At 34.8% G+C, this 230,686-nt stretch carries 206 protein-coding genes, 1 rRNA gene and 17 pseudogenes (2 of these 224 only partly in view); 114 read left to right on the forward strand and 110 right to left on the reverse strand.

The genetic code is table 11. The features are described 5' to 3' along the window. The 17 genes from tolB to HCD_RS07420 all read right to left on the reverse strand — a co-directional run. Positions 1-973: the 5' portion of a Tol-Pal system protein TolB gene (tolB, locus tag HCD_RS07340; RefSeq protein ID WP_014659936.1), read on the reverse strand. 284 nt of this gene lie to the left of the window's left edge; 973 of the gene's 1,257 nt are visible here — the first part of the coding sequence; its start codon is at positions 971-973; the stop codon falls past the left edge of the window. Continuing rightward, positions 970-1,725 (reverse strand): energy transducer TonB, encoded by a 756-nt coding sequence (locus tag HCD_RS07345; RefSeq protein ID WP_014659937.1) that lies wholly within the window; start codon positions 1,723-1,725, stop codon positions 970-972. The genes tolB and HCD_RS07345 overlap by 4 nt, the downstream gene beginning before the upstream one ends. A gap of 21 nt (positions 1,726-1,746) precedes the next feature. Further along, the gene (locus HCD_RS07350; protein WP_014659938.1) at positions 1,747-2,148 is read right to left on the reverse strand and encodes an ExbD/TolR family protein; all 402 of its coding nucleotides are present in this window, start codon (positions 2,146-2,148) and stop codon (positions 1,747-1,749) included. Positions 2,149-2,183: 35 nt separating this feature from the next. Continuing rightward, the gene (locus HCD_RS07355) at positions 2,184-2,780 is read right to left on the reverse strand and encodes a MotA/TolQ/ExbB proton channel family protein (RefSeq protein ID WP_041594843.1); all 597 of its coding nucleotides are present in this window, start codon (positions 2,778-2,780) and stop codon (positions 2,184-2,186) included. Positions 2,781-2,797: 17 nt separating this feature from the next. Next, positions 2,798-3,166, reverse strand: coding sequence for an ATP synthase F1 subunit epsilon (atpC, locus tag HCD_RS07360; protein ID WP_014659940.1), 369 nt, complete (start codon positions 3,164-3,166; stop codon positions 2,798-2,800). Positions 3,167-3,176: 10 nt separating this feature from the next. Next, positions 3,177-4,577, reverse strand: coding sequence for a F0F1 ATP synthase subunit beta (atpD, locus tag HCD_RS07365; protein ID WP_014659941.1), 1,401 nt, complete (start codon positions 4,575-4,577; stop codon positions 3,177-3,179). 30 nt (positions 4,578-4,607) lie between these two features. Further along, on the reverse strand, positions 4,608-5,537 hold the full coding sequence (gene atpG, locus HCD_RS07370) for an ATP synthase F1 subunit gamma (protein ID WP_014659942.1): 930 nt from the start codon (positions 5,535-5,537) through the stop codon (positions 4,608-4,610). 14 nt (positions 5,538-5,551) lie between these two features. Continuing rightward, complete coding sequence (gene atpA, locus HCD_RS07375; protein WP_014659943.1) at positions 5,552-7,063, reverse strand: F0F1 ATP synthase subunit alpha; 1,512 nt, start codon at positions 7,061-7,063, stop codon at positions 5,552-5,554. A 23-nt stretch (positions 7,064-7,086) separates the two neighbouring features. Then, positions 7,087-7,641 (reverse strand): F0F1 ATP synthase subunit delta, encoded by a 555-nt coding sequence (locus HCD_RS07380; protein WP_014659944.1) that lies wholly within the window; start codon positions 7,639-7,641, stop codon positions 7,087-7,089. Between the two features lie 2 nt (positions 7,642-7,643). Then, the gene (locus tag HCD_RS07385) at positions 7,644-8,165 is read right to left on the reverse strand and encodes a F0F1 ATP synthase subunit B (RefSeq protein WP_014659945.1); all 522 of its coding nucleotides are present in this window, start codon (positions 8,163-8,165) and stop codon (positions 7,644-7,646) included. Between the two features lie 3 nt (positions 8,166-8,168). Next, the gene (locus HCD_RS07390) at positions 8,169-8,603 is read right to left on the reverse strand and encodes a FoF1 ATP synthase subunit B' (protein WP_014659946.1); all 435 of its coding nucleotides are present in this window, start codon (positions 8,601-8,603) and stop codon (positions 8,169-8,171) included. Positions 8,604-8,718: 115 nt separating this feature from the next. Next, entirely contained in the window at positions 8,719-9,591 is an 873-nt protein-coding gene (locus tag HCD_RS07395) for a ParB/RepB/Spo0J family partition protein (protein WP_014659947.1), read from the reverse strand. A gap of 2 nt (positions 9,592-9,593) precedes the next feature. Further along, positions 9,594-10,388 (reverse strand): chromosome partitioning ATPase Soj, encoded by a 795-nt coding sequence (gene soj / locus HCD_RS07400; RefSeq protein ID WP_014659948.1) that lies wholly within the window; start codon positions 10,386-10,388, stop codon positions 9,594-9,596. A gap of 5 nt (positions 10,389-10,393) precedes the next feature. Continuing rightward, positions 10,394-11,032: a biotin--[acetyl-CoA-carboxylase] ligase gene (locus HCD_RS07405; RefSeq protein ID WP_014659949.1), complete on the reverse strand. Its 639-nt coding sequence runs from the start codon at positions 11,030-11,032 to the stop codon at positions 10,394-10,396. Next, a complete protein-coding gene (fmt, locus tag HCD_RS07410) occupies positions 11,029-11,940 on the reverse strand; it encodes a methionyl-tRNA formyltransferase (RefSeq protein ID WP_014659950.1) in 912 nt (303 codons plus the stop codon). Before fmt ends, HCD_RS07405 begins: the two co-directional genes overlap by 4 nt. A gap of 202 nt (positions 11,941-12,142) precedes the next feature. Next, a complete protein-coding gene (locus HCD_RS07415; protein WP_014659951.1) occupies positions 12,143-14,521 on the reverse strand; it encodes an AAA family ATPase in 2,379 nt (792 codons plus the stop codon). 67 nt (positions 14,522-14,588) lie between these two features. After that, the gene (locus tag HCD_RS07420) at positions 14,589-15,878 is read right to left on the reverse strand and encodes a DUF2130 domain-containing protein (RefSeq protein ID WP_014659952.1); all 1,290 of its coding nucleotides are present in this window, start codon (positions 15,876-15,878) and stop codon (positions 14,589-14,591) included. 68 nt (positions 15,879-15,946) lie between these two features. Here HCD_RS07420 and HCD_RS07425 point away from each other — a divergent pair, with 68 nt between their 5' ends. Beyond that, on the forward strand, positions 15,947-16,909 hold the full coding sequence (locus tag HCD_RS07425) for a type II restriction endonuclease (protein WP_014659953.1): 963 nt from the start codon (positions 15,947-15,949) through the stop codon (positions 16,907-16,909). Position 16,910: 1 nt separating this feature from the next. Continuing rightward, positions 16,911-17,459, forward strand: coding sequence for a hypothetical protein (locus HCD_RS07430; protein WP_014659954.1), 549 nt, complete (start codon positions 16,911-16,913; stop codon positions 17,457-17,459). On the opposite strand, the pseudogene HCD_RS09800 reads toward HCD_RS07430, so the two are convergent. Beyond that, positions 17,456-17,572: pseudogene (locus tag HCD_RS09800) on the reverse strand (UvrB/UvrC motif-containing protein); the annotation flags it as partial. The gene HCD_RS07430 and the pseudogene HCD_RS09800 sit on opposite strands and share 4 nt — an antisense overlap. A gap of 140 nt (positions 17,573-17,712) precedes the next feature. Between HCD_RS09800 and HCD_RS07435 the strand changes: the two are divergent. From HCD_RS07435 to HCD_RS07450, 4 genes are all read left to right on the forward strand, one after another. Continuing rightward, positions 17,713-19,077: an outer membrane family protein gene (locus HCD_RS07435; RefSeq protein WP_014659956.1), complete on the forward strand. Its 1,365-nt coding sequence runs from the start codon at positions 17,713-17,715 to the stop codon at positions 19,075-19,077. Positions 19,078-19,218: 141 nt separating this feature from the next. Next, the gene (htpG, locus tag HCD_RS07440; protein ID WP_014659957.1) at positions 19,219-21,084 is read left to right on the forward strand and encodes a molecular chaperone HtpG; all 1,866 of its coding nucleotides are present in this window, start codon (positions 19,219-19,221) and stop codon (positions 21,082-21,084) included. Between the two features lies 1 nt (position 21,085). Further along, entirely contained in the window at positions 21,086-22,237 is a 1,152-nt protein-coding gene (locus tag HCD_RS07445) for a hypothetical protein (RefSeq protein ID WP_014659958.1), read from the forward strand. A gap of 159 nt (positions 22,238-22,396) precedes the next feature. Next, a complete protein-coding gene (locus HCD_RS07450; protein WP_050854970.1) occupies positions 22,397-23,050 on the forward strand; it encodes a nitrate reductase cytochrome c-type subunit in 654 nt (217 codons plus the stop codon). A 3-nt stretch (positions 23,051-23,053) separates the two neighbouring features. Here the strand turns inward: HCD_RS07450 and HCD_RS07455 are convergent, their stop codons facing one another. The 3 genes from HCD_RS07455 to HCD_RS07465 are packed head-to-tail and all read right to left on the reverse strand — an operon-like array spanning position 23,054 to position 25,394. Beyond that, positions 23,054-24,913 carry a primosomal protein N' gene (locus HCD_RS07455; RefSeq protein ID WP_014659960.1) on the reverse strand — a complete coding sequence of 620 codons (1,860 nt, stop codon included), beginning with the start codon at positions 24,911-24,913 and terminating at the stop codon, positions 23,054-23,056. Then, positions 24,913-25,155, reverse strand: coding sequence for a hypothetical protein (locus tag HCD_RS07460; protein ID WP_014659961.1), 243 nt, complete (start codon positions 25,153-25,155; stop codon positions 24,913-24,915). The genes HCD_RS07455 and HCD_RS07460 overlap by 1 nt, the downstream gene beginning before the upstream one ends. An 11-nt stretch (positions 25,156-25,166) precedes the next feature. Next, positions 25,167-25,394 carry a hypothetical protein gene (locus tag HCD_RS07465; protein ID WP_014659962.1) on the reverse strand — a complete coding sequence of 76 codons (228 nt, stop codon included), beginning with the start codon at positions 25,392-25,394 and terminating at the stop codon, positions 25,167-25,169. A 160-nt stretch (positions 25,395-25,554) separates the two neighbouring features. Between HCD_RS07465 and HCD_RS08795 the strand changes: the two genes are divergently transcribed. Next, entirely contained in the window at positions 25,555-26,970 is a 1,416-nt protein-coding gene (locus HCD_RS08795) for a putative outer membrane protein HomB (protein ID WP_014659963.1), read from the forward strand. A gap of 252 nt (positions 26,971-27,222) precedes the next feature. On the opposite strand, the gene HCD_RS07475 is transcribed toward HCD_RS08795, so the two are convergent. Then, positions 27,223-28,545, reverse strand: a complete 1,323-nt coding sequence (locus HCD_RS07475; RefSeq protein WP_014658798.1) for an RNA-guided endonuclease InsQ/TnpB family protein — start codon at positions 28,543-28,545, stop codon at positions 27,223-27,225. 36 nt (positions 28,546-28,581) lie between these two features. Here HCD_RS07475 and tnpA (HCD_RS07480) point away from each other — a divergent pair, with 36 nt between their 5' ends. Then, positions 28,582-28,998 (forward strand): IS200/IS605 family transposase, encoded by a 417-nt coding sequence (tnpA, locus tag HCD_RS07480; protein ID WP_014658764.1) that lies wholly within the window; start codon positions 28,582-28,584, stop codon positions 28,996-28,998. Positions 28,999-29,147: 149 nt separating this feature from the next. On the opposite strand, the gene HCD_RS07485 is transcribed toward tnpA (HCD_RS07480), so the two are convergent. From HCD_RS07485 to accB, 7 genes are all read right to left on the reverse strand, one after another. Continuing rightward, positions 29,148-30,365, reverse strand: a complete 1,218-nt coding sequence (locus HCD_RS07485) for a DNA cytosine methyltransferase (RefSeq protein ID WP_014659964.1) — start codon at positions 30,363-30,365, stop codon at positions 29,148-29,150. A gap of 75 nt (positions 30,366-30,440) precedes the next feature. Further along, positions 30,441-31,580 carry a UDP-4-amino-4,6-dideoxy-N-acetyl-beta-L-altrosamine transaminase gene (gene pseC, locus HCD_RS07490; protein ID WP_014659965.1) on the reverse strand — a complete coding sequence of 380 codons (1,140 nt, stop codon included), beginning with the start codon at positions 31,578-31,580 and terminating at the stop codon, positions 30,441-30,443. Continuing rightward, a complete protein-coding gene (locus HCD_RS07495) occupies positions 31,577-32,179 on the reverse strand; it encodes a hypothetical protein (RefSeq protein WP_014659966.1) in 603 nt (200 codons plus the stop codon). The genes pseC and HCD_RS07495 overlap by 4 nt, the downstream gene beginning before the upstream one ends. A gap of 188 nt (positions 32,180-32,367) precedes the next feature. Next, the gene (locus tag HCD_RS07500) at positions 32,368-32,832 is read right to left on the reverse strand and encodes an FkbM family methyltransferase (RefSeq protein WP_227624860.1); all 465 of its coding nucleotides are present in this window, start codon (positions 32,830-32,832) and stop codon (positions 32,368-32,370) included. Next, complete coding sequence (locus HCD_RS07505; RefSeq protein ID WP_144005864.1) at positions 32,810-33,238, reverse strand: hypothetical protein; 429 nt, start codon at positions 33,236-33,238, stop codon at positions 32,810-32,812. Before HCD_RS07505 ends, HCD_RS07500 begins: the two co-directional genes overlap by 23 nt. 23 nt (positions 33,239-33,261) lie before the next feature. After that, positions 33,262-34,635, reverse strand: coding sequence for an acetyl-CoA carboxylase biotin carboxylase subunit (locus tag HCD_RS07510; RefSeq protein ID WP_014659967.1), 1,374 nt, complete (start codon positions 34,633-34,635; stop codon positions 33,262-33,264). A 5-nt stretch (positions 34,636-34,640) separates the two neighbouring features. Continuing rightward, entirely contained in the window at positions 34,641-35,117 is a 477-nt protein-coding gene (gene accB / locus HCD_RS07515; RefSeq protein ID WP_014659968.1) for an acetyl-CoA carboxylase biotin carboxyl carrier protein, read from the reverse strand. Between the two features lie 177 nt (positions 35,118-35,294). Between accB and dcd the strand changes: the two genes are divergently transcribed. The 3 genes from dcd (at position 35,295) to HCD_RS07525 (ending at position 36,871) form a co-directional block, all read left to right on the forward strand. Continuing rightward, positions 35,295-35,861 carry a dCTP deaminase gene (gene dcd, locus HCD_RS07520; RefSeq protein ID WP_014659969.1) on the forward strand — a complete coding sequence of 189 codons (567 nt, stop codon included), beginning with the start codon at positions 35,295-35,297 and terminating at the stop codon, positions 35,859-35,861. A gap of 392 nt (positions 35,862-36,253) precedes the next feature. Beyond that, on the forward strand, positions 36,254-36,430 hold the full coding sequence (locus tag HCD_RS09375) for a hypothetical protein (RefSeq protein WP_158308563.1): 177 nt from the start codon (positions 36,254-36,256) through the stop codon (positions 36,428-36,430). Positions 36,431-36,454: 24 nt separating this feature from the next. Beyond that, positions 36,455-36,871, forward strand: coding sequence for a hypothetical protein (locus HCD_RS07525; RefSeq protein ID WP_144005865.1), 417 nt, complete (start codon positions 36,455-36,457; stop codon positions 36,869-36,871). Between the two features lie 141 nt (positions 36,872-37,012). Here the strand turns inward: HCD_RS07525 and HCD_RS07530 are convergent, their stop codons facing one another. Both HCD_RS07530 and HCD_RS07535 read right to left on the reverse strand, forming a co-directional pair. Then, complete coding sequence (locus HCD_RS07530) at positions 37,013-37,693, reverse strand: 16S rRNA (uracil(1498)-N(3))-methyltransferase (RefSeq protein ID WP_014659971.1); 681 nt, start codon at positions 37,691-37,693, stop codon at positions 37,013-37,015. Next, positions 37,694-38,125: a hypothetical protein gene (locus HCD_RS07535; RefSeq protein WP_014659972.1), complete on the reverse strand. Its 432-nt coding sequence runs from the start codon at positions 38,123-38,125 to the stop codon at positions 37,694-37,696. It abuts the gene before it with no gap. 55 nt (positions 38,126-38,180) lie between these two features. Between HCD_RS07535 and hemH the strand changes: the two genes are divergently transcribed. From hemH to HCD_RS09180, 4 genes are all read left to right on the forward strand, one after another. Further along, entirely contained in the window at positions 38,181-39,188 is a 1,008-nt protein-coding gene (hemH, locus tag HCD_RS07540) for a ferrochelatase (RefSeq protein WP_014659973.1), read from the forward strand. Positions 39,189-39,297: 109 nt separating this feature from the next. Then, entirely contained in the window at positions 39,298-39,963 is a 666-nt protein-coding gene (locus HCD_RS07545; RefSeq protein WP_014659974.1) for a SoxW family protein, read from the forward strand. An 8-nt stretch (positions 39,964-39,971) separates the two neighbouring features. Next, positions 39,972-42,782 (forward strand): cytochrome c biogenesis protein, encoded by a 2,811-nt coding sequence (locus HCD_RS07550; RefSeq protein WP_014659975.1) that lies wholly within the window; start codon positions 39,972-39,974, stop codon positions 42,780-42,782. Between the two features lie 189 nt (positions 42,783-42,971). Beyond that, complete coding sequence (locus HCD_RS09180; protein WP_014659976.1) at positions 42,972-45,677, forward strand: hypothetical protein; 2,706 nt, start codon at positions 42,972-42,974, stop codon at positions 45,675-45,677. A gap of 30 nt (positions 45,678-45,707) precedes the next feature. On the opposite strand, the pseudogene HCD_RS07560 reads toward HCD_RS09180, so the two are convergent. Next, positions 45,708-46,147 (reverse strand): annotated as a pseudogene (locus HCD_RS07560) (Fic family protein); the annotation flags it as partial. 856 nt (positions 46,148-47,003) lie between these two features. On the opposite strand from HCD_RS07560, the gene HCD_RS07565 reads away from it, so the two are divergent. Together HCD_RS07565 and HCD_RS09615 are read left to right on the forward strand one after the other, a co-directional pair. Then, positions 47,004-47,918 (forward strand): hypothetical protein, encoded by a 915-nt coding sequence (locus HCD_RS07565; RefSeq protein WP_227624862.1) that lies wholly within the window; start codon positions 47,004-47,006, stop codon positions 47,916-47,918. Continuing rightward, complete coding sequence (locus HCD_RS09615; protein ID WP_227624863.1) at positions 47,887-48,303, forward strand: hypothetical protein; 417 nt, start codon at positions 47,887-47,889, stop codon at positions 48,301-48,303. Before HCD_RS07565 ends, HCD_RS09615 begins: the two co-directional genes overlap by 32 nt. 127 nt (positions 48,304-48,430) lie before the next feature. On the opposite strand, the gene HCD_RS07570 is transcribed toward HCD_RS09615, so the two are convergent. Genes HCD_RS07570 through HCD_RS07580 form a run of 3 tightly spaced genes read right to left on the reverse strand, consistent with a single transcriptional unit; the run spans position 48,431 to position 50,828 of the window. Next, positions 48,431-48,823 carry a type II toxin-antitoxin system PemK/MazF family toxin gene (locus tag HCD_RS07570; protein ID WP_014659979.1) on the reverse strand — a complete coding sequence of 131 codons (393 nt, stop codon included), beginning with the start codon at positions 48,821-48,823 and terminating at the stop codon, positions 48,431-48,433. A gap of 5 nt (positions 48,824-48,828) precedes the next feature. Then, positions 48,829-50,094, reverse strand: a complete 1,266-nt coding sequence (locus HCD_RS07575) for a type IV secretion system protein (protein WP_014659980.1) — start codon at positions 50,092-50,094, stop codon at positions 48,829-48,831. Positions 50,095-50,099: 5 nt separating this feature from the next. Further along, positions 50,100-50,828, reverse strand: coding sequence for a hypothetical protein (locus HCD_RS07580; protein WP_014659981.1), 729 nt, complete (start codon positions 50,826-50,828; stop codon positions 50,100-50,102). An 89-nt stretch (positions 50,829-50,917) separates the two neighbouring features. On the opposite strand from HCD_RS07580, the gene HCD_RS07585 reads away from it, so the two are divergent. Further along, positions 50,918-51,769, forward strand: a complete 852-nt coding sequence (locus HCD_RS07585) for a Fic family protein (RefSeq protein ID WP_014659982.1) — start codon at positions 50,918-50,920, stop codon at positions 51,767-51,769. A gap of 12 nt (positions 51,770-51,781) precedes the next feature. On the opposite strand, the pseudogene HCD_RS07590 reads toward HCD_RS07585, so the two are convergent. The 22 genes and pseudogenes from HCD_RS07590 to HCD_RS07690 all read right to left on the reverse strand — a co-directional run. Beyond that, positions 51,782-53,308: pseudogene (locus HCD_RS07590) on the reverse strand (type IV secretory system conjugative DNA transfer family protein); the annotation flags it as partial. 218 nt (positions 53,309-53,526) lie between these two features. Continuing rightward, entirely contained in the window at positions 53,527-54,060 is a 534-nt protein-coding gene (locus HCD_RS07595; protein WP_014659984.1) for a hypothetical protein, read from the reverse strand. Between the two features lie 988 nt (positions 54,061-55,048). Continuing rightward, positions 55,049-56,270 (reverse strand): annotated as a pseudogene (locus HCD_RS09620) (hypothetical protein); the annotation flags it as partial. Positions 56,271-56,273: 3 nt separating this feature from the next. Then, positions 56,274-56,492 (reverse strand): hypothetical protein, encoded by a 219-nt coding sequence (locus HCD_RS07605; RefSeq protein ID WP_014659986.1) that lies wholly within the window; start codon positions 56,490-56,492, stop codon positions 56,274-56,276. A gap of 12 nt (positions 56,493-56,504) precedes the next feature. Beyond that, positions 56,505-58,517 (reverse strand): hypothetical protein, encoded by a 2,013-nt coding sequence (locus tag HCD_RS07610; RefSeq protein ID WP_014659987.1) that lies wholly within the window; start codon positions 58,515-58,517, stop codon positions 56,505-56,507. Between the two features lie 101 nt (positions 58,518-58,618). Beyond that, the gene (locus tag HCD_RS07615; RefSeq protein ID WP_014659988.1) at positions 58,619-59,923 is read right to left on the reverse strand and encodes a hypothetical protein; all 1,305 of its coding nucleotides are present in this window, start codon (positions 59,921-59,923) and stop codon (positions 58,619-58,621) included. A gap of 30 nt (positions 59,924-59,953) precedes the next feature. Continuing rightward, a complete protein-coding gene (locus HCD_RS07620) occupies positions 59,954-61,090 on the reverse strand; it encodes an ArdC-like ssDNA-binding domain-containing protein (protein WP_014659989.1) in 1,137 nt (378 codons plus the stop codon). Between the two features lie 15 nt (positions 61,091-61,105). Continuing rightward, positions 61,106-61,264, reverse strand: a complete 159-nt coding sequence (locus tag HCD_RS09380) for a hypothetical protein (RefSeq protein WP_158308564.1) — start codon at positions 61,262-61,264, stop codon at positions 61,106-61,108. A 133-nt stretch (positions 61,265-61,397) separates the two neighbouring features. Beyond that, positions 61,398-63,320 (reverse strand): type IA DNA topoisomerase, encoded by a 1,923-nt coding sequence (locus HCD_RS07625; RefSeq protein ID WP_014659990.1) that lies wholly within the window; start codon positions 63,318-63,320, stop codon positions 61,398-61,400. 128 nt (positions 63,321-63,448) lie between these two features. Further along, positions 63,449-63,775, reverse strand: coding sequence for a hypothetical protein (locus tag HCD_RS07630; RefSeq protein WP_014659991.1), 327 nt, complete (start codon positions 63,773-63,775; stop codon positions 63,449-63,451). A 28-nt stretch (positions 63,776-63,803) separates the two neighbouring features. After that, the gene (locus HCD_RS07635) at positions 63,804-64,007 is read right to left on the reverse strand and encodes a hypothetical protein (protein ID WP_041594845.1); all 204 of its coding nucleotides are present in this window, start codon (positions 64,005-64,007) and stop codon (positions 63,804-63,806) included. A 129-nt stretch (positions 64,008-64,136) separates the two neighbouring features. Beyond that, positions 64,137-64,661, reverse strand: a complete 525-nt coding sequence (locus HCD_RS07640) for a hypothetical protein (protein WP_014659993.1) — start codon at positions 64,659-64,661, stop codon at positions 64,137-64,139. A 2-nt stretch (positions 64,662-64,663) separates the two neighbouring features. Next, the gene (locus HCD_RS07645; RefSeq protein ID WP_014659994.1) at positions 64,664-65,605 is read right to left on the reverse strand and encodes an ATPase, T2SS/T4P/T4SS family; all 942 of its coding nucleotides are present in this window, start codon (positions 65,603-65,605) and stop codon (positions 64,664-64,666) included. A 1-nt stretch (position 65,606) separates the two neighbouring features. Beyond that, positions 65,607-65,816, reverse strand: coding sequence for a hypothetical protein (locus HCD_RS07650; protein ID WP_014659995.1), 210 nt, complete (start codon positions 65,814-65,816; stop codon positions 65,607-65,609). 21 nt (positions 65,817-65,837) lie between these two features. Beyond that, entirely contained in the window at positions 65,838-67,139 is a 1,302-nt protein-coding gene (locus tag HCD_RS07655; RefSeq protein ID WP_014659996.1) for a DNA type IV secretion system protein ComB10, read from the reverse strand. Continuing rightward, positions 67,129-68,637: a TrbG/VirB9 family P-type conjugative transfer protein gene (locus tag HCD_RS08800; protein WP_014659997.1), complete on the reverse strand. Its 1,509-nt coding sequence runs from the start codon at positions 68,635-68,637 to the stop codon at positions 67,129-67,131. The genes HCD_RS07655 and HCD_RS08800 overlap by 11 nt, the downstream gene beginning before the upstream one ends. Beyond that, positions 68,637-69,995 carry a VirB8 family type IV secretion system protein gene (locus HCD_RS07665; protein WP_014659998.1) on the reverse strand — a complete coding sequence of 453 codons (1,359 nt, stop codon included), beginning with the start codon at positions 69,993-69,995 and terminating at the stop codon, positions 68,637-68,639. The genes HCD_RS08800 and HCD_RS07665 overlap by 1 nt, the downstream gene beginning before the upstream one ends. A 15-nt stretch (positions 69,996-70,010) precedes the next feature. Then, positions 70,011-70,568, reverse strand: a complete 558-nt coding sequence (locus HCD_RS07670; protein ID WP_014659999.1) for a hypothetical protein — start codon at positions 70,566-70,568, stop codon at positions 70,011-70,013. Between the two features lie 149 nt (positions 70,569-70,717). Continuing rightward, positions 70,718-73,288 (reverse strand): VirB4 family type IV secretion/conjugal transfer ATPase, encoded by a 2,571-nt coding sequence (locus tag HCD_RS07675; RefSeq protein ID WP_014660000.1) that lies wholly within the window; start codon positions 73,286-73,288, stop codon positions 70,718-70,720. Positions 73,289-73,381: 93 nt separating this feature from the next. Next, a complete protein-coding gene (locus HCD_RS07680) occupies positions 73,382-73,657 on the reverse strand; it encodes a hypothetical protein (protein WP_014660001.1) in 276 nt (91 codons plus the stop codon). Then, on the reverse strand, positions 73,657-73,989 hold the full coding sequence (locus HCD_RS07685; protein ID WP_014660002.1) for a TrbC/VirB2 family protein: 333 nt from the start codon (positions 73,987-73,989) through the stop codon (positions 73,657-73,659). The genes HCD_RS07680 and HCD_RS07685 overlap by 1 nt, the downstream gene beginning before the upstream one ends. A 20-nt stretch (positions 73,990-74,009) precedes the next feature. Then, positions 74,010-74,723, reverse strand: coding sequence for a hypothetical protein (locus tag HCD_RS07690; protein WP_014660003.1), 714 nt, complete (start codon positions 74,721-74,723; stop codon positions 74,010-74,012). A gap of 152 nt (positions 74,724-74,875) precedes the next feature. Here HCD_RS07690 and HCD_RS07695 point away from each other — a divergent pair, with 152 nt between their 5' ends. From HCD_RS07695 to crcB, 3 genes are read left to right on the forward strand one after another with little or no spacing between them, the layout of a single operon-like run. Then, positions 74,876-75,214, forward strand: coding sequence for a rhodanese-like domain-containing protein (locus HCD_RS07695; protein WP_014660004.1), 339 nt, complete (start codon positions 74,876-74,878; stop codon positions 75,212-75,214). Positions 75,215-75,223: 9 nt separating this feature from the next. Then, positions 75,224-75,904, forward strand: coding sequence for a uroporphyrinogen-III synthase (locus tag HCD_RS07700; RefSeq protein ID WP_014660005.1), 681 nt, complete (start codon positions 75,224-75,226; stop codon positions 75,902-75,904). 53 nt (positions 75,905-75,957) lie between these two features. After that, positions 75,958-76,350, forward strand: a complete 393-nt coding sequence (gene crcB, locus HCD_RS07705) for a fluoride efflux transporter CrcB (protein ID WP_014660006.1) — start codon at positions 75,958-75,960, stop codon at positions 76,348-76,350. A gap of 33 nt (positions 76,351-76,383) precedes the next feature. Here crcB and hemW read toward each other — a convergent pair whose 3' ends face one another. Further along, the gene (gene hemW / locus HCD_RS07710; RefSeq protein ID WP_014660007.1) at positions 76,384-77,421 is read right to left on the reverse strand and encodes a radical SAM family heme chaperone HemW; all 1,038 of its coding nucleotides are present in this window, start codon (positions 77,419-77,421) and stop codon (positions 76,384-76,386) included. 96 nt (positions 77,422-77,517) lie between these two features. Here hemW and HCD_RS07715 point away from each other — a divergent pair, with 96 nt between their 5' ends. The 6 genes from HCD_RS07715 to folP all read left to right on the forward strand — a co-directional run bounded on the left by HCD_RS07715 (position 77,518) and on the right by folP (position 81,996). After that, positions 77,518-77,811, forward strand: coding sequence for a c-type cytochrome (locus HCD_RS07715; protein ID WP_014660008.1), 294 nt, complete (start codon positions 77,518-77,520; stop codon positions 77,809-77,811). Between the two features lie 162 nt (positions 77,812-77,973). Then, a complete protein-coding gene (locus HCD_RS07720) occupies positions 77,974-78,450 on the forward strand; it encodes an RNA pyrophosphohydrolase (RefSeq protein ID WP_014660009.1) in 477 nt (158 codons plus the stop codon). Next, positions 78,444-79,661: an aspartate kinase gene (locus HCD_RS07725; RefSeq protein WP_014660010.1), complete on the forward strand. Its 1,218-nt coding sequence runs from the start codon at positions 78,444-78,446 to the stop codon at positions 79,659-79,661. The genes HCD_RS07720 and HCD_RS07725 overlap by 7 nt, the downstream gene beginning before the upstream one ends. Beyond that, complete coding sequence (locus tag HCD_RS07730; protein ID WP_014660011.1) at positions 79,658-80,200, forward strand: HobA family DNA replication regulator; 543 nt, start codon at positions 79,658-79,660, stop codon at positions 80,198-80,200. Before HCD_RS07725 ends, HCD_RS07730 begins: the two co-directional genes overlap by 4 nt. Continuing rightward, complete coding sequence (locus HCD_RS07735) at positions 80,201-80,857, forward strand: DNA polymerase III subunit delta' (RefSeq protein ID WP_014660012.1); 657 nt, start codon at positions 80,201-80,203, stop codon at positions 80,855-80,857. Further along, positions 80,854-81,996 (forward strand): dihydropteroate synthase, encoded by a 1,143-nt coding sequence (gene folP, locus HCD_RS07740; protein ID WP_014660013.1) that lies wholly within the window; start codon positions 80,854-80,856, stop codon positions 81,994-81,996. The genes HCD_RS07735 and folP overlap by 4 nt, the downstream gene beginning before the upstream one ends. 485 nt (positions 81,997-82,481) lie before the next feature. Here folP and HCD_RS07745 read toward each other — a convergent pair whose 3' ends face one another. From HCD_RS07745 to HCD_RS07750, 3 genes are all read right to left on the reverse strand, one after another. Next, positions 82,482-82,955, reverse strand: a complete 474-nt coding sequence (locus HCD_RS07745) for a hypothetical protein (RefSeq protein WP_014660014.1) — start codon at positions 82,953-82,955, stop codon at positions 82,482-82,484. A gap of 173 nt (positions 82,956-83,128) precedes the next feature. Next, positions 83,129-83,263 carry a hypothetical protein gene (locus HCD_RS09695; RefSeq protein WP_014660015.1) on the reverse strand — a complete coding sequence of 45 codons (135 nt, stop codon included), beginning with the start codon at positions 83,261-83,263 and terminating at the stop codon, positions 83,129-83,131. A gap of 143 nt (positions 83,264-83,406) precedes the next feature. Continuing rightward, on the reverse strand, positions 83,407-84,750 hold the full coding sequence (locus HCD_RS07750; protein WP_014660016.1) for a class II 3-deoxy-7-phosphoheptulonate synthase: 1,344 nt from the start codon (positions 84,748-84,750) through the stop codon (positions 83,407-83,409). A gap of 190 nt (positions 84,751-84,940) precedes the next feature. Here HCD_RS07750 and HCD_RS07755 point away from each other — a divergent pair, with 190 nt between their 5' ends. The 3 genes from HCD_RS07755 to HCD_RS07765 all read left to right on the forward strand — a co-directional run bounded on the left by HCD_RS07755 (position 84,941) and on the right by HCD_RS07765 (position 88,730). Continuing rightward, positions 84,941-86,182 carry an aromatic amino acid transport family protein gene (locus tag HCD_RS07755; protein WP_014660017.1) on the forward strand — a complete coding sequence of 414 codons (1,242 nt, stop codon included), beginning with the start codon at positions 84,941-84,943 and terminating at the stop codon, positions 86,180-86,182. Then, positions 86,182-87,552, forward strand: coding sequence for an L-serine ammonia-lyase (locus HCD_RS07760; RefSeq protein ID WP_014660018.1), 1,371 nt, complete (start codon positions 86,182-86,184; stop codon positions 87,550-87,552). The genes HCD_RS07755 and HCD_RS07760 overlap by 1 nt, the downstream gene beginning before the upstream one ends. 227 nt (positions 87,553-87,779) lie before the next feature. Next, the gene (locus tag HCD_RS07765) at positions 87,780-88,730 is read left to right on the forward strand and encodes a type I restriction enzyme HsdR N-terminal domain-containing protein (RefSeq protein ID WP_014660019.1); all 951 of its coding nucleotides are present in this window, start codon (positions 87,780-87,782) and stop codon (positions 88,728-88,730) included. 3 nt (positions 88,731-88,733) lie between these two features. Here the strand turns inward: HCD_RS07765 and HCD_RS07770 are convergent, their stop codons facing one another. Further along, the gene (locus HCD_RS07770) at positions 88,734-90,056 is read right to left on the reverse strand and encodes an RNA-guided endonuclease InsQ/TnpB family protein (protein WP_014658798.1); all 1,323 of its coding nucleotides are present in this window, start codon (positions 90,054-90,056) and stop codon (positions 88,734-88,736) included. A 36-nt stretch (positions 90,057-90,092) separates the two neighbouring features. Here HCD_RS07770 and tnpA (HCD_RS07775) point away from each other — a divergent pair, with 36 nt between their 5' ends. Together tnpA (HCD_RS07775) and HCD_RS09805 are read left to right on the forward strand one after the other, a co-directional pair. Beyond that, on the forward strand, positions 90,093-90,509 hold the full coding sequence (gene tnpA, locus HCD_RS07775; protein ID WP_014658764.1) for an IS200/IS605 family transposase: 417 nt from the start codon (positions 90,093-90,095) through the stop codon (positions 90,507-90,509). A 162-nt stretch (positions 90,510-90,671) separates the two neighbouring features. Further along, complete coding sequence (locus tag HCD_RS09805) at positions 90,672-93,344, forward strand: N-6 DNA methylase (protein ID WP_173361702.1); 2,673 nt, start codon at positions 90,672-90,674, stop codon at positions 93,342-93,344. An 870-nt stretch (positions 93,345-94,214) separates the two neighbouring features. On the opposite strand, the gene HCD_RS07790 is transcribed toward HCD_RS09805, so the two are convergent. Beyond that, the gene (locus tag HCD_RS07790) at positions 94,215-95,537 is read right to left on the reverse strand and encodes an RNA-guided endonuclease InsQ/TnpB family protein (protein WP_014658798.1); all 1,323 of its coding nucleotides are present in this window, start codon (positions 95,535-95,537) and stop codon (positions 94,215-94,217) included. 36 nt (positions 95,538-95,573) lie between these two features. Between HCD_RS07790 and tnpA (HCD_RS07795) the strand changes: the two genes are divergently transcribed. Next, positions 95,574-95,990, forward strand: a complete 417-nt coding sequence (gene tnpA, locus HCD_RS07795) for an IS200/IS605 family transposase (RefSeq protein ID WP_014658764.1) — start codon at positions 95,574-95,576, stop codon at positions 95,988-95,990. A 509-nt stretch (positions 95,991-96,499) separates the two neighbouring features. On the opposite strand, the gene sabA is transcribed toward tnpA (HCD_RS07795), so the two are convergent. The 4 genes from sabA to ccoS form a co-directional block, all read right to left on the reverse strand. After that, the gene (sabA, locus tag HCD_RS09755; protein ID WP_014660022.1) at positions 96,500-98,404 is read right to left on the reverse strand and encodes a Hop family adhesin SabA/HopD; all 1,905 of its coding nucleotides are present in this window, start codon (positions 98,402-98,404) and stop codon (positions 96,500-96,502) included. 252 nt (positions 98,405-98,656) lie between these two features. Continuing rightward, positions 98,657-98,791, reverse strand: coding sequence for a hypothetical protein (locus HCD_RS09710; RefSeq protein WP_265101265.1), 135 nt, complete (start codon positions 98,789-98,791; stop codon positions 98,657-98,659). Positions 98,792-99,022: 231 nt separating this feature from the next. Further along, complete coding sequence (locus HCD_RS07805; protein WP_144005867.1) at positions 99,023-99,997, reverse strand: NAD(P)-binding domain-containing protein; 975 nt, start codon at positions 99,995-99,997, stop codon at positions 99,023-99,025. 6 nt (positions 99,998-100,003) lie between these two features. Beyond that, positions 100,004-100,216 (reverse strand): cbb3-type cytochrome oxidase assembly protein CcoS, encoded by a 213-nt coding sequence (ccoS, locus tag HCD_RS07810; protein WP_014660024.1) that lies wholly within the window; start codon positions 100,214-100,216, stop codon positions 100,004-100,006. Positions 100,217-100,340: 124 nt separating this feature from the next. On the opposite strand from ccoS, the gene HCD_RS07815 reads away from it, so the two are divergent. The 3 genes from HCD_RS07815 (at position 100,341) to ybeY (ending at position 101,983) form a co-directional block, all read left to right on the forward strand. Then, positions 100,341-100,922 carry a DedA family protein gene (locus HCD_RS07815; RefSeq protein ID WP_014660025.1) on the forward strand — a complete coding sequence of 194 codons (582 nt, stop codon included), beginning with the start codon at positions 100,341-100,343 and terminating at the stop codon, positions 100,920-100,922. A 95-nt stretch (positions 100,923-101,017) separates the two neighbouring features. Next, positions 101,018-101,512 carry a flavodoxin gene (locus HCD_RS07820; RefSeq protein WP_014660026.1) on the forward strand — a complete coding sequence of 165 codons (495 nt, stop codon included), beginning with the start codon at positions 101,018-101,020 and terminating at the stop codon, positions 101,510-101,512. A 48-nt stretch (positions 101,513-101,560) separates the two neighbouring features. Next, positions 101,561-101,983, forward strand: a complete 423-nt coding sequence (gene ybeY, locus HCD_RS07825; RefSeq protein ID WP_014660027.1) for an rRNA maturation RNase YbeY — start codon at positions 101,561-101,563, stop codon at positions 101,981-101,983. Positions 101,984-102,474: 491 nt separating this feature from the next. On the opposite strand, the pseudogene HCD_RS09440 reads toward ybeY, so the two are convergent. The 5 genes and pseudogenes from HCD_RS09440 to tnpA (HCD_RS07850) form a co-directional block, all read right to left on the reverse strand. Continuing rightward, a pseudogene (locus HCD_RS09440) lies at positions 102,475-102,739 on the reverse strand (hypothetical protein); the annotation flags it as partial. Between the two features lie 121 nt (positions 102,740-102,860). Further along, positions 102,861-103,634 carry a pyrroline-5-carboxylate reductase gene (proC, locus tag HCD_RS07835; protein ID WP_014660028.1) on the reverse strand — a complete coding sequence of 258 codons (774 nt, stop codon included), beginning with the start codon at positions 103,632-103,634 and terminating at the stop codon, positions 102,861-102,863. Positions 103,635-103,643: 9 nt separating this feature from the next. Continuing rightward, a complete protein-coding gene (locus tag HCD_RS07840) occupies positions 103,644-107,171 on the reverse strand; it encodes an outer membrane protein (protein WP_014660029.1) in 3,528 nt (1,175 codons plus the stop codon). Between the two features lie 109 nt (positions 107,172-107,280). Then, a pseudogene (locus HCD_RS09020) lies at positions 107,281-107,790 on the reverse strand (outer membrane protein); the annotation flags it as partial. Between the two features lie 314 nt (positions 107,791-108,104). Beyond that, entirely contained in the window at positions 108,105-108,521 is a 417-nt protein-coding gene (gene tnpA / locus HCD_RS07850; protein WP_014658764.1) for an IS200/IS605 family transposase, read from the reverse strand. Between the two features lie 36 nt (positions 108,522-108,557). On the opposite strand from tnpA (HCD_RS07850), the gene HCD_RS07855 reads away from it, so the two are divergent. Then, positions 108,558-109,880 carry an RNA-guided endonuclease InsQ/TnpB family protein gene (locus tag HCD_RS07855; protein WP_014658798.1) on the forward strand — a complete coding sequence of 441 codons (1,323 nt, stop codon included), beginning with the start codon at positions 108,558-108,560 and terminating at the stop codon, positions 109,878-109,880. Positions 109,881-109,883: 3 nt separating this feature from the next. On the opposite strand, the gene murG is transcribed toward HCD_RS07855, so the two are convergent. Both murG and fliW read right to left on the reverse strand, forming a co-directional pair. Continuing rightward, positions 109,884-110,993 carry an undecaprenyldiphospho-muramoylpentapeptide beta-N-acetylglucosaminyltransferase gene (gene murG, locus HCD_RS07860; protein WP_014660031.1) on the reverse strand — a complete coding sequence of 370 codons (1,110 nt, stop codon included), beginning with the start codon at positions 110,991-110,993 and terminating at the stop codon, positions 109,884-109,886. Positions 110,994-111,005: 12 nt separating this feature from the next. After that, entirely contained in the window at positions 111,006-111,413 is a 408-nt protein-coding gene (fliW, locus tag HCD_RS07865) for a flagellar assembly protein FliW (protein ID WP_014660032.1), read from the reverse strand. Between the two features lie 125 nt (positions 111,414-111,538). Between fliW and valS the strand changes: the two genes are divergently transcribed. The 14 genes and pseudogenes from valS to HCD_RS09715 all read left to right on the forward strand — a co-directional run bounded on the left by valS (position 111,539) and on the right by HCD_RS09715 (position 125,905). After that, positions 111,539-114,163: a valine--tRNA ligase gene (gene valS, locus HCD_RS07870; protein WP_014660033.1), complete on the forward strand. Its 2,625-nt coding sequence runs from the start codon at positions 111,539-111,541 to the stop codon at positions 114,161-114,163. A 2-nt stretch (positions 114,164-114,165) separates the two neighbouring features. Then, positions 114,166-115,509 (forward strand): signal recognition particle protein, encoded by a 1,344-nt coding sequence (ffh, locus tag HCD_RS07875; protein ID WP_014660034.1) that lies wholly within the window; start codon positions 114,166-114,168, stop codon positions 115,507-115,509. An 84-nt stretch (positions 115,510-115,593) separates the two neighbouring features. Continuing rightward, a complete protein-coding gene (rpsP, locus tag HCD_RS07880; protein WP_014660035.1) occupies positions 115,594-115,824 on the forward strand; it encodes a 30S ribosomal protein S16 in 231 nt (76 codons plus the stop codon). An 18-nt stretch (positions 115,825-115,842) separates the two neighbouring features. Then, positions 115,843-116,178, forward strand: coding sequence for a KH domain-containing protein (locus tag HCD_RS07885; protein ID WP_014660036.1), 336 nt, complete (start codon positions 115,843-115,845; stop codon positions 116,176-116,178). A gap of 8 nt (positions 116,179-116,186) precedes the next feature. Then, on the forward strand, positions 116,187-116,732 hold the full coding sequence (gene rimM / locus HCD_RS07890; protein ID WP_014660037.1) for a ribosome maturation factor RimM: 546 nt from the start codon (positions 116,187-116,189) through the stop codon (positions 116,730-116,732). After that, positions 116,732-117,421 (forward strand): tRNA (guanosine(37)-N1)-methyltransferase TrmD, encoded by a 690-nt coding sequence (gene trmD, locus HCD_RS07895; protein ID WP_014660038.1) that lies wholly within the window; start codon positions 116,732-116,734, stop codon positions 117,419-117,421. The genes rimM and trmD overlap by 1 nt, the downstream gene beginning before the upstream one ends. Before the next feature lie 30 nt (positions 117,422-117,451). Beyond that, a complete protein-coding gene (gene rplS / locus HCD_RS07900; RefSeq protein ID WP_014660039.1) occupies positions 117,452-117,808 on the forward strand; it encodes a 50S ribosomal protein L19 in 357 nt (118 codons plus the stop codon). 403 nt (positions 117,809-118,211) lie between these two features. Beyond that, positions 118,212-118,394, forward strand: a complete 183-nt coding sequence (locus HCD_RS07905) for a hypothetical protein (RefSeq protein WP_014660040.1) — start codon at positions 118,212-118,214, stop codon at positions 118,392-118,394. A gap of 283 nt (positions 118,395-118,677) precedes the next feature. Continuing rightward, positions 118,678-119,766 (forward strand): DMT family transporter, encoded by a 1,089-nt coding sequence (locus tag HCD_RS07910; protein WP_014660041.1) that lies wholly within the window; start codon positions 118,678-118,680, stop codon positions 119,764-119,766. 153 nt (positions 119,767-119,919) lie between these two features. Next, positions 119,920-121,872, forward strand: coding sequence for a porin family protein (locus HCD_RS07915; RefSeq protein WP_014660042.1), 1,953 nt, complete (start codon positions 119,920-119,922; stop codon positions 121,870-121,872). Between the two features lie 489 nt (positions 121,873-122,361). Next, a 16S ribosomal RNA gene (locus HCD_RS07920) occupies positions 122,362-123,864 on the forward strand. Positions 123,865-124,255: 391 nt separating this feature from the next. Further along, the gene (locus tag HCD_RS07930; protein ID WP_014660043.1) at positions 124,256-124,543 is read left to right on the forward strand and encodes a hypothetical protein; all 288 of its coding nucleotides are present in this window, start codon (positions 124,256-124,258) and stop codon (positions 124,541-124,543) included. A gap of 50 nt (positions 124,544-124,593) precedes the next feature. Beyond that, a pseudogene (locus HCD_RS07935) lies at positions 124,594-125,781 on the forward strand (hypothetical protein). Next, positions 125,771-125,905, forward strand: coding sequence for a hypothetical protein (locus tag HCD_RS09715; protein ID WP_265101291.1), 135 nt, complete (start codon positions 125,771-125,773; stop codon positions 125,903-125,905). Before HCD_RS07935 ends, HCD_RS09715 begins: the two are co-directional and overlap by 11 nt. Here HCD_RS09715 and HCD_RS07940 read toward each other — a convergent pair. Continuing rightward, the gene (locus tag HCD_RS07940) at positions 125,889-127,565 is read right to left on the reverse strand and encodes a type IA DNA topoisomerase (protein WP_014660044.1); all 1,677 of its coding nucleotides are present in this window, start codon (positions 127,563-127,565) and stop codon (positions 125,889-125,891) included. The genes HCD_RS09715 and HCD_RS07940 overlap by 17 nt on opposite strands. 157 nt (positions 127,566-127,722) lie before the next feature. After that, positions 127,723-129,045: an RNA-guided endonuclease InsQ/TnpB family protein gene (locus HCD_RS07945; protein ID WP_014658798.1), complete on the reverse strand. Its 1,323-nt coding sequence runs from the start codon at positions 129,043-129,045 to the stop codon at positions 127,723-127,725. A 36-nt stretch (positions 129,046-129,081) separates the two neighbouring features. Here HCD_RS07945 and tnpA (HCD_RS07950) point away from each other — a divergent pair, with 36 nt between their 5' ends. Beyond that, positions 129,082-129,498, forward strand: coding sequence for an IS200/IS605 family transposase (gene tnpA / locus HCD_RS07950; RefSeq protein WP_014658764.1), 417 nt, complete (start codon positions 129,082-129,084; stop codon positions 129,496-129,498). 63 nt (positions 129,499-129,561) lie between these two features. On the opposite strand, the gene HCD_RS07955 is transcribed toward tnpA (HCD_RS07950), so the two are convergent. The 5 genes from HCD_RS07955 to HCD_RS07975 all read right to left on the reverse strand — a co-directional run bounded on the left by HCD_RS07955 (position 129,562) and on the right by HCD_RS07975 (position 135,244). Beyond that, positions 129,562-131,991, reverse strand: coding sequence for a VirB4 family type IV secretion/conjugal transfer ATPase (locus HCD_RS07955; RefSeq protein WP_014660045.1), 2,430 nt, complete (start codon positions 131,989-131,991; stop codon positions 129,562-129,564). An 8-nt stretch (positions 131,992-131,999) separates the two neighbouring features. After that, entirely contained in the window at positions 132,000-132,188 is a 189-nt protein-coding gene (locus tag HCD_RS07960) for a virB3 type IV secretion protein (protein ID WP_227624864.1), read from the reverse strand. Between the two features lie 73 nt (positions 132,189-132,261). Continuing rightward, positions 132,262-132,567: a TrbC/VirB2 family protein gene (locus HCD_RS07965; protein ID WP_014660047.1), complete on the reverse strand. Its 306-nt coding sequence runs from the start codon at positions 132,565-132,567 to the stop codon at positions 132,262-132,264. Then, the gene (locus HCD_RS07970; protein ID WP_014660048.1) at positions 132,557-134,470 is read right to left on the reverse strand and encodes a hypothetical protein; all 1,914 of its coding nucleotides are present in this window, start codon (positions 134,468-134,470) and stop codon (positions 132,557-132,559) included. The genes HCD_RS07965 and HCD_RS07970 overlap by 11 nt, the downstream gene beginning before the upstream one ends. Before the next feature lie 9 nt (positions 134,471-134,479). Then, complete coding sequence (locus HCD_RS07975) at positions 134,480-135,244, reverse strand: hypothetical protein (protein ID WP_014660049.1); 765 nt, start codon at positions 135,242-135,244, stop codon at positions 134,480-134,482. 91 nt (positions 135,245-135,335) lie between these two features. On the opposite strand from HCD_RS07975, the gene HCD_RS07980 reads away from it, so the two are divergent. Both HCD_RS07980 and HCD_RS07985 read left to right on the forward strand, forming a co-directional pair. Next, positions 135,336-135,644, forward strand: coding sequence for a hypothetical protein (locus HCD_RS07980; protein WP_014660050.1), 309 nt, complete (start codon positions 135,336-135,338; stop codon positions 135,642-135,644). Positions 135,645-135,935: 291 nt separating this feature from the next. Further along, a complete protein-coding gene (locus tag HCD_RS07985; protein ID WP_014660051.1) occupies positions 135,936-136,988 on the forward strand; it encodes an NAD(P)-dependent alcohol dehydrogenase in 1,053 nt (350 codons plus the stop codon). Positions 136,989-137,012: 24 nt separating this feature from the next. Here the strand turns inward: HCD_RS07985 and HCD_RS07990 are convergent, their stop codons facing one another. Beyond that, positions 137,013-138,215: a glycosyltransferase gene (locus HCD_RS07990; RefSeq protein WP_014660052.1), complete on the reverse strand. Its 1,203-nt coding sequence runs from the start codon at positions 138,213-138,215 to the stop codon at positions 137,013-137,015. 182 nt (positions 138,216-138,397) lie between these two features. On the opposite strand from HCD_RS07990, the gene HCD_RS07995 reads away from it, so the two are divergent. Further along, positions 138,398-139,705 (forward strand): hypothetical protein, encoded by a 1,308-nt coding sequence (locus tag HCD_RS07995; protein WP_014660053.1) that lies wholly within the window; start codon positions 138,398-138,400, stop codon positions 139,703-139,705. 16 nt (positions 139,706-139,721) lie between these two features. On the opposite strand, the gene HCD_RS08000 is transcribed toward HCD_RS07995, so the two are convergent. Then, entirely contained in the window at positions 139,722-140,387 is a 666-nt protein-coding gene (locus HCD_RS08000; protein WP_014660054.1) for an outer membrane protein, read from the reverse strand. A 302-nt stretch (positions 140,388-140,689) separates the two neighbouring features. On the opposite strand from HCD_RS08000, the gene HCD_RS08005 reads away from it, so the two are divergent. The 6 genes from HCD_RS08005 (at position 140,690) to HCD_RS08805 (ending at position 146,689) form a co-directional block, all read left to right on the forward strand. After that, positions 140,690-141,250 carry a pyruvate flavodoxin oxidoreductase subunit gamma gene (locus HCD_RS08005; RefSeq protein WP_014660055.1) on the forward strand — a complete coding sequence of 187 codons (561 nt, stop codon included), beginning with the start codon at positions 140,690-140,692 and terminating at the stop codon, positions 141,248-141,250. 9 nt (positions 141,251-141,259) lie between these two features. Then, on the forward strand, positions 141,260-141,652 hold the full coding sequence (locus tag HCD_RS08010) for a 4Fe-4S dicluster-binding protein (protein WP_014660056.1): 393 nt from the start codon (positions 141,260-141,262) through the stop codon (positions 141,650-141,652). 10 nt (positions 141,653-141,662) lie between these two features. After that, positions 141,663-142,886, forward strand: coding sequence for a 2-oxoacid:ferredoxin oxidoreductase subunit alpha (locus tag HCD_RS08015; protein ID WP_014660057.1), 1,224 nt, complete (start codon positions 141,663-141,665; stop codon positions 142,884-142,886). A 12-nt stretch (positions 142,887-142,898) separates the two neighbouring features. Next, positions 142,899-143,843 (forward strand): thiamine pyrophosphate-dependent enzyme, encoded by a 945-nt coding sequence (locus tag HCD_RS08020; RefSeq protein WP_014660058.1) that lies wholly within the window; start codon positions 142,899-142,901, stop codon positions 143,841-143,843. 123 nt (positions 143,844-143,966) lie between these two features. Beyond that, on the forward strand, positions 143,967-145,289 hold the full coding sequence (gene purB, locus HCD_RS08025) for an adenylosuccinate lyase (protein ID WP_014660059.1): 1,323 nt from the start codon (positions 143,967-143,969) through the stop codon (positions 145,287-145,289). A gap of 224 nt (positions 145,290-145,513) precedes the next feature. After that, positions 145,514-146,689: an outer membrane beta-barrel protein gene (locus tag HCD_RS08805; RefSeq protein ID WP_227624865.1), complete on the forward strand. Its 1,176-nt coding sequence runs from the start codon at positions 145,514-145,516 to the stop codon at positions 146,687-146,689. Between the two features lie 13 nt (positions 146,690-146,702). Here HCD_RS08805 and dapE read toward each other — a convergent pair whose 3' ends face one another. Both dapE and mnmG read right to left on the reverse strand, forming a co-directional pair. Next, positions 146,703-147,833 (reverse strand): succinyl-diaminopimelate desuccinylase, encoded by a 1,131-nt coding sequence (dapE, locus tag HCD_RS08035; RefSeq protein WP_014660061.1) that lies wholly within the window; start codon positions 147,831-147,833, stop codon positions 146,703-146,705. A gap of 9 nt (positions 147,834-147,842) precedes the next feature. Then, complete coding sequence (gene mnmG, locus HCD_RS08040; RefSeq protein ID WP_014660062.1) at positions 147,843-149,708, reverse strand: tRNA uridine-5-carboxymethylaminomethyl(34) synthesis enzyme MnmG; 1,866 nt, start codon at positions 149,706-149,708, stop codon at positions 147,843-147,845. Positions 149,709-149,827: 119 nt separating this feature from the next. Here mnmG and HCD_RS08045 point away from each other — a divergent pair, with 119 nt between their 5' ends. The 5 genes and pseudogenes from HCD_RS08045 (at position 149,828) to HCD_RS08065 (ending at position 155,989) form a co-directional block, all read left to right on the forward strand. Further along, on the forward strand, positions 149,828-151,465 hold the full coding sequence (locus HCD_RS08045) for a DASS family sodium-coupled anion symporter (protein WP_014660063.1): 1,638 nt from the start codon (positions 149,828-149,830) through the stop codon (positions 151,463-151,465). A 15-nt stretch (positions 151,466-151,480) separates the two neighbouring features. Beyond that, complete coding sequence (locus tag HCD_RS08050; RefSeq protein ID WP_014660064.1) at positions 151,481-152,281, forward strand: phosphatidate cytidylyltransferase; 801 nt, start codon at positions 151,481-151,483, stop codon at positions 152,279-152,281. After that, positions 152,282-153,373 carry a 1-deoxy-D-xylulose-5-phosphate reductoisomerase gene (dxr, locus tag HCD_RS08055; protein WP_014660065.1) on the forward strand — a complete coding sequence of 364 codons (1,092 nt, stop codon included), beginning with the start codon at positions 152,282-152,284 and terminating at the stop codon, positions 153,371-153,373. A gap of 158 nt (positions 153,374-153,531) precedes the next feature. Continuing rightward, complete coding sequence (locus HCD_RS08060; RefSeq protein ID WP_411269459.1) at positions 153,532-154,254, forward strand: SPOR domain-containing protein; 723 nt, start codon at positions 153,532-153,534, stop codon at positions 154,252-154,254. Positions 154,255-154,767: 513 nt separating this feature from the next. After that, positions 154,768-155,989: pseudogene (locus tag HCD_RS08065) on the forward strand (IS256 family transposase). A gap of 82 nt (positions 155,990-156,071) precedes the next feature. On the opposite strand, the gene HCD_RS08070 reads toward HCD_RS08065, so the two are convergent. From HCD_RS08070 to tnpA (HCD_RS08085), 5 genes are all read right to left on the reverse strand, one after another. Beyond that, positions 156,072-156,524, reverse strand: a complete 453-nt coding sequence (locus HCD_RS08070; protein WP_014660067.1) for a hypothetical protein — start codon at positions 156,522-156,524, stop codon at positions 156,072-156,074. Then, entirely contained in the window at positions 156,521-157,303 is a 783-nt protein-coding gene (locus HCD_RS08075; protein ID WP_014658751.1) for a hypothetical protein, read from the reverse strand. The genes HCD_RS08070 and HCD_RS08075 overlap by 4 nt, the downstream gene beginning before the upstream one ends. Then, positions 157,304-158,236, reverse strand: a complete 933-nt coding sequence (locus tag HCD_RS08080; RefSeq protein WP_014660068.1) for a hypothetical protein — start codon at positions 158,234-158,236, stop codon at positions 157,304-157,306. Further along, entirely contained in the window at positions 158,220-158,372 is a 153-nt protein-coding gene (locus HCD_RS09385) for a hypothetical protein (RefSeq protein ID WP_158308565.1), read from the reverse strand. The genes HCD_RS08080 and HCD_RS09385 overlap by 17 nt, the downstream gene beginning before the upstream one ends. A gap of 351 nt (positions 158,373-158,723) precedes the next feature. After that, a complete protein-coding gene (gene tnpA, locus HCD_RS08085) occupies positions 158,724-159,140 on the reverse strand; it encodes an IS200/IS605 family transposase (RefSeq protein WP_014658764.1) in 417 nt (138 codons plus the stop codon). Positions 159,141-159,176: 36 nt separating this feature from the next. On the opposite strand from tnpA (HCD_RS08085), the gene HCD_RS08090 reads away from it, so the two are divergent. Then, on the forward strand, positions 159,177-160,499 hold the full coding sequence (locus HCD_RS08090; RefSeq protein WP_014658798.1) for an RNA-guided endonuclease InsQ/TnpB family protein: 1,323 nt from the start codon (positions 159,177-159,179) through the stop codon (positions 160,497-160,499). Positions 160,500-160,502: 3 nt separating this feature from the next. Here HCD_RS08090 and HCD_RS09210 read toward each other — a convergent pair whose 3' ends face one another. After that, positions 160,503-162,371 carry a PBECR3 domain-containing polyvalent protein gene (locus HCD_RS09210; RefSeq protein WP_014660069.1) on the reverse strand — a complete coding sequence of 623 codons (1,869 nt, stop codon included), beginning with the start codon at positions 162,369-162,371 and terminating at the stop codon, positions 160,503-160,505. 103 nt (positions 162,372-162,474) lie between these two features. Continuing rightward, a complete protein-coding gene (locus HCD_RS09465) occupies positions 162,475-164,016 on the reverse strand; it encodes a PBECR3 domain-containing polyvalent protein (protein WP_227624884.1) in 1,542 nt (513 codons plus the stop codon). A gap of 376 nt (positions 164,017-164,392) precedes the next feature. Between HCD_RS09465 and HCD_RS08105 the strand changes: the two genes are divergently transcribed. Next, positions 164,393-164,692 (forward strand): HNH endonuclease, encoded by a 300-nt coding sequence (locus tag HCD_RS08105; RefSeq protein ID WP_014660071.1) that lies wholly within the window; start codon positions 164,393-164,395, stop codon positions 164,690-164,692. 4 nt (positions 164,693-164,696) lie between these two features. Here HCD_RS08105 and ruvB read toward each other — a convergent pair whose 3' ends face one another. Both ruvB and panB read right to left on the reverse strand, forming a co-directional pair. Continuing rightward, positions 164,697-165,707, reverse strand: a complete 1,011-nt coding sequence (ruvB, locus tag HCD_RS08110) for a Holliday junction branch migration DNA helicase RuvB (protein WP_014660072.1) — start codon at positions 165,705-165,707, stop codon at positions 164,697-164,699. Further along, positions 165,708-166,520: a 3-methyl-2-oxobutanoate hydroxymethyltransferase gene (gene panB, locus HCD_RS08115; protein ID WP_014660073.1), complete on the reverse strand. Its 813-nt coding sequence runs from the start codon at positions 166,518-166,520 to the stop codon at positions 165,708-165,710. 167 nt (positions 166,521-166,687) lie between these two features. Between panB and HCD_RS08120 the strand changes: the two genes are divergently transcribed. From HCD_RS08120 to HCD_RS08175, 12 genes are read left to right on the forward strand one after another with little or no spacing between them, the layout of a single operon-like run. Further along, on the forward strand, positions 166,688-167,410 hold the full coding sequence (locus HCD_RS08120) for a hypothetical protein (protein ID WP_014660074.1): 723 nt from the start codon (positions 166,688-166,690) through the stop codon (positions 167,408-167,410). After that, positions 167,400-168,194 (forward strand): outer membrane beta-barrel protein, encoded by a 795-nt coding sequence (locus tag HCD_RS08125; protein WP_014660075.1) that lies wholly within the window; start codon positions 167,400-167,402, stop codon positions 168,192-168,194. Before HCD_RS08120 ends, HCD_RS08125 begins: the two co-directional genes overlap by 11 nt. 17 nt (positions 168,195-168,211) lie before the next feature. Next, positions 168,212-169,153 (forward strand): outer membrane beta-barrel protein, encoded by a 942-nt coding sequence (locus tag HCD_RS08130; RefSeq protein ID WP_411269460.1) that lies wholly within the window; start codon positions 168,212-168,214, stop codon positions 169,151-169,153. Between the two features lie 13 nt (positions 169,154-169,166). After that, positions 169,167-170,507: a M23 family metallopeptidase gene (locus HCD_RS08135; protein ID WP_014660077.1), complete on the forward strand. Its 1,341-nt coding sequence runs from the start codon at positions 169,167-169,169 to the stop codon at positions 170,505-170,507. A gap of 2 nt (positions 170,508-170,509) precedes the next feature. Further along, positions 170,510-171,088 carry a septum site-determining protein MinC gene (gene minC, locus HCD_RS08140; RefSeq protein WP_014660078.1) on the forward strand — a complete coding sequence of 193 codons (579 nt, stop codon included), beginning with the start codon at positions 170,510-170,512 and terminating at the stop codon, positions 171,086-171,088. Continuing rightward, the gene (gene lpxC / locus HCD_RS08145) at positions 171,085-171,972 is read left to right on the forward strand and encodes a UDP-3-O-acyl-N-acetylglucosamine deacetylase (protein WP_014660079.1); all 888 of its coding nucleotides are present in this window, start codon (positions 171,085-171,087) and stop codon (positions 171,970-171,972) included. Before minC ends, lpxC begins: the two co-directional genes overlap by 4 nt. Positions 171,973-171,992: 20 nt before the next feature. Beyond that, the gene (locus tag HCD_RS08150) at positions 171,993-172,478 is read left to right on the forward strand and encodes a hypothetical protein (RefSeq protein WP_014660080.1); all 486 of its coding nucleotides are present in this window, start codon (positions 171,993-171,995) and stop codon (positions 172,476-172,478) included. Positions 172,479-172,536: 58 nt separating this feature from the next. After that, positions 172,537-173,418 carry a homoserine kinase gene (gene thrB / locus HCD_RS08155; protein ID WP_014660081.1) on the forward strand — a complete coding sequence of 294 codons (882 nt, stop codon included), beginning with the start codon at positions 172,537-172,539 and terminating at the stop codon, positions 173,416-173,418. Further along, entirely contained in the window at positions 173,405-173,659 is a 255-nt protein-coding gene (locus tag HCD_RS08160) for a DUF448 domain-containing protein (protein ID WP_173361704.1), read from the forward strand. The genes thrB and HCD_RS08160 overlap by 14 nt, the downstream gene beginning before the upstream one ends. Next, positions 173,656-176,502, forward strand: coding sequence for a translation initiation factor IF-2 (infB, locus tag HCD_RS08165; RefSeq protein ID WP_014660083.1), 2,847 nt, complete (start codon positions 173,656-173,658; stop codon positions 176,500-176,502). Before HCD_RS08160 ends, infB begins: the two co-directional genes overlap by 4 nt. Further along, on the forward strand, positions 176,502-176,837 hold the full coding sequence (gene rbfA / locus HCD_RS08170; RefSeq protein WP_014660084.1) for a 30S ribosome-binding factor RbfA: 336 nt from the start codon (positions 176,502-176,504) through the stop codon (positions 176,835-176,837). The genes infB and rbfA overlap by 1 nt, the downstream gene beginning before the upstream one ends. Then, entirely contained in the window at positions 176,830-177,270 is a 441-nt protein-coding gene (locus tag HCD_RS08175) for a ribosome maturation factor RimP (protein WP_014660085.1), read from the forward strand. The genes rbfA and HCD_RS08175 overlap by 8 nt, the downstream gene beginning before the upstream one ends. A 250-nt stretch (positions 177,271-177,520) precedes the next feature. Here HCD_RS08175 and tnpA (HCD_RS08180) read toward each other — a convergent pair. Continuing rightward, positions 177,521-177,915, reverse strand: a pseudogene (tnpA, locus tag HCD_RS08180) (IS200/IS605 family transposase). A gap of 132 nt (positions 177,916-178,047) precedes the next feature. On the opposite strand from tnpA (HCD_RS08180), the pseudogene HCD_RS09635 reads away from it, so the two are divergent. Next, a pseudogene (locus tag HCD_RS09635) lies at positions 178,048-178,734 on the forward strand (RNA-guided endonuclease InsQ/TnpB family protein); the annotation flags it as partial. A 572-nt stretch (positions 178,735-179,306) separates the two neighbouring features. On the opposite strand, the gene csm2 reads toward HCD_RS09635, so the two are convergent. From csm2 to HCD_RS08200, 3 genes and pseudogenes are all read right to left on the reverse strand, one after another. Beyond that, positions 179,307-179,489, reverse strand: a complete 183-nt coding sequence (gene csm2, locus HCD_RS08190) for a type III-A CRISPR-associated protein Csm2 (protein WP_014660088.1) — start codon at positions 179,487-179,489, stop codon at positions 179,307-179,309. Between the two features lie 347 nt (positions 179,490-179,836). Continuing rightward, complete coding sequence (locus HCD_RS08195; RefSeq protein ID WP_014660089.1) at positions 179,837-180,046, reverse strand: hypothetical protein; 210 nt, start codon at positions 180,044-180,046, stop codon at positions 179,837-179,839. An 11-nt stretch (positions 180,047-180,057) separates the two neighbouring features. Continuing rightward, positions 180,058-180,282: pseudogene (locus tag HCD_RS08200) on the reverse strand (Cas10/Cmr2 second palm domain-containing protein); the annotation flags it as partial. Between the two features lie 21 nt (positions 180,283-180,303). Between HCD_RS08200 and HCD_RS09395 the strand changes: the two are divergent. Next, on the forward strand, positions 180,304-180,453 hold the full coding sequence (locus HCD_RS09395; RefSeq protein ID WP_158308566.1) for a hypothetical protein: 150 nt from the start codon (positions 180,304-180,306) through the stop codon (positions 180,451-180,453). A gap of 205 nt (positions 180,454-180,658) precedes the next feature. Here the strand turns inward: HCD_RS09395 and HCD_RS08205 are convergent, their stop codons facing one another. The 5 genes and pseudogenes from HCD_RS08205 to HCD_RS08220 all read right to left on the reverse strand — a co-directional run bounded on the left by HCD_RS08205 (position 180,659) and on the right by HCD_RS08220 (position 182,623). After that, positions 180,659-181,060 carry a hypothetical protein gene (locus HCD_RS08205; protein ID WP_014660091.1) on the reverse strand — a complete coding sequence of 134 codons (402 nt, stop codon included), beginning with the start codon at positions 181,058-181,060 and terminating at the stop codon, positions 180,659-180,661. After that, positions 181,057-181,185 carry a CRISPR system precrRNA processing endoribonuclease RAMP protein Cas6 gene (cas6, locus tag HCD_RS09640; RefSeq protein ID WP_014660092.1) on the reverse strand — a complete coding sequence of 43 codons (129 nt, stop codon included), beginning with the start codon at positions 181,183-181,185 and terminating at the stop codon, positions 181,057-181,059. Before cas6 ends, HCD_RS08205 begins: the two co-directional genes overlap by 4 nt. Continuing rightward, a complete protein-coding gene (locus HCD_RS08210; protein WP_014660093.1) occupies positions 181,185-181,772 on the reverse strand; it encodes a hypothetical protein in 588 nt (195 codons plus the stop codon). Before HCD_RS08210 ends, cas6 begins: the two co-directional genes overlap by 1 nt. Then, positions 181,769-182,002, reverse strand: a pseudogene (csx20, locus tag HCD_RS08215) (CRISPR-associated protein Csx20); the annotation flags it as partial. The pseudogene csx20 and the gene HCD_RS08210, both read right to left, overlap by 4 nt. An 81-nt stretch (positions 182,003-182,083) precedes the next feature. Next, on the reverse strand, positions 182,084-182,623 hold the full coding sequence (locus HCD_RS08220) for a hypothetical protein (RefSeq protein WP_014660095.1): 540 nt from the start codon (positions 182,621-182,623) through the stop codon (positions 182,084-182,086). Positions 182,624-182,816: 193 nt separating this feature from the next. Here HCD_RS08220 and HCD_RS08225 point away from each other — a divergent pair, with 193 nt between their 5' ends. From HCD_RS08225 to gdhA, 3 genes are all read left to right on the forward strand, one after another. After that, a complete protein-coding gene (locus HCD_RS08225) occupies positions 182,817-184,040 on the forward strand; it encodes a M48 family metallopeptidase (protein ID WP_014660096.1) in 1,224 nt (407 codons plus the stop codon). Then, a complete protein-coding gene (gene prmC, locus HCD_RS08230; protein ID WP_014660097.1) occupies positions 184,037-184,876 on the forward strand; it encodes a peptide chain release factor N(5)-glutamine methyltransferase in 840 nt (279 codons plus the stop codon). The genes HCD_RS08225 and prmC overlap by 4 nt, the downstream gene beginning before the upstream one ends. A gap of 61 nt (positions 184,877-184,937) precedes the next feature. Further along, the gene (gene gdhA, locus HCD_RS08235; RefSeq protein ID WP_014660098.1) at positions 184,938-186,284 is read left to right on the forward strand and encodes an NADP-specific glutamate dehydrogenase; all 1,347 of its coding nucleotides are present in this window, start codon (positions 184,938-184,940) and stop codon (positions 186,282-186,284) included. 428 nt (positions 186,285-186,712) lie between these two features. On the opposite strand, the gene HCD_RS08240 is transcribed toward gdhA, so the two are convergent. Next, on the reverse strand, positions 186,713-187,264 hold the full coding sequence (locus tag HCD_RS08240; protein WP_041594963.1) for a YbhB/YbcL family Raf kinase inhibitor-like protein: 552 nt from the start codon (positions 187,262-187,264) through the stop codon (positions 186,713-186,715). A gap of 171 nt (positions 187,265-187,435) precedes the next feature. Here HCD_RS08240 and HCD_RS08245 point away from each other — a divergent pair, with 171 nt between their 5' ends. The 6 genes from HCD_RS08245 (at position 187,436) to msrB (ending at position 193,311) form a co-directional block, all read left to right on the forward strand. Next, positions 187,436-187,924: a helix-turn-helix domain-containing protein gene (locus HCD_RS08245; protein ID WP_014660100.1), complete on the forward strand. Its 489-nt coding sequence runs from the start codon at positions 187,436-187,438 to the stop codon at positions 187,922-187,924. A 131-nt stretch (positions 187,925-188,055) separates the two neighbouring features. Continuing rightward, a complete protein-coding gene (locus HCD_RS08250; protein ID WP_173361711.1) occupies positions 188,056-189,228 on the forward strand; it encodes a NifS family cysteine desulfurase in 1,173 nt (390 codons plus the stop codon). Positions 189,229-189,251: 23 nt separating this feature from the next. Next, a complete protein-coding gene (locus tag HCD_RS08255) occupies positions 189,252-190,232 on the forward strand; it encodes an iron-sulfur cluster assembly scaffold protein NifU (protein WP_014660102.1) in 981 nt (326 codons plus the stop codon). Positions 190,233-190,404: 172 nt separating this feature from the next. Continuing rightward, positions 190,405-190,641, forward strand: a complete 237-nt coding sequence (locus HCD_RS08260; protein ID WP_014660103.1) for a ribbon-helix-helix domain-containing protein — start codon at positions 190,405-190,407, stop codon at positions 190,639-190,641. A 105-nt stretch (positions 190,642-190,746) separates the two neighbouring features. Further along, positions 190,747-192,093: a DNA repair protein RadA gene (gene radA / locus HCD_RS08265; RefSeq protein WP_014660104.1), complete on the forward strand. Its 1,347-nt coding sequence runs from the start codon at positions 190,747-190,749 to the stop codon at positions 192,091-192,093. Between the two features lie 138 nt (positions 192,094-192,231). After that, positions 192,232-193,311 (forward strand): peptide-methionine (R)-S-oxide reductase MsrB, encoded by a 1,080-nt coding sequence (msrB, locus tag HCD_RS08270; protein ID WP_014660105.1) that lies wholly within the window; start codon positions 192,232-192,234, stop codon positions 193,309-193,311. A gap of 688 nt (positions 193,312-193,999) precedes the next feature. Here msrB and HCD_RS08275 read toward each other — a convergent pair. Together HCD_RS08275 and HCD_RS08280 are read right to left on the reverse strand one after the other, a co-directional pair. Continuing rightward, a pseudogene (locus HCD_RS08275) lies at positions 194,000-194,714 on the reverse strand (relaxase/mobilization nuclease domain-containing protein); the annotation flags it as partial. Further along, positions 194,704-195,045: a plasmid mobilization protein gene (locus tag HCD_RS08280; RefSeq protein WP_014660107.1), complete on the reverse strand. Its 342-nt coding sequence runs from the start codon at positions 195,043-195,045 to the stop codon at positions 194,704-194,706. The gene HCD_RS08280 and the pseudogene HCD_RS08275, both read right to left, overlap by 11 nt. Before the next feature lie 187 nt (positions 195,046-195,232). Here HCD_RS08280 and HCD_RS08285 point away from each other — a divergent pair. From HCD_RS08285 to HCD_RS08305, 5 genes and pseudogenes are all read left to right on the forward strand, one after another. Then, positions 195,233-195,508 (forward strand): annotated as a pseudogene (locus HCD_RS08285) (hypothetical protein). Continuing rightward, positions 195,498-196,343, forward strand: coding sequence for a hypothetical protein (locus tag HCD_RS08290; protein ID WP_014660108.1), 846 nt, complete (start codon positions 195,498-195,500; stop codon positions 196,341-196,343). Before HCD_RS08285 ends, HCD_RS08290 begins: the two are co-directional and overlap by 11 nt. Positions 196,344-196,355: 12 nt before the next feature. Continuing rightward, positions 196,356-196,574: a hypothetical protein gene (locus HCD_RS08295; protein ID WP_014659986.1), complete on the forward strand. Its 219-nt coding sequence runs from the start codon at positions 196,356-196,358 to the stop codon at positions 196,572-196,574. A gap of 3 nt (positions 196,575-196,577) precedes the next feature. Next, a pseudogene (locus HCD_RS09645) lies at positions 196,578-197,799 on the forward strand (hypothetical protein); the annotation flags it as partial. Between the two features lie 988 nt (positions 197,800-198,787). After that, on the forward strand, positions 198,788-199,321 hold the full coding sequence (locus HCD_RS08305) for a hypothetical protein (protein WP_014660110.1): 534 nt from the start codon (positions 198,788-198,790) through the stop codon (positions 199,319-199,321). 147 nt (positions 199,322-199,468) lie between these two features. Here HCD_RS08305 and tnpA (HCD_RS08310) read toward each other — a convergent pair whose 3' ends face one another. After that, complete coding sequence (gene tnpA, locus HCD_RS08310) at positions 199,469-199,885, reverse strand: IS200/IS605 family transposase (RefSeq protein WP_014658764.1); 417 nt, start codon at positions 199,883-199,885, stop codon at positions 199,469-199,471. 36 nt (positions 199,886-199,921) lie between these two features. On the opposite strand from tnpA (HCD_RS08310), the gene HCD_RS08315 reads away from it, so the two are divergent. From HCD_RS08315 to HCD_RS09815, 3 genes and pseudogenes are all read left to right on the forward strand, one after another. After that, entirely contained in the window at positions 199,922-201,244 is a 1,323-nt protein-coding gene (locus tag HCD_RS08315; RefSeq protein WP_014658798.1) for an RNA-guided endonuclease InsQ/TnpB family protein, read from the forward strand. Positions 201,245-201,348: 104 nt separating this feature from the next. Continuing rightward, positions 201,349-201,961, forward strand: a pseudogene (locus HCD_RS09810) (type IV secretory system conjugative DNA transfer family protein); the annotation flags it as partial. A 98-nt stretch (positions 201,962-202,059) separates the two neighbouring features. After that, a pseudogene (locus tag HCD_RS09815) lies at positions 202,060-203,004 on the forward strand (type IV secretory system conjugative DNA transfer family protein); the annotation flags it as partial. Positions 203,005-203,016: 12 nt separating this feature from the next. On the opposite strand, the gene HCD_RS08325 reads toward HCD_RS09815, so the two are convergent. Further along, positions 203,017-203,868: a Fic family protein gene (locus HCD_RS08325; protein WP_014659982.1), complete on the reverse strand. Its 852-nt coding sequence runs from the start codon at positions 203,866-203,868 to the stop codon at positions 203,017-203,019. An 89-nt stretch (positions 203,869-203,957) separates the two neighbouring features. Between HCD_RS08325 and HCD_RS08330 the strand changes: the two genes are divergently transcribed. Next, on the forward strand, positions 203,958-204,686 hold the full coding sequence (locus tag HCD_RS08330) for a hypothetical protein (protein ID WP_014659981.1): 729 nt from the start codon (positions 203,958-203,960) through the stop codon (positions 204,684-204,686). 43 nt (positions 204,687-204,729) lie between these two features. After that, positions 204,730-204,882 carry a type II toxin-antitoxin system PemK/MazF family toxin gene (locus HCD_RS09230; protein WP_144005892.1) on the forward strand — a complete coding sequence of 51 codons (153 nt, stop codon included), beginning with the start codon at positions 204,730-204,732 and terminating at the stop codon, positions 204,880-204,882. Positions 204,883-205,009: 127 nt separating this feature from the next. On the opposite strand, the gene HCD_RS08335 is transcribed toward HCD_RS09230, so the two are convergent. After that, entirely contained in the window at positions 205,010-206,308 is a 1,299-nt protein-coding gene (locus tag HCD_RS08335; protein WP_144005869.1) for a hypothetical protein, read from the reverse strand. Positions 206,309-206,498: 190 nt separating this feature from the next. Here HCD_RS08335 and HCD_RS09035 point away from each other — a divergent pair, with 190 nt between their 5' ends. The 11 genes from HCD_RS09035 to HCD_RS08390 all read left to right on the forward strand — a co-directional run bounded on the left by HCD_RS09035 (position 206,499) and on the right by HCD_RS08390 (position 224,962). Beyond that, the gene (locus tag HCD_RS09035; protein ID WP_014660113.1) at positions 206,499-217,010 is read left to right on the forward strand and encodes an SNF2-related protein; all 10,512 of its coding nucleotides are present in this window, start codon (positions 206,499-206,501) and stop codon (positions 217,008-217,010) included. Positions 217,011-217,252: 242 nt separating this feature from the next. Then, positions 217,253-218,251, forward strand: coding sequence for a tyrosine-type recombinase/integrase (locus HCD_RS08345; RefSeq protein WP_014660114.1), 999 nt, complete (start codon positions 217,253-217,255; stop codon positions 218,249-218,251). 179 nt (positions 218,252-218,430) lie between these two features. Next, positions 218,431-218,772, forward strand: a complete 342-nt coding sequence (locus tag HCD_RS08350) for a hypothetical protein (protein ID WP_014660115.1) — start codon at positions 218,431-218,433, stop codon at positions 218,770-218,772. Position 218,773: 1 nt separating this feature from the next. Then, positions 218,774-218,998 carry a hypothetical protein gene (locus tag HCD_RS08355; protein WP_014660116.1) on the forward strand — a complete coding sequence of 75 codons (225 nt, stop codon included), beginning with the start codon at positions 218,774-218,776 and terminating at the stop codon, positions 218,996-218,998. Positions 218,999-219,013: 15 nt separating this feature from the next. After that, positions 219,014-219,679, forward strand: coding sequence for a ParA family protein (locus tag HCD_RS08360; protein WP_014660117.1), 666 nt, complete (start codon positions 219,014-219,016; stop codon positions 219,677-219,679). After that, positions 219,679-219,981 (forward strand): hypothetical protein, encoded by a 303-nt coding sequence (locus tag HCD_RS08365; RefSeq protein WP_014660118.1) that lies wholly within the window; start codon positions 219,679-219,681, stop codon positions 219,979-219,981. Before HCD_RS08360 ends, HCD_RS08365 begins: the two co-directional genes overlap by 1 nt. A gap of 26 nt (positions 219,982-220,007) precedes the next feature. After that, positions 220,008-220,469, forward strand: coding sequence for a hypothetical protein (locus HCD_RS08370; RefSeq protein WP_014660119.1), 462 nt, complete (start codon positions 220,008-220,010; stop codon positions 220,467-220,469). Positions 220,470-220,478: 9 nt separating this feature from the next. Beyond that, positions 220,479-220,805, forward strand: coding sequence for a hypothetical protein (locus HCD_RS08375; protein WP_014660120.1), 327 nt, complete (start codon positions 220,479-220,481; stop codon positions 220,803-220,805). A gap of 33 nt (positions 220,806-220,838) precedes the next feature. Then, the gene (locus HCD_RS08380; RefSeq protein ID WP_014660121.1) at positions 220,839-221,282 is read left to right on the forward strand and encodes a hypothetical protein; all 444 of its coding nucleotides are present in this window, start codon (positions 220,839-220,841) and stop codon (positions 221,280-221,282) included. Positions 221,283-221,304: 22 nt separating this feature from the next. Then, on the forward strand, positions 221,305-222,327 hold the full coding sequence (locus tag HCD_RS08385) for a hypothetical protein (RefSeq protein WP_014660122.1): 1,023 nt from the start codon (positions 221,305-221,307) through the stop codon (positions 222,325-222,327). Positions 222,328-223,165: 838 nt separating this feature from the next. Further along, positions 223,166-224,962 (forward strand): relaxase/mobilization nuclease domain-containing protein, encoded by a 1,797-nt coding sequence (locus HCD_RS08390; RefSeq protein WP_014660123.1) that lies wholly within the window; start codon positions 223,166-223,168, stop codon positions 224,960-224,962. Between the two features lie 498 nt (positions 224,963-225,460). Here the strand turns inward: HCD_RS08390 and HCD_RS09235 are convergent, their stop codons facing one another. Beyond that, positions 225,461-226,717, reverse strand: a complete 1,257-nt coding sequence (locus tag HCD_RS09235) for an outer membrane protein (RefSeq protein WP_014660124.1) — start codon at positions 226,715-226,717, stop codon at positions 225,461-225,463. Between the two features lie 396 nt (positions 226,718-227,113). On the opposite strand from HCD_RS09235, the gene HCD_RS08400 reads away from it, so the two are divergent. Beyond that, positions 227,114-229,960 carry an FAD-binding and (Fe-S)-binding domain-containing protein gene (locus tag HCD_RS08400; RefSeq protein ID WP_014660125.1) on the forward strand — a complete coding sequence of 949 codons (2,847 nt, stop codon included), beginning with the start codon at positions 227,114-227,116 and terminating at the stop codon, positions 229,958-229,960. Between the two features lie 38 nt (positions 229,961-229,998). After that, on the forward strand, positions 229,999-230,686 hold the 5' portion of the coding sequence (locus HCD_RS08405) for a di-trans,poly-cis-decaprenylcistransferase (protein ID WP_014660126.1). 53 nt of this gene lie beyond the right edge of the window; only the first 688 of its 741 coding nucleotides appear in the window; the start codon lies at positions 229,999-230,001; its stop codon lies beyond the right edge, outside the window.

Genomic DNA, 230,686 nt, shown 5'->3' on the forward strand with positions numbered 1-230,686 from the left:
TAGATTCATTGCTCTTGCCTTCATAAAGAAGCTGTTCTGCACTTTCTCTTAAGCCTAATTTCTTCATGTAGATATTAGGATAGCCTGACCTATCAGAAACAAAAGCCATGGATTTGTCATTTTCAAAAAACACTCCAGAAACATCTATTCCAGGATAACGAGTGAGCTTGGTGCTGGTCTTATTTTGTGTGTCATACAAATACACATCAGGTTGTCCTTCAGGAGCTAGAGACATCAAAATCTTAGAGCCATCAGAACTCACACTAGAAACCACTGCCATACCTTGAGAACTCGCAATGGTCTCATGGATGCCTTTTTGGATATTATATTTTAGAATCATAGGCGTTTTTTCGCCATACTGGGTGTAGTAAAACTCTGTCTGCTGTGCATTCGCCCATTTGGGAAAGATATTAAGCCGATTGTTTTTGATAATCTCTTTTTGATAACGCATGGTGTAATCAGCTAGAGCAATTGTCGTAACACCTGGTTTGGCATATTTAGAAAAAACAATAAAACGCCGCATCCATGCAATAGAAGGGGCTTTTAAATAATCATTAACCACTATGGCCATGTTATGGGCTGCAAAAGGGTATAACTCTGCATGTGAAATAGAATAATCAAAAGTCTTTTTCAACGCACCTGTATTCACATCATAGAGTTTTAAGCGGGCTATTTTGTTATTATTCTCTACCACTACGCTTACAAAGGCTACCAAATGGACTTTTTTATTTTTCAATTCTGTGTAGTCCATGTTAGGACTTGTCTCCCCGACATCAGAGACTTCAAAATGCTGGCTAATCTTTAAATCATTCACTAAAACTTCATGCAATTTCAAAATATAATCTGCATCATTGTCTTTAGAATAGCGAACTTCAATCTTAGGAAGCTTTTGAATAGTTTTAATCACATCTAGTGTCCTATCCACCGCTAAAAGCTCTAAGCAACATATTAAGAAAAGCCATATTTGTCTCATTGTTCTTCCTTTGTCGTAAAATTAACCTTGATAGAAATCATATGCCCCAAAGGATAGGGGGGAAAATCTATTTTTTTTAAACTCTCTAAAAGAGCTATCACACTATCATTATAGTCCTTAAAATCTGAATAACTCAGAATGGTATAACTGAATTTTCCATCCTTTGTGATAACAATGATAACGCTGACTGAAGCCCTTTGATAAAAAGAACCCTTCCAACCCCCATATAAGATTTTATAAATTTGAGCATACCACTCTTGGTAGGCTTTATCATCTACCCCATCTTGCTTAGGAACTTGTAAATCTAAAGTCTTACTTTTTATATTTTCAAGTTTTTGTGTGAATTGATTCAAATTTTGCTGCAAGCCTTTCAATATTTCTTGATTTTTTTGATTCTTTCTTAGGCGTTGCTGTTCTCTTAAACGCCTTTGCTCTGCATCTTGCTCATTTTTTTGAATGTTCTTGTCTGTTTTTTCTTGAAAATTATCCACTGAAGAAAAGATATTCTCAAGGCTCTCTTCATGGTCTTTAGGTTCAAGAAAATCGCCCTCTTCTGACTTGTTGGCCATTTTTTCATCGCCTGGTAAATATTCTAAATCCAAGTCAATAATTTGTTCGTCTTTCTTTCCTAAATCCAAAAGAATCTTTTGGGCTTCTTGATTATGTCTGTTTAAAAGCAAAGCATACAACAGCAAAGCATAGAGTAAAAACGCTAAGAAGCCAGAAAAAACTAAAAGTGCATTCTTACTCATAACAAACCCGCAAAAACTTAACTAAGGGCTTGTAATTAAAGAAACCTTTAAAAACCCGGCTTCCTTAATTGTTTTGAGTAAGTAAATAACTTTATCATAAGTCAAATGCTTATCAGCACGAATATTCACTTTAGTGTCTTTATTGTATTTCTTAGAAAGCAAGTTGAATGTGTCTGGAAATGAATTGTATTCATAAGTTTGGTTGTCTATGTAGATTTTTGCTTGCTTATCCATACGAATTTCTATGACTTTATCTTGAGTGGCTCTAAAGGTCTTTGAGCCAGAAGGCAATGCGATTTCTTCTTGATAAGTAAGAGTAGGCGTAGTAACCATAAGAATAGCCAATAAAACTAACATCACATCTACCAAGGGCGTGATGTTAAGCTCTGGTTTATCCTCATCCCAATAGTTATCATAATTCATAAAAACCCTCTAACTTTATTTGTCTTTCACCAATGCTAAAAAACCTCTCGTGGATAATTCAAGGTTTCTTGAGAAGAGAGAATATCTACCTGCATCTGCACATAAACAGATAAATCATAAACCTTGCGTTTTAAAATCAAATAAAAAGAATACGCTGGAATGGCTGTTAAAATACCCCCTGCAGTTGCAATAAGAGCCTTAGAAATAATGGGCGCAATCACTCCAAAAGAAGCTTGACCTAACGCACCCAAACTATTAAACGCTTCTAAAATCTCAACCACAGTTCCAAATAATCCAATAAAAGGGGCTGTAGAAGAAACTATACTTAATAGTGCTAAACCGGTGGTGCTTTGCTTAAGAATCTGATGTTTCCAAGCCTGCAACAATTCCTTAGAGCATTTCTTAGTGCTGTCCTTTCTTCTATTACTAAACATAAAATGCTCTGGGGCATCTTGTTTTCCACTAAGAATATTAGACAAGGACTGCATTTCACGCCTAAGATAGGCTTTTAAAACAATGCTTTTATAGACAAAAACCCATAAAGTCATAACCAAGTATAACGAAATCCATGTCATAACAAGTATAGTAATCAAACCACTTTCATGTAGAAAGTAAGCCAATGAATCCAACATAACTAGTCCCTCAAATTCTAAAGAGATTCAATTTTAGAAAGCACACTTGAAATGGCAACTCTATCAGAACTCGCATCTTCTAAAAGCTTCTTAGCCCTAGAAATCGCATCTTCCTTGCTATCCTGTTTGTTAATAAAGACTGCTCCATCGGCTAAAATATCCACACGCTCTTTGGTGATTTCTGCATAACCCCAATTGATTGCAATATAGTCTTTTTGGCTTTCTGTTTCAATCTCAATCACACCTGCTTGAAGCAAAGAAACCATGTTGCTATGCCCATAAAGCACCCCAAACTCCCCTTCACTCCCTGGTAACACCACGCTTTTAACTTCTCCTAAATAAACCTCCCCTTGAGGAACTACCACGCTAACATTCAACAAAGCCATGTGAAAATCCTTAGGAATTTTTCATGTTTTTAGCTTTTTCTAAAACCTCTTGAATACCCCCTACCATGTAAAAAGCATTCTCAGGAATATGGTCGTATTTACCTTCTAAAATCCCTCCAAAACCTTCTAGGGTCTCTTGAAGAGTTACATACTTACCCGGACTCCCCGTAAACACTTCAGCCACAAAAAACGGCTGAGATAAAAACTTCTCAATTTTTCTGGCTCTTTCAACAATTTTTTTATCTTCCTCGCTCAATTCATCTAAGCCCAAAATCGCAATAATATCTTGTAAATCCTTATATTTCTGTAGGACTTGCTGGATACCTGTTGCGATTTCATAGTGCTTCTCGCCTATCATTTGGGGGCTTAAAATCCTTGAAGTAGAATCTAGGGGATCAACCGCTGGATAAATCCCTTTTTCAGCAATCTTTCTATTCAACACCGTCGTTGCATCTAAATGTGCAAACACTGAAGCGGGGGCTGGGTCGGTCAAATCATCTGCTGGCACATATACCGCTTGAACCGAAGTGATAGAGCCATTTTTAGTAGAAGCAATTCTTTCTTGAAGTTTCCCCATTTCTCCAGCTAGTGTAGGCTGATACCCCACCGCTGAAGGAATACGCCCTAGTAACGCACTCATCTCTGCACCACTTTGAGCGTATCTAAAGATGTTGTCAATAAACATCAACACATCTAAGCCCTTTTCATCTCTAAAATACTCTGCCATGGTCAAACCGGTAAATGCAATGCGATTTCTTGCTCCTGGTGGCTCATTCATTTGCCCATAGCATAGTGCAACTTTGTCTAAAACGCCCCCTTCTTTCATCTCATGATAAAGGTCATTCCCCTCTCTAGTGCGTTCTCCCACACCAGCAAATACAGAATACCCATTATGCTTATAAGCCACATTATGAATGAGTTCCATAATAATAACAGTCTTTCCTACACCAGCCCCACCAAACAAGCCTACCTTACCACCCTTAGAATAAGGTGCTAGCAAATCAATCACCTTAATACCGGTTTCAAACATTTCAGTTTTGGTGCTTTGTTGCTCAAAACTGGGGGCTTTTCTATGAATAGGCCAAGTCATAGATGGCTTAAGGGGTTCTAAATTGTCAATACTCTCGCCTACAACATTAAAAATACGCCCTAAAACTTCTTCGCCCACAGGCACTTCAATCATCTTACCACGAGCTTTTACCACTTGATTACGCACTAAGCCTTCTGTCATATCCATTGCAATCGCTCGCACACGATTACCACCCAAATGGGCTGCCACTTCTAGAACTAAAGATTTTTGAACGCCATTAACATTAAAATTAACATCTAACGCTTCAAAAATCGCCGGTAGATAGGACTCAAATTCAACATCTACAACAGGACCTAAAACCTGAATGATTTTGCCTTCCATTCTCTATTGCTCCTTGATTAATTTAATTTTTTATTTAAGGGCTTCTACGCCAGCATTGATTTCTACTAGCTCTGTCGTAATAGCCTCTTGTCTAGCTTTGTTATAAGAAATGGTTAAATTTTTAACCAAATCCTTAGCGTTATTGGTAGCTGTATCCATAGCCCGCATTCTAGCACTATGTTCTGCTGCTAAAGAATCAATCAAAGCATAATACAAGCTATATTCTACAAACTTCTTTGCCAAAGAATCTAGTATCTCATCTTCATTATTGCTTGGCTCACTAGTAATAATCTCTTGTGGGTCATTATGCTGAGACTCCTGATTAGGATGTGTAGTTTTATCATGATGTATAATTTCATGACCTACAGGCAACACAACTTTCACTCTTAATTCTTGGCTAATCATATTTTTAAAGCCATTGTGGATAATAACAACTTTATCAGTTTCGCCGTTTAAATAGTCTTTTACCACCTTTTGCATAAAGTCTTGTGAACGCTCATAATTAGGCATAGAGCTCAAATCATTGAGCTTGTCTAAAACTTCTATACCATTGAAGCTAAAATACTCATTACCCTTTTTGCCGATACCACGCAAACGCACCTTAATCCCCTGCTCTTTATATTCGTTTGCACATGCTAAAACTTTCTTAATGGTGCTTGTATTAAATCCCCCACAAAGCCCCTTATCTGCCGTAATAAAAATAATATCTACTTTTTTAACTTCAAGTCTTTCTAGCTCTCTAAAATACTTGCTTTGAATGTTTTCAAGCCCCTGGCTTCTCATTTTAGACAAAATGTCATTAAACACTGCATCCAATTTTAATGCGAACGCCCTAGAACGCCTTGCAACCTCTTCAGCCTTTCTAAGCTTAGAAGTGGAAACGAGTTTCATGGCGTGCGTAATCTTTTGCATGTTTTTAACGCTTCCAATTTTCTTTCTAATATCTCTCAAATTTGCCATATTGTAGCAATCTCCTACTCGCTATAAGTAAGCTTAAATTCCTCTAAGACTTTTTTAAGCATAGCTTCTAAGTCCTTATCTAACGCTTTCTTAGTGCGAATCTCTTCTAAAACTTGGGGGTATTTTGCTTCTAAGAAAGGGTGTAATTGTTCTTCAAAATCCACCACTTTTTTAACACTAACATTATCTAAAAACCCTTTAGCCCCAGCATAGATAATCACCACTTGCTTCTCAATAGGTAAAGGCGAATAAGGGGCTTGTTTCAACACTTCTACCATACGCTGTCCACGCTCTAGCTGTTTCTTGCTTGCATCATCTAAATCAGAAGCAAATTGTGCAAAAGCCTGCAGTTCTCTATATTGAGCCAAGTCCAAGCGTAAAGTCCCTGAAACTTGCTTCGTGGCTTTGATTTGAGCAGCCCCTCCAACTCTTGAAACCGATAACCCCACATTAATGGCTGGACGAATCCCTGAATAAAACAAATCTGTCTCTAAGAAAATTTGCCCATCTGTAATAGAAATAATATTAGTAGGTATGTAAGCTGAAACATCGCCTGCTTGAGTCTCTACAATAGGAAGTGCAGTCAAAGAGCCAGCACCCCTTTCATCAGAAACTTTAGCCGCTCTTTCTAAAAGTCGTGAGTGGATATAGAACACATCTCCAGGAAACGCTTCTCTACCTGGGGGTCTTCTCAAAATCAAAGAAAGCTCCCTATAAGCCACGGCGTGCTTGCTCAAATCATCATAGACAATTAAGGCATGACGGGCATGGTCTCTAAAATACTCTCCCATGGTCACACCGGTATAAGGGGCTAAGTATTGCATAGCAGCTGAATCAGAAGCTGAAGCATTTACCACCACCGTATATTCCATAGCGCCATATTCTTCTAGCTTACGCACCACTTGCACCACCGTGGATTCTTTTTGTCCGATAGCCACATAAATACAAACTACATTTTGTCCCTTTTGATTGATAATGGTGTCCACAGCTACGGTCGTTTTACCTGTTTGTTTATCTCCAATAATCAATTCTCTTTGTCCACGCCCAATAGGCACCAGTGCGTCAATGGCTTTGATACCTGTCTGAAGGGGTTCATGCACGGACTTTCTATCCATAATTCCTGGTGCCTTTTGCTCAATGAGACCAAATTCGCTTGTTTCTATCTCTCCCTTGCCATCAATAGGCTCACCTAAGGCATTTACCACACGCCCAACGATGGCATCACCCACAGGAATTTTCATTAAATTCTTCGCTCGCTTGACTATTGTCCCTTCTTTAATACCGCTACCAGAACCAAAGATAATCACGCCTACATTATCTTCTTCTAAATTAGCCGCAACCCCCTTATCCCCCGTTTCAAATTCTAACACTTCATGCGACATCACATTCTTTAAGCCATAGACCTTAGCCACACCATCAGCATAGGAAACTACCTTGCCGACTTCAGCCATATCAAAATCAAATTCAAAATTCTTAATTTTTTCTTCAATAATTGAGCTGATTTCTTCCAATTTTAATTGGGACATTGTATTTTATCTCCTTAGATTGATTAAATAGATTGAATCACTTGTTTTTCTAATTTTCTTAAAAGACTCTCTTTAGAAAAGCTCATTTCTAAGTCCAAGCTTGAAACATTCAAACGCACCCCATTTTCAGACCAATAATCTTGAGTCATCTCTATAGGAGCATTAAAGCGTTCTTGTAATTTTTGTTGCACTTCTTGTAATTGACAGCTTTCAAGCTTTTCTTGAACTAACAGCCTAGCACTCAAAGTTACGGCTTGTTTTGAGCAAGAATGCAACTCTTCTACTACAAAGCCCAACGCCTTAAGTCTATTGTGTTTAAGCATGGTCTCTAATAAAGGCTTTAAGGTCAAACACACCTTTTGAGAAGCTATTCTTTCTACTATTTCTAGCACAATTTCTTTTTTGATATTCAAAGGAATGTGAGTTTCAAACAGCACTCGCTCCAATTTAGGCATTTTCAAAGCTTCTAACAAGTTTTCAAAACAAAGCACTATTTCTTCTAACAAACCCTTATCATCTTTGGCACAATTCTTCAACGCCTTAGCATAGTGCTTGGATATAACCCTTAAATCTTGCATTTTTAAAGCCTTTGTTTCAAAATATTCACACAATCTTGCGGGCTAAAGGATACTTTTTTACTCTCTTTCAACCCCTTAAAAACACCCTCTACCAGCTCTCTTTTGACCTTTTTTATTTCTAAGTCCATCAATGCCTTAGAGTTTTTGATAAGGTTCTCTACATCTATTTTGGTTTGTAACTCGTATTTTTGCGTGATAGTATAGGCTTCTTTATTTGCATCAGAGACAATCAGTTCAGCTTTTTCTTTAGCTTGTTCTAACTCTTTAAGAAGTTTCTTTTTATTGTCCTTACTAGCTTTGAGCTGGGTTTGAATCTCTTCTAGGCATTTAGAGACTTCAAGGCTTTTGGAACGAAAAAATGCCCGCATCTTCTGAGCCAAAAAATACCACAAAATCCCCACAAATAAGAGAAAATTCAAAGAACGCTCTATAATATCTGTCTGTGAAATATCAAGCTCAGCCCCACACAAAGGACTTAATACAGCTAACAATCCTACTGCCACCCCATTTTTAGTCAAACACATCAATCAGCTCCCCAAACCAGCAACCACACGCTTATTCAACTCGTTTTCAAACACCGGCATTTGGGCTTCTAACCGCTCTTTTAAAGCTTGCTTTTCATCTTGTAGTTGCTTAACAAATGCTTCAAATTCCTGATTCAATTCATTCTCTTTTTGCTTGATAACCGCTTCATAGGACTCTGTAGCTTTTTGAATCGCCTGTGCCACAACCCCCCTACGCTTCTCTGTGGCTTCCTTAAGAATCGTCTCAATTTGATTACGAATTTCTGCACTCTGCGTGTTATCTGTTTCAATCCTAGACAAACTATCTTCAATTTCTGCTTTTCTATTATCCATAAAAGCTAACAAAGGCCTATAAACCCACGCATTCATTGTCCACAATAACAAAATAAACGACACAAAAGCAACTGCCATTAAATAGGGATTAACCGATATGTTCATGACTTATTTCTTTCCTAAAATCCTATAAAATAATTTAAATCTTCTAGTTTCCTATAGAAAAAACACTAGCTTTATCTTAACAAAAAAACGCTTAAAAACTGAAAGCATCCACGCATTAGGACATCATTTTTTCCATAAAAGCCTTTAAAAGAGAATTTTCATAACATTGTAAAATCATTTTATCCCCTTTTAAAGATACTTTAAGCTTGTATTGATGCCACAAACTTTGATTAAGGCGTTCTAATTCATCTTTAGCGATGAGCGTTTTAGTTTCTTTAAAACCATGTTTTTTATTTTCAAGATTTGTGGTTACCTTAAAATCACGCACCAAATCTTCTGCTTGACGCACGCTGAGTTTTTGCCCCACAATTGAATGAAGCACTAATTCCTGCTTGTCTTCATCTAAGCCAACCAAGATTTTTGCATGCCCTGAAGTAATCTTTTCTTCTAAAAGAGCGTTTTGAACCTTAGAAGATAGCGTTAATAACCGCATAGTATTAGCCACATGGGCTCGAGATTTTTTAACGATTTTGGAAAGCTCTTCTTGGGTCATCTCATAGCTTTCAAGCAATTCTCTATAAGATTTAGCTAACTCCAAAGGATTCAAATCTTCTCGCTGGATATTTTCAATCAATGCAACTTCACGCATTTTTTCTTGCTCAATATCCACAATAATCGCTTTAATCGTAGGCATTTTAGCTAATTTGCTCGCCCTTAATCGCCTTTCGCCCGCAATCAAATGATAACGCCCATTCTCACTCGCCACTAAAACCGGCTGCAACAAACCATGCTCTTTGATAGATTGTGCTAATTCTTCTAAGGAATCTTTGCTAAACACCTTTCTAGGCTGGTAGGGATTAGGCATCACTTCATCAATTTCAAGCTCTACAACTCTATTAGCCCTTTCATATAGCCCCTGTTCATACACTTCAGTAATCTCGGGAAAAACATCTGCTAAACCCCTGCCTAACACTTTGTTTTTTGCCATTACTACCCCTGAAGGATACTTTGAGCTAATTTTTGATAAGCGATACTACCATTAGACTTAATGTCATAGAGCAAGATAGGCTTACCAAAACTAGGGGATTCTGCTAGTTTAACACTTCTTGGAATCATAATGTATTCGCCTGTAGCTGAATCTCTAAAAAACGCTGAGTCAAAATACCTAAACAATTCGGCTAAAACCCCCTTTGTCAGGTTCAGCTGGGGGACATGCATCGTGGGTAAAAAACCCCTGATCTTGAGCTTAGGATTAGTGCTTTTTTGCAACATTCTAATGGTGTTAAGCAATAGCTTTGAGCCTTCAAGGGCAAAAAACTCACACTGGAAAGGAATAATCACTGAATGGGCTGCTGAAAGCGAATTGATAGTGAGTGGCCCTAGAGCAGGTGGGGAGTCAATAATGATATAGTCATAAAGCTTTGCTACACTTTCTAAGGCATTTTTTAGCATAAGCTCTCTGCGGTTATTTTTATCTTGAACGCTATCATAAAAGGTCTTTTCAAACCCTGCCAAACCCAAATTTGAAGGCACTAAATCCAAAAAAGGCATCTGTGTTTTTAAAATCACTTGAGAAATTTGCTTGCGCCCAATTAACACATGATAAATATCATAATCAATTTTATCACGCCTAAAACCCAAACTTGAAGTGGCATTAGCCTGGGGGTCAAAATCAATCAACAAGATTTTTTTTTCAAGCACCGCTAAAGAAGCCGCTAAATTGACAGCTGTTGTAGTCTTACCCACGCCCCCTTTTTGATTAGCAACTGCAATGATTTCACTCATAATACTCATATCCTAACATAGGTCTTACCTTTAATACAAATGCGGCCATCTTCTAATAATCTCGCATTTTTTAAACTCATCACTCCGCCTGAATCGGTATGGAAGTTAAAAGAGTTGTTTTTGTGAAATTCTAACGCATACTTACTTAAAACTTCCCCCCAAAAAAGATTTTCTTCTATTTTTTTAAAAAAGCTCTCCACAATCAAATCATTACTCACATCAATATCTAAACATGCCCAATTTTTTGAAACCCTATTCACTCCAATGCCACACACCCGCATGTCTTTACAAACACTAACTAGCACACCCCCAATTTTTTGAGCCCCCAAATACAAGTCATTAGGCCATTTGAGCCAAACGCTAGAACCTAGCTCTTTTAGGACTTCTTTAAATAAAAAACCCAAATACAAAGCACTCGCTTGTATCGGTAAATCTTTAGGTAAATCTCTCGCCTTTAAGGCCAGCGAAAAAGTCAAAGCACTTTCTACACTCTCCCAAGCATTCCCCCTACTACCTAGCCCAGCACTTTGCTTTTTAGCTAAGACTAAAATGGGTGCTTTTAACGCTTCATTTTTAAGTTTTTCCAAAAGATAAGTTTGTGTGGAAGGCAAGCTCTCAAAAACTATTTTTTTATATTTTTTCATGCTAAAATATCGCCCACTTTTAAACGCCTGCCATTCAAATAATCCTTAGCTTTTAAAGGCTTCTTGCCTACAGCCTGTAATTGAGCCACACGCACACTACCCTTCAGGCAACCTACAAGAACACCCCTTTCATCAATTTCTAGAATTTCGCCTTCTTTATAACACTTTTCATTCTCTACTAGCTTTACTTCCAAAAGCTTAAGGTTATTTTCTAAAAAGATTTCTGGCCAAGTTTTAAAAGCAAGCGACTTTAAGAATAGGCTTTTAGCATCTTTGAAACTTACTAAGCCATCCGTTTTTGTGATTTTTTTACAAAAACTAGCGAGTGAATGCTCTTGGGGCTTTGGGGTAATTGAATGGAAGTTTTTGAGCGTTGAGCGGAGTAAATTTGCCCCCCTATGAGCTAACTCTAAGCTCAGAGCATCCAAAGTCAAGTAGCTTTCTCTTTGAAAAGAAACGCTTTCTAAAATATCCCCACTATCCAAATCCAAATCCATAAGCATGGTGCTTATGCCATAAATCACATCATCATTGAGTATCATTTCATGAATGGGCGAAGCTCCCCTGTATTTGGGCAATAACGATGCATGCACATTAATACAAGGAGCCATTTCTAAAATCTCTTTAGGCAAAATTTTACCATAAGCTACCACCACAATAAAATCAGGCTTTAAATCTTTTAAAATCTGCACTTCAGGCTCTTTTAAACTTTTGGGTTGAAAAATAGGAATATCCAAACGATTCTCTGTAATGTATGTTTTAGTCTCTGGGGCTTTCAATTCTTTTTTACGGCCAAAGGGTTTATCCATTTGAGTGAATAGCCCCACCACTTCTAGTTCCTTATCTTCAATCAACGCCCTTAAAATAACTTCAGCAAAACTAGGCGTTCCCATAAATACAATACGCATATTATCCCTTTTAGTTCATTGGTATTCTTAATTAACGATATATTATCATAAGAAAAGCATAGAAATCTTATTGGAAATTCAAATCAAATGCTGTTTTAACGCAATAAAAATGATAACACCTGACAACTCTAGAAAATTTTGCAACTTCCCTGCGTAAACAAAAATACACTTAGCATTAACGGTTATATAATACATTCTTCCGCTATTGATGTTTTTTGTTTTTGTCTTTTTCTTTATTGTCCTTAGTATTCCTTTCTTTGACTCCAACACTTTCTTTTAATGCCTCAAATTGCTCTTTGTCTTTTTCTTGAAGTTTTTCCATAACAGCTTGAATGCAATCCTTAATCTCAGGAATATCTATAGGCTTTTGACCTCTATCTATATGTGTCAAATGCGATAACTCATTAGCAAAACGATTGATTTTCCCGCTTTCAGGACTGTTATCAAATAACTTATCCAAATTTTTTGAAAAATTATCATCGTTTGGATATTTATAAAATAAATAACATTCTAAAAATTTTCTTAAATTATTACCTGCATTATAATATAAACTATAATTTTCATCATTGACTTCTTTGTTGCTATTATTGTATATTTTATATAATTCACCAAACAAATACTGAAACTCTGTTGTATATTTTGCCATATAGTCTGGCATCAACTTTAAGCAACTTGTTCTATTGCTATCATTCTCAATCAGAAATGTTTTTGCTCCCTTTTTAACAAATTGCTTTAAATATCTCAAAAAATCTAGATTGTGCGTAGAGATAAATAGCTGTTTAAAACATTTTTCTTCAACAATACAAGACTCAATCAAACCAAACACAGAAAAAATATGGTTATTATCTAAGCTAGAAATAGGGTCGTCAATGTAAATAATTGTTTTGGAAGTAGCATTTGTAAATTTATCTTTATGTTTTGCCATAAAATAACAAAAAGAAATCAAACTGCATTCACCCTCACTTAAATTCTTAGCCTTTTTATACTCTCCCCTATACTCTCTTTGCACTTCATACTTAATGCCTTCAACACCATTTTTATCTACTGAATATAGCCTTAATCCCCTATGTGAAAAATATCTATCTAAATATTCATTCACACGCCCAGCACCTTTGTCTTCATTTTTTAATTCTAGCTTTAGCTTTTCTTGCTTTGCCTTTAATATATTACTTTTTTCGCCTAAGCTCTTTATTTCCTCTCCTAAACTTTTCTTTTTACTATCCATATCCTTTATTTTTTCTGTTTCTTCTCTATACCTAATCGTTTGTGTAAATCTTGCTACTTTATCCAAACGCAAAGCGTCTCTAGCACCATCTCTTTCTCTTTCAAAGTTCTCTGTCCTTTGATTGTTTTTCTCAATCAACTTATTGATTTCATTTTCTAAAACTTTTGATTTAGTAGTTAAGTCTTTATAGGAAATTTCAATTTTGGGAATTTCTTTGGGAGTGAAAATATCCTTTTCTCGCTCTGTTAATGCAACAATAAAATTTTGTATAGTATCTTTGTAACCCTTATTTAAGTTTTGATATTGTTCCAAACATTTACAAAAATCACTTGCTAATTCATTATAAAAGTCGCTCTCTTTTATATCAATAAGGCTATCTAACTTATTCTGTTTGTTTTCAAAATCCTTAATCATTTTTTGAAACTGTTCCCTTAATTCTTCAGACTCTTTATTAAAATGCAAATCTAATTTCTCATATAATCGCTTATCTATAGGGTTCTTACAAAACGCACATAATTCCCTTTTGCCTTCATGATATTTCCTACCTTGCCTAACCCACTCTTGCAAAACACTATCTTCCAATAGCTCTTTTATAGGCTCAGAAAGCTTGATAGTCTTTTTTAAAATCTCTTGAGCTTTTAAACAATCTTGCTCAAAATTTAAATTAGGCATAGAAAAAATAGGAATAGACTTCTTGACTTCTTCTTTGGCTATTTGTTTGTTCTTATTAATAGTATCTTCTTCTAAAAAGAAGTCTTTTAATTCTTTTTCAGAAATCTTGTTAATATCATTTTCAAGCCCTCTTTTATCATAATGGCTAGATTTTAAATAATATATCCCACTATCCTTTATCTCTTTGGCTTGTTCTGTCAATTTGCTTGCAAGGCTATCTGAAGAAGCCTTCAAACCATGTTCTTGTTCGCTATATTCCTTTTGTTTCTCTCCTAAACTTTCTTGTAACTCACCATACGCCATCTCAATACTTTTAATTTCTTTTTCCAATTCATTATTGGAATCTCCCAAGACAATAAAAGGCTCAATACTCCCATTTTCTGTATGCAACCAACTTAAATTACTCTTAACAAAATCTGTGTTATAGACACAAATTTCTACATTATTCTCAGAAATTGTATTTTCATCAATCTGAAGTTTGTCATCTAAAGTAAAACAAAATTGTGTTTTTTCATAATCCTTATGTAGCTGTTTGTTTTCTAAACACTGAAATATCCTAGATAATGTTGTTTTGCCAGCATAGTTTCTTCCATAAATAATATTAATTTTTTTAAATTCCTTATCTTTAGGGAATTTATAATTCTCATATGAACCAAAACTTTCTATATCAATTTTTTTAATCACAATCCATAACTCCCATTATCATTTAGAACTATTATACATCACTTTTTATATGAAAAAATTAAGAACATTATTCTATATTGTCCACTTCATACCCAAGCTCCAACGCCTTCACTTGTCCTATGGCATTACCAGCAATGCCCTTAATAGAGCCATACATATTAATGGTGTTATCTAACACTTTTTCAATTTGTTTTTCCCTACTTTTCCAAATCCTAGCCATAGAGCGTTTTTCGCTTTCTAAATCCGCTTTCATTTGACTAAACCCTTCCACAATCGCCTCCACTTGCATGACAAATTCAGAGCTTGTGAGATAATGATAGAGCAAGCTCATTTTATCGCTTTTATTTTCTTGACTTCTCTTAGCCAAACTCACTTTAATAACCCCCTCTCTTAATACCGCACTTAACCCCTTAAACTCTTCAAAAGAACACACCCACACCCCTTGAACTAGCCCCATTCTCTGCATTTCTTTGGGTAAGACTTCACTCACAATAACCCCCACATCAGCCCCAATCTCTCGCATATCGCTTTTAAGTTTTTCAATCCAAGTTTTTTGAAACTCTTTGGTGCGTTTGCTCTCATAATAGATTTTTCCGCAATTTTGAAACTCATTAGTATGCACCACTTGAATACAATCGCCCCCCCTTTGCCCCTTTTTGACCTCTTCGATACAATCTAGGGGAAATTTTTCTTTTAAGAACTCTTCAATCGCTAATTCTTGCACTTCGCCTTGGAGTTGCTGTGAGCTTAGCTCGGCCTTTCTTTGAGCGTTTCTCAACTCGTTTTTTAGTATTTCTAATTGCTCTTCTTTTTGCTTGAATCTCAGCTCATTTTCTTCATGCAAGGCTTTTTGTATTCTTTCTCTTTCTAAAATTAACTTTTCATTCAACCTTTTTTCATTTTCGGCTTTTAATTTGCTTTCTGCTTCATTATTTTCTCTCTTTAATCTCTCAATTTCGGCTTCTTTTTGGTGTAGTTCTTGGACTTGTTTAGACTTCTCATCTAGTTCTTTTTTTAATAATTCTAAGCTCTTTTGTTGCTCTAAAAAAGCGTTTTTTCTAGCTTCTTCAATGATTTTAAGCCTTTCATCTTGTAAAGCTAAAGCACTCGCTCTTTTGACCTCATCATCAAATCTTATTTTTTGGTCTTGCTCTTGTTGTTTTAATGCCTGTTCTTTTTGTTCTAAAGCTTTCAAATGGTTTTTATATTGCTGTCTTTTTTCGTTTATCTCTTTTTCAAACTCTTTTTGCTGGGTTAAAAACTTGTTTTGATTTTCTAGCTCCACCTGTTTGTATAGCACTTCACTCACATTGATTAATGCTTGACACTTAGGACAGGTAATATGATTTTCTTGCATGATTTCTCCTTAAGACTTTGTTTTTTGTATTGTATAAAATCAATATAAAATCTGTGTTAAAATACCCCATGCAAAATTTATTTAAAGAACTTACCACCAAACGCTATGTCAATGGTAATGCAATGAAAGCTAACGCTAACAATGTGTTAGATAAGTATTTCACTAAACCTAGCGTAGCTTTAAAATGCTTTCAAAAAGCTTGTGAAATCATTAAAAAATACGAAAACTTAGATGATTTTATTTTTTTAGAACCTAGTGCAGGCAATGGAGTGTTTTATGATTTGTTTCCTAAAGATAGACGCATAGGTATAGATATTGAGCCTAAAAGAGATGAGTTTATTCAATGCGACTTTTTAAATTATGAATTAAAAAAAGACAAAAAAATCATTTGTTTGGGTAATCCCCCTTTTGGGCATCGGGGGGTTATGGCGTTAGAATTTATCAATCATGCTAAAACTAGCGATTTTGTGTGCTTTATTTTGCCTATGTTTTTTGAAAGTCAAGGAAAAGGCTCTATTAAGTATCGTGTGAAAGGCTTGAATTTACTTCATAGCGAACGCTTAGAAAAAAACGCATTCATTGATTTTAAGAATAAAGAAGTAGATGTGCATTGCGTGTTTCAAATATGGAGCAAAAAGTATCAAAGTAACATAAGCGAATTTTCTTGGTATCAAAACCGCCATAAAGAACCCTTTAATGAATATATTAAGGTTTTCACGGTCTCACTCGCTAAAAACAGAGAATGCGGTAAGGAGTGGATTTTTGATAAAAAAGCGTCTTTTTATATCTCATCAACCTTTTATAAAAGCACCCACATTGTAGAAAGTTTTGAAGAAGTTAAGTATAAATCTGGCATTGCGGTCGTTTTTGTGAGTGAAAATGAAACATTAAATTTTAAGCTAAAAAACATTTTCAAAGAAATTGATTGGACACAATATGCAAGTTTAGCGACTAATTCTTGCTATCATTTAGGCAAAAGCCATATTTTTCAAGCCTTGTGCGACAATTTGGATAAATTAAAAGGTAATTAACATGGATTTAGAACAAACTTTTTTAAAAATTATTGAAAGAAAACACAAAGAATTAAATTTAGGGCAGGATTACAACGCTATTTTTTCAAAAATTAGAGATTTTGAAGCCAATGCTATAGGGCAAATTGGCGAAGAGTTTTTAAAAAGTGTGATTGATAGCATAGATGAAATAATCAATGATGGTGTAATTCATGATGAATACGATATTAAAACTAAAAGTGGCGTATCCTTTGAAGTTAAAACAGCACGAAAGGGTAGGGCTAATAACACTTTTCAATTCAATGGCATAAACCCACGATATAACTATGATTTTTTAATTTGCTTGGGGGTGTGTGAAGATAAATTGCTTTATAGAATTTTTAAAAAAGATGAAATCAATTATATACATAAAGAAAGAAAATATTTTATGGAACAAAATGAATTTAAAAAACAATTGGTGCAAATGAACCCAGATAATCAAGTCAATTATAAGCTTACCTTAAATCTTAAAGAATTAAAAGAAATTACAGATTTAATCAAAGAGCTAAAAGAGATTTTACTAACCCCCTAAAGCGTTTTTAATTTAGCGATTTCATCTCTCAAACGCATGGCTTCTTCAAAATCCAAATTCTTCGCACACTCTCGCATTTTTTTATCTAATTCTTTGATGATTTTTTCGGTATCTCTATTTTGTAAATATTTTTATTGCTTTATGCAATTTGTATGAATAATTTTTAATGTAAAATGGGTATTAATTTAATCTTAAGGGTTACTTATGGCATAATTTGGGGCAAATATCGTAAGAGATGGAGCTTATTAGTAGAATGAAAAAAAGGGCGTTCAGAATTTTGCTAGGGTTTTTGGCTGTAGGTGGAGTTTCTCTCAATGCTTTTGACTATAAATTTAGCGGAAAAGCAGGTTCATTTTCTCGTATTGCTTTAAAACAATCCATAATGGATTCAAGAAAAGGTATTTATCCTACAGGAAGCTATGTAACGACCATTGGAGCGTTGCAAGTGGATATGAATTTGCTTCCTAAAAAGGTTGAAAATCACAAGTTAAGTTTTGGGGTTGGGGGTGAGATTGGGGGTTTAGCTTACGATTCTACTAAGACCGTGATTGATAAAGCTGACCCTTATACAGGATTTCAGCCAACTAACTGGTATTATATGGGGTTTTGGGCAGGATATTACCTGCAATATGGGGGTAAGTGGAGTCGTGAGCAAATGTCTCAAAACTCTAGAAAATATGTGCTGTATAATTTGTATTTAGACTATCAGTATAAGGATGTTTTTGGGATTAAATTAGGGCGTTACCCCTCTAAAGCCTTGTTTTTGAGCGGATTCAACCAAGGGTTTGAACTCTTTTATCGATGGAAAAATTTTAGAATAGAATGGTTTAGCACTTATGGAAGGGCTTTAGCTAATGAGCAATACATTAGAGATTTTTACGCCCCTGTAAATTATAAGCATAAGATTAACTATGGCATGCATAATGCTAATATTATTTATGAAAATAAATACATCAAAATTATGCCTTTTATTTGGTTTTATCCTAAGAATTTTAACGCTCCCGGATTTGAAATTACCCATGACACTAAGGGCTATTGGAAATCTGATTGGCGAATCCAAACGACTTTTTATGCATGGTTTCCCCTTTATAGTGATTATATGGCTAAGAGCGTTTATAGGAGCTTTTTGGTAGGTAAAAAAAGTGCGAGCTTGTTTGCGTTTCAGAGGGTAAATTTTCGCTCTTATCATTTTGGTTGGAGCGTGTATAAAAACTTTGGAAATGCGAGTGCCCAGCTAGGCTGGAACGGTTCGCCTGTTGACCCTTTTTATGACACTAAAGACGACACCCCTTATGAGCTTGCTTACACTAATTTTTATAATGCTGATTCAATAACGATTAATGCCTTTATGGGAAAGACCATTAACAAACTCTTTGTGGAATTGTATGGCAAATTGACTTATTCTCCAAGAGCCGATTCGCAGAGTTTGGGTGTTACGCTTAAATATAACATTAAAAAACATATCAATCTAATGCTAAGACTTAATGGCTACCAAATTACTATGCATAAAGGCTATTTGGTTGGATTTGAGACTCTTTATATAACATACAACCCTTATTTTGCTCAAACCATTCAAGATAGAAGCTATTTTATGAGTTCTATGAGTTATGATTTTTAAAATTAATTTAACTAGAATTTGATGATATAGAAATGGGTATTCTAGGAGTGAATATCGTTGTGTACGGCGTGGTATATCTATTTTTAGCGTGCTTTTATTGTATAATCTTTGCTTAAAAATTTTTATTTAAAGGATAGAATTATGTCTAATCAAGAATATTCTTTTCAAACTGAAATCAACCAGCTTTTGGAATTGATGATTCACTCTTTGTATTCTAATAAAGAGATTTTTTTAAGAGAGCTTATTTCTAATGCAAGCGATGCGTTGGATAAACTTAATTATTTAATGCTAACTGATGAGAAATTAAAAGGTTTGAGCGTAGTTCCTAGCATTCATTTAAGTTTTGATACTGAAAAAAAGACCTTGACTATTAAAGATAATGGCATAGGCATGGATAAAAACGACTTAATAGAGCATTTAGGCACGATTGCAAAATCAGGCACTAAGAGTTTCTTAAACGCTTTGAGTGGGGATAAGAAAAAAGATAGTGCGTTAATCGGACAATTTGGCGTGGGCTTTTATTCAGCGTTTATGGTGGCTAGTAAAATTGTCGTTCAAACTAAGAAAGCTAATAGCGAACAAGCTTATGCATGGATTAGTGATGGCAAGGGTAAGTTTGAAATTAATGAATGCGTTAAAGATGAACAAGGCACAGAAATCACTCTCTTTTTAAAAGATGAAGAGAGTCATTTTGCTAGTCGTTGGGAGATTGATAGCATTGTTAAAAAATACTCCGAGCATATTCCTTTTCCTATCTTTTTAACCTACACAGATACGAAATTTGAAGGCGAAGGCGATAATAAAAAAGAGATTAAGGAAGAAAAGTGCGAGCAAATCAATAAAGCAAGTGCTTTATGGAAAATGAGTAAGAGCGAATTAAAAGATAGTGATTACAAAGAATTTTACAAATCTTTTTCGCATGATAATAGCGAGCCTTTAAGCTATATCCATAATAAAGTAGAAGGCTCTTTAGAATACACCACGCTTTTTTACATTCCTAGTGTTGCACCCTTTGATATGTATAGAGTGGATTATAAAAGTGGGGTCAAACTCTATGTTAAAAGAGTGTTTATTACTGATGATGACAAAGAATTGTTGCCGTCGTATTTAAGATTTGTTAAAGGCGTGATTGATAGCGAAGATTTACCTTTGAATGTAAGCAGAGAAATCTTACAGCAAAACAAGATTTTAGCTAATATCCGTTCTGCTTCAGTTAAAAAGATTTTAAGTGAGATTGAGAGATTAAGCAAGGATAATGAGAATTATCATAAATTTTATGAGCCTTTTGGAAAAGTGCTAAAAGAAGGCTTGTATGGTGATTTTGAAAACAAAGACAAGCTATTAGAATTATTGCGTTTTTACTCTAAGGATAAAGAAAAATTGGTTTCTTTAAAAGAATATAAAGAGAATTTAAAAGAAAAACAAAAGAGCATTTACTATCTCTTAGGCGAAAACTTAGATTTGTTAAAAGCATCTCCACTCTTAGAAAAATACGCTCAAAAAGGCTATGATGTTTTATTATTAAGCGATGAGATTGACGCATTTGTAATGCCAAGTGTGAATGAATATGACAAAATTCCTTTTAAAGACGCCAGCCATAGCGAGAGCTTAAAAGAGCTTGATTTAGAAGAACTAAGCGATGAAGTCAAAGCACAATTTAAAGATTTAATGAGTGTGTTTGAAGAAAATCTTAAAGATGAGATTAAAGGCGTAGAGCTTTCTAACAATCTCACTTCAGCGGTGGCTCTAATAGGGGACGCTGAAAATGCGATGATGGCAAATTTCATGCGTCAAATGGGTCAAAATGTGCCTGAAAGTAAGAAAACTTTAGAGTTAAACCCTAATCATGCGATTTTACAAAAACTTTTAAAATGCGAAGACAAAGAGCAACTTAATACTTTCATTTGGTTGCTTTATGATGGAGCAAAGCTTTTAGAAAAAGGGGCTTTAAAAGACGCTAAGAGTTTTAATGAAAGATTAAATAGCGTTTTATTAAAGGCGTTGTGATTTGTTAAAAATCATTTTGAAAAATGCTCTAAAGAGTTTTAAAGAAACTCTAATAGGGCAATGTTTGAGAAAATGCAAGGCTAAAATAAAAGCTTTGAAATGCAATACTAATAAGGATGAGTGTCAAGCTATTCAATCTGATTTCCCTTTGATTTCTTATCAGCACACCAATCAAAAAAGCGTGTTTGAGATGTTAGAGAGCTTAGATTTTAATAAAATTCAAGCCTATAATAAATCTTTGTTTGAAAGGCAACTTTGCGGGGGGGGGCATTTAGAGAGCCAAGATAAAGAACGAGATATTTTTCAACCTCTCATTTTAAATCAAGCACTCCATAAAGGCTATTTTGAATTAGATACAGAAAGTTCTAAGATAGATAGCCCCCTAAACCCATGGGCGTTTATTAGGGTGAAAAATGAAAACACAACTTTAAAAGCGTCCTTACTCTCCATGCTAGGGGCGATTCAGAGGGGTGTCATAGGGTTTAATGATTGTAACAAGGAAGCTACAAAAATCATTTTAGATTTTTGCAAAGCATTCCCCACTTTCATTCCTGTGCCTTATCCTTATAGCGTGATTCAAGCTAATCCTAAAGATAGGTGGAATAAAACCTATCAATACTATGATTTCGTGCTAAATTTTATCCCCAAAAATCAATGGGTCATTAAAATGGATTGCGACCATATTTATGAGCCTAAAAAACTTTACAAAAGCTTTTATTCTATCACTTCAAGCTTAGAAAGACTAGATTATTGCTTAGTGAATTTTATGGTGTTTGATAAGGAGATTAGAATCGCTCATGTTAAGAATGATAGCAATAGTTTTTATGGCTTTAAAGATAGCATAGGAGACCAAAGCTTATTTTATAACTATGGTGTGAGTCATGCTGAATACACTAGCAAGACCGATTATGGTATTCGTAGTATAGAGAGAATTGTATTTGAACATGAACGAATAAATATCAAAGATAAAGAGCTTATGCAATGGCATTTTCCTTACTTCAAAAAGGAGCGAGAGCATTTAAAAACATTAGACAATTCATTAAGTGTTGAAGAGTTTAAGACATACCACAAAAATTTAATTAACACTAGAATTGATGAAAAAATGCTTGATAGAAAGGTTTTAGAAAAAATCGTTGCGAGTTTTGAAAAATAAATTTGCAGATTAGAACATCTATTGATTTGTTATAGATAGGCTTAAGGATAGATTATCATTATTTATCAAGTGTAGGAAATTTTTATTTATGCTAGAATAATGAGTGTAGACTTTTGGAATACAAGCGGTTTTATTGAGAAAGATTTCAAAGGAAGCTCCATGAGAAATAGCATTCTTTTTTTCGCCGGTTTTGGTTGGTTAAAATCTAAGGTTTTTAGGTTGTTAGTGGGGGTTGGTTTGGCTTGGTTTGTTACTTTAAAAGCCCATGCAAACGATAAAGAAAAGATTTTAAAAGACACAAGAATTAGTCAAGAAAATCTTGGTTTAAGAAAAGCCCCTTTAGAAGATGAAAAAAAGGTTAGGCTCTCGCCCTATCATTATAGTGAGAACGCACCAGGTTCTAGCCAAAGGATTGAGCGTTCTTATGAAAATGCTCCCCCCTTAATCCCCCATGATATTAGCGATTTTGCAGATATTACTAAGGATAATAATGCATGTTTAGGGTGTCATAGCCCTGATGTGGCTGAATCTGTTGGGGCTACCCCTTTACCCAAATCGCATTTATATGATTTACGCCACAATAAGCCTGTCAAGAATAATGGTGTAAGTGATGCAAGATATAATTGCACGCAATGCCATGTCCCCCAAGCGAACGCTAAGCCTTTAGTCAAAAACTCTTTCAAGCCTGATTTCACTAAAAAATCTTTAGAATATCGCTCCGATTTAATGGAAGTTATCAATCAAGGTGTAAAAGACGAGACTAAGAAAAAAGCCCCTAAGCATTCAAATCCTAAAGCAAACGAGAAAAAATAGTTTTTAAAAAATATCTATAGGGTCTATATTCACACTACAAGGGATATGGGGGGCGGTTTTTAAAAACGCATGCACGCTTTTTAATAGACTTATGGGGTTTGAAGAACGCAATAAAATAAGATAGCGATAAAAAGAAGCGATTTTTTCAATAGGGGCTTTAATATGAGAGAGCGTTACGCCCTTTTCCAAACACGAAGAAAGGATTTTTGAAGCTTCTATGCTTAGTTTTTCAGCCTTTTGTTCATTTTTGTGCTTAAATTCTAACAAACACAGCCTTGAAAAAGGTGGGTAAAGTTCGCACCTTTCTTTCAATTCGTATTGCAAAAAATCTTCATAATCATCTAAGAAATTTTTTAATAAATCCACTTCTATGCTTTGAATGAATACTAAGCCAGAAATTTGTCTTGCACTTCTTCCAGCGATTTGATGCAATAATGACACACCTTCTTCTAAAGCCCTATAGCTACTAGATTTGATGATATTATCTATGCCTAAGATAACCGCTAAACTCACTTTAGCATAATCATGCCCTTTGCTTATCATTTGTGTGCCAATTAGAATGTTGGTTTTTTGATGATTAAAATCACTTAAAATGTTGTTGAGCTTTTTTTGTGTGCTGGTATGGTCTCTATCTAAAATGGCCATTCTCGCCCCTTTTAAAAGGCTCTCTAATTCCTTAAACACTTGCATCGTGCCTATTCTTTTACCCACTAAGACTTCATTTTGGCACACATTACAAATCCTAGGGATAGGGCTTACAAAATGGCAATAATGACACATAAGCTTTTGAGTTTTTAAATGCAAACTCATATTCACGCTACAAAAGGGGCATTGAATGCTTTTATGGCAATTTTGACACTCCAAGGTTTTGAAATTTGCCCTTGTAGGCACAAAAATAATGGCTTGCTCGTTTTTGTCTATGACTTGCTGTAAAGTTTCTAAAAGCTTTGGGGTAACAAAATCTTGCGTTTTCTCAAAGATGATGTTTTTTTGTGTGGGAGTGTAGCGACCCTTTAGGCGTATTAAAGCCTTATCTTTAAAGCGTTTGTAGCTATTTAAGCTAGGCGTAGCAGAGCCTAAGACAACTTGAATAGGAAATTTGCTCGCTAGAAATAAGCATAAATCTCTAGCATTATACATAGGGCTTTGCTGAGATTTGTAAGAAAAGTCATGCTCTTCATCTACAATCACTAAGCCTAGCTCTCTAAGGGGCAAGAATAACGCACTTCGTGTGCCTACAACAAGCCTTATTTTTTGAGAGTAGAGCCTTTCTAAAAACTCTTTTTTTTGATTTTTAGAGAGTTTGCTATGCCATAAGCCTAAATAGTCTTTAAACGCAACTTTTAAGCGTTGTTGCATTTGTGGAGTGAGTGCGATTTCTGGCACAAGTAATAATGCACTCTTTTTTTGCTCTAAAGTTTGAGCGATTAAATGCATATAAATTTCAGTTTTCCCGCTACCTGTATCGCCAAAGAGCAAGCTTACAGAATGCTTTTCTAATTCTTTTAAGGCTTTTGTTTGAGCTTCATTTAAGACATTTAGAGTGGGCGTGATTTTTTCTAATTCCATACTATCGCATGCATGAAAAGGGGTAAAAAGGCTTAAGACTAAAGAGAGATTAGCACAATAATATTGAGCGATAAATTCAGCGAGCTTGATTTGAGGGGGGAGTAAAAAAAAGGGCGTTTTTTCACATTCTAGGCATTCAAAAGAAGGTTTTTCTACTCCTTTAAGAATAACGCCTTGAATCGTTTTATTTCTCAAAGTGATATGAACTAACACCCCTTTTTCACAGCTCTTTTTAGAATAGTAGGTTAAAGGGGGGGTTTTATTTTTTAAAGGAGCGACTAAGTAATAGAACATCAAGAGATTTTTTCTAAAAGCTTTTCTAATTCCGTTTTTAAATACTCGTTTTGACAAGCTTGGTGCAAATAGTCCTTTAAAAGCTCTAAAACATTTAATTCTTGGTTGTGGAAACGCTTTTTTAAAGCACACTTCATGCTATCGCTAAAAGTCTCATTCAAAGAGATTTTATAGCGTTTACCCAAATAGCTGATTTCCAAATTAGGGTCGTTGTTTTCTAAACTATCGCTTTCTAAATGCATGTTCTTAAGGGTTATGGCACAAGCTTGGCGATTTTGTCATACAGCTCTGAAAGTCCCTTGTCCTTAGCACTCAATTCATCATACAAAATAGCGATTTGAATCTCTTTTTCTTCGTTTTGTGTGTTCAACACAGCGTTATTTTGGCGTAAAGTCTCTAATTCTTCTTCTTGTTTTTTGACTTTTTCAAGCAACTCATCTACTTTGACATTCAATTTGTTTAATAAATTCAAAGCTTCCATAGTGTTAAAACCTTTCATCTTTTCTAAAACGCTATTATATCAAAGCTACTAATTAAGCGTTTTTTTTTTTTGATGTTATGATTGCATTTAAGATTTAATTTGTTAAATCAATTTTGAATTTTTGTTACTAAAATAAACATTTAATTTAAGGGGAATGAATATGAAAAGACCATTTATCATAGGATTTTTAAGTCTTAGTGTTCTAAGCGTTTTAGAAGCGAATCAAAAAGACGGCTTTTTTATTGAAGGGGGCATAATGACTGGTAATGTTTCTACAACTACCACGAAAGTTACCACTACAAGTATAGAGCCATTAGTTAGCCAAGAAACTCTTCAGGCTGAAAAGGCTCAAGCTACAAAAGATAAAGCTATTGTAGACACTTATTATAAGGCTTTTTCGGACGCTGTTAAAAATTTTGAAAGCTCTACTAGTAGCAGTAGTAGTTCTTATGTGATTTTACAAGGGGGTTACAAGCAACAACAAGGTAGCCATAATAAATACACCACTTCATGGGGTGGTTTGGATACAACCGCTCTTCTTTATAACCTTATGACAAGCAATGCCGGTGGGTTTCTTGGGGTTCTTAGCGGATTAGATAAGGCTGTTAGTGGCATGCTTACAGATTCTGAAGCAAATAGCCTTAATCAAAATATTGAAACTTTGAAAAAAGAAGTTGCAGATTTTTTGAAGGGAACAACAACAACGCAAGGACAAGAAACACAGGGACACCATAATCCAAACGAGCTTAAATTCTCAAATATTTCTTACACGACTTCTTCCAAAACCCCCACTAGTGGAAGTAGTGAGTCGCCACAAGAACAAGGGCAACAACTACCCCCACCAAATCATGATACTATCCCTAACACTCCGCTTTATTATAACGGACCGCTTGTAGTGAGTAGTTTGAGTGGGGTAAACTCTAGCGAGACTTTTACTCCGCCTAATAATCAACAACACAGCGAAGGGGCAGGACATGGCGGTCAAGGTCAAAAAAATGGCGAATTGACCTTAAACACTTCTAATCTCAATAACACCATTTCTAACCTTACCACGAATTATCAAGGGCTTATAACATCTCCTATGGCAAGTATATTAGAAAGTGCAAAACACAATTCCGGATTTGTAGGCTTTAATGTCAAAACAGGGTATCAAAAGTATTTCACTGATATGTTTGGCATAGCCATTTATGGTATTTTTAAAAACAATTACACTAAAAATGCACAGCTTAATATAAGACAAATCAGTGCAGGAGCTGGAATAGAAAGCTTGATAGACTTTATTACCACTTATAAAAATGGGGGGGCGTTTGAAAGTTCGTTTGGGAGTTTCTTAGGGTTTAGGGGTTTGTATAATAACTACAGCTTACTCAATCAAACGCAAAATACCGGTAATTTAAATTTGGTCGTGGGCTTAAATTATCGCATTGAAAATTCTAAATTTAGTTTGGGGGTAAGCATTCCACTCATTCAGCAAAGCCATGTTTTTAATCTCAACAACCAAGCGTATCAACAAATGGTTTTGAAAGAAGGGGCGAGCAACACGAATGTGTTCTTTAACTATGGCTATATTTTTTAAAGGTTTTTATACTAATCAAGTATTGATTTAAAAAAACTAAAATATCAAAGAGCTTTAAAACGAAGTTTTAAAGTGATAGCCTTAAAAGCCTTGCGGAGTATGGGGGGGATTTTTAAGGGGGGGTAGGACACAATGAAGAGTGTCCACGCCCCCCTTAAAGAATAAGAATAGGCTTTATTTTAATTGAGTATTGATAGTGAAACACCCCTCGCTAAAGCGAGGAGCTTCCTAACTAAAGCACCCTACTGAATGCTAATACGAAAGGCTTTGCTCTTTAAAGTCTGCAAGGCTATTTCCTAACCCAAGAAGACTTAACCCTTTGCTTAAAATATTACTTGCGGCGTTTATATCTCTATGCTCTATATATCCGCAATTTTGACACAGATATTCTCTATGATTTAATTTAAGCTCGTGGTTGATTTGCCCACAACTATGACAAGTTTTACTCGTATATTGTGGGGGAGCTTTCACTAACAATTTGCCATTATGCTGTTGTTTGTAGTCTAAAAAAGAGATGATTTGATAGAATGAAGTATTTAGTATAGACTTATTAAGCCCACTCTTTTGTTTAACATTTTTGAGTTTGGCTCTTTTGGTCATGTTCTTAATTTGTAAGTCTTCAACTACTATCAATTCAAATTGCTTTGAAAGTTCGCTTGTGATTTTATGGTATCTGTCTAGTTTTTGATAGCTTGATTTATCAAAGGCTTTGTTTAATTTTTTTTGAGTTTTGTAAAAATTACCTCCTAGTTTGATTTTATTTTGTTTAGATTTTAAAACCCTACGGCTTTGTTTTCTTTGTAGTCTTTTAAATTCTTTAGAGTATTTTTTAAAAGAATGTAGTTTAGAATAAGTAGGAATAAGTCGTTTTAGATTGATATTTTCATCTACTTTTAAACCTAGTTCTTTCATGTCTTTTTGGTATTGTTCTAGGTCGGTTAGTTTTTCATATTCTTTTAAATCAACGCTTAAAGCTATATCATAGATATTTAAGTCCACACCGACACAATTTCTAGGCTCTTTAATAGTGTTAAGCTCTTTTTCGTATTCTATGCTAAAACTAACAAAATATTTTTGATGAGAGCAAGAGACTACGATTTGTTTAATCTTAGCATTAAGGGGTAAGTCTCTATGCATACGCATTTTTAAGGGCATTTTCATTAAGTTAAACATCTTAAAGCGTTCGTTAAAGTCTTTGATAGAAAAGCCTTGATTATTCCAAGTAAAACTTTGTTTAGCAAATTTAGAGTTTTTAAATTTAGGAAAGCCCCTATTTTTGACTTTAAAGGCATCTCTTAAGGCTCTTTCTGCATTCATGCGTGATTGTTGAGCGACTACACTACTAAAACTTAAATTCCTAGCTTTTAAATGGTGCTTAATCGCACTATCTAATTCGCTTGATTTTTGCCATTTTCTTTGTTTAGTGGGTAAATCTTTGTTTTTTTCGTATTGCTCTTGTTGTAGATTTAAGCAAATGTTATAGGCTTGGTTATAGACAAAAAAAGAGTGTTGTAATTTGGTCTGTTGCTCTTTGGTAGGATACAAACGAAATTTAAAGCCCTTATTTACTTTCATAGAAAGATTTTAGCATAATTTAGTTAAACTTGGTCTATGAAACAAATTGATAATATTAGACATGGCAGACATTGTGTTTTTTTAATGCATGTGCATTTAGTATTTGTAACTAAATATAGGCGTAAAGCATTCAACAAAGAAGTTATAGACTTTTTAGGTTCTGTATTTGCTAAGGTATGCAAAGACTTTGAAAGCGAGTTAGTAGAATTTGATGGGGAAAGCGACCATGTGCATTTACTTATCAATTATCCACCAAAAGTTAGTGTTAGTAGGTTAGTTAATTCTTTAAAGGGTGTTAGTAGTCGTTTGGTTAGACAACAAAATTTTAAAAATGTTAAAGCTACTTTGTGGGGCAATCATTTATGGTCGCCTAGTTATTTTGCTGGAAGCTGTGGGGGTGCTCCTTTAGAAATCATTAAGCAATATATCCAAGAGCAAGAAACACCACATTAGATTTGCTAACCTTTTGTTTTTAGGTTAAATGACACTAAAAAATAGCCTAACGGCTATTGACGCTTACATCTCCGCCCTAAAGGACGGAGTTTTTCGCTTTGTTGGGATAAACTTTTTCTAAATACTTATTTTCAATCCTTTCAATTTCTCTAAGACTTATCATGATTTTTTAACTCCTTAAAAATCTCTTTTGCAATTTTTTGAGCCAATAATACGGGTACGGCATTACCAATTTGTTTATACATATTCCCTAAACTTCCATAAAAAATAAAATCATTAGGAAAAGTTTGAATAATAGCACACTCTCTTACTGACATACGCCTTTGCTTGTTAGGATGAATCTCAGGACCTGTGGCAGTAATGGTATCGCTTGGTAACTCCCAATTATTAATTCTTAAAGATTGTTCAAACTTAATTTCTTTTAATTCAAATTCCGTAACGGCTTTATCATAAGTATCATCGAATCTTAAAAGCCTTTTTAACTCCCACCAATCTTGTGCTTTTGGAATGCTTCCTGAATTATTATCCTTTCTAAACCAATGCCCAGCAGTATGGGCATACCCAAAATGCTCATCAATTTGTTTAGTGCTATAAGTATTTTGAGAACGCCAAAATTTCAAATAATCACAAATTTCATGCTGGTCAATAGAATGCTTTCTGCCCCAAAATTTATCATGCACATTAGTGCGTGCTATGTGATTATGTATCATTACGCCATCAAGCATAAAACTTGCATCTCTGGTTCTTACATCAGCTAAATGCCCTACTACATCTTTAACACACACATAAGGCTTTAAATTTTCATTCAATAAATCATTACATAGTCCATGAGTTTTTTTTGGAAAAGGATTTTTAAGCCCCAATCTATTGCCAATAATAATAACTCTCTCTCTGTGTTGTGGCACACCATAATCAGATGCCTTTAATAACTTATAATCTACATAATAGCCTAGCGATTTAAAATCTTTTACTATCATCTCAATTACTTGTCCTTTTTGCATAGATAACAATCCCTTAACATTTTCAGCTACAAAAAATTTAGGTTGTTTGTCTCTTAAAAGTCTTAGTAACTCTTTGTATAAAAAATTTCTCTTATCTTCCATAGAGCGTTTAGTATTGGCCACCGAAAAACCCTGACAAGGAAAACCTCCAAGTAAAATATCACATTCACTCGGAATGTCATTACTAGGAATTTTTGTTATATCACCATAAACAATGTGAGAACCAATGTTTTTTTGATAAGTTTCTACAGCCTCTTTAAAAAAATCATTTGCCCAAATAACTTCAAAACCCTCTTTAATGAAACCTAAATCTAAACCACCACACCCAGAAAATAAACTAATAATCTTATATTTATTGCCTTTCAAATCAAATCCCAATTTTATATATAACTAAGATTTTAATTTTAACAAAATCAAATTAAAACAAAATAAGCTTCAAGTTTATTTATTATTAAAACCAAGCAATAAACTCTCAAAGGTTTTTAAAACGCCATGAGCGATTAATTTCACACTCTCTAAATCCAAGTTCGCATAGCAAGGTAAAGAGATTTCAGCGTGATAAAAATTCTCGGCACTTTGTAATGGGGCTGTATTAAAGAGCTCTTGATACAATTTGTATTGATAAATAGGTTTGTAATGCACTTGAGCTAAAATGCCAAGCTTGTGCAAACTCTCTAAAATTTGCTTTTTAAATTTAAAAAATTGCTGATGAATCAAAATGGGATAAAGATGGTTAGAGCTTTTATGCTCTAAAAGGGGGTGTAAGGGGGTGAAATAAGGATTATCTTTAAAAATCCTGTCATAGACTAGAGCGATTTCTTCTCGTTTTTGCATTAAAAGGGGGGCTTTTTTAAGCTGGCTCAAACCCAAGGCGCTTTGGATTTCATTCAAGCGGAAGTTATACCCTACGCTTTCTACTTCGCCTTCAAAAAAATCTTTTTTGAGCATGCCATGAGAGCGAAACAATTTCATTTTTTCAAATAATTCGCTATCATTTGTTGCTATAGCTCCCCCTTCAGCCGTGGTTATAGGCTTAATGGCATGAAAACTGAAAACACTCGCTAACGCAAAGCCCCCTACTCTTTTATTTTGATACTCGCTTCCTAGGGCATGTGAACTATCAGAAAGAAAGCTCAAAGAATGCTTTTTGCAAAGCTTTTGAATGCTTTCAATTTCTACGCTTTTACCCGCATAATCCACGCTCACTATAGCTTTGGTTTTTTCTGTAATCAATTTTTCTAGGGCTAATTCATCAATATTACCATCATTTTTGATTTCAGCAAATACAGGCTTGTAGCCACTCTCTAAAAGCATGTTAGTGGTAGCTACAAAACTTATAGGGGTAGTAATGACTTCATTGCAACTAGCATTAAAATCGCTAAAATTTCTATAGAGTGCTAAAAGAGCCGAAGTCGCACTATTAAACACCAGCGCATGCCTAACGCCCAAAAACTCACATAACGCTTCTTCAAATAAAACAGAATATTTACCCTGTGTGAGTTGCGTAGAATTTAGAACTTCTAAAACAGCCTTTTTATCTTCTTCATCTAAGCAAGGCTCACTATAAGCAAACTTTTTCAAGCGAGCAACTCTTGCAAGCGAGATGGAGTGATTTTGCTAGTGTTATGGACATCTTGAAATTTTTGAGCGTTCAATCTTGCTTTATCTAAAGTATTGTATTCTTTGCTTAAATGATTCGTTTCAGCAAGCTGTTTTTTCCACTGATGCAAGGAGTTTTGAATGTTTTCTTTCTCATGCTCTATAGATTTTGAAAAACTTGCAAGAGATTTTGCATTATCCATATCAACTTCGTTAGGGGTTTTTAAATGCGTGGTGTCCTTACCCACATCTTGATGGAAAGAATTAAGGGCTTTATTGAGACGAGTTTTAAAATGCTCAAAATGATTTTGGTCTTTTTCATTAGCATGAGCGTAATTTTTAGAAATCGCCATTAATTCTTTGGTGTCTTTATTAATTTGATTTAAATCTTTTAAGCGTTTCTGCAAAGTCCCAATCGCTAGATTTTCATCTTGGGCTTGTTTGGCTAATCTACTCGCTTCGCTAGGCTCTGAAGATTTTTGAATTTCCTTATTTTCTTCTCTTGTTTGCGGACTAACTCTTTGAGCATGGTAATCTCTCATCATTAAAGAGGGGTTATAACTATTTGAAATCTTAGGCATCCTATCCTCGCTTCATTTTATTTTCAAAAATAAAACAAGCAAACTTTATTCCCAAAATTTCATCGTTACATAACCTAAAATAAGTTTTTGTGATTATCCTAAAGGTTTGCGATTTTAAAATCCCCTTCAGCCTCCATACCAGTTTCTAGGCAAGATTAGGGTAGGATTTGAAACTACATTATCTCCATCTAAAGAGTGCGGAAACTCAGCACAATAGCTAAGATGTCTTTTACTCTGTCTTTTCTAATAAAAGTGCATTCTAGCACCCGAACTATATCTAAACCATTATAATTAAAAATACCACAACAATTATTGGGATGCAAATGAACGCAATAATGTGTTTTTAAAATTTTACTTAAAGCGCTTTGAACCACTTCAAAATAATGAGCGTCCCATAAAAATTGTAAATTATGCACTTCCAAGGTAATAATTCTAAAACGATTTAACACTTCATCGCTTGCATTGATAAGAGCAAAATACTCGCCCCCTTCAATATCCATTTGCAACATCAAATCCCCTTCGCCCACTTGAGAATCATTCACCCAAGCGTCCAAGGTAATAAATTCTTCGTCATTGGTGCAACCGATGAATTTTTTAATAAAAGAGTAATTTTGAATACCTAGTAAAGGTTCATCTACCGATTTGTCTGCCATATATATCGTTAGGGTTTGCAAGCCTACATTGATGGTGAAAATCTTCTTCAAATGCACTCACAACACCCACGCCTAGAGAAAAGAGTGCCTTAATGCCTTTAAAATCCTTAGGCACCAAGTAGCCCCCATCATGCTTTGCCCCCAAACGCACTAGTTCATGCTCTGTCTTAATGGGGTGCAAGCTTCTTATAAAATTTTCTATCTTTTCTTTAGGGGTTTCAATAAACAATTCATTGATTGTCATTACCCTTTCTGCCCGCCAAAGAATGGAGTTGACTTGATTTGTCATAAAGTTTACTTGATTGACAATAGAATTAACTTGCTCTTTAACTACCCCTAAGGTCTCAATATTACGATATGTATTTAAAATCCTAGTAGGGAGTAAATTCCTAAGAACTCTTTTAATAGTTTTTTCATGCTTATCCTTATTTAAGAATTTTCTTCTAAATACTTCGTATGAATTTTTGCCTGTCTAAAATCCGTGTTTTCAAGCATTTCAATATGAAAAGGAATGGTCGTTTTAATGCCTTCTACCTTAAACTCTTTTAAGGCTCTTTTCATCTTAGCGATAGCTTTTTCTCTATTCTCTCCCCACACAATGAGTTTACCTATCATAGAATCATAATGTGTAGGCACAACATAATTTGCATGAGCATGCGAATCAAGACGCACATTCAAACCACCTGGTGCAATCCATTCAGTGATTTTACCTGGGCTTGGATAGAACTTCTTGGGGTCTTCTGCGGTAATCCTGCATTCTATCGCATGCCCTTTGCAAGAAAAGCTTTCTTGCTTGGGTAGTTCCTCGCCCTGAGCGATTTTAATCATCCATTCAATGAGATTGAGTCCGCTCACCATTTCACTAATGGTATGCTCTACTTGTAAGCGAGTGTTCATCTCCATAAAATAAAAATCTTTCATGTTTGCATCAAGCAAAAACTCAAAAGTTCCAGCCCCCACATAGCCAATGTATTTAGCCGCCTTAACAGCCGTTTCTAACAAACGCTTACGCACGCTCTCTTCTAAAACAACTGCCGGAGTTTCTTCAATGAGTTTTTGCTGGCGTCTTTGCACGGAACAATCTCTCTCGCCCACATGAATGACATTACCATGCTTATCGGCTAAAATTTGGACTTCAATATGCTTAGGCTTGTTGATAAATTTTTCTAAATACACGCTTCCATCGCCAAATGCACTCAAAGCTTCCGTTTCTGCAGCTAGATAAAGGTTTTTTAACTTTGATTTATCTTCTATGACACGCATGCCCCTTCCGCCCCCACCAGCGGCTGCTTTGATGATTACAGGATAGCCGATTTTATCAGCAATTTCTTCTGCTTCTTTATAGCTTTTAAGAATGCCATCGCTTCCTTCAATCACGGGCATACCGGCTTCTTTCATCACGCTCTTTGCCTTAGATTTATCGCTCATTAAAGCCATAACCTTCGCACTAGGACCGATGAACTCCAACGAATGGTGTGAACAAATTTCTACAAAATTCTGATTTTCACTCAAAAAACCATATCCGGGAAAAATCGCATCCGCTTCAAATAACTCTGCTGCACTAATGATTGCAGGAATATTCAAATAACTCTCGCTTGATTTAGCCCCACCTACACACACTTTAGCATGGGCTGTGTTGAGATAGTGAGCATCTTTATCTGCAATAGAATAAATCGCTATGGCTTCTTTGCCCATTTCTTGAATGGTTTGAATAGCCCTTAAGGCAATCTCACCCCTATTGGCAATTAAAATGCGTGAGAGTTTTTTCTTTTCTACTTTCTTGTTTTCTACTTTTTTATTCATGGAATTTAAAGCTTTTCAATTTTAATGAGCTTAGTGCCATATTCTACCGGCTGGGCGTCCGCAACTTCAATAGAAACAACCTTGCAAGGGTATTCTACTTCAATTTCATTCATAATCTTCATAGCTTCCACAATGCCGATGACTTGCCCTTTTTTAAGCGTATCACCCACTTTTACATAAGCTTCAGCCCCAGGAGATGGCGCATGGTAGAAAGTGCCTACCATGGGCGAAAGCACAAAATCTTCTTTTTTATCCACAATAGGGGTGCATACCATAGGCACAGGGGCTTGAGCACTAGGCATACTCGCTTCTATAGCCATAAGTGGGACTGAAGAATTAGCTGAATTTAACACATTTTTATGTTTCGCATAAGCGGACTCTTTATCTAAAACTAACTCAAAATGCTCACGCTTTAATTTCAAATGCCCCAAATCAGAAGCCTTAAAGTCCTTTATCAATTCTTCAATTTCAGAAAGGTTCATAACAATCTATTCCTTATATTTCGTAAAATATGCCACAAACACACCCCTAATCTTAGAGCCATAAGCGTTTTTAGCAAATAATTCTTGTTATAATAACATAAATTATATAACAAATTTTGAAGGTCTAAAGCCCCTTTACAATAAATAAAATATTTCAATGTAAGGAAATCATTTAATATGGGATTAAAATCAGATTCTTGGATTAAAAAAATGAGCTTAGAGCATGACATGATTAGCCCATTTTGTGAAAAACAAGTCGGTAAAAATGTGATTAGTTATGGCTTGAGTAGTTATGGATATGATATTAGAGTGGGAAGTGAGTTTATGCTTTTTGATAATACAAACGCTTTAATTGACCCTAAAAACTTTGACCCTAATAATGCGACTAAAATTGATGCGAGCAAAGATGGCTATTTTATCCTACCAGCTAATGCATTCGCTTTAGCTCATACGATAGAATATTTTAAAATGCCAAAAGATACTTTAGCGATTTGCTTGGGTAAAAGCACCTACGCAAGATGTGGGATTATTGTGAATGTTACACCCTTTGAACCGGAATTTGAAGGCTATATTACCATTGAAATTTCTAATACCACAAGCTTGCCGGCCAAAGTCTATGCGAATGAAGGCATCGCTCAAGTGGTGTTTTTACAAGGCGATGAAATGTGTGAGCAAAGCTATAAAGATAGGGGCGGTAAGTATCAAGGACAAGTAGGCATTACTTTACCTAAGATTTTGAAGTGATTTAATAGAAGGTTAGCTTAATTTAGACTAGCCCTAAATACAGGGTTGATAAGCAAAATATTCTAGTAATTGAAAATTTAAGGCATTAAAAGAAAAAGGTCTTTTTACGCCGTTTTTTGTAAAAATATAAAAATATTTTTGTATTTACTATGAATAATAATTTTAAAATTCTGATTAAGTATTTTCGCTTTTATTATTAATGCCCTATAAATAAAGCCTTTAGAGCACATTTATCATAACAACAACTAAAAAAATAAACAAAGTGGTTAAATGAAAGCCACTAAAGAGTCTGATTTTAATTCTATATTTTAGCAACTAAAACTTTTTATACTCCCTTAAGATTTTCTTAAGTATAATCAAATGAGATATGATTGGATTTGAAAGGATTTAAAATGAGTCAAGAAGATAATCAAAAATATGATATGTCAAAATGTAGAGTAGCGAATGAAAGTTTTGATATGGCAAAAGAATTTTTTGACAAAGAAAGTAGTGACAAGAACAGCAAAGAAAGTAATTTTGATAATCTAAACGACAAGTCGCAACAAAACAACTCTAATCACAGCAAGTAGTCTTTAGCAAATTATCATAGTATGATGTGTGATGTAAAAAATGCGTTCGATATTTTGAGTTTTTTGAGTTATGTTATTGCTATTTTTTCCTTAGTTGTTGCTATTTATAGTGTCCAGCGTGCTAAAGCAATTTTTTTAACAAGTATGGCTTTGCAAGCCGAACTTCATATGTCTAATACTATAAAAGAATACACCCAAGCAGTAGCAGGCAACGAGTTACAAAGAGTACACAAAATCAATTTTCTGATAGCTGTTGACTTATACTGCAAATACCTTCTTGCTTCTTGTTTTAATAAAACTCTTGTTAACGACAATATAGATTTTTATTTAAGCATTGTTGAAAGCAAAGACTTTAAAGATTTAATATCTCGAGATGGTTATTGTAAACACATTAAAAAATTTTATAAAATTTACAAGAAAAAACCGCTCATTAAAGATTGATAATTTTTATTTTGCTATAGGCTTTCAATTTGTGTACTCGTAAATGGCACCTAAAATAAACCCCTAAAAGCGACAAATTATAGACAACCCAAACAAAACTAACTCTATCTTGATGTTGCTTGCAAGCTTTATAGAGCCACTCTAAACCTGCACCACGCTTGCTATAAACACGCATGCACTCTCAGATTTCAAGACCATATCTAGTGGAATGCGATAGGTTTCACGCTCTTTAAATTGCTCTCTTTCTTGCTCACTAAAGCCCCCTTCAGGTCCTATGATGATGCCATTTTCAGCATTCAAGCTTGTTTGCAATTTTTCACCATTAAAATCCAAAACACTTGCCTTGGGGTAAGCTTTTAGCATATCTTTTGTGCTTGAAAACACTTCTAATCCCATTAAATCGCTACGCCCACATTGTTCACAAGAATTAATCAAAATTTTTTTAAATCGTTCTAATTTGACACTATCTATCTTTTCGTTACGCTGGCTAAAATCAGCATAAAACAGGCTTAGCTTACTTACGCCCAACTGGTTAAGAAAGGGTAAAATCCTTTCAATGCTTTTTGTTTCAATAACGCTTAAAATCAAATGAGCCTTTTTATGAGCCATAATCTCTAATTCTTGCTGGTTCACTAACTTTAAAAGAGCGTATTTTTTAGTGATTTCTACATGCTTATAGGTGTATAAAAATTTATCTTTTAAATTTCTCAACTCCAAACAACTCGTGCTTTTCACACGCCTTGAACGATATAAATGCGTGTAACTCTCCCCTTCTATTTTTAAAGTAGGCTCTTTAGCTAAAGAATGGTAAACAAAACGCATTTAAATGCCTACCAATACGATGATAAGAATTGTTTCTAAAAAATATAAAATTTTAGCCCTTTTAACATAAGCTTTCATTCTTTCTTCCTTAGTAATAGCAAATTTCACGCTTTTATGGCGTTTGACTTCAGCCACAAGCATAAAAAGCAATCCTGAAAGCATGACAATAACCCTAAGAGAAAATTCAAATTGTTGCATCGCCCAAATAAAAACCCCACTTAAAAGAGCAATGCTTAAAAGAAGGTAAATCGCTGGCATGATTAAGTAGATTTTTCTATTCAGTTTGATGAAATTTTTCTCCCTAAAAAGGGTGTAAAGATTGATAATGAAAGCTAGGGCTAGTAACGAAGCAAAAAGGGCATGAATGAGTAATGATTGAGTCATGACATCAGAATTTTGCGTGCTTAATACTTGTAAATTTATCCCTAACATCAACTTCCTTTTAATATTTTATTTTTGATTAAGCCTATTATTCTATCATGTGCTAATGAGTTTAATAAATGAAAAACCTAGTAGCTTAGAAAATAATGCCATAAAATCCCCTAAAGAAGCGGTTGTTCTTTTGAATATGGGGGGCCCAAACAGCCTTTATGAAGTGGAAGTGTTTCTAAAAAACATGTTTGATGACCCCTTTATCCTTACCATTAAGAATAGCTTCATGCGTAAAATGGTGGGCAAAATGATTGTCAATAGCCGCATAGAAAAATCCAAAAAAATCTATGAAAAATTAGGCGGAAAATCCCCTTTAACCCCCATTACATTCGCCCTTACCAAGCGTTTAAATGAATTAGATTCTTCACGCTTTTATACCTACGCTATGCGTTATACTCCCCCTTATGCGTCTATGGTTTTACAAGACTTAGTTACAAAAGATATAGAAAGTTTAGTGCTATTTTCTATGTATCCACAATACTCTAGCACCACGACTCTATCTAGCTTTAATGACGCTTTTAAGGCTCTCAAATCCTTAGAAGCTTTTCGCCCCAAGGTGCAAGTAGTAGAGCGATTTTACACTAGCACAAGACTCAATGAAATCATTTTAAACACGATTTTAAGCACCCTAAAAAACCAAGAAAGCCAAGACTTTGTGCTAATCTTTTCAGTGCATGGCTTACCCAAAAGCATTATTGATGCTGGAGATACTTATCAAAAAGAATGCGAACACCATGTCAGCTTGCTAAAAGACTTGATGCAACAAAGAAATATCACATTTAAAAAAGTCCTACTCTCTTATCAGTCCAAGCTAGGACCTATGAAATGGCTAGAACCTAGCACTCAGGATTTAATAGAAAAACACCGCAAATCTAAGATTATCATTTATCCTTTAGCATTCACTATTGATAATTCTGAAACGCTCTATGAATTAGAGATACAATACCGCTTAATGGCCAAGCGTTTAGCCATTAAAGAATACTTAGTTTGCCCATGTTTAAACGATTCTATAGAGTTTGCCAAGCTCATCATTGAATTAGTCAAAAATCTCAAAAATGAGTAAAATTTGCATAAAAAAGTGATTATTGTAGTAAGATAATTATTTCAATCTCAAGGATTAGATTGTTAGGATACTTAATTTTCAAACAAATTAAAAGATAAAGGTTTATTCAATGTTTTTACTCTCTTGTTTTTCCAAGAAATTCTTAAGCGTTTTTCTGCTTATTTTGTTAGGTTTAAGCGGTTGCAAGTCAAATAGCCAAGATAACTTAGATGAAACCCTTTTAAGCTCAGGAACTCAAAGTTCCAAAGAATTAGAAGATGAACGAGAAAATATAGACAAAAAAAGTTATGCTGGCTTAGAAGATATTTTTAGAGACACCAAGTTTATTAGCCCTAATGATAAATACATGCTGTTAGTTTTTGGGCGTAATGGTTGCTCGTATTGTGAAAAACTTAAGAACGATATTAAAAATGTCAAAGAATTACACGACTATATCAAAGAACATTTTAATGCCTACTACATCAACATCAGCTATTCCAAATTACATAATTTTAAAGTCGGCACTAAGAATGACACAAAAGAAATCAAAATGCCCACAGAAGAATTAGCTCAAATTTATGGCGTTCAATCCACTCCAACCATTGTTTTATCTGATAAAACAGGTAAGACTATCTACGAACTACCCGGCTACATGCCTTCCACACAATTTTTAGCCGTGCTAGAATTTATCGGCAATGAAGAATATAAAAAAGTCAAAAACGATAAGGACTTCACCAAGCAATTAAAAGCTTACATCAAGTATAAAACTAACCTTTCTAAAAACAAGTCCAACTAGGAAGTGGCATGAAGAATCTTAAGAGCTTGTTTTCTTTTTTACTAGCTTCTTTTTGGATAGCAATCCCTTTAATCGTACTCTATGCATGTGCATGTGCGATAGCCACTTTTATAGAAAACGATTATGGCACAAGCGCTAGTAAAGCCATTGTATATAATACCACTTGGTTTAATTTCTTGCATGCGTATTTGTTAGTGGTTTTAATAGGCACTTTCATCACTTCTAAAGCCTTGATGCGTAAAAGATACGCAAGCATTTTTTTCCACAGCTCATTGATTTTGATTATTTTAGGAGCAGGAATCACACGCTTTTTTGGTGTTGAAGGACTGATGCACATACGAGAAAATAACTCTCAAAGCTCTTTTAAAAGCACGGATACTTACCTTAATGTTACCCTTAATGACACTACAAAGCTTTCTTTAAAAACGCCTTTAACATTTTATTCCAAACATTTAAAACCCATTCATACCACTCTCAATCATAAGCCCTTAATCTTAGAACCCTTAGAAATCTACAAACAAAACGCCGCCAAAAAAGACAACGCTACTATTCTAGTTTTAAAAGCAACTTATAATGGCGTGAGTCACGAATTTAAACTCATCAAAACTAATAGAAATGAAGGCATAGAAGAGAGTCAAATGTTTAAAGATGACAAGCTCTCTTTAGATTTTGGAGCCACTTATGTTGAGCTACCTTTTCAAATCAAATTGAAGCGTTTTGAATTACAACGCTATGCAGGCTCTATGAGTCCTTCATCTTACGCTTCAGAAGTAGAAGTTTTGAAATTAGATAATACCTTAATCAAACCTTACAGGATTTTTATGAACCATGTATTAGATTATGAAGGGTATCGCTTCTTTCAATCTTCCTATGATACCGATGAAAAAGGCACCATTCTTTCTGTCAATAAAGACCCAGGCAAAATCCCCACTTACTTAGGGTATGCGATGCTTATTCTAGGGGCTTTATGGCTACTTTTTGATAAAGAAGGCCGGTTTTTAAAACTCTCTCGTTTTTTAAAATCTCAGCAAATCGCTAGTTTTTTACTCGCTTTAGTTTTAATAAGCCCCCTAACATCTATGCTTGCTAATGACAAAGCTCAAATTGATATGCATGGGGGTAAAAGCGTTAAAATAGAACAACAAAATGTAGAAAACTCCACCCACAAAGAAAATTCTCAAAAAAATATATTAGAGCGTTTGAAGCGTTTGAGAGAGTATTCCAAAGAACACTTACAAGCCTTTCAAAGACTTCAAGTCCAAGATTTTGATGGGCGTATCAAGCCCCTTGATACCATTAGCATTGAATATGTGCATAAGATTTTAAGAAAAGATAGTTTTCAAGGTCTAAATGCCATGCAAGTGCTTTTAGGTATCATGTTCTATCCTGATGATTGGCGCAGTGTCAAGATGATTTACACTTCCACTCAAGCCTTAAGAAAGCTCATAGGCACACCCCTAGATGAGCGACGCATTGCTTTTAGAGATATTTTTGACCACCATGGGTATAAATTGCAAAATCATGTTGAAGAAGTCAATCAAAAATCCCCTAACGAACGCAATGAGTTTGATAAAGATATTTTAAAGGTAGATGAACGCATTAACTTAGTCTACACGCTTTTTAGCGGTCAGGTTTTACGCATTTTTCCTAATAAAAAAACGAACGCTTGGCTTTCGCCTATTCAAGCCATCAATAGCACAGATAAAGATGTCTCAAGCGTTGCACAGAATTTTTTAAAAAACATTTTTAATGGGTTTGATGAAGCCTTGCAAACAAATGAGTGGCACAAAGTAGAAAAAACCCTAAAAGATTTAAGTGCCTACCAAGAAGAGCATTCTAAAAACCTTTATTTATCGCCATCAAAAGTTGATTCTGAAATTTTCTTAAACCATACCAACTTTTTTAATGGCTTGACCTTGCCCTACATCTTTCTTGGGCTGTTGCTCTTTATTGTTGTGATTAATTCTATTATTAAAAACACCACTCCAAATGCTTGGCTAACAAAAATTCTCTATATAGCTATCATACTCTGTGCATTCGCCCACTCTATAGGGCTAATATTGCGCTGGTATGTGAGTGAGCATTCACCTTGGAGCAACGCCTATGAATCCATGCTCTATATCGCATGGGCTTCTATCATCGCAGGGTTCATCTTACGCTCCAAACTCGCTCTGTCAGCTTCTAGCTTTTTAGCTGGCATAGCACTCTTTGTAGCTCATTTAGGCTTTATGGACCCCCAAATCGGTAATTTGGTGCCGGTTTTAAAATCCTATTGGCTCAATATCCATGTCTCTATCATCACCGCTAGTTATGGCTTTTTAGGACTATGTTTTGTGCTAGGCATTTTAAACCTGGTTCTGTTTATTTTACGCAAACAGGGGCGTTCTAATTTGGACAAAACCATTCTTTCAGTGAGTGCCATTAATGAAATGAGCATGATTTTAGGCTTATTCATGCTTACAGCAGGAAATTTCTTGGGCGGAGTTTGGGCTAATGAATCTTGGGGGCGCTACTGGGGGTGGGACCCTAAAGAAACTTGGGCGTTGATTTCTATTTGTGTCTATGCCTTAATCTTACATTTGCGTTTCTTGGGTTCTAAAAATTGGCCTTTTATCCTAGCAAGTAGTAGCGTGCTAGGGTTTTATTCTATTTTAATGACTTATTTTGGCGTGAATTATTATCTCTCTGGTTTACACAGCTATGCAGCAGGCGACCCATTACCTATCCCTACTTTCTTATACCCTTTTGTAGCGACTACTTTCATACTCGTGATTTGGGCTTATTTCAAACGCCATTTAAGTTTGCCTAAACTACAATAATTTAAAAGGCTACCCCATGTTCCAACTTTATTAGATGCCTATATAGAAGATTCTAGGACTGAAGAAACTTCTTCTAAACCCCTTTTAAATGTTGCGAATGGGTAGATGGGGTCAAACCTAAAAGATTTAAATCTTTTAGGACCACATTCAAGAGTGGTGGGACATTGACACACCAAACAAGGAATAACAATGGATTTAACTGATTTCAAAAAACTAAGCGAAGAACCCCTAAAATCTAGCGTAGCCAAAGCCTTTTTTGAAAATTTTGATTTTAGCGGGGATAAAATTGATTTTATCATCACTTACAACCATAAAAACAAAGGCAAGCCTTTATGGGTTGAGCCGATTTTATGGGCTGAGGGCAAGAAAGGCAAGAGCGAAATTTTTAAATCTTTGACCCAGCTCATTCTAACCATAGGCAAGCATAAATTTTATACGCATTTTCCACCGCCTTATCTAGGGGCGTTTGATGCGTTTAGTTTTGCTTTTGTGCCGTATTACAAACTAGATTTTATTTTCACACGAAGCGATATTGATTTTTCAGTAACGCCAAGCAACCAAACAAGCGAGAGTTTTAAGCACTTACTCAATGAAATTACCCCACTCTTAGAAAAAGAAGTTTTAATCTTTGATTATGAAATGCAAAAACAAGAGCTAAAAGCCTTTATCAAAGATAATTTACTTTATTCTAAACGCTCTAAAATCCCTGTAGATAAGAATAATTTTGTGCATGTGTATTTCAAATGGGTAGAACATGTTAAGCCTAGCATTTCTATTGAGTGGCAGCAGGCTAAAAAGCAAGGCATTTTAGATGCGGACTTTTATTTAGCGGATTTACTAAGCGAAAGCAATGAAACCATTTTAGAAAGTCTAAACACGATTTTAAAAGTCAATCATTACAAATTTAATAAGAAGTTAAACAATTTTGGGGCGTTTAATTTTGATGAAACTTCGTTTAATGATAAGCAACAAGCTCATTCAAATTTTTGGAGCATTTATGAACGACCGCCTAAAAGAGAATTTTGGGACTACATCATACAAAGGCGTGATTTATTAGTCTCTGATGATGTGAGAGAAAGAAAGGGGGCATTTTTCACCCCTAAAATTTGGGTAGAAAAGAGCCAAGAATATCTAGCTAAAATCTTAGGGCAAGACTATCAAGATGAATATATTATTTGGGATTGTGCTGGAGGGACAGGAAATCTATTAAGCGGCTTAATTAACAAAGCAAATCTATACCTTTCTACTTTAGATAAAAGCGATGTGTCTATCGTAAAAGAACGCATTAAAAATGGGGCGAAGCTTTTAGAAAACCATGTGTTTCAATTTGACTTTTTAAACGATGATTTTTTCAGCGAGAAAGTGCCTAAAAGCCTACAAGAAATTTTAAAAGACCAAGAGAAATTAAAGAAGCTCATTATTTACATTAATCCGCCGTATGCTGAAGCTTCTACAACAGCCACAAGACACGGCACAGGAAACAATAAGCCTGAAGTTGCTACAACAACTTTTTACACAAAGAATAAGAGTGAATTAGGTAGTGCAGGTCGTGAGCTTTTTGCACAATTTTTCATGCGTATTTATAAAGAATTAAACGGCGTAACCCTTGCAAGTTTTTCAACTTTGAAAAACTTGCAAGGCTCTAATTTTAAAAAATTTAGAGAAGTCTTTAAGGCTGAGTTTAAAGGGGGCTTTATGGTGCCGGCTGATTCGTTTGATAATGTTAAAGGACAATTTCCTATCGGCTTTTTAGTATGGAACACAAAAGCTGATTTATCCTTTAGAAACCCTAAGCCTAAGCTTAGGGAACTCAAGGGGAACTATCGTTTCAGTGAAACAACCACTTTAAGTCCAAAAAAAGCGAACTCAAAGTATAATTCTCTCCAAGAGTTTTTACCATGCAATTTAGACATGATAAACTCCTATAAGAATAATACTTCTGCCCCTAAGCTGACTAATTCAAAGGGGCAGAATGAAATTCTACAACAAAACCCCTTAAAACTTCAAAATCGTATTAGCTTAGAAGTGTTTGATAGTTTTGGCGGATTTTTAGGCACAAAGAATATTGTTATAGATGATGAAAACAACAAACCTATTATCCATTTCTTACGACCCTTTTATGACAAGAAAACTGAACCTATAGCTTTTTTACGCATGATAGGGGCGGATTTTCAAAATAGCATAGGGTGTTTTCTTACCCTAACGCTCACACCAAATGATGTGAATACCGCACTATCTACCCCTATTACCACACAAAATATTTATCCTATTTTCTTGTATTTAACTATCCGCCATTGTATCAAAGCCACATGGCAAAACGACAGAGACCAGTTTTACGCCCCCTACAATGACGCATGGCAAGATGATAACGAGTTTAAAAACAACGCCCTAGCATTCATGCTTTTTCACACCCAAAATAGAATTAGTCTCAATGCGAGTAAAACCTATGCCAAAAGAGTAGGAATAAACCACTTCATACCCTTTAGCGAGCAAGAAGTCAACGCTAAAGAAAGATACACTAGCCATGTGTTGCTAGACTTTTTAAAAGGCAAGACCCCTAAAAAAGAAAGCGATAATCTTTTTGATGACCCTAAAAAAGAAATTAAGCCTTTAGAATTTAGCGAGAATGCTCTAAGTGTGTTTAACGCTGGAAAAGAAATCTATCGCTATTACCACGCACAAGATTTCACTAACCACGACTATAACGCTAATGCGAGCTTATATGATATTAAAGAATTTTTTCAAGGAAGAAACGCACAAGGCAAGTTAAACCCACCCATTAAAGCCAAAGATGGGTATTACAAACAGCTTTATGCTAATTTACAAGACGCCTTAAAAGACTTAGCCAAAGATTTACAGCCCAAAGTCTATGAATACGGATTTTTAAGAGAGTGAGTTAGAAAATATAATGAACGATTAGACAGACTATTTAGAAAAGAAATAGCTAACCATTTCGTTAAAATTATCTTGACTTTGTAAAATAGTGTCTTTTAAATAACCTTTAGTATTGTCATATTCTCTAATGCCCCTATAGTAAAAGGCTTTGTGTTCGTTCTCTATAATAAAGGGCATGATATTGTTTTTCAAACACTCTTTAAACATAACTAATCGCCCTACTCTACCATTGCCATCGCTAAAGGGGTGTATCTTTTCAAAAGCCACATGAAAATCTATGATGTTTTCCAAACTCACTTCAATGTTGCTATGGTAATTTTCTAAAAGTTTTGTTAATTCGCTCTCAACTAATTTGGGTCTTGTTGTGGTGCTATTGCCTACAAAATTAGGGCGTTTTTTAAAACCACCAATAACTTCAAAGACGCAATTATTTTTTAAGATTTTGTGTATAGTTTAAAATACTCCTCACTAGACATAGGGGGGATAATTTCTCTAACTAATTCATAACTACTTGTTCTTTCTACTTCTTTGTAAATGTCTTTAAGGTGGTTGTATTCTCTAGTGATTTCATTGCCATTTTCTAAGACTTTCTTGTGTGTTTCATAGTGGTGGGTTAGCTCTATTTCTAAACTTTGTTCTTTTAATTGCTCTAAGCTGTTTGTATAGGTTAGTCTTTCAGTTTCTTTAGGATTAAGTGGTTGATTAGTTTCTGTATTGATAAGTTTGTATTCTTTGGTTATACGCTTTTTAAACCCCTCATTATTGATTTCATAGGTGCGTGAGCTGTCTTTTATTTCACCATTAGCAAAGAAATTAACCTCTTCTGTGCTGTTGTCATTATATTGGCGTTGTTCATAACTTAGATATTCTGCCCATTCAATAGGTTTTCTAGAAATCATGCTTAGTGTGTTGCTTTTAAATTTCACTTGATAATTAAGTGGCTCTTGTTGGCTCTCTAAAGCAAGTTCTTGACTTTTAAGCCCATTTTCTAATTCTATGGTTGGCTCTAGTGCAGTGTTGGTAATTTCTTGTTTGTAGGGGCTAGTGTTGATGACATCGCCATCATCTAAAATGCTGAATAAATTAGGTTGCTCTCTTAATTCTTTTAACTTCTTTTTGCTGGGTTTGTAAGCCATTACCATATCCTTAGTCTTTAAAATAGTCCTTAAATATTTTAGGATTTTTTGAAATTTAAACAAGCCCCATAATCTATCTTCTGTAAGCTCGTAATTTAGGGGGTTGTAGCGTTTGGTTTATGGGTCTTGTTTAAAAAAGTTAATTAGGTTAAACTTTATGCAAGGAAAATCTAGTGAAAGGACTAATGCTATGAAAAAATTAATTCTTTTTTCTTGTCTTTCTATGAGTGTTGCCAATGCTTTGGGGGTTACTTTAGTGGAGAATCCCACATCTAATGTCAAACTAGCACAAATGCTAACAAGCATGGCTAAAAGAATTGACCAAGGCACAACGATGATTAAAAAATACACCACTATGATTGAAAAAGCCCAAGCCACTATCAATCAGCTTGATAAGGTTAATAGCGTATTAAATCAAACCCAATCCTTTTTGAGTGGGAGTGCTATCAATATCGCAAATCCCATGCAAGTGATTGAAAACACCAAATATATCTTGGAAAATATGCAACAAAACGCCGAGAACATTAAAGAGAATGTATCTCAATACAATGCGAAACAAGTCTTACAAGGCAGGTATTTAGCTAGTCAATGCCCTTGGTTAGATTATTCTAAGGTTGTGGCTAAGGCTAAGAATTTGCCCTTTGTTAAAACAGGTAAGCAAAATACCGCAGTCTTTAAAAGTGCGAGAAATTTTGCGGATAGTTTGTCTTATAATCTAACGAGCCAAACTGATAGCATGATGGGGACTTTAAGTGGGAGGGCGTATGCCTTAGAGATTTGCAAACAAAATAAGAACCAACAATTAGCCTTGCAAATTAGAGAGCAAGAAATCCAAGCCAAGACCGCTCTTTTAAACAATGATTTGCAAGCTTACCAACAATATAAAGCCGTTCAAGAAAAGCTTTCTGCTCAATTAGAGGCTAATATCCAAGCCGAACTTTTTGCAAGAAGTGCGCCTTTAATCAACAGACAAATCCAGCAGTTAGAAAGCTTAGGCGTAGAGGATATGAAATATCAAGGCAAGTTTTGTAAAAAAATAACCAGTGAAAAAAGGACAAACTACTTGCTATCCTATGAAATACATCACAGAGCAATTAAACAATGAATTGCTTAATTACAAGGCGGAATTAGCCAAAGAACTTCAAAAAGCAGGCACAAATAAGAATGCACAAGCTCAAGTCTATGCCAACATGAAACAAAAATTTGAAATGCTAACGATTGACTATATCAAGGATATCGCAAGCAATCTCACTTTTTTAAACGAGACCATGAGCTTAATTTCTAGCATGTTAGCTAGAGATTATCAAGAAAATCATGGCTATGTGAATAATGTTAAGCCTGTAACAGAGCAAAGTGTTCAAATGCAGAGATTAAACAATCAATTGAGCCAAGCCTATCAAGCGAGCCTTAATCAATATGGTTTCCCTAATTCTAAAGCTCAAAGCACTTCTAGCAGTGCTAGTAATAGCTCTAAATTAAAGATTGAATAAGAAAGTTTAGAAAGTTTGGGTATAATTCTAGCATACTTCCTTTATGGGAAGCTAGGGCTTATCTCTATGGTAAGTTGCCCTACCTTTGAGTAGGGAATATATGCCCCTTATCTTTAAGGGGGCATTTTTACAAAATCTCGCTTTTAATCTTATCCTTAATAATCTCCAAAGTTTCATTTTGAACATTAGCAATTTTACCTTGACTGCGTCTTGTATCAAAAGTTCTTATTTGATGGAGTAAAGCAACTTGTTCGGTATTGTTATTGTCAAAAAAGGCATAATGATAGGCTTTGTCTCTATGTTTGGTTTGAGAGCTTAGAGGCACACCCAAGAATAACTTATTAGATAAAACTTTTAGCACTAGCACAGGGCGTGTAAAACTTATAGATTTTCCATAGACTTCATGCCCTATGTTATAGCCAATGCTAACCCAATAAATATTGCCCACTTTAACTTTTGTGGGGGCAAATTTATTGACTCGTTTCTTTTGTTCGTTCCATTTGTCAAAGGGTGTGTTCATACCAATTATTCCCAATCTCTATTAGGGGCTGAAAATCTCTCAACTGAGATTTTAGGTTTGAGCATGTTAGAGGCTTTTGAAATACCCTCTTGGGCTAGATGAGATGCCCCACCTGTAGCAACGCCTAATGCAGTATTACCTACTGCACCTACCACACCTTTTGCAACACCCATTGCACCACCTTGTCCACCACTTGCATTCACATAGCCTCTCTTAGCCATGCCTGCAGTCGCCGCCACAACCATGCCACCTACTTGAGCTATATTAGAAATCATATTGCCTGCATCAGCTATTGTGCCTTGTGTGCCAAAGATAGCATCAATTAATTTGGGGACTTGTAAAACTGACCTTAAGCATAAAATCCCCATTATAATTATAAAAAGTAGGCTAAATCCTATATCTATGTAGTTTTCCATTGTAATGCCACTTCCAAAAAATTGTGAAGCAATAAGACCATTTCCTTTCAAACTTCCAGCACTTGCACTATCTTTTACCATAGTTTGTAGAACAAAGCTATTAAGACCACCTAATAACATAATTAGAGGCATATAAAAAGTTAGAGAAATCAATTTCTTAACATAAGTCCAAGCAAAACCTCTTGTTTGTTGGAAAAAGACTAAGGGGATAAATTCTAGGTAGAACATAGAGTATATAGAAAATTCTATAAAAGTAATTAACATATAAGTAACCATAAGAGCTAAAAAAAGAATTTCAATTATAAAAACCCCTAAAACAAGCAGTAAAATAGGGGTTATATAAAGCCAATTTGCCCCCTCAGTTTTTGTAAAAATAGCTGAAATAAAATCAAAAATTTTTGTAAAGCTTATCACAATTATTTCTTGTATTCTGTTTGAATACTTAATATTTATTGAGGAATTTTTATTAGTAATGTCAGTATGACTAGATTTTGAAGCTTTGTTAAGAAAGTAATCAACTCCATGTGTAACAGCCATTGAAGGATAATTGATTAGCTCCATGAAATCGTTTCTAGAATCTTTTGGGTTAGATAGGCTGTAATGAAAAAAAGTTAAATAGATACCGAACACAGCAATCATAATCAAATGTTTACGCTCGGTTAAATCTTGATTTTTTACCCTGTTGACAATATACAAAATAATCAGTATAGAAAACATAAAAATCCCAATATCTTTATAATAAGAAATAAAAGATTTATCAAACACATCTTGAGCTGAAATTACTATGTTTTCTACCATACCCATAAAGGTTTTGTATTTTTCAACAAGTTTAGTAGTAAGGGCAGTGATACTCATAAAAATTAAAGACCTGAATTTGTAATTTTTCTTACACTACTAATCGCACTAAAACATTTGTTGCGTTCATTTTTGTTGATGGCAGAATAGGCATCATAAACTGACTTTTTCTCATTGATTGTTTTTTTAATGTTGTTTGCCATAACAGAATAACAATGCTCTAAGTCTTTATTTTTTTCTTTTAAAGAGATTTTTTCATAATTTTTAAAACCAAACTCGGCAATCATAAAAGGAGATGCAGGGTCGTTTATACTCGGTAATAGTGGGTCATTTTCGGCTAACATAATTAGCCTAGAACATCGCTTATCGCTTTTTAAACCATCATCGCCATTTTTAGCTAGATTTTCGCTCATTTTGGCATAACAACTTCCAATTTTAGTCATTAGCAAATTATTGTAGTCTAACTTATCGTAGTATTGATTTTTTTCGTTGATGTGAATACCTTCAAATTTATCATTAGAACTCAGTTGCGTTTCTATTTGCTTATCCATATCTAAAGTTGCCACTTCTTTTAGTGCAAGTTCAGCATTAAGGCAGTTATTCTTTTGCGTTTCTGCTATGTTAAGCCTATTTTTAATTCCATTTTCAATTTGTTTGGCGAGTTGCTGACAAGTTGCAATAGTCTTTTCCCTTTCCTTATCATTCTTCACAAAATAATCCACGCTTTTAGCATTTTCAGCATAGCTCACGCCCATTAAACCTACTAAACACAACGAGATGAATTTCAAACGCATTGAATATCCTTTTAACGCTAATTTTACTTGATTTTCTAAAGCCTTATTTTAGTATAATCTAGCCAATAATGTAGCAAATAAGGGGATAAATGAACTATAAAGAACTACTAGAATTTAGCGACTATGCTATGGATTTAACCATTAGAATGGCACATCATAGCACCGCAATAGAGGGCAATACCTTAACGCAAAATGAAACAGCGAGCATTTTAATTGATGGGGTTATTCCAAAGGCTATGAGTGAAAGAGAATATTATGAAGTTAAAAATTTTCAAAACTTTATCCCCACACTTTTAAAATCTTTACAAGAAAAACAAATTATAGACAATGAATATATCAAGTATATCCATTCAATCATTATGAGCAATCTCATTGAAAACTGCGGAAAATTTAAAACAATTCCCAATGTAGTTTTAGGGGCAAATTTTGAACCAACTGCTCCTTTTAAAGTGCCTATGGTCTTAAAAGATTGGTGTGATAATCTCTATTATCAGCTTAGTAGTGCCAAAAATGACACGCAAAAATTAGAGATTATCATGGATAGTCATATTAAGTTTGAGCATATCCACCCTTTTAGTGATGGCAATGGTAGGACAGGGCGTATGCTAATCTTTTATAGTGTCTTAGAGCAAGATTTAGTGCCTTTTGTGATTACTAAAGATAATAAAAAAGACTACATCATGGCTATGAGAGAAGAAAATGTGCCTATGTTAGTAGATATGGCAAAAGAGGCTCAAGAAGTGGAAAGAAAAAGAGCTATGGGGTTTTTAGAAAAATACAACAATCAATTACACCTTGATAACAAAAGAGAGCAAGTCCAACCTATCTCTTATCTAAAAGCAAACCCCACCACCAAGCCTAACCCCAAACACCTCCATAACAACCGATTTATAAACAATAAAAACAAAGGGGGCAAAGATGATGATAGGTTTGGTTTGTAATATATCCAAATCTCAATTTACCTTTCTCAACCCCTTAAACGCTTCTTCATTAGGTTTTAAGGGTATATTGAGACATTTAGGCAATCTTTTGTTTTTGAAGTAATAGTTGGCTTTGAGCTTTAAGGGCGTTGCTTTATGTCCGCTTACTAGAATAATCACTTCATCTTTGTTAATATTCATAATATCTTGTGCAGAAACTAATTCATAGCCCTCTTCAGAATAAGAGCTTGTCCCACCAAAAATCACTTGATTTTTTTCAGTAGAACGATTTCGTTTTTCTCGTGTGTATTTGCCTATTTCTTCGCTAAGTTGCTTAGCGTAATCTAAGTCATCCATTTTAAAGACAATCTTATATGCTACCGTGCTATTAACAATCCTAGCGTCTTCTTTGCCATAGTATTTTTCTATGAGCGCATTAGATTGCGTGATAAACATAATCACTACACCATAACTTCTACTAAGTGCTGGCATTTCTAACAAAAAAGGAAGTTTTCCAAATCTTACAAACTCATCTAAAATTAGATACACCCTTTCATTAAACTTCTTACTTTCTCTTAATAAAAGATTCTTACCTATGCTTTCTAAAAGAACTCTAATTAAGGGGGCTAGAGTATCAATGTCAGTTTGGGCGATTTTGATATAAAGGCTGATATTTTTACGCCTTAAATCCTCGTATTCAAAGCTCATGTTATCTGTGGCACTTTTGACTTGATAACTTGTAAAAACTTGCATAAACTCTGAATACACGCTCATAATAGAGGCAAATTCTTTTTCATTAGAAATAGACCACTTATTAGCCCATGTCCTAATAACAGGGTCTAACATACCTTCTTTAATAATAACATTACCTTTCTTATCTTTTTCTAATCTATTGACTGTGCCATCATAATTTCTAGGGTCATTGACATCTAAATAGACTTGTTCGCTTACTTGCCTATACCATAAATTCTCAGCATTAGCTTGTGTGTTTAAGATAGGATTGCCATTGCTATCTCTTTCTAGTATAGGCTCATTGTTTTCATCTAATATAAAATTACCATCTTGGTCAACTTTATGGATATAGAGTTCTTTGTAATAAGGGCTTTTAGGGTGGATTAAGGGAACAAAGTTTTGAATAGGTGCAAAAGCCAAATCAAATAAAAAGCTTTCTTGCTTAACGCATAAATCATAAAGAGCGTAAAAGACAAATAGATTTCTAGCCTGTTTTCTCCAATAAGGGTCGTTCTCTTTGCCATCACCACTAAAAATGGTATTGCCCACTTCATCTACAAGCCTTCTTTTTCTATTGAAATCTAGCTTTTCTACAATACGCTTATCAAAAGGATTGAATTTCAAGGAATTGTCATCGCCTAGTGGATTAAAAATGTAAATTTCATTACCTAAGACTTGCTGTCTATAGCCTGCGGTTAAATCGCATAATTCCCCCTTAATATCTAGCACCACTACGGAGCTTTTTAAAGTTAGCAAATTAGGAATAGCTACTGCGGCAGTTTTACCACTACCAGGTGGCGCAATGATTAAAGTGGATAAAGGCGTGTCATAATAGACTGGTTTGTTGTTGTGCAAACCAACTACTACGCCTTGTTTGAAATTCAAATCCATAGGGTGTTCTACACTTACTCCTAAAGTTAAAATACCACAAAGCGCTTGGCTTAGATTTTTGTAATAACCATTATGGAAGGCTTGGATACCTTTAAAACTTTTATTAAAGCCTTGATAGAGAATGTTAGAGCTTTTTTTAAGAGCGTTTTTTAACTTCATGTGCCTTTCCTTTTAAAAGAGAGTTTATTTTTAAGATTTTTAAGCGTTTGTGGGGTTTGTTTGATGCCATAATACACCCCTTTAATCCCCTTAAATACCCCCATAACACAATCTTTAATGATGATACATAGCCAAATGCTTAATACCAAACAAGATAGCCCTAAAAACAAGGGCAAGAAAGGTAATCTCAAGATAAAACCAAAAAAAGATTTGACAAACTTTAAGGGGCTATAGGCTAGTTTTTCTATCTCTTTTACGCTCGCCCACTTTGCTTTTCCATGCGAAGTGAGAGTGTTGCCACTAGAAAGCAAGTAAATGCTTGTTATTAAGGGCATTAAAGCCAGAACAAAGGCTTTATACACTTCAAATTTAAAGCTTGTAAAATGCGAAAGATTAGAAAGTATGAGCCGACTAAATTGATAGGTTTGGGTGAAATTTTTCAAATCAAAGCCTAAAAATAGGCTATACATAAAGATTAAGGGAGCTAAAATGAGAGAAAGTGAAATAAAATAGGGTTTGTATTGCAACATTTTAATCCTTAAATAGCGTGCCTATTTTGCTTATTGTTTAAATTTTCATTAAAGGCAACAAGCTGTTTTTTGAGATTAAAAGGCAAGGCTTTGAGCTTGTCAATTTGATTGAGAGCTTTAAGAGTTTGTTGCTTGAAAGCACTATTGCAAGGTTTTTGTAAAATGCCCATCTTAGTATTAAGGGCTGTCTTAAAACTTTCTTCATTAAGGGTTTTGGTATTTAAGAGTTTGCTAAGTCTTAAATCATTAGAAAAAGATTGGCTAAAAGGCGTGTGAATGGTAGGAGGCTTTCTAGTAACATTTAGGGCGTATTTAGTAAGGGGGATGGAAAACTCATTGTTAGTGCTTAGAATTATCTTGGTGTCCTTAGAGACATCTTGTAAGAGCAAATCCAAAAAAGGCTTAGTGGTCTCTAAAAAATCGCTTTGAAAAACGCTTACAACTAGGCTGTTTTTGGGGTCTAACTCTCTATGTAACTGCATAAAGCTTAAAGCGTTAGTGGGGTCATTCGCAATGATAATTTGCTTAATGTGGTCTAATTTAGTGGTAGGGTTTTTGAGAACGCTTATATTTTTAATATCCTTTGAATGATTTAAGGCACTGATTTCTTGCATAGCGGTTTTGTTGCCCTTTGCATTAAACAAAGCCACGCACACTTCTTTATTTTCATCTAATTTAAAGCTATGCTTGTAATTTTCTAGCAAATCAGCATCTAAGTTGTTGAAATAGGGGTGGTTATTTTCTAATGGTTTTAGGATATTGAAAGTATCTATTATTTCATCATGCTTGTTTTCTATAAAGATAGAAGTATGATTGAGTAAATCTAGGGCTTTACTAGGCTCGTTTAAAGATTGTTTGAATGTTGATTTAAAGGGTTTTAGAGAGTGGATAGTTTCTAAGATTTCTAAGGCTGTTTGGGCTTTTTCTTGGCTTTGTAAGTCTGTGAGTGCGTTTTTTATAAATGCGCTCACGCTCTTTAAATGAACTTCTTTATTCCCTATAATGTGTGCTAATTTCAAATCATCGTTACAATCCTTAGAAAAAGGCGTATAGATAGTAGGGAATTGCTGTGTAATAGCATATAAAATACCCTCGCATTTTTCCTTATATCCTTTACCCTTAATGTCATTATCAAAGGCTAAGATAACATTAAAACTCTCTTGTGGCTTGCTAATAGGCTTGGGTTTTCTAAACTCTCTAGTTTTTTCAACCTGCTTGTTATAAATGGGCGTGTTCTTTTCTTTTTGATAATTTTTAATCACATCTTTATAAGTCTCTACCACTACGCTGTTGAAATCATCTGTAGCCCTGCCTTGTTTGACTAACTCTTGCCATTGCTCTTCTTGTCTTAGATAGCTTTTATATGCCCCTTGTTGCTTGTTTTTTAATTGCTTGAAAAAGCTTTGAAAAAAGAGTTCTAATTTTTGTGCGTTAAATTGCCCTGCGGTGCTAATTAAAACGCTTTCTTTAGGCTCTAAGCCTTGTAACTCTAAATAAGCCAGACTATCAAAGATATTTTCACTTAAGACAATATTTTTAATAAGGCTAAAATCTTTAGGTATTAAGACTTCTATGCCTTTATTCCCTTGTGCGATAGATTTTAAGGGTTTGTCTCTTATGTTGCCCTCTTTGTCTGTGTTTAAGGGCTTATTCAAGCGTTTGTTAATGCCACATTGATGAATGGGTATGACATTAAGATTTTTATCTTCAAAGGCTTGATAGGTAGCAAGGATAAGATTATTAAAGTTATCCGTTTTTAAATGCTCTTTATAAGGTTCTAATAGCTTTGTATCAATGCCACGCTTTTTAATGAGGGTAGCGTTTTCTAAATCATAGGGTTTAAGAGCGTTAAACTCATTGATGATTTTTTGAACTTCTTCGTTGTTCTCTTGTGCGTTATCCCTTGCTTGTAGAGTATCTTTTTTATTGCGATAGTCTTCTAATTTTCCAGCAAGTAAATCTTCAACGCTGATATTTCTATCCTTACAAAAAGTAATGATATTACCGACCTTGTCTGTATGGGTGTCTTTGTAGGTATAGCTAATTGAGCCATTTTCATTTTTATTTTTAAAAATGACTAGATTACCCTCTTCATTTTCATGCTTTAAAACAGGGTTGTTCTTGCTTGTCTTGTCTTTGTTATAAACATAGCCATTATCCAATAAGATTTCATGTAAGGGTAAAGCAGTGAGATTAGGAATGTAAGACATAATCTAGCTTTCTAGTCTTTTGGTCTCATTAAGCCAAGTTTGTTCAAATTTCTCTATGAGAGCATGCGTTTCTTTTGGATTATTCATGCAATCAGAAAGGTTGCTAAAAAACTCCGCCACCTTGTTGTTATAATCCAAACGACTAGCTATTTGGTGCATGCCTAAAAAAGATTGCTTGATGGTATTCAATCTGATTTGTAAGATTTGTTGTTCGGTATTCATTTTAGCTCCTTATTAGGGTTGTGGAATAATGTAATCACCATTTCCATTACAAACATAATTGCTATTAGTGGTGGTGTAAGAATGCCCATGACTAGAAGCACTTCCACTCCAAATGCTATAGTTTAGACAAGTTCCTTGCCATGGCTTATAATTGTTTGCCATAAACTGCACATAAGGAGCGCTAACTAAAAAAGTGCTGTCTTTATAATAGCCTTGTTGAGCCTCCACACTTGCCATAAAATCATCGCTTAGTTTTAAGCTATTCTTAGTAATAATAGGATTTCTCTCTACCACTGTTGTGGTTTTGGTAACCACATAGTAAGTGTTCTCTTTAGCACCAATTTGAAGAGGGCGTTGGTATTTAGTGGTGTATTGTGTAATGGTAGTTTGATAAGTGCTTTGCCAATTAGCATAATAAGTGTTTTGGCTATAAGCTGTCCAATATTTTCTCCAACTAGACCAAAAATCAGAAATTTTTGTGCTATCTTCATGAGAACTTAAATACGAGGCTTGCAAAGAAAAAGAACCTTGAGTTTTGGTATTAGATAGAACCTGAGTCATTGTAGGTTCTTGAATATAAGGCTCAATAATAGCCCCTTGTTTAATGCCAGCATTAAAATTGCACCCCGTAACATCTTCATATTGCCCTGTGAGCTTGTTAAGGCTTTTTAAAATAGTGCGTCTTTTAGCTTGCAAATGTTCATCATCGTATTCCCAATCCCCACACCCAAATTGTTGGTATTGAGAAGTTAATAAGGGGTTAGTTACCCCACGATTTAAATAAACTTTTTTCCCAGTTTTTGGATCGATATAGTATTGGTCTACTAACGGAGTGGAAGTATGGGTCTTATCGTTATTTTCATAGCCTATAATTTGATTGACTACATTAGCGTATTGTGTGCAATCTAGTGCGGTGTGTATCATGCCATCTTCGCCCCTAAATTGGATTTGAGCATTAAATTGTTCGCTCACTCCCATACCATAACCCAAATCCTTAACCACTTGTAATTTGCATTGTGAAGAGTTGTAATACATAGGGAATTCATATTGAGCGCCCCTTAAATTAACACAGCCTCCTATGTTTTTGCTTTGATTGTCTGCATTCACAAAATAAAATTGTGTTTGTTTGATTGCGACCATTTTTTCGTAGTTATAACTATAAGAGCATGCTGTGTCGTTTCTTAAAGCCATCATCTCTTGGCAAGAGCCATTTTTTTCTACAATGCTTAAAGAAATTTCATTTTCGCCTGTATAAACAGGGGCTTTACAAAATTCATTAGACCAAGTAGCAGGACTATTAGAAGCTAGTGGATTATCATTAGTCCCATTAGTGCCATTGCCACCTCCCTCTCCATAAGGTAAAGGCATAGGATACATACCATTTCCCATGCCTCCTATTGTGCCACCCCCATAAACTCCGCCACTACTTATATTGCCACTACCTAAACCACTGCTACTATCATTAAAGCTATTATTGGTATAGCCTCCAACCCCAGCATTAGCTCCACCACTAGCGCCAGAGCCACTAGTTCCACCAACACCACCATAAGCAGAGCCTCCATATGCCCCACTAGCTGAACCACCAGAAGAACTAGTCGCTCTTCTATTGCCTACCCCACCACTTCCTTTGGCTTGGTAAGCCTCTAATGAAATGCCTAGAATTTGGGCGATTTCTTGTTGGTTTTCTCCAGCTAGAATGAGTTTAGAGCCTTTTCTTAGTCTTTTATTGTTCTTTACTTCTTTAATTGCACTAGCCACAGAGCTTAAGGTATAGGTTTGGTCATCTTTAATGATTTTAGAAACATTGAAAGCGACATTTTTTTGTCTTCTATCTAGCTTGTAAGAGCCAATGGCTTTAATGGGTAAAACCTTATGTTCAAAAATGAGATAACCTTTTAAAATACCTTCTTTTGTTTTATTGAGATTGATTTCTTTATCAGTGATTATCACTAAGGCATTAGCTTGAGTGATAAAAAACGATAATCCTAGTATAAGAGCAAGAAAATATTTTAAAACATTAAACATGGTTAAAATCCTTTTTATCTTAAAAGGGAAGTGTTGGAGACCTCCCTTCTTCATTGTAAATATCATTTATAAATAGTGGAAAAAAATAAAATTAACTATTTTTACATATCTCTACCTCCTATATTGTGATTACGAGATTGATATACAGGCTGTTTATTTGCTTGTGTGTAAGCATTAAATTGTCCTGTTTGTTGCACACTCTTTAGGGGTGCTTGGTTTAAGGAATATGTTTGTAATGGCTTTTGCTTATCGCTTAAGATAGAGTTTGCCCACTCTAATTCTTCCTTACTCGCATTAAAGCCACCAATAGCATTGCTATCATTACCCTTAATCTCTTGTGTAACTTGTTTTTCTAGGTCTGTGTCATTTAAAAAAGCGTCCTTATTCTTTCCTAAAATTTGCTTATCCAAAGCATTTTTTGAAAAATGCTCTATTAGATTTAGCTTTTCTTCATGGGTTACTTTTTCAATATAGCTGGGGAGCTTGTCATTGTGTTCTAAATGAAGTTTTATCACACTTCTTAAGGGGTCAGCTTGTAAGAGCTTAGGGTTATCTAAAGCTTTTAATAATCCTTGTTCTATCATATCTTTATGTTCTTTAAAGAGTTTGCTTGGGTCTTTATGATAGAGCAAAAATAAGACTTGCATTTCTTTGGTATTCATGCCTTTTTCGCAATGCTCTAAAAAGGATTTGATGAAATCCTTTTTATTTAAAGATTGATTCTTGTTATTCTCGGCTTGTTTGTCAAAAAATTTCAATAAGGAATTAATGCTTGTTATGTGTTCATGAGAGTTGGCATTATCATTTTCTTTAGCCTCTTTCTTAGTTTCTTTAATTTTAGGGTTTTCTTCTTCAATTTGTGATACATTCTCTGCGTGAGTTAAGGTGTTTTGTGTTTGATGAGAAATTTCTTGTTTTGTGTTTGCATTTTCATAGATTTGGCTCAAATCTTTGAGTTCATCTAAAAAGTTTTGGCTAAAACTATTGTTGCGTTGCTCTTGTGTGGCTTGTTGCTCATACATAGCATCGGGATTTTGACTCTCATAATATTGTTTTAGTGCTTTATTTTCACTCTCTAGGGCGTATTTTTCTAATTCTTGTTGTGCTAACTCATTATCTTTTAATTCATTTTCGTGTAATTTTTGTTTTAAATCTTTTAATTCTTCTTGCAAGACATTTCCAAAAGAATGAGAGAGTTCTAAATCTTTAAGGCTTTCAACAAAGAGCTTTGAAAAATTATCTAAATTAGTATTATTCTCTAATTCAGCCAAACTATTAGCTTGGGAAAGCTCGTTCATAAACTTGTTGTAATACGCAAAGCTTTGCGTATTGCCTCCAAAGAAGTTATAAATATCTAAGAAATTCTTTTTGAAATCAAACCAAGTGTTTCTAGCCTTTGTTACCATATTGTTATTCTCTCTTTCTTTTGCTCATCTTTAATGCCCAAAGTCTCTTTGATTGTTGTTTTGATTTTTTGAATACGCATAAGGGCGTTGTTGCGGTGCATTTCTTTGATTGTGATGATTAACTTGTGCGTAATTTTGTTTAGCACCCCTTTGCTGATAATTGCCTTGTTGGTTTTGATAGTTATAACCTTGTCTTTGTGGGGTATTTTGCCCATAGGGTTGTTGTTGCGATACTTGATAATTAGGGTTATAGCCTTGTTTGTGAGCGATATTTGGCTGGTATTGTTGTTGGGGTTTTTGCACATAATTGCCTTGACTATACCCTTGTTGTTGATAATTAGGTTTTTGATACACATAATTAGCTTGTTGGTTTTGCTCCAAGTTTTTGGTAGGCACAACATAATTCTTACCATTGTTTTTAGCCACAATGTAGTCTTTGATTTTTTGACTTACTCCCTCATAAAGTTTGCTTTGCAAATCTTGAAAAATGGGGGATTTGATTTTGTTCTCCTTATCAAACAGCATAGCCCTTTTGTCATAATTAGGGTTTAAAGGCTTGATTTTATTTCTGTCTAAACTTTGAAATACATCTACATTGTAAAGATACTTAAACTCTAAGACAGGCTCAATATCTATAGTTTGAGTTTTAATTTTGTAATAAGGCTCATTGGTTTGCGGATTGATAGCTAGATTTCCCTTTTTATCTAAGATAGGCTCTAATTCAAATTGAAACATTGGATTTCCGTTGCTATCCATTCTTTGATTGCCTTGATAATCTAAATAGGGTATCCTATTACCTTGATTGTCTAGGGCAAATACTGGTATTTCTTCTTTAGTTTTAACAATAGGAATTTTAGCTCTAGGAATGCTCTTATCATTAAAGATAAAATCAAGCTCTCTTTCATCAGCACCTAATTTTTTAGCGTCAGAAAGACTTATCCAAGCACTGCTTGAATAATTGCCTTGAGCTTGTTTAATGTCTAAAATCAAGTCGTTTAATCCATTAAATGCCACGCCATTAAGGGCGTTATGTGCATGAGATTTTGCTTGTTGGTTTTGACTAAAAGGGGCATAACCTCCTTTAATTGCACTCGCTATTTCAATAACAAGATTATCAATAAAGGCTTCCTTTTGTTGTTCTAATAAAGAGGGATTATAGGGATTCATTTGACTGCTCCTTACTTATTCCATACCATCAAAAAGAGTTGGCTCTTCTTTTTGTGTGTTATAAAGCAAGCTTTCGCTTGTCTCTACTTCCTCTTCAAAACCATATTCTAAAAGTTCTTTTGCTTGTTCTAGACTCAAAGCTTGTAAATCTTTTTCTTCAAAATTCTCTACCATAATGATGTCCTTTGTTTAAAGATGTTTAAATATTTTAGGATTTTTTGAAATTTAAACAAGCCCCATAATCTATCTTCTGTAAGCTCGTAATTTAGGGGGTTGTAGCGTTTGGTTTATGGGTCTTGTTTACTTTCTACTTTTTAAATCTAGCCTTATAAGCTTGTTGCTTGTGTTTGTCAATAAACTCTGAGCAAATCTTGTAATTTCTTTCTAAATCTTTGGGTAGTTTCAAATTCAACAAGTTTGCAATGTCTTTAGCATATTGCAGTTGTTTTTCATTAGGTGGATAAGATTGATAAGTTTTGGCTGTGTTTTCAGGGGTATTTTCTCTTTTTATCCCCTTATATAAAGAGCTGATTTCATCGCCTAGTTTTTCTTTAATAAGCTCCATAAACTCTACATAGCCCACTTCCCCCATTGCAATCTTATCTAGCACTTCTTCGTTTTGCTTGGTGAAATCAACATTTAAAATAAACATGCTCTTAGCATCTTTATTGAAAAACTCTACAATACTTTTACCTAATGCAGTGGGTTCTATCACTCTTTTATTGCCATTAATTTGAATGTGTCCTTTTGAAATGAGTTCAGGCAAGTAACTCGCATAAGTGCTAGGGCGACCTATGCCATTTTTTTCCATAACCTCAATAAAATCGCTCTCTAAATAGGGCTTAGGGCTAGTTTTAAGAATGTCTTTAATAAAGAGTTCTTTTAAAGGGTGTAGAGTGTTAGGACTAAAATCTTTAATGTTTAAACTTAATTCTTTTTCTTTTTCATCTTGTTCTTCCTGTTTGTTCTTATTGAGTTCTAAAATCTCTAAAAAACCCTTGAATTTTAGATTTTTAAAACTGCATTTAAAATCATGCATTTTAATTTTAAAATGCATGCTCACGCTTTCATAAAGAGCATTTTTACTTTGAGAGGCAAGGGTGTTAACAAAAATAAGTTGGTATAGCCCTATGGCTTTACTATCAGTAATATTATGCTCGTTGCATACTTGATGAATATTCTCAAAAGCATGGGGGTGTGTGATACGGACAGCTTCGTGGGCTTCCGCTTGTGAATTTTTTCCAGCCTTATACTCCCTATATTCATATATGCTAGGATAAACGCTCTCAAAAAACTCTTTATGTTCTTGTAAATACTCTTTGCTTAAGGCTTCACTATCTGTTCTAATATAAGTGATTAGTCCAGCCTCAAAAAGATTTTGAGCTAAGTTTTGTATGGTTTTGGTGTCTAGTTTTAAGCTTTTAGAGGCGCTTTTGAGTAGCTTTGAAGTAGTGAAAGGTTTGGGAGGCGAACTTTCTGTATCTTTGGTTTCAATGTTATTAAGTAGCACTTTATCCCCTAAGCCTTGCTTTAAATCATCTAAAAAACTTTGGGCTTGCTCTTTATTGTCAAATTTAAATTCCTTATTGTCTTTAACATGCTTTAAAATGACCTCATTATTATTAAGTAAGACTTTAGCTTGGATTTGATAGCTCATCTTGTCTTTAATGTCTAGTTTTTCAAAACTTTCTATTTCTAAAGCTCTTTTAACAATCAAATACAAAGCTGGGGTTTTGACTCGCCCTGCACTTTGTGGGTATTGATTTAAGCCTTTGGCTAAGTAAGGGGAAAGTGTATAGCCCATATACATGTCTGCCACTCTTCTAGCTAAAAAGCTTTCATAAAATTTCATGTTAGATTGAGAGAAAAGCAAGGCGGATTTTAAGCCCTTGTTAATCCCACTTTCTGTAATTTCATGAAACTCTGCTCTATAAATCTCTTTGGCTAAGTTTTTGATGAGTTGGTAAAACATATAGCCTATAGCATAACCCTCTCTATCAGGGTCAGTAGCTATATAGACTACCTTATTTTTGCATTCATTGATAATCCTATTGATAGATTGTTTTTTATCTGTGCTTTTATAATCAAACATAGGACTAAAATTTTTTTCTACTTCAATATGTTTTAAATCCATAAAATGTCCGCAAGTAGCAAAGACCTTTGCTCCTGTGATTTCTTTAATCTTAGCCACTTTATTAGGGCTTTCAATAATAATGACACTATTATTCATTTTTTACTCCTTAATTTGATTTTCTATAGCCATGTAGTAATTCACCCTTAATATCCATAAGAATTAGCCCCATCAATGCTAAACATAGACCAGTATTACAATGATTAAAAAACATTTTTTTTAACTTCCTATTTTTCATAGCCATTAGCTTTTAAAAAGTCTTTAAAATATTTCTGAGTGATAAACCACTCCGCTCTTTGTTTGGTGGTGGCACAGATTAAGAAATAAAGAGCTTTTGAGTTTTGATAATCCACTTCCAAAGCTATCACGCTTACATGTTGAGTTAGGGCTTTAAAAAAGCCCATTTGTGTGGTTACTCCCACCCAATCCTTGTCTTTTAGAAATTCATCTCTAATTCTCCGATTGGCGTTTTTTAATTCATGCAAACTATTAAAAAACTCGCCATTAACAAAATAGTAATCTTTTTTAATAAGGGTGAATTTATTGTTATTCATTGCTTTAATTCCTTTCTCGCCATAAGTTTCATTGTTGTAGCTTTTGTTTCTGTAGTAATTCTTTCAACATTTTGTTGTTTTCTTTTAAGAGTTTAGTTGCATCACTATTTATGAATTCCTTATCATTAAAAAACTCCTTTCTAACCCCGCCATAGATTATCATTAAGAGAAACAAGCTCAATCCCGCAATGATGAAACCACAGATAAATTTTTCTAAGGTGCTAAATCCCATTATTGTTGCCCCATTCAAACATTGTTTTTTCCTTATTTAAATTTAGCTAAATACTTCACTAGCTTGACTACTCGCATAATCAAGCGTAAATCACGCCACTTAATGTCATTTAAAAAGCTAAAGAGTTTGTTAGACTGCTTTTTCATCTTCTGCCCCTTGTTTTAGTTGGTTAAGATTGGTTATAGCCTTTGCTTTCTTTGAGTAGTATTCAATTCTATAGGTGTAACGCCTTTTATCGCTGTTGTTTAAACTCAGTGATTTTAAGAGTTTTAAATTGAGTATTTTTAGTTGGATATTGTCGTATAGATTGCTACTCAACACTTCAAGCAAATGTTTTAAAAACACTTTATCTACAATATCTTTGTCGGCTATGCGGTTATAATTAAGATGATAGGCAATTTGGTTTAAATTGCTAAAAGTGGCATTAAGTCCTGCATATAATTCTTTATTTTGTTCTATGAGATGGTGCATTTTTTGAAAGCTATGATTATTGGCATTTGTAATGAGTTTTTCTAAAACAATTGTCATGTTGGTTTGGTTGTTTTTGGCTAGTTTTTTTAAGTTTTCTATGGTGTTCTTATCAAAAACAAAACTCATGCGTTTAGCCCCATTTTTAATTTTACAAGTCCTATTCAATCGTGGTGTTTTTTGCATATTTATTCCCTATTGAGAGCAAGTCTCAATTCCTTTTTAACATCTAAGACATCTTCAATAATTCTTTCATTGCCCTTTTTAACAATTTGGATAATAAAATCCATTCCAGCAATAAAAAAGTCTAGAAGCGTGCTAGTGTCAATATCCTTACCAGCATTCATTTTGACATTCATACCAATGGCATTAAAGGCTTCTACAACGCTATTAGCGTGTAAAGTGCTTATCATTCCGCTATGTCCTGTGTTTGAAAGCCTTAAAAAGAGTGCGGTATTTCTTGTATCAATCTCGCCTAATAGCACTCTTTCAGGACTCATTCTCATGGCGGAGTTTAGGGCGTTTTCATAGGTAAAATTAGAATCTTCATTTTTACCCACTACAACATTAACTTGATTAGGATTTTTTAGGTGTAATTCTGGGCTATCTTCAACCGTGATAACTCTTTGAGTAATAGGAATTTCTTCAATCAAGCTATTCACAAAGCTAGTCTTACCACTAGCTGTCCCTCCACTAACTAAAATGTTTTTACCAAGTCTTACTAAGTTTAAAATAAAGGCGTAATCAATTCCTTTTTCTTGGCATTTTTGCCCTAAAACAAACGCATTGATTTTAAACTTAAAATTGCTTGGCACACGAATACAAATAGAAATGCTATTATTGGCTGTAACGCTTGGGTGCAAGGCATTGACCCTATAGCGTGTAAAAGGAATAGAGCATGCTAAATGGGGGAAGTTATGATTAAAGAACAGGTTTCTATGCGTAGCAAGTTGTTCACAAAAATTCATTAAAAACTTCTCATCAAAGGCTTTGTTTTCAAGCAATTCATAGCTAGAACCCCTAACAAGATAAAACTTGTAGGGTTCATTGAAAATTACCTCATTGATGTCTAGTTCCAAATAGGGTCTTAACTTAGAAATTAAAACCTCTAAGATTGCTGAAATTGCCATTTTACTGCTCTTTAAAAAGCTCATTTTCTAATTTTAAGAACTGAGACTTTAAATTCTCAAAATTTTTAACCGCCTTGATAATTCTTTGCTTTAAAGCGCAATACTGCTTTAATTTCTTTTCATCAATGGTGATTTTTTTGTTGTTTAAAAATCCTAAATCAATGTTGCTCTCTTGCATTAAGTTGTTCTCTGTTGAGTGGTTTTCGTTCATAATGTAACTCCTTGTCTAAAATTAAAATTCATTGTCATCATCGCTTAACTCCTCATCTGAAATTTTTGGCTTGTTTTCTTTGAAAAAGACTGCTAAAACTTCATTATGCTTAGGAATGGGGAAGAAAATATCTGTGTTAGGGCTAATGAATATCCTGCTCCCCTCTTTAATGATGATGACAGCCTTGATTTGAGAGAATTGGCTCATTATATTGTTGATAATATTGTTTAAATTCATGCCACTTTGTTGCATAAGCCGCATCATCATGTAATCCCCAAAATAATTATTCACGCCATTTCTTTGTTTTTTGCCCATATTTTCTGTAATGCCAGCTGTCATGCCAATGAGTAAGCCATTAGAAAGCGTAGAAAACAAAAAAGGCATACCAAATTTAGTGAAATATTTGTTGTGGGCTTTACCAATTAGTCCGTTATAGCCCTTAACATCGCTCCCTTTACTATCGCTTAGTATGATATTGACCCCTTGAGGCGTGATAATTCTATTCCATACAACTTCTAAGCGGTATTGCCCCATTTTGCTACTAGAATTGTAATAGCCTATCGCTCTACTGCCCTTTGGAATTAACACGGCTCTTCCCATAGAGGCATAAACATCGCTTTCTACTTGAGCCACAATTTTATTGCCTCCAATTGCAGAACTAATGGGGGTTACTAGCGTAGCTGGTATATTTCTATCAGCAGTAATGGTGCGTAAGAGCTTGTTTTCATGGCTTGCTTTGTCTTTCCTGTCAAAGTTTTCAAAGCTATCTGTTCCATATTCAATTTCTCTGTTATTTTTATCCGCACTTGTCCCATAGGTATTATTTACATCACTACTATTAAAGCGTTGGCTAAGAAGTGAAAGTCTCATTTTGGTTGCAGGACTTGCCTTAGAGTAATCAAAATTGGGGCTATTAAAATCATTATTGTTGGGTTGCTTATTGTCTTTGGATTGGTTGTTTAAAGGGTTATCTTGCGAAGAATGATTGAATAAATCAAGATTTTTTAAGCTATTTAAATAAGCTCCAATATCAAAAGTAGGTGTAGTAGAAGTGGTGTTGTTGGCATTTGTTGGACTAGAGAGAGCGTTAGTATTGTCAGTATTGCTGGCATTATTGTTTGGAATATCAGAGTTAGCTACTTTTTGTTTCTCTTTGTTTTTAGCATTTTGATAAACATAATCAGGGATAGGGAATTTACTCTTAAATTGCTCCAACTCTTCATCAATGACTTCTTGTTTAGCAATATAACCGATTAAAACAATCACAGGAAAAATGCTTAAAACCCACACTTCCTTGCGCTTTAATAGCCCCTTAACATTCATTGTTTTGCCTTTGTTTTAAGGAGATTAGTTTTTGAGGGGTTATTTTTTCTTGAATGGTCTTTTTCTTTTCAATAGGCGGGCATAGTGTGGGGCAGTGCTTAATACCTTTTTTAGTCTTGTAAAGCGTTTTTTGGGTAGGTTTTTCTATCTGTTTAGTGATTTTAGGTTTGGGATTGGACACATAATCTTTAATTTTTTGAACTGCTTTTTGTCTTTCTAGTTTAGGGTTGATTTGCTTGATTTGAGAAAGAAAATCTTTATTATCCAGTCTTTCGTTAGTGCGTAAATTAGATTTGAGATATTTAATGTATTGCTCGTATTTGAGTTTATGCACGCAAACATATTCATCGCCAAGTCTAAGCGTCCATTTATCGCTCACATCTTCAGCAATAATGTAATTGCCGACAATTTTAGAATTGATGGGGCTATCATATTTATCCACCACTTTATAAGGATAGGGGAATTTAAAAACAGATAAATCCCTATTAAATTTAAAATAAGTGTATTTGCCATCATCAAAAATATCAAAGGCTTGAATATCCTTGCTTGGTTTTAGGGGGCGTTTATAGAGCCATAAACTCCACCAAGTGCGTTTGCTTTTAGGCTTTTGGATATAGCCACGACTAATTTTTGATTTTTCTATATAGATATGATTAACTTCATCGCCAATTTTAATGAACTTGCCATCATCAATTTCTTTGCTAGAATAATCAATCTTTTTAAAGCTATCATTAGCAAAAAGAGTGTTAGTTTTAATGCCATTTGCTTGGGCTTTTTTCTTGTTTTTATCGCCTACATCAATAGTGCCTATTTTTCTATTGCTAGACACAAATACGCTTAATAGGGGGTTCTTTTTGCTTGTAAAGGTGGTAGAAAAGATGTAAAAAGTATAAACCTTACCACTAGAGCCAATTATAGTTAGATTGCTATCTACTCCAATAAGCAAAGGTTTGATGATTAAAACATTATTGAGAGCGTATTGCTCGTTGTTAGGATAAGAGACTTCAAAGCCTGTGGGGTCTCCCAAACTCACATAAATGATATTATCTTCATCAAAGATAAAGGTTGTTGTCATGGCATAGCGTAATCTAATTCTATAGGTATCCCCAGCATTATAAAGAATGTTTAAATGGTTGTCTTGTAAAAGTCTGTCTTTATCAAAAAATGAATTTTGAATGGCATGCAAATCTATCATTTTTTTAGCTTGCTCTATGTCTTCATCTTCTTTAAACTTGCTTTCATCAATACCACTAGCACTCAATGCTTTAGCGCTATCATCATTTGGCATAGGAGCTTGAGAAGGGCTATCAAAGACATTAGGAGATGGTGGTGTAGCATTACGCATAGGATTTGGTAAATTATTAGGCTCAGAACTAGAGCTACTAGGAAATGTAGCGGATATATTAGGTTGCTCTAAGCTATTATTCAAAGGGTTATTAGGCTCATTTGCGTTTAAAGCAAGGAATAAAAGAGCTATAGAATAGGTTTTTAAACGCATTATTGAACCACCTTAAAAGGATTTGGTAAATTGGATTGAATAGATAGATTTGGCGATAAGGGTGTAGAATGAGATTTTTCTTGTTTAGGTAAATTAGGGTCATTCACGCTTTCTTGTTTTAACAAATCTTTTTGATTATTCACATTGTTTTGATTGGGTTCAAGGGTTTTTGTTTTTGGTGCAATTGAAGAATGATTAGGTTCTAAGCTATCGCCTTGCTTATCTTGTTTATATCCATAATCATTGACTTGGTTTGTTTCGTTGTTATTTTTATAATTGATTTTAGATTGATTTGAGTTGGGGTTTTCAACTTGATTTTCTTTGTCTAGCTCTTTTATCACTGCAATTTCAGTGATACTATATCCATAAACTTGAAAGCCTGTAGGGTTTTTAGGCATAGAGACAAAGTCAATTTCAATAGGCTCAAAAGTATAACCCACAATTATTCTATAGCGTTTAATGCTTTTAACAATACCTGTATCATAAAGCGTAACTTCTACATCAGCATTGGCGTAGCCCTTTTTAATTAGGGCAATATTAACAATTTTGACATTTCTAGTTAATTTTTCATTCGTATAGATACTATTTTCATGGGCGACTAAATTTTCAAAAGTTTGCCACACCTCATTAGAGCTTTGCTCCCTTACTATCTCTTGGCGTTCTTTATCATCAATCCTATTGATAAGCTCTCTATTTAAAATATAAGCCCCTAAAAGTTGCCTCACCAATGCCTTGTTGGCAGTGATAGAGGAATTTGCTTTTTGGATAAGAGCAAAATTCTCAGTTGAGTTAGCAAAGGTAACTAAATAGGGGTCTTTTTCTTTTAGTGGCAATAAGAAAATAATTAGAATAATAAGAGTTAGCGTGGTTAAAAAGAAAAAGGAGGCAATCAAAATCAAATAATCGCCTATCTTTCTCTCTACTTTTAAAATCGTGTTGGCATCCCTTACGCTTTCAAAAATCATAGGGGTTTCAAAAGTTTGTTTGACTTTTTTATTTAAGATGACCTTTGAAAGGGCTTTTTGTATTAAGTTTTGTTTTTCTTGTTCTAAAATTTCTTTATCTGTTGTAGTTTCTTCCTTTGGTGTTTCATTATCATTGTCTATAGAATAGTCTTCATTATTGTTAATAGCATTATTAAATAGTGAATTGTTATCAATAGAATTATTATATTCTTGGCTATTATCACTAGAATTGCTTTTAATGTTCTTAGTCAAAGGCTCTCTATTGTCTTGAGTAGAACTATTAATGTGGGAATAAAATGGTGTGTTTATGGGTGTGTTAGGCTCTTCTTCAAGTCTTAAGGGTTTAGCAACATCTACGCCATAAGTTCCCCATTTATTCATTGACTGTTGCATATGACTATTTGCCCCTTAAAATACTTCTATAGCAGGCTCTAAAGGTTCTACAAGCATAAACACACACAAGCTATTGTCTTTTAGGCTAAACACTATGACATGGTCAAAAAATTTAACTTCTTCATCATGTTCATTGACCTTATTTAAAAGTTTGAAGATTAGCTCCGCTAGACTATCAAGCATTTTTACATTATTAAACATGTAGCTCTTGTTGTGCAAATTATCCGTAATATCTTTAATCACTTGGTTGTTTTCATCTAAAGCTTCACATTTTAAAGATGCTAGATATAAGTCTTGCTTTCTTGTTTGAATTTCAAAGAAAATATCTTTCAGTGCTTTTTCAAAGTTTGTAATACCATAGGCATCTTTATAGTCTAATTCTCTTAGCATTTTTGAATAAAAAGCTAGGTATTTATCATCATATAAATCTTGAGAATTGTTTTTGATAAGGTCAATAAATTCTTGCACTTCGTTAGCGTTTTCAAGTTTTTTTACATCAAAATCTTTGGTATTAACCCTTAAGGATTTAAGGGGGTTTGTAACCTCTATAATGACTTGTTCTTTTTCACTCATATTTAACTCCTTTGTTGTGGTTTTTAATAAAAACTCTTATTTCCTTGTCAAAATTACATGCACAAGGGCTTTTAAACATCTCGTATCGTTTGTTGCTCGTGCAACCTGCAAAAACAAGTAGGATAGTCAGCAGTGCCACAGAAAAAGGCTTATTCATAAGCTAAAAACCTCTCTTTGTAGTTATTAGGATATTGTTGTTTTAGCTCCAAAAGTTTTGCCACACTTGGAGCTGAAGAGCTAAGAATTTTTAGGTATTTTCCGAGCTTAGACAAATTCACATCTAAGATATTAGAAGTGCCATCAAGCTTGTTTTTAACTAAAACTTTATAATTGCTAGGGCTAGTTAAAAAGGCTTTTTCGCTAGGGGTTAAGTTTATGCCATAGCTTTCTAATTTGTCAGTGTTATTTGTGGGGAATAAGATAATATGCGCCATATTATCTACCATACTTCTTGCATTAGGCATTCCATCAAGCTGGTTAATATCTTGAAAAGCAAGAGCCAAAACCCCATTAACCTTTCTAGCTTGTGTTAAAGTGAGATTGATTTTATCCATCATCACTTCATTTTCAATATAACTTCTTGCCTCATCAATAAAAATGAAAAAGCCCTTAGCGTGTTTTTTAGCCTCATAAATCATGGTGTGAAATAGTATAAGGGCAATAAGAGAGGCATTTTTAGCGTTTTGCACAATGCTATCCATATTGATAGCAGTGAGCTGTTGGCTAAATTTTAAACTATTTTCTAGCTGGTTAAATAAGGGGTTATCCATAGCCCTATCTAATTGCATAGAAATCGTTTCATTGCTCGTTTTTACAACACTATCTTTTAAATCTTTTAAGCCAAATTTAGTGCCTGTATCATAGAGATTATGATATAAATCATTCACGCATTTTTCTATGGCTTTGATATTCTCTATGTCTTTTTGCTCATTCTCATCTAAGCCGATTAAATAACTTGCCCAAGAGCTTAAAAAGGTAATATTCTCACTAGATTTTTCTAAGCTAAAAGGATTGAGAGCAAAATTCTCTGAGTTGTTGTATTCAGCGCCTAAAAACTCACTCATTATACGCATGCCATTAAGTCTATCTAGGGCTAGAATGTTAATGTTGTATTTAAAACAATTAAGAATTAAAAAGCTCATTAGAGTGGTTTTACCTGCCCCTGTGCCTCCTAAAATCATTGTATGCCCTAAGACCATATCCGTGTCTTTTAACACTTCTTGAGCGTGAAAGTTAAATAAAAAGAGTGATTGAGATTGGGTTTTAAACATTGTTAGGGGCATTCTTCCCCAAGAGTTTCTGTCTCTTCCATTATGCTCTTTGTCAAACATAAGCATAGTGGCAACATTATCAGAGCTTTGCAATCTCTTTCTGGCGTTTAAATTGTTTCTATTGGGAAAGAAACTAAAAAAGATAGGCTTTAAATTGATAGTTTCATGCACAGCGATAAGCCCATGATTTTTAAAGGTATTGACAATTTCTAAGCTCTTTTTGTCTAACTCTTGCTTGTTAGTAGCCTTTAAAAGCACCATTAAAGACACATATTCTATTAAAACCCTATCAGTTTTAACTAGGTTGTTTAAATTTTCAATAGCGGGCTTAATAATTTCGTTCGCCCTTTTTCTTTTTTCTTCAATTTTGCTTGTTGCCTTGTCCTTGTTTAGAGCGTCTACGCTAATAATAATGTCAAAATCACTTTTAAAGCTTAAAATAGTGGATAATGGCACAGAAGTGATTTCATCAGTATCATACGCTTTAATAGAAATAAAGCGATTGTAGGTCGTATGCCCATTATACTCTTGGATAAAGTAGTCCTTATGAAAATGCACATTAGAGGCAATATAGCTATCCCTTAATAAACCATTATGCACCTTAAAGGGCAAGTATGTCCCATTGATATACTCGCCATAAAACCTTAAAACTTCAATGCTTGGCATTTGCTTGGGTTTTAGAGGGCTTAAAACTTGTAAAAAGGAGTTGATAATAGATTGCAAAAGCGTTTCTTTATTGATAAAGGTTAGCTTTTTGCTAGATTTAATGGTTGCAAATTCGGTTGTATTGCTCTCTTTGTTGGTTTCTTGTTTTTCATTAGTCTTAGTGTCAACTGAATTGTCGGCTGTTTCTTCTTTGTTGTCAGCTATGGTCCCAGTAGGGCTGTCTTTAATTTCAGAATTTGTGTTGTTGGTATTTTCATTAGAGCTGGTGCTAGTCTTTACCTCTTCAATACTTGGTTCTTGCTTGTTATCTTGCTCTCTTTCTTTGATTGAAGTTGTCCATTCTTGCTTTTTTCTTTCTAAAAAGCCTTTTAGATAAGTGTCTTTGGTCTCAAAGATTAAATAGTAGCTATTGGTATAAACTTCCTCATTGCTTTCCCATAGATTGATAATGGTTTTAGCGTAGTGGTTTTTGATATGTTCGTATTGCTTGTTGAAGTGCGCTTTTCTTCGCTTGGCTATGATTTTCATTTCTATATCACTAGAAATGAGATTAAAAGCTACAACCCTTTCATTAAAGAGTTTGGCAATTTGTTCATCATTCAAATCGGCATAGCTAATTCCCTCTAAGGCTATCATACCGACTAGATTTCCCTTTTTAGTAAGGATAAAATCATCATTATAAAGCCCTAAAATATTGTTTTCTTCTGCCATAGAATAATGCTTGGGTAATGCACCAAAAAACATTGAAGAGGCTTTGTTCTTTAAAAACTCAATAAAGTTCATAGATTTTTTGCCTTTAGAAAGCTAGAGTTTAATAAAGGAGTGGCTAGGCTTATTTTTGAAACCATTAAAATGTCTTTGAGTAAAAATCTTAAGCTAAGCATAGTAATCCTCAATATCACTCTCTAGGGTAAAAATCCCAAAAAGAATGTCAGTTATATCTTCATCAAAGAATTCAGCGACATAAAAACTAATAAACAAGCTTACAAACACAATCAAAGCATAAAGGGTTGAATACGCCATAGTTACACAGCCTAGCATGGCTGAAAGCATCCAAGACATAAAGTTTAAGCCCATAATCTTTTCTTTTTTAGAAAGCTCTCTAATATTTGTAGAGCGTAGCACCACAAATTGATAATCTGCTTTGGCCATTAGTAGAGCCAACTAGCAATTGTGCGAGCGTTTAATACTCCAATCAAACCAGCCATAACAGACCCCCACAATAAAATAAACTCTTTCCATCTGTCATGGTTTTTAATCAAATAGAGAAACATAAACACAATAATAATGGCTATAATTGAGCGTGCTTCACCACTTTGTAAGAATGTGAAGAACTTATTAGTAAATTTTGAAAAACCTTGAGCGTATAAAGTGTTTATTCCTAATAGTGAAAATAAAAGCAACCTTGTTTTTAAATTCAAACGATTAACTCTATTGCTGATGCCTTTAATTTGATTTTTGAAGTGTTTTAAACTCTCTAACATTATCATCTCCTTTGTTTTAACTAAGCCACACTCAAGTCCTTATGTGGATTAGTTTTTAAGGCGTTGATTAGAGAGGCCCTAAAATTCTTGTTGATAATATTTTGGTGGAAGTGGCATTTCAAACTAGGGAGCGTTTTACTCGTTAGATACTCATAAGACACAGGGATACAAACTTGATTGTTGTCTTTTTGCTTTAGCTTGACATACAACTCTTTGCTCTTTGCCAACTCTTTTTTAGAGCTATATTCTTCTAGCACCCATTCACCCTCAAAATCGTTGAGCTTAAAGGTGCTTGCTTGTTGTTGCCTAATAAAATGAGTTAATCTAAGCTGGGCTTCTTTGTAGAAACGATTAGGCAAGATTTCTTTATTGTATTCATCTACTTTTGGTGGGTATAGCGCCTCTATCTTGGTGTAATCTAGCATAGTAACTGACACAAGGTCATGCTTTAAGTAGCTAAATTTAATAAAACCCTGTTCTTGCAAGATATTAAGCCAATTACGCACGGTTCTTTGGGTTACATCAAACTCATATGATTTGTCTTGTTTGTTAATATGAAAAGTATCGCCATTAAGACACTTTTGCTTAGTTTTGCCCCTTAATACTTCTACAAACTTATTTCTTAGAGCGGTATAGAAAGTATAAAGCTTAGAATGCTTGTCTTTGGCAAAATAGGCTTGCAAATCTTTGTTTTCTAAGAAAAACTCGGCATTAAAAACTGATATATCCAACATAATCAAGTCTCCACTATTTAAAATAGCCGAAACTTAAAGGTTACTAAATAAGCAAATTATGTGTATAATTTTTAGAGATTAAAATCGTGCTTTTTAAAAGGGTATTTACAAAAGCGTTGTAACATAACCTAAATTTAAAACTAAGGACAAACATGCTTGAAGATTATGCAATCAGTTTAGAAGAAGTCAATTTTGATGATTTTGTAGTGGTAGATGTGCGTGAATTAGATGAATTTGAAGAATTACACTTGCCTAATGCAGTGCATATTAGCATGAACGAACCAAACAAGCTCACAAAATTTTTAGAAGAACATAAAAACCAAAAAGTTTTACTCCATTGTAAGGCAGGTTTGAGGGCTTTAAATGCGGCTAAGAGCATGCATGACTTAGGCTACACACCCTATTATCTAGAGGGCAATGTCTATGACTTTGAAAAATATGGCTTTAAGATGGTTTATAATGACACTTCTTTGAGTGGCAAGCCTTGCTAGAAAGCTAGCATGAGAGAGATTGTTTGGGTGCATTCTAAAGAGGTTACGCCCTATAAAACTCTCATTCTCAATGAGTTTTGCTACTACAATTTAGAATTAAACCCAAAGGCTTTTAATGCTTTAATATTCACTTCCAAAAATGCGGTATTTTCATTGCTAGAAACTTTAAAAAATAGCCCCAAACTCAAAACTTTACAAAATATTCCTAGCTATGCTTTGAGCGAACCTAGTGCTAAAATTTTACAAGCTCATGGTTTTAAGGTAGCGTTTGTAGGGCAAAAAGCCCATGGAAAAGAGTTTGCTAAAGAAATTATTCCTTTATTAAAAGATAAAAAAGTTTTGTATCCAAGAGCTAAAGAAATTGTCTCTCACTTAGATACCATACTTTTAGAGCAAGGCATAAATCTCACCCAAGCCATTGTTTATGAAAACAAGCTTAAAAATTTGAGCTTGAGTGAAAAGAACGCTCTAAAACCTAAAGAAAATAGCATTCTCATTTTTACAGCCATAAGCCATGCCAAAGCCTTTTTACACTATTTTGAATTTTTAGAAAATTACACCGCCATAAGTATCGGCAACACAACTAGAGAGTTTTTATTAGAACAAGGTATTACAAGCTATATTGCCAAAAAACCTTCACTAGAAGCGTGTTTAGACCTAGCTTTAAGCTTGAAAGTTAAGGAATATTAAGAAAATCTTACTACACTACTCTTGTTTATTTTAAAGTTTTAAAAGGATTATGCATGAATTTGGTCTTTTTATTTGCCGCTCTAGGGGGGGCTATAGGGAGTTCATTGAGGTATTTTGTAGGTAAAATGATGCCTAGCAAGTTTTTAATGTTTGAGAGCTTTCCTTTAGGGACTTTCACGGTAAATCTTGTGGGGTGCTTTGTCATAGGCTTTATGGGGCATTTAGCCGCTGAAAAAGTCTTTGGCGATAAATTTGGGATTTTCTTTGTAACCGGAGTTTTAGGGGGCTTTACGACCTTTTCTTCCTATGGGCTTGACACTTTGAAGCTTTTGCAAAAATCTCAATACATTGAAGCTCTTTCTTATGCTTTAGGCACAAATATTTTAGGGCTAATTTGTGTGGCAATCGGCTGGTTTTTGGCTAAAAACTTTGTAGGCTTAAATTAAGAGCATTTAAAAAGGCTTGAATGCCTTTTTAGGCTATAGCAACCATAAAGCCATTTCATCAGCCATAAAAAAATCGCTCGCTACTAATTGATTATCTTTGATAAAAGCCTTATTTTCTTTGACTAAAAGCCCCACTTTATTTTTATCTAATAAACTCAATTCAACTCCTAGCTCACACCTTAAGCCTAAAAACAGCTTTTCTAATCGCTTATCTTGTGAATTCAGTAACTCAACTTGGCGTTTTAGGGGGTCTTTAATATAGTTTTCTATGATTTTTTTAGCATAAAATCGCTCATTATTCACACAGCCTACAGCCCCAGCCCCACACCCTAAATAATCTTTAGCCCCCCAGTAAGCTAAATTATGTTTGACCTTGTAATCTCTAGCATAATTAGACACTTCGTATTGCTTGAAAGAAAAGCTTTCTAAAGCGCCTTTAACCACCTTATCATAATTAATGTTAGATGATTTTTTAGCGTTTTTTTCTAAACTCGTATTTTTTTCAATACTTAAAGCATAGGCACTCAAATGATTGATAGGAAGTTCTTTAGCAAGTTTTAATTCTTCTTTTAAAGATAGTTCGTTGTCTAAGGGGGTGTTATAAATCAAATCAATACTAATATTTTTAATCTTACTTTTTGTAATAATTTCTATAATAGGGGCGATATTTTTGGAGTGTTTGCGTTCCAAAAACAATAATTTATCTTCTCTAAAACTTTGCACCCCTAAGCTTATACGATTAATTCCCAAATCTCTTAAACTCTCACACCACGCTTTAGAAATCAGCTCAGGATTAGCTTCGGTGGTTATCTCGCAATCTGTAGTTAGGCGTGCATTTTGATAAATACTCTCAAAAATACTCTCAAAAGATTTAACATTCAAGGTATTAGGCGTGCCACCACCAATAAAAATGCTTTCAATTTTTTCATCTGTTTGCCCTAGGGCATGCTTTAAATCTAGGCATAACGCTTTTACATACTCTTCTTTTAATTCGTGCTTATTTTCATACGAGTTGAAAGCACAATATCCGCATTTATTATCGCAAAAAGGGATATGAATATATAGTATCATATTTATTTCTCTTACTATTGACTTCGTTTTTAAGCAAAGCTTAAAATTTGAAATTGTATCATTTTAAAATCATTTTGATAATCAAGGAGACAGATAATGAAAAAGGTTGTTTTGGCTTTAAGCGTTCTTTTTGCAGGTAATGTTTTAATGGCAAAAAGTGGTGCAGAGTTAGCTAAGGGTTGTATTGGTTGCCATGGGGCTAAGTTTGAAAAGAAAGCTATGGGTAAAAGCAAAGTAGTTAATTCAATGACTGAAAAAGAAATTGAAGAAGAGCTTATAGCTTTCAAAGAAGGCAAGAAGAAAAGTCCTGTAATGGAAATGCAAGCTAAGAAACTCAGTGCAGAAGACATCAAGGTTCTAGCTAAATACATTCCTACTCTTAAGAAGTAAACTCTCTTAAAATAGTGCCATTTGGTGCTATTTTAATCTCTTTTAAACCATTTTTCTATAATTTTCTCGTTTCTAATCTTATCTTAACCCTACTTAAAGCCAGCATACATTATAATACACTCTAAAACTGATAAAGATACGAAAGAGTTAGAACGAATACCTATGCTACATAATAAAAGATATCGGCCTAATGTTGCTGCCATTATCGTTTCACCAAGCTATCCTAATACATGCGAGGTTTTTATTGCAGAACGGGTGGATATAGAAGGAGCGTGGCAGTTTCCCCAAGGGGGCATTGATGAAGGCGAAACCCCCCTAGAAGCGTTGTATAGAGAGCTAAAAGAAGAAATCGGCACGGATAAAATAGAAGTTTTAGCTCAATACCCCAGATGGATTGCCTATGATTTCCCAAACAACATGGAGCATAAGTTTTATTCTTTTGATGGGCAAAAGCAACGCTATTTTTTAGTGCGCCTGAAGCATTTAGAAAGCATTGACTTAAACACACACGCCCCAGAATTTAGAGCCTATCAATTCATTCCTCTTAAGGATTTGCTTAAAAAAGTTGCCCCATTCAAACGCCAAGTGTATCGTCAGGTGATTTCTCATTTTAAAAAAGAAGGGTATTTAGGGTGTTAATCGTTCAAAAATACGGCGGCACGAGCATGGGTAGTGCAGAAAGAATCCATAATGTCGCTCAAAGGGTTTTAGAAAGCGTTGAGCTAGGGCATCAGGTTGTGGTGGTAGTCTCTGCTATGAGTGGCGAAACGGACAGACTTTTAGAATTTTGTAAAAATTTTAGCCATAACCCTAACAAACGAGAAATGGATAGAATCGTAAGCACTGGAGAAATTATCTCAAGTGCGGCTTTAAGCATGGTTTTAGAGAGATACGGGCATAAGGCGATTTCACTCAATGGCAAGGAAGCAGGTATTTTGACAAGCTCGCATTTTCAAAGCGCTTCCATTCAATCCATTAATAGCAAACGCATCGCTGAACTTTTAGAAAGAAACTACATTGTTGTTGTCGCTGGGTTTCAAGGCTCTGATATTGAAGGCGAAGTAACGACTTTGGGGCGTGGGGGGAGCGATTTGAGTGCGGTCGCACTAGCTGGGGCTTTAAAAGCAGATTTGTGTGAAATCTATACTGATGTAGATGGTGTATATACCACTGACCCTAGAATTGAAAAAAAAGCTCAAAAAATTGCTCAAATCAGTTATGATGAAATGCTTGAACTTGCTTCTATGGGGGCTAAAGTTCTGTTAAATCGCTCTGTGGAATTAGCCAAGAAACTCAATGTTAAACTAGTTACTCGTAGTTCGTTTAACCACAGCGAAGGCACGCTCATTGTAGCTGAAAAAGACTTTAAAGGAGAACCTATGGAAGCCCCTGTAGTAAGTGGGATTGCATTAGATAAGAATCAAGCTCGTGTGAGCATGGAAGGCGTAGATGACAGACCAGGCATTGCAGCCGAAATCTTTAGCGCTTTGGCTGAGTATCGCATTAATGTGGATATGATAGTCCAAACTATCGGAAGAGATGGCAAAACCGATTTAGACTTCACCATTGTTAAAACTCAAATAGAAGAAACTAAGCATGCCTTAAAACCTTTCTTAGCACAAATTGATTCTATTGATTATGATGAGAATATCGCTAAGGTTTCAGTAGTGGGTGTGGGCATGAAATCGCATTCTGGGGTAGCAAGCACCGCTTTTAAAGCCCTAGCACAAGACAATATCAATATTATGATGATTTCTACAAGTGAAATTAAGATTTCTGTATTAATTGATATTAAATACGCTGAATTAGCCGTTAGAACTTTACATTCTGTGTATGAATTAGACAAATGAAAAATTTCTACGACTGGCTGAGAGAGTTTGTGCGAGACCAAGGCGAGTTCATCGCAGAGCAGAGCGGATGGCTAGAGTTAGAGCGTTCAAATTATGCAAGTCTAATCGCACAAACTATCTCGCATTTGCTCAATGGTGGCTCATTGCTTATTAGCACGGATTCTTCTAGGTGCTGGTTTTTAAACTACATTCTTTCTAATCTCAACCCCAAAGATTTAAAAGAACGCCCCTTGTTATCTGTCATTGATTTTAATGCTTCTTCTTTCTACCCTAAAAACGATGCGAGTTTGTCTCTAGCCACCATAGAGCTTACTTATCAAAACCCTATGTTTTGGCATATCGGCAGAATTGAAAATGAAGCCCTAAAAACATTGTTACTCGGTAAAGTCCCTAGTTTTTTATGGCTTTTTGAAGAGCTTAAAGAAGATTGCTTGCTTTTAAAAGAGCATGATAATTTGCTAGACTACAAATTATTACAACTCTTCAAACTCTTTGAAAACGCTCTTTTTAATGTCTTGTATAACAAAGTGGCCTTGTAAGTGAAAAATTTAAACCGCTTGATTTATACACACGACCTTGAAGAAACGCTTGAAAAAGAAGCGAGTTTTTTTAAACACCACACTAAGTTCTACACTGAAATCATTGAAAAAGACAAAAAAATCATCAAAACCTTTAACAAAGACTTTAAAATAGAGCATGCTAAAGAAGTCATTTTGAAAGCAAATCTCAAACACAGCGAATTAAACGCCTTTTTAATTGCTGCGCCAAGTTATGGCATAGAAGCTCAAAACGCTCTTTTAAAAATCTTAGAAGAACCCCCAAATAATGTCTGTTTCATCATGTTTGCCAAAAGCCCAAACCATGTTTTAGCTACTATTAAATCTCGTTTAATCAAAGAAGACAGACGCAAAAAAATCCCCCTAAAGCCCCTAGATTTAGATTTATCTAGGCTAGATTTAAAAGATATTTATGCGTTTTTAAAAGAATTAGACAAAGAGAATTTTGATTCAAGAGAAAATCAAAGAGAAAAAATTGAAAGCCTACTAGAAAGTGTTAATAGACATAACATCAAACTAAACGAGCAAGAATTACAAGCCTTTGATTTGGCTATTAAAGCTAATAGCTCTTATTATAGGCTTAGTTATAATCTCTTGCCCCTACTCTTGAGCCTTTTATACAAGAAAAAACAGCAATGACTTTAGCACGCCTTAATCCTAACGCCTTAAAAACCGCCCTTCAAAACATAGATTCAGAAAAAATCGCTCAAGCCCATATGTATAAAAAAGGCGTTAGTTTAGTCTTTGAAATCAAAGATTTGCCCCTAAGCGCTACACTTATTTTAAAACAAGAAGCCTTGAGTGTGGGGGGTGATTTCGCCACACCAAAAGATTGTATCTTGGCTAAAAAGCCTTTTTATGATGGTGTGTTAATCGTTAATGCCAAACAACTAGAACGCCTTATCACCAAGTGCTATTCCCAACCCTTTGGGCTTAAAGCTCTAGCACAGGAATTAAAAAATCATCTCAAAGCCCCCAAGCCTAACGCCCCACAAATTATGGCAATTTTAAATCTCACGCCTGATAGCTTCTATGAAAAGAGTCGTTTTAATAGCAAAAATGCCATTGAAGAAATCTATCAACTCCTTGAAAAAGGCATCACTCTCATTGATATAGGTGCAGCAAGCTCAAAACCAGGAAGTGAAATCATTGACCCAAAGATAGAACAAAAGCGTTTGAAAGAAGTTTTATGCGAAATCAAATCTCAAAAACTCAATGAACATGCTAAATTTAGTATAGACACCTATCATGCAAGCACAGCCAAAATGGCTTTAGAACACCATTTTTCTGTTCTTAATGATGTGAGCGGTTTTAATAGCGTTGAAATGCTAGAAGTCGCAAGAGACTACAAGCCTACTTGTGTTTTAATGCATGCCAAAAAAACTCCCAAAGACATGCAAGAAAATGTCTTTTATCACAACTTATTTGATGAAATGGATATTTTCTTTAAAGACAAACTAGAGACTTTAGAAAAATACGCCCTTAAGGATATTATTTTAGATATAGGGTTTGGATTTGCCAAACTAAAAGAGCATAATCTAGCCTTAATCAAGCACTTAAGCCACTTTCTAAAATTTAAAAAGCCCTTATTAGTGGGGGCAAGCCGTAAAAACACTATCGGTCTTATTACAGGGCGTGAAGTTGAAAAGCGACTTTCTGGCACTTTAGCTTTGCATTTAATGGCATTACAAAATGGAGCGAGCATTTTAAGAGTGCATGATGTTGATGAGCATATAGATTTAATCAAAGTGTTTCATAGCTTAGAAGAAACTGATTAAAATCTCGCAAAAATTCTTAGCTTTAGTTAAGCGTTGGTAATATTTACAACCAAAAAGGCTTACCAAAAGCATGTTTTTAATCGCCATTCAAACAAATTCTTTTTGCATTCATTTTCTACATTTTTTATAAAAACCCTATTAAACCTATTCTTTTTTAAATCTTGGAATATAAAATATTTTGTTTAATCAATATTGTTTGTCAATAGAGCCAAATTCTTATATCCATAAAAATTTTCAAGCACTTGAAAAATCTCATTCTAGCTCCCATTCTCACTACACTTTTGCAACACAACTCTTGCTAGACTAGGATTATTCAATCAATACCTGTTGTTAGATTTTAGATGATAGGTTGCTTGAGTTTTCAGTCGTTGCCAATAAGAATGCTTAATAAAATTTTGATTTAGTTTTAAGAGTAACTAAATCCTACCATATAGCTAACATAAGATGAATACGCCCTAATTTTTGAAATTAGAGAGCTTCAATGGTTAAAGAACCACATCCATAGATGAAGAATTGTTATAGGCATTTTGATAGCGTTGCAAAAAAGCGTTATTATTTGTTGCATTAAAAGTTTGTAGGGCTTTCTTGTGTAAGCCATTTACAGGTTGCTTAGGGGCGTTCTCCACTTCTTTAGAAAACTTGCCGTTATAAAAATCTGTCAAGCTGTAGAGTGATTGAGCAGCAAGGCGTTTTTGACTCTCATCCATTCCAGCTGTAGCTCTTAAAAAAGCGTTATACTCTCTATCGCTCATCAATTCTAAAACTAAAAAGCCATAAGTCTCTCGCTTATTAGGGTTAAAGGGAAGATTTTCTATTAAAGCGTCTCTTTTTTCTTTCTCTACTGCTTCTACATTTTGAACAGGAGCGTTGCTGCCACTACTTTCTTTTGTGGGAGTATTTTTTGAGTTTAAAAGCCCATAAAGGTTAGAATCAAATTGATTAATAGAAGAAACTGCCATATGAATTTCCTAACATTGAAATTTTAATAGCAAGGAAGCAAGAAGTATTCCATTAATTGAATAGTCAAAAGATTTTCCAACTTAGTGTGGGCTAAAAAGGGCTTAGAAAGCGTTCTATAGGACTAGAGACAATCCTATAGAAAAGCCATTTGGGTTAATCAAAATGTAAAAACTTATTTTTGCTCTGGCTGCCAAATCGTTTTTTCTGAAGGCGTGCTGTCGGCTTCATTTTGTAAAATCTGTTGCTTGGTCTCATGGCATGCTACAAACAACAACGCTAGAACTACAGCTAAAAAAGAAAACTTCATCGCTACTCCTTTGAATATAAAATACCAACCATAACACTAATTATAAGAAAAAAGCGTTAAAAAATAAATTAATTTGTTTCAATTAGAAATACCACCATTAAAATTCACACTAACCAACCCCTAAGAGCTGTATTTCTCAACCATCAAGCACGCTGTTTTTTGAGCATATCAGCAATTAAAAAGGCTAATTCTAGGGCTTGAGTGGCATTTAGTCTTGGGTCGCATTGCGTATAGTAGTGGCAACTCAAGTTCTCTTCAGTAATTTCTTGTGAACCACCGATACATTCTGTAACATTTTCCCCTGTCATTTCCAAATGCACCCCCGATGCTAAACTCCCTTCAGCCCTATGGATTTCAAAAAAGCTTTTCACTTCATCAAGCACACAATCAAAAGCTCTTGTTTTAACCCCTGAACTTGTTTTAATCGTATTGCCATGCATAGGGTCAATGCTCCACAAAATATGGCGCTTTTCTTTTAGCACTCCTTTTAAAAGCTTAGGCAAACACTCTTTAATTATCTCAGAACCCATACGCACAATCAAATTCAAACGCCCCTTAATATTATGCGGATTTAAAATATCACACAATTCTAACACTTCGCTCGCACTCGCATTAGGCCCAATCTTTACTCCCAAAGGATTTTCAACCCCCCTTAAAAACTCCACATGAGCACCCTTAGGATTTCTGGTTCTTTCCCCAATCCAAAGCATGTGTGCAGAACAATCATAGAATTTATCACTCAAACTATCCTTACGCACTAAAGGCTCTTCATAATGGAGCAATAACGCTTCATGGCTTGTGTAAAATTCCACTTCTCTAAGAATAGGCGTGCGTTCTATCTCTACCCCACAAGCTTGCATAAACCCCAAAGCTTGCGTGATTTTATCTGCGATTTGTTGGTATTTTTGGTCATTATTTTTGACAAAATCTAAATTGAAACGATGCACTTGCTCTAAATTCGCTAACCCGCCTTGAGCAAAGGCTCTAATAAGATTTAAAGTCGCTACGCTTTGATGATAGGCTTTAAGCATGCGTTCAGCCTTTGGCTCTCTTTCATTTTTTAAAATCCCATTGATAATATCACCCCTATAACTTAGCACTTCTTCATTATCTAATATTTCAGTCGCACTAGAACGAGGCTTTGCAAATTGTCCAGCAATGCGTCCCACTTTAACAATAGGCATAGAGCCAGCAAAAGTAAGAGTAATCGCCATTTGCATCATCACCTTAAACATGTCTCTAATTCTATTAGCACTAAATTGAGAAAACGACTCCGCACAATCGCCCCCTTGTAACAAAAACGCCTTATTATCAATGGCTTGGGCTAATCGCTCTTGCAAATTTCTAGCCTCTCCAGCAAACACTAAAGGTGGGTAAGAGTGCAACTCCTTTTTGACTCTCTCTAAAGCCTCTTTGTCCTTATAAGTGGGGTGTTGCTCTATAGGGAAATTGTGCCAGGAATTTGGCGACCAAGTTGTGTCTAACATTGCTATAACCTTTTGTTTAATCCTTTTTTTAATGCATTATTATAGCTTGAAAGAGTTTCTATTGAAATGTAGACTTTAGAAAACAAACGCACCATCAATGCCCTTTAATCTCAACGAAACCCTAATAATAAAAGGGCTTTATGATACAATAAATTAACTCTTCAATATTATAAAAGGGTGGTTTGATTGTATGACACAAGAAAAAGCAACTCCAAAAAATCCTAAAAAACTCCATGCGTTTGATGTCCGCTGGATGGCTTCGCTTTTTGGCACAGCGGTAGGGGCTGGAATTTTATTTCTGCCTATTAGAGCCGGTGGACATGGGGTATGGGCAATCGTAGTGATGTGTGCGATTATCTTTCCTTTAACCTGGCTAGGACATAGGGCATTAGCCTATTTTATAGGCTCAAGAAATGGCGAAGATATTACCATGGTCGCTCGCTCACATTTTGGCACTAAATGGGGCTTTCTTATCACTTTGCTTTATTTCTTTGCAATTTATCCTATTTGTTTAGCTTATGGGGTAGGCATCACGAATGTGTTTGATAATTTCTTTATTAATCAATTAAATTTAGAGCCTTTTAATCGTGGCTTACTAGCTTTTGTGCTTGTCTCTTTAATGATGCTTGTAATGACTTTTAATGCCACGATTGTTACACGCATTTGTAACGCTCTAGTCTATCCTTTATGCTTAATTTTGCTTCTTTTTTCTGTGTATCTCATTCCTTACTGGCAATTAAGTAATCTCTCTGTTATGCCGAGTTTTAAAGAATTTGTCTTAGCCATTTGGCTGACCTTACCGGTGCTTGTGTTTTCATTCAATCATAGCCCTATTATTTCAACTTTTACGCAAAATGTGGAAAAAGAATATAGCGCTTTCAAAGAGTATAAACTCAATCAAATTGAATTAGGGGCATCACTTATGCTTTTAGGATTTGTGATGTTTTTTGTGCTTTCATGCATTATGTGCTTGAGTGCTGATGATTTTATCAAAGCAAAAGAACAAAATATCCCCATTTTAAGCTACTTTGCTAATACTTTAAATAATCCTTTAATCAATTATGCTGGGCCTATCGTGGCTTTTTTAGCGATTTTTTCATCTTTTTTTGGGCATTATTATGGGGCTAAGGAAGGCTTGGAGGGCATTATTCTTCAAGGCTTAAAATTAAAAAAAACTTCTAAAGCTCTGAGTGTTAGCACCACGATTTTTTTATGGCTTAGCATTACGCTTGTAGCTTATATCAACCCTAATATCTTAGATTTTATTGAAAATTTAGGCGGCCCCATTATTGCACTCATTCTTTTTGTCATGCCTATGATAGCTTTTTACACCATTCCTGCATTAAAGCGTTTTAGAAACCCAAAGGCAGATATTTTCGTGTTTATCTTAGGAAGCTTGACGGCTCTTAGCGTATTATTAGGACTATTCTAATGGCTAGTTTTTCTATTTTATCCATTTTTAAAATCGGCGTTGGGCCTAGCTCTTCACACACCATAGGGCCTATGGAAGCTGGAGCTAGATTTTGTGAATTGTTAAAAGATGTTTTAGAGCAAGTAACACGCATTCAAATCACCTTGCATGGCTCATTGTCTTTGACCGGAAAGGGGCATTTGAGCGATGAAGCAGTTTTAATTGGTTTACATGGCATTTATGCTAACGAATTAGACACTGCACTTAGAAGTATTTTATTACAAGATGTGCTTAAAAATAAAGTTTTAAAACTTGCAAACAAACATTCTGTTGTATTTGATTATGCTAAGGACTTGGTTTTTGATAACCATCGCTTAGCCAGACACGAAAACGCTCTAGTCTTACAAGCGTTTAATGTTAAGGGAGAGATTTTAAAAGAAGAAACCTATTATTCTATTGGTGGGGGCTTTGTCTATACTGAGACAGAATTAGAAAACCTATCTAAAGAAAATGCGAGCGAAAGCATTGCCTATGATTTTAATAGTGCTAAAGAATTGCTAGAACTATGCCAAACACATCAAACAAGCATTGCTGAAATCGTGCGTTTGAGAGAAAAGGCTTTAGGCAATGACCCTGATGAGGTGATGAATAAAATCTATCACGCTATGCTTGAATGCTACAATAATGGGGCTAATTCTAAAGAAGTCTATTTACCCGGTCGCTTAAAAGTTACACGATTAGCCCCAAGCATTAAGACACGCTTAGAAAAACACCCTAAAAATGGGAATGACCCCCTAGCCTTAATTGATTATATCTCTCTTTATGCTCGTGCAATTGCTGAAGAAAATGCTAGTGGGGGTAAGGTGGTAACCGCCCCTACTAACGGAGCGTGTGCGGTTGTGCCAAGCGTGCTTTTATACGCTCAAAATCATTTATTTGAGAATTTATCACAAATGGCTATCAATGATTTTTTACTCACCTGTGCTGCCATTGGCTATCTCTACAAGAAAAACGCTTCACTAAGCGGTGCGGAGGCTGGGTGTCAAGCTGAAATCGGTGTCGCAAGCTCTATGGCTGCAGGGGGGTTAGCCTATCTGTCTCAAGCAACCATGAAGCAAGTTTTAATGGCGAGTGAAATCGCTATGGAACATCATTTAGGGTTGACATGCGACCCTGTAGGAGGCCTAGTACAAATCCCTTGCATTGAAAGGAATGTCTTAGGTGCAATTAAAGCTATCAGCGCTTCTAAGCTTGCCCTAGAAGATGATTACAAGCCTAAGGTAAGCCTAGATGAGGTGATTGCCACGATGTATGCTACCGGAAAAGATATGAATGAAAAATACAAAGAGACTTCGTTAGGAGGATTAGCCAAGACATTAAATTGTCAATAATCTATCTTTAAGTAACAAAACTTTCATTTTTTATCCCTAAAAAGTGTAATTTAAGCTAAAACGAGTTTTGTATTATAAACTATTTTGTTTTAAAGTGTTATTAAGCAAGGCGTGTTTGCCCCTAAAATCTTTTAATAACGGCTGGTTATTTTATTATAAATATTTTTTATGGGGGTTAAAAGTGTGGGCTAAAAAATGTTAAAATGCAAGTTTGCAAAGGAGTTTTCATGCACCCCTATTTAGAAGAAGTAGCAAAAGGCTATTTGAGGCCCTATATTACAGAATTAAATTTAAGTGATACAGACACAAAAAGCCCTAAAATTGAATGTCTGGTAAGAAAAAAGTTTGTTAAACTCACGCCTGAAGAAGCTGTCAGACAATGCTTTATTTTGCATTTGCACAAAAGCTATTTTTACCCCCTAAATCAAATGCAAGTAGAAACGCCTATTCATTTTGGGCGTGAAATCAAGCGGGCCGATATTGTCGTTTATGATAGCGATTTTAAAGAACTCATTATTGTAGAAGTCAAAAAATCCACGCTCAAAGAGGGCAAGGAGCAATTACGAAGCTATTGCAACGCCACAGGAGCCATTATTGGCATATGGTCTAATGCGATTAAGCATTCATTCTACCACAGAAGAGACCCTAACTATTTTGAAGACCTTTCTAACATTCCTAAACACAACCAAAGCCTAACAGAGATTTTAGAAGAACGCTGGACAATAAAAACCCTTAAAGACAAAGATAAATTATTCAACGAGAAAAAATCCCTTAAAGATTTGATTTTAGAAATGGAAGATGAAGTCTTAGCTAATGCGGGGGTAGATGTTTTTGAAGAAGTCTTTAAGCTCATATTTACCAAACTTTATGATGAAATGCAAAGCACCAGAGAGCCTAGCTTGCATTTAGAGTTTAGAAACTACGGCGAGACAGAAAACCAACTATTAAATAAAATCCAAAAACTTTTTGATAAGGCTAAGGATAAATGGCAGGGCGTGTTTAATAGCGATAGTAAAATTGCTTTAAGCCCTAGCCATTTAAGCGTTTGCATTTCTTCTTTACAAAGCGTAAAACTCTTTAATTCTAATTTAGATGTCGTTGATGAAGCCTTTGAATATTTAATCAGTGAAACACCCCTCGCTAAAGCGAGGAGCTTCCTAACTAAAGCACCCTACTGAATGCTAATACGAAAGGCTTTGCTCTTTAAAGTCTGCAAGGCTATTTCCTAACCCAAGAAGACTTAACCCTTTGCTTAAAATATTACTTGCGGCGTTTATATCTCTATGCTCTATATATCCGCAATTTTGACACAGATATTCTCTATGATTTAATTTAAGCTCGTGGTTGATTTGCCCACAACTATGACAAGTTTTACTCGTATATTGTGGGGGAGCTTTCACTAACAATTTGCCATTATGCTGTTGTTTGTAGTCTAAAAAAGAGATGATTTGATAGAATGAAGTATTTAGTATAGACTTATTAAGCCCACTCTTTTGTTTAACATTTTTGAGTTTGGCTCTTTTGGTCATGTTCTTAATTTGTAAGTCTTCAACTACTATCAATTCAAATTGCTTTGAAAGTTCGCTTGTGATTTTATGGTATCTGTCTAGTTTTTGATAGCTTGATTTATCAAAGGCTTTGTTTAATTTTTTTTGAGTTTTGTAAAAATTACCTCCTAGTTTGATTTTATTTTGTTTAGATTTTAAAACCCTACGGCTTTGTTTTCTTTGTAGTCTTTTAAATTCTTTAGAGTATTTTTTAAAAGAATGTAGTTTAGAATAAGTAGGAATAAGTCGTTTTAGATTGATATTTTCATCTACTTTTAAACCTAGTTCTTTCATGTCTTTTTGGTATTGTTCTAGGTCGGTTAGTTTTTCATATTCTTTTAAATCAACGCTTAAAGCTATATCATAGATATTTAAGTCCACACCGACACAATTTCTAGGCTCTTTAATAGTGTTAAGCTCTTTTTCGTATTCTATGCTAAAACTAACAAAATATTTTTGATGAGAGCAAGAGACTACGATTTGTTTAATCTTAGCATTAAGGGGTAAGTCTCTATGCATACGCATTTTTAAGGGCATTTTCATTAAGTTAAACATCTTAAAGCGTTCGTTAAAGTCTTTGATAGAAAAGCCTTGATTATTCCAAGTAAAACTTTGTTTAGCAAATTTAGAGTTTTTAAATTTAGGAAAGCCCCTATTTTTGACTTTAAAGGCATCTCTTAAGGCTCTTTCTGCATTCATGCGTGATTGTTGAGCGACTACACTACTAAAACTTAAATTCCTAGCTTTTAAATGGTGCTTAATCGCACTATCTAATTCGCTTGATTTTTGCCATTTTCTTTGTTTAGTGGGTAAATCTTTGTTTTTTTCGTATTGCTCTTGTTGTAGATTTAAGCAAATGTTATAGGCTTGGTTATAGACAAAAAAAGAGTGTTGTAATTTGGTCTGTTGCTCTTTGGTAGGATACAAACGAAATTTAAAGCCCTTATTTACTTTCATAGAAAGATTTTAGCATAATTTAGTTAAACTTGGTCTATGAAACAAATTGATAATATTAGACATGGCAGACATTGTGTTTTTTTAATGCATGTGCATTTAGTATTTGTAACTAAATATAGGCGTAAAGCATTCAACAAAGAAGTTATAGACTTTTTAGGTTCTGTATTTGCTAAGGTATGCAAAGACTTTGAAAGCGAGTTAGTAGAATTTGATGGGGAAAGCGACCATGTGCATTTACTTATCAATTATCCACCAAAAGTTAGTGTTAGTAGGTTAGTTAATTCTTTAAAGGGTGTTAGTAGTCGTTTGGTTAGACAACAAAATTTTAAAAATGTTAAAGCTACTTTGTGGGGCAATCATTTATGGTCGCCTAGTTATTTTGCTGGAAGCTGTGGGGGTGCTCCTTTAGAAATCATTAAGCAATATATCCAAGAGCAAGAAACACCACATTAGATTTGCTAACCTTTTGTTTTTAGGTTAAATGACACTAAAAAATAGCCTAACGGCTATTGACGCTTACATCTCCGCCCTAAAGGACGGAGTTTTTCGCTTTGTTGGGATAAAACAAGCAAGGGCGAAAAAGGCCAGTATTTTACCCCAAGATATGTGATAGATATGTGCGTAAAAATGCTTAATCCTAACGAACAAGAGAGCATGATAGACACCGCAAGCGGCAGCTGTGGCTTTCCTATACACACCATTTTTTTCGTATGGAAAAAGATTTTAGAAGCTAAGGGCATAGAACAAAGCCACCTTTTTACCGCTGAGAAAAAGCCCATAGAATGCGAAGATTTTGTTAAAGAAAAAGTTTTTGCCATAGATTTTGATGAAAAAGCAGTAAGAGTGAGTAGGGCGTTAAACTTAATCGCAGGCGATGGGCAAACCAATGTCTTGCATTTAAACACGCTTGATTATGAACGCTGGAGTGAAAATTACCACAACCCCACTTGGATAGATGCCTATAATGATGGCTGGAAAAATATCCGCAAATTTTTAAAAAATCAAAAAAGCGAAATCATCAAAGATAAAAGCGTTTATGATTGTAGGGATTTTAGCTTTGATATTTTAATGGCTAACCCTCCCTTTGCAGGCGATATTAAAGAAAGCCGCATTTTAGCCAAATACGAACTCTCTTTAAAAAGCAACAATAAAGGCAAAGTAACAAACGCCTCTAAAATGGGGCGAGATATTTTATTTATTGAAAGGAATTTGAGCTTTTTAAAAGCAGGGGGTAGAATGGCTATTGTCTTACCCCAAGGGCGTTTCAATAATAGCAGTGATAGAGCTTTGCGAGATTTTATTTCTAAACACGCCAGAATTTTAGCTGTCATAGGCTTACACCAAAATGTCTTCAAACCCCATACCGGCACTAAAACTTCCGTGCTTTTCTTGCAAAAATGGCATGAGACTCTTTGCCCTTATAAAGAAGATTACAACATTTTCTTTGCCACCATGCAAGAGCCTAGCAAGGACAATTCTGGCGATAAGATTTATGAAACCTTTCCTTGTGTGCATTATTTCAAAGATAATAAAACGCATAAATACCATTTAAACGACTTTTTAAAAGAGTTTCAAAGCGTAGAAAACGCCCCATGTTTTTATCAAAAAAGCAAAAATGAAGAAACCACCTGTATAAGCATAGAAGAATACAACGCCCTAAGCACAGAGGATAAAAAGCCCTACCTTAAAAAACAAGCCATTTTTAACCCGGTTGAACCCTTGCTTGATACGCATGGGCATTTAATCGTTAAGCACGATTTGTTTAACCATGACGGCTTAACAAAAGATGGCATAGCCGAGGCGTTTCTAGCTTTTGCTAAGAATGAGGGGCTATCCTTTGCCCCAAAGCAACAACCCCTAAAAAGTCTTAACGATTTTTTAGGGGGTAATTTAGAGATAAGCGTTTTAAATCTGTCCGCCGTCTTAAAAGATAATAATAGTTTTAGGTTTGATAGTGAGTATTTTAAAAGGGAGTATTTAGAGAATTTAAAAAAATTACTCTCAACCCCACACACAATCTTAAATCATCACATTTCACATATGAGCGGTGGGGCAACGCCACTAGGGGCAAATTATCATAAGCAAGGTATCCCTTTTTTAAGGGTGCAAAATATTATGGAAAATTATTTTAGCCTTACAGATATAGTCTATATTGACACAGAACAAGAAAATGAGCTTAAAAGAAGCCGTTTAAAACATAAAGATGTGTTATTTACCATTACAGGAAGTTATGGCAAAAGTGCGGTTGTCCCCCTTGAATTAGAAAACGCCAACATTAACCAACATTCCGTAAAAATCACCCTTAAAGAAAGCTTGAACCCTTATTTTTTAGCCACTTTTTTAAATTCTAAATTTGGTAAATTACAAACCGATAAAAATATCATAGGGGTTACACGCCCAGCCCTTGATTATTCTGTGATTAAAAAATTTATTATCCCCACATTTTCAAGTCTTTTTGAAACCAAAATACAAGACCTAGTTAAACAAAGCGAAGTTTTTAACCAACAAAGCAAGAACGCCTATAAACTAGCCTTAGATTTGCTTTTAAAGGAGCTAGATTGTAAAGATTTCAAACCGAGTGAGAATAATATTTCTATCAAATCCTTTAAGGAGAGTTTTCGTTCCTCAGGGCGTTTAGATGCCGAGTATTATTTAGAAAAATACGAGCAATACGAAAAATTAGTTTATTCTTATTGTAATGGAGCAAAAATTCTTAGTGAGATTTGTGATTATAAAGACCCCACAGACACCCCTAAAAAAGGCGTATCTTATAAATATATTGAACTATCTAACATCGGTAATTGTGGGGACATCTTAGGGCATACCCTAGATTTGGGCGAAAATCTACCTTCAAGGGCTAAAATCCAAGTTGACACAAATGAAGTTATCGTTAGCTCTATTGAAGGTAGTTTATCATCGTGTGCTTTGATTACGCCTAGTTACAATAAAGCTTTTTGTTCTAATGGTTTTCATGTGATTAAATCAAGCGTGATTAATTCTGAAACTTTGCTTGTGCTTTTCAAATCAGTTTTATTTCAAAACCTTTTAAGGCAAAATTGCTCTGGGACAATTTTAACAGCTATCAGTAAAGAAAATTTTAAAAACTTACCCATACCCTTAATTGATAAAAACACCCAACAACAAATCGCTACGCATGTTGCAAAAAGCTTCACCTTAAAAGAAAAGGCTCAAAATTCCCTAGATTTAGCCAAGCGTAGCGTAGAGATCGCCATAGAAAGGAGCGAACAACACGCCCTAGAGTTCTTAAGAAAAAGCCTTGAAGATTAAAAAACTTGTTTTTGTTTGTGATTTTAAAAAAGCGTTTTTTTTTATTTTTTCTTTTATTCTTTTAAAAAACTTGTTTTTGTTTGTGATTTTAAAAAAGCGTTTTTTTTTATTTTTTCTTTTATTCTTTTAAAAAACTTGTTTTTGTTTGTGATTTTAAAAAAGCGTTTTTTTTTATTTTTTCTTTTATTCTTTTAAAAAACTTGTTTTTGTTTGTGATTTTAAAAAAGCGTTTTTTTTATTTTTTCTTTTATTCTTTTAAAAAACTTGTTTTTGTTTGTGATTTTAAAAAAGCGTTTTTTTTATTTTTTCTTTTATTCTTTTAAAAAACTTGTTTTTGTTTGTGATTTTAAAAAAGCGTTTTTTTTTATTTTTTCTTTTATTCTTTTAAAAAACTTGTTTTTGTTTGTGATTTTAAAAAAGCGTTTTTTTTATTTTTTCTTTTATTCTTTTAAAAAACTTGTTTTTGTTTTGTGATTTTAAAAAAGCGTTTTTTTTATTTTTTCTTTTATTCTTTTAAAAAACTTGTTTTTGTTTTGTGATTTTAAAAAAGCGTTTTTTTTATTTTTTCTTTTATTCTTTTAAAAAACTTGTTTTTGTTTGTGATTTTAAAAAAGCGTTTTTTTTTATTTTTTCTTTTATTCTTTTAAAAAACTTGTTTTTTTAAAAAAAAAGGGGGGCTTTTTAAAGGCTCTCGCCTTATTCGCTATTTTTAAAAGTGCATTTAGCGCTTTTAAAAACGCTCATTGAAGCGCTTCCCTAGCGTCTCTTTAAAATTCCCTCCTTGCCCCTCTTTAAAAATGAGTTTTACAACAAAGTGAAACACCCCTCGCTAAAGCGAGGAGCTTCCTAACTAAAGCACCCTACTGAATGCTAATACGAAAGGCTTTGCTCTTTAAAGTCTGCAAGGCTATTTCCTAACCCAAGAAGACTTAACCCTTTGCTTAAAATATTACTTGCGGCGTTTATATCTCTATGCTCTATATATCCGCAATTTTGACACAGATATTCTCTATGATTTAATTTAAGCTCGTGGTTGATTTGCCCACAACTATGACAAGTTTTACTCGTATATTGTGGGGGAGCTTTCACTAACAATTTGCCATTATGCTGTTGTTTGTAGTCTAAAAAAGAGATGATTTGATAGAATGAAGTATTTAGTATAGACTTATTAAGCCCACTCTTTTGTTTAACATTTTTGAGTTTGGCTCTTTTGGTCATGTTCTTAATTTGTAAGTCTTCAACTACTATCAATTCAAATTGCTTTGAAAGTTCGCTTGTGATTTTATGGTATCTGTCTAGTTTTTGATAGCTTGATTTATCAAAGGCTTTGTTTAATTTTTTTTGAGTTTTGTAAAAATTACCTCCTAGTTTGATTTTATTTTGTTTAGATTTTAAAACCCTACGGCTTTGTTTTCTTTGTAGTCTTTTAAATTCTTTAGAGTATTTTTTAAAAGAATGTAGTTTAGAATAAGTAGGAATAAGTCGTTTTAGATTGATATTTTCATCTACTTTTAAACCTAGTTCTTTCATGTCTTTTTGGTATTGTTCTAGGTCGGTTAGTTTTTCATATTCTTTTAAATCAACGCTTAAAGCTATATCATAGATATTTAAGTCCACACCGACACAATTTCTAGGCTCTTTAATAGTGTTAAGCTCTTTTTCGTATTCTATGCTAAAACTAACAAAATATTTTTGATGAGAGCAAGAGACTACGATTTGTTTAATCTTAGCATTAAGGGGTAAGTCTCTATGCATACGCATTTTTAAGGGCATTTTCATTAAGTTAAACATCTTAAAGCGTTCGTTAAAGTCTTTGATAGAAAAGCCTTGATTATTCCAAGTAAAACTTTGTTTAGCAAATTTAGAGTTTTTAAATTTAGGAAAGCCCCTATTTTTGACTTTAAAGGCATCTCTTAAGGCTCTTTCTGCATTCATGCGTGATTGTTGAGCGACTACACTACTAAAACTTAAATTCCTAGCTTTTAAATGGTGCTTAATCGCACTATCTAATTCGCTTGATTTTTGCCATTTTCTTTGTTTAGTGGGTAAATCTTTGTTTTTTTCGTATTGCTCTTGTTGTAGATTTAAGCAAATGTTATAGGCTTGGTTATAGACAAAAAAAGAGTGTTGTAATTTGGTCTGTTGCTCTTTGGTAGGATACAAACGAAATTTAAAGCCCTTATTTACTTTCATAGAAAGATTTTAGCATAATTTAGTTAAACTTGGTCTATGAAACAAATTGATAATATTAGACATGGCAGACATTGTGTTTTTTTAATGCATGTGCATTTAGTATTTGTAACTAAATATAGGCGTAAAGCATTCAACAAAGAAGTTATAGACTTTTTAGGTTCTGTATTTGCTAAGGTATGCAAAGACTTTGAAAGCGAGTTAGTAGAATTTGATGGGGAAAGCGACCATGTGCATTTACTTATCAATTATCCACCAAAAGTTAGTGTTAGTAGGTTAGTTAATTCTTTAAAGGGTGTTAGTAGTCGTTTGGTTAGACAACAAAATTTTAAAAATGTTAAAGCTACTTTGTGGGGCAATCATTTATGGTCGCCTAGTTATTTTGCTGGAAGCTGTGGGGGTGCTCCTTTAGAAATCATTAAGCAATATATCCAAGAGCAAGAAACACCACATTAGATTTGCTAACCTTTTGTTTTTAGGTTAAATGACACTAAAAAATAGCCTAACGGCTATTGACGCTTACATCTCCGCCCTAAAGGACGGAGTTTTTCGCTTTGTTGGGATAAAATTAAAGCTTAAAAAACAAACTTCTTAAAAAATAAAAGCCTTTTAATAAAATGAAGTTTTAAAAAATAAACTTTTTAAACTAAAAAACAAAAGAATTAAATCAATAAACTTTAATAATTAAAAACTTATTTGTTCCAAAAAAGAACCCTATCAGAAGATAGGGTAACCCTTTGAAAAGTTAGCGTTTAATTTTCAAACTAAACTTTCAACCTAAAAAACTATATTTTTAGGTATGCTTCTTTCCAAGAGTTTTTGCTATTAGATTTTTTCATGCTAAAACAAAGAGTTAAACAAGAACTAAAACCAAAAACTAAAAGCAACAATAACAGAGTTAAACAAAGTGAAAGCTAAAAAGAGCCTTAGAATAAATTGCCCCTTTTTAAAAGGGGTTAAGAGATTTAATATGCAAACACATAGTTCAAATAGACGCTATAGAGCCTTCTGTATTCTAGTTTAGCTCCTAAGAAAGAATAGTAGCTGGTATTGATAGTAGGAATCTTAATGCCTAGTTCAATACCATGTTGGATAGCATGTTCATTCTTTTTAGAATTATCTGCTAAATTCATTCTTAATCCAAAGTTAAATAAGAATTGGAAATTAGATGCACTCACACTCGCTTTATAAGGCGTGTTAGATGCGTTAAACTCAGGCGTGTTTAAAAGAACAGCCTTATCGCTATTAAGCCATGAAGTTCCTGCTAAAGCAATTCCAGCAAAGCCCCCAAAAGAGAGTCTATTTTTTTTCATTTCTTTATCATTGATAAAGTTATACAAGAAGTCTGAACCCACCCCATAAGTTAAGACATTAGAAGCAGAGTTAAAGAAATCTGATTTAATATAGGTGTGGTTATAATCAAAGAAACCATAATACCTAGCTCCCATTCTCTTTGTTGCTCCAAAGAATTGTTTATAACCTAGTTGGACACCTATACCATTCATCACACCGCTATTACCTTGAGATTTGATAACGCCTATATTTCTAAAGGGGTTAGCACTCATTGCCGCTAGAGCGTTAGTTAGGTTGGATTGCTGTATGGGGTTAATATGATAATCCACTCTATCAATGGTTGGGGCATTGGGGTTATTTGTAGAATAGACAATGTTTTGTAAAGCGAGCTTGCTATTAGGATTTAAATCCAGTCTAGCCCCTAAAGATTGTGTGCTAGCGAAAGTGTTTTTTAGGGCTGTTTTGTTATTAGCCAGATTGATGACATCATTAGCGAGCTGTAAATTAGAGTTAGGCTGATTGCCATAGTAGTTGATACTTGCTTGTGTAGCCGTAGCAGATTCGGCAGGGTTGGCACAGATACTGAATTTTTCTGACCCTGTAATATCTTGTTTGGTATTTAGAATTTTGGTGCAATCTTTAAAAGCATCTTGAGCCCCTTGTGGCATAGCCTTATAATCATCTACAATAGATTGAGCAAGACTTAAGACTTGTTGTTGCTCTTTAGCGGCTTGTTGGAATTTTTGGTTAAATTCGCTTGTGTTAGCCCCTTCTCCGCTTTGCTTTTGCTGTAAATTGTTTTGTGTGGTGTTAAGGTTATAAGTAGCATTGATTAGGCTTTGAGCGTTTTTAAGGGCGGCTTGAGTTTTTAAAAGCACAGGATTTTGTTTGATTAAGGTATTTTGAGTTTGTCCTGTATATCTTTTTCCATCGCCTACAACATAAATATCCATAGAAGCGAATTTATCCATCATCTGTTTAGCGAGCGTTAGCAAGCCTTGTGGGGTGGTTGTGAGAGTAGAATGATTAGCATTCTTTACCTCCCTTACTTCTGCTAGGGTCTCACCTTTTATGTCTTGGTTTGCTGGTCTATTATCTGTATTTAAAGTAGTGATTTTATTAAACCCTTCTATGATTTGTTTGGCAAGTTGATTGATTTCTTGACCTGTTTGTTTATATGTGGATTGCATTTTCCAACCCAAATTACCATTCCCTAAAAAGATTGTCCATGCCATGATAGCCATTCTAAGAGCTAAGTTTACGCCTTGATAGGCTGGGGAATAAGTCGTTCCTGTAAAATTATTGTTTGAAAAAGCTTGCAAAGAAGTGATGGCGCTTTGAATCTTATTTTGGTCGCTTCCATCAGCTACGGCACGATTAAGTTCTTGCAATTGGAACAAATTGTTTTGTAAATCCTTATAGCTATCATTGAGTTTTTGTAATTCGCCAGTGTTTTTAGCAATCTGAGTGGCTTGACCGATTTGATAGCCTACGCTCACAAAAAAGCCGTTATCCTCAGCGTTAGCTAATGATAAACATGAAATGAGAGAGAGAGAGAGTAAAAAGGTCTTTTTCATTATCTTATCCTTGCTTAATAAAAATCTAAATTTGGTAGTATTTTAGCTTAAAAAAGATGATTGCGGTTTGTTGTGGGGAATTTTGTTTTTTTTTTTTTTGTAAATTTTGGGGCAAAATGGGGTCAAAGATAAATAAATATTTAATAATTATTATAGCTTTTAGAGATACTTTATGATATTTATTTGGATTTGTCCTGTTAATTTGATGAAGTAGATTTTAAAAGGTTTAAGGGGTTTTGTTGTAGAATATCTTTACGCCCCATAGTTGAGATATGGGGCAAATTCCGCATAAGGAGCCGTCATGTCTAAACCACATGATAAACGCTCTTGGAAGAAATTATACCTTGAAATTTCTTTTTCTTGGTTTAAAATGGTGTTTTCTATCAAACGCTAATCTTTCTTAAGAGTGTTCCCTGAGCTCAAAAAAGCTTAGGGGTTTCCTTTAAAAGTGGGTTTGCTCAAACTTTTGGGGCGTTTAACTGACTTGTTTTAAAAAATCTATAGTTTATTTAAGAAATTTAATGTTTTTTATTTGGGTGGTTTTACTATGAAATCTGCCTTTAAGGGTTAATCTCATAGAACAAAAGGCACTTGTTTCTTAAAAACCTTATAAGATTTTTAAGATTGCAATCTTTTAGCGATTTCATTGGCAACATCATAGCCGTGATTTAGAGCGGTGGCGATACTTGCCCCAGATTTGAATAAAATATCGCCCACAATGAATAAATTAGGGGTGTTACTACTCTCTAAATTTTCTTTCACTACAGGAATATTCGTGCTAGAATCTAGCTCCAAAGAGCAACGCTTAAAGAACTCTAAAGGCGTAGAACCCCCGATTGCATACAATAAGCAATCAAAACTTTCGCTGGTGTTATCGGTAAAATTAACTTTAATTTGAGTGCCATCAGCTTCTAGGCTCTCAATATCCACCCCAAGCTTGCTTTTAAGCGTGTTGTTGTCTAGGACTTCTTGCAGGTTTTTGGCGTTGTCTTCGTTGATTCTAGTAAATTCAGTTCTTCGGTAGTTTAGAGTGGTGGGAGCGATTTTGCACAAAGAAATGGCGTATTCCACAGCTGAGTTACCCCCCCCTATAACAAGGGTTTTTTCATTCTCTTTACAATCATTAATGCTGAAAACCACTTGTTTAGAATGTGTAACAGGAATTTTGTAGTTAGTAGGGCGGTTTGGCTGACCCATTTTACCGATAGCAATAACCACAAATTTTGCATGATAGGTTTCATTAGAAGTAGTGGTAACCTTAAACAAATCGCCGTCTTTTTTTACGCTCTCAATATCGGTTTTATAGCTTGGAGTGATGTTATGCTCTTTTAAAAGCTTTGTAAAATTCTCTAAAGTCTCTTCTTTAAAGCTGTCTTTGAAAGGAATATGCCCCTTGAGTTCTACGACTTGCTTTCTATAATCTTTATCCACTCTCTTACCGGCTTTATAAAACTTTTCCATCATGCCTGAATGGTTTTCTGTTTTTTCGCATAAAAGCACTTTTTTAACGCCTGCAACTTCGCATTCTATCGCTGTGGCTATGCCACCAGGTCCTGCACCGACAATCAATACATCTAAAATATTCATTTTTATCCTTTGTTAATCATTTGAATTTAAATTTTTAGGGTTTTGGCGTTTTTCTTGGTTGATAGCGTCGTTTAAATCGCTAATGCTATCATACAGCACGCTTTCAAGCATGCGTTTTTCATCATCAAACTGACCACTTTTTACCCCCCATAAAAACGCCATTAAACCTATTAATCCCATAAGAATGGAGACAATTAGCATGATAGTTAAAATTTCTGTATTCATCTCTCTCTTAATATGGGTTATTAGGGTTGTATAACTTTATCATTATACTAAAAGATAGCGTTTAAATCATAAATAAGTTGGGTAAGTTTGGATAACATGGGGCTAAAAACAAAAAAGGATTTTTATGCAAGAAGCGTTAAGTAGTTTTCAAGAGAGTTTTAGCCAGTGGGGTTATCTCATCTTGTTTTTGTATTCTTTAGGAAGTGGGTATGTAGGAATTGTCATTGCATCCATTCTTAGTGCCACCACAAATACTTTAGACATCAAAATAACCATTCTAGTTGCTTTTTTAGGAAACATGGTAGGGAGTGGGGTGTTTGTGAGCTTTGCTCGTTACCAAAAAAAAGAGTTTTTGAAGTATTTTGACAAACATAAAAGAAAGCTTGCTTTGGCGAGTTTGTGGGTGAAACGCTACGCTTTGGTGATGATTTTTATTAACAAGTATTTGTATGGGGTTAAAAGCATTGTGCCTTTGGCGATTGGTTTTAGCAAGTATCCTTTAAAAAAGTTTTTGTGGCTTAATGCTTTATCTAGCTTGGTTTGGGCTGTAGTGGTGGGAAGCGTTTCTTTTGTGGCGAGCGATTGGGTTAAAACGCTTTATGAAAGGCTTTCTGATTATTCTTCTTTTTTTGTTCTTGGCGTGGTTCTTGGCGTGCTTTTGTTATGGTTTTTGTTGAAACGATACTCGCGCAAAATAGGTTTTTAAGCAAGATTTCAATTGAGTATGCTAAACTACGCCCTAAGTATTCGCATTTTTAGATAGGCGGATGCGTTAGTATCTTTAAACAAAGGATTGAGATTATGGAAAAAATCGGTATCTTTTTTGGAACAGACAGCGGAAACGCTGAAACTATCGCTGAAAAAATCAGCACAGCCATTGGTAATGCTGAAGTGATTGATGTGGCTAAGGCTTCCAAAGAACAATTTGATGGCTTCAAAAATGTGGTTTTAGTCGCTCCCACAGCTGGTGCGGGCGATTTACAGACGGATTGGGAAGACTTTTTAGGCACATTAGAAGCGAGTGATTTCGCTAGTAAGACTATCGGACTTGTAGGTTTGGGCGACCAAGACACTTATAGTGAGACTTTTGCAGAAGGCATTTTCCACATTTATGAAAAGGCTAAAGCGGGTAAGGTTGTAGGGCATACTTCAACTGATGGCTATAATTTTGAAGCTTCTAAAGCCGTAGAAGGCGGTAAATTTGTCGGTCTAGTGATTGATGAAGACAATCAAGATGATTTGACTGATGAAAGAATTTCAAAATGGGTAGAAGAAATCAAAGGTTCTTTTGCTTAATTTCCTAGACTCTTAAGCGTTTGCTTAGGGGGTCATAAACATATAGAAATGCTAGAAATTGATAATCAAACTCCGCTAGGTTTTGATGACTCACTTTTAGAAAAAATCGCAGGATTTTTAGCTCCCACTCAAATGATTGAACTTGTCTTAGTGGGTGCTGAAAAAATGCGAGAAATCAACAGAGATTTAAGAAAATGCGATTATGCGACTGATGTTTTGAGCTTCCCTTTAGAAGCCATTTCTTACGCCCCCTTAGGAAGCGTGGTAATTAACATGCCTTTGGCTAAAGAAAACGCCATGAAATTAGGGCATAGCTTAGAAAATGAAGTCGCCCTTTTATTTATTCATGGGGTGCTACACTTGCTAGGCTATGACCATGAAAAAGATGAAGGCGAGCAGCGACAAAAAGAGAGCGAGCTAATTAAAGCGTTTGGCTTGCCTTTGAGCTTGATTGAGCGGGTAGAGAGCTAAGCTTATTTTGTAGTTTAGCTACTTTAAAAGAAACGCCCTTGAATTAAAAATCCCATGCTTAATTTGGGTTTTTTGGGGCGTTTGCAACTTCTTTGATTTTTGTTATTCGCTTGATTTTTTAGTTTTATTATCCATTTAATTTCTCAATTCTATAACTTTCTTATTTTTTTATAATGCTTACTGAATTGATGAAGTCAAGGTTGAAAGTCTTAAGCAAGTTTATTGTAGAATATCTTTACGCCCCATAGTCCAAGTATGGGGCAAACTTACCAAAAGAGAAGCTTATCATGTCCAAGTTACATGATAAAAACTCTTGGTTAGTAGTATATCTTAAATTCTCTGTTAAGGGGTTTAAGTTTGTCTTTTTACTCAAAAGATAGCTAATCAAAGTTCCCTTAAGCTCAAAAAGCTTAGGGGTTTCCTTTAAAAGTGGGTTTGCTCAAACTTTTGGGGCGTTTAATTGGCTTGTTTTTAAAACTTTTTAAAGCCCTTCATAGTAAGTAATACGATTGAGTAATTGCCTTTAATGACAGCGAGTGAATCATTGATATTGGTGCTTAAATGCTTTTTAAAAGCGTTTTGATTTTTTAAACCATTCACAGGCATCTCTTTATTACACTCAAATAAGCGGTTTTATCAATCCTATCTTAAAGCACGATTTTTTCAATTCCTTTTAAGCAATAAGCTAAGCCATATCCCAGTCGCTCTGCTATTACCTTCTGAGAAAGGGTGGGCGGTGTTCATTTCTACATATTTCTACATGCTTCAAACAAAAAGCTTTCTTGTAGCCCCTAATCGTGGCTTCTATCGTGAGACCATTTTGAATTAAGTTCTTAGCTTTTTTCAAACTCCGTTTGTCTAAACATAACGCTTATTCTTAAGAACGCATTTTTTTCACGCTTTCATGGCAAGCTTCTATGAATGCCCCCCTAACCCCCCTTTTTTCTAGCACGCTCAAGCCTTCAATGGTCGTGCCTTTGGGGGTGCAAATTTGCTCGGTAATGATTTCGGGGCGTTCGTTTTCTAAAAGCTTGGCAAAGCCCTTAAAAGTCGCACTGACTAACTTCAAAGAATCCTTCGCACTCAGACCTTCCCTAACGCCCGCATCTTTCAAGCTACTTGCCACTAAGCTTAAAAAAGCGAGCGAACTCCCATTGGTCGCTACGCTAGAATTGACCTGTTCTTCACTACCCACTTGCACGCAATTCCCAAAACTCTCAATAATACTAAAAGCCTTTTCACTCACCAAAGGCACATGCGATTTTTCACACACTGCCGTAGATGAGAGAGCGAATTTGCTGGCGATATTAGGCATGCATTTGAGATAATGCAAAGAGTTCAGAGCGTTTTCTAACGCTTCAAAGCTCACTCCCGCTAATGCACTTAAAACACTCTTAGCCTGACCTTGATAGCAAAAATCCTTAAGATTATAAGGCTTATAGAGTAAAAACACAAATTTTTCATGCACATCAATAGCGTTTTCATAAGACACAACGCTCGCTTGAATGTTTTTTTCTTGTAAAAAAGGGGCGATTTTTTCAGGGTTTTTACCCGTGATTTCCAAGCGGAAATGTTTTGACAACGCCTGATGAGAGCCTTCTAAAATCGCTTGAGCCATATTCCCATAACCGATAAATTGTAAAGTTTCCACACGCACTCCTTAAAACGCCGTAATATAATTGATATAAAAAGTATAAAGCCTTCTATAGTTCACATCAGCCCCAGCACTCTTTAAATACACTTGGTCAATAAAAGGCACTTTAATCCCAAATTCTACGCTCTTTTGACTTAAAATCCCTTGATTATGAAAATTCTTAGAAAAACGCTTAAACTCTGCAAAATTTGTCCGCACCCCAAAATTCAACGCCACTTGAAAATTCGCTAGATGAATGTTGTTAGCATCCCCCCAGTTATCAATGATCTGTTGTCTAAGAGAACTAAGCCATGTTGTGCCACCTAGTTGAATCCCAGTAAACAACCCAAAATTCAACGCCTTAGTATGATAAGTCCTTCTAAATAAGTTCCATAAAAAATCTGTGCCTAAACCATAAGCAAAGATATTGGCTTTCACGCTTTGATTTGCCACACCCATTTCACTATAGCCATAATCCACAAAGAGATAATGCCTAAGACCCAGATTTCTAGCCTTCCCAAAGAAGTATTTATAGCCCACACTCGCTCCCACACCATTACTCATACCATGTTGAGTGCTTTTACCCGCTACATACTGGCTTAAAATGGGGTTAGCCCCATAACTACTAGCTTGTGCGTAAGCGTTTTGAACCTGATTTCTTGCATTTACCATGGCTTCTAGTAATTTTTGCTGGACACTAAAAAACTTGTTATCCCCTAGAAGCTGGCGTAAGGTTTGAGAGAAAGACTGGATAGTGGTTGTGTTAGAAGTGATTTCTTGGAGTAAGGTTAAAATCACATTAGGGCTAATATCGTTTTGTAAGGCTTGAAACCCTTTAGAAATAGCTTGAGTGATAGTGTTAAAAGCTGTTTTAAGGTCTGTTTGATTACTAGCTTGATTTTGTATAAACCCAGCGGTTTTAATAAATTCTGTGAGTAAAACCACTAAATTATTGGTATCACTCACCCCACTTGTAGGGATAGCCCCTAAGAGATTGATAAGACCACCGGTGCAACCATTTTGTGAACCACCGCCACCGCCACCACCAGAACTGCTACCATTACTACACAAATTACTCAGTTGTCCGTTGCCACCCTTTAACGCTTCAAAGAATTGTTTTAAGCCGTTTTCAACGCCTTTGTTATTCCCAGAACTAGCGATAATGTCGGCTATTTTTTTAGCGTCATCGTAGATTTTTTGTAGGTTGTTGTTTTGGTTCTCTTGTTTTAGTTCTACAGCTTTTTTTTGTTGAGTGGTGTTTTTATTAGGGGTGTAGCAACTACTATGGCTACCACCCTCACTTTGAACCATGCTCGCTCCTTGAGTTCTAGTGCATGGGGTATAGCCATTGTTACTACCACCACTCCCACCTTTCTCGTCTTGATTACTACTAGGGGTATAATTCCCCAATTTCCCTTCGCTCGCATCTATCAACATTTGGTAGGCTGTGCCGATGTTACCGCTATTGTTTTGTTTGCCACTTTCTTGTTCGCCATTACTACCATTAAAACTTTTAAGTTGTGCGATAATCTGTTGTAATAACCCATTGCTAGTAAGCGTTATTTTTTGAACATTGTAGGTTATTTGGTTGTTATTCCCACTTGTGCTATTTCCTTTGCTTTCTTCTTTCTCTTTCGTTAAAGAATACCCCAAAGCCTGTTGTAACCCACTATAATAATTCTTAGGGTCTGACCATTGCTGGTGGCACCAATTGTTATTCTGTCCGCTACTAGTTCCATTCGCACATGAGCCATTAGTGGTTGTTACACTCAATTGCTGGCCTACTTGCTGTGTTTGTTGCGGACTTTGGTCAACCATAGCCTGAACTGAAGTAGGCACTTGCTGGTTAATGGTGTTAATCAATTGGTAAAAATTCGCTCTTAACTGAATGCATAAATCTTGATTAGTTCCACTACCACTGCCATTACATTGTGAATTTTGTTGCCCCCCTTGTTGCTGTTGCTGACTTTCACTACCTTTACCATTAGTGCCATTGATAAAATAAATCGCATTCGCCCATTTTTGAATATTGCTTTCTTGGTTTTTAAAAGCTTCAGAAATACTTTTTTGAAATTGATTCACATTCGCTAGAACATTATCTAACGCTCCTACTACCGTGTTAGCTTGGGGGGTTGTAGTGGTTGTAGTAGTGCCTTTGCTTGCGAGATTATTCACTTGAACCCCACTAGCCCCACTCACTCCATTACTGCCTACAGAACTCCCATTAGCAACCCCACTATTACCCCCTAAAGCTTGTAAAAGCTGTGTTTTAGCATTTTCGCTATTGACTCCCACTCTTGCTTGTAGCTGTAGTTTTTGTTCTTCGGGTGGATTACTACTGCCATTAGTAATACTAGAAGTGCTTAAAATCGTCTGCAATTGCCCATTCCCACTGATACTCAAACCCCCTGAAGAACTTTGACTGGTGTTTCCGTTACAATCTTGGGTTCCCCCTTCTTTTGGTGCGCATAATATCTTGGCATTTTTTGTCAAGTTTTCTTCAGATGTTTTTAAAGAGCTATAAACATCCCACACTTGAGACACCAGGTTGAAGGAGTTCACGCCGATTTGATGGCTTTTAGTGATTTTTGAAGCGGCGATTAAGGCGTTTGTGCTGGGGTTAGTGGTGTTATTTTGGAGTTGTTGCCCTTCTCCTATAGTGCCATTATTAGGCACTTTGCATGAGAACTGGCCTTGAGCGTCATTTCCGGTTTGGTTATTAGCAATAGTAGTGCAATCATATGCACTGATATTCTGCCCTTGAGCGTTGGTAACGGTGCCAATTTGGTTGTTATTGGAAGTGTTTTTGAGTAAGTCTTTGGGTTCATTGAACCCTGAACTACCATTCCAAGTAATACTCTTTAAAACTTTATTGTAGTTTGCTATCGTTTTTTTATACGCTTGGAAATTCAAAGCGTTGTGTAGGTTGTTGAGATTGTAAGTGGTAATATTGATAGCGTTATTGTCTAAAGTGTTTAAAGCGATGCTCTGAAGCCTTTGAGCGATAGTTTGGATTTGTTGTTGGTTAGCGGTTAGATTTTGGTTGTTTGGTGTTGCTTGCTTGCCTTCTTTAGTGGTGTTACTACCATAGGTTGCTAGGGGGTTTAAATCTTTGATGAATTGTTCTAAATATCCTATTTGACCTTGTGGTTGGCAGTTTTGTTGGTTGTTACCCTGATTAGTTTGGCTGCAACCATTACTACCACTTTGCTGGTTTTCACTCAAACTACCTGTTAAGGTGTTCATTAAAAGGGTGTCGTTGTAGTAAGCTGTGTTGTTAGAAGAAGTTTGGGTAAGCCCTAAGATAGAGTTTGGCATGGGGTTAAAAAGCCCAACAGGAGCTGAAGGGGGGTTTAATACCGTGTGCGTAGCCGTAGTGCCTGTTTTATAAACGCCTACCCCAAAAGTGTTTAAAGCTGCTTGTAAGGCTGTGGTGTTAGCTTCATTATTGCTCTTGTTGACTGCAGCGGTTAAATTAGTGAGTAAAGCTTGAACATAAGTGGTGGTGGTGGTCTTAGAAATATTGCCTTCAATTTGTTCTAGGAGTTTAGCCATAGATTGTGCGGTGTTTTGTAATTGGGCTTTGACTTCTTTGGTGTTATCGCTAGGGTTAAGGCTATTAACGGTGTTAGTGATATTAGAGCTTAAAACAATGCCTTCTTCAAATTGCTGAGCTAGGGTGGTAGGTGTATTGACCTGCGCCTGTTCCTACAACAGCTCCAGGAGGTAAATCTTTTATGCCGATAGGGGTTTGATTTTGTTGTCCGTCATTATTTGCAGGGTTTTTGGTGTAATAACCTGGTCCGCTAAAGCTTTGGTAACCACTAGTGCCATTAGGGGGTGTGTTATAAGTGAAACCAAATTGCTTTTCATTAGGGATTCCGCCTAGGATAATAGATTGCATTAAAGCTTGGAAGATGTTTTGGGTGATAGAGTTAGCTTCTTGGGTAGCACTACATTGATTTTGATTAGGGGGATTGCTACAATTTGTTTGACTACCACCATTCTTGTTATCAGTGGCTAATCCGTCTTTTAAGAGATGTTGTAAAACTTGGGGGCTAAAACTTGGACTACTTCCACTAGGGGTGCTAAAAGATTTATTGGTTAAGTCCTAGTTATACCAAAGCGTGGTCAAAGCGGTGGTAATATCATTGTTTAAAGCGTCCATAACACTTTTGAAAAGAGATGAGTTAGTAGGGAGAAGCGTTTTAAACACCCGCTGATATATAGTTATGTATATAGTTTATATTTCCCTAGTATTTTCTCTTGTTTTAAGCGTTTCATGATTTGCTTAGTGTTAGTGGACGGTTGCTTAATCATTGATTAAAGCGATAAGATTTAATTTTAGAATGAGTTGTTTACATAGGGGGCTTTAATTTTATCCCAACAAAGCGAAAAACTCCGTCCTTTAGGGCGGAGATGTAAGCGTCAATAGCCGTTAGGCTATTTTTTAGTGTCATTTAACCTAAAAACAAAAGGTTAGCAAATCTAATGTGGTGTTTCTTGCTCTTGGATATATTGCTTAATGATTTCTAAAGGAGCACCCCCACAGCTTCCAGCAAAATAACTAGGCGACCATAAATGATTGCCCCACAAAGTAGCTTTAACATTTTTAAAATTTTGTTGTCTAACCAAACGACTACTAACACCCTTTAAAGAATTAACTAACCTACTAACACTAACTTTTGGTGGATAATTGATAAGTAAATGCACATGGTCGCTTTCCCCATCAAATTCTACTAACTCGCTTTCAAAGTCTTTGCATACCTTAGCAAATACAGAACCTAAAAAGTCTATAACTTCTTTGTTGAATGCTTTACGCCTATATTTAGTTACAAATACTAAATGCACATGCATTAAAAAAACACAATGTCTGCCATGTCTAATATTATCAATTTGTTTCATAGACCAAGTTTAACTAAATTATGCTAAAATCTTTCTATGAAAGTAAATAAGGGCTTTAAATTTCGTTTGTATCCTACCAAAGAGCAACAGACCAAATTACAACACTCTTTTTTTGTCTATAACCAAGCCTATAACATTTGCTTAAATCTACAACAAGAGCAATACGAAAAAAACAAAGATTTACCCACTAAACAAAGAAAATGGCAAAAATCAAGCGAATTAGATAGTGCGATTAAGCACCATTTAAAAGCTAGGAATTTAAGTTTTAGTAGTGTAGTCGCTCAACAATCACGCATGAATGCAGAAAGAGCCTTAAGAGATGCCTTTAAAGTCAAAAATAGGGGCTTTCCTAAATTTAAAAACTCTAAATTTGCTAAACAAAGTTTTACTTGGAATAATCAAGGCTTTTCTATCAAAGACTTTAACGAACGCTTTAAGATGTTTAACTTAATGAAAATGCCCTTAAAAATGCGTATGCATAGAGACTTACCCCTTAATGCTAAGATTAAACAAATCGTAGTCTCTTGCTCTCATCAAAAATATTTTGTTAGTTTTAGCATAGAATACGAAAAAGAGCTTAACACTATTAAAGAGCCTAGAAATTGTGTCGGTGTGGACTTAAATATCTATGATATAGCTTTAAGCGTTGATTTAAAAGAATATGAAAAACTAACCGACCTAGAACAATACCAAAAAGACATGAAAGAACTAGGTTTAAAAGTAGATGAAAATATCAATCTAAAACGACTTATTCCTACTTATTCTAAACTACATTCTTTTAAAAAATACTCTAAAGAATTTAAAAGACTACAAAGAAAACAAAGCCGTAGGGTTTTAAAATCTAAACAAAATAAAATCAAACTAGGAGGTAATTTTTACAAAACTCAAAAAAAATTAAACAAAGCCTTTGATAAATCAAGCTATCAAAAACTAGACAGATACCATAAAATCACAAGCGAACTTTCAAAGCAATTTGAATTGATAGTAGTTGAAGACTTACAAATTAAGAACATGACCAAAAGAGCCAAACTCAAAAATGTTAAACAAAAGAGTGGGCTTAATAAGTCTATACTAAATACTTCATTCTATCAAATCATCTCTTTTTTAGACTACAAACAACAGCATAATGGCAAATTGTTAGTGAAAGCTCCCCCACAATATACGAGTAAAACTTGTCATAGTTGTGGGCAAATCAACCACGAGCTTAAATTAAATCATAGAGAATATCTGTGTCAAAATTGCGGATATATAGAGCATAGAGATATAAACGCCGCAAGTAATATTTTAAGCAAAGGGTTAAGTCTTCTTGGGTTAGGAAATAGCCTTGCAGACTTTAAAGAGCAAAGCCTTTCGTATTAGCATTCAGTAGGGTGCTTTAGTTAGGAAGCTCCTCGCTTTAGCGAGGGGTGTTTCACTGTTTAAAATATATTCAATAATGGTTTTAACGCCGTTTTTAGCGATTTTTTGTTGTAATTGCTCGCTAGTGTTAGCGATATTTTTATGGCCTTCTTCATCTAGCTGGTTGAGTCTCCTAATCACTTCAAAGAGTTTTTTGGGTAGTAGCTCATTTTGTGGCACGATGTAAGAGAGATTTTCTTTCTCAAATTCTAGGACATTGTGGTATTGATGATTATGGCTTGCGAAAGGATAGGGGATAAAAAGCGTGGGTAAGCCATTAGCACATAGCTCCCATACAGAACTAGCTCCTGCACGACTTACACACAAATCTGCTTTGTGCATGACTTCAACAATATTGGTGTGAAAGGCAAATAATTCCACTTTGTCTAGTAGCTCTAAATCTTGGTAGTAAGAACGCATTTTTTCATAAGAATCTTTTCCGCAAATATGCGTGATGTTAATCCCTTTTTTAGTGAGTTTCAGGGCGTTGAGTAGGGCAAATTCATTGATTGCTCTTGCTCCTTGTGAACCGCCTAAGAATAAAATATGCTTGATTTCTGTTCGTGTTCTAGCTAGGTCAAAAAAGGCGTTTTGCACCGGATAGGGGGTTAGGATATGGCTGCCCTTATCCTTGAATGAATAGCTTGAAAATATGGCTCTAGCTTTGGGGGAGAGATAGCGATTGAGTGTGCCTTTAATGGCATTTTGCTCATGGATATAGAGCGGGGTGTCATTGAGTAGGCTTGCAAAACTCGCAGGACCTGCACTGAAACCACCTACGCTAATGGTCTGGGTGATTTTGTGTTTTTTTAAAATTTTTCTGGCTTTTAAGGCGGCTCTAACCTGTAAAAATAAAGAGCCTAGTTTTTTAAAAAGGCTTTTATTCACAACGCCCTTGGTGTTAAAAAAATAGCATGCTTCAAATAGGGGGCTATTTTCAAACCATTCTCTGTCCTGCCCAGAGATTGAGCCTAAGTAGATGGTGCTTATGCCTTGATTTTTCAATTCTATAGCTAAGGCTTTAGCGATAGAGAGATGCCCGCCTGTGCCTCCCCCTGTAAGAGCGATTTTCATAGCTTTTAGCTCTTAAGCTCGTTCTCTTTCTTTCATAGCAAAGCTTTTTAAAGGGTCTCTAAAACCAAAATCTGGATAATCCATCATAGAAAGAGCTACTTGAGCTCCAAAGCCATTTTTAGGGTTAAAGACTAAGGGGGCTAAGAAATTCACCATAGAATCTTCTAAATTTTTTTGTAACACAACCACGCAATACACCTCTACTTTAGAATGAGAATCTAATTCTAGCAGTAATTCTATGTATTTGGGTATAGTAAAGCTATATTCTCGTAAATAATAGGGGTTAGCTAAGACCATATCTAGTGTGAGATGAGAATTGTTTTGACTAATCAGGCGGCTAAATAGGGGGTCAATTTTTTCTAAACGCACCTCGTTGATATGCTCAAATCCTAAGATAGGGGCTTTTAAAAAGTAATTCACTAGGCTATCCTTTATATTTAATGCTTATGTTGTTTGTTGTATAATTCAAAAAAATACGCAACTCATAAGGCGTAAAAGCAAAAGGCATTCCAAAAGTTAAAGAGTGCTAAAATTACAGGACAATGATGAAACAAGAAACAAATACCTATCAACCAAAAGAGATAGAAAAAGAGATTTATGAAATTTGCTCTCATAGGGGATATTTTGAAATCAATGGTAATAAAGAGATTCAAGAAAAAGACAAGCCTTTTTGCTTGATGATGCCCCCCCCTAATGTTACAGGTGTCTTACACATAGGGCATGCGCTCACCCTAAGCTTACAAGATATACTAACTCGCTATAAGCGTATGGATGGTTACAAAACTTTGTATCAGCCTGGGCTTGATCATGCAGGCATTGCCACTCAAAATGTCGTAGAAAAGCAACTTCTAGCAGAAGGCATTAAAAAAGAAGATTTAGGGCGTGAAAAGTTTATAGAAAAAGTTTGGGAGTGGAAAGAAAAAAGCGGGGGAGCGATTTTGGAGCAAATGAAGCACTTAGGCGTGAGTGCGGCGTTTTCTAGGACTCGTTTCACTATGGATAAAGGTTTACAAAGAGCGGTAAAAGTGGCGTTTTTGAAATGGTATGAAAAAGGTCTCATTACTCAAGATAATTACATGGTGAATTGGTGCACTAAAGATGGGGCGTTGAGTGATATTGAAGTGGAGTATGAAGAGCATAAGGGGGCTTTGTATAACATTAAATACTATTTAGAAAATCAAAAAGATTATTTAGTGGTGGCTACCACACGCCCTGAAACTCTATTTGGCGATAGTGCGGTTATGGTAAATCCAAATGATGAGAGATACAAGCATTTAGTAGGACAAAATGTAGTCTTGCCCTTAGTTAATCGCATTATTCCTATTATTGCTGATGAGCATGTGGAAATGGAGTTTGGCACAGGGTGTGTGAAAGTTACCCCAGGTCATGATTTTAACGATTATGAAGTTGGCAAACGCCATAATTTAGAACTAATCAAAATCTTTGATGAAAAGGGCATTTTAAATGCGTATTGTGGGGAGTTTGAAAATTTAGAGCGTTTAGAGGCTAGAGAAAGGATAGTAGAGAAATTAAAAGAATGCGAATTATTAGAAAAGATAGAAGAGTATAACCACCAAGTGGGGCATTGCTATCGTTGTCATAATGTGGTAGAGCCTTATGTGTCTAAGCAATGGTTTGTTAAACCAGAAATCGCTAAAAACTCTATTGAAAAAATTCAAAAAGGTTTAGCCAAATTCTACCCCCCTAATTGGATAAATAACTATAACGCTTGGATGAGAGAATTACGCCCATGGTGTATTAGTAGGCAGTTATTCTGGGGTCATCAAATACCGGTTTTTACTTGTGAGAATAACCATCAATTTGTGAGTGTGGATACTCCTTTAGTTTGTCCTACTTGTAAGAGTGAAAAACTAGAGCAAGATAAAGATGTGCTAGATACTTGGTTTAGCTCAGGGCTATGGGCGTTTTCTACTCTTGGGTGGGGTCAAGAAAAAAGCAATTTATTTAATGAAAATGACTTGAAAGATTTCTATCCTAATACAGCGCTTATCACAGGGTTTGACATACTCTTTTTTTGGGTGGCTAGAATGCTTTTTTGTAGCGAATCGCTTTTAGGCGAACTACCTTTCAAAGATATTTATTTGCACGCCCTTGTTAGAGATGAAAAGGGCGAAAAAATGAGTAAGTCTAAGGGTAATGTGATAGACCCCTTAGAGATGATAGAAAAATATGGCGCGGATAGCTTGCGTTTCACTTTAGCGAATCTGTGTGCGACCGGAAGAGACATTAAACTTTCTACTACGCATTTAGAAAATAACAAGAATTTTGCTAACAAGCTTTTTAATGCAGTGAGTTTCTTAAAGCTTAAAAAAGAGTCTTTTAAAGACAGAGAGTGCTTGAATGAATATGCTACGCCTTTAGGGCGTTATGCGAAATCTCGCTTAAATTTGGTTACAAAAGAAGTGCGTAACGCCTTAGATAATTATCGTTTTAATGACGCTACGACTTTGTTATACCGCTTTTTGTGGGGGGAATTTTGCGATTGGTTCATTGAATTTTCTAAGGTGGAAAATGAATCTATTGATGAATTAGGGAGCGTGTTAAAAGAGGGCTTAAAACTTTTACACCCTTTCATGCCTTTTATTAGCGAATTTTTATACCATAAGCTAAGTAATACCGAATTAGAAAATACTCGCTCTATTATGGTGTTGCCTTATCCTAAAGATTTAGAGCGAGATGAAAAATTAGAACATGAATTTGAAGTGATTAAAGATAGCATTGTGTCTTTAAGGCGTTTGAAAGTCATGCTAGAAGTGCCACCGATTGTTTTAAAAGAAGCGAGCGTGGAATTAAGAGAGAAGTTAGAAAACCTAAATCGTTTAGAAAACTACGCTCAAAAATTAGCCAAGTTAGAAAAGGTGAGCGTAGTAACTTCTAAGCCCTTAAAAAGTGTGAGTGATGTGGGGGAATTGTGTCAAACGCATGCGAATTTAGAAAACCTTGATGTAAGCCCTTTGATACTTCGCTTAAAAAAGCAACTAGAAAAATTAGAAAAAGAAAAGCTAAAGCTTAATTTACACAATGAAAATTTTGTGAAAAATGCCCCTAAAAATGTGCTAGAAAAAGCACAAGAAAATTTAAAAACGCTTTTAGAAAAAGAAAGTAAAATCAAGCAAGAATTAGATTTACTAGAACAAACGAAAGGATAGAAATGTTTCAAGCATTAAGTGATGGGTTTAAAAATGCGTTAAATAAAATCCGCTTTCAAGATGATGAAAAGGCACTTGATAGGGCGTTAGATGAATTGAAAAAAACGCTTTTAAGAAACGATGTGCATCATAAAGTCGCTAGAGAGCTATTAAAAAAGGTAGAATCTCAAACTAAGACTAATGGCATTGGCAAGCAACAATTTTTAGACGCTTTAGAAAAAAGCCTGTTAGAGATTTTAAGCACCAAAGGTAGTAGTGGCTTTACTTTTGCTAACACGCCCCCAACCGTTGTTTTAATGGCGGGCTTACAAGGAAGTGGTAAGACAACTACCAGCGCAAAACTTGCCCACTACCTAAAAACTAAGAATAAAAAAGTGCTTTTATGTGCGTGTGATTTGCAACGCTTAGCTGCTGTGGAGCAATTAAAGGTTTTGGGCGAACAGGTGGGCGTAGAAGTCTTTTATGAAGAGAATAAAAGTGTTCAAGAAATCGCACAAAACGCTTTAAAAAGAGCCAAAGAGGCGCAATTTGATGTGCTGATTGTGGATAGTGCGGGGCGTTTAGCCATTGATAAAGAGCTTATGAATGAGTTAAAAGAAGTTAAAGAAATCTTAAACCCCCATGAAGTATTGTATGTTGCAGACGCACTAAGCGGGCAAGATGGCGTGAAAAGTGCTAATACTTTTAATGAAGAAATTGGCGTTAGTGGGGTGGTTTTAAGCAAGTTTGATAGCGATTCTAAGGGGGGTATTGCACTAGGTGTTACTTATCAATTAGGCTTACCCTTACGCTTTATTGGAAGCGGAGAAAAAATCCCTGATTTAGATGTGTTTGTGCCTGAAAGAATTGTGGGGCGTTTAATGGGGGCTGGAGATATAGTCTCACTAGCTGAAAAAACCGCAAGCGTTCTAAACCCTAATGAAGCGAAAGATTTGAGTAAAAAGCTCAAAAAAGGGCAATTCACTTTCAATGACTTTTTAAATCAAATTGAAAAAGTTAAAAAATTAGGCTCTATGAGTTCATTAATCTCTATGATTCCGGGATTAGGAAATATGGCAAGCGCTTTAAAAGACACGGATTTAGAAAATTCCTTAGAAATTAAAAAAATCAAAGCTATGGTTAATTCTATGACTAAAAAAGAACAAGAAAATCCAGATATTTTAAATGGTAGTAGAAGAAAGAGAATCGCTCTAGGCTCTGGATTAGAAGTGTCTGAAATCAATCGCATTATCAAACGATTTGACCAAGCGAGCAAAATGGCAAAACGCCTAACGAATAAAAAAGGCATTAGCGACTTGATGAATTTAATGAGCCAAGCCAAAAATCAAATGCCCCCTATGCGTTAGGTTAAATTGAGCCTTTAAGGATATTTTAGGGGCTTTTGTTGTATAATCTTAAATTTAACACGAATATTTTAGGAGATTTTTATAATGACAGTCATTAGACTCACTCGCATTGGAAGAAAGAAAAAGCCTTTTTACAGAGTGGTAGTAACCGATTCTAGAAAACGAAGAGATGGGGGCTGGATTGAATCTATTGGGTATTACAATCCTTTAAGCGAGCCTAAGGATATTAAGATTGATATGGAGCGTTTGAATTATTGGAAAGGTGTTGGGGCTAAAATGAGTGAGAGAGTAGAAAAGCTTTCTCAAAAAGCCTAAGGTTTTTTAGAATAATAAATGCACGAATTGGATTCTCTCAAAACACCTTTTTCTCAAGCTGAATGCAAGGATTATTCGCATTGCGTGGCGACTTTTTTAGAAAAGTATTTGAAGAAGGTCGTGCGTTTCCCCCAAGTTTTGAGCGTAGAGCATACGCTTTTAGAAGATAAAGTCAAGCAAATCGCTATTTATACCCACCCCTTGGACATGGGGCATGTGATTGGTAAAGAAGGAAAGATGGTGAGTGCGATTAAAGCGTTTGTCTCGGGGGTCAAGGCCAAAGATGGATTTTCTTATAAAATTGTCGTTTTTGCGAGTAAGAACCCTTATGTTTTAGGCGAAGAAAACCTTTGAAGTTTTGAATGCTCTTAGTCGGTAAAATTGGTAAAAGCGTGGGACTTAAGGGGGGATTGAAACTCCACTTAGAAAGTGATTTTCCTGAGTGCTTGAAAAAGGGTGTTAAGGTTAGTGTCGCTTCCTTGAATGCCTTGTCTCACGCTTCTTCTTTTAAGGATTATATTATCCATTCTTATGAACATGCTAAAAACTTGTTATTCTTAGAAAATATAGAAACGCCTGAAATGGCTAGAGAGCTTACTAACTTGGGGCTTTTTATGAGTAAAACAGAGAGCAAGAAGCTCTGTATTTTGAAAGAAAATGAGTTTTTTTATTGTGATTTAGTGGGTGCTGAAATCATTGAAGAAGAAGAGATTTTGGGTAAAGTAGCAGAAATCCAAAGAATCGCTCAAATTGATTATTTTATTGTAGAAACAACACCCAACTTGGTTAAAAAGGGCTTAGCTAAAACCTTTTTAATCCCCTATAACGACAGATACATTCAAAAGGTGCTTGTGAAAGAGAAGCAAATTCTAAGTTGTAACGCTAAAATGCTTTTAAAGGCTAGTTAGTGAAATTTAGTGTTTTCACGCTTTTTCCACAGCTGGTGTTACCCTATTTTCAAGGCTCTATTTTAAAAAGAGCATTAGAAAAAAATCTATTTGAATTAGAAGTATTAAATCTAAGAGATTTTAGTACTAATAAACATAAAAAAGTTGATTACACGCTTATTGGTGGGGGTGCAGGGCAAATTTTAGACCCTGAAATGATAGAAAACGCACTTAATTCTATCAAAACCCCCAAGCACACGATTTTTTTAAACGCTGTAGGAAAGCCTTTTAAACAAATTGACGCTTTTCGTTTAGCTAAAAAAGAGCATGTGGTTTTGGTGTGTGGGCGTTATGAAGGCTTTGATGAACGCTCTATTGAGCTTATGGCTGATGAAGTTTTTTCTCTAGGAGATTTTATTCTAACAGGCGGAGAACTTGGAGCGTTATGTTTGATAGATAGTATTACACGCCAAATTCAAGGGGTTTTAGGAAACGCTCATTCTTTAGAAAATGAGAGTTTTGAGAATGATTTTTTAGAAGCTCCTAATTTTGCTAATGCGGCTTTCAAATCAAAAGAAATCAATAAAATCCCTGCGCCTTCAGAATATTCTAAAGGAAATCATGCTAGAATAACGCAATTGAAGTTTGATTTGTCAAAATTAAGGACGAAGTTCCACCGCCTAGATTTATTCAATCGGCACAAATCGTAGCACTAAATTTTTTGAAAATAAGGATATTTAATGAAAAATCGCTATATTCAGCAATTTGAGGACGCTCAGTTAAAGGGCAAGACAATGCCACAATTCAAAGCGGGCGATACTTTAAGACTTGGTATCACCATTAAAGAAGGTGAGAAAACTAGAACGCAATATTTTGAAGGGGTGTGTATTGCTATTAGGGGTAATGGCGTGGATAGGACTTTTTGTGTGCGTAAAATGGGGGCTAACAATATCGGCGTGGAGAAAATTTTCCCTTTTTACAGTGAGAGTTTGGCGAGTGTTGAGGTGTTACGCATTGGTAGAGTGCGTCGTGCGAAGCTTTATTACTTGCGTGATAGAAGGGGTAAAGCGGCTAGAATTAAGGAAGTGCGTAAGTAGTTCTTGGTTCTACAAAAATATTTTTAGTAGTAATATATAGGGTTTTTGGTTAGGGTTTTTATTATTACTTTTTGGTCGCTTTTTTTGTTTCTGAAGTTCTAGTTCTTTGATTTCTAGGACTTGGTCTTGCTTTCGTTTTACTCTAATGGCATAAAGTATTTTTCTTAATTTGCTGTTTTTTTTGGGATTTTGTAACTATTTTACCTTTCTTTCTGTTATTTTTTTACTATAATTATATTGTTGTTTATTTCTGTATAAAAATGTTCCTATGAGATTTAGGCGACGAATTATTTTATAGCCTGATAACTAAAGGGATTTGGTAATGGTTATGAAAATGAATTTGTATTTTTAAATAGGGTTTTATTGAACAACATTGATTACAATTTTATTTAAAAGGAAGTTTATGAAAATTGTGTTTAGCATTGCCGGTTTGGTTGTAGCATTTTTATTAGGGTTTGAAGTGAGAAAATACCAAGTCCATAATGAAATGGTTTCAAACAACTTGAGAGAACAAAATAAAAACATTGAACAACTTTTGACAAATATTGACCGCTTGGAGCGTGTGCTAGTTGCTTATAAGCATTGATTATAACTGATACTTATTTTTTTTATCTTTCAAGGTTTTTATGAGCCTTGAATATCTTTAATAACTATTCTTAATCATTTTTCTATTATTTTAAATTTCATTATTTGAATAAACCTGTTTATATTTGATTAAAATTTTAAGAAATTTTAAATTTAAAACGCTAGTTTGATTGAATTTAAAATCACGCAAATATTAAGATATTTTTGTAAATTCATAAGATTTTTAATCATTGATTAATGATTGTTGTTGGATAATGGATAATCCTAATTATAAAGGAGATTTTATGAATAATGTTACAAATACACGCATAAGCCCAATGACTTATGTGATTTTTCTTTTAGGTATTTTATTTTTATCTTTCACAGCCCCTTGGCAAAAGATGTCTAATTTTGACCCCGCCACAGGAGCGTTTTTGCGTTGCTTGGGTGGGGCGTTATGTTTGTTGCCCTTTGCTTTTATAGAGGCAAAAAGTAAGGGTTGGTTGAATAAGAAAGGCGTTTGGCTTTCTATTTTAGCGGGACTTGTTTTAGGGATTGACTTTACTGCATGGAATTATTCTATCTTTTTTGTAGGCTCTGGAATTGCTTCTATTTTGTTAAATATCCAAGTGATTATTTTGCCTGCATTGGCGTTTATGATAGATAAAGAGCGTATTCCTTTAAGCTATTATATTTTGGCTCCTATCATGTTGGCAGGGGTGATTTTAGCAGGCGGAGCTTTAGAGCATGGCATAGTAGATCCTAATGGACCTCAAGAAGTCTTTGGTATGAGTATTATGGCGGTAGGCACGATTTGTGGTTTGACTTCAGGTTGTTGTTATGGGGTGTATTTGTTTGCTAGTAGAAGAGCTGGAAGAATCAATCAAGGTCAAATTGTCCAGCCCATTATGATTGCATCTTTTGCACAGCTTGTAGCTCCTTTAATTTGGGCGTATGTCATTACCGGAAATGGTTTTGATATAGCAACCGGCGTTATGGTAGAGACTGCTCAAAGCTTGGATATTGGCGAAATGATAAGAGGTTTAAGAGAAATGCGCTTGCCTAAAGATGAAATTGAGCAATTAACTAGCATTACACATGCCGTTACTGCGGGCGACCCCATTAATGGCGTGAGTTGGTTTTGGATGTTTATAGAGTGTGTTCTAGGTCAAGCATGTGCATGGACTTTTGCTCAATATGGTAGTGTGAAATTGAATCCGACTTTAGGGGCGGGATTACTCATTTTAAGCCCTGTAGCTACTGTGGCAATTATTGCTCCATTCTTGTTTGGCGAGACCTTATCTGCCTTACAAATCTTTGGTGTGGTTGTGGCACTCCTAGCTGTAGCCTATCAAAATGGTTTGTTAAAGGCCATTTTTTCCAGCAAACGCTAGATAAGTTTTAAAGAGTGTTGAAGCACTCTTTAAAAAAGGCTTATTCTTGACTCGTATTTCCTAACTAAATTTTTGTTACTTTGTTATTTTAAAGTTAATTAAAGAGTTTTTAATTAAAATAAATTACTGCAAATAAAATAAGGAATTTAGGTATTGAAAGCGATAAGTAAAAAAGCGGTGTTTGTGTTAGCAAGTTTTTTAAGCGAATGTGAAGCCCATTCTAAAAGTGGATTTTTTGTAGAAGGGGGTTTTGAAACAGGGCTTATGGAAAGCAAGCAAGAGATTATTGCGATAGCCCCAAAAAACCTTGCTGCATTAAGTTTGCCAAACGCTCTGTATTCTCAAATGCTTTCTAAAAAAGCCTATTTTTCTAACTCCACGCTCAAAAACGATACCACGCCCATATTTACAGAACAAAGCTTAAAGACACTTGAGAGTGAGTTTAGCACAACTAATGGGCTTAAAGTTTCTTTGGACAGCAAGAATGACACGCTTAATATTAAAAATTTCATGCCCTATAATTTACACAACCTTGATTTAGTATGGACTAAAGACAACGGACAAAAGGTCGTTATAGGCGGTCTAGAAACTTTAGACGCCCAAAGTCAAGTGCGATTAAGTGCAAAAAGTTTAGAAATGCTTAAGGGGGTGAATGACCCTAAGTTAAGTTTAGAAAGCTCAAAGTTTTCAGATAGCAACACTCAAAGGGTTTTACAGAGTTTATCAGAAATTGATGTGAATATTACAGGGCGTTTTGATATTGCAAGCGAGTATCTAAAAAAGACCTTAAACCCTAAAGAAATGAGCGTTCAGCAAGCTAAGGATTATGTCAATGCTATCTATGATTTGGCGTATGTGTTAAGCTCTAAAGACTGGGCTGATTTGGTATTGAATTATCCGGGCGATTTTACCGACAGCGACCCTTCTCATTCAGTAAGAGAAGCTAACAAAATTCCTATTATTTCTAAAGAGTTTTTAATTAAGGAATACAGAGAGCCAACAACTATCTTTCTTTATATCCTATCGCAAATGAATGGTGCTTTTGCGGGATTAACCATGAATTGTCAAATTATGGGCGAAAATACGCCTAAAGAGTGTCATTCTGTAGGGCTTTTAGACAAGGTAATTGACCCTAATAAGGACCCTTTTTTCAAAGATTTAAATATTAATAATCAAGATTCGCGCACAAACTTTCAAACCTTAGTGCATGAATTTGGGCATGTAAAAGGCTATAGCCATATGGGGAACATGACATGTCCTGATGGGAGTTGGAAGGGTATTTTTTGCTACCAATCTACTTTGCAGCCTAGCCCTAGTGATAACCGACAATGGTTTGACTATAAAGGCAAACGCATTTACAGGGGCATGGTGGGGGTTACCCAACAAGCATGGGCTGATTTAGGCAAGCAAAATAAACTGCCTGTGAACTATAACGATATAGGGAAAAATTTTGCACCTAGTGAGAGTATTAACCAAGCGTTTATGAATAGTTTTAATAACGCTATTTCGCATGTAATTTCTAGTGGCTCTACCAACTTTAATGACCCTAGCCATGCTAGTAAATCTAATCGTATAAACCATGCCAATAACTTAACTAGTTCTGCTAATTCAAATTCAAGCGTTTCTAAGAATTATCGCTCAGCTATGATGGGTTTTAATGTTAAGGTGGGCTATCAGCAATACTTCAACCAATTTTTAGGCTTATCTTATTATGGAATTGTCAAATACAATTTTTCTAAAATCAATGACACGATTAGAAAAGTTTCACAAGTAAGTTTAGGGGTAGGGGCGGATTTGTTGATAGATTTTTTCAACACCTACTCTAAAAATACTTTCACAAGTTCTTTGGGAGTTTTTATGGGTTTGAGAGCTTTATATAATGGCTATAGTGTGCTAAATTTCTTTAAAAGTAGTGGGAATTTAGATTTTGTGGGTGGATTTTCTTACCGCTATAAGCATTCTAAATACTCTGTAGGGGTTTCTCTACCTTTGATTCAACACAACATGAAATTTGCTTTTGAAAATGCCAATTCTCAGAATTTCATCGTGCTAAAAGAAGGCTCAAGCCATTTTGGTATGTTTTTCAATTATGGCTGGGTGTTTTAAAAAAACATTTTTTGTGGAATTTTCTAGACTTTAAGCAACCCTTAAGCTTTGTATAGCTATACTTTCACTTCCTTGTTTCAGCAAGAGCTTTTAAAAAAGTCTTTTAACACAAGGATAGCTTATTAAAGCAAACGATCTTTGAAAACTAAGCAAAATTTAAGAAGTTCTTTTTAAAAAGGAATATTCTAAAATTTTAGATTGGTCAGTTTTGAAATTTAAAGTTAGAAAAGAATATTTTATATCTTATCTAAGATATAAGACTAGATGTTTTTAGCTTTATCGCAGATTTTAAAATGACCTTTCTAAGTTGAAAAATATTTTACTTGGGTTAGCATTTTGTTAAACCTTTAATTTTAAAAAGTTTCTTTCTTTTTTGTATTGTTGTAATACTTAAGAACACAACCCGTTTTATTTATAAAACGAGTTCTTGTGATACGCCAAAGTTATTATAAATAGTAACAGACAGAAAGAGCTTTAGGACAAACACTTTTTATGGAGAGTTTGATCCTGGCTCAGAGTGAACGCTGGCGGCGTGCCTAATACATGCAAGTCGAACGATGAAGCTTCTAGCTTGCTAGAAGTGGATTAGTGGCGCACGGGTGAGTAACGCATAGGTTATGTGCCTCTTAGTTTGGGATAGCCATTGGAAACGATGATTAATACCAGATACTCCCTACGGGGGAAAGATTTATCGCTAAGAGATCAGCCTATGTCCTATCAGCTTGTTGGTAAGGTAATGGCTTACCAAGGCTATGACGGGTATCCGGCCTGAGAGGGTGAACGGACACACTGGAACTGAGACACGGTCCAGACTCCTACGGGAGGCAGCAGTAGGGAATATTGCTCAATGGGCGCAAGCCTGAAGCAGCAACGCCGCGTGGAGGATGAAGGTTTTAGGATTGTAAACTCCTTTTGTTAGAGAAGATAATGACGGTATCTAACGAATAAGCACCGGCTAACTCCGTGCCAGCAGCCGCGGTAATACGGAGGGTGCAAGCGTTACTCGGAATCACTGGGCGTAAAGAGCGCGTAGGCGGGATAGTAAGTCAGATGTGAAATCCTATGGCTTAACCATAGAACTGCATTTGAAACTGCTATTCTAGAGTGTGGGAGAGGTAGGTGGAATTCTTGGTGTAGGGGTAAAATCCGTAGAGATCAAGAGGAATACTCATTGCGAAGGCGACCTGCTGGAACATAACTGACGCTGATTGCGCGAAAGCGTGGGGAGCAAACAGGATTAGATACCCTGGTAGTCCACGCCCTAAACGATGGATGCTAGTTGTTGGGGAGCTTAGTCTCTCCAGTAATGCAGCTAACGCATTAAGCATCCCGCCTGGGGAGTACGGTCGCAAGATTAAAACTCAAAGGAATAGACGGGGACCCGCACAAGCGGTGGAGCATGTGGTTTAATTCGAAGATACACGAAGAACCTTACCTAGGCTTGACATTGAAGGAATCTGCTAGAAATAGTGGAGTGTCTAGCTTGCTAGACCTTGAAAACAGGTGCTGCACGGCTGTCGTCAGCTCGTGTCGTGAGATGTTGGGTTAAGTCCCGCAACGAGCGCAACCCCCTTTCTTAGTTGCTAACAGGTTATGCTGAGAACTCTAAGGATACTGCCTCCGTAAGGAGGAGGAAGGTGGGGACGACGTCAAGTCATCATGGCCCTTACGCCTAGGGCTACACACGTGCTACAATGGGGTGTACAAAGAGAAGCAATACTGCGAAGTGGAGCAAATCTCAAAAACATCTCTCAGTTCGGATTGCAGGCTGCAACTCGCCTGCATGAAGCTGGAATCGCTAGTAATCGTGAATCAGCCATGTCACGGTGAATACGTTCCCGGGTCTTGTACTCACCGCCCGTCACACCATGGGAGTTGTGTTTGCCTTAAGTCAGGATGCTAAACTAGCTACTGCCCACGGCACACACAGCGACTGGGGTGAAGTCGTAACAAGGTAACCGTAGGTGAACCTGCGGTTGGATCACCTCCTTTCTAGAGAAGAGCTTTTAATATTCGCTTATTAAAAGCCATTAGAGTATTACCTAAAAGAAGAACTTCTTTTTGCTTAGTTTTGAAAGATTATCTCTACTCATCTCATCTTTTCATTTTGCTTATAACCTATGATTATTTGGTATTTGTCGGTTTATCGGTAAAATATTTTGGTTGCTTGTATCAGTTCATTCTTGGCAATAAGAATCAATTTTTAAGCTTTCTTAAATGGGATAGTCAAGATACTTTTCTTGATTGTTGCTTTTGGGATTTAGTGTTAATTCATTTAGTCATGGATTATTGCTATAGAAAATAGCAAAATTTGCATAATTTAATACTAAATAACGCTTAATCGTGTTATGATATTACTAATAGCTTAATTTAAAGGATAATTATGGAATTTAAAAATACCAAAAAAGGAAATAGTATGGACAACGAAACTTTAAGCGAACTGGATAGTCGTTTTGAAGAAGCCCATAAAACTAACAAGGAAGACAAAAAGAAGGCTTATACCCTTTGGATTTCAGAACAGGTCATGAATGACCTTGAAGAACACTTAAAAGAATTTGGAGCATTCAAAGAGAGTAAAAGCATGTTTATTCAAAATGCTATTGTGTTTTATCTAGAACATAAGAAAAAAGAAATGAAGCAAATGCTTTTGGATAAGGCAAGTAGGTTGTAAAAAAGGATAGGGTATAATGAAAAGCAATTTTAATTTTAAGGAGTGCAAAAATGAGAGAGAGTAAATTACGCTTTTTAAAATTTAGGGCGTTAAGTTTAGCGTGTTTGGTGGGACTTCTTGTAAGTGGGTGTGCATTTGTAGACAAGAAAATTTTAAATGACCACTTAATGAAAGCTAAAAATAGCGTTAAATATGATTGCAAGAAAGAAATGTGGTCTTTTCCTGAAAAATATAATGGCGTAGAACAATGTTTAAAAGCTCAAGAAATTTGGATTGAACCTATTGTTACTAAAAAAACCAATATATATAAGTGTGATGATTTTGCCAATGATGAATTAAGGGCTAAGTGTTATCAAAGAAACAATGAGTATTTAAACACTCATTTAACGCCAATTATTCAAGGAGAGACTGGTAAATTTCATTGTTTTGATTTTCATAACCCTAAGTTAAAGGAACAATGTGGTGCAAAACGAAATGCCTATCAAAAACAACAATACCAGCAAAAAAGACTCATCAATCATGCACAATTAGAAGCACTTGAAAGAGAATATACACAATTAAAGCAATATATTATCCCTTACTTCACGAAAGAGTGCATTAAAAATTTGCAAAATTTACCTAACAAAGAAAGGTTATGCCAAAAAGAAGTGTATGAGAAATTTAATGACCCTTTTTCTAGCTCCAAAGAACTAAGTGTAAAATCAAACATTGCTACTTGTATTAGAAATGACAATTCAAAACTAGAAAAAGCTGGTCTTATGAATGGCGTTTATATTAACCCCTATAAAAAATCTACAAATTGCCAAAAAGCGTTTTTAGATAATAAAAGCTTAAAAGAAATCGCAATAAGTATGAACCCCCACTTAGAACAATAAAGTCCTTTTATTGATGCAGAAAAAATGGCTAACCAATCTGTAGAGTTGTTAAAAAAGAATAAAGAAGCCTTAATCAATTTTGCTACAGATATTTGTATAGAACACAACGAACACGAGAAAGAAAAGTATATTAGCCTTAAAGATAGTTGCAAAGAAGCACAAATTAAAGCCCATAACGGAGAAAAGTTTGATAAGTTTATACAAGACTACAAAAAAGAATTTAAAGCCTGTCTTTTAGATACTTCTACTACTAAAGAATAAATGGAGCAAAATTTCAACCAATGCCAAAAAGAACAATTAAGGGACGAGAATAAATCTTTAGACTTTAGCTTAAAAGAATTGATTAAAAAATATGCTAAGTAAAGTTGTGTGGCGTTATAAAGTAGAATGGATTTTAAAAATCCATTCCGTAAGTCTCATTAGAAATTTTAAATTCATTTGTAATTTCATTAAAATTTTGAGTGGTATTTTTAAGCTCCATCTTTAACGATATAGTCTAAGCTTTCTTCTAGTTCTTTGGTGAAGCTATCATCTACTTTTGAAATAGTTACCCATCGTGTTTGAATATCATTTTCAAAAAAACTTATGATACTTTTACCAAGAGCTGTGGGCGTGATTTTTCTGTTCTTGCCTTCTAGGGCAATGTAGCCTTTACTTGTTAGGGTCTCAAAAATACTAGCATAAGTGCTAGGTCTCCCTATGCCATAGGTTTCCATCATGGTAATAAAGGTGCTTTCTGTATAAGGGCTTGGGGCTTTGGCTTTAATCTCTTTGATACAAAAATTCACAATAGGCATTTGGGTTTTTAATTGTAGGCTTGAAAAATCAATACCGCTTTGTATTTCTTCTTCATCGTTTTTTTCTTCTTCTAAGTCTTTAATTTCTTTAAAGCCTTTAAATTTGAGTTTGCTAAAACTACCTTTAAAGTTATGCGTTTTTATCTTAAGGTTTAAAGTCGTGTTCTCATAGATAGCGTTTTTACTTTGCGAGCAAATCGTATTAAAAAAGATAAGCGTATAAACTTTTAAGGCATCAATATCTGTGATTTGATGTTCTAAGCAGACTTGCTTTAGGTCTTCATATCTATGGGGGTGTGTAATGCGGATAGCTTCGTGGGCTTCCGCTTGTGAGTTTTTACCAGCCTTGTATTCTCTGTATTCATACACACTAGGATAAACGCTCTCAAAAAACTCTTTATGCTCCTGTAAATATTCTTTGCTTAAGGCTTCACTATCAGTGCGAATATAAGTGATTAACCCAGCTTCAAAGAGTTTTTGAGCGTAATCTTGGATTTGTTTTACTCCCATTCCTAAAACTCTAGCCCCATCTTTTAAAAGCTTAGAAGTAGTGAAAGGTTTGGGCGGAGCTTTTTCTTTGTCAATTTGTTCCATTGTGTCTAAAAAAGCTAAGGGATTGAGATTGTCTTTTAAATCATTTAAAAAGTTTTGAGCTTGTTCTTTGGTGTCAAACACTTTCTTTTTATTTTCTTCTATTAGAGCAATAGGGATTTGAGAGCCTAATAAATCAACAATAGCTTCTATGCTATAACTTAATTTTTCATCAACGCTTTTTTGCTCAAAAGCTTTTATTTTTCTGTCTAGCTCTACTAGAATAGAAAGAGCAGGGGTTTGCACTCTACCAGCACTTACTTCAAAATTTTTAATACCTTTGCGTAAATAAGGCGTTAAAGTAAAACCTATGAATTGGTCGTTTACAATCCTACCCAACCAACTATAATAAAGATTGAGATTGCTTTGAGAGAATAACACAGCGTTATTCAAGCCTTTTTCTACACCGCTTTTTGTAATCTCAAAAAACTCCACACGATAGATTGTTTTAGCTAGATTTTTAATTTTTTCATAAAACTTATAGCCTATGCCATACCCTTCTCTATCAGGGTCTGTGGCGATATAGACTATTCTTTCCTTACATTGATTTATCATATGGTTAATATGAACGGATTTATCCTTTTTCTTATCAGGGCTTTTTTTGATTTCAAAAACTGGGTTAAACCCTTTATTCACTTCAATATTAACCAACTCTACAAAATGCCCCCCTGTCGCAAAAACAAATGAACTTCCTATTAATTCTTTGAGTTTGTAGATTTTATTAGGGCTTTCTATGATAAATACGCAGTTGCTATACATGTAAATTTTCCTTTTTTTCTTGCAAGTATCTTTCTTTATAATTTGAATATTTTTTTTTCAAAGATGATAGGAGTTGTCTGTTGTGGTTATTGCTATCTAAGGTGAAACACCCCTCGCTAAAGCGAGGAGCTTCCTAACTAAAGCACCCTACTGAATGCTAATACGAAAGGCTTTGCTCTTTAAAGTCTGCAAGGCTATTTCCTAACCCAAGAAGACTTAACCCTTTGCTTAAAATATTACTTGCGGCGTTTATATCTCTATGCTCTATATATCCGCAATTTTGACACAGATATTCTCTATGATTTAATTTAAGCTCGTGGTTGATTTGCCCACAACTATGACAAGTTTTACTCGTATATTGTGGGGGAGCTTTCACTAACAATTTGCCATTATGCTGTTGTTTGTAGTCTAAAAAAGAGATGATTTGATAGAATGAAGTATTTAGTATAGACTTATTAAGCCCACTCTTTTGTTTAACATTTTTGAGTTTGGCTCTTTTGGTCATGTTCTTAATTTGTAAGTCTTCAACTACTATCAATTCAAATTGCTTTGAAAGTTCGCTTGTGATTTTATGGTATCTGTCTAGTTTTTGATAGCTTGATTTATCAAAGGCTTTGTTTAATTTTTTTTGAGTTTTGTAAAAATTACCTCCTAGTTTGATTTTATTTTGTTTAGATTTTAAAACCCTACGGCTTTGTTTTCTTTGTAGTCTTTTAAATTCTTTAGAGTATTTTTTAAAAGAATGTAGTTTAGAATAAGTAGGAATAAGTCGTTTTAGATTGATATTTTCATCTACTTTTAAACCTAGTTCTTTCATGTCTTTTTGGTATTGTTCTAGGTCGGTTAGTTTTTCATATTCTTTTAAATCAACGCTTAAAGCTATATCATAGATATTTAAGTCCACACCGACACAATTTCTAGGCTCTTTAATAGTGTTAAGCTCTTTTTCGTATTCTATGCTAAAACTAACAAAATATTTTTGATGAGAGCAAGAGACTACGATTTGTTTAATCTTAGCATTAAGGGGTAAGTCTCTATGCATACGCATTTTTAAGGGCATTTTCATTAAGTTAAACATCTTAAAGCGTTCGTTAAAGTCTTTGATAGAAAAGCCTTGATTATTCCAAGTAAAACTTTGTTTAGCAAATTTAGAGTTTTTAAATTTAGGAAAGCCCCTATTTTTGACTTTAAAGGCATCTCTTAAGGCTCTTTCTGCATTCATGCGTGATTGTTGAGCGACTACACTACTAAAACTTAAATTCCTAGCTTTTAAATGGTGCTTAATCGCACTATCTAATTCGCTTGATTTTTGCCATTTTCTTTGTTTAGTGGGTAAATCTTTGTTTTTTTCGTATTGCTCTTGTTGTAGATTTAAGCAAATGTTATAGGCTTGGTTATAGACAAAAAAAGAGTGTTGTAATTTGGTCTGTTGCTCTTTGGTAGGATACAAACGAAATTTAAAGCCCTTATTTACTTTCATAGAAAGATTTTAGCATAATTTAGTTAAACTTGGTCTATGAAACAAATTGATAATATTAGACATGGCAGACATTGTGTTTTTTTAATGCATGTGCATTTAGTATTTGTAACTAAATATAGGCGTAAAGCATTCAACAAAGAAGTTATAGACTTTTTAGGTTCTGTATTTGCTAAGGTATGCAAAGACTTTGAAAGCGAGTTAGTAGAATTTGATGGGGAAAGCGACCATGTGCATTTACTTATCAATTATCCACCAAAAGTTAGTGTTAGTAGGTTAGTTAATTCTTTAAAGGGTGTTAGTAGTCGTTTGGTTAGACAACAAAATTTTAAAAATGTTAAAGCTACTTTGTGGGGCAATCATTTATGGTCGCCTAGTTATTTTGCTGGAAGCTGTGGGGGTGCTCCTTTAGAAATCATTAAGCAATATATCCAAGAGCAAGAAACACCACATTAGATTTGCTAACCTTTTGTTTTTAGGTTAAATGACACTAAAAAATAGCCTAACGGCTATTGACGCTTACATCTCCGCCCTAAAGGACGGAGTTTTTCGCTTTGTTGGGATAAATAGTTTTTCTTTTAACTCATCTTTTAAATCCACGCTCACAAAGGCTGAGCTTTGGGTTACAATATTTTTAATTAGCACCATTCTAGACCTTAAATCCGTATTGTGTAAAAAATTGATTTCGCTATCGCTTAATTCAATTCCACAACGCTTTAATTCTTCGGTTTGTCTTGTAGGATAAATAATTACCTGTGAGAGATTTCCCACCAAATTCTTTGCCCTATCTTCACCTAAATCCAAAAGTTGACTGGGCAATTGAAAAGCTAGACAGAGCGTGCCATTGATTTTTCTAGCCTGAGCGAGTGCGTTAGCGATATTTTGAAACATCACATCAAATCTTAAATAATCTTTTGTTTCATCAACGAATAGAAAAAAGCCTTTATTTTCATCTTTAGCATTCACAAATAATTTGTGAAATAAATACAGAGCGATTAAGCTCATCAACTTATTATCGTTTGAAAATGCGTCCATATTGATTACACTTAAAGGGCTTTTAGTAAAATCTAAACAATCTTCAAATTTACAGAAGTAAGGCTTCTTACCTTCTTTTTCTAAAGTTTCTTTAAAGCCCTGTTCGCTATGTTCCATAGATTTAGCGATTTGACATAAATTAATCGCATTAGGTTGATTGCCGAGCTTGTCAAAAATACTATCAATAGAATGTTGAATGGTATTGCTTGCTAAATTGTCTGCTTGATTATTGCTGTCAATATTAAGCATAAACTTAATCCAACTGGCTATAAATTGTCTGTTTTCTGGTGTGTCTCTTAAACTACAAGGATTGATGAAAAATCCATTACCTTCCATATCCGCTTGATTGTATTGACCATTGAAAAAATCTGTCATAATCTCTAAGCCATTAAGTCTGTCTAAGGCTACAACACTAATATCATATTTAGCTAAGATATTTGCAATGAAAAAACTTACTAGCGTAGTCTTTCCAGCCCATGTGCCGCCAATTATCATTGTATGCCCCACAATATTGTCGTTTTTATCTCTGCCTTGCGTGGCTTGAAAATTAAAAAAATGAGCTGACCCATTTTGATTTTTAAATACGCTTATGGCATCATCTCCCCAAGTATTACCTTTAAACCCCGTATGGTTGCTTTCAAAAATAACAAGAGTAGCTATATTTTGACTAGATTGTCTACGAATGCGAGAATTTAAAATAATGCGTTCAGGAAAAAACGAAAAATATATGGGTCTTAAGTTGATACTTTCTTGCACACTCACAAAACCAGCATTTTTAAAAATGTTATAGATAGCAATACTCTTAGTATCCAATTCTTTTTTGCTCTTAGCTTGCACCATAACACCCAAGCTTATGTCTTGCATTTGCACTCTATCAGTGTGAACTAAGTTATACAACTCTTCAATACCAGATTTGCTAATATCATTAGCTCTCTTCAGTCTCTCTTTGATAAAAGTTTTAGCTTTTTCTTTATCCAAAGTATTAACGCTTAATAAGACATCTAATTCAATTTGCTCATGCAAGATTTTTGAAACAGCAAAGCTAGTAATTACATCAGTGTCGTATGCCTTAATAGCAATAAAACGCTTAAATAAAATTTGATTGTTGCATTCGTGTGTAAAATAATCTTTTTCAAAAGATAACCTAGAGAACAAATAGCCATCGGTCAAGCAACCTTTATCATACTTGAAATCTCTATGCCACCCATTACAATATTCGGCATATAGGTTCATTATGGAGTTACCACTCATAACGCTAGGTTTATAATCTTGTAAAATATCCTTTAATTTGTTTAAAATATTATTAAGCAAGGTTGCTTTTTGCTCAAACAATTCATCTCTTTTCTTGTATGTTATGGTGGCATTTTTTAAGCTGGGTTTTTGTTTTTCATTTCCATTATTATCTTGTGTGTTTTCAACATTTTTTAAACCCTTATCCACACTATCGTATTTGTTAGTTGTTGTTTTTTCTTTTAAACGCTCTAGCATACGCACAACGCTATCATTTTTTGTTTCAATCAAAAGATAATAATCTGTTTTCCATATCTCTTTATTATTTTCAAAAGTATCCACTATAATGGAAGCGTATTTATTTTTGCTTTTTTTGGGGTCATAACAAGATTTGTAAGTTCCAACTCTACGCTTGACAACTATCCTAAGAACAACACCATCTACAATCTCGTTTAAACCTTGTGTCCTGTATTCAAACATTCTAGTTATATCATCTGAACTCAAACTAGAAAAACTTACCCCTTCCAATTTAATTCCCCCAATCAAATTTCCTTTGTGAGTGCAAACAAAATGTTCCAAATATAGACCATTGATATTATTTTCCAAAGCTAAAGAATAAATATTTGGAACAGAAAATTTAAATGCTTTGAAAATTGTTCGTTTTAGCCATTCAAAACTTAACATTTCTATTCCTATGGATAATAATCTTTAGTATCATTTTTAAGGGTTAAATTTGCTAAGACAATGTTTGTAATATCTTCATCAAAAAATTCCAAGACATAAAACATTATTACTAACGCTAGAAATACAACCACACCATAAAATAAAGACCATACAAGCAAAGAAGATGAACTCAAAAAGCAAATTATCCAGCTATTCATATTGAGCCTTAAAAATTTCTCTTTCTTGGATATTTCTCTAATATTAGATGTTTCTATATAGTCTAAAAGCATTTTAAGAGCCAAAGAAAAAGTTTGAAATGCTTCTAGCATTTATAATGGCAATAATAGCTAGAACAACCCCTAGAACTTTCCATACAATTTCACCCAATCTGTCTAAGTTTTTAAGAACATAAAAACCTATACAAATCACGATGATTGTTCCGATAACTTTCATAAAATCAGAGCTAACAAAATCTATTATCTTATTAAGAGTGTTTTTCCATTGCTGATTACTACCGCCCCCATTCGCTAAGAGCCAATTTGGTATTGTCAGCAATACAAATACCAAAGCCTTTTCTTTTAAACCTTTATATTTCATAATCCATTCCTTGACACAAATTTTTATTATTAGTTTTACTTTCCTGTAAAACATCTGGTTCTTGTTTCAATAAAGACAGGCATTCATTTTTGATATTTTCTAAATGTTCTTTTTGCTTGCTATCTGCAAATTTAGAATGCCTATCTAGTCTCTTTAAAAAGATTTCTATCGCTTCATCATTCAGGTAATCATTACCGACTAAATTTGCTAGTTTTAAGTCATCATTGCAATCCTTAGTGAGTGGGGTGTAACTATTAGGAAGAGTTTCTGTATGCCTATAAACTATCTCTTCAGTGATTTCTTTGTAGGCTTGTCCGTTTTTGTCATTGTCATAGGCTAAAACAATATTTAAAGACAAGTCAGGTTTATCTACAGGTAAGGGCGGTGTGGTTTGGATTTGATTATCTTGCGTAAATAAATTACTCATTGCTTGTTGCTTTAAATAGGTCAAATCCATAATCCGACCTTTTAAAATAATAGGTTCTACATTGTTAGGGCTTTTATAATACGCCCTTGACTTATCCACAGAAACCTTTTTATCTATGTAATCATAAATGCCTAAAGCCTTAGCACAAAGATTGTTAAAAGTGCTGAAATCATCGCTATGGTTAAAATCTTGCCCTACAGCTTGTTGTGTGGGAATAAGTATCCGAAATCTTTCAGCAACATGTCCGTGTTTCTCTTTATTGTGGTTTCTTGATGGAATAATGAGTGTTTCTATGCCGTGTTTTTTAAAAAGATTTTTAGTCTCTTCTAGGCTAATGTTAGGCTTGTCTTTATCATTGTCTATATCAAAAATAAGCAAGTTAGAAAAACCTTTGGTGTTATGGGTATTTCTATAATTGTTCTTGTAAATCGCACTTGAATAATGGTAGTTTGTAATCACTTTGACTAATTCATCTAAACTTTTCACACTTTCGCTAACCCAGTCTTTAACTGGCATAAAATCTGTGTTACTAGGATATTTAGCCCTTGAAAAACTAATGACTAAGTTGTCTCTAGTGATATTTGGCTTGTTCTCAAGCTTAGTTTTAGTGCCTTTATACAATTCAAAGCTTTGAGCCTTTTTAAGGTAATTGACATATTCTTTGCTCTTAGATTGCTCAATATCGCTCAATAATTTTTCTAAAAAGGCATCTAACTTCTCAGCGTTAAATTGTCCGTTACAACTTAGTAAGATAGTCTCATGGCTATTAAGCTTTCTTAATTGCAAATAGCTCATGCTATCAATAATGCTTTCACTTAAAACGATATTCTTAACAAGCTTTAAATCTTTAGTGGCAAGCATTTCTATACCCTTTTCCCCCTTATTCAAAGCCTTGAGTGGTTTATCCAATGGCTGGTTATTTAAGGTAGTCATAGGAGTTTCTAAGTGTCTAGTGTAGGAAATGTTTTTGTTAGAATGGCTACTTTTAAAATACAAGAAGTTAGGCACGCACATATTATTGTGTTTGTCTCTTTTTAAAGAGTGGTTGTAGGCTAAAAAGAGATTACCATTGAGCTTTCTTCTTTCTAACATTTTAGAGCTAGTCAAACCATAAAGTTCAAAATTATTGAATTTGATTACAATTTCTTGCTGTGCTTTAGTCTTAGCTACTTCTTCATCAGCGAGCCTAGAAACATTTTCTTTTATAGTGCTATCGCTTATGCTTAAGCCTTGCGTAAAATGCATCAAATCCAAATTTCTATTTTTACAAAAACTAATAATGTTTCCACTATCAGCTTTGTTGTCGCAATTCATATAAAACCATTGAGAATTAGCATTTTGTCTCACAAGAAGCTTTTCATTACCGCTATTATAGACCTTCCAAATCTTAGTGCTTTTTTGTGTATTAAAGATATAGCCATTTTTTTCTAAAAGGCTATCTAGGGGTAAATACAAAGCATTCTTCACATAAGCCATAGTCCAACCTTACGCACACATACGAAAATCTTTGTTTTTGAACACTAACTTATTAAAAGCTCTTTGTAGGTTTTTTAAAACAATAGCCTTTTGATAGGGGCATTTGTTACTAGGGATTGCCTTTTTACTTAAGGCTTTATAATTGAGAGTGAAGCTTGTTTGAGTATCATTTAAAGGGCTAAAGCTAAACAACAAGTCATTGTATTGCCTAAATTTACTAAAGGCAATCTCTTTGAGTTCGCAAATTTGGTTATTAACTTTATACTGCACGCTTTTTAGCCTTTGTGCGTTCTTTTGTAAAAAGTTAATCATTTTCAAAAAAAAAGGCGATGGAATGTTTGACTTACCGAAATTGCTCCCCTGAAACTCCTTGTTCTTTGTGAAGTCTTTTAAATAGATATACACATATCCTGGCTTATTTCTAATCGCTTCAATAAGCCCTTGAGCTTCTAAATCGTTAATAGCGTTTCTCAAAGACCTATCTACGCATTGATGCACCTGTGTGTAGTAATGTCTGCTTAATGCGATTTTATTACTTTTTGAGCTTAATGCAATCTCACAAAGCTCTCTATAAAGCCTTCTAGACCCAACCCCACCAAAGAGAGTGCTATAAAACCTATCATGCACCGCTTTTTTAAAGATTTCTACATCAATATCTTCTTTGTCTTTAAAATAAAAGTTTTTTGTCTTTTTGGCAAATTTAACATTGTCTAAAAACATCTCTTGGCACTCTTTTGGGTTCAAGTGCAGTTTAGGGATTTTAAAAAACTTCATTATGCTTCCTTTAAAAGAAGCTTAGATAAAACCTTTATAGATAAAATCTTTAGAAAAAATTACATTCTCTAAAGAATGTGATTTAAAGAAAATGCCTGATATTTTTATTTCTTTTGAAAGAGAGAATTTGATTTATGTTATAGAATTGAAACGACCGAGTGTTAAAATTAATCGGCAGATTATGGATGAAGTGGAAGATAAATATGTTAGAGCCTTAACTGAAATCAACGGTCGTTTAGAAAAAGATAAACAGAAAAAGATTAGTGCTTTAGTAATTTCTAGCGAGAAGACACAAGATGTTGTTTCGCGTGGTGATTTAGGTGAGTATGGCTTAAGATTGTGCCACGAACTTGGCAAAGCTGTATTGATGAAACAAGAAAAAGATACAGACAAAAGATAAAAGATTTAGACCATAAATTAAAACAGAGCAAGTGGAAAGATACCGATGATTTTATAGAGTCATACAATCAAAAATAAAAAAGCTATCCCTTTTATGCAAGCTTTGTATTTGTTTGGTTTTGTTTTTGTAAAACATAAAAGCCCAATATAGCTTAACGGTCTTTGTGGTTGGTTGATAGTAGAATATCGTTTAACAATGCCAATTATTTTGTAGGTAAATTTAGAGAGCTAAAAATACAAGCAAACAATGAAAACGATATAATAAAATATCTTAATAGAATAAGGAGTTCCTATGAGAATCCAATCCAAAGGCTTTGCCATTTTTTCCAAAGACGGGCATTTCAAACCCTACGATTTTAGCCGTCATGCTGTGGGGACTAAAGATGTGTTAATTGATATTCATTATGCAGGGATTTGTCATAGTGATATTCATAGTGCCTATAGTGAATGGAGGGAAGGTATTTATCCTATGGTGCCTGGACATGAGATTGCTGGAGTGATTAAAGAAGTGGGCAAGGAAGTTAAGAAATTTAAAGTAGGCGATGTGGTGGGTGTGGGCTGTTTTGTCAATTCATGCAAAACTTGTAAGCCCTGTAAAGAGCATCAAGAGCAATTTTGTGCGAACCACCAAACGGTGTTTACTTATGACTGCTTGGATTATTTCCATGATAATGAACCCCATATGGGCGGATATTCTAACAATATTGTTGTAGATGAAAATTATGTTATTAGTGTAGATAAAAACGCCCCCTTAGAAAAAGTAGCCCCCTTGCTATGTGCGGGCATTACGACTTATTCGCCCTTAAAATTTTCTAAAGTTACTCAAGGCACAAAGGTTGGCGTAGCTGGATTTGGCGGTCTTGGAATGATGGCGTTAAAATACGCTGTGGCTTTGAAAGCTGAAGTAAGCGTTTTTGCAAGAAATGAAAGTAAAAAGCAAGATGCCTTAAATATGGGAGCTAAACATTTTTATAGCAATCCTAAGGAATGCAAGGAAGAGCTAGATTTTATTATTTCAACCATTCCTACTAGCTACAATTTAAAAGACTATCTCAATCTCTTAACTTATAATGGCGAATTAGCCCTTGTAGGACTTCCTCCTAGAGAAGTTGCCCCTACGCTCAATGTCTTTGATTTCATTAATTTGGGTAATCGCAAGGTTTATGGCTCACTGATTGGGGGCATTAAAGAAACTCAAGAGATGATGGATTTTTCCATTAAGCACAATATCTATCCTGAAATAGAATTGATTTTAGGTAAGGATATTGACACCGCTTATCATAACCTAACGCACAGCAAGGCAAAATTCCGCTATGTGATTGATATGAAAAAATCGTTTGATTAAGGGTTTTGACCCCCCCCCCTTGCTCTAGTTCTTTTTTAAGAGCTTGAGTTTGATTAAGATGCTTTTTGCTAATGCGTGGAGTTTTAAGAGTTTAAGAGTTTTGCTAATTATGCGTATAGCCAACATTTTAGGTTTAAAATAGAATAAATGTCTGAGTTTGTTTAAGATTCGCCTACTTAAAATATAGATTAAATAAGAGATTTTTAAGTGTACTTTTCTCTCTACAAAAAGACAAGTGCAGTAGCTTTTGAAAAACAAGTATGGGGTTTCCCAAGCGATTTTAAAAGAAGAATTGGTCTGAGAAAAATAGTATTGCTGAAACATTTTGTTAGCATAAAAACTTTCATTTTCATGTAATTTTTTAGTGTAATCGCTCATAAAAGGGGTTTTAGCCAAAGCATTCAGCCACAAATCTGCCTTAAGTCCAAAAGGATAGTCCCAAGGTTTTACGGCTTGCCACCAAGCATCATAATGGATGATTATGGGACTCTTTAGTGCCCCTAAAACCGTTTTTTTATACCTCTTATTTAAGTATGCCTTGCTGAAATCTTTGATTTTATAAAAATGGGGAAAAACACAATATTCAATCCCTAAAGCTTTCATATTAGGCCAACACCATTTTGTAAAATCTAATTCCTCTTTAGTCTTATTTTCCCCTAAAAGCTTATGTATTTTTAAAGCAAAATTGTTTTTACGCTGATGGTTGAGATTGCAGAACAAAAACCCTTCCATCATGTGGTGTTTGGTTACTTCTAGAACCCCATAAAAATAATTTGTATCATTTTCTTTGATTTTCAAAAAATCATCACTAAATTCGTTGCAAAAAATAACATCTACATCGCTCCACACCATTTTAGAATACTCAGGAAATAAATCAGCTAAAAAATACTTCACTAGCACCATTTTAGAAAAACGCTTGGTAAAAGTCTCATCAAAAGGATTTTTAATGGTGTCTAAAAAAGGTTCAATGTCTTTCACTTCTAAAGTAGCAAATTCTTTAAAAGGTTCTGCAACCTGGTGGAGTTTTGCCAAATCTTCTTCATTCAAGCCTACTACTAAGGCATGCAAGGTGTAATGCACATCTTTGTTTGCCTTGGCTATACATTCCAACAAAGACTGGATACACGCACCAGCTGGAATGAGATAATTCCTATCAAAAGCAAAAGCGATAGGAATAGGAGAGATAGAATCTTGTTCTTCGGAGCAATGACTTAAATTTGAATCCATAGAAATACAAACACCCTTTTTTTAGTTGCTATTTTATCAAAAAAAAAAAAACAAACTTGAAATTGTTCTGTTTCTCATCTTTATGTTGTTTTTATAAAAATTAACCTAAAATTTATCATCTGCATTTTATCTTTGAATGCTACAATTTTTAAGGAATGTTTATGAAAAGAGCTGTGCCTAATTTGATTTTCTTAAAAAAAACTTTCTGTGTTTTGTTATTCCTAGGTTTTTTAGTATCGCCCTTTGTGAAAGCGGCTAGCTTTGTCTATGATTTGAAGTTTTTTAGTTTTAATTACAATTTAGTCGCTCCGCCCAATAACCCTTATTGGAACAATTTAACCAATATGAAAACCCGCCTTATGCCCCAAATTGGCATTCAGCTAGATAAAAAACAAGCGGTAATGTTTGGAGCGTGGTTTATTCAAAATTTACACACGCACTATAGCTATTTCCCTTATTCATGGGGAGTTACGATGTATTATCAATATATAGGGAAAAATTTCAGAACCTTCGTAGGAATTGTGCCACGAAGTTATCAAATAGGGCATTATCCTTTGAGTGCTTTTAAAAAGCTTTTTTGGTTTTTAGACCCTACTTTAAGGGGGGCAATGTTTCAATACAAACCTGCTTATGACTCAAATCGCTGGTGGAATGGGTGGGCTGAAGGCATTATTGATTGGTATGGGGGGCGTAATTGGAATAACCAGCCTAAAAAGAAGAATTACGATTTTAACCAATTCTTATATTTTGCTTCTTCGGAGTTTCAGTTTCTCAAAGGGTATTTAGGTGTTGGGGGACAGCTTGTAGTTTTTCACAATGCTAGTCATTACAGCATGGGAAACCACTACCCCTATGATGGGCATTCGTATCTAATCCCAGGCGATACAACACCCCAATGGCCTAATGGCTATCCCTATTTTAGTCAAAAAGATAATCCACAAGGCGGAGAAATAGGCAAATATTCTAACCCCACCATTTTAGATAGGATTTATTATAATGCTTACATTAAAGCGGATTTTAAAAATCTTATGCCTTATATGGATAATATCTTTATGACCTTTGGCACCCAGTCGTCTCAAACTCGCTATTGTGTGCGTTATGCTAGTGAATGTAAAAGCGCTCAATTTTACAATAGTTTTGGTGGGGAATTTCACATCCAAGCACAATATAAAGGCTTTGGAATTTATAATAAATATTATTTTTCTAACAAACCCCAAATGCATTTTTATGCGACTTATGGCCAAACTCTCTATACAGGATTGCCATGGTATAGAGCCCCTAATTTTGATAGGATAGCTCTCTATTATATCTATAAAAATAAATGGGTGAATGTGCGAGCGGACGCATTTTTTAACTTTGTGGGTGGGGGCGATGGTTATCATTTATATGGCACAGGAGGTAAGTGGTATGTTATGTATCAGCAATTTGTAACCCTATCACTTGACACACGAGAGCTAATTGATTTTGTGAAATCTAAAATCCCTAATTGAATATGATTATCTATAATTAAAAATTATAGATATAGTTTACATATGCTACCGGTAAGCGATGCCATAAGGTTGTAGCACTCAAGCCATTGATGGTTTGGTTTTTTACATCAGGAATGGTAGGAAATTTTAATCCAAGGGCAATTTCATTATGCAAAGACCCAAAACGCATGCCCACATTCACAAGCAATTGAAAAAGCGAATTTTGTTTTCCTAAATCCTTGGCGATAACTCCATTTAAAGCGTTTCCAGGCATGTAGGTTGCCCCAGCAATTCCTAGTCCAAACTCCAGTCCAAAAAATCTCTTTGGCGAATTGACAGCGTCCCATAAAGCACTAAACTCCAAACCATAAGTAGAAATGTAGGACTTGTAAGATGAAAAAGTTTGGTCATAAAACACCCCATAACGCAAGCCCACATGCTCTAAATTTTGCCTTTGGGCTACAAATTTTCCCCCTAATACCACACCGACCCCATTGCCCACCATATAATGTGTGGTAGAAACAAATTTGTTACTAAAAGTCGCATTAATCGCACTGAGTTGGTATCCAACCCCTAAATAAAACGCATTTCTATCGGCTAATTTAGGTTTTTTTGAATTTTCATTAAGCTCTGTGGCTTGTGCTAATGCTAACGATAATGCTGAAGCGACAAAGGCTTTATTGATTGTTTTAAAAATCTTCATAATGTATTCCTTTCTCTTATCTGCCTAGCTTATGCTTTTAAATCACAATTTTAATAATAACAAAGTTTAAATCAAACGATAATGATTTTTGGCATAAACAAACAATTTTTTAACTAATTACTCATTCTAGTGTTCCTTCAAGCCTTTTAGGGATACACCCCATTTTTTATAAAAATTCTTAAAAAGATACTATTATAAGACAAATTAATTATTTTTTTTGTATAATCTAAGGGTTACAAAATTTATGTTTATAGGAAAGCAAATTTTCTATTTTAACCACGATATAAGGAGACTTAAGTATTATGCTTCAAATTAGATGGCATGCACGAGCTGGTCAAGGTGCAATCACAGGTGCTAAAGGACTAGCTGATGTAATTTCAAAAACAGGCAAGGAAGTGCAAGCATTCGCTTCTTATGGTTCAGCTAAAAGGGGAGCAGCGATGATGGCGTATAATCGCATTGATGATGAGCCTATCTTAAATCATGAACGCTTCATGCAACCTGATTATGTTTTGGTGATCGACCCGGGATTAGTGTTTATTGAAGATATTTTTGCTGATGAAAAAGAAGACACCACTTACATTATTACGAGTTATTTGAGCAAAGAAGAATTATTTGAAAAAAAACCTGAATTAAAAACCCGCAAGGTGTTTATGCTAGATTGTTTAAAAATTTCTATGGAGACTTTGAAGCGTCCTATTCCTAACACGCCTATGCTAGGGGCGTTGATGAAAGTGTCTAACATGCTTGAAATTGAAGCGTTTAAGGAAGCGTTTCAAAAGGTTTTGGGTAAGAAATTGGCTAAAGAAGTCATTGATGCGAATATGCTCGCCATTCAAAGAGCCTATGAAGAAGTTCAATAAGGAGGATTCATGAAAAATTGGAATGAATTTGAAATGGGAGCGGTGCTTTTCCCTTTTGAAAGTAATGCACAAAGCGAAGTAGAAAAACATAATGATGAACGCAACTACACTAAAGAGAGCTATTTCACCACTTCAGTAGCTCATTGGCGTGTAGCAAAACCGGTGCATAACAACAACATCTGTATTAATTGTTTCAATTGCTGGGTTTATTGTCCTGATGCAGCCATTCTTTCAAGAGAAGGCAAGCTAAAGGGTGTGGATTATTCTCATTGTAAGGGCTGTGGAGTGTGTGTGAGTGTTTGTCCTACTAATCCCAAATCGCTATGGATGTTTGAAGAGCAAGTTGAGCCTGCTATGGCACTCACTCAATGGCCAGCAAAACAAGAAAAGAAAAAATCATAAGGAAAGTTGAATGGCAAAGAATATTGAATTACAGGAAGTAGAAGTTTGGGATGGTTGCACGGCGAGTTCTCAAGTTTTAAGACAGGTTCAAGTTGATGTGGTCGCAGCTTATCCCATTACCCCATCAAGTCCTATTGTGCAAAGTTATGGAATTTTTAAAGATAATGGCTATGTTGATGGTGAATTTGTTTTAGTAGAGTCAGAGCATGCTGCTATGAGTGCATGTGTGGGTGCAGCAGCAGCAGGCGGAAGAGTAAGCACAGCGACTAGTTCTCAGGGCTTTGCACTTATGGTAGAAGTTTTGTATCAAGCATCTGGAATGCGTTTGCCTATCGTGTTGAACCTAGCTAATCGTGCTTTAGCAGCCCCTTTAAACATTCATGGCGACCACTCTGATATGTATCTGGGCAGAGATGCAGGTTGGATAAATCTATGCACATGCAACCCCCAAGAAGTTTATGATTTTACCTTAATGGCGTTTAGAATCGCTGAACATGAAAGAGTTCGTGTGCCTACGATTGTCAATCAAGATGGTTTCTTATGTTCACACACTGTGCAAAATGTGCGTCCTTTGAGCGATGCCATAGCTTATAAATTTGTGGGCGAATACCAAGCTAAGCACTCGCTTTTTGACTTTGATAGACCCGTAAGCTATGGTGCACAGGCCGAAGAAGAATGGCATTACGAGCATAAAGCCCAGCTCCATCATGCGATTATGAACGCTGATGGAGTGATTGAAGAAGTGTTTAATGATTTTGCAAAACTCACAGGCAGACAATACCATTTGACAGAAACTTTCCAAATGGAAGATGCTGAAGTAGCTATCTTTGCGATTGGCACTACTTATGAATCCGCTATCGTAGCCGCTAAAGAAATGCGTAAAAAAGGCGTTAAGGCCGGTGTTGCTACCATTCGTTCTTTACGACCCTTCCCTTATAAAAGACTAGGTCAAGATTTAAAAAATCTCAAGGCTTTAGCCATTTTAGACAAGAGCTCTCCTGCAGGTGCTATGGGTGCGATGTTTAATGAAGTAACTTCAGCGGTGTATCAAGCTGAAGGTTCTAAGCATCCTGTTGTGTCTAACTATATCTATGGTTTAGGCGAAAGAGATATGACTATTGCGCATTTATGCGAAATTTTTGAAGAGATTAATCAAGATGCTCTTAAAGGCACGCTCACTCATCCTACCCAACAATTTATAGGCTTGCGTGGTCCTAAAATGAGCTTTTTTTAAGAAGGAAATATTATGGTAAAAGAAGTAAAAACACTTAAGGGTTTTAGCCAAAGCGCTGAGAAGTTTCAGGGTTCACACCTACTTTGTCCGGGTTGTGGGCATGGTATTATTGTGCGTGAAGTTCTAAATGCCGTGGATGGGCCTATTGTTTTAGGTAACTCTACAGGTTGTTTGGAAGTATGCACCGCTGTATATCCGCACACTTCATGGGATGTGCCTTGGATTCATATTGGTTTTGAAAACGGCTCTACAGCCATTTCAGGTGTAGAAACCATGTATAAGGCTCTAGCTAATAAAGGGCGTTATAAGGGTCAAAGACCAAAATTTGTCGCCTTTGGAGGCGATGGCTCTAGTTATGATATTGGTTTTCAATTTATTAGTGGCTGTATGGAAAGAGGGCATGATATGACCTATATTTGCTTGGATAATGAAAACTACGCAAATACCGGTGGTCAAAGAAGTTCTTCCACACCATTAGGGGCTAGCACTTCTACTACGCCAGCGGGTTCGGTGAGCTTTGGTAAAAAAGAAAAGAAAAAAGACATCGTAACCATTATGGCAAGCCATGGGATTCCTTATGTGGCACAACTTTCTCCTAATAAGTGGAAAGATATGAATAAAAAGATTAAGACCGCACTAGACACTGAAGGGCCTTGCTTTATCAACGCTCTTAGTCCATGCACCACTGAGTGGAAGTTTGAATCTAATCAAACCATTGAATTAGCGGATATGGCAGTAGATAGCTTGATGTTTCCTTTATTTGAAATCTTTAATGGCAGAGAGTTGAAAATTACTTACCGCCCAAGAAACATCATCTCTGTGAGAGACTATTTGGGTGCTCAAAAGCGTTTCAAACACCTTTTCAAAAAAGAAAACGAGCACATCATTGAAGAATTACAAAAAGATGTGAATGAGCGTTGGGAGTATTTACAACGCAGAGAAGAAGCTGGAGTATAACTCTTTAAGCTAATTTTAAAGGCAAGGTGCTTTTAGCACTTTGCTTACCTTTTTTAACCACTTGACTTTTTAAACCCCTTTTAAGTAACATAAATTCCATTTTGATTTTTTTAAGGATTATTAATGCTAGAACGCTACGCAAATGAAGAAATGAAAGCCCTATGGAGTGAACAAGCCAAATTTGAAGCCTATTTAGAAGTAGAAAAGGCTGTGGTTAGAGCGTGGAATAAACTCGGGCAAATTAGCGATGTTGATTGTGAAAAAATCTGTGCGGATGCGAAGTTTGAAATAGAGCGCATTAAAGAAATTGAAAAAACCACCAAGCATGATTTAATCGCTTTCACTACTTGTGTGAGTGAAAGTTTGGGAATAGAATCACGATTTTTCCATTATGGTATCACTTCTAGTGATTGTATTGATACGGCTATGGCACTACTGATGACAAAAAGTTTAAAGCTCATTCAACAAGGCGTTGAAAATCTTTATGAAACGCTTAAGAATAAAGCCTTAGAACATAAAGACACTCTAATGATAGGCAGAAGTCATGGGATTTTTGGCGAACCCATTACTTTTGGCCTAGTCTTAGCTCTTTGGGCTGATGAAATCAAACGCCATTCTAAAGCCTTAGATTTGACTATGGAGTTTATTAGTGTGGGAGCCATTAGTGGGGCTATGGGGAATTTCGCCCACGCTCCCTTAGAATTAGAAGAGTTAACTTGTGAATTTTTAGGTTTAAAAGTAGCAAATATTAGTAACCAAGTGATTCAAAGAGACCGCTACGCTAAATTAGCGTGTGATTTAGCCCTTTTAGCGAGTAGTTGTGAAAAAATTGCTCTTAATTTACGCCATTTACAACGAAGCGAAGTCTATGAAGTGGAAGAGTATTTTTCAATGGGGCAAAAAGGAAGTTCTGCCATGCCCCATAAAAGAAACCCCGTATTAAGCGAGAATATCACAGGGCTTTGTAGGGTAATTCGCTCTTTTACTACCCCTATGCTAGAAAATGTCGCTTTGTGGCATGAAAGAGATATTAGCCATAGCTCAGTGGAGAGATTTGCTTTACCAGATATGTTTATCACAAGCGATTTTATGCTTAGTCGCCTAAGTAGCGTTATTAAAAACTTGGTTGTCTATCCAAAAAATATGCTTAAAAATTTAGCGTTAAGTGGGGGGCTAGTTTTTTCACAACGAGTATTATTAGAATTGCCTAAAAAGGGTTTGAGCAGAGAAGAAAGCTATACAATCGTGCAAGAAAATGCGATGAAAATATGGGAAATTTTACAGCAAGGCACTTCAAAAAATACGGATGAAAACTTGTTTTTAAACGCCTTATTAAATGATGAACGCTTGAAAAAATATTTGAGTGAAAGCGAGATTAGAGCGTGTTTTGATTATGGTTACTACACTAAAAATGTCAATGCGATTTTTAAAAGGGTGTTTGGATAAGGCATTTTGGATAAAACATGAACCTAAGGGTTTTGACATGTTCTTGTGTTTTTAAAAATTTTGGTTGAGCTATTATTAAAATCGCTTTTTTTATCAAAATCAAAGTTTTTTAGGTTTATAATTTTGGGTTTGTAAAATCACACTCAAAGGAAAATCGTAATGTCAATATATCATGGAGTTACCCCCCCCCCACTAAGTTAAATCAAATTCGCTCTATTCTCTCTTTGGTTCTGTTAGGTATTCAGTCTTTAGGTGCTGAAACTTACGAAGAAATGAAAGAAAGGATTAGAAAAGAAGTTAGACAAGAAATCGCTCATAAAAAAGCTGAAGAAAAGACATTGCATGACCAAATCATGCAAGAAGAATTGAAAAAAGAGATTTATAAAGAAGAGTTAGAAAAAGCAAATATAGGCAACAAGAGCAATAGTAGACAGGAAAACCAAAAAGTATCTGATGAAACGATAAACCCACAAAAACAAGAAACCTTTTTAGCACAAGAGAGACAGAAAAAATTTGAACAAACCACAAAAAGGACTTTGGATACGGATTTAAACTATCAAAACAATTCTAACAATCCACAAATTAAAAGGAATGAGTTTTTAAATTCTAAAGCTAAAACCTTTACACACATGCAAGACACAGATGCGGTCTATGCAGATAAAAGAGCTTTTTATTTGGGGCTTGGGTATCAGTTAGGACTAGTAGAAAGTAAATTAAAAACTACCAATTATGGTATTCAAATCAAAAGTCTTTTAAGCATAAGTGGAATGCTTGAGCAACAAACTGAGACCGACTATGAAATTTCTAATGGCTTTGGGGTCGTGCTGGGTTATAAATGGGTGGGGAAATCTCAAATCACTAAGTATTTTGGTTTTAGGTGGGGTCTCTTTTATGATTTAACGGCTTCTACCTATAATAGGGGAGATTATTTTTATGAAAATACCATTAACACAGAAACTAAGGAGCATATTTACAAAAAAAATGGAGATATTAAGATTTCTACCTATGGCACTTATTTAGATTTTCTTGTTAATGCCTATAATGGTGAGAAATTTTTTATAGGCTCTAGATTTGGTTTAGCGTTTGGAGGGTCTAGCTATTCAGTGGGCGATAAGAATGTTTATGAAAGCTATTTAAAACAATATGTAGGTGGCAATCTAACATATAAGACTTTTCAATTTATTGTTGATGTAGGAGTGCGTATGGGTGGTAAACATAGTTCCTTTGAATGGGGTGTGAAATTCCCCACCATTAGCAACACTTATATGCAAGCTAACATTAACGCACATGAAATCCTTAGTTTATTGCATGGCTTAAGCAATTTAAATGCTAAACTGCCCTATAGCGTAACCTTTCAAAGAAATCTTGCTCTGTATTTCAATTATATTTATAGCTTTTGATGGATTAAACGCTTTATGAAAGTGTGTTTAAAACCCCCAAAAACACCTTTTCTAAAAGTTCTAATTCTTTTAAGCTCACTCTCTCATCAATGGCATGGATTCTATCATTGATGACACCAAATTCCACCACTTCTATGCCATAAGCACTAAAAAATCGCGCATCGCTTGTGCCGCCCTTAGTGTTTAGGCTTGGAGTAATGTTGCATATTTTTAAAATATTTTCTTTTAACACACTAATAAGCTTTGAATGAGAAGAAGTGATGAAAGGCAAAGAGCTTTGTTCTAATTCTAAAGAATAAGACAAATCTTTTAAAACCTTTTCTAAATACTCTTTTAAGCTCTCTTTGGTGGTTTTTAAAGAATGGCGCGCATTAAATAAAATCTCCACACTTGCTGGAGTTACATTATTAGCTCCTAATCCTGCATGCAAGTTAGTGATGACAAGTTTTGAAGGGGCAAAATTCTCATCGCCGTTATCTAAATCTACACCCGAAATTAAAGGTAAGACAGAAGCAAGAGAGTCAATGGGATTTTTGCATTTTTCAGGATAGGCCGCATGCCCTTGAATGCCCTTTAAAATCAGCTTGCCATTAATGGAACCCCTTCTGCCAATTTTAACACTATCGCCTAAGATTTTCTCGCAAGTGGGTTCAGCCACAATGACCATATTAGGTAACAAATCTTTTTCTTTTAGTTGCTCTAGCATAAGTTTAGTGCCAAAAATCCCTGGTCCTTCTTCATCGCTAGTGAGTAAAATGGATAGCATAAAAGGGGTTTTAGGGTTAAATTTCAAGCTCGCACCTAAAAACGCCCCAACACCCCCTTTCATATCTTGTGCTCCACGCCCGTATAAAAAATCTTCTTTAATCGTGGGTGTGAAAGGCTCGCTTTGCCAATTATTTCCAGCTGGCACAACATCAATATGACCCGCAAAGCAAAAATGTAAGGGTTTAATTCCGGCTTTTAAGTCTTCTTTTTGGGGGTTAAAAACTTGGTATAAAAAGAGATTTTTCACGCCATCTTTTTCACACTCTAGGACTTTAAAAGTAGGAAAAAGAGATTTGATGTATTCAAAAATGCCACATTCTTTAGGTGTGATACTAGGGTAGCTGATGAGCTTTTGAGTGATTTCTAAAGCGTTCATTAAAGTCCTTTAAGAGTTTTTTCTCAAATGAATGTATAAATGCAAGACATCTAAATTAGCAGGAGTAATCCCACTAATTTCTGAAGCTTCAAAAAGACTTTTAGGGCGAAATTTTTCTAACTTTTCTATAGCTTCTAAACTAAGCCCAGGAATGCCTTGAAACACAAAATCTTTAGGAATAGAGACTTTGAGCATGCTATCCATTTTAGCGATGTTTTCGTGTTGCTTTTCAATATAAATATTATATTTGCATTCAATTTTAATTTGCTCTAAGACCCGCTCATTTAGAGGGGACAGAAAATCAAAAAACGCACGCATTTTTTCCAAACTAAAACTATCACGCCCTAATAGGCTAATGCCATTAATTTTGTCATTGATAGGATTTTCATCTAGTTCATTTAAGCGTTTTAAAATTTCTTTATTAGGGGTGAAAACGCATTCTTTAAGGTGTTTTAGATTTTCTTGTATCTCTTGCTTATCCTTAATCAATTCATTATAGAAAACTTCAGGCATAAGCCCTAAGTTATAGGCGTATTCGCCTAGTCTAAAGAGCGTGTTATCTTCTCTTAAAAGCAAGCGATATTCTGCTCTACTAGTAAACATTCTATAAGGCTCATTCGTGCCTTTAGTAACTAAATCATCAATTAGCACACCAATATATGCCTCACTTCGCTTTAAAATAAAAGGGGCTTGATGTTTGAGAGCTAATACGGCGTTAATCCCTGCCATAAGCCCTTGAGCGGCAGCCTCTTCATAGCCGGTAGTCCCATTGATTTGTCCAGCTAAGTATAAGCCCTTAATTTTTTTGGTTTCTAAAGTGTGGGTTAATTCTGTAGGTTGGACAAAATCATATTCTATCGCATAGCCATAGCGAGTGATAAGGGCATTTTCTAAACCTTTGATAGAATGAATGACTTTTTCTTGCACATCTAGAGGTAAAGAAGTGCTTAAGCCATTCACATAGTATTCGCTTTTGTTAATAGTTTGGGGTTCTAAAAACAGCTGGTGGCGTTCTTTTTCGCTAAAGCGATTGACTTTATCTTCAATGCTAGGGCAATACCTTGGGCCTACGCCTTCAATTTGACCGGTAAATAGGGGGGCTCTGTGAAAATTGTCTCTAATAAGCTTATGGGTAGTGGGATTAGTGTAAGTGATAAAGCAAGAGAGTTGGGTGGGGTTAAAATCTGTGGTTTTATAGCTAAAAAAAGGGGGGTTCTCATCTCCAAAATGCTCTTCTAAGCCTTCAAAATTAATGCTATTTCCAGCCACTCTAGGGCAAGTGCCGGTTTTTAATCTATCTACTTTAAAGCCAAGCTCTCTTAAATTTAAAGCGAGTGAGTTAGAGGCGTTTTCTCCAAAGCGTCCGTTTTCATTTTTATGTTCGCCAATATGTACCACCCCTTTTAAAAAAGTGCCTGTAGTGATAATCACTTTTTTAGCTTTGTAGGTATTACCGATGTTGGTTGTTACGCCTATGACTTCATCGTTTTCAATGATTAAGCTCTCAGTCATTTCTTGAGACACGCTCAAATTTTCAGTATTTAAGATTAGATTTCTTGCAAAAATGCGGTAAGTATCCATATCAATTTGTGCTCTAGTTCCCCTAACCGCTGGGCCTTTAGAAGCGTTTAACACACGATATTGTAAGCCACTATTATCGGTAATTATCCCCATAGCCCCCCCTAAAACATCTACTTCTTTAGTTAAATGCCCTTTACCTAAGCCCCCAATGGCAGGATTACAGCTCGCTAGACCTATACTATCTATAAGCATGGTGATTAAATGCGTTTTAGCTCCCATTTTTGCCGCAATTAGGCTTGCTTCAATGCCGGCATGTCCCCCACCAACCACTAAAATATCACTTTCTTTTATCACTTTTTTTCCTATTTTGATATTATTTCTTCCAGACGCTCGACCACTAAGAGAAGCGAGTAAGCGAATTTGAGAAAGTTTTATTGTAGCATGTAGGGTAGTAATTTTAAAGGGTAAACAAGATGGAAAATAACTCGTATACAGATGATAAAAGCACAAAAATAGTGCGTGTTGTTGGTTTAATAGGAGGGGTGCTTTTAGCACTCATTGTCTATTACGCTCTACACGCACAAATGCCCTATGCAATAGAGCAAATCCCCAAACTCAGCTCTTTAAATTCTGCGGCCATGCCTATTGTGGCATCAGTATCTATTTTAATGGGTGTGTGGTGGATGACCGAAGCTATTGACTTACCCGCAACCGCCCTTTTGCCCCTAGTGCTCTTTAGTGTTTTTGGTGTGGATAAATTTGCTAGTGTTAGTGCGTCTTATGCATCGCCGATTATCTTTTTGTTTATGGGGGGCTTTATTTTAGCACTAGGTATGCAAAAATGGAATTTACACACTCGCATAGCCCTAAGCATTATCTTACTCGTAGGCACAAGCCCTAGAAGATTGATTTTAGGTTTTATGATAGCCACAGGCTTTCTATCCATGTGGGTGAGTAATACCGCAACGGCTGTAATGATGCTTCCGGTGGGATTGAGTGTTTTGCACCTAGTGGCAAAATTAGTTGGCACAGAGAATAAAGAAAAAACCAAAAGATTGCAAGAAGAAATTACCAAAGCCCATGGGGGCATAATGAGTCATATTGTGCATAAGGGTAAGGATATTACGCATGCCATTCAAGAAAAAAGCGCCATTTATCGCACGAATTTCAGTATTTGTTTAATGCTTGGTATTGCGTATTCAGCTTCTATCGGTTCTTTAGGCACTCTTATTGGCACTCCGCCTAATGCTTTACTAGCGGGCTATATGAAAACCGCTTTTAACATTGAAATTGGTTTTTCTCAGTGGATGGTGTTTGGAGTGCCATTAGCCTTTATCATGTTACTTTTGGCGTGGCTCTTACTCACTTATGTGATTTTTCCTTTGAAGATTAAAGAAATTCCAGGTGGCAAAGAAGTGGTGAGAGCCGAGTTGCATAAACTAGGGCGTTTGAGTCAGGCTGAAATCTTAGTAGGCATTATTTTCATCTTGGCTTCCTTGGGGTGGATTTTTCTAGGCACGCTTTTAAAAAATTATGGCATTAAAGTAGATAAAATTGACTCCGTGATTGCTATGGGGGTTTCTGTTCTTTTGTTTATTTTACCAGCGAATAATAAGGGTGAAAGACTCATTGATTGGGACACAACCAAAAAACTTCCTTGGGATGTGTTGCTCTTATTTGGTGGGGGACTTGCACTAAGCGCTCAATTTTCTAAAACCGGATTGAGTTTGTGGATTGGGCATCTTGTCTCTAGCTTTTCACATTTGCCGATTCTACTCATCATTGTCGTGGTTACTTTAATGGTGATTTTTTTAACTGAAATCACTTCTAATACCGCCACAGCCGCCGCATTTTTACCTGTGATTGGGGGAGTTGCAATGGGCATGGGCTATGAAGGTCAATCAAGTTTATTATTTACTATTCCTGTGGCTTTGAGTGCGACTTGTGCGTTCATGCTTCCTGTAGCCACTCCACCTAATGCGATAGCTTATGGCTCTGGGTATGTTAAAATAGCGGATATGATTAAGGCGGGTTTATGGCTGAACTTAGTGGGCGTAGTATTGATTAGTGCGTTTTGTTACATGCTGACAGGTTTGGTGTTTGGAAGTTAATTGTAGGAAATAGTAGTGAAAGAAAAATTATTGAAAGAAAAGTCTCGCTACATTACAGGATTGATTTTAATCGCTGTAGCGAGTTTGATTTTATATGCGGATAATTTGTTATTGTTTTGGGTTGTTTTAGGGGGAGTGTATTTGATAGGTTTTTCTGAAGCGCTCAAACTATTTCAGGTTAAAACAAGCCTTACGCCTTATTTAATCCTTATAGCATCTTGGGTTTTAGCGTATTTTAATGGGCGGCCTATGGAGTGTGGTTTGCTTGGTGCGATGGTTATGGCTAGTATTATAGCCTATCAAAAAGCCCCTAGTAGCAAGGTTATTTTGCCCTTTTTATACCCAGGTGTGGGGTTTTTTGCTCTTTTTGGGATTTATAAAGACTTTGGCACTGTTGCGATTATTTGGCTTTTAGTAGTGGTAGTTATCAGTGATGTGGGGGCGTTTTTTGGGGGGAAGCTTTTGGGGAAGACCCCTTTTACGCCCACTTCACCTAACAAGACTTTAGAAGGGGCATTTATTGGCGTGGCTTTAGCGAGTGTAGTAGGGGCGTTTGTGGGGATGGGAAAATTGAGTGGGGGCTTTTTTATGGCGCTTTTCTTTAGCTTTTTAATCTCTCTTTTTGCGGTGTTTGGAGATTTGTATGAGAGCTATTTAAAAAGACAAGCTAAAGTGAAAGATAGCGGTAAGATTTTACCTGGTCATGGGGGCATATTAGACAGATTAGATGCGATGTTGTTTGGGGCTTTGAGCTTGCATGTGTTGTTGTATTTTTTAGGGATTTGGAAAGAAATAGCCGTGTTTTTAGGAGATTAAATGGTTGTTCTAGGAAGCACTGGCTCTATCGGAAAAAACGCCCTAAAAATCGCAACAAAATTCAACATAGAAATAGAAGCACTAAGTTGTGGGAGAAATATCGCTCTTTTAAATGAACAAATCAAGATTTTTAAGCCTAAGAAAGTCGCCATCTTAGATTCTAAAGATTTAAGCCACTTAGAACCTTTGAATGCCAAAGTGTTTGTAGGGCTAGGTGGCATTGATGAGATGATAGAAGAGTGCTCTTCTAGCTTGGTAATAAATGCTATTGTAGGTGTGGCAGGATTAAAAGCGAGTTTTAAAAGCTTGCAGACTCATAAAAGACTAGCCCTAGCGAATAAAGAAAGCTTAGTGAGTGCAGGGCATTTACTAGATGTTAGTAAAATCACGCCCATTGATAGCGAGCATTTTGGCTTGTGGGCGTTGTTGCAAAACAAAGTTTTAAAGCCCAAATCCTTAATCATTACCGCTAGTGGGGGGGCTTTTAGAGACACTCCATTAGAACTCATTCCTACTCAAAGCGTAGAGAACGCTCTTAAGCACCCTAATTGGAGCATGGGGGCAAAAATCACGATTGATTCAGCAAGCATGGTCAATAAGCTTTTTGAAATCTTAGAAACCTATTGGCTTTTTGGGGCTTCTTTAAAAATTGATGCTGTAATTGAGAGAAGTTCTATCGTGCATGCCTTGGTGGAATGTGAAGATAATTCTGTGATTTCGCATTTAGCAAGCACGGATATGAAACTGCCTATTAGCTATGCAATCAACCCAAAACTAGCCTATTTGAACGCCTCTATTAAGCCCTTAGATTTATGCACTTTAAGTGCTATTAAATTTGAGCCTATCCATACAGAGCGTTACGCTTTATGGCGTTATAAGGATTTGTTGCTAGAAAACCCAAAGCTTGGTGTGGTGCTTAATGCGAGCAATGAAAAAGCGATAGAAAGGTTTTTGAATAAAGAAATTGCATTTGGAAGTCTTATTAAAATCATCTCTCAAGCCCTAGAAATGTATGCTAAAAAGTCTCTCAAACTCTCTAGCTTAGAAGAAGTGCTAGAGTTAGATAAAGAAGTGAGAGGGCGTTTAAGTTAGCCATTTGTTTATTTAGCTTGACAATACTTTGAATAATGTTTAGGACAAGTATAATTCAAGCGATTATTGTGGTAGTATTTGGTGTTTTTTAATTTATCATGGGCAATAGTAAATTAAACCAATACGAGCTTGATTTGGGGAAGTTTAAAATGCGAAAAATGGTGTTATTTATCTCTCTCTCTCTCTCTTTAAATGCGTTTGGCTTAGATTGCAAAAAGTCAGCCAATAATCCTAAATGTGTTCAAAATGCCCCTAAAACCCCTGTTACATCAACGCTTAAAGAAACCCATGAAGGCATTATAGAAATACTAGACAGCATGGGGAAAAGCACTCAATATGAGCCTTTAAAAATCAAAGAAATCCTTAAACGAAGTGAGCAAGAGTGGCTAGATATCGTCAATCAAGAGTGCGTGGCATTAAACATGCTTGTAAGCCCTAAGACTTCTATTGAAAATAGTCCGGTTTATAAGAGTTGTTATGAAGCTTACGCTAAGCAAAGAATCCATGATTTAAACGATTTTTACCAAGAGAGCAAGAAAGTAAAGAAAAAAATCAAGCAAGTCAATGAGCGTGAAGCCCGCTTGAATCTATCCAAAAAATCTAAGAAAGAATTTCTTGCAGATGCAACAAATCTCAAAGAAACACCTAGAATGGATAGCGTAATGGCTAAGGGATATTATTTGCAAGTAGGGGCTTTTTCAAACGCACCTAACAAGGATTTTTTACAAGCACTCAAAGCATTTTCTTATCAAGTAGAAACAAAAGATGCTTTGACACGCTATTTCATTGGCCCTTATAAAACCCAAGAAGAAGCCCTACAACAGCTCAGTAATGTGGCTAAAAACTTCAATAATAAACCCCTATTAGTAGAAAGACACTGATTCTCATCAAGCTTTTTTAAAATCTCAAGCCTTTTTGACTTTGTTTTTTAAAACAATCGCTCAAATATTTTGACACTCATTTTTAAAAACTGATGGCTCTAACCCCCTTAAACGGGTCGTTTTAAATACAAAACTAAAAATAAGCTATCTCTAACTATCAGATTTTAAAGAACCTTTATGCACCAAATTTATCTGTGCCACATTTCGTATTTGCTATTTTGATATTTTTCAATCAGTAGAGCAAACATATTGTGGTATTTTAAAATTTCTTCTTTATTCTCTTTAAAATAATAAGTTGCCTTATCTTTAATGACTTCTTTTTCTTTTAAAGTCTCTGTAGTTTTTAGGACTAGATTTTTAAGTCTAAAGAAAGTTTTAAAAATTTCTCTAAGGGATAAAGAGAGTTGGGTTGAATGTGTGAATATTTTTCTTTTCTAGTAATGGGGGTAGCCCATAAAAGGGGTCCATTAAAAACTCTGTGTCAATCCACTAAAATAACAAAAAGGATTGATTATGACAGAACAAGAACAAAATTTTGATTTTAATAACGCAGTGCAACAAATTTTAGCAGGTAAAAAAATTAGTGGTAAAGATGGTGTTTTAGCTCCATTAGTTAAACAACTTATAGAAGCAGCACTAAAAGTTGCAATAAAAACCCATATTGCACTAAGGTTTTTAGGGGGCAATAAAAATCGTAAGAATGGTAAATCTTCTAAGACTATTAAAAGCACCGATGGGGCTTTCATTTTAAATACTAAGAAGAGATAGAGCAGGAACTTTTGAACCCCAAATTGTAAGAAAAAATCAAACTAGTATCTCTAATGAAATAGAAAGATTGGATACTCTCTATGTATGGCTTAGGATTGAACTATAAGGATATTGTAAAACATATTTGAAGAAATTTATAGGATAGAGTTAAGTATAGCCACTATGAGTGCCATTACAGATAAAATCATAGACAAGCTAAGAGAATGTCCAAATTAGACTCCTTAAAGCTATCTATCCTTTTGTGTGATTTAGATGCAATCCACTATAAGATTAAAGAAGATGGTAGGTATGTTACTAAGGCGGTTTATACCATTCTAGCACTAGATTTAGAGGGTAAAAAAGAAGTTTTAGGATTATATTTAAGTGAAAGTAAAGGAGGCTAATTTTTGGCTTAGTGTTTTAAGCGATTTAAGAAATAGAGGGTTAGAGGATATTCTTATAGCCTCAGTTGATGGTTTAAAAGGATTTCCTGAAGCTATCAATAGTATTTTTCCTAAAACAGAAGTTCAGCTTTGTATAGTCCATCAAATTAGAAATTCTATTAAATTTGTGGGGAGCAAGTATCAAAAGGAATTTCTAAAAGATTTAAAGCTAGTCTATCAAGCCTCTACTAAAGAGATAGCTGAAAGTGAGCTTATTAGACTTAATGAAAAATGGGGTAGTAAGTATCTCTTAGTGCTTAAATCTTGGCAAAATAAATGGGATAATCTCTCTTTATTTTTTAAGTATCCCCCTGCTTAGAAAGATTATCTATACGACTAATATTATTGAGCTAGTCCATAGACAATTTGAAAAAATTAACTAAAACTATAAGGGGGTTTCCCTAATGAAAATTCTTTATTAAAATTACTTTATATGGGTATTTTAAACGCTACTTCTAAATAGGGTATGCCTATTTCATAATTCTAGTCTAACCTTATCTCAATTAGCTATTTTCTTTGAGAATAGATTAAAGAGAAGTATTTAGAGATTCAAAAGGTTATAAATATGTTACTTGACACAGAATTTGGAATGGTCTCGTTTAATGGGAGCGACTACGCTCTCATGACTTAGACAACTGGCGATGTAGTTTTTAACTCGGCTTTTACATTGTTTTGTGCTTGCGCTAAAACGCCTTCAAATTCATTGATTTTATTTTGTAACTCTTGCACGCCTTGTGTGGCGTTTTGTTGTTGTGTTTGGTTAAAGCTTTCAAAATAGCTTTTATATTCATTAAAAGCATTTTGTAGCTGCTTAAAGGTATCTAATACCCACTGCTGTTTAGCCTTAAAATTTTCATTATTTAGGTGTATCTCTTTATCAAAATTAAATGCAATGTCTATGGTGGTTAAGATTCTATTCATTCCATCAAGGCTTAAATAGACTTGTTCTTTCCAGTCTGTGGAATTATTTAAGGCTTTTTTCATTCTCTCTAATAGGGGGTCAATGGTGTTGTCTAAAACTTCCTTATTAGTCAAATCTTGGGGGCTTAATTCAATAGTTGGGGGGTTAATGATATTCATTGTTTTTGCCTTAACTTGTCTTGTATAACGCTTATTGTGATAGATTTTGATACATTCGCTTGGCCTATGCTTGCTTTGAAGGTTATTGTATGCTGTCCTGCTATGTTGCTACTAAACAAAAAGGAGTTACCGCTTGCTAGTAATTCATTATTCGCATTATAAAAGCCTTCAGTCGCATTGTTTAAAGTAGAAAAGCCCCAGATTTCTGTGGGTTCATTCACTAGCACTTCTAATTCATTACTGAATAACTGAATGCTCTCTTTATCCCCTAATGCGTTTAATTTGTCTAGTTCATTACTAAGCTTATTAAGAATTGTATTAAGCTCGTTTTCTTCTGCTGTGCCGTTGTATTGTATGCCATTATTATTCACGCTTGAGTGGGTGTATTCTATGCCGATTTGATTGATAGTTTCAACTACATTAGCGAAATTATTCGCCCCCACGCTTCCTGCTACTTGTAACAAGCTTACATAAGCGTTGGCTCTGTTTATAGCGGCGTTGTCTTTGAGAGATTTAAGCATGCTTTGACATTGTATCAATGCGTTTAATGTTTGGGCTTTTTGGCTTTGTAGTTGCATTTGCATGCTTAAAAACTCTAATTCCATTCTAGCCTTGGCTTGCTCTTTTGCAAATTTGTTTTGGCTCTCTTGTAAAGCGATTTGTTCGCCTTGAATAGCGGCCTGTAAGCAAATCGTATTTAATTCCTTGTTATTGAAGTTTTGCGTTTGTAAAGCTTCTTTGAAGGTTAAAAAGTTTCTTATAAATCTTGTTGTATTCATTTAGTTGCCTTTCATGTAGTTAGAGTATGCGTTGTTATAAGTATTTTCTAGCTCTTTGGTGTTATAGTTGCCTTTCATGTAGTTAGAGTATGCGTTGTTATAAGTATTTTCTAGCTCTTTGGTGTTATAGTTGCCTTCATTCTTGTTTAGCATTTCTACAATTTTAAGGGCTGCGTAGTTTTTAGCTTGAAACTCTTTTGGGTTAATACCATTTAGCGCTAATAGCCTTGTATCGGCGTTTTTATTTTTATCCACTAGGGCTTGTAATAATTGGGCGGTTTTGCTTCCTAACTCTTTTTGCCCCCTAAACCATAAGGCGATGCTATCCTTTGCATCTCTTTTGTCATACTCGCTGGGCGGTTTTCCGCCTGCGTTAGACTTTGCGACTAATGCAACCATATTATTTTCGCTTTGTTGTAGCTTAGAGTTGCCATGCGTCATGCCTAATAAGCCGTAGCTAATCTTATTTAAAAATTTGTTAGCTCCGTATAATAACCCCGCTTGATTGTCTGCGGTCTTTAAAAATCTAATCGCACCATCGATGCTATCTGCGTTGGCGTTAATGGCTTCAATAGGCTTAGAGGGGTTCTTTAGGGTCATGTCGTTTTTTAGGTTTAAATTGCCGTTTAGTGTAACATTTAAATCTATTCCTAAATACTTCTTAGCCACTAAATAATCTAATGCGTCGAGCTTATTTTGTGCGATTTTTTGGTCTAGCCTTGCGATTCCTGTTTTAGGTAGGGTGGCATCGTTTGTGGGTGCTTGGTTTTGATTGTTTAGAATATTTAAAGGCTTTGTTAATGGCTCTTGTGTATTTAGACTATTTAGGGGGGCATCGTTTGTGGCTTGTGGCTCTTTTATGGTGTCTTTTAATGGCTCTTGGGTTGCTTGTCTTAATGGCTCTTGTGTATTTAGACTATTTAGGGGGGGCATCGTTTGTGGCTTGTGGCTCTTTTATGGTGCTATTATTTAATGCGTCTGTGCTATCTATTAAATAATTGCTTAAGTCCCCTTGTGTGCCGTTGATTATGCTTTTAATCTCGTTTAATTGCTTTTGTCTTTCTTCCATGTTAATTCCTTTCAAAAAAAGTTAAAAGATATTGATTAAGTATTTTCTTTCTGTCCTTGATTTTCATTTAAAAGGCTTTTGTTTTTTAACATTTTTAATCCTTTGGGTTAAGTTTTATGTTGTTTTTTTTGTGCTATAATAACACTACAAGCAAATAACATCATAACTTGGTTATGGTTTGGGTATCTGTCTTTTGTATAGATTGCGTTATTGCTTGTCATGTAATATTTTTAAGCTTTCTTTATCCCAACAAAGCGAAAAACTCCGTCCTTTAGGGCGGAGATGTAAGCGTCAATAGCCGTTAGGCTATTTTTTAGTGTCATTTAACCTAAAAACAAAAGGTTAGCAAATCTAATGTGGTGTTTCTTGCTCTTGGATATATTGCTTAATGATTTCTAAAGGAGCACCCCCACAGCTTCCAGCAAAATAACTAGGCGACCATAAATGATTGCCCCACAAAGTAGCTTTAACATTTTTAAAATTTTGTTGTCTAACCAAACGACTACTAACACCCTTTAAAGAATTAACTAACCTACTAACACTAACTTTTGGTGGATAATTGATAAGTAAATGCACATGGTCGCTTTCCCCATCAAATTCTACTAACTCGCTTTCAAAGTCTTTGCATACCTTAGCAAATACAGAACCTAAAAAGTCTATAACTTCTTTGTTGAATGCTTTACGCCTATATTTAGTTACAAATACTAAATGCACATGCATTAAAAAAACACAATGTCTGCCATGTCTAATATTATCAATTTGTTTCATAGACCAAGTTTAACTAAATTATGCTAAAATCTTTCTATGAAAGTAAATAAGGGCTTTAAATTTCGTTTGTATCCTACCAAAGAGCAACAGACCAAATTACAACACTCTTTTTTTGTCTATAACCAAGCCTATAACATTTGCTTAAATCTACAACAAGAGCAATACGAAAAAAACAAAGATTTACCCACTAAACAAAGAAAATGGCAAAAATCAAGCGAATTAGATAGTGCGATTAAGCACCATTTAAAAGCTAGGAATTTAAGTTTTAGTAGTGTAGTCGCTCAACAATCACGCATGAATGCAGAAAGAGCCTTAAGAGATGCCTTTAAAGTCAAAAATAGGGGCTTTCCTAAATTTAAAAACTCTAAATTTGCTAAACAAAGTTTTACTTGGAATAATCAAGGCTTTTCTATCAAAGACTTTAACGAACGCTTTAAGATGTTTAACTTAATGAAAATGCCCTTAAAAATGCGTATGCATAGAGACTTACCCCTTAATGCTAAGATTAAACAAATCGTAGTCTCTTGCTCTCATCAAAAATATTTTGTTAGTTTTAGCATAGAATACGAAAAAGAGCTTAACACTATTAAAGAGCCTAGAAATTGTGTCGGTGTGGACTTAAATATCTATGATATAGCTTTAAGCGTTGATTTAAAAGAATATGAAAAACTAACCGACCTAGAACAATACCAAAAAGACATGAAAGAACTAGGTTTAAAAGTAGATGAAAATATCAATCTAAAACGACTTATTCCTACTTATTCTAAACTACATTCTTTTAAAAAATACTCTAAAGAATTTAAAAGACTACAAAGAAAACAAAGCCGTAGGGTTTTAAAATCTAAACAAAATAAAATCAAACTAGGAGGTAATTTTTACAAAACTCAAAAAAAATTAAACAAAGCCTTTGATAAATCAAGCTATCAAAAACTAGACAGATACCATAAAATCACAAGCGAACTTTCAAAGCAATTTGAATTGATAGTAGTTGAAGACTTACAAATTAAGAACATGACCAAAAGAGCCAAACTCAAAAATGTTAAACAAAAGAGTGGGCTTAATAAGTCTATACTAAATACTTCATTCTATCAAATCATCTCTTTTTTAGACTACAAACAACAGCATAATGGCAAATTGTTAGTGAAAGCTCCCCCACAATATACGAGTAAAACTTGTCATAGTTGTGGGCAAATCAACCACGAGCTTAAATTAAATCATAGAGAATATCTGTGTCAAAATTGCGGATATATAGAGCATAGAGATATAAACGCCGCAAGTAATATTTTAAGCAAAGGGTTAAGTCTTCTTGGGTTAGGAAATAGCCTTGCAGACTTTAAAGAGCAAAGCCTTTCGTATTAGCATTCAGTAGGGTGCTTTAGTTAGGAAGCTCCTCGCTTTAGCGAGGGGTGTTTCACAGCTATTACCATTCTTATAGTTTCCATTCTCTTTAAACATGGTTTTAAATGTTAAGCGGTTGTTTTTTGTTCCTACTTGTTCTACCACTACAAAATAGCCATTCACTTGTTTATAGCTATTAATTTTCACTCCTTCTTTGTCTTTGATTTTTAGGGTTTCATCGGCGTTTTTAACAATATTTCTATAATTAGCTAAATCATCATAATTTATAGGGGGCTGTGAGTTGTTTTTAACACTCCTTGAATTTTCCCCATGTTTGTTTAAGGCGTGTTGTATGCCTTGGTAGTCAATCACAGAGTGGGCGTTTTTAGGCTCTTTGAAGTTTAATAGCTTAGCTTCTTCTTCGCTTATATCATTAGTTTTTAATGAATGCTTGTTTTTATGGATATATTCCACGCCTTGTGCGTTTAATTGTTCACTTTGTGTGATTTCTTTTAAATCATTTAGTGTAATATGATGTTTTTTTAATTTTTTCATTGTTTCATTTTTAGGTTTAGTTTCAAAAACTTGATTATACACTTTTAAAGCGTTGGCTTGTTTTAATGGCTCTTTGGTGGCTTGTTTCTCTAAACTCTTATAATAATCTTTCTGTAAGCCCTTAATGTTTCTTGTTAGCTGGCTTAGGGCTTGGTTGTTTTCGTTGGGTTTTCTATCGTGCTTTAAGAGATAATGCGTGAAGTCGTAGATATCAATATCATTAAAAACCTTTCTATCGCTTCCTAACAAGTCTTTTGTATCATCTGCTATGTTATGCTCTCTTAAACCTTTCTTAATGTTATCACTTCTTAGGGCTTCAAATAAGGCGTTGCTTGGGTCATCAAGTCTAGCAAATCGCGCTAAGGCCGCTCCTAAAATTTCGCTTATATCGCTCTTGTGCTGGCTTTTTTCATATTCTGTAAAACCTAGTGAACTTGCGCTGTGTTTATCAGCAAGGGCTTTTAAGCTCTCTGTTGTGCTTTCATAGTCTTTGATAGATTTAAAGGCTCTGTCTAGTGTATCGCTTAAATAAGCGTTTAAACTCAGTTTAGGAAAATTTAAATCGTGGATTAGATTGTGAAAACTCCCTGCATTATCTATAAACATTTTTTTAACTTTTTCATAGCTCTTGGGGTCATCTTTAAATTCTTTGTGCCACTTGTTTAATAATTCTATGCCTTGGGTTTCACTCCGTGGCATGTTATACATTAGCAAAGCTAAATTACTATCGCTAACATTTGGGCTTGTGGCTTTGTCAAAGTTTAAATCTCTAGCAACTAAACGCTTTAAGGAGTGGATGGTGTCTGCGTTTAGCTTTTTATCAAGCTCTTTTAATTTAGGTGTATAGTGGCTTAAAACGCTCAACGCCTTGTCGCTCTCACTATTAAATCGCCCCGCATTGCTTCCTGCTGCTAAGTTGTTAACCTCTGTATTATTAAGGTTTTTGTGTGGCACTCTAATTAGGAGTTCATCTGGCTTTAGTGTGATATTATAATAGTCTTGTATCGCTTTATCGTAGGCGGCTCGGCTCTTATTCGTAAAATTTAGCATGCCTTGTATTCTATGATTACCGCTTATCACTTGCCCGTCTTGTAAAATAATCGGCAAATCTTCAAAGCCCCCGCTCCCAAAAATCTTTTGTGGGTCAAAGTTCTCTGCAATGTTTTTAATCTGTTCTTCATTCATATGCGTGCGTTTTTGCGTTCCGCCTGTGGTAAAACTGGGTTTTAAGTCTTTAGCCTTAACTATCGCATAATCTAGGTCAAAAATCTCGCCGTCATTTAACCTAACTCTGCTCTTAGCTAAATCTAGTTTTTTTAAGGGTATATCTTGCCCCACTTCAATTTTAGTCTCGCTCTCTAAATTGCCGGCATTACCCCTCTCAAATGCTAGTTTTTGTTTTAGGGCTTCTTCTCTTTTAAGGGCATCTTCTTTGTAGCTCTCATAATCTTGTAAGGCTTTTTCTTTTTCTAGGGCTTGCTTTTGTAGTTTTTCTTGCTCTGCTAATTGTAGGGGGGTTAGGGCTTTTTCTTGTTTTATTAGTTCTTTTGGGTAGGATTGTTTTTAGCGTCACCGTGAGAGAGAAACTCCACGGCGTGCAACCAGGATTATTTTCTGTTAGCAAGGCGCTTGAAACTTCTTTATATCTATTACTATTTTTATAATTACCATTGCTCTTATACATCGTTTTTAAAGCTAGTTCATTATTGCCTGTATATGCAACTTCAACCACCACTGCATAGCCGTTAATTTGCTTAAACGCTGTTATTGTATTATTGCCCCTATTGTCTTTAGTCTTAATAACTTCATCAGCGTTGTTAATAAAATTTCTATAGTTTGCTATATCTTGGTAAGTTATAGGATTTGTATCTTTTGAATGCTTTTTTAAAATGTGTTGTATCGCTTGATAATCTAAACTCGCTCTTATATTATCATCGTGTTTAAAATTCAAGTCTTTTAATAATTCTTGTTCTCTTGGGCTTATTTTCTCAATAATCATTTTTTTATTGTTTTTATGTAAAAACTCTACGACTTCATCGTTTAGATTATTATTTCCATAAATAGGTGCGTTAATGCCTTTTGTAGGTAGTTTTTCATTTGATAGTAATTCTTTTATTTCTGTATTTTTCAAATTCAAATCTGAAAAATTAAGCCCTGTATCATTATTTAAAGCGTTGTTTATTCTGTTTTTAATCTCTTTTTCTGTGGCTTCGTTTGTGGCTTGTCTTAATGGCTCTTGGGTGGCTTGTGGTAGATGGGCATCGTTTGTGGCTTGATTTAGATGGGCATCTTTTATAGCTGGCTCTGTAACTTCTCTCGCTGGCTCTTGTGTATTTAGGTGGGCTTCTTTGGTGGCTTGCTCTGTGATTTCTTTCGCTTGCTCTTGTGTGGCTTGTCTTAATGGCTCTTTTGTATTTATAGGGGAATCGTTTGTGGGTGCTTTTAATGGCTCTTTTGTTGCTGGCTCGCTGGCTTGTTTAAAATCTTGTTTAGCTTGATTTAAACCGCCTTGTAATTCATCTATAATCTTAAGGGTATCATTTGAAAATTTAGAATTTTTAGCGCTTAATTCAAGGTTTTTACTAAACTCATCAACGCTTGAGCTTCTCTCTAAAGCTCGCTTAATGTGGTATTTTAAAGCGGCTCCTGCGGTGCTTTCGTTTAGGGCTTTGGGTAGCTTTAGCCCTAGAAATCTATCGGGGGCATTTCTATAGAGTGTCCCTAAAGCAAACTTAGTCCATAAAAACTTCGCCGCCCCGCTTAGGGTGGTGGCTAGTCCTTGGTTAATGTTTTTAGTAGTAGCGGCTTTTAGGTTGTTAGCTATTTGTGAATCATTTTTAAAAAGCTTATGAAAGCCGTTAGCTATGTCTATATATTCCTTAGCCTTTGGGGTGTTAAAAACGCCGCCTTTAAATTCATTTAACTTGTTAAAAAAGTTATGACTATCAAAAACTTTTAAATCGCCTTGTGTGCTATCTTGCATTAAGCGATTTAGCATGCTTAATTCTATGCGTTCTCTGTCTTGTGTGTTTAAGCCTTTTGTTAAGACTTCGTAATTGCTTAAATCTTTCTCGCCTTGTCCTTGTATAACTTTCATTAAGGATTTAATAGCATCTTGCTCTTTCACATTTCTATCTCTTATTTTAGCGGTGTCTATTAAGTCCATGGTGGCTTTCATATTTCTGTAATCATTTATTGCAGTGTTATGTAGCTCTTTGATTGGCTCTTTTGTGGTTTGTCCGCTGGTGGCGGTGGCTTGCCCTTACATGACTTTGTATATATCTATCGTTAATATTTGGGGTAAAGTTCTAAAAATTGTATCATTGTCTTGTGCCATTGGCATATGAATGTGTTCGTTTATGGTTAACGATGAGCGTTTGTTAATCGCTTCACACATTAAGCCATGGATTAAATGTAATGATAAAGAAAAAATAGACCCTAAAAATGGAATTATTCTCACACCAACCTATGACAAATTATTTGATAGAGGCTTTATCTCATTTGATGAAAATAAAAGACTTTTACTCTCCCCTTGGCTTTCGCCTATGAATATAAAACGCCTAAACCTTAGTGAAAATAAAATCATTAAAGAATTGCAACTGGATATACAAAGAGAAAATTATATGCAATATCATAGAGAGAATGTTTTTAAAAGATAAGTCCTTAAAATAAAGTTGCAGGATTAGTTGTAGGGATTTTTAAAAGCGTATAAGTTTTAGGTGTAGCGATTCTTCCTCTAGCGGTGCGTTCTAAATAGCCATTAGCGAGTAAAAAAGGCTCTATCACATCTTCAATAGTATTCTCGTCTTCTCTCATGGATGCAGCAATCGTGTTTAAACCTACCGGCTTTCCTTGAGCGTTAGCTAACAAGGATAAATACATCAAATCCGCTTCATCAAAACCTAGTTCATTCACACCTAATTCATTTAAAGCATGTAAAGTAATGTTTAAATCCATTAAGCTTGAATTTTTTACTAGAGCAAAATCACGCACCCTTTTTAAAAGCCTTAAAGCAATTCTAGGTGTGCCACGACTTCTTTTAGCAATTTCATTAGCGCTTTCTTCTTCTATGCTTTGATTGAGTTTTAACGCTGCTTTTTTAATGATGAGAGTTAATTCGCTAGGGCTATAAAATTGCATTCTAAAACTCATGCCAAATCTATCTCTTAAAGGATTAGAAAGCATGCCAGCTCTAGTAGTAGCCCCTATTAAAGTGAAAGGGGGTAAATCAATTTTAATGGTTTGAGCTGCTGGGCCTGAACCTATGATAATATCCAATCTAAAGTCTTCCATAGCTGGGTATAAAATCTCTTCAATAGCAGGGCTAAGTCTGTGGATTTCATCAATAAAAAGAATGTCCTTAGCTTGTAAGTTAGTGAGAATGGCGGCTAAATCACCGCTTTTTTCTATCATAGGGGCGGCTGTGATTTTGATGTTGGTTTCCATTTCTTTGGCAATGATATGACTAATGGAAGTTTTACCCAAACCCGGCGGACCAAAAAAAAGCATGTGGTCTAAACTTTCTTGGCGTTTTTTAGCGGCTTGGATAGAGATTTGTAAATTGCTCTTAATTTTTTCTTGACCGATATAATCTTCCCAAAGATTAGGGCGCAAACTCACTTCTTGAGAAGTTTCAAAATCTAAAGTTTCTAAATTGACTAGTCGTTCTTTCATTTAGTTATAACTTTCTAATTCGTTAGGAAAAACGCCATTTTTGACATCATCAGCGTATTGTTTGATAGCATTTTGAACTAATTCTTTTCCATTAAGATACTCACGCACAAATTTTGGCTTAAAGCTATCAAAAAAGCCTAGCATATCGCTCCATACTAAAATCTGTCCATCGCAATCTTTGCCACTTCCTATGCCAATAGTGGGGATTTTAACTCTTTGAGTAATATCTTTTGCAATAGGGGTGGTTATACCTTCTAAAACAAGTAGTCCTATTCCTGCTTCTTCTAAACTTAAAGCATCGTCTAAAAGTTTTTTCTTTTGCTCTTCGTTTTTACCTTTAATTTTATAGCCCCCATCAAGACGCACAAATTGGGGCATTAAGCCGATGTGTCCTACCACAATAATGCCTTCGTTTGTGAGCGTTTTAATCAAACTCGCCTTTTCTTTTCCCCCTTCTAATTTAATTGCATCGGCTTTAGTTTCCTTATAAACTCTAATAGCGTTTTTCAAGGCTGTTTTTTCATCTTTGTAGCTTCCAAAGGGCATATCTGCGATGACAAAAGGAATCTTAGCACCTGCACACACAGCCTTGGTGTGATAGAGCATCATATCCATGGTGGCACTTAAAGTGTCTTCTTTAGCTAAAAAGCTCATATTCAAGCTATCGCCAACTAAAATCACATCTACTAGGGTGTCAAACATTTTAGCAAATAGTGCATCATAGGCAGTAATGGCGGTAATTTTTTCTTGATTTTTTTTGGCTTGAAGGGTGTTTAGAGTGATTTTTTTTGTGGGGGCAGTTTGCATACTCATTTTTCATAAATTCCTATTATTAGTGTCAAATATGGCCACATTGTAGCATGACTTTGTGGGGTGAGAAAAATTTTGTTAGATTTTTAACCAGGCATTTTAATACTCTAATTATTTTAGTATAATTGAAAGTGATTTTAAAAAAGAGCGTTCAAGGGATAATGGAGATTTTGGGTTTTAAAAAATATATTATTTTATCATTTTTAGTCGGTTTTTGCACGGGGTTAAACGCTGTTGATTATGACACCCTAGACCCAAAATATTACAAATATATCAAGTATTACAAGGCTTATGAGGACAAAGAAGTTGAAGAGTTAATTAAGAATTTGAAGCGAGCGAATGCAAAAAGTGGGCTAATCTTGGGGGTGAATACTGGATTTTTTTACAACCATGAAATCATGCTTAAAACGAATAGTTCTAGTATTACGGGTGATATTTTAAATTACTTGTTTGCATATGGTGTGCGTTTTGGCTATCAAACTTTTAAACCATCGCTTTTTGCACGCTTGGTTAAGCCTAATATCATCGGTAGGCGTGTGTATATTCAATATTATGGGGGTGTTCCTAAAAGGGCGAATTTTGGGAGTGTAGGGTTTCAATCCGTCATGCTCAATGGGGATTTTTTGTTAGATTTTCCTTTGCCACTGGTGGGAAAATACCTTTATCTAGGGGGGTATATGGGCTTAGGTTTGGGGGTAGTCGCACAAGGGGTAAACTACGCTTCTGAGTGGGGAATGTCGTTTAATGTGGGATTAGCCTTGACTATATTAGAAAAAAATCGCATTGAGTTTGAGTTTAAAGTAATGAATAATTTTCCTTTTTTACAATCTAGTTCTTCAAAAGAAACTTGGTGGGGAGCCATAGCGAGCGTTGGGTATCAATATGTGTTCTAAAATAATAAGAAATCTCATTGTGTGTTTGAATCTAATCTTGCATGCTGAAGAAAACGACCCCTTAATTTTGCTTGAAGAAAAGCATACAGAAACGCCCACTCAAACTAACCATCAAGAGAGCAAACAAGAGATTTTTAAACAAATTACACCTGAAGAAATCCATAAGAAAAAACGCCAGCTTTATATGCTCAAAGGGGAATTATATGAGCAAGAAAAGATTTTATTGACTCATAAAGTAGCACAAGAAAAGAGCGGTTTTTTTATGGGTGTTTTACTAGGGGAAGTGGGGATTAAGGCGTATTTTCATCGCTCAAATCAATTAGGGAGCATTCAAAATTATCCGTTAGTCTATGGGATAAGGGGGGGATATCAAAAATATTTTGTTGATGGGTTTAGTGGGATGCGTTTTTATGGAGAATATTTTGGGGGGGCTATGCAAGGCTTTAAGAATAATTCTTTGGCATCCTATCAAATCGCAAGTTTGAACTTGGACTTAATCATGGACAAGCCTATTGATAAAGAAAAAAGGTTTGCTCTAGGGGTATTTGGGGGGCTTGGAGTAGGGTGGAATGGAATGTTTGAAAAGTTAAGGGACATTAAGGGGTATTCACAGCCTAATGGTTTTAACTTGGTGCTAAATTTAGGGGTGAGCATGACACTTAATCTCAAACACCGTTTTGAATTGGCTTTAAAAATGCCCCCCTTAAAAGAGGCATCACAAAGATTTTTATATTACTTTAAAAGCACTAATGTTTATTATATTAGCTATAACTATTTATTGTAAGGGATGGAATGTTGAAAATAAGCGTCAAATATTTTTTAATTTGTGTGGTTTTAGCTATGAAGCTTCAGGCAACAAATGAAAAAGATTTGGAAGAAGAAAACAGACGATTAGATGAAAACATTCACAATTTAAAGCAACAGCTCATAGAAAAGGGTGTTTCTACAAAGGACATTGACAAAGATGAATTTGAAGAAGAGTATTTGCATCGTGTGCATCCAAAAGTCTCTTTAAAAGAACAAGAAAAGTTGCTAAAAAGCTATTCAATTGCTGATAAAAGAAGTGGGGTATTTGTAGGGGGTGGGTATGCGTATGGGAAAGTGGACTTTTCCTATCATGGGGATATGCTAGATAACTATGGCGTGAATGTGGTCAGCGTGTTTAAGAATAATATTATCATTGATGCACCTATTGGCATGATTTATGCAAAATTTGGCTATCAAAAATATTTTATGCCTTATTTTGGAACACGCTTTTATGGGGATTTATTGCTTGGGGGTGGGGCGTTAAAAGAGATGACTCTTAAGCAATCTGTAGGCTCGTTTTTTTATGCTTTGGGGGCTATGAATACGGACTTGTTGTTTGATATGCCCCTTGATTTTAAAACTAAAAAACATTTTTTGGGGATTTATGCAGGTTTTGGAATAGGGCTTATGCTCTATCAAGATAAGCCTAATCAAGTAGGGAGAGACTTGGTTATAGGGGGTTATACAAGCTCTAATTTTTTATGGAAATCTCTTATTGAAGTGGATTATACCTTTAATGTGGGAGTGAGTTTAACGCTCTTTAGAAAACACCGCTTAGACATAGGGGTTAAATTACCGATTAGCTATTTAAGAATGGGGGTAGAAGAAGGGGCTGTGTATCAAAATAAAGAAAATGAAAAGCGAATGCTCCTTTCAGCAAATAATGTGTTTAAGCGTTCTAGTTTTTTATTAGTTAATTATGCGTATATCTTTTAAGGGCTAGAGAGTTTTGAGCTTAGGGTTTAGGATTTTATTATTGAGTGTTATTGTGTTGGTGGGCTACTTAATCTATAATGCTTGTATCACTAAGCCCAAGGCTCTGAGTTTTAGCTTGAATGATGAAGAAGGTGTGGTTAATGAGCCTTTTTTTTGGGATTTAGAAAAACCCATTAAAGTGAAAATAACTGCTCAAAAAGGCGTTAAAAGTTATATGCTCAAAGCGGTAACAGAAGATAATTTAGTTCTGTATGAAAAAGAAAATCTTGTGTTAGATAAGCCTAAAACTTTAGAAGTGCCTTTAGTCAAGCCAGAGATTATGGGGTTAGAGAATAAGCGTATTACCTATGAAATTGAAGCTAACGATTGGAGCTATGCTAATTTCTTTAATGGCAATAAGGCGAGCTTTAAGCGTGAAGTGTCTATAGATACTACAAAGCCATTGATTACTATTTTGTCGCATTCGCCAAGCATTGCTTATGGGGGGAGTGCATTAGTGGTTTTTGAAGCAATTGATAGGAATTTGTCTAAGGTCTTTGTGCGGGTTAAAAAAAGGGATTTTGAAGCTTTTAGATTGCTAGACTATCAAAAGCGTCATATTTTTGTCGCTTTAGTGCCATGGTCTTATGAAATTAAGGATTTTAAGGCTTTTATTGTCGCTAAAGATAAGGCTAATAACTCTAGCACCACCCCCCTTTTATTGAAGCGAAAAACCCATCATTTGAAAGAAAAAGATATTGATATTGCGTTATTGAAAAACAAGATTTTAAAGCAAGGAATTTTTCAAAAAAAACTTAGTGAGAGTAATTACGAGCAAGCTTTATTAGAAATGCTTTCAACCGCTCGCCAAAAAGATTTAGCAAATATAGAGCAAATGGCCTTAAAACAAGGCATGTTTTATAGCGATTTTTCAAGCTTTCAAGCTTTTATGCCCTTTAATGAACCTTTTAAAATCACGGGGCATTTTTTAGAGAGTCGGCGTTTTTTAAAGGACACACAAGTGTTGTTTAAGTTTTTTCATTTGGGCGTGGATTTGAGGCCTAAAAAGGATTTGTCATTAGCATTTAATAATGCTTATAAAAGAGTTTTTAAGGGGAAGCTAGATTTTTATGGGGATAGCTTATTAAATTGCTATGGCTTAGGGCTGTGTGCTTTTTTTACGCATTTAAATCCTTTTTCAAATGATAAAGAAGTGCTAGGTAATAGTGGGTTGAGGTTGGCTTATGGGTTACACTTTGGAATGTTGCTCCAAGGGGTTTTTGTGCGGCCTAATGAATGGCTCAATCAAAAATGGATAAACACAAATATTATTACCCCCCTAGAACAAGCTAGGCGAATTTTAACGAAGGAATAGTCATGTTAAAAACGAATCAAAAAAATGTGCATGCATTTGAAATTGATAAGCAAGAGCCTAAAGTTGTCATAGATTTTTTGGAAAAAAATCATGCCCTATTGCAATACTTTCTTATCGTATTTAAATACTCAATTGAGCTGGAAGTGAAGATGGTTTTAGACAAATACCAGCTCTTGTTTTTAGAAACTAATCGCACCTTAAAGGGGCGTTATGTCAAAACAACACCCCTTGAAAAAGACACAAAAGAAGTAGAGTTATCTACAGAATCTAAAACTTTTATTTATGAACGCAATATTAGAAGTGGCGAAGAAATTTATAGCTCTCAAAATCTTATTTTTTTAGGAAATATTCATAACGGAGCTAAGATTGTTTCAGAGGGCTGTGTGTCTGTTTATGGGTTTTGTGAGGGGGCAATTGTGTGTTTTGGAGAGTGTTTAACATTAAGAGAAGTAAAGAGTGCTCAAATTGTTTTTCAAAATAAAATTTTATCCTTAAAAGAAATGGAATGCCTTAGAGAGAATAAAAATCTCAAAATAATTACAAAAAAATCCGATATACTAGACATAAAGGAAATATCATGAGACAAACAACTATTGCAAATTCTGTTGAATTAGTAGGAATAGGCTTGCACAAGGGAGTCCCTGTGAAGCTTGTTTTAGAGCCTTTAAAAGAAAATCAAGGCATTGTGTTTTATCGTTCTGATTTGGGTGTAAAGATTTCTTTAAAACCTGAGAATATCGTTGATACTAAAATGGCGACCGTGCTTGGTAATGATAATGCAAGGATTTCTACCATTGAACATTTGCTCTCTAGTATCAATGCTTATGGAATTGATAATATCAAAATTTCTGTAGATAATGAAGAGATTCCTATCATGGATGGGAGTGCCTTGACTTATTGCATGCTCTTAGATGAAGCAGGTATTAGGGAATTAGATGCACCCAAACAAGTGATGAGAATCAAGCGAGTGGTTGAGGTTAAAGAGGGGGATAAATTTGTTAGAGTAGAGCCAGACAATCAATTTTCTTTGGATTTTAGCATTAAGTTTGAGCACCCCATTATCGCTGAGCAATCGTATAGCTTTAATTTTAGCAAGCTTGCTTATAAAGATGAAATTGCCAAGGCTCGCACCTTTGGATTTTTACAAGAAGTGAATTATTTACGCTCCATAGGTTTGGCTAAGGGTGGGAGCTTGAATAACTGTATTGTGCTAGATGAGAATAGCATTTTGAATAAAGAAGGTTTGAGATGTGAAAAGGAATTTGTGCGGCATAAAATTTTAGATGCTATGGGGGATTTGATGGTATTAGGAATGCCTATGATAGGGAAATACACTTCATTTTCTGGAAGCCATAAACTCAATTCTATGCTAGTGAAAGCTATTTTAGCGGATTCTAAAAATTATGAAGTGCTAGTGGCAAAAAATCTAGCCAAAGAAGTTGCGTTGCAAAAGGCTTTTGCTTAATCTTAATTAAGGTTTGATTTTTGAGATTAGATTTAGTGCTTGTGTCCTTAGGTCAGGCGGTGTTGCTTGGGGTGTATCACCAAGAGTGTTTGCTCACTTCTTATGCTTCAAGTTTAAAAACGAGCGAAGGCTTGATAGAAGTTTTTTCTCAAGCATTTGAAGATTTTAAAAATCCTAATAAATATTCTGATTTACCCACTATTGAAGGGGTGTATTATGCTAAAGGACCTGGGAGCTTCACTAGTTTAAAACTCACACATATTTTTTTACACACTCTAGCTTTGACTAAGGGTTTTGAATTGTATTCAACCACGGGTTTTTATTTTAATGATAACACGCCTATTCTAGCGTATGCGAATCAATATTTTGTTTCAGAAGAAACACAGGATTTAGTAAGTGTAGCTAATTTAAAGGTTTTGCCAAAAGATTTTAGTTTGCCCCCTTACTTAGAGAAGGACAAATTCACTCAATTCAACACGCCATTTTACATTTTACCCCCTATTTAGTGTATAATACGGAGCTAAAAAAGTTGAGAATGGCATTAACATATAGGGGTTTTAGAATTTGATAGTGAGTGTTCCAGCAACGAGTGCGAATTTAGGCCCCGGTTTTGATTGTTTGGGCTTGAGCTTGAATTTACGCAACCGCTTTTTTATTGAGCCTAGTAGTTTTCAGGCCATGAAGCTAGTTGGAGAAGGCGAAGGGATTCCTAAGTTTTTAACGGATAATATTTTTACTAAAGTGTTCTACAAGATTTTAAGAATGCATGGAGATGAACGCTCTTTTAAGTTTTTATTACACAATAAAGTTCCTATCACAAGGGGTATGGGTTCTAGCTCGGCAATGATTGTGGGTGCAGTTACTTCGGCATTTGCTTTGTTAGGATTTGCTTTTAATAAGGAAAATATTTTAAACACCGCCTTGTTTTATGAATCCCACCCTGATAATATCACTCCGGCGGTTTTTGGGGGCTATAATGTCGCCCTTGTAGAGAAAAACAAAGTCGTGAGCTTGAAAGCTAAGTTGCCTTCGTTTTTGAAGGCGGTTATGGTTATTCCTAATAGAGCCACTTCTACTAAGCAATCACGCCAGGTTTTACCCAAGCGCTATAGCACCCAAGAAAGCGTTTTCAACCTTTCGCATGCAAGCTTGATGACTATGGCGATTATGCAGGGTAAATGGGAGTTGTTGCGTGTGTGTTCTAAAGATAGGATGCATCAAAACAGGCGTATGCAAGCTTATCCGGTATTATTTATGATTCAAAAACTTGCTTTGGAAAATAATGCTTTAATGAGCACGCTCTCAGGGAGTGGTTCATCGTTTTTTAACATGTGCTATGAAGAAGATGCCCTTAGGTTAAAGCAAGTTTTAAGTAAGAAATTTCCTAAATTTAGGGTAGCGATTTTAGATTTTGATAACGATGGGGTCATCATTGAGAAAGACTGAGATTAAAATTCGCATGTGTGTGGTGTGTAGGATTCGTCAATCTCAAAAGGATTTGTTGCGTTTGAAGAGTTTTGAAGGCCAAATCGTGGGGTTTGATGGTAGGGGTCGTAGCTTTTATGTGTGTGAAGTTTGTTTGAAAGGCGGAGAAAAAAAATTGCTTAAGGCGATTTCAAAGATAAAAAACGCCCCAAAAGACACTAGAAATATTATTACTTGGATTAAGGAGAGAAGCATAGCATGAGTGGTATGGTTGATTTAAAAGAATTTGTAACAGAGCTTGGTAAGACACAAAAAGAGCTTAAAAATATCATAGAGCAAGCCAAAGATATTGGTTTAGAGCTAAAGACAAATTCCAAAATTACCCCAGAGCAAGCGGACAAGCTATACAAATACATTGTTGATGGCATTAAAGAACAGGTGCAATCTAATAAGGTTGCCAAGACTCTTGAAAAAGAAGATTTAGATGAGCTTGCAGCAAAAAGTCAAAAATCTTTGGAGACTTCAAAAATATCTAAGCCTAAAAAAGAAGAAAAATCAAGCAAAGAAGCCACTAAAGAAAACACTAGAGCTACTAAGGAAGTCAAAGAAGAAAAAAGGGCTAAAGAGCTTGCCACACCCATTGTAAAAAAGAGAGAAATAGAAATTGTAAGCACTTTTGAGAATGGAACAAACCTTACAGAAAACGCTTCTATAAAAGAGAGTGCTTCCAAGAGCATTACAAATATAGAGCGAGAAAAGGCTAAGCAAAAGCTCCAAGAAATCCAAAAAACTAGAGAAGCCCTAAACAAACTCGCCCAAAGCCCTAGTGCCAAGAGAGAAACTAGCACGATAGCCAAAAGCGAGCAAGAGCATTTAGAAACCAAACGCCATGAAAATATCAAAAGACGCATGGGTATTAGGATTGTTAGGCGTAATGATGAGTCAGAAAATAGCGTGATTGAGAGCAAAAAGCCCACTCAAAGTGCGGCGGCTATTTTTGAAGATTTCAAAAAAGAATGGCAAGAAAAAGACAAACAAGAGACTAAAAAAGCTAAAAAACCTAGCAAATCTAAAACCACTTCTATAGCCAAAAACAATAAATCTCATAAAATTGATTTTAGCGATGCGAGAGATTTTAAGGGCAATGATATTTATGATGACGATGCCGATGAAATTTTATTGTTTGATTTGCATGAACAAGACAACTTAAACAAAGAAGAGGAAGAAAAGGAGGCACGCCAAAATATCAACGACAGGGTGCGAGTGCAGAGAAAAAACCCTTGGATGAGTGAGGGCGGAATCAAGCGCCATTCTAAGAAAAAGCGTGTGTTTCGTAACGATAACAGCCAAAAAGTAGTCCAAAGCACCATTAGTATTCCTGAAGAAGTGCGTGTTTATGAATTTGCAGAAAAGGCGAATTTGAATTTAGCTGATGTGATTAAAACGCTCTTTAATTTAGGGCTTATGGTTACTAAAAACGACTTTTTGGATAAGGATAGTATAGAAATTTTAGCTGAAGAATTTCATTTAGAAATTTCCATTCAAAACACTTTAGAAGAATTTGAAGTAGAAGAAGTGTTAGAAGGAATCAAGAAAGAGCGTCCGCCTGTAGTTACTATTATGGGGCATGTAGACCATGGTAAAACTTCATTGCTAGATAAAATCCGTGATAAGAGAGTGGCACATACAGAGGCTGGGGGGATTACTCAGCATATCGGAGCTTACATGGTAGAGAAGAATAACAAGTGGGTGTCTTTCATTGATACACCCGGCCATGAGGCCTTTAGTCAAATGCGAAATCGTGGGGCTCAAGTTACTGATATTGCAGTGATTGTGATTGCGGCTGATGATGGCGTGAAACAACAAACTATTGAAGCCCTAGAACACGCAAAGGCTGCAAATGTGCCTGTGATTTTTGCGATGAATAAAATGGATAAGGAAAATATCAACCCTGATAAACTCAAAGCGGAGTGTGCCGAGCTTGGTTATAACCCTGTGGATTGGGGCGGAGAGTATGAATTTATTCCTGTTTCAGCAAAAACTGGCGATGGCATTGATAATTTATTAGAAACCATTCTCATTCAAGCAGATATTATGGAATTACAAGCCATAGAAGAAGCAAGTGCTAGAGCGATTGTTTTAGAAGGAAGTGTAGAAAAGGGTCGAGGAGCTGTAGCTACGGTGATTGTCCAAAATGGGACTTTAAATGTAGGGGATAGTTTTTATGCAGAAACTGCATTTGGTAAAGTAAGAACGATGACTGATGACCAAGGCAAGAGTATTCAAAGTTTAAAACCTTCTATGGTCGCTCTCATTACAGGCTTGAGTGAAGTCCCTCCAGCTGGTTCAGTCCTAATAGGGGTAGAAAACGATTCTATCGCACGCTTACAAGCTCAAAAGAGAGCGACTTATTTACGCCAAAAAGCTTTGAGTAAAAGCACTAAAGTGTCTTTTGATGAGCTTTCAGAAATGGTGGCTAATAAGGAATTAAAAAATATTCCTGTAATCATTAAGGCTGATACACAAGGAAGCCTAGAAGCGATTAAAAACAGCTTGTTAGAACTCAATAACGAAGAAGTAGCCATTCAAGTGATTCACTCTGGAGTTGGGGGCATTACAGAAAATGACTTGAGTCTTGTAGCAAGCAGTGAGCATGCGGTGATTCTAGGCTTTAATATCCGCCCAACTGGTAATGTGAAAAACAAAGCTAAAGAATGGAATGTGAGTATTAAGACTTACACGGTGATTTATGCATTGATTGAAGAAATGCGTTCGTTATTACTAGGCTTGATGAGTCCTATTATTGAAGAAGAGCATACCGGACAAGCTGAAGTGAGAGAAACCTTTAATATTCCTAAAGTTGGCACCATAGCAGGGTGTGTGGTGAGTGATGGCGTGGTTACTCGTGGCATTAAGGTGCGTTTGATTAGAGATGGTGTTATCATTCATACCGGCGAAATTCTCTCTTTAAAACGCTTTAAAGATGATGCTAAAGAAGTTTCTAAGGGTTATGAGTGTGGGATTATGCTAGAAAATTATAATGAGATTAAAGTGGGCGATGTGTTTGAAACCTACAAAGAAATTCATAAGAAAAGAACCCTTTAATGAATGTCCATAAAGAACGCTTAGAATCTAATCTCTTAGAACTATTGCAAGAAGCTTTATCAAGCTTGAATGATAGCGAGCTAAACTCTTTGAGTGTTACTAAAGTAGAATGCTCTAGGGGTAAGCACCATGCTCATGTGTTTGTGCTTTCACAAGATTGTAAAATCCTTTCAAAATTAAAAAAGGCTGAAAGCTTGATTAGGCAGTATGTTTTGCAAGCAAGCGGATGGTTTAAATGCCCAAAGCTTAGTTTTGCCCTAGATAATAGCCTAGAAGAGCAACTCCGCTTAGACGCACTATTTAATCAAATCGCTGAAGGGAAAAATGATGACTAAAATGGTAGAAGAAAAAATTGAAGGTGTCATTGAAAGCTTGGGCTACTTGCTCTATGATGTGAGTCTAGTTAAAGAAAATGAGCAAAATATTTTGAGAGTAAGTCTCAAAAATCCTAATGGGGCAATTAGCTTAGATATATGCCAAGAAGTGAGTGAAATTATTTCACCCTTATTAGATGTGTGTGATTTTCTTAAAGACGCTTATATTTTAGAAGTGAGCTCTATGGGTTTAGAAAGAGTGCTTAAAACCCCCAAACACTTCAAACTCTCTTTAGGCGAAAAAGTAGAGGTTCGGCTGATTAACAAAGAGAGTTTTCAAGCTATTATTAAGAATGCGAATGAAACAAGCGTAGATTTTGAACTAGATGACAATACCATAAAAAGCGTAAATTACAAAGAATTAAAAAAGGTTAAAACGCTGTTTGAGTGGTGAGATTAGATTTGTTTTTTGGATTTTAAATGGTTTTATTAGGGCGTTAGAAATTTTATCACACCAACACAAGGGAGAAGGCTTTTTGAAAGTGGTTTTTAAACCTAAACATTAAAAATATTTGGGATTTCTATCTAAGTTGTTTTTTAAAAAATCTCAAACCAAGGCTTTAACATTTAGACAAAATCCCAAATATCTTTAATGTTTGAGATGTTTGTCTTAGTGCCACAAGGCACTATAAAAAATAGTAAAGTTAGCCTTGATTTTCTATATACGCTTTGATAGTTTCAGAGTTAGTCTCAAGGGTAGAACAAGCAAAAATCCATCAGTGAGAAAATGTTTTAACTTTTGAGAAAAGTGTTTTTGTAACAAGGGGACAAATCTCTTATCTCGCCAAATCCTATAAGTAGTGATTTGTTTTATTCTAGCAATAATAGAACAACTAGATATTTTAGGAATATATTGTATCATTAGGCGTAAATGCTCTCATATCACTTTCCATAGCAATAATTATGAAGTTGCTTTGAGTAGCTATTTCATCAACAATAGCCTTAATAAAATTATTCAAATCCCCTTGTAATAACTTTTTTCTATACTTACACACTAAAATCAAATGAGCTTTTAGGTTATGCTTACTTCTATTATAATAGGAACATATCCCCTTAGTTTATAGTGATTTTCTTTCTTTTTTTATCCTTGTTTTATTTTTATAAAAACATTGTATAACTATACAAGATAAAAAATAAGGAGTATTTTTGCGAAATGCTATTAAGTAATTGAATTTATCCTAATGTTAAACAAAAAGAGCTAATCTCTAAGCATTTTGTCTGTTTCTTGGGTAGTGTAGTTCTGCTTTATTAGATTGCAGACAAAAGCAATACGCACCATTAAAGAAACTTACTTTACTCTTACATTAGGTCTTAACTCAAATCAAGCAACAAGAAAAATACGCCTATCTTAATGTGTGTAACTCTCAAAGTAACTCAAATGGCGTTAAGACAACTTGTAACAGCAACTTAATAATTTTTTTAGCAAAAGAGCTAAATACCCTAAATTCAAATCTTAGAATTACGCTAAACAATCTTTCAAAGACAAAAACAAATGCAATCCTAAGAAAATGTAGAAATCAAAACAGAAACTAAAAAAATCACACTTCCTAAATTTAAAGTTGGCATTAAGGCTAAACTACATAGAGCTTTATCTAAAGATAGCGTAATCAAACAAGCTTGTTTCTTGTATGAGCTTCTAAATATTTTTGTTCTATCTCTTATGAGACTAAAGAGCCTATTCCTAAGCCTACAATTATAAAAAAAGCTGTAGGTTCAGATATGGGTTTATCTAGTCTTATTGTAACAAGTGATAAGAGAATACCCTCATATTCGCTTTTATCAAAAACTAGAAAATAAACTCATAAAAGAACAAAGGAGATTAAGTAAAAAAACAAAAGGTTCAAACAATAAAAAGAAATAAACTAAAGATGATAGATACAAAATAAAGATAGATAAAACTAGGGTAGGAATTATCCAAAGTGCTTGTAGGGTTTTCTCAAGTAACGCTTGTGGAATTTCCTCTAATAGGGTTAGTTCTAAATATGGCAACATATTAGACTTAGCTAGTTATAAAACGATGAAACAAGTTGCCCATTATATTTAGAAATTGGGCAATTTAATATAAATGGTTTAGCTTTAAAATCAAAAATATTTTTTATGGTTTTATTATTATGTAATGGAGAGGTTTCTCACGCATGTGTAGATAAAAAAATCAAAACATTGTTTTTTGTGCGTTTAGCATGAAGCCCTATAGCCCCCTTGTATGTGTGGCTCAAGTACTCTTAAAAAGATTAAAAAGCACTTGGCAAAATAGATAAAAAATGGTTAAAATTCGTTTGTTCTTTTAAAAAATGTTGCTGTATGAGACGAGAGAATGAAAACAAGATGCCGTAGTCATGGCGGTTTTAGAGCTTGTGGCGTTTGGGGTAATTTTAAGGCAATAACCATTTATTTTTCATTTATTCATATTTATAAAATCCAAGCACGGTCTCAAAAATAAGGCAAAACTTCTAGTTTCTCTTTAGCTTTTGCTTGCTTGATACAAGTTTCCATCATTTCATAAAAGGTTGCATTAATCACTTTTCTAGCCCTTACATAAGCGATTTTAGAGCGTAGCATTTGAATAATAGGTAGGATATTTTCTTTATATTCCTTATTGTCCTTGTATCCCATGTTTTTTTCTTTTATATTCTAAAATATAGTCATAAAATTTTCACACTTGTGTGCTAATGGTTTCCAGTTTGTCTATAGTAGCTTTTGCTGATTTTTGTGCTATTTCTCCAAATCATTCAGGTTTTTGCGTGTAGTCTAAAATAATTTCTTCCATTTTTTATCCTTAAGTTTAAGGTTGTATTCTTTGATAGATGTATTCACGCAAAAAGACTTTAACTTCCTTTGGATTTTTCTCTATTTTTTTGGATTTTCTATGTCTATATTCCTTACAAAAGTAAGATTAATTGGAATTTCCACATAGAAGCTTGCATAAGTTCTTCTATTTTAACTTCTTTGTATTGAAGTTTTTATCCATTTCTACTAATTCTAACAAGCGGTATAAAAAGGCGGTGGTATTTTCTTTGTTCTTGCAAGTCTTTATAAGTCTCTTTTAGGGCTTTATAAACATCTAAATAGTCATTCCATATTATTGTTTCACCAAATAGATTTAAAGCGTTCTTTTCATCATTGTCTTTGCCATTATTGCTATTTGTTTTTATTTTTAATGTCTTTTGCATTTTTTTAACAGCTATTCACTAGCCTGTGCTAGATAAGAAATAGGGGTATTAGATTTAGCGATGCAAATACCAAAAGAAACGCTTAGTTTGTTGTTAACAAAACTTCTAAAATATTTTCTAATTTGTCTAGCTAAATCCAACACTTCGTTCCATGTCACTACTAAAAACAAATCATCGCCACCAGCAAACACCATGTAAGTATTAGGAAATTTTTCTTCCATAAGCTTTGTTACATATAAAGAAAGGAAATATTAAGATTGTTTGAAAAAGTGTCAAATTCTTTAAAACTTTTTACTTCTAGTTTGTCTCTGTTAGCTAGAGTGATTGCCAAGCCTAATAAAAGAACTACAAATTTCACAGCTTTCATCATCTATTTTAATACGATGCATGTTGCACATGGGACATAGAGTTTGATGGTTTAAATCTTTGTCATAAGAAAAGGTTATTTATTCTTTTGTCTTGTGTAGAAGATCAAATTTATTAAATTTGGCTTGTTATTCTTTCTCGCTAATTGCTTCTCTTAGTTTTGTATATTTGCCGTATTGAAAACTTTTTTATTAACACTTACATCATTATCTTTTGACTTCTTATGGCAAAATAATTTTACCCCACTCAAACCAAAAAATATTTCATAAAATAGTTATCCATTGTTTTTTGAATATCTTTTATGATATTTTCATTTAAATTTTTGGAAAGAATTTCTATTTTTCCAGCTTTTGAATATGGTTTGTAAGTTTTATCTCTGCCATATTTATCACAAATAAATTCTATTAAATAATCTGTAAAGATTTGAATGAACGCCGACTTAGCTCTTAGCACCTTAGTGGCGTATTCGGTCGTGAGATTATCAAAAATGAATTTTTGTATCCCATAAAAATCTCCAGCAATCAAGCACATTTCATCAGTCAAAAGACTATCAATATCTTTATAATGATTGCCTTTAACATCTTTGTAAAATTTTTTATTAAAACCTATATTTTGATAAATTTCTTCAAAATTTATTTTCTCACTCATTCTAACCCCTTAACTTCAATTTTTCCTAATCCAAACACGCAAGATTTGCCCACACCTATAAGCTCGCCTAATTTTAGCACTTCAAAACTTTCCTTATTCAAGCCTTTAATTTTCACACTCCCCACTAGCCCCCCAAATTGCGGGGTTTCATCTGTCGTTGATAAATGGAATTGATTAAGTCCTTTAGCTCCAAAATCTTGGCATCTCTTAGAAAGCGATTATCCTTTTTAATCCTTAAGGGCATAACCAATTCCAAGATGATGTTTTCAAAACGCTCTTTAATGCTAAAGATTTGTTGGCTATTTTTTGGCAAACTGATTTCTTCATGATTCAAACAATTTGTTTCATTAATGAGCATACTAAAATCTTCATAAGTCTTTTTCTCTTTACCTAAGCCGATGTTTTTAAGCATTTCTAATAACGCACTTAGCACATAAGCAAGCTCCTTGGTGGCACGATTGAATAAATACAAGTTAAAATCATATTCTCTAGCGCCTAGTTTAAAATCCAAGCGATACGCATGAGTAGTGTTTTTAATCTCAAAAAACGCACAATACAAGCATTTTTCTTTAGCAATACATTCGCCATGTTTATTGGGTGGATTTAAACACACGATTTTTTTAAGCGCTACGCCAAAGGCACCCCTAATTTGACTACCCATAAAAAAGGGTGGCTTATCCTTGATTTTTATGGTGATTTTGATGTAGTTCATTTTTCATACTCCCTAAATCTTACATGCCTAAAGATAGAAGTTTTGACCAACTCGCCTTTTTCATTCACGCTTTCTGCGCACTCTCTTTTGGTGGTGGCATACACACAAAGTAAGCCTAAATTTTGACAAAAATTTACCATATTAAAAGCCGCTCCAAAATCCCCACTAATCAAAACCATATCATTTTTTGTAGCGTTATGTTGGATAAATTCTTTTATAGGATTTAAATAGTCTTTTAAGCTTTTCTAATTGACTAGGCACTTGAGACCATAAAATTTGCAATTCTTTAAACGGCTTTGCGTAATACTTTTTTACTTTATTCTCATTTTATAAAGCCATCTAGCCACCAACATAATAAATAAAATCGCACTTAAAAACACGAAGCCTGTGATTTTGTAAAGGGGGATAAAGGTTTTTTCAAATCCCTCTTCTACAAGAATAATTTTAGAAACGCCCATATGGTTGCTGGGGGCATTGTCTATGAGATAAAAGCCCTGTTTTTTAAGCACAAAATAGGGGATTTTCATTGACGCTTCATCTTTGAGAGAGATAGCAAACGCTCCGATATTGGAAAACTTGATTTTATTGTCTGTGTCTAGTAAGACAAAGGGGGTGTTTTTGAATTTTTCTTCCAAAATTTTTAAAGGGTTTAAAGAGTGGGTATTGTCTGATTCTATAAGGCTTTTAGTGATAGCATTGGCGGTGTATTGCATGCGTATTTGGGTGTTTTCTAAGAGATTAGTTTTTTCATAAGAGATAAATAACGCTAGTAAAATAACCACTAAAAGCAAGGTAGAAAGGATATAAACGCTCAAAAAACGCTTTTTGAAAGAAGATTGACAAGAGGGCATAATAGACCTTTTATATTTGTAGTGGGTTTAATAACACAGCTTTTTAACCACAAATTTGAATTAAAAATGCTTGGATACGACCCCTTTTTTACCATACTTGCTTAATTTTATAGTAAATGTTTGAAAAATTGCTATAATTTTTTGTAAGTTTTATAAGGTAGTTCTGTGAGTTTTATTAAAAGGAATTTAAGAGATGCTTGATTTATGGGTAGATATGGTGATTTGTATCGTTTATTGGCTCTTTTTCACTACCCCCCACATTGTGGGCGATATTCTTCAATTAAATTTTATCCGTCAAAAGCTCCATGATAAACCCATTTTACTACCCTTAAACGATTATGAAGAAGCCGGGAATTATGCGATTAAGAAATTGCATTTATCTATAGGTTCTCAAGTTTTAGATGGCGTGATTTTTGCTGGCTGGGTCTTCTTTGGCTTGGGGCGATTAGAAGATTTTACGCATTATTTGAATCTCTCTGAAATCATGGGTTACTTGGTGTTTGCGTTGTTGTTTTTAGGGATTCAAAGCTTTCTATCTTTGCCTATTAGCTACTACACCACCATGCATTTAGACAAGGAATTTGGCTTTTCTAAGGTTACTTTATCGTTGTTTTTTAGGGATTTTTTCAAGGGTTTATCACTTACTTTAGTGGTGGGATTGTTGTTGATTTATCTCCTGATTATGGTCATGGAACACATAGAGCATTGGGAGATTGGCTCTTTTTTTGTTGTGTTTATCTTTATGGTTTTAGCTAATCTCTTTTATCCAAAAATCGCTCAACTTTTCAACAAATTCACCCCCTTAGACAATAAAGATTTAGAAGCAAAAATTGAGTGCATGATGAGTAAGGTGGGTTTTAGAAGCGAAGGCATATTTGTTATGGATGCTAGCAAGAGAGATGGGCGTTTGAATGCATATTTTGGGGGCTTGGGTAAGAATAAGCGGGTGGTATTGTTTGATACCTTGTTGTCTAAGGTTGAAGTGGATGGGCTTTTAGCCATTTTAGGGCATGAACTAGGGCATTTCAAACACAAGGATTTGTTGAAGGGTTTAGGGCTTATGGGTGGGTTGCTCGCTCTTATTTTTGCTATTATTTCTCATTTGCCATCGGTGGTTTTTGAAGGTTTTAATGTCTCAGAAACGCCAGTGAGTTTGATTATTATTTTACTCTTACTCTTGCCTGTATTTTCCTTTTATGCAATGCCTTTGATTGGATTTTTCAGCCGTAAGAATGAATATGCAGCAGATAGGTTTGGAGCAAGTTTAAGCTCTAAAGAGACCTTGTCAAAAGCTTTGGTGTGCATTGTCAATGAAAATAAAGCCTTTCCTTATTCACACCCTTTTTATATTTTTCTCCATTATACGCATCCACCATTGATTGAACGCTTGAAAGCCTTGGATTACGAAGTTAAATGACAATTTCACAAGCCCTAAATTGTGTCAAAAAAGAATTGTCTCAAAAAGGTTTTAGGGGGGGCTTAGAATCTGAAATTTTATTAAGCTTTGTCTTACAAAAAGAACGAGTCTTTTTGCACACGCATACGCATTTGGAGTTGAGCCATGAAGAAGAGACACGCTTTTTTGAGTTAGTAACGAAGCGTTTGAATGACTACCCCATAGAGTATTTATTAGAAAGCTGTAGTTTTTATGGGCGTGATTTTTATGTGAATGAGCATGTTTTAATCCCACGACCTGAAACGGAGCTTTTAGTAGAAAAAGCCCTTGCTGTTATTTCTCAGTATCACTTAAAAGATATAGGTGAAATAGGCATAGGTAGTGGGTGTGTGTCTGTTAGCTTGGCTTTAGAAAATCCTAAGCTTTCCATTGTAGCGAGTGATATTTCAAAGAGTGCCTTAGAAGTGGCGTCAAAAAATATTGAACGCTTTAATCTAAAGAAACGCATTTTTTTGAAAGAGACTCATCTTTGGGATCATATGCCAGCCACGATACAAATGCTTGTTTCTAACCCGCCCTATATCGCTAGAGATTATCCTTTAGAAAAATCTGTTTTGAAAGAACCTCATAACGCCCTTTTTGGTGGGGTTAAAGGCGATGAAATTTTAAAAGAAATCGTTTTTTTAGCCGCTCAATTGAATATTCCTTTTTTAGTTTGTGAAATGGGGTATGACCAACAAATGAGTTTGAAAGAATGCTTAGAATTTTGTGGCTATCATGCAGAGTTCTACAAGGATTTGAGTGGCTTGGATAGGGGGTTTGTAGGAGTTTTAAAAAGCTTTTTAAAATCAAATTAAGACTTAATTATCATTTTGGTGTTACAATAAAAATCCTAAAAACAACCAAGGAATGCCGCTTATGTATACTGAAAAAATTCTTCAATCTTTACAGAAAAAATACCCTTATCAAAAAGAGTTTCATCAAGCTGTTTATGAGACCATCACTTCTTTAAAACCCCTTTTAGATAGCGATAAAAGTTTTGAAAAACATGCGATTTTAGAGCGTTTAGTTGAGCCTGAGAGAGAAATCTTTTTTAGAGTGTCATGGCTAGATGATAATAATCAAGTTCAAGTTAATCGTGGGTGTAGGATTGAGTTCAACTCCGCTATTGGCCCTTATAAGGGGGGCTTAAGATTTCATCCAAGTGTGAATGAAAGCGTGATTAAATTTTTAGGCTTTGAGCAAGTGTTGAAAAATTCGCTCACCACTTTGGCTATGGGGGGGGCTAAGGGGGGGAGTGATTTTGACCCCAAAAACAAGAGCGAGCATGAAATCATGCGTTTTTGTCAGGCGTTTATGAATGAATTATACCGCCATATTGGGGCGACTACTGATGTTCCAGCTGGAGATATTGGGGTAGGTGAAAGAGAGATTGGCTATTTATTTGGGCAATACAAGAAATTGGTCAATCGTTTTGAAGGCGTATTGACTGGTAAGGGGCTAACTTATGGGGGGAGTTTAGGTAGAAAAGAAGCTACAGGCTATGGGTGTGTGTATTTTGCTGAAGAAATGTTGCAAGAGAGAAACAGCTCTTTAGAAGGTAAGGTTTGCAGTGTTTCTGGGAGTGGTAATGTGGCTATTTATACCATTGAAAAGCTTTTGCAATTGGGGGCAAAGCCTGTTACAGCAAGTGATTCTAATGGCATGATTTATGATAAAGATGGCATTGATTTGGGGCTTTTAAAAGAGATTAAAGAAGTGCGCCGTGGAAGGATTAAGGAATACGCTTTAGAAAAAACAAGTGCTAAATACATGCCTGTAGAAAATTATCCTAAAGGGGGTAATGCAGTATGGCATGTGCCTTGTTTTGCGGCTTTTCCTAGCGCGACAGAGAATGAATTGAGCGTAATAGATGCCAAAACACTTCTTTCTAATGGGTGTAAATGCGTGGCCGAAGGGGCGAATATGCCTTCAACTAATGAAGCGATTGAATTGTTTTTGCAAGCTAAGATTTCTTATGGTCTAGGTAAGGCAGCAAATGCTGGGGGAGTGAGTGTGAGTGGCTTAGAAATGTCGCAAAATGCGAGCATGCACCCTTGGAGTTTTGAAGTGGTGGATGCAAAATTGCACCATATTATGAAAGAAATTTATCAAAATGTTTCAGAAACTGCTAAGGAGTTCAAAGACCCTACGAATTTTGTTCTAGGGGCTAATATCGCTGGTTTTAGAAAAGTAGCGTTTGCAATGATGGCTCAGGGGGTTTAAGGAATTTAGTTTTTATAATTCCTTTATTTTCTTATGCTTTGGGGGGTTGGGGGTTAAATGTTTTGATTATTTGCTGTTTGTTTTTTTTTTTTGATTTCATGGGATTCTAGCTTTTAGTTTATAAGGCTAGAAGTTAGAAATCTTAATAAAAGGAGATAGTATGGGAAATCAAAAACCAAACCCTAATTATCCTTCTACTACAGGAAATCCTAGTGGAAAAGGTCGTGGCAATGCCCCTAAAGGCAAGTAAGCATTAAGCTTAGTAGCTTTTTAGCTAACAAGCTATTTCTATGGATGGGGGGGGGAATAAAAAACATTCCGATTACTCATCGTTAGGTAAATAACAAAAATGCACCAGCTTTACTATCACAAAAACAACAAGAAGCTCACAAAGATAGCCTTGATTTGATTGTTTTATAAGGCATAGCCTATGCCCTAATAAATTGTTTATATAAAAACTCTGTTCTTCCTATAGCCATAATGTGGCCACGCATTTTGTCATGCAAATCGCCTAAGAAAAAAGGGGGTTTTAATTCAAGCTTAGGAATGTCTAGGGCATACACTTGGATAAGGTAATGATGTTCGCCGTTAGGGGGCATAGGACCGATATAGATACTATTATTTACATTGGAATATTGTTTTTCGCTTTCATTAAGAGTTGAACGCACAAAGCCTTGAGTGAGCGAATTGACCCCTTGAACGATTTCTTTATCCGTTATTGAAGCGTTTTCTTCTAAGACATTGCTAGAAATATTACCCACAACCCAATGAATAAACGACATGCCACACACTTGTTGAGCGTCATGGTCTATAAGCTCTAGAGCGTAACTTTTAGCATTTTCTACTTTGTCCCATGAAATCTTGGGCGAATAAGTGGGTAAGCCATTTTCATCTAAAAATTCTTTAGGGGCATTCCCACCAAATTTAGCGTCCAAGTAGCCTTGAGAGTCGGTTTGAATAGTTACATTAAAGGTTTTTATCATTAAGTATCCTTTAAAAAGAGTTCTGTATGCCGCTTAATTGTATCATAATAATATGGTGGCGTGGTGTTTGCAAATATATTGTAATTTAATGTAATTAGTAATACTGATATGAAATAATAATTTTTAATACTTAAATGGCTATTTATTTTTTATTGTTAATATTACAGAATGGAAAGTAGAATAGATGAATTGAGTGCCAAAATAGATGCACTATTGGAACAGCAGGAAAAAGTGATGGTGTTATTAGAAAGCTCTTTGAAGGCTCGTGCGTGGATTACACCACAAGAAGCCTTACTTACTGGTTTTAAGCAACATAATAATATTTTAGAATTAGAAGCAAACGAGCTTGAGTTAGCCCCAGAGATTAGTCAAGAAGATGAAGAGAAGCGGCTTTGCGTGTTGAAACATTTAGGTCATATAGATATTACTAAAAATAAACAAGAACCCCATTTTAAAAAGGATTGTATAGAATTTATTCAAAAGTTTAATATTCAAAAATCTATTATTATCACAGCCCTTTATAATCTCAAAGGTATCAAGCCCACCAAAAAAGAAATCGCTAGGCAATTGCAAAAACTCTATGTATGGGAAAGGCGTTATTCAAAAGGCGGGATGGACGCCCTAAAGGACAGACGGGGTCGCCCCCTTAAATCATAGGGGATATTCACGCTTCAACTTATTTTTGCTATTTCTATCTTATTTTTAAGTTAAAATTAAGAAAATATCTTGTATTTAATCATTATTAAAACCTAGATGGGAATAATTATGTAAAAATTTTAAGGAGAACACTGACCTTGTTACAACAACGAATTTATTTAGATAATAACGCTACGACTAGAATTGACCCTAAAGTTAAAGAAATCATGGAGCCATTTTTGACAGAGCATTATGGAAATCCTAGCTCTTTGCATAAATTTGGTACAGAAATTCACCCTGCCATTACTGATGCATTAGACAAGCTCTATATGGGCATTAATGCTAGAGATATAGATGATGTGATTATCACTTCTTGTGCGACTGAAAGTAATAATTGGGTTTTAAAGGGCGTGTATTTTGATGAATGCTTAAAAAAAGGTAAAAATCATATTGTTACCACTGTTGCAGAACATCCGGCTGTGCGAGCGACTTGTAGTTTTTTAGAAAGTTTGGGAGTAGAAGTTACTTACTTACCTATCAATGAGCATGGGAGTATAACGGCCAAACAAGTTGAAGAAGCCATTACACCTAAGACCGCTCTAGTGAGTGTGATGTGGGCTAATAATGAAACCGGTCTTATTTTTCCTATTGAAGAAATTGGGGCTATCTGCAAAGAAAAAGGAGTGTTATTTCATACTGACGCTGTGCAAGCTATTGGTAAAATTCCTGTAGATGTAGCCAAAGCTAATGTGGATTTTCTCTCTTTTAGTGCTCACAAATTCCATGGGCCAAAAGGTATTGGGGGGCTATACATTAAAAGTGGGGTGGAATTGACCCCCCTGTTTCATGGCGGAGAACATATGAATGGTAGGCGTAGTGGGACTTTGAATGTGCCTTATATTGTGGGCATGGGGGAAGCGATGAAACTGGCCACTGAGTATTTGGACTATGAAAGAGATGTGGTAGGGAAATTGCGTGATAGATTAGAAGATGCTCTTTTAAAAATTCCTGATGTGATGGTGGTGGGCGATAGAATCAATCGTGTGCCTAATACGACTTTAATTAGCGTGAGGGGGATTGAAGGTGAGGCTATGCTATGGGATTTAAATCGTGCAAATATCGCCGCATCAACAGGAAGTGCGTGTGCGAGTGAGGATTTAGAAGCAAATCCGGTAATGGTAGCCATTGGGGCTAGTAAGGAGCTTGCTCACACGGCGATTAGGTTGTCATTGAGCCGTTTTACCACCGAAGCTGAGATTGAAAAAACGATTGAAGTTTTTTCTAAAGCGACTATAAGATTGAGAAATATTTCAAGCTCTTATTAAAAATATTGATAAAGGAATAAATAATGGCAAAACATGATTTAGTGGGTTCAGCTCTTTGGGATGCGTATTCTAAAGAAGTTCAAAGGCGTATGGATAACCCTACGCATTTAGGGGTTTTAACAGAAGAGCAAGCTAAGGAAAAAAATGCAAAGCTTATCGTGGCAGATTATGGTGCAGAAGCATGTGGAGATGCGGTGAGATTGTATTGGCTTGTAGATGAAAGCACAGACACTATTATTGATGCGAAGTTTAAAAGCTTTGGTTGTGGGACAGCGATTGCGAGTTCTGATATGATGATAGAATTGTGCTTGGGGAAAAGAGTTCAAGAGGCGGTAAAAATTACGAATTTAGATGTGGAAAGAGGCTTAAGAGACGACCCAGATACCCCAGCAGTTCCGGGACAAAAAATGCATTGCTCAGTGATGGCATATGATGTGATTAAGCAAGCTGCAGGCTTGTATTTGGGGAAAAATGCCGAGGATTTTGAAGAAGAAATCATTGTGTGTGAGTGTGCGAGAGTGAGTTTAAGCACTCTAAGGGAAGTGATTAAGCTCAATGATTTAAAAAGCGTTGAAGAAATCACTAACTACACTAAAGCTGGTGGTTTTTGTGGGAGCTGTGTAAAACCCGGCGGGCATGAAGCTAGAGACTACTACTTGGTGGATATTCTTAAGGAAGTGCGTGAAGAAATGGAGGCTGAAAAACTTAAGGCTACAGCTAATAAATCTCAAAATGGAGAATTGGCTTTTAGAGAAATGACTATGGTTCAAAAGATTAAGGCGGTAGATAAGGTGATTGATGAGAATATCCGCCCTATGCTGATGATGGATGGGGGGGACATGGAGATTTTAGATATTAAAGAAAGCGATGATTACATTGATGTGTATATTCGTTACATGGGTGCATGCGATGGGTGCATGAGTGCTACTACAGGAACTTTATTTGCCATTGAAAATGCCTTGCAAGAATTATTAGACCGAAATATTAGGGTGTTACCAATTTAACGATTTTCTGGGGGGGGGGGGCTATTTTAAGTGATTCGATAGTAAATGAGAGACAAAAATTGGTAAGAATAACTAATATTTGTAACATTATCCATTATCTGCTATTTTTATGCTAACATGCTATTAAAATTTCATTTAAAACTATTTTTAAATGATGATGTCAAGGATTTTTATGGAAACGACGAGAGATACAGATGAAACTTATACAAAAGGACGCAAGACTAAATTAGGACGCAAACCAAAGGCTGATTCTAGTAAGAAAACTCGTGCCGTGAGCTTGTATTTCTCTGATGAGCAATACCAAAAATTAGAGCAAATGGCTGGCGAAGAAGAAGAGAGTGTGGGTTCATATATCAAACGCTATATTTTAAAGGCTCTACGAAAAGCAGAACAGGATGGCGATTTGTAAGCCTTGTTTAATTGCTTTCTTGATGCTTGATTGATGATTTAAAATTCACTTAATAATAATTGGTTTTAAGCTGTATAATTTTTGAATAAAAAATAAGGGATTATTATGGCTAAAAAAACTTCTTTATTTGAGTGTCAGCATTGTGGTTTTACTAGTCCTAAATGGCTAGGCAAGTGCATTCAGTGTAACTCATGGGAGAGCTTTGTAGAATTAAATCAAACTCAAAAGGAAGTTTTAAAGACTTTTCAGTCTCCACTTTCAAAAACACAAAAAAGCATTTCTATTGTTGAAATTGAGCATGAAGAAGTCATCAAATTTCCATCCACTCAAAGCGAACTAGATATTGTTCTAGGTGGGGGGATTGCTAAGGGGGGGCTGTATTTAGTTGGGGGAAGCCCAGGGGTGGGGAAATCCACTTTACTTTTAAAAGTTGCTTCTGGGTTAGCTAGAAATAAGCAAAAGGTTTTGTATGTAAGCGGCGAAGAGAGTTTGAGTCAAATTAAAATGCGAGCTACTAGGCTAGATTGCATAGAAAAGGAATTGTATTTACTCAATGAAATCAATTGGCCTGTGATTAAGGCTAATATTGAAAGCGAGAATTACTTTGCTTGCGTGATTGATTCTATCCAAACGCTCTATTCGCCAGAGATTTCTTCAGCACCCGGTTCTATTTCGCAAGTGAGAGAAATCACTTTTGAACTCATGCGTTTAGCCAAGACTAGAGATATTGCTATTTTTATTATCGGTCATATTACTAAAGAAGGCTCAATTGCTGGCCCTAGGGTGCTAGAGCATATGGTAGATAGCGTGCTGTATTTTGAAGGCGACCCTAGCAGAGAATTAAGGATTTTAAGGAGTTTTAAAAACCGCTTTGGCCCTACAAGTGAAATCGGACTCTTTGAGATGAAAGAGCAAGGTTTAGTAAGTGCCAAAGAGACTTCAAGCTTGTTTTTTTCTAAAGAAGAACCTATGGAAGGGAGTGCGATTACCATTACTTTAGAAGGCTCAAGAGCATTAATCTTAGAAATCCAAGCGTTAGTGAGTGAATGTGCGTTTGGAATGCCAAAAAGACTAGCTAATGGATTTGATACTAATAGGCTTAACATGCTCATAGCTCTGTTAGAAAAAAAGCTAGAAATCCCCTTAAACCGCCATGATGTATTTATTAATGTGAGTGGGGGCATTAAGATTAGTGAGCCTGCTTGTGATTTAGCCGTCATTGCTAGTATTCTTTCAAGCTTTAGAAACAGAAAAATTGACAATAAAACCGCCTTTTTAGGTGAGGTTAGTTTGAATGGCAGGATTTTAGAAGCCCCTAATTTGAATGCAAGGTTAAAAGAAATGGAGAATTATGGTTTTTTAAAAGCCATTTTGCCTAAAAAACCCAGTCAAAAAACTTCTATCAAATGCTATGAGGCGAATGTGGTAGGCAAGATTATTGAATGGATGTAGGGGCTATAAAAAATAATCTAGTCATAAAGAGTAATTTCAACCCTTTTTAAAAAGTAATTAGAGTGTGAGACAAATCTAGGAGTAAACATTGTTCTTTTTAGCCTATAATTATCATTATCGTCAAAGAAGGACAATCTAATGAAAACATTACAATACTTGAAGATTCTTTATTTTTCTTTGTTGGTAGGGGCTATTATGCAAGCTGGTGAGAGTATGGGAATTAAACATCAAAAGGCAGATGAAAGGGTTATTTATCTAGCTGGGGGGTGCTTTTGGGGGCTGGAAGCATATATGGAGAGAATCTATGGTGTCATAGATGCAAGTGTAGGTTATGCTAATGGTAAGACTAAAAGCACGAGCTATGAGAAATTACATCAGACTGATCATGCTGAGAGCGTTAAGGTTGTTTATGATACTAAAAAAATCAGTTTAGACAAATTGCTACGCTATTATTTTAAGGTGATTGACCCAGTGAGCATAAACAAACAGGGTAATGATGTAGGTAGGCAGTATCGCACGGGTATTTACTATGTGAATAATGGGGATAAAAAAGTGATAGACAATGCTTTAGAAGAACTGCAAAAGAAAGTGAAAGGAAAAATCGCTGTTGAAGTGGAGCCTTTGAAAAATTATGTGAGAGCTGAAGAATACCATCAAGATTATTTGAAGAAAAATCCTAATGGCTATTGCCATATTGATTTAAAAAAGGCTGATGAAGTGATTGTGGATAGTGATAAATACACTAAACCAAGCGATGAAGTTTTAAGAAAAAAGCTTACAGAACTTCAATATGAGGTTACCCAAAACAAACGCACAGAAAGAGCCTTTGAGAATGAGTATTATAATAAGGAAGAAGAGGGTATTTATGTGGATATTACCACTGGTGAGCCGTTATTTTCTTCAGCGGATAAATACGATTCAGGTTGTGGGTGGCCAAGCTTTTCTAAGCCTATCAATAAAGAAGTGGTGAAATACGAAAATGATGAGAGTTTTAACACGAAACGCATTGAAGTATTAAGCCGCATTGGTAAGGCACATTTAGGGCATGTGTTTAATGATGGGCCAAAAGAGTTAGGGGGGTTGAGATATTGTATCAATAGTGCATCTTTAAGGTTTATCCCCTTAAGAGATATGGAGAAAGAAGGTTATGTAGAGTTTATTCCCTATATCAAAAAGGGCGAATTAAAGAAATACATTAAGGATAAAAAGTCTCATTAGGGTGTGGGGTATTTTAATTTTTTCTAACTCCCAACGCTTTTTTAAAAAAGTATTGTTGTAAAAAACATTTTTATTTTTTTCTTTCTTAAAAGCGGCTTTTCTTGAATAGTTTCTTAAAAGTGCTTTTTGCGTTTTTTGTTACCAAAGCTCGTTTATTAAGGTATTAGAATGAAGCGAGCATTATCCATAACTAGCAGATAGTCCTTTGGCTATTCTTAACAGACTAATCATTATCTTTTTAATTCAATATCATTCAGATTGCTCTAAAGAGGAATCGATAGACCAAGTCTTAAAAGAAGTGAAAAGAGTTTGTGGTTTAAAAATAATAAAAGAATTTAAATAGATGATACAAGCTCTAATTTTAAGAGTAGGGAAAAGTGAGCGCTATTTTTATAGTGCCAAGCCCCATCCCTTGTGAAAATAATTAGTTTTGTATTGTTTATTTCATAATCTCTATCAATTCTAAGAGAATACGGATTGATTCAATGTAATTTTTCATAGTAGCGTTGTTTGTATTCAATGTGTTTGTGTAGCTGTTGTTCCAAGTCTCTAAGCTCTTGTATGAGAGATTGTGTAGCTCTTGGTGTTGTGTTAGGAGCTGTTGGTATTTCTCTTGTATCTCTTTCTCGGCTTGTATCTTTGTTTTGGCTATATTCTCTAAGTTCTTGTTCAATAAGTCTTTGTTCAGTAAATCGTTCATCATAAATTATTCCTTTCAATCGTTTAGCTTTTTGTTGGTTAGGGAGCTTAACACTGATATAATCCTTGCCTTGTCTGGTAACTTCGCACTGACTATCTTTTAAAAAATTGATGATGTCAGCTCGGCTGTTAAATAGCTTTCCTAAGTTGTCTTGTATGAGCTTGTCTAGTTTTTCATAGGTTGCTAAAAGTTCTTTATTTTTGGGGTTTTTAGTTTGGTGTTGTTGTATGTTGTGCTGTTTTTCTAGGTCTTTAGGGTTTGTAAAATTGTGTTTTAGGTTGATACAATCTTTCCATAGGTCAATGCGTGTAATGTCCGCACTATGATAGTAAGGGGTAAAGGCTTTTTGAGTTGTCAAATCAATTCTAGGTATAACAAAATTTAACTCTAAACGCCCCTTGTCTGTGTGTTCTACCCATAAAATGTTGTAGCGATTTTGCATGCTTTCTGTAAGTAGGGCATTTTCAAAACTTTCCATAAGTTCGTGTTTTAGGTTCTCATCAATGCTAGGCTCTTCAAAGGATAAGCACCCCACACATGCCTTGTGTTTTTGAGTGAGAGAAAGTAAAAGGCTCTTGGTTAAATTAGGGTCGCCCTTTAAAACCTTAGCTGTGCCTTGCTCCACTCTTTCATTAAGCAAGTAATTAATACTCCCATCACCATCACCGCCCCCTTGATTAATCCCCCAAAATTTAACTAACATATTTAATTCTTAGTTGTTCTAATTGATTACTGATTTCTATTAGTTGCTCTAAACCTAATCTATCCCATGCCCCCTTATTAGTGTTGAGATGTTTAGCAATTTGATTTAAATTATTTCCCCACTTAGCTAATTCAATGATTAGCTCTTTATTAGCGATAGCTTTTTGCTTTTTAGATTTTGTTGGAGTTTGTGAGTTTTGAGTTAAAAGAGAGTTTAAAACTAATTGTGAGAAGTTTAAATTTTTTTCTTGCATTTGAGTTTGGATAGTTTGCCATTGCTCTTTAGATAATCTAAGACTTTTAATGACTTGTTTATTTGTTTGGATACTCACTTATTCCCTTATTTTGATTTTAGGGGGGTCAAGGGGGGTTTGCCCCACTGCGAGCTAAAGCGATTTTATATCGCTGTCCCTTTGTATATACAAAGGGTATGCTCGCCCCTTTTAATTGTAGTTTAGCATGGACTTGGTAAGTTTAGATATAATGGGCTTACAATGTCGTTTAATACAAGGAGCTGAGATGTTAAAAGATGTAGAAATAGGGGTTAAATTCTATAAGGAGCTTGGCAAATTAGAAAAACAATTAGCTAAATATCAAAGTAAGGTTTTAGAAATTAAAATACAGATGAGAGAGATTAAAAAGCAATATTCTCAGGCTAAGAAAGATGAGAAAAAAGCTAAAAATTTAGAAACCTTATAAGCAATTAAAGATGTGGATAGTGGGGCTAATTTTACAAAAATTGATAGTTTAGATGAGCTTACAAATGAGTTAAAAAGAGAGATACATGTTAATTAAGGATTTATCTAAACTCATAGAAAAACTGAATTATGAAAAAAAGAATTCTATTAAAAATGGCATTTATTTAAATCGTGGGGTAACTAACCCATTATTAACTTCTCAATACCAACAATTTGGGTGTGGGGATTGGGAATACGATGATGAACATTTGCAAGCTAAAAGACGCACTATTCTAAAAAGCCTTAACAAGCTTACAGGACAATATGAAGATGTTACTGGGTGTAATTTTAATGCTGGCATTAAACAAGGAGCGATTGTTGAGCCTTATATTCAAGAGCCTACGATGACTCAAGTTCTATCTAATACCAAAACTCAAGGTTCTTTTTCTTTGCAAGCCTCGTATTTAAGTTCTCATGAAGATAGCACAAAAATTTCTGATTTTTGGTCTAGTTGGAGAAAATATTGGACAGCTTATAGCCAAAACACTTATTATGCTAATTGGCAAAGCACTTATCAAACTACCATTACACAATACACCACTAAATACCAACGCCCTCTTCAAATTGGTGCTAAAGAGAACACTTACTATGTGGTTACCAAAACCACAACAGTGGTAGAGAGAAATCCTATTATTACTAAGAATAGCTTAAAACTAAGCGATGATTTTATGGCAAGTGTGGAGGCTCAACAAGGCTATTATAAAGACAGCACTTTTTTAGTTAGCGCTCCTTATGTGCAGTTTATGGCAAACAATTATAAGCCATGGCAAGGAACTTGTCTAAACTATAGCATTTGGAGTGGAAGTGCTTCTAGTCATGGGCATTCTTACACCACCACTAATAGCAATTATGTTTGTAATGGAAATGGTGATTACATTATTCCACAACCCTAATAAGGAGCTAAAATGAATACCGAACAACAAATCTTACAAATCAGATTGAATACCATCAAGCAATCTTTTTTAGGCATGCACCAAATAGCTAGTCGTTTGGATTATAACAACAAGGTGGCGGAGTTTTTTAGCAACCTTTCTGATTGCATGAATAATCCAAAAGAAACGCATGCTCTCATAGAGAAATTTGAACAAACTTGGCTTAATGAGACCAAAAGACTAGAAAGCTAGATTATGTCTTACATTCCTAATCTCACTGCTTTACCCTTACATGAAATCTTATTGGATAATGGCTATGTTTATAACAAAGACAAGACAAGCAAGAACAACCCTGTTTTAAAGCATGAAAATGAAGAGGGTAATCTAGTCATTTTTAAAAATAAAAATGAAAATGGCTCAATTAGCTATACCTACAAAGACACCCATACAGACAAGGTCGGTAATATCATTACTTTTTGTAAGGATAGAAATATCAGCGTTGAAGATTTACTTGCTGGAAAATTAGAAGACTATCGCAATAAAAAAGATACTCTACAAGCAAGGGATAACGCACAAGAGAACAACAAAGAAGTTCAAAAAATAAGAGAGGAGTTTAAAAACCTTAAACCCTATGATTTAAACAACGCCACCTTGATTAAAAAGCGTGGTATTGATGTAAAACTATTAGAGCCTTACAAAGACCATCTTAAAACGGATAATTTTAACAATCTAATCCTTGCGACTTACTTAGCTTTTGAAGATAAGAAGCTTAATGTTATTCCTATCCAGCAATGCGGAGTAAATAAGAGATTAAACACCCCCTTAGCTACAGATAAAGAGGGTAACATAAGAGACAAACCCTTAAAATCTATCGCACAAGGGAATAAAGGCATAGAAGTCTTAATGCCTAAAGATTTTAGTCTTGTTAAAAATGTCATCTTGACTGAAAATATCTTTGATAGTCTGGCTTATTTAGAGCTACAAAATTTAGAGCCTAAAGAAAGCATTTTAATTAGCACGGCTGGGCAATTTAACGCACAAAAATTAGAACTCTTTTTTCAAAGCTTTTTTAAGCAATTGCATAACAGACAACAAGGGGTATACAACAATTATCTAAGACAAGAACAAAAATGGCAAGAGTTAGTAAAACTTGGCAAAGCTAGTGATGATTTTAACAGCGTAGTGGTAGAGACCTACACTGACATTATTAAAAACTATCAAAAAGAAAAAAATATGCCTATCTACAACAAGCAAGTAGAAAAAACTAGAGAGTTTAGAAAACCCAAGCCTATTAGCAAGCCACAAGAGAGTTTTAATGTTATCTTAGCCTTTGATAATGACATTAAGGGTAAAGGATATAAGGAAAAATGCGAGGGTATTTTATATGCTATTACACAGCAATTCCCTACTATCTATACGCCTTTTTCTAAGGATTGTAACGATGATTTGAAATTAGCACACATTATAGGGAATAAAGAAGTTCATTTAAAGAGCGTGAGCGCATTTATAAAAAACGCACTCACAGACTTACAAAGCCAAGAAAAAGCCCAAACAGCCTTAGAAATCTTAGAAACTATCCACTCTCTAAAACCCTTTAAATCAACATTCAAACAATCTTTAAACGAGCCTAGTAAAGCCCTAGATTTACTCAATCATACTTCTATCTTTATAGAAAACAAGCATGATGAAATAATAGATACTTTCAATATCCTAAAACCATTAGAAAATAACCACCCCTATTTCAACAACTTAGATGCTGATTTGCTAGAAAATTACAAGCATAGCTTTAAATTAGATGAAAATAAAGAAGTGTGCGTGGCTTTGTTTAATGCAAAGGGCAACAAAACCGCTATGCAAGAAATCAGTGCCTTAAATCATTCAAAGGATATTAAAAATATAAGCGTTCTCAAAAACCCTACCACTAAATTAGACCACATTAAGCAAATTATCATTGCGAATGACCCCACTAACGCTTTAAGCTTTATGCAGTTACATAGAGAGTTAGACCCCAAAAACAGCCTAGTTGTAAGCGTTTTTCAAAGCGATTTTTTAGAGACCACTAAGCCTTTTTTGGATTTGCTCTTACAAGATGTCTCTAAGGACACCAAGATAATTCTAAGCACTAACAATGAGTTTTCCATCCCCCTTACTAAATACGCCCTAAATGTTACTAGAAAGCCTCCTACCATTCACACGCCTTTTAGCCAATCTTTTTCTAATGATTTAAGACTTAGCAAACTCTTAAATACCAAAACCCTTAATGAAGAAAGTTTTAAGACAGCCATTAACGCCAAGATAGGCATTTTACAAAAACCTTGCAATAGTGCCTTTAAACAACAAACTCTTAATACTCTCAATCAAATTGATAGGCTCATTGCCCTACCTTTTAACTTTAAAAAACAGCTTGTTGCTTTTAATGAAAACTTAAATAATAAGCAAAATAGGCACGCTATTTAAGGATTAAAATGTTGCAATACAAACCCTATTTTATTTCACTTTCTCTCATTTTAGCTCCCTTAATCTTTATGTATAGCCTATTTTTAGGCTTTGATTTAAAAAATTTCACCCAAACCTATCAATTTAGCAAAATTATACTTTCTAATCTTTCGCATTTTACAAGCTTTAAGTTTGAAGTGTATAAAGCCTTTGTTCTGGCTTTAATGCCCTTAATAACAAGCATTTACTTGCTTTCTAGTGGCAACACTCTCACTTCGCATGGAAAAGCAAAGTGGGCGAGCGTAAAAGAGATAGAAAAACTAGCCTATAGCCCCTTAAAGTTTGTCAAATCTTTTTTTGGTTTTATCTTGAGATTACCTTTCTTGCCCTTGTTTTTAGGGCTATCTTGTTTGGTATTAAGCATTTGGTTATGTATCATCATTAAAGATTGTGTTATGGGGGTATTTAAGTGGATTAAATGGGTGTATTGTAGTATCAAACAAGCCCCACAAACTCTTAAAAACCTCAAAAATAAATTCTCTCTTAAAAGGAAAAGTGCATGAATTTAAAAAACACCCTTAAAAAAAGCTCTAACATTCTTTATCCCAACAAAGCGAAAAACTCCGTCCTTTAGGGCGGAGATGTAAGCGTCAATAGCCGTTAGGCTATTTTTTAGTGTCATTTAACCTAAAAACAAAAGGTTAGCAAATCTAATGTGGTGTTTCTTGCTCTTGGATATATTGCTTAATGATTTCTAAAGGAGCACCCCCACAGCTTCCAGCAAAATAACTAGGCGACCATAAATGATTGCCCCACAAAGTAGCTTTAACATTTTTAAAATTTTGTTGTCTAACCAAACGACTACTAACACCCTTTAAAGAATTAACTAACCTACTAACACTAACTTTTGGTGGATAATTGATAAGTAAATGCACATGGTCGCTTTCCCCATCAAATTCTACTAACTCGCTTTCAAAGTCTTTGCATACCTTAGCAAATACAGAACCTAAAAAGTCTATAACTTCTTTGTTGAATGCTTTACGCCTATATTTAGTTACAAATACTAAATGCACATGCATTAAAAAAACACAATGTCTGCCATGTCTAATATTATCAATTTGTTTCATAGACCAAGTTTAACTAAATTATGCTAAAATCTTTCTATGAAAGTAAATAAGGGCTTTAAATTTCGTTTGTATCCTACCAAAGAGCAACAGACCAAATTACAACACTCTTTTTTTGTCTATAACCAAGCCTATAACATTTGCTTAAATCTACAACAAGAGCAATACGAAAAAAACAAAGATTTACCCACTAAACAAAGAAAATGGCAAAAATCAAGCGAATTAGATAGTGCGATTAAGCACCATTTAAAAGCTAGGAATTTAAGTTTTAGTAGTGTAGTCGCTCAACAATCACGCATGAATGCAGAAAGAGCCTTAAGAGATGCCTTTAAAGTCAAAAATAGGGGCTTTCCTAAATTTAAAAACTCTAAATTTGCTAAACAAAGTTTTACTTGGAATAATCAAGGCTTTTCTATCAAAGACTTTAACGAACGCTTTAAGATGTTTAACTTAATGAAAATGCCCTTAAAAATGCGTATGCATAGAGACTTACCCCTTAATGCTAAGATTAAACAAATCGTAGTCTCTTGCTCTCATCAAAAATATTTTGTTAGTTTTAGCATAGAATACGAAAAAGAGCTTAACACTATTAAAGAGCCTAGAAATTGTGTCGGTGTGGACTTAAATATCTATGATATAGCTTTAAGCGTTGATTTAAAAGAATATGAAAAACTAACCGACCTAGAACAATACCAAAAAGACATGAAAGAACTAGGTTTAAAAGTAGATGAAAATATCAATCTAAAACGACTTATTCCTACTTATTCTAAACTACATTCTTTTAAAAAATACTCTAAAGAATTTAAAAGACTACAAAGAAAACAAAGCCGTAGGGTTTTAAAATCTAAACAAAATAAAATCAAACTAGGAGGTAATTTTTACAAAACTCAAAAAAAATTAAACAAAGCCTTTGATAAATCAAGCTATCAAAAACTAGACAGATACCATAAAATCACAAGCGAACTTTCAAAGCAATTTGAATTGATAGTAGTTGAAGACTTACAAATTAAGAACATGACCAAAAGAGCCAAACTCAAAAATGTTAAACAAAAGAGTGGGCTTAATAAGTCTATACTAAATACTTCATTCTATCAAATCATCTCTTTTTTAGACTACAAACAACAGCATAATGGCAAATTGTTAGTGAAAGCTCCCCCACAATATACGAGTAAAACTTGTCATAGTTGTGGGCAAATCAACCACGAGCTTAAATTAAATCATAGAGAATATCTGTGTCAAAATTGCGGATATATAGAGCATAGAGATATAAACGCCGCAAGTAATATTTTAAGCAAAGGGTTAAGTCTTCTTGGGTTAGGAAATAGCCTTGCAGACTTTAAAGAGCAAAGCCTTTCGTATTAGCATTCAGTAGGGTGCTTTAGTTAGGAAGCTCCTCGCTTTAGCGAGGGGTGTTTCACCAAGGTTTTAATAAAAGTTTTAAAGGTATCCAAGCCTTCCATAATGGTTATTACAAAAATCTAAGCCAAGCGCTTTGTGGTATTTTAACTTTAGGAGTAAGTGTAGAACACCCTATGGATTTGAATTTCAAACAAGGCGTAGTAGTTGGTTTGCACAACAACAAACCAGTCTATTATGATACGCCTTTATCCACTTTAATCATTGCGCCACCCGGAAGTGGTAAAACTGCCGCAGTAGCTATCCCTAATTTACTAACCCTAAAAAGTTCTGTAGTGGTGCTAGACATTAAGGGGGAATTATGCGATTTAACCGCAGGTTATAGACAGCAAGTCTTAGGCAATGAAATTTACATTTTTAATCCACTAGGCGATGACAATTCCTTGAAATTCAATCCTTTTGATAAGCGTATTGTAGAAAAGCTAGATTTCAATAGAAAAAGAAGGCTTGTAGATGAAGTGGGCAATACCATTTTTAGTGGTGATGGCAAAGAGAACGACCCTTATTGGAGAAAACAGGCTAGAAATCTATTTGTCTTTTACGCTCTTTATGATTTATGCGTTAAGCAAGAAAGCTTTTTATTTGATTTGGCTTTTGCACCTATTCAAAACTTTGTTCCCTTAATCCACCCTAAAAGCCCTTATTACAAAGAACTCTATATCCATAAAGTTGACCAAGATGGTAATTTTATATTAGATGAAAACAATGAGCCTATACTAGAAAGAGATAGCAATGGCAATCCTATCTTAAACACACAAGCTAATGCTGAGAATTTATGGTATAGGCAAGTAAGCGAACAAGTCTATTTAGATGTCAATGACCCTAGAAATTATGATGGCACAGTCAATAGATTAGAAAAAGATAAGAAAGGTAATGTTATTATTAAAGAAGGTATGTTAGACCCTGTTATTAGGACATGGGCTAATAAGTGGTCTATTTCTAATGAAAAAGAATTTGCCTCTATTATGAGCGTGTATTCAGAGTTTATGCAAGTTTTTACAAGTTATCAAGTCAAAAGTGCCACAGATAACATGAGCTTTGAATACGAGGATTTAAGGCGTAAAAATATCAGCCTTTATATCAAAATCGCCCAAACTGACATTGATACTCTAGCCCCCTTAATTAGAGTTCTTTTAGAAAGCATAGGTAAGAATCTTTTATTAAGAGAAAGTAAGAAGTTTAATGAAAGGGTGTATCTAATTTTAGATGAGTTTGTAAGATTTGGAAAACTTCCTTTTTTGTTAGAAATGCCAGCACTTAGTAGAAGTTATGGTGTAGTGATTATGTTTATCACGCAATCTAATGCGCTCATAGAAAAATACTATGGCAAAGAAGACGCTAGGATTGTTAATAGCACGGTAGCATATAAGATTGTCTTTAAAATGGATGACTTAGATTACGCTAAGCAACTTAGCGAAGAAATAGGCAAATACACACGAGAAAAACGAAATCGTTCTACTGAAAAAAATCAAGTGATTTTTGGTGGGACAAGCTCTTATTCTGAAGAGGGCTATGAATTAGTTTCTGCACAAGATATTATGAATATTAACAAAGATGAAGTGATTATTCTAGTAAGCGGACATAAAGCAACGCCCTTAAAGCTCAAAGCCAACTATTACTTCAAAAACAAAAGATTGCCTAAATGTCTCAATATACCCTTAAAACCTAATGAAGAAGCGTTTAAGGGGTTGAGAAAGGTAAATTGAGATTTGGATATATTACAAACCAAACCTATCATCATCTTTGCCCCCTTTGTTTTTATTGTTTATAAATCGGTTGTTATGGAGGTGTTTGGGGTTAGGCTTGGTGGTGGGGTTTGCTTTTAGATAAGAGATAGGTTGGACTTGCTCTCTTTTGTTATCAAGGTGTAATTGATTGTTGTATTTTTCTAAAAACCCCATAGCTCTTTTTCTTTCCACTTCTTGAGCCTCTTTTGCCATATCTACTAACATAGGCACATTTTCTTCTCTCATAGCCATGATGTAGTCTTTTTTATTATCTTTAGTAATCACAAAAGGCACTAAATCTTGCTCTAAGACACTATAAAAGATTAGCATACGCCCTGTCCTACCATTGCCATCACTAAAAGGGTGGATATGCTCAAACTTAATATGACTATCCATGATAATCTCTAATTTTTGCGTGTCATTTTTGGCACTACTAAGCTGATAATAGAGATTATCACACCAATCTTTTAAGACCATAGGCACTTTAAAAGGAGCAGTTGGTTCAAAATTTGCCCCTAAAACTACATTGGGAATTGTTTTAAATTTTCCGCAGTTTTCAATGAGATTGCTCATAATGATTGAATGGATATACTTGATATATTCATTGTCTATAATTTGTTTTTCTTGTAAAGATTTTAAAAGTGTGGGGATAAAGTTTTGAAAATTTTTAACTTCATAATATTCTCTTTCACTCATAGCCTTTGGAATAACCCCATCAATTAAAATGCTCGCTGTTTCATTTTGCGTTAAGGTATTGCCCTCTATTGCGGTGCTATGATGTGCCATTCTAATGGTTAAATCCATAGCATAGTCGCTAAATTCTAGTAGTTCTTTATAGTTCATTTATCCCCTTATTTGCTACATTATTGGCTAGATTATACTAAAATAAGGCTTTAGAAAATCAAGTAAAATTAGCGTTAAAAGGATATTCAATGCGTTTGAAATTCATCTCGTTGTGTTTAGTAGGTTTAATGGGCGTGAGCTATGCTGAAAATGCTAAAAGCGTGGATTATTTTGTGAAGAATGATAAGGAAAGGGAAAAGACTATTGCAACTTGTCAGCAACTCGCCAAACAAATTGAAAATGGAATTAAAAATAGGCTTAACATAGCAGAAACGCAAAAGAATAACTGCCTTAATGCTGAACTTGCACTAAAAGAAGTGGCAACTTTAGATATGGATAAGCAAATAGAAACGCAACTGAGTTCTAATGATAAATTTGAAGGTATTCACATCAACGAAAAAAATCAATACTACGATAAGTTAGACTACAATAATTTGCTAATGACTAAAATTGGAAGTTGTTATGCCAAAATGAGCGAAAATCTAGCTAAAAATGGCGATGATGGTTTAAAAAGCGATAAGCGATGTTCTAGGCTAATTATGTTAGCCGAAAATGACCCACTATTACCGAGTATAAACGACCCTGCATCTCCTTTTATGATTGCCGAGTTTGGTTTTAAAAATTATGAAAAAATCTCTTTAAAAGAAAAAAATAAAGACTTAGAGCATTGTTATTCTGTTATGGCAAACAACATTAAAAAAACAATCAATGAGAAAAAGTCAGTTTATGATGCCTATTCTGCCATCAACAAAAATGAACGCAACAAATGTTTTAGTGCGATTAGTAGTGTAAGAAAAATTACAAATTCAGGTCTTTAATTTTTATGAGTATCACTGCCCTTACTACTAAACTTGTTGAAAAATACAAAACCTTTATAACAACAAAACCGAACAAGTTGCCTTACTCCATCAAATAAGAACTTTTGATACAAGACGCAGTCAAGGTAAAATTGCTAATGTTCAAAATGAAACTTTGGAGATTATTAAGGATAAGATTAAAAGCGAGATTTTGTAAAAATGCCCCCTTAAAGATAAGGGGCATATATTCCCTACTCAAAGGTAGGGCAACTTACCATAGAGATAAGCCCTAGCTTCCCATAAAGGAAGTATGCTAGAATTATACCCAAACTTTCTAAACTTTCTTATTCAATCTTTAATTTAGAGCTATTACTAGCACTGCTAGAAGTGCTTTGAGCTTTAGAATTAGGGAAACCATATTGATTAAGGCTCGCTTGATAGGCTTGGCTCAATTGATTGTTTAATCTCTGCATTTGAACACTTTGCTCTGTTACAGGCTTAACATTATTCACATAGCCATGATTTTCTTGATAATCTCTAGCTAACATGCTAGAAATTAAGCTCATCGTTTCATTTAAAAAAGTGAGATTGCTTGCAATGTCCTTGATATAGTCAATCGTTAGCATTTCAAATTTTTGTTTCATATTGGCATAGACTTGAGCTTGTTTCGTTTTATCTGTGCCTGCCTTTTGAAGCTCTTTGGCTAATTCGCCTTTATAATTAAGCAATTCATTGTTTAATTGCTCTGTGATGTATTTCATAGGATAGCAAGTAGTTTGTCCTTTTTCACTGGTTATTTTTTTACAAAACTTGCCTTGATATTTCATATCCTCTACGCCTAAGCTTTCTAACTGCTGGATTTGTCTGTTGATTAAAGGCGCACTTCTTGCAAAAAGTTCGGCTTGGATATTAGCCTCTAATTGAGCAGAAAGCTTTTCTTGAACGGCTTTATATTGTTGGTAAGCTTGCAAATCATTGTTTAAAAGAGCGGTCTTGGCTTGGATTTCTTGCTCTCTAATTTGCAAGGCTAATTGTTGGTTCTTATTTTGTTTGCAAATCTCTAAGGCATACGCCCTCCCACTTAAAGTCCCCATCATGCTATCAGTTTGGCTCGTTAGATTATAAGACAAACTATCCGCAAAATTTCTCGCACTTTTAAAGACTGCGGTGTTTTGCTTACCTGTTTTAACAAAGGGCAAATTCTTAGCCTTAGCCACAACCTTAGAATAATCTAACCAAGGGCATTGACTAGCTAAATACCTGCCTTGTAAGACTTGTTTCGCATTGTATTGAGATACATTCTCTTTAATGTTCTCGGCGTTTTGTTGCATATTTTCCAAGATATATTTGGTGTTTTCAATCACTTGCATGGGATTTGCGATATTGATAGCACTCCCACTCAAAAAGGATTGGGTTTGATTTAATACGCTATTAACCTTATCAAGCTGATTGATAGTGGCTTGGGCTTTTTCAATCATAGTGGTGTATTTTTTAATCATCGTTGTGCCTTGGTCAATTCTTTTAGCCATGCTTGTTAGCATTTGTGCTAGTTTGACATTAGATGTGGGATTCTCCACTAAAGTAACCCCCAAAGCATTGGCAACACTCATAGAAAGACAAGAAAAAAGAATTAATTTTTTCATAGCATTAGTCCTTTCACTAGATTTTCCTTGCATAAAGTTTAACCTAATTAACTTTTTTAAACAAGACCCATAAACCAAACGCTACAACCCCCTAAATTACGAGCTTACAGAAGATAGATTATGGGGCTTGTTTAAATTTCAAAAAATCCTAAAATATTTAAGGACTATTTTAAAGACTAAGGATATGGTAATGGCTTACAAACCCAGCAAAAAGAAGTTAAAAGAATTAAGGGAGCAACCTAATTTATTCAGCATTTTAGATGATGGCGATGTCATCAACACTAGCCCCTACAAACAAGAAATTACCAACACTACACTAGAGCCAACCATAGAATTAGAAAATGGGCTTAAAAGTCAAGAACTTGCTTTAGAGAGCCAACAAGAGCCACTTAATTATCAAGTGAAATTTAAAAGCAACACACTAAGCATGATTTCTAGAAAACCTATTGAATGGGCAGAATATCTAAGCTATGAACAACGCCAATATAATGACAACAGCACAGAAGAGGTTAATTTCTTTGCTAATGGTGAAATAAAAGACAGCTCACGCTACCATGAAATCAATAATGAGGGGTTTAAAAAGCGTATAACCAAAGAATACAAACTTATCAATACAGAAACTAATCAACCACTTAATCCTAAAGAAACTGAAAGACTAACCTATACAAACAGCTTAGAGCAATTAAAAGAACAAGGTTTAGAAATAGAGCTAACCCACCACTATGAAACACACAAGAAAGTCTTAGAAAATGGCAATGAAATCACTAGAGAATACAACCACCTTAAAGACATTTACAAAGAAGTAGAAAGAACAAGTAATTATAAAATAGTCAAAGAAATTGTTGCACCAATGTCCAGTGCGGAGTATTTTAAACTCTATAATAGAATGCTTTTTGAAAGTGAAAAAAGTGTCAGCCTGAATGAAAAAATTCAGGCTAAGGAGAGCAATGGGCTTGAAAATTCTAGCACAATTTTAAACAAAGAATACAAAAATAACCACCAAGAAATTACAGAACTAAACCACTCTATTGAAAACCCCACAAAAGAACAAAACACTACGAACAATAACACAGCATTGAATAATGCTAATACCACCCTATCTACCAATCTTTTTAATGGTTTAGAGATTTTTGGGATTATTAAACAAGAATTACAAAAGGCAAAAGAAACCTACCAACAAACTGAGCTTTCTAAGCGTAAGTCAATCAATATAATGCCTTTTGTTTATCAAACAAGCCTTTACAAAACCACCCAAGACATCAACTACATAAGGAGTTCTTTTAGTTTAGAGGGTGATATGGTTGGCATTATTAAAAAAACCCTAGAACACTACATTATGAATGAAAGCATGTCTTTAGAGCATGTAGAGAGTGCGTTAAACAAAGTCGCTAATACCCTAGAAAAGATAGACCAAAATACCAAAGATTTAAGATTTAGCGAACTCAATGATATTCAAAAAGAGGCTTATGAAAATGTAGGAAGTGAACTTAGGGTTTTTAATAACATTTTTGATTTATTCCCTGATGAAACTTTAAATCAGTTTGTTAATGATAAGGTTAAGCCCAATGATACGCTTATGGATATTGTTTATAGTGTCCAAGAAAGAGCAAGAGAAAACTACCAACTAACCCTAGATAACGCTAACACAAATAACTTAGCCTATCAAATTGTCTTTAATGCCCTTAAAGACCACGAGCTAACTATCAACACCCTAAAATCAATGCAAGAAAATATCACACCTTATCTTAATAGCGATGGGTCATATAATAATAGCCGTAACAATCGAAGAAATCTCAACACTAGAACAAGAAACCACTTTGATAAGATGGGCTTTAATATTGAAAAAGAAGTCATAGATAGCATGTTTGATGAATTAAGCGATAAGCTTGGCAATCATTTAAAAACTGAGATTGATAAAGTATTTTCTTACGAGTTAAACAACCAACAAGAATTGCCTACAAAGAAGTTAGAACAAAATGAAACCACAAATAACGAAGTCAGTAACTCTTTAACTCCCACTCCCCCAAATCCTATGATAAATGAGATTAAAACAGCTATTGAAGAATTAGAGCAAGTAGAAAAAGAATTTTACAGCGTTGATTATAAAGCACAAGCAGATGCTCTTTATAAGGAAATGTTTGAGAACTCCCAAGATTTAAATACATTCCAACTCACAGAAATGGCTAAAGACATTCAAAACGCTAAAAATAACTTACTAAAACAAGAGCAACAAAAACAAGAGATTGCTAAACTCAAAGAGCATTACCATAAGAGCTTAGAAAAACTACAAACTAGAGATAGTCTTTCTATACTCAATAACCCTAGCGATACAATGAAAGAATTTTTGGCTAAAGAGTTAGGCACACCTTCTACAAGCAATGAGTTTGTTAAAAATTTAGAAAGTTTGTTATGGGATATTGATATTTGCAAGCGTAATTTTAATAGTCTTTTAATAGACAGAAATACTTTAAGAGATGAAAGCTTGCTAAGACCTTTAAAAGCTAAAGCAAGTGCTTTAAACAATCCTTTTTTAAATCATTTCTATGAAATCAATTTTGATGTAATGGGGGCTGATAATCTCAACCCAGCTACCCCTAAAGACATCATAACCATTCCTACCATGCAAGAATGGTATGAGTTTAAAAATGCCGTGCGTTTGAATGGGGCTTATCAGCCAAGCCTAGAAACTAAGATAGACCAACTAGAAACGCTTATGCGAGAGTTTTGTATTAAGTTTTACAAAGAGTTTAGCATAGATTTAATCAATTTAAATAATCCGTTAAACCAGCCATTTAAAATGGTTAAAACCCCCTTAGAGCAATTACAAGATTTAATCAACAATGAGCCAAACAAAGAAGCTTTAAAAGAAGAACTTACCCAAAAGCTTAATGCCATTATTTCTAATGACTTCATTATCAACACTTTTAAGAGAAATATAGACATTACTAATATGGCGTTAGACAGCTTTAAAAAAGATATGAGTAGAGATTTTAAAAATCTCTACTATGATAACAAGGAATTTAACGCCTTAATTGCACAAAGTCTTAGTGTCATTGTGGGGGATTTGATTACAGCTAATAGCCTTATGGATAATAAAACTATTGACAATACAATAGAATTAGATAACACTAGCAATAATACAATAGAGCCTAATGAAACTATTAGAAACAATATTACTCAAAATAATGATAATAATAATCCAAGTTTAAGTATTGCTAGTTTAGAATTAGAACAACAAAATTTAGGAGAGCAAAATGCAAACAACAATGATGCAAGGATTGAGCGAGATGGAACAGAAGTTCATAGAGACTTACATACCATACGCATACCCAGAGAGGCGCAAGAACGCACTCAAAAGGAAATGGGCGAACGCATTCAAGAGGAGATATCCAGACAAAACTTTCAAGACAAAGACCTTGCCCTACATAATGAGCCTAGAGAAACAACAAGCAAAGGAGTTCTTCAGCCTAGCGACACAAGACTTGTTTCTAGGGGAACACCCCTTAGAGAGCATGGGGAGCATGACTTTTTATCTAGTGGAGGTGATAGAGTATCAACAAGAAGAGCAGAGACTAGCAGAAGAGAAGAAACAAGCGGACATCAAAATGATGTTAGAGGCAGAGAAACAGGGAATTTATCCCAAGATGAGAGAAGAACACCACCCTTATCGCAACAAGAACCTAATCAATCAAGTCAATGGAACGATATGGTATCTCATGGGGCAGATGACAGAACACAGGAACTTGGACTATTACGCTTATCTAATCCTAGAGAGATGGGCGCATTACTTCAAAAAGACAATGAAATCAATGGAGGACGAAGTTCTGGGGTCTATATCAACAGCGATAGAGGAACAAACCAAGATGGAGCTAGAAGTCCTAGACAGCATGCAATCTCAAATCAAGAGAGCGCAAGGGATGACAGATATGGAGTTACTCAAAGAGGCTCAAATCAATCAGTATCATTACCTATTAAGGAGCGAAATTACGCAGAGCCAAGCGTGGAAAGAGGATTGGATAGCGCTAGAGAAAGCTGGCATAAAGAAACAAGACTTCAAGCAAATTTAGACAACCTACAAGGCTTACTCCATTCTATTAAAAATAACACCATAGCCAGTGAGCCTGACTTTAGAGACAGGCTCTTAAAGGCTATTAAAAATAACGAGCCTTTAAAAGACAGCCTTGTAGGGCAACAACTTCTTAAAGACCCTACTACTAAAGTCTTTTATGATAAATTCAACCTAAAAATTAGCACTAATAAACTTTTAGAGATTTTAGAAAACCGCATAGAAAAATCTATTGAAGTAACGACTGAAAGCTTGAATTTCAATGAAGTAGAATTAAACGCATTAGAAAGGTTGCAGAATGCTGAAAATACTCTTAAAAACAATACAGAGTTAAATGATACGCAAGAAAACAATACTACAGATAATAGTTTAGAGCTAAATAACACTAATTCTAACAATCATACTAACAATAAAACGGAATTAAATAATGCTAATTCTAATAACACAACAGAATTAAACACCAAAGAAAACAACCAAACGCAAAATAACCCCATAGAACAATCTAGCACTCCGCAAAACAAACTACAAGAACAAGAAACCTCTAATCTTACACAAGAGCTAAACGCCCAAGAACTCTCACAAACTAGCACCCCACAACAAGAGCTAGTTACACAACAAGTCCAAGAAAATCCTAAACTTGATTTTAAACCTAGCGAAGAAATTTTGATTAAAGGCAAGGTTAACCGCTATAAGGCTAATATCAAAGCTATTGAGCTTTTAAAAGAATTACAAACTAGAGAAAAAGCCTTGCAAGGCATCAACGACAATTTGCATTACTACGCCACTAAAGAAGAACAAGAAATTCTAGCAAAGTTTAGTGGCTGGGGCGGACTTGAGAGCTACTTTAAACAATCAAGCCCTAATGAATACCAAGAATTAAAAACGCTTTTAACTAGACAAGAATTTGATAGAGCGTTTTTAAGCACAAGAGATGCTTACTACACCCCTAAATTAGTGATTGATAGCATTTATGTTGGTTTAGAGCAATTAGGGTTTAACAACGATGAGAATAAAAAAGAAATCTTTGAACCTAGTCTTGGGACAGGCAAATTTTTAGCCTATGCGCCAAATAATAAGAATTATCACTTTGTAGGCGCAGAATTAGACCCCATTAGTGCGAGTATTTCTAAGTTTCTTTATCCTAATCAGAGAATAGAAAACAAAGCCTTACAAAACTATAACTTTTACCAAGACTATGATGCCTTTATTGGCAACCCCCCTTATGGACAGCATAAGATTCATAGCTCTAATGACACCGAGTTAAGTGGGGAAAGTATCCATAATTATTTCTTAGGTAAAGCCATTAAGGAATTAAAAGAGGATGGCATAGGGGCGTTTGTAGTGAGTTCTTGGTTTATGGATAGCAAAAATTCTAGCATAAGAGAGCATATCGCACAAAATGCCACTTTTTTAGGTGCAATCAGACTGCCTAATAGCGTGTTTAAAGGCACAGGTGCAGAAGTAACCAGCGATATTGTGTTTTTTAAAAAGGGGGTCAATAAAGAAATCCATCAAGATTTTACTCACTCTAAGCTTTATTATGAAGACTTGATTAAAGCCTTAAATAACTATCACACAGATTTGATAGAAACTTTACAAGAAAATAAATTTGATGATTTGATTGATAGGGCTAAACTCGCTGTTGTTAATGCTATCGCTCATCATTTCCATTTAAAGCCTATCAAGGAAGAAGAAAGCTCCTATAACATTGAAGATACTTCTAGCTTTGGTTATAGCAAAGAAGACTACCAAATTATTAAAGATTTCATTGATAAAGTCGGCGAGAATAAGATTGATTTAAACGAGCAAACCCTTAATGAATACTTTGCTAACAATCCACAAAACATTCTAGGTAATCTCAGCTTAGAAAAAACTCGTTATAGCTCTAATGAGACAGGCGAACAGATTTACAAACACGAATTACAGGTCATAGAAGATAAAAGCCTAGATTTAGAAAAAGCTATTAATAAGCTCATTGAAAACTTGCCTAAGAATGTCTATGCTTACCATAAGCCTAAGATTAAAACCAATGCTTTAATCATTGATAGAAACGATGAACGCTATAAAGAAGTCTCAAATCTAGTTAAAGGCTTAGAAGTGGGCGAATTAGTCTATTTTGATAAACGCTATTACAAACTAGAACAAAACAATGAAAACGCTATTTTTTTAGCCCCCACTAAAATTGCTGGCAAAACCCAAGAAAAAAGGATTGCGGAGTATTTAAAATTAAAAGTTGCTTTAAATGATTTAACAAGTGCCGAATTAAACCCCCTAAGCTCTGATTTAGAGCTAGAAAGTAAGAGAACTAAACTCAATCTTGTTTATGAGGGGTTTGTTAAACAATTTGGCTATCTCAATGAAAATAGAAACCGCAAAGACATTAGACAAGACTTGTATGGAGCTAAAGTCTTAGGGCTAGAAAGAGACTTTGAAAAAGAAATCACGCCTAAGTCTGCTAAAGCTCAAAACATTTCCCCTAGACAACCTAGTGCTAAAAAGGCTCAAATCTTTTTTGAAAGGACTTTAAACCCTAAAAAAGAATTTTCTATCACTAATGCTAAAGAGGCTTTGATAGCGAGCTTAAACCAAAAAGGCAGACTAGACTTACATTTCATAAGAGATAATTTCAAGTCTCAAAGCTTAGAGACTACGATTAAAGAACTCTTAGAGCAAAAGCTTATCTATAAAGACCATAGCGATAATGGCGACTACATTCTAGCCAATGATTATCTAAGCGGTAATGTCAAAAGAAAGCTCAAAGAAGTTAAAGAGGCAGTAGCTCAAGGCATAGATGGACTAGAAGATAATTTAAAAGACTTAGAACTCATTATCCCTAAAGATTTAAAGGCTACTGAGATTATGGCTAATATCAATAGTCCTTGGATACCTACCAAGTATTTAGAAGAGTTTTTAGTAGAACTAAGCGCTAATCATTACAAAAAGCAATATGGCTATACAATGAATGACGCTCAAATAGAAAACATAAAAAAAGACATTAACATCTATCATTCTCAAGGGGCTTTTAGAGTAGCAGTAAATGGATTACATAATGGATTAAATGAACTCTTTGGCATAAGAGATAAAGTCCATACTTCTTATTATAAAGTGCCTTTTAGTCATCTATTAGCTAAGGTCTTAAACAATAAGGATTTGAGCGTTAAATACGAAAAGCCCCATCCTACAGAGCCTAAAAAGACCATTCAAGTAACCGATGAAGAATTAAGCAATGTTGCTAGAAGCAAGGCAGAAGAATTAAAAGAAGCCTTTAAAGATTGGATTTATAAAGATTATGAGCGCCGAACCCATTTAGAAAAAATCTATAATGACACCTTTAATAACTCGGTTCTAAAAACCTATGATGGCTCTAATTTGGAATTAGAGGGCTTTAATACTAACATTACCTTAAGACCACACCAAAAGAACGCTATTTTTAGAACCATCCAAGATAGAGTTGTGTGTTTAGACCATCAAGTCGGAGCTGGTAAAACCTTATGTGCGATTAGTGCTTGTATGGAGCAAAAACGCATGGGGTTAGTCAATAAAACTCTCATTGCTGTGCCAAACCACTTGACTAAACAATGGGGTGATGAGTTTTATAGAGCCTATCCTAATGCCAATGTCTTAGTGGTAGATAGCAAAGACATTACAGAAAATGAAAGAGAGCTTTTATACAATCAAATCGCTAATAACAATTATGATGCAGTCATTATCGCTCATAGTCATTTAAACTTACTTTCAAATCCTATAGAAATTGTTGAAGAGATGAGACAAGAGGAATTAGACAACGCTTATGAAATTTTTGAAAGATTAGAAAACGAATATCTTGCTGACAAAAAGAGCAGAAAAAAGCCTAGCGAAAAAGCCTTTAAAAATAAGATTGATAGGATTAATAAAAAATACGATGAAATCATTAAAAAACAAGGCTCTCACATTGACATTAGCCAAATGGGGATTGATAACTTGATTGTTGATGAGGCGCATTTGTTTAAAAACCTAGCCTTTGAAACTTCTATGGAAAAAATAGCTGGGCTTGGTAATCAACAAGGAAGTAATCGTGCTAGAGACTTATTCATTAAAACTCGCTACTTGCATAAAAACAATAAAAAGATGATGTTTTTAACCGGCACACCCATTGCTAATTCACTCAGTGAAATGTATCACTTGCAACGCTATTTAACCCCTGAGATTTTAAAAGAAAGGGGCTTAGAATACTTTGATGACTGGGCTAAGACTTATGGGGAAGTGGTGAGTGATTTTGAGCTGGATACTTCAGCTCAAAACTATAAAATGGTCAATCGTTTCTCTAAATTTAATGATGTACAAGGTTTAAGCACAATGTATAGGCAATTTGCTGATATTGTTAGTAACGATGATATTTTAAAGCATAACCCACACTTTGTGCCTAAAGTCTATGGGGGTAAACCTATCAATGTGGTTGTGCCTAGAAGTGAAGAAGTTGCAGAGTATATTGGCATAGCTGATGAAAATGGCAAATATAACGAAGGCTCAATCATTGATAGAATGCAAAAATGCGAGGGCAAGAAAAACAAAAAAGGCGAAGATAATATCCTTTCATGCACCACAGACGCACGAAAAGTGGCTTTAGATTATCGTTTGATTGACCCAAGTGCTGAAGTAGAAAAAGAGTTTTCTAAAAGCTATGCAATGGCAGAGAATATCTATCAAAACTACATAGAAACTAACGCAGTCAAAGGCACACAACTTGCTTTTATAGGACTATCCACCCCTAAAGTGCATTCTCAAAAGGTTAGTTTAGAGGAAGTGGAAAACACTAACGAACTAGAAAACAAAAAGGCTATAGATGACACTCAAGAACTACTAGAAAGCCTTTCACAATATGATGAAAATGGAAAACTCATTACTCCTAACAAGAAAGAGTTAGAAAATGAGCTTGATGAGAAAAAGGCTAAGAGCGTTGATCTAGATGAAGAACTAGCTAAGAATTGTAAGTTTGATGTCTATAGCGATGTCTTAAGACGCTTAATCAATTTGGGAATACCCCAAAATGAAATCGCCTTTATCCATGATGCAAAAAGTGAAGAACAAAAGCAAGACTTGTTTAAACGAGTTAATCGTGGTGAAGTGAGAGTTTTACTAGGTAGCCCAGCTAAAATGGGCGTAGGGACTAATGTGCAAGAAAGATTAGTGGCTATGCATGAACTAGATTGTCCGTGGCGGCCAGATGAGTTGTTGCAAATGGAGGGGCGTGGCATTAGACAAGGCAATATCTTACACGCTAATGACCCTGAGAATTTTGCAATGAAAATCTATCGCTATGCGACTGAAAAGACTTATGATAGTCGCATGTGGCAAATCATAGAGACTAAATCTAAAGGCATAGAGCAATTTAGAAACGCCCATAAATTAGGCTTGAATGAATTAGAAGACTTTAATATGGGAAGTTCTAATGCGAGTGAAATGAAAGCCGAAGCTACAGGTAATCCGCTAATTATTGAAGAAGTCAAACTTAGGGCTGAGATTAAAAGCGAAGAGGCTAAATACAAAGCTTTTAATAAAGAGCATTATTTCAATGAAGAGAGCTTGAAAAGCAACACTTCTAAATTAGATTATCTTAACAAGGAACTAGAGATTTTACTAGCCATAGACAAGGCTAAAGAAAATAAGGGGAACAATGCAGAAATTAAACTCTATGATTTAAAAAATGAAACTAGCAAAGACTATGAGCTGATTAAGGCAAAAGTTGTAGAGCCTTTAAAGGAAAATGCCACAATGAGCGAAGAATTAGAACACAAGAAACTTAAAGAACAAAACAAGAAAGTCGGCGAACAAAACAAGATTGTGTTAGATGAAGTCAAAAAGCAATTCGCTAAAAACATGGATACCTTGTTTTACAATGAAGAAGAAAATTTTAAAGTCTTAGAGTATAGGGGATTTGTAGTGAATGCTTACAAATCTAAATATGAAGTAGAATTTACTTTAAGCCCTAAAGATAATTTAGAAGTTGTCTATAGCCCTAGTAATCCTAGAAATTTGACTTTCATAAACGAAAACGAAACTATCAGTGTGCTTGACACTTCTTATAATTTCTGTAAGGATATTAAATTTGATAGCTTTTTAAAAAGGCTAGATAATGCGATTACTAAGCTCCCTGAAAAAGTCAAAGAATGTGAAAGCTCTATTGCAAATACTCAAGAAAATGTCATTAAATTCACTAGATTAGTGGAACAAAAACAAGATTATCCACGCTTAGAATACTTACAAGCTTTAAAACTAGACCATAGAACTTTAATAGATGATTTAGCTAAGATGAGTAAACACAAAGACTATAAGCCAGTGTTTAACCCTAAATCTAAAGAAGTCTTAAAGAAAATGGAAATTGAAAGAAGAGCGAGTTTGGAGAGTGAGGGTAAAGAAATGACTGAACTTAAAAACAGCAATAAAGAGCAAGAGGTTAAAGAGGATATAAAGAGCGATGATGAAGTAAGACAACATATAGAGCAAGTGATTGAGAAAGTTGTAAAGACTAGCGAGAAAGTGTGCCTAGAGAAAGATGATACAATAAAACAAGATAAAAGACCTATCGTATCTATGCCATATAACAGATTTGCACCCACCAATAAGCAATATTCTCAAGAATCACATCTCACAATCTAACAAATATCTAACTGCACTCACTTTCCAAAGTGGGGCTTGCTTAAATCTTATCTTCTTTCTCAAAGCACTTTCTTTCCCCTTACTGCTTGTATTAGATTGTAAAACTCAATTCTAAGCACAACACTTACATACTGCATGACAGCTTATTTTTATTAAACCTATAATAGTATTAACAAAAATAGTTCTATTGATAACACAATAGAATAGTAATGAATAGAACTATTATATTATAAGGAGTTTTAATGATTTTATTAAAAGAGTTGCTACAAGCTATTAAGGAATATGCGGATTTTAAGTCCAAATGCTTTTCAAAATACAATGTAAAAGACCTGCAACGATACCAAAGTGTCCAATCAAGATTTATGGAGGCAAAAAATATAGAAGAGTTAAATGCGATTAGGAACAATCTGATTAAGTTAGGTTGCAAATCCATGCATAATTTAAATGTTTTAATCCATTTTTTTAATTACATTAAGAATAATTACAAGGAGATAAAGGTCAAAGAACTACAACTATTGCAAGAAAGCCATGTGATAAACTTTCTATATACTTTGAGTATTACTTACAAGTCTTCTTCTATGATGAATTTCAAAATCAATATAGGGACTTTCTTTAAGTTTTTAGATAAATACAAAAAGATGAATTTTGATTTTACATTGAAAATAGCATTAGGAAAACACAAGAATTTGCCTAAATTTTTACCTAAAGAACAATTTTTTAACTACATAGATTATCTAAAAGGTCTTCCTTGTAAAAAGGATTTTGAAAAAAGAAGTCGACTTATAGCTTTAATTGTGGCATATAGTGGATTACGCACCATTGAAGTTAAAAATCTTAAGCTTGATAATATCCAAAGTGATGACTATAACTATATCTTTTCTATTAGAGGCAAAGGCAATAAAGAAAGGATTGCTTTAATCAAAAAGGAACTTATAGAACCCTATTTGAAAGAGTGGCTCAATTCTAAAACTAGAAATAGAAAAACTACCGCTAATGAACCTTTTAAGGGGGCTACTATAAGATATTTTCTAAATAAAACTTTAAAAGAGCTTGGATTACTTAACTATTTCAAGGGCGTTGGGTTACATATGCTAAGGCATTCCTTTGGGAGCTACATATATGGAGAAACTAAAGATTTAATCCTTACGCAAAACGCTTTGGGTCATTCTAATTTAGAAACTACCAAAATCTACATCCACACTAATAGCGATTATGGAAGAGTTGTAGCCAATCTATTCTGAAAGTTGAACCTAATTACAATAATTTAAATCATAATAGAATAACAAATTTATATTCTATTATGATATATTGTGATTATCTCTCAATAATTATGAATAAATTTCAATAATTCTATTATAAATTAAAAACAATAATTCCATTATATGCTATAATTCATTGAACTTTATATTGGAGTAAGAATATGATTATTGATTTAAACACTAAACCTATCACGCTAGATTTTAAAAGAAAAGAAGTTTTTGAAAGCATAGAGTTTTTGCTAGATTATCTCTATCTCACAAAGCATAATACTCTGCTAGAGCCAAAAGCTTTTTTAGAAAGCATTAAAGAGCAATACAAGACTTATTATAACCATATGGACAAAGACTATCAAAAGAGCCAACAACAAGCATTTTTACACCTAGAGCAAAGAGCCAAAGAAGTGCGTAAAGAAATTGATAGATTATCACGCACTTTTTTAAAAACAGGAAATAGTGTGTATGGCAAAAGAATGATAGAACTTATGGAGCAGGAGGGCTTGTAAAATGCACCTAGATTTTGACACCAATAGGCATAATTTTTATGATAGCGAAGTTAATCATTGTCTAAATATCCTATTGAGTTATTTATTCAAGACAAACCCTAACTTTAAAGGGCTAAATATTGATGAGTGTTTTGATGAGATTTCCAAACGCTATGCAGAACACTTAAATAATGGGGATAATGCCAAAAATCTCATTCTTTTTAACCAAATGGGGTTAAAGAACTAAACTAAGGAGACTTTTATGACCATAACCATTGCAAACGAAAAAGGAGGCTCTGGCAAAAGCACTCTGTGTTTAAATTTAGCCATACAGCTTTTATTAAATCAAAAAGATGTGGTAGCCCTAGATACTGATAATCAAAAGAGTTTAGAGGTATTTGCTGATATTAGGAGTGGGACTAATTTGCCACAATTCACGCTTTTTAATCGCACAGGTAACATTACCGATACCCTATCGCAAATGGTTAAAAAGTATGAGTATGTTTTAATAGACACCAAAGGCGAAAATAGTAAAGAGAGTCAAAAAGCCATGCTTTTAAGCGACATTGTGCTAATTCCTACCACACCTAGCCAACTAGACACAGCGGTGCTACTAGAAATGCTAGAAAGAGTAAGCAATATTCAAGCGCTCAATGAAAATTTGAAAGTCTACATTGTGATGAACCGCATTCCTACCATTCCAAAACTCAAAGAAAAAAAGGCTCTCATTGACTTTATCAAAGAAAACAATGCGAATGAAAGCGTGTTCTTAATGGACAACATATTGAGCGAAAGGATAGCCTACATGCGTTCTGTTTCAGAAGGCTTTGGAGTTATGGAATATGGCAATAGCAAAGCCAAAAAGGAGTGGGAACTCTTTTATAAAGAGCTAGAGAACTATTTAAATTTAGAGATAAAGGAACAATAATGAATTTTAAGAATACCAAGCATTTGAAAGAAAATAATGCAAAAGATTTACACGAGTTGGAGCAAAAATTTGATGAGCAATACAGCTCTGCTGATGAAAACGCCAAGCAAAAAGATGAAAAGAAAAATTTTACTATTTCTTTATCTGTAAAGACCATGCGAGATTTAGAGGCTTATCTCAAAGAGTTTGGCATATTTAATGAAAATAAAAGCTCCTTTATTCAAGAAGCCATAGAAGAGCATTTGAAGCGCAAAAAAAGCACATTGAAAGAAAGATTGTCGGAGCTTATAAAAAAATTGTAACAAAACAATTAAATAAGGGAACAATAATGGAAGAATTTATATATGACCTAATAAACAGAGAGCTACTCTACACTGCTATTAAGAGAGTATTTGCCAAGCACCACATTAACCATAGCTTTGAATTTAGCGATATTTTAGGCTATAAGTCAAAAAATAATCGCTTAGAAATCACTCTAAAACGCAAGAAATCCCATACTTTAGAATGGTTTTATCAAATCCATAATGAGAGCGTTTTAGAATGCTTGAAAGAAGAATTAAACGCCCTAATGTCTAATGATGTTTTTACTAAGCCTATTAAAAGCATTCGCTTTTATTCCAAAAAGCCCTTATTTTTTCGCATTCTCTCTAATGTAAAGTTTATTCTTACGATGATTTTTTCCCCCTTAATCTTTCTTTATGCCACGATAGTGGTTTTTTACCAAGAGAGCAAAAGAGAGTATTTAAAAGACTTAGCAAGAGATAGGCGTATCAAAAAGCAATTGAAGTAAGGAGCATGCATGAAATTTATCAAACTAAAAGACAAAACCTTTGCTTTAAGCGTGGATTTTAAAAGCTTGACTGATGATGAAAAGATTATCAAAATAAGAGAAAGAGCTATAGAAGATTTATTAAAAAATCTAGGGATAGAATCTGGCATACATGTTTCTATTCATCAGGAATTTACGCATTTAGAAAGCCAAAAAGATATTATAGGCGTATTTTTTTGCGTAAACAATAATGATAACTACACCCTTATTCTAATGCCCCCTAAAGCTTTAAAGATTGTTAGAGAAATGCTTAAAAACCCTTATTTTTTGAAATTTCAAAAAGTTTTCAATGAGTAAATGGCATAAGAACCAGAGTTTAAGGAGACAACCATGAACATTAACTACTTACTCAAAGCAAACGATTTGAATAATATTGAGATTAAGCCAGCAAGAGCTGAAGTTAAGATAGTCCATAATGAAGATGATAAAGATTATATCGGCTTAACCTTGTTTGATGTATTTATCCATAGGATATACAGAGCTAATCTTGTAGATAAAGATTTTATGAGATATAAAGGGGGGTATTTTTACAAAGTAGCTCAAAATAAAGACAACCCTAAAATTTGGCATGTCTTTTTTCATATGGAAGTCCTACAGCTCTTTAGCAAGCACCAAGCAGAAATCTTTGATGTGGTTACAGAAAACCTATTCAATATCTTAGAGCTAGACAAAAACAAGCTAGAAGAAATTGTTTATGGTTTCTACATCACAAAGCCTAATCTTGAAGAGCTAGAAATACAATGCCCCTTGTATATTTCTCAAAAATTCTCATGACATTTAAAAAGAAGGATAAACAATGAGAACAAAATGCTTTTTTGTAGAAAATGTGGTTCATTTTAAAAAGAACACGCCGACAAGTCATTTTACAGACAATTTGAATTTGGCATTATCTAATAGCTCTTTGGAGCAAAAAATCACAATCATTAACGCTCTTTGCTTAGAAGTGTTTGAATATGAAGCTTCAAAGCCCCATGCTTTTGAGACCGCCCAGCTTGACTGGGCTATGGTAAGATTTGAAGTGGAGCTTATGAATTTACTTTGCCCTATTGATATTGAAAAAACAATTCCCAAAGATTTTGAAGTTGTCCCACAACAAATGGTTTTTAGCCATAATCCTAACCCTAGCGATACCGAAAAGCTGGTGCGATTTTTGCTCCATAAATATTTCGGGTATGAAGATGAAGCTCATTTGCGTGATGAGTTTTTAAAAACAAGTAATGATAAATTCCTTGCAAAGAGACTTCATAACAATTTTTTAGAATACCCCCAAACTTGCTCAGTTTCTAGTTTGAATAAAATTTTAATAGATTATTGCTCCCCATTAGTTAAGTATGAAAAAATGCTAACCATCACTCATGGGCATAGAAATGACAATCTTAATGCTTCAGGTCGCACAACTTGCTTACTCTACTTAGTATATCATTACCAAAATGAGATTTTGGAGTGTTTAAACAATGATAAAAATTTATCGCTATTAATTTATGAGAAAAATCAGAATTTCTATGAGCTTAGAAAATTCCTAGTCATTTTCAATCGCTATGGCGTGCCTTTAACCAAAGAAGATATTAAAGACATAGAGCTAAAAGAAAGTGATAAGAAGTCTCTTCATATTGAGATTAAATACGATGAAAAAATTAAACAAGATTTATCCAAAGATATAGCAAAAAGGAAGTGGATAGAAAAAGATTTAAGAGAAGAAGTTATGCCTTTTGATAATCTTTATTTGGAGTTCAAAGAAAACTTTATAGATACCACATTCAAAGTCCTAGAAAGATTAAAAGAAATGAAACTATGGCGGCATAGAAGAGCAAGTAGATGAGGCAGATAATGCGACATTCAGTGTAGCTTTTTATCCTTCTGGGCTTTTTGGCTTAGGCTTAAATATGGCTACAGGTGGCAATTTAGCAATTGTATATTTTGTCTTTGTATGCTTTTTATTTTTGCTAAGACTTAGTTGAATTTTGAACTTGCAAACAGATAAAAAATATAAAACCCCTATTGCTAAAAAGGTATTTTAGCAATAGAAAAAGCTCCCTTACACACTGCGTTATTAGAAGAGATTTTTAGCTATCCTTATTGAGATTTCTTGCTATTTTTTATTTTGCATTAAAGCTAATTTTTGTTATGTTTGAACGCTCTTTTTTGTAAGGCTATCCTTGTTGTTCTTGTAAAGATTTTAAGCTACTTTTTGTAGTGCATTATTTTGTATTTTAAAAAGGGTTATAAGCTCTTTTTGTAATGGAATGAAAAGTGCTAATTCAAGAAGATTTAACGCTATTTTTCACAATGAATTTTACACTCTTTTTTGAATGGATTTTTTAGTTATCTCTTATATGGTTTTTTAGTTTTAGCTCTTTCTTAGTAGAATTATCCATAGTTGTTTTAAAAACAAGATTTAAAAGATAGACACGCCAAAAATGTAAAATTTTTCAAAAATGTATTTTATCAAATTTTAAGCTTCTACCTAGTCCTTTTATTTAGCCACCTGCTAAGGTCTAAAAATTCCACTCATATATATGAGTGGGGTTATCCTGCACAATTTTGATTAAGTCGCTTTTAAAGATTTTCAAGCATAATAAGTCAAAATTTTTGAGAGTATCCAAAAATAAGACATTTTAGACTTAAAAATATCAATTTTAATAAGGGGAAAAACTAGAATGATAGCCACCAAAAATAATAGCATTTTAGAAGATGAAGAACCCCTTTTTAAATTTGAAAAAATTAAGCCTAAAAAAGTTCAAAGACCTAGAGTTACTTATGCTCAAAGATTACGCTATGCTTTAAGAGTGGCTAACAATCACATTAAAAACAACACTAAGCCTTTTAAGCCTAGTCAGAAACAAGTAGTTATTAAAAATATTGGTAACCTTAGCATAGAGCATACTAGAAATGCTGGGGAATATGTTGCCAAAGATGAAGAATTTGTTTTAAACGAATTTTATCAAGAAGTTAGTTTAGATGAAACCTTAGATGAATGGGAGCAAGATTTTTTAATCACTAAAAAACACAATTCTAAAAACATGGCAATGCACTTAGTTTTTAGTATAGATGAGCCTATTACAGAAAGAAATCTCAATATCTTACAATATTCTGTCTATCAAACCTTAATCAATCATTTAGGCTATGACTACCCTTTCATTATCCAAACACACTCCCACCAAAACAAGCCCCATGTGCATGTTGTTTTAAATAAAACCAATAAGCTCACAGGCAAGAAACTCCATTTTAAAAATAAAGTTGAATGCAAAGAATTTTTTGATGATTTAAGAGAAGATTTTAAAGATTTTTTATTTACTAATTCTAGAGCAGAATTAGACTATTCTAATGTCCCTAATGTTGAAAAGCATTTGCTTAATATTGAGCAAGAATTACAAGAGCTAAAAACCAAACAAAAAGAAACTCCGCTAAATGCTCATAGTTTTTTTGATATGGCTTTTAAAAACTTCAATCAAGCCCTAATACCCTTTAAACAACAAAAAGAAAATTTAGAACAACAATTAGAAATATTAGAGACCCCAACTTCAAAAACACAATACAACAAAAACTTAAAATTACTAGAGCAACACACCTTAACGATAAAAAAGATTAAAGACATTAGAGACAAGATGTTTAAAACATTGGACTTTAAAGATACCTTTAGCTATGTTACGCAAAATTTTAGCGTGTTAGAAAAGAAAAAGGCGTTGTTACAATCTCTTTCTAGTTTAGGCAAACACCACTATTCTACTTCTCTAGTAAAAAATTTAAATGTCTTAACAAATGAAGTCAAAGGAGACAGCCTCAAGATTAAAGAAAATGCCCTTATTATTAACGAGTATTTGGATTTTCAATCTTTAAACTTAAAGACCAATCTATTCGCCTTAAAAAAACAGCTCAATTACACCAAACAAACACAAAAAATGCTACAAGTTTTATCTATAGATGATTTGCCCAAAGAAAAGCCTAATCAAAACACGCAAAATAATGATGATTTTACTCCACTGCTCAACGCTCTTAAGCAAAGGGAACGAGAATTATTAGCTCTTATTAAGCAGAGAGCTTTATTTTTAATCACAAGGTATCAAGAGTTAGAAAAAGAGCTAAAAGATTTGCGCAATAAACAGCACTCGGTATTCCATAATAAACTGAATGAGTTTTTCACTAATCACAACAGCCAAAACCTTGAAGAAGACAAAAAATTAGACAAACTTATTCAAAGAAAAGCGAGAAGTTTAAATTTTATGCAAAAAGAAATTTTAGTTGCTAAACATTTGGGCGTTATAGAAAATAAGCCTACGCATAGCAATGAACTAAATAAAGAGTTAGAAAAAGAAGAACATAACACAAATAGTAATACTTCACTAAAAAATGAGACTGCACCAAGCATTAAAGAAATACTACAAGATAAAAGCCACTCCTTTTTAAATCCGTATATTCAAAGAAAGCCAAAAGGCAATGATAATAGTATGCTCTAACATTCCTATTGTTTAATTTTAATGCTTGTATTCTATATCCTAGTAACACAAACTTCTAATTAACCCTCTCTCTACAACTACATACTATGACAGATAATTCTTAATTTTCTTTTCTTTTTGATTTCTATTCTTTCTAAATCCTAATCAACTAAGTCCTACCCCTAAACTAAACCTACTACATACCATCACAGCTCCTACAATCAATTTGTCTCTTTCAATTGAGAGTTTTTTCTTTTTTTTTGACTTTTCTTTTTAGCAAATTCTTATTACATGATTTATAGTATTTAAAAAATAAATCCTAATCATGACATGGTATTTACTAATAATATTTTTTAATCAATAGGATTAGAAAGAAAGATAAATCTTTCTTTCCCTTAATCTATTAGATGTGAGGAATTTTATTTCCACGATTATAATAGTAGGGGAATTTGAAACATTTATTTGTATTTAGAAAACTTTTGGTATAATGCTCTCAAGATTGCTGAACCTTAAAATAAGCTAAAAGTTAAAATTATACACATAATTAGCAAAAAATACCGCTACTCTTTTATAGCTCAAACTTCCTTTAGAAGTTTGATAATAGGAGTTTTTAGCTAATGGCACTTTCATGCCTAATTCAAAGCCATTGTGTTTGTTGAAATTAAAGCGCAATCCATAAACAAGCGGGATTTGAAAATAGCTTGTATGCATACTTGCTCCTTTATTTTCTTTTTTAAGATTTTCCCAAAACGCTTTATCGCTATTATTCCATGAGCTTCCTGCTAGGGCAAAGCCTACAAATGCCCCTAAAACTAGCTTCTTGCTATCTATGAAATTATACAAATAATCCGCCCCTACACCATAAATAGAATTATTAATGCTTACACCATGAAAGGCTTTACTATAAGCGTAATCATAAAAACCATACGCTCGAATACCATTTCTTTTTTTGTTGCCAAAGAACCATTTATATCCAGCATTAACCCCAAAGCCTACCATACTAGAAATTTTTGAAACATCTTTGCTGGGGCTTAAGAGAGATTCTAGGCTTTGAGTTAGAGACTCTATTTGTGGGCTAATGACTGAAATAGTTGTATTAGCCACAGCAATATTAGATTGAGCGTTAGAAGTATAATTGTAGTGCAAATGACTATCAGTAAAAGCAGATTTACCATCAGAACCTATTGCTTGTTTTAAAGTTACTGGCAAAAAATCTAAATTATCTATTTTACTATTAGCATTAAAACTTAATTGACCCAAAGTGTCTTTAATGGGTTTGCCCTGTAAAAAATCAATAAAGGTTTGCGTATCAAAAAGAGGAACAATACTTACTCCAAAGGCTTCTTTCCTTCTTGATGTTGTGATGTGAGTTTCATTTTTTTGAGCTAAATTTTCTTTATTGTTTGTATAATCAAATTCAATTCGAGCCTTACCATAAGGCGTATCATTTGGTGTGGAAGTCGTCATTAAAAGGTTTATCCAAGTGTCAGCAATTTTTTTAGTTTCATTATATAAATTTTCGCCAAGAGTAGTATTTTTAAATTTATTGTTTAGGTTTGTATCTTTTGGGTTAGCTAGTGATGGGTCTCTAGTATTGAAACTAGTTATAAGCTTATCTGCTTCTTTAATTAAAGTGGGAATGCTTTGTATCGCCTTTTTGTTAGCATTTTTTATACCCTCTTGTTCTTTTAAAAGCTTGGTTAAGGGGGTGAGTTTGGTTCTAATCTCTTTTATAGTGGCTAACTTTTGAGCTTCTGTCGTAGGGTTATAATACACATCGCCCTTTTTCTGCGATTGTAAGAGCGAATACTGAAACCCTACGCTTAGATAAGCTCCATTATCTTCGGCTAGGGCGGTAGTTACCCCCCCCCCATAAATAAAGCCATAGAGAATAAAGTGTTCGCTAATGTATTGTTTAAAAACTGATTTTTAAATCCTATTCTTATCACTTTTTGCATGTTTTTATTCCTTTATGTTAATTTAAGTTACTAAATTTAAGTTAAAAATAAAATTTGAGTATTATAAGATTTGTTTGTTTAATGTTTGTTTAATGTTTAACTTTTTCAAACAAATAGCATGGTTTTGGTGTGGGGTTAAAAGTTTGGTTAATTTTTCAAGGGGTAGTTGTGTTAAAATACTTCAATAATAAGAAAATCTGTGGAGTAAAGTTGAATGGAAGTGAATTATCATATATTTTTTGATGAGGCTAGAGAGTTTTTAAATGATAGGATTTATAACGATTATTTACGCCGTTTTGCTTATGGTATTGATGCGTCATGTTATCGTTATGTTCCTAAGATTGTTATTCAAGTTAAGAATGAAGAAGAAGTTCAAAAACTCTGTGTTTTGGCTCAAAAACACAGCGTAACTCTAACTTTTAGAGCTGCAGGGAGTTCCTTATCGGGGCAAGCAAGCTGTGATGGCGTGCTAGTAGTCGCATCGCATTTTTTTCAGGACGCTAAAATTTTAGATAACGCTAAGAGTATTCAGCTTTCATGTGGGATTATAGGAAGTAACGCAAACGCTCTTTTAAAGCCTTATAGTAAAAAAATAGGCCCAGACCCCGCTACCATAAACACTGCTATGATAGGGGGGATTTTAGCCAATAACGCAAGCGGAATGTGTTGTGGTGTGGAGCAAAACAGCTACAAAACCTTAAAATCTCTAAGAGTCATTTTTGCTGATGGCACTCTTTTAGACACTTCTAAAAAAGAGAGCGTTGAGAGTTTTAAAAACACGCACAAAGATTTGATTGAAAGCGTTTTAAATTTAAGAAAAGAAATCTTAGAAGATGATAATTTGCACGCCTTAATTAAGAAAAAATATGAAATCAAAAACACCACCGGCTATAGTTTAAACGCTCTGATTGACTTTGAAGACCCTATGGAGATTATTAGTCATTTATTCATAGGCTCTGAAGGGACTTTAGGATTTATTTCAAGTGCGGAGTTAGAATGCGTTAAAGATTATACCCATAAAACTTGTGCGTTATTATTTTATGAAAATTTAGAAGAATGCGCCAAAGCCGCTCAAATTCTAGCCACATTAAAAGCCAAGCACCCTAGCATGATTTCTTCAGCAGAGCTTATGGATTATGCGTCTTTAAAAAGCGTGAAAGATTTAGATGGCATGCCTAGTGTAATTAAAGAAATCAAAGAGCCTAATGCATGCTTACTCATTCAAAGTGAAAGCGATGAAAAATCTATTTTAGAAAACAATATGCAAACGATTTTGAGAGCCTTAAGTGTTATACCTGTGGCATTAGATTCTCAAATCAGCAGTGAGTCTAGCATCTATAATTCATGGTGGAAGATTAGAAAAGGAATTTTTCCTATCGCAGCGTCAAAAAGAAAAAGCCAAAGTTCTGTCATTATTGAAGATGTGTGCTTTAGTAAAGAGAATTTTATTCAAGGTGCAGTCGCTATTGAAGAGCTTTTAAAAACGCATGGCTTTAAGGATAGTAGCATTATTTTTGGGCATGCCTTAAGCGGGAATTTACACTTTGTTGTTACGCCGATTTTAGAAAATGAAGTAGAAAGAAAGGCGTTTGAAAAATTAGTCTCTGACATGGCTCTTATGGTGAGTGAGTCTCAAGGCTCTATTAAAGCAGAGCATGGCACAGGCAGAATGGTAGCCCCCTTTGTAGAAATGGAGTGGGGAGAAAAAGCCTACAAAATCCATAGAAAAATCAAAGAATTGTTTGACCCTAAAGGGATTTTAAACCCTGATGTGATTATCACTGATGACAAAGAAATCCATACTAAAAATTTAAAAAGTATTTATCCTATTGAAGAGCATTTGGATATGTGCATGGAATGTGGGTTTTGTGAAAGGATTTGCCCTAGCAAGGAATTATCTTTAACTCCAAGACAGCGCATTGTGGTTCATAGAGAGATTGAACGCTTAAAAGAGAGAGTAAAACATGGGCATAATGAAGATAAAACTTTATTAGATGAGTTTTTAAAAGGGGCTGAATATTTAGCGTATGAGACTTGTGCGGTGTGTCATATGTGTTCTACTCTATGCCCTTTAAAAATTGATACCGGAAGTATTGCTTTAAATTATTATCAAACAAACCCCAAAGGCGAAAAGATTGCCTCAAGTATTTTAAATAACATGCAAACAATGACTAAGGGTGCTAAATTTTCTTTAAAAAGTGCCAGCGTGGCTCAAAATATCTTAGGCTCTAAAGGTCTAGTTAGTCTAACTAAAGGGATTAAAAAATTCATTAAGCCCTTTCCTAAGGCCTTTCATTACATGCCTAAAAACAACGCCTATATTTTAGAGAATAAAAACTATGAGAGTGGAGAAAAAGTCATTTACTTTAGCACTTGTATCAACCGCTCGTTTGCTCCATCAAAATTTATGGTTGATACTAGAAGCATTCAAGAAGTGTTTGAATCCTTATGTAAAAAGGCAAAGGTCTCTGTTCTTTACCCTAACGAATTAAGTTCGCTTTGTTGTGGGAAAGCCTTTATTAATTACACCGAATTGACTAAGCAAAATAACGAAAAAAATCATGCGATTTTCTTAAAATTAAGTGATAATGGAAAAATTCCCATTGTCTTAGACCATAGTGCATGTTCAACGCATTTTATCAAGCAAATGAAAGCCTACAAGGATTTAAAAATCTATGATTTGAGCGTGTATATTGAAGAAGTTTTAAGTTCTAAATTAGAATTTAAAGCTATTGATGAAGACATTGGATTATATACTATGTGTGCCTTAAAACTAGAAAATAAAGAAGAGTTATTGTTGAATTTAGCTAAAAAATGCACAACAGGTGAGATTATTATCCATGCTGATACAGGCTGTTGTGGGTTTGCTGGAAATAAGGGCTTTTTTACCCCTGAATTAAATGAGAGCGCTTTAAAAGGTTTTGAAGAATTTTATAAAGCCTATAAGATTAAAAGGGGCTTTTCAACTTCTAGCACTTGTGAAATCGGCTTGAGTGAAAAAACACAATTTTCTTGGCAACATATCGCTTACTTAGTAGATGCTTGCACGCTTTTAAAATAATGTATAATTAAGGACTTTTCTTTAAAGGTTAAATAGAATTGAATAACACTCTCAAACATCTTGCCATTATTATGGATGGTAATGGTAGATGGGCTAGATTACAGAATAAGGCTAGGGCTTATGGGCATAAAAAAGGCGTAAAAACCCTTAAAGACATTACGATATATTGTGCGAATAAAAAGCTAGAATGCTTGACTTTATACGCTTTTTCTACTGAAAATTGGAAACGCCCCAAAAGTGAAGTGGATTTTTTAATGAAAATGCTTAAAAAGTATCTTAGAGATGAAAGGCCTACTTATTTGAGTAACTCTATACGCTTTAAAGCGATAGGAGATTTAGAAGGCTTTTCTAAGGAATTAAAAGACACGATTTTACAGCTTGAAGAAGATACCAAGCATTTTAAGGACTTTACGCAGGTTCTAGCTCTCAATTATGGCTCTAAAAATGAACTCACTAGAGCGTTTAAAAGCTTATTAGAAACCCCCCCCAAAAACACCAAAATTTTAGAAAACTTCAAAAATTTAGAAAACACCAAAAATTTAGAAAACTTAGAAAATGAAATTTCTAGGCGTTTAGATACACATGATTTACCTGAGGTGGATTTATTACTACGCACAGGGGGGGAAATGCGTTTGTCTAATTTTTTATTGTGGCAATCTAGCTATGCGGAATTGTTTTTCACGCCGATTTTATGGCCAGATTTCACCCCCAAAGATTTAGAAAACA

The sequence above is a fragment of the Helicobacter cetorum MIT 99-5656 genome (assembly GCF_000259275.1).
GTDB classification, from domain to species: Bacteria; Campylobacterota; Campylobacteria; order Campylobacterales; family Helicobacteraceae; genus Helicobacter; species Helicobacter cetorum.

Coding starts and splice junctions, on each gene's coding strand:
- HCD_RS08060 (WP_411269459.1), top strand. CDS start 153,532: ATGGTGTTATTTATCTCTCTCTCTCTCTCTTTAAATGCGTTTGGCTTA.
- HCD_RS08015 (WP_014660057.1), top strand. CDS start 141,663: ATGGCAAAGAATATTGAATTACAGGAAGTAGAAGTTTGGGATGGTTGC.
- atpD (WP_014659941.1), bottom strand. CDS start 4,577: ATGGAAGGCAAAATCATTCAGGTTTTAGGTCCTGTTGTAGATGTTGAA.
- crcB (WP_014660006.1), top strand. CDS start 75,958: ATGAATTTGGTCTTTTTATTTGCCGCTCTAGGGGGGGCTATAGGGAGT.
- HCD_RS07455 (WP_014659960.1), bottom strand. CDS start 24,913: ATGTTCTATTACTTAGTCGCTCCTTTAAAAAATAAAACCCCCCCTTTA.
- HCD_RS07530 (WP_014659971.1), bottom strand. CDS start 37,693: ATGCGTTTTGTTTACCATTCTTTAGCTAAAGAGCCTACTTTAAAAATA.
- HCD_RS08335 (WP_144005869.1), bottom strand. CDS start 206,308: ATGAAAAAATTAATTCTTTTTTCTTGTCTTTCTATGAGTGTTGCCAAT.
- prmC (WP_014660097.1), top strand. CDS start 184,037: ATGACAATTTCACAAGCCCTAAATTGTGTCAAAAAAGAATTGTCTCAA.
- tnpA (WP_014658764.1), bottom strand. CDS start 159,140: ATGAAACAAATTGATAATATTAGACATGGCAGACATTGTGTTTTTTTA.
- valS (WP_014660033.1), top strand. CDS start 111,539: ATGAAACAAGAAACAAATACCTATCAACCAAAAGAGATAGAAAAAGAG.
- HCD_RS07945 (WP_014658798.1), bottom strand. CDS start 129,045: ATGAAAGTAAATAAGGGCTTTAAATTTCGTTTGTATCCTACCAAAGAG.
- HCD_RS07965 (WP_014660047.1), bottom strand. CDS start 132,567: ATGAAATATAAAGGTTTAAAAGAAAAGGCTTTGGTATTTGTATTGCTG.
- HCD_RS08315 (WP_014658798.1), top strand. CDS start 199,922: ATGAAAGTAAATAAGGGCTTTAAATTTCGTTTGTATCCTACCAAAGAG.
- HCD_RS07565 (WP_227624862.1), top strand. CDS start 47,004: ATGAAAAAATTAATTCTTTTTTCTTGTCTTTCTATGAGTGTTGCCAAT.
- HCD_RS07700 (WP_014660005.1), top strand. CDS start 75,224: ATGAGAGAGATTGTTTGGGTGCATTCTAAAGAGGTTACGCCCTATAAA.
- tnpA (WP_014658764.1), bottom strand. CDS start 199,885: ATGAAACAAATTGATAATATTAGACATGGCAGACATTGTGTTTTTTTA.
- HCD_RS08000 (WP_014660054.1), bottom strand. CDS start 140,387: ATGAAGATTTTTAAAACAATCAATAAAGCCTTTGTCGCTTCAGCATTA.
- HCD_RS07855 (WP_014658798.1), top strand. CDS start 108,558: ATGAAAGTAAATAAGGGCTTTAAATTTCGTTTGTATCCTACCAAAGAG.
- HCD_RS07635 (WP_041594845.1), bottom strand. CDS start 64,007: ATGGGATTTAGCACCTTAGAAAAATTTATCTGTGGTTTCATCATTGCG.
- purB (WP_014660059.1), top strand. CDS start 143,967: ATGCTAGAACGCTACGCAAATGAAGAAATGAAAGCCCTATGGAGTGAA.
- HCD_RS07885 (WP_014660036.1), top strand. CDS start 115,843: ATGCACGAATTGGATTCTCTCAAAACACCTTTTTCTCAAGCTGAATGC.
- HCD_RS07495 (WP_014659966.1), bottom strand. CDS start 32,179: ATGCCTAAGATTTCAAATAGTTATAACCCCTCTTTAATGATGAGAGAT.
- HCD_RS07675 (WP_014660000.1), bottom strand. CDS start 73,288: ATGAACTTTATTGAGTTTTTAAAGAACAAAGCCTCTTCAATGTTTTTT.
- ybeY (WP_014660027.1), top strand. CDS start 101,561: ATGCTAGAAATTGATAATCAAACTCCGCTAGGTTTTGATGACTCACTT.
- HCD_RS07500 (WP_227624860.1), bottom strand. CDS start 32,832: ATGGCAGACAAATCGGTAGATGAACCTTTACTAGGTATTCAAAATTAC.
- HCD_RS08350 (WP_014660115.1), top strand. CDS start 218,431: ATGATTATTGATTTAAACACTAAACCTATCACGCTAGATTTTAAAAGA.
- HCD_RS07610 (WP_014659987.1), bottom strand. CDS start 58,517: ATGTTTAATGTTTTAAAATATTTTCTTGCTCTTATACTAGGATTATCG.
- HCD_RS07380 (WP_014659944.1), bottom strand. CDS start 7,641: ATGCAAGATTTAAGGGTTATATCCAAGCACTATGCTAAGGCGTTGAAG.
- HCD_RS07670 (WP_014659999.1), bottom strand. CDS start 70,568: ATGAGTGAAAAAGAACAAGTCATTATAGAGGTTACAAACCCCCTTAAA.
- HCD_RS09375 (WP_158308563.1), top strand. CDS start 36,254: ATGAGTCAAGAAGATAATCAAAAATATGATATGTCAAAATGTAGAGTA.
- HCD_RS07955 (WP_014660045.1), bottom strand. CDS start 131,991: ATGTTAAGTTTTGAATGGCTAAAACGAACAATTTTCAAAGCATTTAAA.
- tnpA (WP_014658764.1), bottom strand. CDS start 108,521: ATGAAACAAATTGATAATATTAGACATGGCAGACATTGTGTTTTTTTA.
- HCD_RS07980 (WP_014660050.1), top strand. CDS start 135,336: ATGCCTGATATTTTTATTTCTTTTGAAAGAGAGAATTTGATTTATGTT.
- csm2 (WP_014660088.1), bottom strand. CDS start 179,489: ATGGGATACAAGGACAATAAGGAATATAAAGAAAATATCCTACCTATT.
- rimM (WP_014660037.1), top strand. CDS start 116,187: ATGCTCTTAGTCGGTAAAATTGGTAAAAGCGTGGGACTTAAGGGGGGA.
- htpG (WP_014659957.1), top strand. CDS start 19,219: ATGTCTAATCAAGAATATTCTTTTCAAACTGAAATCAACCAGCTTTTG.
- msrB (WP_014660105.1), top strand. CDS start 192,232: ATGAAAACATTACAATACTTGAAGATTCTTTATTTTTCTTTGTTGGTA.
- atpC (WP_014659940.1), bottom strand. CDS start 3,166: ATGGCTTTGTTGAATGTTAGCGTGGTAGTTCCTCAAGGGGAGGTTTAT.
- HCD_RS07615 (WP_014659988.1), bottom strand. CDS start 59,923: ATGGTAACAAAGGCTAGAAACACTTGGTTTGATTTCAAAAAGAATTTC.
- HCD_RS07970 (WP_014660048.1), bottom strand. CDS start 134,470: ATGGCTTATGTGAAGAATGCTTTGTATTTACCCCTAGATAGCCTTTTA.
- HCD_RS07510 (WP_014659967.1), bottom strand. CDS start 34,635: ATGAATAAAAAAGTAGAAAACAAGAAAGTAGAAAAGAAAAAACTCTCA.
- HCD_RS07815 (WP_014660025.1), top strand. CDS start 100,341: ATGCAAGAAGCGTTAAGTAGTTTTCAAGAGAGTTTTAGCCAGTGGGGT.
- soj (WP_014659948.1), bottom strand. CDS start 10,388: ATGAGTGAAATCATTGCAGTTGCTAATCAAAAAGGGGGCGTGGGTAAG.
- HCD_RS08175 (WP_014660085.1), top strand. CDS start 176,830: ATGACTAAAATGGTAGAAGAAAAAATTGAAGGTGTCATTGAAAGCTTG.
- HCD_RS07960 (WP_227624864.1), bottom strand. CDS start 132,188: ATGAATAGCTGGATAATTTGCTTTTTGAGTTCATCTTCTTTGCTTGTA.
- HCD_RS07765 (WP_014660019.1), top strand. CDS start 87,780: ATGCACCCCTATTTAGAAGAAGTAGCAAAAGGCTATTTGAGGCCCTAT.
- HCD_RS09035 (WP_014660113.1), top strand. CDS start 206,499: ATGGCTTACAAACCCAGCAAAAAGAAGTTAAAAGAATTAAGGGAGCAA.
- HCD_RS08290 (WP_014660108.1), top strand. CDS start 195,498: ATGTTAATTAAGGATTTATCTAAACTCATAGAAAAACTGAATTATGAA.
- tnpA (WP_014658764.1), top strand. CDS start 28,582: ATGAAACAAATTGATAATATTAGACATGGCAGACATTGTGTTTTTTTA.
- HCD_RS08255 (WP_014660102.1), top strand. CDS start 189,252: ATGGCAAAACATGATTTAGTGGGTTCAGCTCTTTGGGATGCGTATTCT.
- HCD_RS07385 (WP_014659945.1), bottom strand. CDS start 8,165: ATGTGTTTGACTAAAAATGGGGTGGCAGTAGGATTGTTAGCTGTATTA.
- infB (WP_014660083.1), top strand. CDS start 173,656: ATGAGTGGTATGGTTGATTTAAAAGAATTTGTAACAGAGCTTGGTAAG.
- HCD_RS09615 (WP_227624863.1), top strand. CDS start 47,887: ATGAAATACATCACAGAGCAATTAAACAATGAATTGCTTAATTACAAG.
- HCD_RS09805 (WP_173361702.1), top strand. CDS start 90,672: ATGTGCGTAAAAATGCTTAATCCTAACGAACAAGAGAGCATGATAGAC.
- HCD_RS07910 (WP_014660041.1), top strand. CDS start 118,678: ATGAATAATGTTACAAATACACGCATAAGCCCAATGACTTATGTGATT.
- HCD_RS07390 (WP_014659946.1), bottom strand. CDS start 8,603: ATGAACATATCGGTTAATCCCTATTTAATGGCAGTTGCTTTTGTGTCG.
- HCD_RS08345 (WP_014660114.1), top strand. CDS start 217,253: ATGATTTTATTAAAAGAGTTGCTACAAGCTATTAAGGAATATGCGGAT.
- HCD_RS07450 (WP_050854970.1), top strand. CDS start 22,397: ATGAGAAATAGCATTCTTTTTTTCGCCGGTTTTGGTTGGTTAAAATCT.
- dcd (WP_014659969.1), top strand. CDS start 35,295: ATGGGATTAAAATCAGATTCTTGGATTAAAAAAATGAGCTTAGAGCAT.
- HCD_RS07745 (WP_014660014.1), bottom strand. CDS start 82,955: ATGGCAGTTTCTTCTATTAATCAATTTGATTCTAACCTTTATGGGCTT.
- HCD_RS07905 (WP_014660040.1), top strand. CDS start 118,212: ATGAAAATTGTGTTTAGCATTGCCGGTTTGGTTGTAGCATTTTTATTA.
- HCD_RS07820 (WP_014660026.1), top strand. CDS start 101,018: ATGGAAAAAATCGGTATCTTTTTTGGAACAGACAGCGGAAACGCTGAA.
- HCD_RS08260 (WP_014660103.1), top strand. CDS start 190,405: ATGGAAACGACGAGAGATACAGATGAAACTTATACAAAAGGACGCAAG.
- HCD_RS08355 (WP_014660116.1), top strand. CDS start 218,774: ATGCACCTAGATTTTGACACCAATAGGCATAATTTTTATGATAGCGAA.
- HCD_RS08005 (WP_014660055.1), top strand. CDS start 140,690: ATGCTTCAAATTAGATGGCATGCACGAGCTGGTCAAGGTGCAATCACA.
- HCD_RS07940 (WP_014660044.1), bottom strand. CDS start 127,565: ATGTATAGCAACTGCGTATTTATCATAGAAAGCCCTAATAAAATCTAC.
- HCD_RS07460 (WP_014659961.1), bottom strand. CDS start 25,155: ATGCATTTAGAAAGCGATAGTTTAGAAAACAACGACCCTAATTTGGAA.
- HCD_RS07625 (WP_014659990.1), bottom strand. CDS start 63,320: ATGAATAATAGTGTCATTATTATTGAAAGCCCTAATAAAGTGGCTAAG.
- HCD_RS08375 (WP_014660120.1), top strand. CDS start 220,479: ATGAAATTTATCAAACTAAAAGACAAAACCTTTGCTTTAAGCGTGGAT.
- HCD_RS07420 (WP_014659952.1), bottom strand. CDS start 15,878: ATGCAAGAAAATCATATTACCTGTCCTAAGTGTCAAGCATTAATCAAT.
- HCD_RS07690 (WP_014660003.1), bottom strand. CDS start 74,723: ATGTTGGATATATCAGTTTTTAATGCCGAGTTTTTCTTAGAAAACAAA.
- tnpA (WP_014658764.1), top strand. CDS start 90,093: ATGAAACAAATTGATAATATTAGACATGGCAGACATTGTGTTTTTTTA.
- HCD_RS07750 (WP_014660016.1), bottom strand. CDS start 84,750: ATGTTAGACACAACTTGGTCGCCAAATTCCTGGCACAATTTCCCTATA.
- HCD_RS08385 (WP_014660122.1), top strand. CDS start 221,305: ATGAGAACAAAATGCTTTTTTGTAGAAAATGTGGTTCATTTTAAAAAG.
- HCD_RS07475 (WP_014658798.1), bottom strand. CDS start 28,545: ATGAAAGTAAATAAGGGCTTTAAATTTCGTTTGTATCCTACCAAAGAG.
- HCD_RS08010 (WP_014660056.1), top strand. CDS start 141,260: ATGAAAAATTGGAATGAATTTGAAATGGGAGCGGTGCTTTTCCCTTTT.
- HCD_RS07755 (WP_014660017.1), top strand. CDS start 84,941: ATGACACAAGAAAAAGCAACTCCAAAAAATCCTAAAAAACTCCATGCG.
- hemH (WP_014659973.1), top strand. CDS start 38,181: ATGAGTTTAATAAATGAAAAACCTAGTAGCTTAGAAAATAATGCCATA.
- HCD_RS07665 (WP_014659998.1), bottom strand. CDS start 69,995: ATGCAACAGTCAATGAATAAATGGGGAACTTATGGCGTAGATGTTGCT.
- HCD_RS07975 (WP_014660049.1), bottom strand. CDS start 135,244: ATGAAGTTTTTTAAAATCCCTAAACTGCACTTGAACCCAAAAGAGTGC.
- HCD_RS07645 (WP_014659994.1), bottom strand. CDS start 65,605: ATGGCAATTTCAGCAATCTTAGAGGTTTTAATTTCTAAGTTAAGACCC.
- HCD_RS07435 (WP_014659956.1), top strand. CDS start 17,713: ATGAAAAAAAGGGCGTTCAGAATTTTGCTAGGGTTTTTGGCTGTAGGT.
- HCD_RS07355 (WP_041594843.1), bottom strand. CDS start 2,780: ATGTTGGATTCATTGGCTTACTTTCTACATGAAAGTGGTTTGATTACT.
- HCD_RS07535 (WP_014659972.1), bottom strand. CDS start 38,125: ATGTTAGGGATAAATTTACAAGTATTAAGCACGCAAAATTCTGATGTC.
- HCD_RS08045 (WP_014660063.1), top strand. CDS start 149,828: ATGGAAAATAACTCGTATACAGATGATAAAAGCACAAAAATAGTGCGT.
- HCD_RS08020 (WP_014660058.1), top strand. CDS start 142,899: ATGGTAAAAGAAGTAAAAACACTTAAGGGTTTTAGCCAAAGCGCTGAG.
- HCD_RS07425 (WP_014659953.1), top strand. CDS start 15,947: ATGCAAAATTTATTTAAAGAACTTACCACCAAACGCTATGTCAATGGT.
- ruvB (WP_014660072.1), bottom strand. CDS start 165,707: ATGAAAGAACGACTAGTCAATTTAGAAACTTTAGATTTTGAAACTTCT.
- HCD_RS08125 (WP_014660075.1), top strand. CDS start 167,400: ATGTGTTCTAAAATAATAAGAAATCTCATTGTGTGTTTGAATCTAATC.
- HCD_RS07650 (WP_014659995.1), bottom strand. CDS start 65,816: ATGAACGAAAACCACTCAACAGAGAACAACTTAATGCAAGAGAGCAAC.
- HCD_RS07770 (WP_014658798.1), bottom strand. CDS start 90,056: ATGAAAGTAAATAAGGGCTTTAAATTTCGTTTGTATCCTACCAAAGAG.
- HCD_RS09180 (WP_014659976.1), top strand. CDS start 42,972: ATGGATTTAACTGATTTCAAAAAACTAAGCGAAGAACCCCTAAAATCT.
- HCD_RS07715 (WP_014660008.1), top strand. CDS start 77,518: ATGAAAAAGGTTGTTTTGGCTTTAAGCGTTCTTTTTGCAGGTAATGTT.
- HCD_RS07930 (WP_014660043.1), top strand. CDS start 124,256: ATGGAATTTAAAAATACCAAAAAAGGAAATAGTATGGACAACGAAACT.
- HCD_RS08365 (WP_014660118.1), top strand. CDS start 219,679: ATGAATTTTAAGAATACCAAGCATTTGAAAGAAAATAATGCAAAAGAT.
- HCD_RS07760 (WP_014660018.1), top strand. CDS start 86,182: ATGGCTAGTTTTTCTATTTTATCCATTTTTAAAATCGGCGTTGGGCCT.
- tnpA (WP_014658764.1), top strand. CDS start 129,082: ATGAAACAAATTGATAATATTAGACATGGCAGACATTGTGTTTTTTTA.
- HCD_RS09715 (WP_265101291.1), top strand. CDS start 125,771: ATGCTAAGTAAAGTTGTGTGGCGTTATAAAGTAGAATGGATTTTAAAA.
- HCD_RS08090 (WP_014658798.1), top strand. CDS start 159,177: ATGAAAGTAAATAAGGGCTTTAAATTTCGTTTGTATCCTACCAAAGAG.
- tnpA (WP_014658764.1), top strand. CDS start 95,574: ATGAAACAAATTGATAATATTAGACATGGCAGACATTGTGTTTTTTTA.
- hemW (WP_014660007.1), bottom strand. CDS start 77,421: ATGATACTATATATTCATATCCCTTTTTGCGATAATAAATGCGGATAT.
- HCD_RS07430 (WP_014659954.1), top strand. CDS start 16,911: ATGGATTTAGAACAAACTTTTTTAAAAATTATTGAAAGAAAACACAAA.
- HCD_RS07985 (WP_014660051.1), top strand. CDS start 135,936: ATGAGAATCCAATCCAAAGGCTTTGCCATTTTTTCCAAAGACGGGCAT.
- sabA (WP_014660022.1), bottom strand. CDS start 98,404: ATGAAAAAGACCTTTTTACTCTCTCTCTCTCTCATTTCATGTTTATCA.
- HCD_RS08075 (WP_014658751.1), bottom strand. CDS start 157,303: ATGAATACAACAAGATTTATAAGAAACTTTTTAACCTTCAAAGAAGCT.
- HCD_RS07575 (WP_014659980.1), bottom strand. CDS start 50,094: ATGAGTATCACTGCCCTTACTACTAAACTTGTTGAAAAATACAAAACC.
- HCD_RS08380 (WP_014660121.1), top strand. CDS start 220,839: ATGAACATTAACTACTTACTCAAAGCAAACGATTTGAATAATATTGAG.
- HCD_RS08295 (WP_014659986.1), top strand. CDS start 196,356: ATGAATACCGAACAACAAATCTTACAAATCAGATTGAATACCATCAAG.
- HCD_RS08400 (WP_014660125.1), top strand. CDS start 227,114: ATGGAAGTGAATTATCATATATTTTTTGATGAGGCTAGAGAGTTTTTA.
- HCD_RS07790 (WP_014658798.1), bottom strand. CDS start 95,537: ATGAAAGTAAATAAGGGCTTTAAATTTCGTTTGTATCCTACCAAAGAG.
- HCD_RS08105 (WP_014660071.1), top strand. CDS start 164,393: ATGGTTAACGATGAGCGTTTGTTAATCGCTTCACACATTAAGCCATGG.
- HCD_RS07840 (WP_014660029.1), bottom strand. CDS start 107,171: ATGGCTAAACTCCTAGAACAAATTGAAGGCAATATTTCTAAGACCACC.
- HCD_RS07730 (WP_014660011.1), top strand. CDS start 79,658: ATGAAAAATTTCTACGACTGGCTGAGAGAGTTTGTGCGAGACCAAGGC.
- HCD_RS09385 (WP_158308565.1), bottom strand. CDS start 158,372: ATGGAAGAAAGACAAAAGCAATTAAACGAGATTAAAAGCATAATCAAC.
- HCD_RS07655 (WP_014659996.1), bottom strand. CDS start 67,139: ATGAATGTTAAGGGGCTATTAAAGCGCAAGGAAGTGTGGGTTTTAAGC.
- HCD_RS08210 (WP_014660093.1), bottom strand. CDS start 181,772: ATGAACTACATCAAAATCACCATAAAAATCAAGGATAAGCCACCCTTT.
- HCD_RS07395 (WP_014659947.1), bottom strand. CDS start 9,591: ATGGCAAAAAACAAAGTGTTAGGCAGGGGTTTAGCAGATGTTTTTCCC.
- HCD_RS07580 (WP_014659981.1), bottom strand. CDS start 50,828: ATGCGTTTGAAATTCATCTCGTTGTGTTTAGTAGGTTTAATGGGCGTG.
- panB (WP_014660073.1), bottom strand. CDS start 166,520: ATGAGTATGCAAACTGCCCCCACAAAAAAAATCACTCTAAACACCCTT.
- ccoS (WP_014660024.1), bottom strand. CDS start 100,216: ATGAATACAGAAATTTTAACTATCATGCTAATTGTCTCCATTCTTATG.
- HCD_RS08360 (WP_014660117.1), top strand. CDS start 219,014: ATGACCATAACCATTGCAAACGAAAAAGGAGGCTCTGGCAAAAGCACT.
- HCD_RS07405 (WP_014659949.1), bottom strand. CDS start 11,032: ATGAAAAAATATAAAAAAATAGTTTTTGAGAGCTTGCCTTCCACACAA.
- HCD_RS07695 (WP_014660004.1), top strand. CDS start 74,876: ATGCTTGAAGATTATGCAATCAGTTTAGAAGAAGTCAATTTTGATGAT.
- HCD_RS08070 (WP_014660067.1), bottom strand. CDS start 156,524: ATGAATATCATTAACCCCCCAACTATTGAATTAAGCCCCCAAGATTTG.
- HCD_RS08370 (WP_014660119.1), top strand. CDS start 220,008: ATGGAAGAATTTATATATGACCTAATAAACAGAGAGCTACTCTACACT.
- HCD_RS07630 (WP_014659991.1), bottom strand. CDS start 63,775: ATGAATAACAATAAATTCACCCTTATTAAAAAAGATTACTATTTTGTT.
- folP (WP_014660013.1), top strand. CDS start 80,854: ATGACTTTAGCACGCCTTAATCCTAACGCCTTAAAAACCGCCCTTCAA.
- HCD_RS07620 (WP_014659989.1), bottom strand. CDS start 61,090: ATGAATCCCTATAATCCCTCTTTATTAGAACAACAAAAGGAAGCCTTT.
- HCD_RS08795 (WP_014659963.1), top strand. CDS start 25,555: ATGAAAAGACCATTTATCATAGGATTTTTAAGTCTTAGTGTTCTAAGC.
- HCD_RS09380 (WP_158308564.1), bottom strand. CDS start 61,264: ATGGTAGAGAATTTTGAAGAAAAAGATTTACAAGCTTTGAGTCTAGAA.
- HCD_RS07990 (WP_014660052.1), bottom strand. CDS start 138,215: ATGGATTCAAATTTAAGTCATTGCTCCGAAGAACAAGATTCTATCTCT.
- HCD_RS09465 (WP_227624884.1), bottom strand. CDS start 164,016: ATGCAAGATAGCACACAAGGCGATTTAAAAGTTTTTGATAGTCATAAC.
- fmt (WP_014659950.1), bottom strand. CDS start 11,940: ATGCGTATTGTATTTATGGGAACGCCTAGTTTTGCTGAAGTTATTTTA.
- HCD_RS07350 (WP_014659938.1), bottom strand. CDS start 2,148: ATGAATTATGATAACTATTGGGATGAGGATAAACCAGAGCTTAACATC.
- HCD_RS08205 (WP_014660091.1), bottom strand. CDS start 181,060: ATGAGTGAGAAAATAAATTTTGAAGAAATTTATCAAAATATAGGTTTT.
- dapE (WP_014660061.1), bottom strand. CDS start 147,833: ATGAACGCTTTAGAAATCACTCAAAAGCTCATCAGCTACCCTAGTATC.
- gdhA (WP_014660098.1), top strand. CDS start 184,938: ATGTATACTGAAAAAATTCTTCAATCTTTACAGAAAAAATACCCTTAT.
- HCD_RS08800 (WP_014659997.1), bottom strand. CDS start 68,637: ATGCGTTTAAAAACCTATTCTATAGCTCTTTTATTCCTTGCTTTAAAC.
- HCD_RS07570 (WP_014659979.1), bottom strand. CDS start 48,823: ATGAACACACCCTTTGACAAATGGAACGAACAAAAGAAACGAGTCAAT.
- atpG (WP_014659942.1), bottom strand. CDS start 5,537: ATGGCAAATTTGAGAGATATTAGAAAGAAAATTGGAAGCGTTAAAAAC.
- HCD_RS08330 (WP_014659981.1), top strand. CDS start 203,958: ATGCGTTTGAAATTCATCTCGTTGTGTTTAGTAGGTTTAATGGGCGTG.
- dxr (WP_014660065.1), top strand. CDS start 152,282: ATGGTTGTTCTAGGAAGCACTGGCTCTATCGGAAAAAACGCCCTAAAA.
- ffh (WP_014660034.1), top strand. CDS start 114,166: ATGTTTCAAGCATTAAGTGATGGGTTTAAAAATGCGTTAAATAAAATC.
- HCD_RS07685 (WP_014660002.1), bottom strand. CDS start 73,989: ATGTTAGAGAGTTTAAAACACTTCAAAAATCAAATTAAAGGCATCAGC.
- HCD_RS08245 (WP_014660100.1), top strand. CDS start 187,436: ATGGAAAGTAGAATAGATGAATTGAGTGCCAAAATAGATGCACTATTG.
- murG (WP_014660031.1), bottom strand. CDS start 110,993: ATGAAAATCGCTCTTACAGGGGGAGGCACAGGCGGGCATCTCTCTATC.
- HCD_RS07465 (WP_014659962.1), bottom strand. CDS start 25,394: ATGGAAGCTTTGAATTTATTAAACAAATTGAATGTCAAAGTAGATGAG.
- HCD_RS07595 (WP_014659984.1), bottom strand. CDS start 54,060: ATGTTGCAATACAAACCCTATTTTATTTCACTTTCTCTCATTTTAGCT.
- HCD_RS07345 (WP_014659937.1), bottom strand. CDS start 1,725: ATGAGTAAGAATGCACTTTTAGTTTTTTCTGGCTTCTTAGCGTTTTTA.
- HCD_RS07585 (WP_014659982.1), top strand. CDS start 50,918: ATGAACTATAAAGAACTACTAGAATTTAGCGACTATGCTATGGATTTA.
- HCD_RS08305 (WP_014660110.1), top strand. CDS start 198,788: ATGTTGCAATACAAACCCTATTTTATTTCACTTTCTCTCATTTTAGCT.
- radA (WP_014660104.1), top strand. CDS start 190,747: ATGGCTAAAAAAACTTCTTTATTTGAGTGTCAGCATTGTGGTTTTACT.
- minC (WP_014660078.1), top strand. CDS start 170,510: ATGTTAAAAACGAATCAAAAAAATGTGCATGCATTTGAAATTGATAAG.
- HCD_RS08220 (WP_014660095.1), bottom strand. CDS start 182,623: ATGCCCTCTTGTCAATCTTCTTTCAAAAAGCGTTTTTTGAGCGTTTAT.
- HCD_RS07680 (WP_014660001.1), bottom strand. CDS start 73,657: ATGGCCAAAGCAGATTATCAATTTGTGGTGCTACGCTCTACAAATATT.
- HCD_RS08325 (WP_014659982.1), bottom strand. CDS start 203,868: ATGAACTATAAAGAACTACTAGAATTTAGCGACTATGCTATGGATTTA.
- rbfA (WP_014660084.1), top strand. CDS start 176,502: ATGAATGTCCATAAAGAACGCTTAGAATCTAATCTCTTAGAACTATTG.
- atpA (WP_014659943.1), bottom strand. CDS start 7,063: ATGTCCCAATTAAAATTGGAAGAAATCAGCTCAATTATTGAAGAAAAA.
- HCD_RS08225 (WP_014660096.1), top strand. CDS start 182,817: ATGCTTGATTTATGGGTAGATATGGTGATTTGTATCGTTTATTGGCTC.
- HCD_RS07525 (WP_144005865.1), top strand. CDS start 36,455: ATGTGTGATGTAAAAAATGCGTTCGATATTTTGAGTTTTTTGAGTTAT.
- lpxC (WP_014660079.1), top strand. CDS start 171,085: ATGAGACAAACAACTATTGCAAATTCTGTTGAATTAGTAGGAATAGGC.
- rpsP (WP_014660035.1), top strand. CDS start 115,594: ATGACAGTCATTAGACTCACTCGCATTGGAAGAAAGAAAAAGCCTTTT.
- accB (WP_014659968.1), bottom strand. CDS start 35,117: ATGAACCTTTCTGAAATTGAAGAATTGATAAAGGACTTTAAGGCTTCT.
- HCD_RS08080 (WP_014660068.1), bottom strand. CDS start 158,236: ATGCCCCCCCTAAATAGTCTAAATACACAAGAGCCATTAAGACAAGCA.
- HCD_RS07640 (WP_014659993.1), bottom strand. CDS start 64,661: ATGCAAAAAACACCACGATTGAATAGGACTTGTAAAATTAAAAATGGG.
- HCD_RS08390 (WP_014660123.1), top strand. CDS start 223,166: ATGATAGCCACCAAAAATAATAGCATTTTAGAAGATGAAGAACCCCTT.
- HCD_RS07550 (WP_014659975.1), top strand. CDS start 39,972: ATGAAGAATCTTAAGAGCTTGTTTTCTTTTTTACTAGCTTCTTTTTGG.
- rplS (WP_014660039.1), top strand. CDS start 117,452: ATGAAAAATCGCTATATTCAGCAATTTGAGGACGCTCAGTTAAAGGGC.
- HCD_RS09695 (WP_014660015.1), bottom strand. CDS start 83,263: ATGAAGTTTTCTTTTTTAGCTGTAGTTCTAGCGTTGTTGTTTGTAGCA.
- HCD_RS07605 (WP_014659986.1), bottom strand. CDS start 56,492: ATGAATACCGAACAACAAATCTTACAAATCAGATTGAATACCATCAAG.
- HCD_RS07545 (WP_014659974.1), top strand. CDS start 39,298: ATGTTTTTACTCTCTTGTTTTTCCAAGAAATTCTTAAGCGTTTTTCTG.
- HCD_RS07720 (WP_014660009.1), top strand. CDS start 77,974: ATGCTACATAATAAAAGATATCGGCCTAATGTTGCTGCCATTATCGTT.
- HCD_RS08195 (WP_014660089.1), bottom strand. CDS start 180,046: ATGCAAAAGACATTAAAAATAAAAACAAATAGCAATAATGGCAAAGAC.